Raw genomic sequence first — 225,723 nt, forward strand, 5'->3', positions numbered from 1 at the left:
GGGCGGCAGCGGGTACGGCCTGGTTCCTGGCGGCGGTGATCAGCGCACCCGACACCCGGCAGGCCGTGGTGGGCTGGGCGCTCCTGACCCTGCTGGCCCTCGTCGTCGGCACCGCCCTGCCCCCCTTCCGCTCCCGCCGTCACGACCACTTCGAGAAGATCCACCGCTTCGGCGGCTGGGCGGCCCTGGCCCTGTTCTGGACGCACACCCTCCTGTCCGGCCCCGGCCCGGTGGAGGTGACGGTCCTGTCGGTCGTCACCTTCAGCGTGGCCCTGCCCTGGCTGCGGCTGCGCAAGGTCGCCGTACGCCTCGAACGCCCCTCCCCGCACGTCGTGCTGGCCCGCTTCGACCACGGCGAGACCCCGTTCGCGGGCTCCTCCACGGCGATCAGCCGCAGCCCCCTCAAGGAGTGGCACTCCTTCGCGAACGTCCCCGCCCCCGGCGAGCCGGGCTTCCGCCTGACGATCTCCCGGGCGGGCGACTGGACGGGCGCCTTCATCGACGACCTGCCGGCACGGGTCTGGGTCAAGGGCATCACCACGGCCGGAGTCGCCAACATCGAGACCCTGTTCACCAAGGTCGTCTACGTCGCGACCGGCAGCGGAATCGGCCCCTGCCTGCCCCATCTGCTCGCCGCCGAGGTCCCCTCCCGCCTGGTCTGGGCGACCCGCGACCCGCGCACCACCTACGGCGACGCCCTCGTCGACGAGATCCTCGCCGTCCAGCCGCACGCCCTGGTCTGGGACACCTCCCGCCACGGCAAGCCCGACATGGTCCGCCTCGCCTACGAGGCCTACCGCGACTTCGGGGCCGAGGCGGTGATCTGCATCTCCAACAAGAAGCTCACCTGGCAGGTCGTGCACGGCCTGGAGCGCCGGGGGATTCCGGCGTACGGCGCGATCTGGGACTCGTAGAAGGGGATGCGCATGAACAACCTGAAGCTCGAACGCGACGGCGCCGTGGTGACCGTACGCCTGCACCGCCCGCACGTCCGCAACGCGCTCAGCGCCGAACTGCTTGCCGAACTCCTGGCGGCCCTGCGCCCGTTGGACACGGACCCCGAGGTCGGCTGCGTGGTCGTCACCGGCTCCGAGCGGTGCTTCGCGGCCGGCGCCGACATCAGGGAGATGGCCGCTATGACGGCCGTCGACATGGTGGCGGAGGACTGGTTCTCGGCCTGGGAGGAGTTCGCCGACCTGCGCACCCCGAAGATCGCCGCCGTCAACGGGACCGCGCTGGGCGGCGGTTGCGAGCTGGCGATGATGTGCGACCTGGTGATCGCGGGGGAGTCGGCGGTGTTCGGCCAGCCGGAGATCAAGCTGGGCGTCATCCCCGGCATCGGCGGCACCCAGCGCCTCACCCGCCTGATCGGCCGCGCCAAGGCGATGGACCTGGTCCTCACCGGCCGCACGATGGACGCGCGGGAGGCGGAGAGCGCGGGCCTCGTGTCCAGAGTGGTCCCTGACGACCGGACCCTCCCCGAGGCCCTCGCGGCGGCGCGGACGATCGCCTCCTACGGACGCACGGCCGTCAGAGCGGCCCGCGAATGCGTCGACCGGTCCCTCGAAACCGGCCTGCGCGACGGCATCCGCTTCGAACGCCGGGTGTTCCACGCCCTGTTCGCCACCCACGACCAGAAGGAGGGCATGACCGCCTTCCTGGAGAAACGCGCGCCCCGCTTCACCGGCCGCTAGCTAGCGCCTTGCGCACCCCCGGTTCCTCGGGCCCGAGGAACCGGGGATCGGGCTCGAAGACCGCGTCCAGGGCCGCCTTGCCGGCCGCGAAGATCTCCCGCGTACCGCCGTAGTACCAGGTCACGTCGTGCTTGGCGTCGACCCCGACCCCGTACGACGTCACGCCCGCCGCCTCGCACAGCGCGACCGCCCGCCGGATGTGGAACCCCTGGCTGATCAGCACGGCCTTGTCCACACCGAAGATCTTCTTGGCCCGCACGCAGGAGTCCCAGGTGTCGAACCCGGCGTAGTCGCTGACGATCCGCCCGTCGGGAACCCCGTGCTTCGTCAGATACGCCCGCATCGCGTCCGGCTCGTCGTAGTCCTCCCGGCTGTTGTCACCGGTGACGAGGACGACTTCGATACGGCCCTCCCGGTACAGCTTCGCCGCCGCGTCCAGCCGGTGCGCCAGATACGGGGACGGCTCCCCGTCCCACAGCCCGGCACCGAAGACGACGGCGACCTCGGTGCGCGGCACGTCCGCGGTGGTGCGCAGCCGGTCGCCCGTGACGACGTACATCCAGGTCGCCGGGAGCAGCGCCAGCACGCACCCGGCCATGACGGCCTGCACGAGCCGCCGCTGCCCGGTACGGGTGCGCGGCAGACGGGGTCGGCGCAGTCTCACGGGGTCCCTCCCAGGTCGTCCTTCGACAGTCAGGGACGTGGTGCCAGCCCCCGCGGTTCACTCCGGCGCACGTGACCAGCCTCACGCACGCGAACGAAACCGCAGGTCAGGCCGCCTCACAGCGGCCTCCCACCGCAGCGTGAACCCACGGAAAATCCCCGTTATCTTCATGCAACGGGGCGGCAACGTCCCCCCGCCACCATCGGTCCATGACGGCGTCGAGTAATTCGATCGCTCCGCGCGACGAGTCCAAGACGGTCCACTTCGACAGTACGGCGCACCTCATGAACCGGATCAGCAGCCAGCTCGCCAGCCAGCTCAGCCTCGTGTCGCTCGACGGCAGGCGGCGCCCCGAACCGCCCGCGCTCGTCGTCGTGGCCCACGGCAGCCGCGACCCGCGCGCCCTGCGCACCGTACGCGGCCTTCTCGACAAGGTCCGCGACCGGCGGCCCGGCCTGCCGGTCCACCTCGGCCACATCGAGCTCAACGAGCCGCTGCTGACCGACACCCTCAAGGCCCTCGGCGACCGCGAGGCGATCCTGGTCCCGCTGCTGCTGAGCCGCGGCTACCACGTCAAGCGGGACATCCCGGAGATGGCCGCCGAGACGGACGTACGCGCGCGTGTCGCCCCCGCACTGGGCCCGCACCCGCTTCTGGTGGAGGCCCTGCACGCCCGCCTGGTGGAGGCGGGCTGGGAGGAGTCCCCGCGGCCGGGGAGCGCGGTGGTGCTGGCGGCGGCGGGTTCGCGTGACCCGGAGTCGAAGGTGGACATGGCGCGGATGGCGGCTCTGCTGTCGACCCGCCTGGAGGTCCCGGTGGTCCCGGCCTACGCGACGACAGCGGCCCCCACGGTCCCGGCGGCGGTGGAGGCGCTGACGGCCCGAGGCTACGACCGTGTGGCCATCGCCTCCTACTTCACGGCCCCCGGCCGCTTCGCGACGGAGTGCGCGGAGGCGGCACCGTGGACAGCGTCGGCTCCCCTGGGCACGCACCCCGCGATGGCCGACCTGATCCTGCACAGGTACGACCAGATGACGTCCCTGAGGGGCGCGGGGAACTGCGCGACCAGCCACACTCGGCCCGCGGTCGCCGTGTAACCGCACCCGGCAGACGCAAAGGCGCAACGGCACACCCCAATTGTCACTGCCTGCCCGTACTGTCGAGTCATGCCGTACGACCTGTCGTCCACAGAACGCTGGGCCCCCGAGCCGGACAAGCGCCCCGGCCGCACCGCCTTCCAACGCGACCGCGCCCGCATCCTCCACTCATCCGCCCTGCGACGCCTCGCCGGCAAGACCCAGGTCGTCACCCCGGGCACCCTCCCCCACTCTCAACTTCGTTCGAGCGGGGGGACCCCCGTCCAGGCATGGGACGCCAGCCCCCGCACCCGCCTCACGCACTCCCTGGAGTGCGCCCAGGTCGGCCGCGAGCTCGGCGCTGCCCTCGGCTGCGACCCCGACCTGGTGGAAGCCGCCTGCCTGTCCCACGACATGGGCCACCCGCCCTTCGGCCACAACGGCGAACAGGCCCTCAACGAATTCGCGGCGGACTGCGGCGGCTTCGAGGGCAACGCCCAGTCCCTCAGGCTCCTCACCCGCATCGAGCCCAAACGCTTCACCGAAGAAGGCTCGGTGGGGCTGAACCTCACCCGTGCCACCCTCGACGCGGCCACCAAGTACCCCTGGCCCCGCGGAGCGCACGCGTCGCCCAAGTTCGGCGTCTACGAGGACGACCGCCCCGTCTTCGACTGGGTCCGCAAGGACGCCCCCGGCACACGCGCGTGCTTCGAGGCACAGGTCATGGACTGGTCGGACGACGTGGCGTACTCGGTGCACGACGTGGAGGACGGCCTGCACGCCGGCCACATCGACCCCAACTGCCTGCACGCGGAACCCGAGCGCCGGGCGGTCTTCGAGGTGGCCCTCGGCCGGTACGTCCCCGAGGACACCGACCCCGCCGAACTCGCCGCGGCCCTCGACCGGCTCCAGGACCAGCCGTGGTGGCCGCACGGCTACGACGGGTCCGCCGTCGCCCAGGCCCGCCTGAAGGACGCCACCAGCCAGCTCATCGGCCGCTTCTGCCTCGCCGCCGAGGGCGCCACGCGCGCGGCGTACGGCGCCGGCCCGCTCACGAGGTACGCCGCCGAGCTCGTCGTACCGCACGAGACGCGCCTGGAGTGCGCGGTCCTCAAGGCCGTCGCCGACCTGTACGTCATGCAGCGCGCCGAGCAGGAGCGGCTGCGGGCCGACCAGCGGATCGTGGTCGCGGAGCTCGCCGAGGCGCTCACCGCCCGGGCCCCCGACGGGCTGGACCCGCAGTTCCGGGCGCTGTTCGACCGGGCGCCGGACGACCGCGCCCGCAAACGCGTGATCGTCGACCAGATCGCGTCCTTGACGGATGCGTCGGCGCGATCGCTTCACGCGCGTTTGACTGGGCATATGTGAGACAGATGTGCCAAGGGTGAAGCGAAACACGCCCGAATGTGACCCTGCGTGGCCTGATCGGGCCACTCCCTCTTCCCCCATCACACTCCGTGCGGGACGCTCCCATGTGGCAGCACCCTTACGAGGAGGCATCAAGTGGTCGACGCGGACCAGACATTCGTGATCGTCGGAGGCGGTCTCGCCGGCGCCAAGGCGGCCGAGACGCTCCGAGCGGAGGGCTTCACCGGTCGCGTGATACTGATCTGCGACGAACGCGACCACCCCTACGAGCGCCCTCCCCTCTCCAAGGGCTACCTGCTCGGCAAGGAGGAACGCGACAGCGTCTTCGTCCACGAACCGGCCTGGTACGCGCGCAACGACATCGAGCTGCACCTCGGCCAGACCGTCGACGCGATCGACCGCGCGGCGAAGACGGTCCGCTTCGGCGACGACGGCACGCTCGTCCACTACGACAAGCTGCTTCTGGCCACCGGCGCCGAACCCCGCCGCCTGGACATCCCCGGCACCGATCTCGCGGGCGTCCACCACCTGCGCCGCCTCGCCCACGCGGAGCGGCTCAAGGGCGTGCTGGCCGCGCTCGGCCGCGACAACGGCCACCTGGTCATCGCCGGGGCCGGCTGGATCGGCCTGGAGGTCGCGGCGGCGGCCCGGGAGTACGGCGCCGAGGTCACCATCATCGAGCCCGCCGCGACCCCGCTGCACGGCGTCCTCGGCCCCGAGCTCGGCAGTCTCTTCGCCGACCTGCACCGGGAGCACGGCGTCCGCTTCCACTTCGGCGCCCAGCTCACCGAGATCGTCGGCCAGGACGGCATGGTGCTGGCCGCCCGCACCGACGACGGCGAGGAACACCCGGCCCACGACGTCCTCGCCGCGATCGGCGCCGCACCGCGCACCGCGCTCGCGGAGGCGGCGGGACTGGAACTCGCCGACCGCGCCCACGGCGGCGGCGTCGCGGTCGACGAACGGCTGCGCACCTCCGACCCCGACATCCACGCGGCCGGCGACGTCGCCTCCTTCCACCACGCCCTCTTCGACAGCAGGCTGCGCGTGGAGCACTGGGCCAACGCCCTCAACGGCGGCCCCGCCGCGGCCCGCGCGATGCTCGGCCAGGACCTCGTCTACGACCGCGTCCCCTACTTCTTCTCCGACCAGTACGACCTGGGGATGGAGTACAGCGGCTGGGCGCCCCCGGGGTCGTACGACGAAGTGGTGATTCGCGGGGACGCCGGAAAGCGTGAGTTCATCGCGTTCTGGGTGAAGGAGGGCCGGGTGCTGGCGGGGATGAACGTGAACGTGTGGGACGTCACGGACCCGATCCAGCAGCTGATCCGGACGAAGACACAGGTGGACACGGAGGCGCTGGCGGACCCGCACGTTCCGCTCGAAAGCCTCGTCTCTTGAGTGTCAGTCCACCACCGTGCTGCAATTCCCGGGGGCAACCCCCGGACCCCCGGCCGAAAGACGTCTCGCCCCAGGAGTGTCGGTTCGGCCCCGTAGAATCACTGCGTGGCAGGACGGATCAACGACGACGACGTGAAGGCGGTACGGGACGCGGTCCCGATCGACGCCGTGGTGTCCGAGTACCTCCAGCTGCGCAACGCGGGCGGGGGCAACCTCAAGGGCCTGTGCCCGTTCCATGACGAGAAGTCGCCGTCCTTCCAGGTCAGCCCGAGCAAGGGACTCTTCCACTGCTTCGGCTGCCAGGAGGGCGGCGACACCATCACGTTCGTGATGAAGGTCGACCACCTCTCCTTCTCGGAGGCGGTCGAGCGCCTGGCCGCCCAGGCCGGCATCACCCTGCGCTACGAGGAGGGCGGCTACAACCCGGCCCATCAGCGCGGCGAACGCATCCGCCTGGTCGAGGCCCACAAGATCGCCGCCGACTGGTACGTGGAACAGCTCGCCACCAGCCCGGAGGCCGACACCGGCCGCAAGTTCCTCGCCGAGCGCGGCTTCGACCAGTCCGCCGCCGAGCACTTCTCCGTCGGCTACAGCCCCCAGGGCTGGGACCACCTCACCCGCTACCTCCGCGGCAAGGGCTTCACCGACAAGGAACTCCTCCTGTCGGGCCTCTCCCAGGAAGGCCGCCGCGGCCCCATCGACCGCTTCCGCGGCCGCCTGATGTGGCCCATCCGCGACATCGGCGGCGACGTCGTCGGCTTCGGCGCCCGCAAGCTCTACGAGGCGGACAACGGCCCCAAGTACCTCAACACGCCCGACACGGCGATCTACAAGAAGAGCCAGGTCCTCTACGGCATCGACCTGGCGAAGAAGGACATCGCCAAGGCCAGCCGTGCCGTGGTCGTCGAGGGCTACACCGACGTCATGGCCTGCCACCTCGCCGGCGTCACGACCGCCATCGCGACCTGCGGCACCGCCTTCGGCGGCGACCACATCAAGATCCTCCGCCGTCTGCTGATGGACAACGGCAGCGCCCGGGTGATCTTCACCTTCGACGGCGACGCGGCCGGCCAGAAGGCCGCCCTGCGGGCCTTCGAGGACGACCAGAAGTTCGCCGCCGAGACCTACATCGCCATCGCCCCCGACGGCATGGACCCCTGCGAGCTGCGCCTCGCCAAGGGCGACGAGGCGGTCGCGGACCTGGTCGAGCCCCGTACGCCCCTCTTCGAGTTCGCCCTCCGCCAGATCGTCGTCCGCTACGACCTCGACACCCCGGCCGGCCGCGCCGCCGCCCTCGACGAGGCCGCCCCCATCGTCGCCCGCATCAAGAACAGCGGCGCCCAGCACGAGGTCGCGGTCCAGCTCGCCGGCATGCTCGGCATCCTCGACACCCAGTTCGTCGTCAAGCGGGTCGCCCAGCTGGCCCGCTGGGCCCGCGACCGCGGCGGCAAGGGCGCCCCGGCCCCCGCCCGCGGCCCCCAGCAGCCGTACGAGACCGCGCAGCGCACCCCGGCCGGCGGCCCGGCGCTCCAGCTCCGCAACCCCGTCTACGCCACCGAGCGCGAGCTGCTGAAACTCGCCCTCCAGCGCCCCGAGTTGGTCTCCCCGGCCTTCGACGCCTACGGCATCGACGAGTTCACCGCCGCCCCCTACGCCGCCGTACGCCAGGCGATCATGGAGGCGGGCGGCGCCGAGTACGGCACACGGGACTCGCAGGACTATCTGGTCCGGGTCCGCGAGGCCGCCCCCGACGACGCGGTCCGCGCGATGGTCACGGAGCTGGCCGTCGAGGCGATCATGCGGCGCACGGTCGACGAGGACTACGCGGGCCAGCAGCTCGTCACCGTCCGCCGCCGGGCCGTGGAGCGCCGCGTCCGGGACATCCAGTCGACGCTCACCCGCCTCGGCACCCAGGGAGATCCGGCCCAGACAGCCGCGGTACAGAACGAATTGTGGGTACTCCAGCAGTACGACCAGGCGCTGAGAGAGCACGGAGCCGCAGCTCTCTGAGCGTGTCGGGTCCGTCAGGGTAACCACCCGGTCACGGACCGGACTCAAAAAGTCACCGCACGCCCCTCGTGGCGGCGATGTGTCGTACTCCACACTGGGTTCCGGTGCCTGAGTCCTCGGAGCGCGGCCGATCCGTTCCCAACGGGTCCCACACCCCCGCGGTTCCGCTCATCGCGTACGGGACGGACAGCGGCGAGGCCGCCGACTCCGCCCCCGAAACAGCGCTGCCGCACTCTGCAGCGATCATCCTGGAGGTCGCCCCCGTGCAGACCCAGACCCTCACCCAGACCGAACACAGTACGGACGCCACGGAGCCGGACGCCGAGACCGAGGTTCTCGTCGCGGTCCCCCCGCAGAACCGTGTCGTGCACCACCCCGAGACCGAACCGGAAGAGCCGCCCGCCGACGCCCTGGAGAGCACCGAGGCCGCCGCGGAGGCACCCGAGCCGGCCGAGGCCCCGGAACCGGCCGCCCGCCACCGCGCAGACACCGGCGGACCGTCCTCCGACCTGTTCCGCCAGTACCTCCGCGAGATCGGCCGCATCCCCCTCCTGACCGCGGCCGAGGAGGTCGAACTCGCCCGGCGCGTCGAAGCGGGCCTGTTCGCCGAGGAGAAACTCAGCACCACCCCCGACCTCGACAGCCAGCTGGCCCTCGATCTGGACCGCCTGGTCGTGATGGGCCGGATGGCCAAGCGCCGCCTGATAGAGGCGAACCTGCGACTCGTCGTCTCGGTGGCCAAGCGTTACGTCGGCCGCGGCCTGACCATGCTGGACCTGGTGCAGGAAGGAAACCTGGGCCTGATCCGGGCGGTCGAGAAGTTCGACTACGCCCGCGGCTACAAGTTCTCCACCTACGCCACCTGGTGGATCCGGCAGGCCATGTCCCGGGCCCTCGCCGACCAGGCCCGCACCATCCGGGTGCCGGTCCACGTCGTCGAGCTGATCAACCGGGTCGTCCGCGTCCAACGCCGCATGCTGCAGGAACGCGGCTACGAACCGACCCCGGAGGAGGTGGCCGGCCACCTCGACCTGCCGCCCGAGCGGGTCAGCGAGGTGCTGCGCCTGGCCCAGGAACCGGTGTCCCTGCACGCCCCGGTGGGCGAGGAGGACGACGTCGCCCTGGGCGACCTCATCGAGGACGGCGACGCGGCGAGCCCGGTGGAGTCGGCGGCGTTCCTGCTGCTGAGGGAGCACCTGGAGGCCGTGCTGTCCACCCTGGGCGAGCGCGAGCGGAAGGTGGTCCAGCTCCGCTACGGCCTGGCGGACGGCCGCCCGCGCACGCTGGAGGAGATCGGCCGCATCTTCGGCGTGACACGGGAACGCATCCGCCAGATCGAGTCGAAGACCCTCAACAAGCTGCGGGACCACGCTTTCGCGGACCAGCTGAGGGGCTATCTGGACTAGCCGGGGGGCTGCCGAAGCAGCCCCCACCACACCTAATCGACCTCCGCCACGGCCTGCGCGAACTGCGCCTTGTACAGGCGCGCGTACGCCCCGTCCGCCGCCAGCAGGTCCTCGTGCGCGCCCTGTTCCACGATCGAGCCGTTCTCCATCACCAGGATCGTGTCCGCGTCCCGGATGGTGGAGAGCCGGTGGGCGATCACGAACGACGTGCGCCCGTGGGCGAGTTTGGCCATCGCCTTCTGGATCAGCACCTCGGTGCGGGTGTCCACGGACGACGTCGCCTCGTCGAGGACCAGGATCGTCGGGTCGGACAGGAACGCCCGCGCGATGGTGATGAGCTGCTTCTCACCCGCGCTGACGCCGGTGCCCTCGTCGTCGATCACCGTGTCGTAGCCGTCGGGCAGCGTCCGGACGAACCGGTCGGCGTGCGCCGCGCGCGCGGCCTCCTCGATCTCGCCGCGGGTCACCTTCCGGGACGCCCCGTACGCGATGTTCTCCGCGATGGTGCCGCCGAACAGCCAGGTGTCCTGGAGCACCATGCCGATCTGGGACCGCAGTTCGTCCCGGGACATCTTCGCGATGTCCACCCCGTCGAGGGTGATCCGGCCGCCGGAGACGTCGTAGAACCGCATCAGCAGATTGACCAGGGTGGTCTTGCCGGCGCCCGTCGGGCCGACGATCGCGACCGTGTGCCCGGGTTCCACCTTCAGCGACAGGCCCTCGATCAGCGGCTTCTCGGGGTCGTAGCGGAAGGACACGTTCTCCAGCGAGACCCGCCCGCGCAGTTCCTCCGGCCGCAGCCCCGGCACCGGGTCCGCCTCCTGCTCCTCGGCGTCGAGGAGCTCGAAGACCCGCTCGGCGGAGGCGACTCCGGACTGCACGAGGTTCGCCATGGACGCGACCTGCGTCAACGGCATCGAGAACTGCCGCGAGTACTGGATGAAGGCCTGCACGTCGCCGATGGACAGGGCGCCCGAGGCGACCCGGAGCCCGCCCACGACCGCGACCAGCACGTAGTTGAGGTTCGACACGAACATCATCAGCGGCTGCATGATCCCGCTGTTGAACTGCGCCTTGAACCCGGCCTCGTACAGCGCCTCGTTCTGCTCGGCGAACTGTGTGGCCGACTCCTCCTGCCGCCCGAACACCTTCACCAGGGTGTGCCCGGTGTACATCTCCTCGACGTGCGCGTTGAGCTTGCCGGTCGTGCGCCACTGCTGCACGAAGTGCGGCTGCGACCGCTTGCCGACACGGGTGGCGACGACGAACGACAGCGGCACGGTCACCAGCGCGACCAGCGCCAGCAGCCAGGAGACGTAGAACATCATCGCGAGCACGCCGATGATCGTCAGCAGGGAGTTGATGAGCTGGCCCATCGACTGCTGGAGGGTCTGCCCGATGTTGTCGATGTCGTTCGTGGCGCGCGAGAGCACTTCACCGCGCTGCCGCTTGTCGAAGTACGACAGCGGCAGCCGCGACATCTTCGTCTGGACGTCCTCCCGCAGCCGGAACATCGTGCGGTTCACGGCCCGGTTGACCAGCCGGGTCGCCACCGCCATCAGCAGGCCCGCGACGACGAACGCCCCGGTGGCGAACAGCAGCACATGCCCCACGGCCGTGAAGTCGATGCCCTCGCCGGGCGTGAAGTCGGTGCTGCCCAGCATGTCGGCGATGCCCGCGTCGCCGCGCTCGCGCATCCGGTCCAGGACCTCCTCCTTCGAGGCCCCGGCCGGCATCTGGCGGCCGATGATGCCCGCGAAGACCAGGTCCGTGGCCTTGCCGAGGATCCACGGTCCGAGCACGTTCAGCGCCACGCTCACCACGACACACGCGACCAGCGTGCAGACGGTGAACCGCTCCGGCCGGAACTGCCCGATCAGCCGCCGGCCCGACACCTTGAAGTCCAGCGAACGGCTGTCCGGGCCGCCGCCGGCCATCATCCGCCCCATGGGCCCGGCCATCAGGCAGCCTCCGCTTCCGTCAGCTGGGAGAGCACGATCTCCCGGTAGGTCTCGTTGTGCGCCATCAGTTCACGGTGCGTGCCGGTGCCGACGACCCGGCCCTCGTCGAGGACGACGATCCGGTCGGCGTCGCGGATGGTCGCCACCCGCTGGGCCACGATCACCACGGTCGCCTCGGCCGTCTCCGCGGCGAGCGCCGCGCGCAGGGCCGCGTCGGTGGCGTAGTCGAGGGCGGAGAAGGAGTCGTCGAAGAGGTAGATCTCGGGCCGCTGGACCAGGGTCCGGGCGATCGCCAGACGCTGCCGCTGACCGCCGGAGACATTCGTCCCGCCCTGGGCGATGGGGGAGTCCAGCCCGTTCTCCAGACCCTCCACGAAGCTCCTGGCCTGCGCCACCTCCAGCGCGTGCCACAGCTCCTCGTCCGTGGCCTCCGGGTTGCCGTACCGCAGGTTGGTCGCCACGGTCCCCGCGAAGAGATACGGCTTCTGCGGTACGAGCCCGACCGTCCTCGCGAGCAGCTTCGGCTCGACGTCCGCGACGGGCATCCCGTCGACGAGCACCTCGCCCTCGGTCGCGTCGAACAGCCGCGGCACCAGACCGAGCAGCGTCGACTTGCCGCTGCCGGTCGAGCCGATCACCGCGGTCACCTCACCGGGCCGGGCCACCAGGTCGACGGCCTTCAGCACCGGCTCCTCGGCACCCGGGTAGCGGAAGCCCGCGTCCCGGATCTCCAGGTGACCGTGGCGGCGCAGCTCGGTGACGGGGGCGAGCGGCGGCACGACGCTCGACTCGGTCCCGAGGACGTCCTGGATGCGCTCGGCGCACACCTCCGCGCGCGGCACCATCATGAACATGAAGGTGGCCATCATCACGGACATCACGATCTGCATCAGATAGGCGAGGAACGCGGTCAGGTCGCCGATCTGCATGCCGCCGCTGTCGATGCGGTGGGCGCCGAACCAGACCACCGCGATCGACGACAGGTTCACCGTCGTCATGACCACGGGGAACATCAGCGCGAGCATGTTGCCGGTGGCCAGGGACATCTCGGTGAGGTCGCCGTTGGCCTTGCGGAAGCGCTCCTCCTCGTAGCCGTCCCGCACGAAGGCGCGGATCACCCGGTTGCCGGTGATCTGCTCGCGCAGCACCCGGTTCACGGTGTCCAGGCGCACCTGCATGGCCCGGAACAGCGGCCGCAGCCGCCGTACGATCAGCGTCACGCAGATGCCCAGCGTCGGGACGACGGCGACCAGCACCCCGGACAGCGGCACGTCCAGTCCGAGGGCGAGCACGATGCCGCCCACGCACATGATGGGCGCCGACACCATCAGGGTGAACGTCATCAGGGCCAGCATCTGCACCTGCTGGACGTCGTTCGTGGTCCGGGTGATCAGCGAGGGCGCGCCGAAGTGGCCCACTTCCCGGGCCGAGAACGACTGCACCCGGTCGAAGACGGCGGCCCGCACGTCCCGCCCGAGCGCCGCGGCCGTCCGGGCGCCGTAGTAGACGGCCCCGATGTTGCACACGACCTGCGCCAGCGAGATCCCGATCATCAGGGCGCCGAAGGACAGGATGTAGTCCGTGTCCCCGTTCACCACGCCCTGGTCGATGATGTCGGCGTTGAGCGTGGGCAGGTAGAGGGTGGCGCAGGTCTGCAGGAACTGGAGCAGGACCAGTACGCCGATGGGTTTCTTGTAGGGCCTGAGATAGGTCCGCAGAAGTCGTATGAGCACGCTACGTCTCTCGGAGTCGACGGCAGGGGCCGGAGGTGGTTGCCCCTGGCCCCTATCGTCGGACACTCCCCCCGCGTTACCTCAACCGATTAAGCCGACAGCGGTGCTCTTTACCGCCTTATGGGCGGAAGGCGTTCGGATGTGTCTGCTCCCGCACGGACACGAACTGCTGCCGCACGGCCTGCCCCACCGCGAGCTCCTCGCCGGGCTCCAGGATCTGCGCCGCCGCCCCCTGCCAGGCCGGCGGGGTGCGCGGATCGAGCGTCCCCTGCGACACCCCGAGCGCCCACGCGGCCTGCCGGGCGGCACCGATCGCCGCGTAGTCCGCGGGCTGCGGTACGACGACCTGGGCGCCGAAGATCGCCGGCGCCGCGGCCTGCACGGCCGACAGCTCGGCGGCGGCCCCCAGCAGGAAGACCCGCCGCACCTCCACGCCCCGCCCGCGCAGCACGTCGAGCGCGTCGGCGAGCCCGCACAGCATGCCCTCGAACGCGGCCCGCGCCAGATGCTCGGGCCTCATCGACTCACGCCGCAGTCCGGCGAGGGTGCCGGCGGTGTGCGGCAGATGCGGCGTCCGCTCGCCCTCCAGATACGGCAGCAGGACCAGCCCGTGCGCCCCCGGCGTCGACTTCATCGCCAGCTCGGACAGGCTCTCCAGATCGGGCAGCCCGAGCAGTTCGGCGGCGCCGCGCAGGGTCCGTACGGCGTTCAGCGTGGTGACGACGGGCAGGTGCATGCCGGTCGCGTCGGCGAGGGAGGTGATCATCCCGGAGTTGTCGACGAGCGCCTCGGGGTGCACGGCCATCACGGACCCGGACGCGCCGAGCGACACGACGGCGTCCCCGAGCCCGATGCCGAGGCCGAAGGCGGCGGCCATGGTCTCGCCGGTCCCGGCGGAGATCAGCAGCCCCTCCGGGGTCGTACCGGCCGCGTCCGCCGGGCCGATCACCTCGGGCAGCATGGCCTGGTGACCGAGCGCCAGCTCGACGAGGTCGGTGCGGTAGGCGCCGGTGGCGGCGGACCAGTAGCCGGTGCCGGAGGCGCCGCCGCGGTCGGTGGTCCGGCGCACGGGCCGCCCGAGCAGCTGCCACACCAGCCAGTCGTGGGCCTGGAGGAGCACGGCGGTGCGCAGCGCGGCGTCGGGTTCGTTCTTCACCAGCCAGCGCAGTTTGGTGACGGGCTGCGGCGCCTGCGGCACGCACCCCACGGCCTGCGCCCACGCCTCGCGCCCGCCGAGCGCGTCGATGAGATCGGCCGCCGCGACCTGGGTGCGCTTGTCGCCGCCGACGAGGGCGGGGCGGACGGTGTTGCCCTGGGCGTCCAGCGGCACGACGGCGTTCTGCTGCGCCGACACGCCGATGGCCTGCACGCCTTCGAGCAGACCGCCGCCGGCCGCCTCACCGAGGGAGAGCAGCCAGGCCTGGGGGTCGACGTCGGAGGGACGGCCCTCCACCGGATGCGGGGCGTAGCCCTGCCGGAGCACGGCGCCGGTGTCCGCGTCGCAGACGACGATACGAGTGAATTCGGGCGAACTGTCCAGCCCGGCGACTATCCCCATGGCGAAAATTCTATGGGCCCGGCGGCGTCGCCCCGCCCGGCACTCAAGTGTTGCTGGTTCCCCAGTCGTCCTCGGGGGCCCCGCCCGTGTTCCGGTCCCGCAGCGAGCGCACCCGCTGGGTCACCGACTCCGGCATCCGGTCACCCACCTTGTCACTCACCGCGTGGTACGCCTTGCCCGCGAACTGGCGGCCCTGCTGGGCGGCCGTCTCGGCGGTGTTGCGCACGGCGGGGTTCTGCGAGACCTGTCGCGCGGACTTCTTCAGCTGCTCGTAGCGCTCGCGCCCGGCACGGGTGCCCAGCACGTAACCCAGAGTCAGCCCGGCGACGAATGTGAGCTTGTAGCGCATGGCGGCCACCCTTTCCTTGCGTAGGACTTCGGTGCGGCGTCGGTGCCGGGGGAACCGATTGGCGGAGCACCCCCCTGCTTGCGCTAATGTATGTGTCGCAGCGAGCGTCCGCCCCCTGGCGAATACCCAGGTAGGTACGTTCGATGCAACGAGGCATTCCTCCGTAGCTCAATTGGCAGAGCAGCCGGCTGTTAACCGGCAGGTTACTGGTTCGAGTCCAGTCGGGGGAGCTCGGTCCTCCGTAGCTCAATTGGCAGAGCAGCCGGCTGTTAACCGGCAGGTTACTGGTTCGAGTCCAGTCGGGGGAGCAGATTGAACGAGGACCCCCGATGGGGTCCTTTTTCATGTCGCTTCCCGTGTCCCGGGAACCGTGCAGGTCACGGCGGAGTCCTTCAGGGCATGCGAAGTCGACCATACGAAGCAGGAGATCGTATGAGCGGCTATGCTGCGGCAGACGGCGCGCACACATGTACGCGACACGCCGCTATGGGGCGGTAGCTCAGCCGGTTAGAGCAGCGGACTCATAATCCGTCGGCCGTGGGTTCGAGTCCCACCCGCCCCACCACCCACCACTCCCGCAGAAACGATGCGACCTGCCGGAACGTCAGTTCCCGCCGCGCAGTACGGCCAGGATGCGGGACCAGGCGGCCCCTCCCAGAAGAGCATCCGCCTCGGGTGTGCCCCCATAGCGGTAGCGCGGCGACGCCGGTGCCGGCGCCTCGCCGGGAAGGCGGACGCGGTGGCCGGCGTCCGGGGCGGTGATCAGACGGGGAACCCCTCCGGACGCGCGATGCCGCAGGGCCAGTTGTTCGGCGTACGGAAGAGACGGCCACATCGCGTCGGCGCCGCCCGCGACCAGCAGGAGATCGGCCCGGGTCCGCTCCACGGGGATCGCCGCCGCGGGAAGCCGGTGGGCGTGGGTGCGCTCGCTGAGTTCGTACCAGGGGCGGATGGCTGTCGGTCCGGCGTCCGGTTCCGACGGGGTCCAGGAGTCGTCCATCGGGACGAAGGGCAGTGGCCGCCCGCGCCAGGTCCAGGACGACCGGTAGGGGTGGTCCGCCCCGTCGTGGCCCGGGCCGACGTTGCACCAGACGTGGGACGGGGGAGACAGCGCGACGACGGCGTTCACGCGCGGGTCGTGCACGGCGGTGAGGAGCGCCGCCTCGGCTCCCTTGGACGTGCCCAGGATGCCGATGCGTGTCGCGCGTCTCGCCCGGAGACGGGTGACGGCGGTGGTGAAGGTCTCCAGGGGGATCTCGCAGATGCCCGGCGGCTGACCCGGTCCGCCGAACCAGCGGATCGCCAGTGCCGTCATGCCGTGTCGGGCCAGGAGCCGTGCCCTCTCCCGCTCGATCCGCCCGCTGGAACCCGCCAGGACCAGCACGCCGACGTCACCGCCGTGCTCGGGAGCGGCGACCATCCCCTCCCAGGGAGCGGTCAGCTCCTGCTCGACGACGTTCATACGACCTCCCGGGTTGTTGACTCGGATGCCCCGGCGCACCGCTGCGCGCCGGGTGTGGGGTGAACCCGCCGACCCCGCATCCCTGCGCGGTCCCGGGACCATGGAGGACTGCTGGACCACGGTGATCAGGAACGCCGTCGCCGGGCCCGTGCTCCGCTGACCGCCGGCACACGTCATGGCCCGGGCCCAGGCAGCCCACAGGCGGCACCCCGCCTCGCCCGCCGGGCTCGTGCCATGGCTGCCGGGCAGGAGTTCGCCGTGGCCGTCCGAGTCCGGTCCGGAACCTGCTCCTCAGGCAGCACTGCCGCACGTCACCGCACCACCGGTGACACGCGTTCCCGTCGTCCCGCGGGCCCTGTCACGTCGTCGTGGCGGGGCCCGCGGGCGTGTGGAGGCGGGCGAACACGTCCTCCAGGGGCAGGTCGGGACGGTCCTTGTCCGCGTCCCAGTGCCGCAGGACCGCCGCCGACGCCTCCGCCAGGTCCGGCGGCAGTCCTGCGGCGTCCAGGGTGGCCGCGATCTCCTGCATCTCCGGCGCCCAGCGCCAGGCACGGGCGGCGACGCTGGGGAGGTGATCGACCTCGGCGAGGATGCGTGCCGTCAACTCCTCACCCTCCCGTGTCAGTTCATCGCCCACGCCATGGCTCGCGGCGAGGGCGTGCGAGACGGCCGCCAGGACCCGCGCCGACTTCTGGAAGGAGGCGTACGCCGTCTTGAGCGCCGATGCCGCGCCGATCCCGGCGTCGAGCGGGCGGGCCGGGACGTCGGTGCCCTCGAAGAGTACGGCGGTCCTCGCCACCGCCTCCGCGTCGCCGCTCAGATAGAGGCGCGGGCCGCTGCCGCCGGCCGGCGGGCCGCCGATGAGCGAGCCGTCGACCATGGTCGTGCCGCGTTCGGCGCAGGCCTTGGCGATACGGGCGGCGCGGTCCGGGCTGATGGCGTTGGCCTCGACGTAGACGCCCCGGAAGCCGTGCTCCAGGACCTCGTGGGCCACGTCCTCGGCGGCGTGCGGCGGGCAGACGGACAGCACGAAGTCGCTGACGGCCAGGGCGGATGCGAGGGACTCGGCCGCCTCCAGGCCCGCCTGACGGGCCCGTTCCAGGGAGGCCGGGCCGCGGCCGGCCGGGACGTACAGGACGCGGGTTCCGGTGCGGGCCGCCTGGCCGCCCACCGGGGCCCCCATCGCCCCCGGGTGGAGGAGAGTCACCGTCGTCGTCATTTCCGCCTCCCGCCCGGCAACCTTCTGGGATCCTGCGGCGACTGTACGTCGAAGGCTTCCGTCACCGAAGCCCCACCCGACACACAAGGACCTCAGCCGTGGCGCCTCGCTCCTCACACCGCCGTCCCCGCACGTCACGCGCCCTTCTCATCGCCGTCGCGGTGGGCGCCGTCGCGCTCGTCGCGTCCGTGATCGTGGCGTTCCGGCCCGGCGGCGGCTCCGCGGCGAGCGTCTCTGTCGCGGACGGCAGCGGGGGTCCGGCGATCACCGAGTCCACCGCGGTGAGGCGCACACCGTCCACCGGCCCGTCGCCGACTCCTTCCGCGACCGCTTCGGCTTCGGCTTCGGCGAGCAAGAACGCCACCCCGAAGGCCACCGCGTCCAAGCGGCCCAAGGCCACCGGCACCCCCAAGTCCCGGTCCACGACGGGCGCGTCGGCGGGACGGATCAGGCCCGGCGTCAGCTACAGCGGAGTCGCCACCTTCTACGACGCCGGGAACGGCGACGGCGCCTGCACCTTCGGTCCGACCGACGACGTGATGACCGCCGCCATGAACACCGCCGACTACGAGACGTCCAAGGCGTGCGGGGCGTACGTCAAGGTCCGTGCCGCGAGCGGCGCGTCGATCGTCGTGCGGATCACCAACGAGTGCCCCGCGCCCTGCCGGGTCGGCCAACTCGACCTCAGCGCGCAGGCCTTCGCGAAGCTCGCCGCGCCGGTCAAGGGCGAGATCCCCGTCACCTGGAGCCTGGTGAGCCCGGACACGAGCGAGAAGCTGTCCATCCGGTACAAGACGGGGTCCAGCCGCTACTGGTGCGGTCTCCAGGTGCTCGGCCACCGGAACCCGGTGGCACGGCTGGAGGTGCGAACCAGTGGCGGCTGGACCGCGCTGCCGCGGGCCGAGTACAACTACTTCCTCTCCGAGCAGGGCTCCGGCTGCGGCGGGGCGATCCGCGTCACCGACATCTACGGGGAGCAGCTGGCGGTGGACGGGATCGCCCTACGGCCGAACGTCGTCCAGGGGACGGGCCTGCAGTTCGCCCGGCACTGAGTCCTCGGGGTTCAGCCCGTCGTCACCGCCGTGTCGTCGACCACGAAGCTCGTCTGGAGCGAGGAGTCCTCGACACCGGAGAACTTCAGCGTCACCGTCGTGCCCGCGAAGGCCGCCAGGCTGAACGACTTCTGGACGTACCCGGAGGCCGCGTTGAGGTTGGAGTACGTGGCCAGGGTGGTCGAACCGGCGGTCACCGTCAGCTTGTCGTACTGGGTGCTGGTGGTGGTCTCGGCCGTGTCGATGTGCAGGTAGAAGGTGAACGTGGTGCCCGTGCAGCCGCTGGGGATCGTCACCGACTGGGAGAGCGTGTCGGTGTGGGTGGAGCCGTAGCCGTCCAGCCACGCCTTGTAGGAGCCGGTGCGGGCGGCCTCGGCGCTGTCGTTGGTGATGACACCGCTGGTCGCGGTCCAGGTGGTGTTCCCGGACTCGAAGCCCGCGTTGCCCAGCAGCTGGGTGGAAGTGCAACTGCCGCCACCGCCGCTGGAGTTGACGGTCCAGCTGAAGGAGGCGGTGCCGGTCGCGCCCGTGCTGTCCGTCACCGTGACGGTCGTGCTGTACGTGCCGGCCGTCGTCGGTGTGCCGGAGATGACGCCGGTGGAGCTGTTGATCGACAGGCCGGTGGGGAGACCGGTCGCCGCGTAGGTCAGGGAACCGCTGTTGGTCGAACTGGCCGAGATCTGAAGGCTCGTGGCCGTGCCGACGGTCGAGGTCTGGCTGCCCGGGTCGGTGACCGTGACGCCGGTCGCCGGGACCGTGATGTGGCTGCCGACGTTGATGCCGGCGAAGGCGTTGCCGACCCCGGCGTACTGCGTGGAACTGGTGCCGTAGAGGGCCGCGGCGGCGTTGAGGGCGGCGGTGCGGGCGCCCGCGTAGTTGGTGCTCGACGTCATGTACGTCGTCAGCGCCTTGTACCAGATCTGCAGGGCCGCGGCCCGCCCGATGCCGGCGACGGCGACGCCGTCCGAGGTCGGGCTGTTGTAGGTGACGCCGTTGATGGTCTTGCTGCCGCTGCCCTCGCTCAGTAGGTAGAACATGTGGTTGGCGGGGCCGGACGAGTAGTGGACGTCCAGGTTGCCGACGCCCGAGTACCAACTGTCCGCCGAGGCGCCGTCCTTGCTGGGCTTGTCCATGTAACGCAGCGGCGTGCCGTCGCCGTTGATGTCGATCTTCTCGCCGATGAGGTAGTCGCCGACGTCGGTGGAGTTGCCGGCGTAGAACTCGACGCCGGTGCCGAATATGTCGGAGGTGGCTTCGTTCAGCCCGCCTGACTCACCCGAGTAGTTGAGTCCGGCCGTGTTCGAGGTGACGCCGTGGCTCATCTCGTGCCCGGCCACGTCCAGCGAGGTCAGCGCGTGCGTGCCGCCCGAGCCGTCGCCGTATGTCATGCAGAAGCAGTCGTCGTCCCAGAAGGCGTTGACGTACGACGAGCTGTAGTGGACGCGGGAGTAGGCCGCCACGCCGTCGTTCTTGATGCCGCTGCGGCCGAAGGTGTTCTTGTAGAAGTCCCACGTGACCTGCGCCCCGTAGTGCGCGTCGACGCCCGCCGTCTGCGTGTTGGACCCGGACCCGGTGCCCCAGGTGTCGTCCGTGTCGGTCATCAGCGTGCCGGTGCCGGACGTGCCGTTGTTGAGGCTGTACGTCTTGTGGCCGCCGCGCGAGGTGTCGTACAGCTGGTAGGTCGAGCCGGACAGGTTGGTGCCGATGGTGACCGTGCCGCTGTACTGGCTGTTGCCGGTGCCGGTCTCGACGCCCTCGAAGCGGGAGAGTTCGGCGCCGGTGGTGGCGTCGGTGACGACGTGCAGCTTGCTGGGTGTGCCGTCGTCCTGGAGTCCCGTGACGACCGTCTCCCAGGCCAGCTTCGGGGTGCCCTGGCCCGCCCAGATCACCTTGCGGGCGCTCTCGGCGGCGGGGGAGTCCGCGTCGAGGGCCTTGGCGGTCCGGAGCGCCTTGGTCTCGGCGGCGGACTTGCCGTACGTCGCGGTCGTGGACTTCACCGAGACCGTACGGCGGTTGTTGTTGAAGGTGGTGCTCACGGTGCCGGCGGCCACCGAGGCCGGGGGCGTGTGCACGACCAGGTCGCCGCCGAGGACGGGGAGGCCGGCGTAGGTGCGCTCGTAACGGGTGTGCAGGGTGCCGTCGTTGTCCTTGACGACGTCCTTGACGACCAGCTTCTCCTTGGCGCCGAGGCCGAGCGACTTCGCGGTCGTGCCCGTCTTCGCGGAGGCGTTCTCGATGAGCGCGGTGCGCTGGGCCGGGGAGAGCTTGGCCTCCAGGCCTCCGGTGCGCAGCGGGCTCGGGTGGGGGGACGCGGGCGCGGCGGTCGCGGGGACCGTCTGCACGCCGAGGGCCAGCAAAGCGGCGGTGGCCGCCAGTGCTGCGGCGGCGGTGGCCGGTCTGGTGGCCGGTCCGGTCGCCGGTCTGGGGGTTCGTCTCACTCTTGCTCCTCCTGCGACGGCCGCGCGCGGGCGGCCGGTGTCAGACCGGACAGACGGGTGTGCTGTCCGGGTCGAGCTGGGCAGGGCCGTGCGGCACCTGTGCGTCGGGCGGGTGCGCCCTGTGCGCAGGGTGGAGGAAGAGTGACAGAGTTGACGGTGGCATGTCAGGCGGGTGGGAGTCATTCGAGGGTTATCCCTCTATGACCCCACTGACCTGTGTGTTTACTGTGAGAGCGCTTACCGCCCGACGGCCCCCAGGACGGCTTCCACCTGCCGGAGCGGCTCCGGTCCCACGAAGCGGAGGACGACGGTGTCGGCGCCGGCCGACCGCAGCGCGCTGATCTTCCCGGCGGCCTGCCGCGCACTGCCGGAGACGGTGAACACCTCCTCCTGCGGGCGCCCCAGCCAGGCGCCGTGACCCTCGGTGGACGGGTGCAGAGCCCGGGCCACCGCGTCCGGGTCGTCGCCGACACAGGCGAAGGCGAACACGCTCAGGGTGTGGTCCTCGCCCGCACCGCCCTTGGCGAGCAGCGCCCGGACCCGCTCCAGGTCCCGCGGGCCGTGGCCCTCCGCGATCAGGGTGCCGTCCGCGACCCGCCCGGACAGCTCCAGGGAACGCGGCCTGACCACCCCCGCGACCACCGGCGGCGGCTCGGCCGGCGGGTGCACGAGCCCGATGTCCTCGATGCGCACCTCGCGCCCCTCCACCGTGACCCGCTCCCCGCGCAGCAGCGCCCGTACGACGGTGATCGTCTCCTCCAGCAGGGCCAGCGGGGAACGCGGCGCGACCCCGGCCTGCTCCATCCACTCCCGCACCCCGTGCCCGATGCCGGACACCAGCCGCCCCGGGAACACCCGTGCCAGCGTGGCCAGTTCCATCGCCAGCAGCGCCGGGCTGCGCAGCGGGGCCGGCGTGATCCCGATGCCCACCCGCAGCCGCTCGGTCGCGCCCAGCGCCACGGCCGCCGCCGACACCCCGCCGGTCCAGCCCAGGTCCTCCACCACCCACAGGTCGTCCACACCGAGTGCCTCGGCCCGCCGCGCGAACCCGGGCAGTTCCTCGGGGGCCCAGTCGCGGTCGTACATCACACCGATCCGAAGGTTCGTCATGCACCGGAACCTACGGTCGGGCCGCGGAATTGATCAACGGGCCTGCCGCGGCGGCCGGTTGCGGTCGGCCCACCGGGGGTCAGCGCAGACAGCTCCTGATCGCCGTGCGGAGAGCCGTGCGGACCTCCTGCGGCGGCGGTGGGCCGTCGGTCCCGGTGCCGGCGGTGAGGGCGGCGGCGACCGTGTGGAGCTTGGTGTTGGAGAGCTGGGAGGTCGTGCGCAGGATCAGCCAGGCGTCCTCGGACGTACAGGCGTGCGCGGCCATGAGGATGCCGCGGGCCTGGTCGATGACCGGCCGGGAGACGATCGCCCGGCGGAGCTGGTCGACCTCCTCGCGCAGCACATGAAGCTGTTCCGCCCGTTCCCGGGCCACCGCGGAGCCCCCGGGGGTCGCGGCCCCGGGGCCGGGCGGACGAGGGGCCGTGCTCAGCGGGTCGGTGGTGTCCAGGCCGGCCAGTTCCAGGATGCGGCGCGGCTGGCCGCTCCAGTGCGTGGTGGTCACCGGTATGTGCCGGCGGCGGCCGTAGTCGTCGAGCAGGTCCAGGAACTGCAGCCCCGCCGTGTCCATGAACACCACGTCGGCCATGTCCAGTTCGACGCGGCGGACGCCGTCCGGCAATGTCGTCAACGTCCTGTCCAGGACGTCCGCGCAGCCGTGCACGAGCTCGCCGCGCGGCCTCAGTTCGGCACGGCCCGCGTGCGTGCGTCCCTGGATGACCAGGGGGATGAGTCGGCCTGCGAGAGAGGTGTGCGCCGCTGAGTCCATGTCCCCGCCTCGTCGGTCCCCGTCCGTCGTCACGGCGTCGTACGCCGTGTCGTCCCCGGCCGTACGACCCGCCTGCCTGCCGTGCCCTTCCCAGCCCGCGACAGGCCGTGGAGCGTGGAACCGGCTCCGCGGGGGCCCGGCGGTGCTGAGGTGCGCCTGCCCTGCGCGTCGCGGGCTACACCCGTCCGGCGGGGATTGACCGGCCTGGCGGCGGGTACGCGCGTTTCGTCCGGGATCAGCGGGGAGCGGTATGAGTGGCAGGAGTGGGCCGGAGGGGCTCGACGGGCGCGGACCGGGCGGCACGTCCGGTGCCTTCGCCCATCCCGCCCTGTTCTACCGGCACACCCGGGACTACCTCGACGGCCTGCTCCGCTTCGTCCGCGAAGGGCTCGCCGCGGGGGAGCCCGTCGCCGTTGCGGTGCCCGGCGAGAACCTCCGTCTCGTCCGGGAGGGGCTCGGGCCCGACGCCGACGCCGTACGCCTCCTCGACATGCGCGAGGCCGGCCGCAACCCCGGCCGGATCATCCCCGGCGTGCTGCGGGCCTTCGCCGACGCACAGCCGCCGGGACGCCGGGTACGGATCGTCGGCGAACCGATCTGGGCGGGCCGGACCGCCGTGGAGTACCCGGCCTGCGTCCAGCACGAGGCCCTGATCAACGCGGCCTTCGCAGGCCGTGCGGTGACCATCCTGTGCCCGTACGACGTCCGGCGCCTCGACGCCCGGGTGCTCGCCGACGCCTGCGCCACCCATCCCACGGTCATCCACGGCGGATGGACCGCGGACAGCGGGCGGTACGCGCCCGACACCGTGGTCGCCCGCTACAACCGGCCGCTGCCCGCCCCTCCGGAGGCCTGCTCCCTGACCTTGCCCTTCGGCAGCGGTTCGCTGGCCGAGGCCCGCCACCGCGCCGCCGACGAGGGCGCCCGCCTCGGCCTCACCCCGGCCCGCGCGCAGGACCTGATGCTGGCCGCCGCCGAGCTGACCACCAACAGCGTGGTGCACGGGGGCGGGGCGGGGGTGCTGCGCGTATGGGGGGAGGACGGGACGCCTGGGGAGCACGGCACGTCCGGGGCGGTGGTGTGCGAGGTGCGGGACTCCGGGCTGCTCGCGGATTCCCTGGCGGGGCGCCGCCCGGCCCCGCCGGACCAGCGCGGCGGGCGTGGGCTGCTGCTGGTGAACATGGTGGCCGACCTGGTCCGGATGCACACCGGCCGGGCGGGGACGACGGTGCGGTGCTGGTTCGGGGCGTGGCCTAGCGCCTGATCCTCCCTTTGGGAGCCGTGGGAGCCGTGGGAGCCGTGGGGGCCGTGGGAGCCGGTGGAAACCTTTGGGGGACGGTCACAGGGGTGCCTGCCAGTTCACCGTCGTGCCCGTGCCCGCGCCCGTGCCCCCGTCGCCGGTCCCTCCGTCGTCGTGCACCGTCAGCCGGACCCCGTCGCGTCCGTCCGGGAGCGTGCCCGTCACGTCCACGGTCACCTCGATGCGGGAGACGCCGGACCGCCGGGACGCGGCGGCGAGGGCGCGGCGCAGGGCGGTGAGCAGGTGGTCGGCGGTCTGCTCGGGAACCCGGCTCTCCACGGCGCCCGTGAAGCGCGTCGAGGGCGCGAACCCCAGGACCGCCGCCGCCCCCGCCGTCTCCCGGAGCACCCTGCCCCGGAAGGTCGTCGGCGCGTCGGCCGGCGGCTGCTGGAGGGCGAAGATCGTCGTGCGGACCTCCTGGATCGTCGACTGGAGTTCGTCGACCGCCTGGCCCAGCGTCTCCCGGACGTCCTCCGACCCGCTCCGGCGCTGTGCGGACTCCAGCATCATCCCGGTGGCGAAGAGCCGCTGGACGACGAGGTCGTGCAGGTCGCGGGCGATGCGGTCGCGGTCCTCGAAGACGGCGAGGAGCTCGCGGCTGTGCTGGGCGTCCGCGAGGACGAGGGCCAGCGCCGCCTGGGAGGCGAACTGGACGGCCAGCAGCCGTTCGACGGAGGTGTACGGACGGTCGCCGCGCCGGCGGGGGAGGGCCAGGGTGCCGATCAGGCGGCCGCCGGCCTGGAGCGGGAGCATCATGCTGGGCCCGAAGCGGTGGCGGACACGGGTCGTCATGCGCGGGTCCGTCGCCGAGTCGTCCACGAAAACCGGCTCGCCGCCCAGGAGTTGTTCCAGGACCGGGCTGCCGGGAGCGATGGTGGTGCCGACGATGTCACCGGGGTCGTCGTACGCGGAGGCCGTCACGATCTCCATGCCGCCCTCCTCGGTGGGCTGGAGGATGACCCCGGCGGAGGCGTCGGCGAGGATGCGGGCGCGTTCGGCGACCGTCGTCAGGGCGTCGGCCGCCGGCCCGTCGCTCAGCAGGGCCGTCGTGACCGCCGCCGCGCCCTCGATCCACCGTTCCCGCTGGCGTGCCGCCTCGTACAGGCGGGCGTTGCCGATCGCGATGCCGGCCTGGACGGCGAGGACGTGCAGGAGCTGTTCGTCCTCGGTGGTGAACGTCTCCTTGCCCGCGAGGTGCAGGGTGCCGAACTCCTCGTCCTGCACGTGGATCGGCACGGTGAGCATGGCCGCCCCGGCCGCCGGCGCGCCCGGGGCGCGGATCTCGATGAGCCCGTCCTGCCCCGGGTCGGCCGTCCCGAGCGCGGCGTACCGGGCGCCGGTGAGGTCGGCCGCCGCGTCCACGATGTGCTCGAGGGTGGTGCGCAGTTCGAGGTCGGTGCCGACGCTGAGGACGGCCTCCAGGAGGGGTGGGAGCGGGTCCTCGCCGGTCAACGGGGCGCCTCAGTCGGTGATCGGGTCCAGCGCCAGCGGCTCGATGCGGCCCTCCAGCATCGCGCCCAGCCCCTCCACCGCGCACACCTCGGGACGCTCCGCGATGTGCACCGGCATGCCGGTCGCCTCGCGCAGCATCTGGTCGAAACCGGGGAGCAGGGCGCTGCCGCCGACCATCATGATCCCGCGGTCGGCGAGGTCGGCCACCAGATCGGGCGGGCAGTCCCGCAGCACCTTGCCGATGCCGTCGAGGACGGCCGTGAGCGGGGTCTGGATCGCGTCGCGGACGGCGGCGGTGTCGACCTGGACGGAGCGGGCGAGACCGGTGGCCACGTCGCGGCCGTGGATCTCGGTGGAGGCCGGGCCGGACGCGGTGAGGCCGTTGCCGGACAGGGCGAGCTGGAGCGGTCGTACGGACTGGCTCGGCAGCATCAGCTCGTGCTGGTGGCGCAGGTGCTGGACGATCGCGTGGTCCACGGCCTCGCCGCCGACCGGGATGCGCACGGCGTTCACGATCGAGCCGAGGGAGAGGACGGCGACCTGGGTCGCCGCCGCGCCGCAGACCAGCACCATGGTCGCCTCGGGCCGCTCCACGGGCAGTCCGCAGCCCACGGCCGCGGCGATGAGGGTGTCCACCAGCTCCACGCGGCGGGCGCCGAGGCCGACCAGGGTCTCGATGGCGGCGCGCTGGGCGAGCGGGTCCGCGTCGTGCGGGGTGCAGGCGGCGGCGCGCAGGATCGGCTTGCGGCGCAGCGAGCGGCGGATCTTGTCGCCGAGCAGGTGCCGCAGCATGCGCTGGGCCATCTCGATGTCGACGACCGTGCCACCGGAGACGGGGCGGACGACGCGGATGTAGTCGGGGGTGCGGCCCGTCATCTTCTCCGCGAAGTCGCCGACCGCGATCAGCGCGCCGGTGCGGGTGTTGACGGCGGCGACGGACGGCTGGTCGACGACGAGCCCGGCGCCCTTCACGTACACCCGCGTCCTCGCCGCCCCCAGGTCGACGGCGAAGTGGCAGCGACGCAGCTGCTCCAGACTGGCGGTCATGGCAGGTCCTCCCGAGAGCACAGACCGGGGGGCGCGCCGGGCGGCGGGCCTCACTGGCATCGTGTGGGGGCCGGGGGTGGGGCGCCTGTTGGAGGGGGCTGTGTGGGGAGCGGCTGAATGGGGGTTTTGTGTCTTATGTCCCTTGTAATGAAAAAATAAAGGCCCAGTCGGGCAGGGGGTCGCCGGACATGCGGCGGCGCCGCCTCCCTGGGACGGGGAGACGGCGCCGCTGCGGTCGGGCTTTCTCTGCCGTCAGACCAGCCAGCCGACGAAGTGGACGAGTCCGGCCAGGATGTCGGTGAGAAGGTTCATGATCGTGCGTTCTCCTTGCGAAGGTGCATTGAGTGGGACCTGCGCCGACCACGGTCTGCAGCCCGTCGCTTGCGCACCGTAAGTATCGTCCGCCTCTCGCGCCCCGGGCGATCTCCTGAGCGACGATCACCTGTTCAAGGGAACACCTGATCCCCTGTTCGGATCACCCCCAGCTCCGCCAAGTCCTGTGGCCGCAGGCGCAGTTGTTCCGCCGTGGCCCGGACCTCCGACGTCGGCCGCTTCAGGATCGCCGCGGCCAGTTCGGGGGCGATCACCGAGAAGTAGCTGTCCGGTGCGGCCCAGGTGGTGCCGGGCGCCGCCAGGGCCAGGGCGCCGCCGGAGCCGCCCTCGCCGATGACCAAGGTGGTGACCGGGGTGCGGGCGGCGGCCACCGTCAGGAACAGGTCCGCGATCGCCGCGCCCACGCCCTGCCGTTCGGCCTCCGCGTCATTGGCGGCACCGGGGGTGTCCACCAGCGTCAGCACCGGGATGCCGAGCCGGTCCGCGAGCCGGATCAGCCGGGTCGCCGTCCGGTAGCCCGCCGGGCGGGTCGCCGTCCCGTCCTGCGCCGCGTAGGCGACCGTACGGCCGTCCCGCTCGCCGAAACCGCACAGCATGCCCGGGTCGGTGCCGCCGCACCGGTCGCCGGAGAGGGGCAGCCGGTGGGTGAAGTAGGCGTCCAGATAGGCGGTCGCCCGCGGGCGTCGCGGGGCGCGGGCGCGGCGGACCGCGTCCCAGCCGGTCGCGGGCGGATCGGTCGCGCCGAGCGGGGCGGGCACCGGGGCCGGGTCGCCGCTCGGCCGTGTCAGCAGCCGCAGCCACCGCCCCAGTACCTCCCGCAACTCCTCGGGGCGGACGACCGCGTCCACCGCGCCCGCCGCGAGCTGCGCCTCCGCCGTGTACGCCGCCGGGTCGGCGTCCGCCGGGCGCACCCGGGAACCCGCGAAGCCGACCTGGGCGCCGGGGAGGGCGAGGGTGACGTCGGCGCCGGCGCCGAGGGTGGCCCAGCCGCCGCCGGTCGCCGGATCGCGCAGGACGGCGATCTGCGCCAGGCCCGCCTCCCGGGTGAGCGCCGACTGGCGTGCCACCCGCTGGAGCTGGGTGAGCGCGAGCATGCCCTCCTGCATCCGGCTGCCGCCCGTGGCGACCAGCGGCACGACCGGCAGCCGGTGTGCGCGGGCATATGTGTACGCCGCCTCCAGCCGGTCGCCGGTGCGCAGCCCGAGCGAGCCGCCGAGGAAGCCGAACTCGAAGGCGATCAGCACGGCCCGGACGCCCTCGACCCGCCCGGTGCCGCACACGACCGACTCGTCCTCGCCGGTGCGCTCGGCGGCGCGGGTGCGCGAGGCGTCGTAGCCCTCCCAGGCCAGCGGCCCGTCGGCCCCGAACTCGCGCTCCGGGACGGGTAGTTCGGTGAAGTCGTCGGTGACGAGGGCGAGTGCGGCGCGGGCGGACGGACGCTCAGGCATGCAGGGCCCGCTTCATGATCTTCCCCATGTCGTTGCGGGGGAGGGAGTCGAGGTGGTGGACGACGCGGGGCCGCTTGTGCGGGGCGAGGCGGCGGGCCACATGATCGGCCAACTCCGCCGCGCCCGGCGGCGACTGGGGATCGTCCGGCACGATCCAGGCGACGATCCGCTCACCCAGGTCCGCGTCCGGCTCGCCCGTCACCGCCGCCTCCCGCACCCCCGGATGTTCGAGGAGCGCGTTCTCGATCTCCCCGGCCCCGATCTTGTAACCCCCGCTCTTGATCAGGTCGGTGGCCTTGCGGCCGACGATCCGGACGTATCCGTCGGGATCGCGCACGGCCATGTCACCGGTGCGGAAGAAGCCGTCCGCCGTGAACGCGGCGGCCGTGGCGTCGGGACGGTTGAGGTACTCCGTGAACAGGTTCGCCCCGCGCACCTGGATCTCGCCCACCGTCTCGCCGTCGTACGACGTGATCGGCGTCCCGTCCTCCTCCACCAGCCGCAGCTCCACGCCCGGCAGCGGGACGCCCACGGTGCCGGCCCGCGCTTCCCCGTCCGCGCGCACGCTGGTGTTCATCAGCGTCTCCGTCATGCCGTACCGCTCGATCACCCGGCGGCCGGTCGCGGCCGTGATGCGCTCGTGGTCGTGCACGGGCAGGGCCGCGGAGCCGGAGACCAGCAGCCGGGCCCGGCCCAGTGCCTTCGCCAGCCCCGGTTCGCCGGGGAGGGCCTGGGCGATCCGGTGGTACATCGTCGGCACCCCGAACACCATGGTCGCGCAGTCGTTCAGTTCCCGTGCCACGCCCTCCGTGGTGAACCGGCCCAGGTGACGCACCGAGCCGCCGCCGCGCAGCGGGCCCAGGATGCCCAGCACCAGGCCGTGCACATGGAACAGCGGCAGCCCGTGCACGAGCACGTCCGCGCCGGTCCACTGCCAGGCGTCGGCGAGCGCGTCCAGCGTCGCGGCGATCGCCCGGCGCGGGAGGACGGCGCCCTTGGGTGGGCCGGTGGTGCCGGAGGTGTAGACGACGAGGGCGGGGCTCTCGGCGGAGGCGCCGGAGGCGGGGGCCCCGGCCGGGGTGCCGGCCGCGGCGTCCGGGCCGGCGCCCGCGAAGGCGTCTTCCCCGGTGGCCTGCGTCGGTACGTCCAGGCGGGCCAAGTGCCCGAGCGCGGGCGGCAGTTCGTCACCGGGCGCGGCCAGGACCAGCGAGGGCGCGCTGTCGGACAGGATGTGTCCCAGCTCCTTCTCACCGGACCTGGGGTTGAGCGGTACGGCCGCGCCACCGGCCTCCAGCACCGCCACCACCGCCACCGCGGTCTCCAGCGCCGGCGTCGCCCAGACGGCCACCCGGCCCGCCCCGCGGATGCGCCCCGCGAGGGCACCGGCGACGGCGGCGAGCTCGCCGTACGTCAGGGAGCGCTCACCGAACCGCAGGGCGGGCCGGTCGGGCGGGCTGTCGGTGAGGGCCGGGAATAGGGAGGACACCGGTGGTACTCCTTCGCTCACTGTCGCCGTACGTCAGCACGATCCTTCCGTACTCCGAACCCGTCCCGGTAGCACCACGTCCGCCACCGCACAGCTCACGTTGTCCGGGCCGCCCGCGGCGTTCGCCGCGCCGATCAGCGCGTGGACGGCCGCCTCGGGGGTGGCCGCGGTGGTGAGGGCGGTGCGGACACCGGCGTCGGGGATCACGCGCGACAGGCCGTCGGAGCACAGCAGATAGCGGTCGCCAAGGGCCGCGTCGTGGAGGCGGAGGTCCGGGTCCGCGGTGCCGAGGGCCTTGTGGAGGAGGGCGCGCCGGGGATGGGACGTGGCCTCCTCCGGAGTCAGACGGCCCTCGTCGATCAGGGACTGGACGAGGGTGTGGTCGCGCGTGATGCGGAACAGGGCGCCGTCGCGGAGGAGATACGCGCGCGAGTCGCCGATGTGGACCAGGGCGAGGCGGGAGCCCGCCTGGAGCAGGGCGGTGAGGGTGGTCCCGGAGCCGTCCGCCACGTCGTCCGTCGCGCCGCGCACCGTCTCCTGAAGGAGGTCGAGGACGTCCCCCGCGGGGATCTCCCGTGTCTCCAGCGACCTCAGCGCCTCCACGGCCGCCCGGCTCACCGGCGCGCCCCCGGGGCCGAAGCCGTCCGCGACCGCGAGCAGGCGGGCACCCGAGTACGCCGTGTCCTGGTTCTGCGGGCGGACCCGGCCGGGGTCCGAGCGGGCGGCGTGGCGCAGTTCCAGCACGGTTTCCTCCTCCGGCCGGCCCGTGCTGAGGTGGTCGATCAGGAACGCGGCCAGGTCCCGGCGCCGGTCCGTCTCCGCCTCCACCCGGGCCCAGTACGCGCGGATCTCCCGGGCGGCGGCGTCCGGCGCGAGCGCGCACACCTCGCGGACCCGGGCCAGCGGCATCCCGATCCGCCGCAGCCACGCCACCAGCCGGGCCTGCTCCAGCTGCGCCGGCGTGTAGTAGCGGTACCCGGTGTCCGGGTCGACCCGCGCGGGGCGCAGCAGGTCCAGCTCGTCGTACAGCCGCAGGGCCTTGGGCGACAGCCGGCACGCCTTCGCGAAGGCACCGATCGTCAGCATGGTCGTCCTCCCTGGCTCGATGCTGGGGCTTCACCGAGGGGGAGGGTCAAACCGGTTGCCGCGGTTGCGGGGCGGCCGGTTAACCTGCGCGTGGTCCGCGTGCCGTACGAGAAGGGACCCCGTCCGTGCCCCGCATCGCCCTCGCCACCTATGACCCCCGGCCGGAGCCCTCCCGTGACCGCGACCTGCCCGTGCTGGAGGCGGCGCTGCGGGCCGCCGGGGCCGACGCCCGGGCCGTATGCTGGGACGACACCGAGGTCGACTGGGGCGGCTACGACCTGGTCCTCATCCGGTCCACCTGGGACTACAGCTGGCGGGCCGCCGAGTTCACGGCCTGGACCGAGCGGGTCGGCAAGGTGACCCGGCTCGCCAACCCCGCCGACGTGGTGCGCTGGAGCGGCGACAAGCGGTACCTCGGCGAGCTGGCCGCGGCCGGCGTGCCGACCGTGCCCACGTCGTATCTCGCGCCGGGGGACGCCGTCGTGCTGCCCGACGGTCACGAGTACGTGGTGAAGCCGACCTCCGGGGCGGGCGCCCGTTATGCCGCGCGGTACACGGCCGAGCAGCACGACACGGCCGTAGGGCATCTGGAGCGGATGCACGCGGAGGGTTTCACCGCGATGATCCAGCCGTACATGCGGGGCATCGACACCGGCGGGGAGCGGGCGTTGCAGTTCTTCGGCGGGCGGCTGCTGCACGCCAGCCGGAAGCGGGCCGTCCTCGCGCCCGGCACGGCCTTCGACGCGGACAAGGTCGCCCACCCGGGCCTGGAGCCGTGGACGGCGACACCGGCCGAGCTGGACGTCGCCGAGCGCGCCCTGGCCGCCGTACCGGACGCCCCCGAGCTGCTGTACGCGCGCGTGGACCTGGTCGACGGGGACGACGGGGAGCCGGTGGTGATGGAGCTGGAGCTCGTCGAGCCGAACCTCTTCCTCTTCCTGCACCCGGAGTCCGTGCCGAGGGTGGTGGAGGCGGTGCTGGCGGCGGCCGAGGGGCCGTACGCACCCCCCGGCCGCCGTTAGCGGCCGGGGCGCTCAGCGCACCGCCACCCGCTGCAACAGGCCCCAGGTGAACTCCGCCGCGCACTCCCGGCGTACGCCCGCCGCGTCCGGCACCGTGAACGCCAGCCCCCACCTCGTCGGGGCCGTGCCCTCCAGGGGGCGGGCCGGGGCGAACGCCCGGGCCGCCTCGTCGACCGTGCACGACCAGGGCGTGAGGTCGTCCAGCGTGCGCAGGGCCGGGCCCGGCGCCCCCGGCGCCCGCACCAGCCACTCGTTCCACACCGCCGTCCCCGTCGGCGCCAGCAGCACCTCGAAGCGCAGGTCGGGCCAGAGCGGCAGCGGCCACAGCCAGGCCTCGCACACCATGTCGCCGACCGTGCGGGTGAGCACCGTCCCGGGGGTGCCGAGGACCGAGCGGTAGCGGGACGCGGCGGACCGGGCGCGGGGGGAGTGGAGCATGGTCTGCCAGCGTCTGTTCGCCTCGCGCATCTCCGCCGGGGAGACACCGAGGTCACGGCGGGCGTCCTCGACGAGGTCCGGGTTGTGGTCGGCCATGCGGCGCAGCAGGACCAGCTGGAAGTCAACGGGGCCGAAGGGGCTGGCGGCGGGCTTTGCGGAGGGCATGCGTCCCATGGTCGCCGACGCCGTCGCCCGGACGGCGGCCGTCCGGGAGGAACAGGACCGAGTTCACGTACCGCGGACCCCGGAACGGCAGCACGCGCCGCAGCAGACCGCGGGAGACGACGTACGCGGCACCCTCCTGGTGGGCCTCCAGCGGGAAGGAGCGGAGCGGCACCCAGGTGTCGCCCGGCAGCACCCAGCCCTCGTAGTCCAGCAGCGCCAGATACGTCACCACCGGGCCGATCGGCTGGATGCGGGACTCCAGCTCGACGAAGAGCGCCGGACGGTCGCGGGCCAGGATGCCGGTCGCGCCGCGCAGCACCGCCAGCTCGCTGCCGTCCACGTCGACCTTCATGAACCCGACGTCCTTCAGGCCGAGTTCGTCGAGGGTGACACAGCCGACCGGCAGCGCCCGCCCGTGGATGTCCCGGCGGACCAGCGACGACACCCCGCGCGCACCCGTGTCGTCCGGGGGCAGCCAGAGCCGGGCGGTGCCGGGGCGTTCGGCCGCGGCGGCCTGGACGACCCGGACGTTGGGCGGGGCGGTCGCGGCGAGCAGCCGGGCCAGCCGCGGCACCGGCTCCACGGTCACCACCCGGCGGGCCCGCCCCGCCAGCCGGCGCGTCCACGGCCCGTACCAGCCGCCGACGTCCACGGCCGTACCGCACCCGTCCGGGCACAGCTCGGGCAGCCGGGCCAGCTCCGGCTCGAAGCGCGGATAGACGGCCCGGGCGAGGGCCGCCACCAGCCGGTCGGGCAGCAGCGGGGCGATGCGCGCGGCGAGCGTCATGGTGTCGTCCGTGTCGTCCGTGTCGTCCGTGTCGTCCGTGTCGTCCGTGTCGCCGGTGTCGACCGTGTCGCCGGTGCCATCCGCTTGAGCAGCTCCTCGTGCTCGTCGTCCGACACCTGCTCCCCGGACGCGGGCAGCAACTGCGGGATGCCGTCGACGATCGGGTAGCGGCGGCGCAGCCGCGGGTTGTAGAGGACCTCGTCCGGGGCCGCCGGGCCGTCCGGCAGGACCAGGTGCAGCGGGCCCTTGTCGAGGGGGCACGCCAGGATCTGGAGCAGTGGGTCGTCGGGGTTCATGGGGGTGTCAACTCCTTGGCTCCGATGGGGGGTTGAGGGTTCGGTTGCTGGTCGTGCCTGGGCATGGACAGCAGGACGGCGACGGCGAGGACCGTGCCCGCGAGGCGCAGCGCGAGCCGCAGCGGGTCGTGCGGCAGCGTCTCGCCGAACGACAGCGTGCCGAGCACCGCCGTGAACAGGCAGGTCACCGTCGTGCACACCGGCACGATCAGCGAGGCCCGGCAGCGCTGCAGCGCCGCCTGCGACATCACGAGCCCGAACGCGCCGGTGAACAGCAGGAGATACGGGTACGGGGAGCGCAGCACGTCGACGACGGCCGCCCCGAGCCCACTCGATGTCAGCCGGGTGGACACCCCCTTGATGGCCAGCGAGCTCACCCCGTAGAGGAGGCCCACCGCCACGCCGTACTCGACGCCGGTGGTCGGCAGCCGGTGCCGGTGCCGGGACCGCCGCTCCGCCGCCCCGTACAGCCATACCCCGGCCGCCAGCGACGGCACGCACACCAGCAGGATCAACGGGTACGGGGCCGCCTGGCTCACGGAGTCCGCGCTCTCGTCCAGCGACAGCACCACCATCAGCAGCGCAGCGAGGATCGCCCCGAGCGCGTACCGCTCCCGCCCGGTCGTCTCCTCGCCCAGCAGCCGCGCCGACAGCAGCACCAGCAGCACCAGGCCGGAGACGAAGATGCCCTGCGCGGCGGCGATCGGCAGCGTCCGGTAGACGACGAGCTGCGCCCCGAACCCGGCGGCCAGCGCCAGCGACCCGCCGATCCACAGCGGACTGCCGAGCACCAGCCGCAGCAGCCGGGCGGGCTGCCGGATCGACACCTCCGGCAGGGAGCTCAACGCCCGTTTCTCCAGGACGAAACCGATGCTGTACAGGCTGTTCGCCAGCAGGGCCGCCGCCACTCCCCACCACATGGTCCACGCCCCCTAGGTCTTCCGCGCGTGCAACAACAGGATCGAAGCCAGGGACGGTCTGTGGCACGCCAGCCGGTCCAGCGGCCGCAACGGCCGCGGCACCCCGTGGAAGGGGGCTCCTTCCAGGCGTACGACGGTGAAGCCGGCCGCGGCGACGAACTCCCGCAGCGCGCGGGCCGTGTAGAGCCGCAGGTGCCCCACCACCTCCCGCCCCGGACGCCCGTGGACGGCGCGCAGGCTGACCTCGGAGAACACCGGCTGGACCCCGGCGAGCAGCAGCGCCCGGTTGTACCAGGCCGCCAAGTTCGGTGTGGACAGCATGAGATGGCCTCCGGGGCGCAGCACGCGACGGATCTCGTCCAGCGCCGAGTCCGGGTCGACGAGGTGCTCGATCACCTCGCTGAACAGCACGGCATCGATGGACTCGGTGCCGAACGGCAGCCCGCCGCCGGTGAGTTCGCCGCGGACGGCGTGCGGCAGCCGGGTGCGGGCGCGGCGCAGGGCGTCCTGGGACCAGTCGACGCCGACGAGACGGTGGCCGGGGAGGAGGGGCGCGGCGGTGGCGGCGGCTGTTCCGTCGCCGCAGCCGATGTCCAGGATCGTCCGTGCCGGTTCGCTCAGTGCCGCCGCCAGCATGCGGGCCTGGCGGAGGCTGCGGGGGGTGCCGGAGGCGACCGGGACGGCGGGGTCCTCGTAGAAGTCGCGCAGGTCGCGGGGCTCGGCCGGGGCGGTGGTCATGACTGCTCCACGTCCGTGGTGTGCAAGTAGTGCTCGAACAGATCGCGCAGATGGGCGCCGTCGCCGTGGCTGAGCAGGGAACGCGACCAGCGCAGGGCGAGGTGCAGCCGGCCGGCCGTGGACGCGGTGGTGACGGTGAGGCCGCGGGGCATCCGGGCCGGCGCCGAGAACCACACCGCGTGCGCGCGGCCCGCCTCCTCGCCGAAGTCCAGGGGGTACGGGATGCGGCCGATGTTGCTGAGGAGGGTCGTCGACGTCCAGGGCGCGGCGGCCCGGCGCAGACCTCGGGTGAGTGCCGCGCGCCAGGCCACGGGGGTGACGGGCGCGGTCAGGAGGGCGGCGCCGTGGCCGAGTTGGGGGCGGGGGAGGGACTTGAGGGCACGGGTGCGGGTCGCTGTGCGGGCGAGCAGGGGCTGGATGTCGGGTTCCTTCAACTCGTCCGGGGAGAACGGGACTTCGACGAGGCGGGTGCCGTTGCCGATGGGCATCGTGAGATCCCGGGGGCGGTCGTCGACCGGCATCGTGATGCGCAGCGGGCGGGGGTGGGCGCCGTGTTCCCTGTTCCAGTGGGCGATCGTCAGGGCCGTGGTGACCATGAGCTGGTCGTTCACGGTGTAGGGGGCGCCCTTGGGGCGGTGGGGGAGGGCAAGTTCGGTGACGAGCATGCCGTTGCCGGGGGAGGGCTCGGGGGTGCCGGGGGCCACTCGGGCGGGGGGTGACCAGTTGGAAGGGGCCGGTGTCCCGTCGCGGGGGGCCTCCGCGGTGCGGGTGGGTGGTGCGGTGGGGGAGTTGTCCTTGCCGCCGTAGATCTCGGCCGCCGTGGCGAGGACGCGGAGGCAGGCGGGGCCGTCGAGGGCGGTGTGGTTGATGGTGAGGAACAGAACGGTTCCCTTCGAGCCGACCGGCCGCCGTCCCGGGCGGAGCTGCGGGGACAGGCCGACGGCGTCCGTGGCCTCGCTGCCCTCCACTTGGCCCACCCGTTCCACCACCTCCAACCGCACCGGCGGTGAATCCGTCAGCGGCGGGGCCGTGGTCAGCGCACGCGTCCGCGCGTCCCGCAGCGCGTCCCGCCCCGGCGCCGGGAACGACACCACCTCCACGTCCGGCCGCTCGGTCAGTTCCCACGCGTACCGGCGCCGGTACCACCGCCCCCGCGCCTCCCGCATCAGGATGCGCGGGTGGCGCAGCAGGGCCTCGTGGAACGCCTTGCGCAGGCCCGCCGGGTCCAGGCGGCCCGGGAGGTGGACCTCGATGTGGACGGTCTCCGGCTCCTCCTCCTGGAGGCAGTGCCGGGCGACCTCGTCCACGACCGGGAACGGAATGGTCCTCACGCCTTCTCTCCCCCTTCGGCCCCTGGCACCCTGGGCAGCACCTGCGTCGGCGCCTCCGACTCGCCGACGGCCCCGTCGTCGTCCGGAACGCGTGGTGCGCGGGTGCTCACCACCGCCGCGAACAACCCGATCAGCGCCAGCAGTTGGGCCGCCCGCCCGAACGCCCCCGCACCCGACGCGACCGGCTCACCGGCCCCCGTGGCCGCCGCGATCCCGGCCCCCGCGAGGGCGACGAACGCGATCGGGACGAGCCACTCGTGCCGCCGGTACGCCAGCAGCGCGAGCGCCGGGACCAGCAGGGCGAACCATCCGGCGATCACCACACCCACCAGCGTGAGCGCGACCGTGCCCAGCCACAGCCCCGGCGGCGCGGCCGGCGGCTGCGGCTCGTCGGGGTTGGGGGAGCGCCGCCGCCACAGGGCGAGGCCCAGCAGGACCAGCAGCGCCACACCGCTGCCGATCAGGGCGCCGTCGTAGGTCACCGCCGGCTCGTACGACAGCTTGACCACGCCGCCCGCACCGGCCGGTATCCGCCAGCCCTGCTGCCAGCCGTCGAGCCGTACCGGCGAGAGTTCCCTGCCGTTCAGCGTGGCCTTCCAGCCGTCGTTGTAGTTCTCGTACGTCGTCAGATAGGTGGCCGCGCCCGAGCCGACCGTCACCTCGCGGCGGTCGCCGAGCCAGTCCCGTGTCCTCAGGTCACGGCCCGCCGGGGTGGGCTCGGTGACCGTGCCGCGGGTCAGGGTGACGTCGGTGAGGGCCAGGGGGCCCGCGTCACCGCCCTCGACCCGGTGCGCACCGGCCGACAGCTCCAACTCGGCGTCCGTGCGCCCCTCCTGGCAGAGCGTCACCGACACCGGTCGGCGCTCCCGCAGGTCCGCGACCGTGCCCCGCACGCTCGTCCGGTACAGCTCGCCGTCCACCGACACCACCGGTCCCTCGCCGCACGGCAGGGAGAACGTGCGGGTGTCGCGCGGCTGGGGTGTGCGGTACTGGTCGAGGGAGGGGATGTAGGCCTCGGTCAGACCCACCGGGAGGCGCAGGTTCTCGTCGACGACCGGGTTGTAGAGGGTGACCGGGGCCGTGTCGGTGATCGTGATGTCGAGGCGGTCGGTGGTGATCGCCGGGAAGCGCACCCAGCCGTTCTCGTCGACGCCGGCGGTGGTCGAGCCGTCGGGGGAGCTGACGGCGACCTGGGTGGGACGGGTGGCGAGGCCTCCGGCCGGGGCCAGGACCAGCTCACTGACCGGCTGCTTCCCGTTCCAGCTGAGGTGGATGGTGGGGCGGTCGCCCGCGATCCACGCCGTGGTCAGGTCGCCGTCGGTGAGGTTGCGGGCCGACAGGCCGGTGCCCAGGGCGGCCGTGGAGTCTGCGGTGGCGACGATGCGGTTGTCCTGGTCGGGCGCGACCTCGTACAGCAGCCGGTCGAGTTCCGGACCCGGCACGGTGGTCGCGCTCGCCTTCACCTGGTAGGTGCCCGCCGCCGCCGTGGAGAAGCGGCGGTGCAGGCCGGCCTCGGTGCCGTCGGCCGCGCGGTGCAGGGAGACCAGCTCGGCGGCGGCGTCGGTGTCGGCGGCGTCGGTGGGGAGCCGCAGAAGCCGGGTGACCTGGACGTCCGGCAGATCGATCTCGGAGAAGCCCGCGCCCAGCAGCCCGGAGCGGCGTTCCACCGAGTCGAGGATCGTCAGCTTCATCCAACTCGTCGGCCCGCTCGGCGCCTTGACCGACTGCGTCATGCCGTCGGGGCGCAGGAAACTGGTCCGGGCCCCCTTCTCCGTCTCCACCCGCACCTCGGTCGGCGCCGCCCGCACGCTCTGCTGCGGCAGCGGCGTCACCTTGAACGACGCCGGCATGTCGTACTCGTCGTCGGAGAACCCGATCCGCAGCCACTGGCCGTCCGCAGAGCCCAGTGAGCCCTCCACCCAGACGGTGTCGGGGTTGCCGTCGAAGGCGTTGACGGGGTCGAACTGCGGCAGATGGAACAGCCAGTTGCCGTACGAGGACGCCGTCACCGAGCTCGCGCCGCGCAGTTGGGCCACCGTCTGGTGGTCGAGGCCCTTGGCCGGCAGGATCTGGTGCGGTTTCTCCCCGGCGTCCGCGGAGGCGTCGGGCGCGTTGCGCTCGCCGCTGGTGTACGTGTACGACGTGTTGTTGTCGACCAGGCCGAACCGGGTGTCGGCGCGGCGCAGACCGTCGCCGGTGATCTGGAGCTGCGGGGTGCCGAGGCCGGGGTGGTTGTCGCCGGTCAGCACGGTCGCCCGGCCGCGCAGCTCGGACGCGAGCGGCAGCAGCGCCTCGGGGCCGCCGGAGACGACGGCGGTGTCCGCGACCGGCAGCAGTCCGGCGTGGCCGGGGTTCTGGGTGCCGTCGGGCGGCATGTAGATCTCCACCGCCCGCTGCCGCGGGTACAGCCCCTCGACCGCGAGCGGCGCGTCGTGCACGATCCGGCCGCCGGTCATGATCGGCCCATAGCCGATGACCCGCTTGTACCCGGACTGCTCCAGGGTCCGCTTGACCGTCGTCGTCGGCACATAGCCGATCTGGTCGGGGTCGAGGTCGTTGCGGACGACGACGTAACGGATGCCCGAGCGGGCCAGGAAGTCGGCCAGTCCCGGGACTTCGCCGCCGCTCGTCAGCGCCTGCTCCACGGCGTCCATGGCCCGCCGGTTGCCGGCCGTGCCGAAGGGGACGTAGTCCCGCTGCGCCCAGCGGGACTTGGCGACCACATCCAGCGGCTGGTCGATGGTCGAGCCCCAGGTGTAGATGCCGTGCGCGGTCGCCGGCACGACCAGGGCGCGGGCGTCCGGGGAGAACTTCTCCAGCCAGGTCGCCGTCGACTTCCAGTACCTGGGGATCTCCTGGAAGGAACCCGGGTTCAGGATCGACCCGTTGAGGTACGGCCACATGAGCCCCGGCAGGATCAGCACCGCGGCGACCAGCGGCGCGAACCGCCGGCCGCGCACCGGCCGCGCCCCGCGCGCCTCGACGGCCACCCCGACGAGATGGGCGAGCCCCAGCACCAGGGCCAGGGCAAGTCCCGTCTGGAACTTGTAGATGTTCCGGAAGGGCGCGAGCCCTCCGTTCAGCCAGTCCTGCACGACCCCGTGGAAGGGCGCCCCGAACCCGCCGCCGTACCCGGCGAGCAGGATCAGCGCCGCCACGATCACCGTCAGCGTCAGCCAGCGCCGCTCCGGCAGATCCCGCCGCGCCAGGCCCGCCAGCCCGAGCCCGGCGGCCAGCGCCGAGCAGACGATCACGATCACCGAGGACACGACCGTCCACCCGGCGGGCAGCCACGCCTCACCGAAGTGCAGATAGGCGACCCAGTTCCCGGCGCCACGCAGCGCCTCCGTCGCCGACATGGTCTCGGTGGTGGTCTGCGCGCTCTCGACGTACGGCAGGAAGTTCTCGCCGTAGACCCCGAGCAGCAGCAGCGGGATCCACCACCAGGCGGTCGCCAGGATCACGCCCGGCACCCACCAGGCGAGGAGCTTTCTCTGCCGCGGTCCCGGTGGCCGGGTCAGCAGATACAGGCCGACGGGCAGCAGGGAGGCCAGGGTGGCGGCCGCGTTCACCCCGCCCATGAACGGGATGACCAGCGCCGACCGTACGGCCGCGACCCGCGCGCTGTACCGCTCGTCCGTCAGCGGCAGCAGCACCCACGGCAGGAAGGCGCCGGGCAGCGCGGCGGCCGACGTCGACCCGATGACGATCGTGAAGACCGGCCAGAGCGCGTACGCGACGGCCGCGAGCAGCCGCGACCCGCCGCTGCCGATCCGTAGCCGCTCCGCCAGCCGCAGCGCGCCCCAGAAGGCGACCGACACGATCAGCGACAGCCACAGCCGCTCCGCCAGCCACACCGGCAGCCGTACCGCGTGGGCCAGCCAGTAGAACGGCAGCATCGGCCACAGATAACCGGCGTACTGGTCGGAGATCCCGCCGAAGGACCCCTGGTCCTGCCACAACTGCCCGAGATCGTCGAAGAACCGCCCCGGGTCGACGGTCACACCCAGCTTGGTGTCGAAGGTCTGCCGCCCCGGGTGCACCGCCAGCAACAGCACGAACACCACGGCCCAGAACCCCACCAGCCACCGACGTGACCGCGGGCCCTCCGGCGGGCCCGACATGCGCGCGGTGGAGGGGACGGCGGCCGGAGGAGGGGCCTGGACCGTGGACGTCGTCATGGTGGACACCGCCGGAGGATGAGGAGGAGGTTCCAGGTGGCCACCTCGCGGAGACCGGGCGCCTTCACCACGGTCTCGGCGAGGAACGGCCAGTAGCGGGAGCGCGCCGAGACGACCCGGACGTCGTCACGGGCGCGCACCTGCCGGAGGGTGGGGCCGATGTGCACGGCGAACAGGTTCTCGCCGAGGGTGTGCTTGGCGGCCCTGCCGGTACGGCGCCGGTAGCGGGCCCGCGCCCGCTCGGCGCCCAGGTAGTGCCAGGGCGCCCACTCGTGGCCGCCCCACGGGGACAGCCAGTTGGTGAACGACAGGTAGATCAGCCCGCCGGGCCGCGTCACCCGCACCAGCTCGCTGACGAAGGTCTGCGGATCGGCGACGTGCTCCAGGACGTTGGAGGAGAAGGTGACGTCCGCGACCCCGTCGTACAGCGGCAGCAGGTACCCGTCGGCGATCACGGCCCCGTCGGGCGGCTTGTCCCCGAGTTCCCGTACGTCGGGTTCGAAGAGGTAGGCGTGGGCGCCGCGCCGGCGGAACTCCTCGGTGAAGCACCCGCTGCCGCCGCCGACGTCGACGACGGTGCGTCCGGCGACGGGGCCGTCGTAGGCCTCGACCTGGTCGACGGAGTCGCGGGCGAGGAGGGAGTAGCAGGCTTCGGGGTCCTCCTGCTCGTGGCGGAAGGCGCGGAAGAGGGCCACCGATCTGCGGATGGACGGATCCTTGAGACTGGTGCCCGTCATGGCGTCCAGCCCCTCACCGCCTCGGCGGCAACCGCACGGAACTGTCTGACGGTCCGGTCCCAGCGGTAGCGTGCCGCGTGCTCCCGGGCGCTCTTGCCCATCAGCTCCCGGCGCTCCCCGGACAGTGCGAGCGTGCACCACGCGGCGGCGAACGAGGACTCACCCCGCGCCAGCACACCCGTCTCCCCGTCCACGACGGAGTCCCGGAGTCCGGGCACGTCGAAGGCGACCGTGGGCGTCTCCCGGGCGGCGGCCTCCGTGACGACCAGCCCCCAGCCCTCGACCGCGGACGGATGCATCAGCAGCCACGCCTCGCACAGCAGCCGGTGCTTCTCGGCCTCGGAGGCATGGCCCGCGAACTCGACGCCGGGACCCGCGAGTTGCTCCAGCCGCTCGCGTTCGGGCCCGTCACCGACGATGACAAGACGCCCTCCGGTCACGGGACGCACCCGCTCCCACAGCCGCAGCAGCAGATCGATCCGCTTGTACTCGACCAGCCGCCCGACGGCGACGAACAGCGGCTCCGGCGACCGGTCGGCCCGCGGCCCCGGCTCCTCGACCCCGTTGTGGACGACCCGGATACGCTCCCGCTCCACGCCGATCGCCCGCAGCGCGTGCGCGGTCGACGGCGACACGGCCACCAGCAGACTCCGGTGCTGCGCACCGGTCAGCGCCCAGTGTTCGAGTCTTCGGCCGAGCCGCGCGGCAGGCGCCATCGGCCCGCCGAACCGCATCTTCCACAGGTCGGTGTGGACGTGGTTGACCAGGCACAGCGTGGGACCGCGGTGCCACACGGGCGCGAAGTACGGCATCCCGTTGCAGACCTCGACCAGCAGATCGCAGTCGCCGACCTGGCGGGAGAAGGCGGAGCGGGCGCGCAGGAAGTGACCGAGCTCGCCGCCCGCGGAGACGACCCGGTAGTCGCGGTACGAGGCGGGACCCCCGCACAGCAGGGTGACCTGGTGGCCGAGCCGGGTGAGGCCGTCGGCGAGCCGGTCGACCAGGAGCTCGGAGCCCCCGGCGGCCGGGTTGCCCAGGTCGCGATGAGCGAGGAAAACGATCCGGCGCGGAGGTGGGGGGAGCGCCGGGGGGTGCTGCGACGCCTGCGGATGCGTGGCGCGCAACGACGAAGGCACGTGCTGGGGCATGCGTGCTCCAACTCGTCTCAGGGTGCGGAACTTGAAGCGTGGGGCGGTGCTTGGCGTTCCTGTGGGGGATGTGAACACTTCCTACGAGGAGGGTGTGGACGGGCTGTGTTCGGGTGGGGGTGGACAGTTTTCGCCCACCCGTTCCTCATGGCTACTCACCGGGGTGACAATTTCCGGGCTTGTCAGAGCTGACGTCACGTCACATCGTGAGCGCGGGATCGGGCGTATCGGAATTACCGGGATTCCGCCTCCCCCGCACCAACAAAACGGAACCGGCCACCACCAGGACGAACCCGCCCGCAGCCGCACCGATCGGCACCGTCACCCCGATCGCCTTCAGCTGACCGCTGTCCCGCTCGGCCTGCTGCACGGCGTCCTTCTGCGTCGCCGTCGTGAACGCGATCTTCCGGCTGTCCAGGAGCACCACCGCGTCCTTCTTCGACCCCGGCGCCCGCAGCGTGCGCTTCGGGCCGACCTGCGCGTAGATCACCCGGCCGGTGCGCTGGTCGACGACCAGCTCGATCAGGTGGTTGGAGTACCACTCCTCGGCCAGCACCTGCGGCTGGTTCTTCAGGCCGACGAGGCTGCCCGGCACCAGCCGGGTGCCGACCTTCGCCGGGGCGACCGTGCCGGTGAACCGGTAACCCGTGTACCCCTGGATCTTCTTCGTATCCCGGTAGGTCAACACGACCGTCGAACCCAGGGAGTTGTCCCACCACTGGTACGAGCGTTTCTGCACGTCGAAGGGGAACTTCAGATAGGCCTCGCCCTCGATGTACGGCTTCTCGCCGCAGCAGTGCACCGGCTTGGTGGTCGTGCGGTTCATCACCCAGCGGTGCGGGATGAACTCCAGCGCGTCGTGCGGATCGGCGGCCGGCAGCGACTTGTCGGTGTCGACCGTGGTCGTCACGTCCCAGACCGTGTCGCCGCTGCGCTCGCTGTCCTCGACGTTGCCGCGCACCCGCTGGGTGACGGTGATCCGCTGGTCGGGCACGGTCTCGACCTTGTCGGTGTCGAAGACGCGGCCGGTGCCCTTGTAGACGGCGGTCTGGTCGATGTCGATCGGATTGACGGCGGCCCGCGGGGTCACGTACCACGCCAGCAGGGGCGCCAGGACCAGCAGGAACGTGCCGAGTCCCAGCAGGATCAGGGAAAGTGGTGAGGCTGTACGGCGCATCCGGGCACTCCAGGGGCGTGAGGGTACGGAGTTCGGGCCGCTCTATGGGGCGGAGACCGTAGGGCTCCCTTGACGAGGTGTCAATGTCTTGCTGACACTGGGGCGGACAGGCAGGGTGGGACGCCGGGGTGGGGACGACCGCCGGTACAGAGCCATGGAAAGGCTGACCCTGCGATGTCCAGACTGCTCGCCGCCGCGCTGACCGTAGCGGCCGCCGCCGTGCTCGCCGTGGGTGCCGCGCTCGGCATCGTCGCCCTGCTCGACGCCACACCCGACCAGCCCAACACCCCATTGATCACGTACGAGCAAGCGGGCCAGGGGAGTTGAGCGTGACGGCCCGCCCGGCAGCCGTCAACTCCCGCTCGGCCTGGCTCGACGTACCCCGCCTGAAGGTGCGCAGGTTCGCGGCGATCGCCATGGCCGAGGCGCCCGAACTCGCCGACGAGATCCTGCACGAGATCCGCCGCGAGTACCCCCATCTGCCCGTCGTCCTCGACGAGTCCGGCGAGCCGATGGCCCTCGTCGGCATCCGCCGCGCCATCGAGGTCTTCGTCGAGCACCTGGAGACCGCCGAGGGACGGCCCACCGTCCCGCCCGGCGTCTTCCAGGACTTCGGCCGCGGCGAGGGACTCGGCGGACGCAGCCTGGACTCCCTCCAGGCGATCTACCGCATGGGCGTCCGCCTCGCCTGGCGCCGGTTCGCGGAGATCGGCCAGCGCGTCGAGATCCCGCCGCCCGCGATGTACGAACTCGTCGACGCCGGCTACGAGTACCTCGACGGCCTCGTCGACCAGTCGGTCCGCGGCTACGCGGAGGCGGCGGCCCGCCAGGCGGGCGAGCGCCTACGCCTGCAACGCGGCCTGATGGAACTGCTGCTGGCCGAACGGCAGCACGCCGGCAGCCCGGACGACCTGCTCGCCGAACGCGCCGCCCGGATCGGCTGGACCCTCCCCGAGAAGGTCGCCGTCGGCGTGCTGCTGCGCCCGGCGCGCGAGGCCATGGCCCCCGCGGTCGGCCAGGGCGTCCTGCTCGACATGGAGTACGAGCAGCCCCGCATGGTCGTCCCCGAACCGGACTGCGCCGGCCGCCCCGAACTCCTGCACCGCGCCCTGACCGGCTGGGCCGGCGCCATCGGCCCGCCCGTGCCGCTCGCCGACGCGGCGAAGTCGCTGCGCTGGGCGGAGGCGGCGGTGAGCCTGATGGAACGCGGGCTGCTGCCGGCCGGCGAGGTCCTGTACTGCACCGAGCACACGGAGGCGCTGGTCCTCCTGCAACCGGAGGAACTCATCGACGACCTGGCGCTGCGCTGCCTGGCCCCCCTCGCCCACTGCGGCCCCACCCACGGCCGTCGCCTCGCCGAGACGCTCCTGGCCTGGCTGGAAACCCGCGGCGGCGCCCCGGAGGTGGCCGCCCGCCTGGGCGTCCACCCCCAGACGGTCCGCTACCGCCTGCGTCAGATCCGCGAACTCTGGGGCGCCGAGATCGACGACCCGGACCGCCGCTTCGAACTGGAACTGGTACTGCGGGCGCAGCGGTTGAGAGGGGCGTTGGGGGTGGCCGGCCGTTCCTAGTCCCGCCCCTTGAACTCCACCGGCCCGGCGTTCATCTCGATCGTCCCGTCCGGATGCAGCACCGGGCGCCGCTCGGTCATCCGGCCGCTGTACGCCTCGATGTGCTGGATCGCCGCGCCGTCGGCCGAGGTGAAGTCGACGAGCGCGATGGCCACCCAGTAGCGCGTCTTGGTGTTCTCGAACAGCGGCACGGTGACCACGGACCCACGGCCGTCGTCCACGACCACCTGCGCGCCGAAGCTCTTGAAGGACCCGAAGCCGTTGCTGAGGGCGGAGTAGGCGCACAGCAGGACGTACCCCTGCTGGTCGGGCCGGACGATACGGACAGTCTCGCGGCCGGGGATCTTGGAGTCGCCGTCGAGCCGGATGTAGGGGGCCTGCTTCAGGGAGCCGAGGTTCTTGTAATAGACGACGTCGGCGTTCTCCCCCTTACCGCCCTTGTCGCCTTTGCCGGCCTTCCCGATCATCTCGGGCGGCTTCTTCGCGAGGCCGGTCTTGACGATCGTGCCGGGAGCCTCGGCCCCGCCGCGCTGCGCCTTCGAGGCGGGCACGAACAGCGCGTACAGATCGAGGTCGGCACCCCGGCGCCGCCGCGCGTCACTGCCGCCGTCCCACTCCAGGGACACGGTGACGACCAGCTCACGGTCCTGCTTGTCCAGGCTGATCGCGACCTGGCCGCCCTTGTCGAGGCTGACCTTGCCGAGCGGGGGTTTGACGAGGCTGGTGGGTGCGGGTGCGGGTGCGGGTGCGGGTGCGGGTGCGGGGGCGGTGGCGGGTGCGGGCGACGGTGTCGTCTGTACCGGCGTCGTCTGTGCCGAGGCCGAGGCCGAAGCCGAGGCCGGAGCCGGAGCCGCAGTCGAAGCCGGAGCCGCAGTCGAAGCCGGAGCCGCAGTCGAAGCCGGAGCCGGAGCCGGTGCGGGTGCCGGTGTTGTCTGTGCAGGTGTCTCGGGTTCGGACACGTCGATCCCGAAGTCCGTCGCCAGCCCCGCCAGCCCCTCCGCGTACCCCTGCCCGATGGCCCGCAGCTTCCAGCCGTCGCCCCGCCGGTACAGCTCCATCAGCAGCACGGCCCGCTCACCGTCGGCCAGGGGCGGCTGCCGGAAGACGACCGGATCGGCGCCTTCCTGGACGGCCTGTACGGTGACGTCCCTGACCCCCTGGAACGTACGGCCGGTGTCGTCGGGGTCGCAGCTCGCGACCAGCACCACCCGGTCCACGTCGGCGGGCAGCGCGCCCGGGTGCACGGCGACGCGCTCGGGCGCACCGGCGTCCGCGGCGAGGTGGCGGACGGCGCCTGACTCGGCGGTGGGCTGGTTGTAGAAGACGAGATCGGCATCGGACCGCACCCTGCCGTCCACCCCGACCAGCAGCGCACTCAGGTCGACCGGGTCACCCGCGGAACGCAGTTCGGCGGTCACGAGTCCCGCCCCGACGACGGTGTTCCCGCCCTTGAGAAGCTCAGCCATCCAGATCCCCCCCCCACACTCTGAGATCACCTTGTCACACGGGGCCCCCGCAGGACCATTGCCGGGTCAAACCCGCGTTGAGTAGCCTGTGTTCGTTATTCCGATCGCCTGTTGAAATTTCGAACAACGTGCAACCATGCTCGACAGGCACCGAACTCCACCGACATCTCACAGGGAGGGGGCCGAACGTGGGACGTCTCGTACCTGCCGTGACCCGGGCTCTCGACATCCTCGAGCTCTTCCTCGACGGCGACGGCACGCTCTCCGCCCCGGACATCGTGCGCAAGCTCCAGCTGCCGCGCACCACCGTGCACGAGCTGGTCACCACGCTCGCGGCCCGGTCGTACATCGTCCCGGTGCCGGGTCAGCCGGGACGCTACCGGCTCGGCGTGCGTCCGTACCAGCTCGGCAGCCGCTACGCCGAGCAGCTCGACCTCGCCGCCGAGGGCCAGCAGGTCGCCCGCTCGGTCGCCGAGACCTGTGACGAGACCGTTCACGTGGCCATCCTCGAAGGCACCGACGTCATCTACATCGCGAAGGTCGACTCCACGCACGCGGTGCGCATGGTGTCCGCCGCGGGACGCCGCCTGCCCGCTCACTGCACCTCCGTCGGCAAGATGCTGCTGGCCTCGCTGTCCGAGCCGGAGCTGAGCTCCCGCATCCCGGACGACGCCGACCTGGTCGCCATGACTCCGAACAGCATCACCGACCCGGCCGCTCTGCGCGAGGCCCTCGCCGAGATCCGTGAGCGGGGTCTCGCCGTGGAGAGCCGCGAGTCCAACCCGGACGTCTCCTGCGTGGCCGCCCCGGTCCGCGACCGCACCGGCCGGGTCGTCGCCGCGCTGTCCATCTCGGTGCCGATGATCCGCTGGAGCGACGAGCGCCGCGACGAGCTGGAGCAGCTCGCCGCGAAGGGCGCCGCCGAGCTGTCCGAGCGCCTGGGCCACCGGAGCGTGGGATGACCTCGACGACGTACGACTACGAGGTCGCCGTCCGCGCCGAGGCGACCCTCGGCGAGGGCCCGACCTGGGACGCGGCGGCGGGCCGGCTGCTCTGGCTGGACATCCTCGGCGCCCGCCTGCACAGCTACGACCCGGCGACCGGGCACCGCACGGTCCGCGTCACCGACCAGCACGTGGGCGCCGCGAAACCGCGCGCGAACGGCGGCCTCGTCCTCAACCTGCGCGACGGCGTGGCCCTGCTGGACCCGGACGACACCTTCCGCTGGCTCCACCACGAGCCGGTGCCGGGCCGCCGCGCCAACGACGCGGCGATCGCCCCCGACGGCTCCCTCTGGGCCGGCACCATGCGCTACGACGAGGCCCCTGGCGGCGGCACCCTGTCCCGTCTCACGGCCGACGGCACCGTCGAGACGGTCCTGGACGACGTGGCCGTCAGCAACGGCACCGGCTGGAGCCCCGACGGCCGCCTGATGTACTACATCGACTCCCCGACCCGCCGCGTGGACGTCTTCGACCACGAGGCGGGCAAGGTCTCCGGCCGCCGCCCCTTCGCCGAGATCGAGGACGGCGCCGGTTTCCCCGACGGCCTCACGGTCGACGCGGACGGCTGCGTGTGGGTGGCGCTGTGGGACGGGGGAGCGGTACGCCGCTACACCCCGGCCGGCGAGCTGGACCGCGTGATCACACTGCCGACCCCGAGGGTGACGGCGTGCGCGTTCGGCGGCGCGGACCTGACGGACCTGTACGTCACGACGGCGCGAGTGGGGCTGGAGAGCCCGCACCCGGTCGCGGGGTCGCTGCTGGTGGTTCCCGGGGCGGGCAAGGGAGTGAGCCAACCGGCGTTCGCCGGCTGATCACTGAAGCCCCGCCTTCTTCAACTCCTCGGCGGTCAGGGGCGGCTCGACCAGCCCGGGCTTCAACGGCCCCGCCAGCGCCGCCAGCAGCACCGACGGAGTCAGCAGCACCTCCGCCCGCCGCTCCAACGACGTGACGTCAGTGACCCGGCGGGCGATCCGCCCGTTCCCCGTGGCCGCGTACATCAGCCGATCCACGTACGCGGCCACGAGCCGGTCCCGGGCCGTCGGCCCGTTCTCCGTCGCCCCGGGATAGAACACGTCCTGCCCGGTCGCCAGGTCCCAGGCCGCCCCCACCGGCCGCGCCACCGCCTTCTGCACCCGCCGGGACAGCCCCGGCGCCCCCCACCCGCGCCGTCGCACGGCATCCCGCAGGAGCAGCGCGCTCTGCGCCCCGACCGCCAGCCCGTGCCCGTACACCGGGTTGTACGCGGCCAGCGCGTCGCCGAGGACCGTGAAGTTCTCCGGCCAGGCGGGCATCCGCTCGTAGAAGTACCGCCGGTTGACGGTCGTCCGGGTGAACGCCACGTCGGACAACGGCTCGGCGCCCGCGAGGAGTCGGCCGATCAGCGGATGGCGCAGCCGCTCGCGGGCGAAGCGGGCGAAGTCGTCGCCGGAGGCGTTCGCGGCGGTCGGTTCGCCGCCCCGCGTGCCGTTCAGGGTGACGATCCAGCGGCCGTGCTCGATGGGCAGCAGGAAGCCCGCGCGGCCGGGGCCGTCGCCGCGGGCGTCGGACTGGACGTTGACGACCGGGAAGCCGTCCCGGGCCTGCTCGGGGGCCAGGTACAGCCGGCTCGCGTACGCCAGCCCGGAGTCCACCTCGCGCTGCTCCGGCCCGGGCAGCCCGAGGCCGGCCAGCCAGCGCGGCGCCCCGGAGCCGCGTCCGCTCGCGTCGACGACCAGCCCGGCGCCGAGGGTCCGCTCCCGGCCCTCGGGCCCGCGCACCCGGACCCCGGTGACCGCCTCGGCGCTGCCGGTCAGCCCCACCACCTCGGTGCCGTCGAGGAGTTCGATCCGCTGGTCGGCGAGGACCTGTGCCCGGACCGTGGCGTCGAGGAGATCGCGTCCGGCGAGGATCACATGGTGCGACTCCGGCCAGCGCCGGAACCAGCCGTGGGCCGACAGCACGACCATGTCCGTGGTGACCGGCGCCCGGCGGGCCCCGGCGGCGCGGAGTGTCGCGGTGACGCCCGGCAGGAGCTCCTCCATGGCGTGCACGCCGCCCGACCACAGCATGTGGGCGTGCCGGGCCTGCGGCAGCCCTTTGCGGGGCGCGGGTTCGCGGGGCAGCTCGTCGCGTTCCACGACGACGACCCGGTCGGCGAGGCCGGCCAGCGCGCGGGCCGCGAGCATGCCGGTGTGCGATCCCCCCAGGACCACGGCTACTCTGCGCGCCTCCGGCGAAGCGGGGGAGGGTCTGTCATTCATGCGCGGACATGCTCTCTGCCGGGACGGCCGCGCGGGCGCGTACCGCCTTGATCTCCTCGGGTGTGCGCAGGGCCTGGGACACGGCCTGGATCTCCTGCAGCAGGTAGGTGGTGTCGGGGGCGCTGAGCGGGTCCGGCGAGATCCGGTGCGGTTCGGCAGTTCCCTGAAGGGGCGCGGGGAACTGCGCGGCCGGCCGCGACGGTGCCGCAGAGGACCGACGGCCCAGCACCGTGCTTCCGGCGGAGCGCCCAGCGCCGCCGCCGTCCGGGGAGCGCCGCTCGGCCGCCACCGCGTCCAGGATCGTCACGGCCGCGGCCAGGGCCCGGGCGCGGCCGGGCGGGAAGCCGAGGGCGACGGCGGCGTCGTACGAACGGGTGCGCAGGTCCTCGTCGAGGCGGCGGGCCAGTTGGAGAAGGGTGTCGCGGATGAACGTCTCGCGGCGGATGAGGCGCATCTCGGGGGTCGCCCGCAGGCCGAGGGGTTCGCGGCTGCCCGCGACCGTGCGCATCAGCCGGGCCAGGGGCCTGAGGCCGCGGTGGCGGCGGCGGACCAGCCAGCGCTCCCGCAGGTACTGGCCGGCGTGCGGCACGATGAAGCCGACCGCGACGAACGTGGCGGCGATGCAGGCGGCCGACGGCGCGACGTTGGTGTTGAGCCAGTCCAGGTCGTGGCCGGTCCAGCGGGCCGCCACCGCGGTCAGCTTGGCCGCGCTGAACAGCAGGTTCGTCGCGAAGCCGATCCCGAGGAAGCGCAGCCCCCAGCGGAGCCAGGCGTCGAGGCCGTCGGTGCGGATCCAGTTCCACACCAGCCGGGACGTGATCAGGCTGGCCACGGTGTGCGCGCTCAGATAGAGGAGGATCAGCTCCCGCATGAACGGCGTCGAGGCGTAGTACGTGTCCAGGTCCCGGATCTGCTCCACGGGCACGTCGGCGAGCGCGAACAGCACCCACAGCGCGGCGACCACGGCCGCGTAGACGGCGACCACCCAGCGGGTCGCGCGGCGGGTCTGGGCGTGCCGTTCGGTCCGGCCGTTGCGCCAGTGGACGACCAGCAGCAGCCAGGACGCGCACAGCGCGGTGAGCAGCGAGTACACCCAGGGCGCGGCGATGTTGGGGACGCCGGTGACGCGGTTGGTCCAGGCGATGGTGGAGGGGGCGGCGAAGACGAACACCGCGCAGGCGAACAGCAGCAGTCCGCCGACGGCGCGCAGCAGCGGGTCCCGCCACAGCTTGAGGATGCTGGGCAGTTTGATCGCCAGCGCCGCGGTCAGCACGGCGGTGGGCAGCCAGAAGGAGATGTACATCCCGCTGAGGAGGTTGCCGGCGGCGAGCGGGCCGGAGGTGCCGGTGACGGCGAGGGTCTCGCTCACCGGTCCGCGGCCTGCCGTCCGCGGTAGCCCATGGACCGCTCCAGCGGTTCGAGGTGCCGCCGGTCGCCCCGGCCCGCCAGATACGGCCGGAAGACGGCCGCCAGCCGGTGCCCGAAGTCGTCGGCCTCGGCCTCGTCCGTCTGCCGGGAGCCGTTGCGCGCGGCGACCGTCAGGGCGTCCTTCCAGTCGGGCTCACCGGCCAGCGCGCGGGCGGCGGCCGAACCCACGCCGTGCCGGTGCCCGGCGTGCAGATGCCACAACTCATGGCCGAGGATGACCAGTTGCTGCACGGCCTCGGCCCGCTCCTCGACGATGACCAGGTCGAAGTCGTGGAACTCCACCCACAGGCCGGTCACTTCGATCTCGTCGGGGAACCGCTCGAAGCGCAGCTCGACGGGCCGCCCGCCGCGGCGGGCGCTCATCGCCTCGCACAGCGCGCGGCACACCTCGCGTGCCCCGGCGGGGGGCTGGGGTCTGGCGCGCACGGCCGCGCCGAGCTCCGCCGCCAGGTCGCGCATCGCGGAGCCGGTTCTCGCCCGCCGCAGCGCCGCGGCGATCCGCCCCGCCCTGGTGCGCGCGCCCGCGATGTCCATCGATCCCCCTTCTCACCGCCGCACGGCAGTTCGTCCGAGCGTACGCGGCAGGAAGTGTCCACGTCATGGGTTCCGAGGACCGTTCGTACAACTGAGAACCATCGGCCCCGTTCTGAAAATCTTGTCCGGACCATTGACTGGAAAGCGCTTCCTATCTACGGTCCCGTTCGAAGTTACGGGCGCCTTTCGAAATATCGAACGATTGACATGTTTCTCTGATCTCTGAATGTAAGGGCAGGCAATGGGACGACCTGACCTGAATCGCAGGCAACTGCTGACCGCGGCGGGAGGACTGGCCGTCGCGGGCAGCTTCGGCTTCGCGGCGCTCGGGACGGGGGCCGACGCACTGGCCTCCGGCGCGGACACCCGCGTGCGGTACTGGAACCTCTTCAGCGGCGGCGACGGCGCCAACATGATCGCGATGCTGGACGCCTTCCGTGAGGAACACCCCGACATCGCGGTGAAGGACTCCACCCTCCAGTGGGGCAACCCCTTCTACACCAAGCTCGCCATGGCCGCCGCGGGCAACCGCGCCCCCGAACTCGGCGTCATGCACATGGGCCGCGTCACCGGCTTCTCGCCGGGCCGCCTCCTGGACCCCTGGGACGTGGACCTGCTCGCCGAGTACGGCGTACGGGAACAGGACTTCAACCCCGCGCTGTGGAAGCGCGGCGTCATCGACGGCAAGCTGTACGCCCTCCCGCTCGACATCCACGTCCAGCTCTGCTTCTACCGCAAGGACGTGCTGAAGAAGGCCGGCCTGCTCGGCGACGACGGCCGCATGATCCCGGTCGGCTCCACCACCGAGTGGTTCGACGTGCTGAAGAAGGCCAAGGCGGTCCAGAAGAAGGGCCTGCAGACCATCGGCCTGTGGACCAACGACCAGAACTTCCAGTGGTGGTTCTTCGTCGCCTTCTACACCCAGCTCGGCGGCGAGTGGTTCAACGCCGGGAACACCGAGGTCCTCTTCGACACCGACAAGGCCACCCAGGTCCTGGAGTTCCTCCGGCAGCACGTCACCGACGGCTACGTCATCCCCGGCGCCCCCACCGGCGAACAGTTCATCAACGGCGCCCCCTTCACCTGGGAGGGCAACTGGTCCGTGCCGGTCTTCTCCGGCGCGAAGCTCGACTACGGCGCCACCCCGCTGCCGCCGGTCTTCGGCAAGCCGGCCACCCACGCCGAGTCGCACGCCTTCGTCCTGCCCCACCAGGCCGGCCGCGGCGGCGCCACCGACGACGGCGCCCACCAGCTCGCCGCCTACGTCGTCCAGCACGCCCAGCAGTGGGCGGCCGGCGGCCACATCCCCGCGTACACGCCGACGCTGTCCACGGCCGCGTACCAGAGGCTCACCCCGCAGAACGAGTACGTCAGCGCCATGGACCACCAGGCCACCGAGCCCAAGGTGTGGTTCGCGGGCTCCACCGGCGTCCTCGCCCAGGACCTCGGCCCGGTCGTCGTCTCCTCGACGATGGGCTCCGCCAGGCCCGACAAGGTCGCCCGGACCATGAAGAGCCATCTCGTCAAGCTCCTCGCGTCCAAGAACCCGATGGACGGCAGGACCGCCGCGCAAGGAGGTGCCGTCGCATGACGACCAGCGCTCAGACCGTCGCCGTACCGGCCCGTGCCAGGACCGCGACCGCGACCGCCACCGTCCGCCGCAAGCAGGGCTTCCAGCACGGCGGCTGGTTCATCGCCCCGTTCCTGCTCCTCTTCGCCCTGTTCGTGGTCTGGCCGCTGCTGCGCGGCGTCTGGCTCAGCTTCACGGACGCCAACATCTCCGGGGAGGGCGCGAGCTTCGTCGGCCTCGACAACTACCGCGAGGCCCTGGGCGACCAGGCGATGTGGGACGCGCTCGGCCACAGCGCGTACTTCACCCTCCTCGTCGTGCCCTGCATCACCCTCCTGGCCTTCCTCCTCGCGATGCTGGCCCACCACATCGAGCGCGGCACATGGCTGTGGCGCCTGTGCTTCTTCGTGCCCTTCCTGCTGCCCTCCACCGTCGCCGCCAACCTGTGGCAGTGGCTGTTCACCCAGGGCATCGGCCTGTTCAACGAGACCTTCGGCCTCGACACCCCCTGGCTGACCGACAAGTCGTACGCGATGCTCGCCATCGTCATCCAGACCCTGTGGTGGACGGTCGGGTTCTCGTTCCTGCTCTACCTCGCCGCCCTCCAGGGCATCCCCGACCACCTCTACGAGGCCGCCAAGCTGGACGGCGCCAACGCCTGGCACCGCATGGTCCACATCACCCTGCCGATGCTGCGTCACATCACCGGCCTGGTGATCGCCCTCCAGATCCTCGCCTCGCTCCAGCTCTTCGACCAGGCCGTCGTGATGATGGACTTCGGCCCCGGACCCGAGCTCGCCACCCGCTCCTTCGTCCAGTACACCCTCGAACAGGGCTTCACCAGCTACCGCGTGGGCTACGCCTCCGCGATGTCCATCATCTTCTTCGTGATCATCGCGGCCGTCGCCCTCGGCCGGATGGCGCTGCTGCGCAACCGTGAGGAGGGCACCCGATGAGCGCCACCCAGGTGCGGCTCAAGTCCCGCAAGCCCTGGACACCCAGCCAGATCGTTCTCACCCTGCTCGGCGTCGCCGTCTCCGCCGTCTTCGTGGCCCCGATCGCCGCCGCCCTCTTCACCTCCCTCAAGTCCGAGGCGGAGGCCGCCGAGATCCCGCCGCACTGGCTGCCCAAGGCATGGACGGTCCAGGCGTGGAAGGCGCTGTGGGAGACCGGCAACATCGGCAACTGGTTCATCAACTCGCTCGTCGTCTCCGTGTGCGTGACGACCGTCGTGCTGGTGGTCAGCGCGCTCGCCGGATACGGCTTCGCCCGCACGGAGTTCAGGGGCAAGCCCCTGCTCATGGGCGTGGTGATGTCGGGCCTGATGATCTCCCCGGCCGTCCTCGGCGTCCCCCTCTTCACCACCGTCCAGCAGATGGGGATGGTCGACACCTACTGGGGCATGATCCTGCCGCAGTGCGCACCGGCCGCGATGGTCTACATCCTCTACAAGTTCTTCCAGGGCATCCCGCGCGAACTGGAGGAGGCCGCGTTCATCGACGGCGCGGGCCGCTGGCGGGTCTTCTTCACGATCGTGGTCCCGCTCGCGAGGCCGTCGTTGGCGGCGGTCGGCATCTTCACCTTCATCGCCTCCTGGAACAACTTCCTGTGGCCGTACATGGTGACCAACAACCCCGACCTGATGACCATGCCGAACGGCATCGCGACCGTCATGAACTCCTACGGCATCCAGTGGGCCCAGCTCATGGCCGGCGGCCTGATGGCCGGCCTGCCCCTGATCGTCGTCTTCGTCTTCTTCCAGCGGCAGATCGTGGCGGGCGTCGCCCACACGGGATTGGCGGGCCAGTGACCCTGCGCAGCACCCTCACCGCGGCGGCCGCGGCCACCGCCCTCGCCCTGCTCCCCAACGCGGCGCAGGCAAGCGTGAGGTATCCCGACCCCCGCCCCGTCACCGGCCAGCAGATCATCCACGACCCGAGCGTCATCAAGCTCAAGTCCGGTCAGTACGTGGCCTACTCGACCGGCGGCATCATCGGCGCCCGCCTGTCGAAGGACGGCAAGCAGTGGGACGACGCGGGCAACGCCTTCGCCGAGCCGCCGAGTTGGTGGTACGAGTACAACGACACCGGCGACCCGTGGGCCCCGGACATCTCCTACCGTGCGGGCACGTACTGGCTGTACTACGCCGTCTCGTCCTGGGGCACCAACCACTCCGCGATCGGCGTCGCCACCTCCGACTCCGGGCTCCCCGGCACCTGGAAGGACCACGGCAAGGTCTTCTCCTCCGAGACCACCGACTCCTGGAACGCCATCGACCCCGGCGTCATCAAGGCCGACGGCAAGCTGTGGATGGCGTTCGGCTCGTACTGGACGGGCATCCGCATGGTCCGGCTCGACCCCGCGACCGGAAAGGCGCTCCCCGGAGCGACCGTCGGCCAGCTCGCCACCCGCCCCGACCTCCCGTACGCCGTCGAGGGCCCGTACATCGTCAAGCACGGCCGCCACTACTACCTCTTCGCCTCGTACGACGCCTGCTGCGCGGGCGTGAACTCGACGTACAAGATCAGGGTGGGCCGCGCCACGGACGTGACGGGCCCGTACGTCGACAGCACCGGCAAGCCCATGCTGGAGGGCGGCGGCGACCTGCTCCTGGAGGGCCACGGCCGCTACCTCGGCACGGGCGGCCAGTCCGTCTTCCAGGACCAGGGGCAGGACTGGCTGGCGTACCACTACTACGACGCAGAGGACAACGGCACACCCAAGCTGGGCCTGAACAGGCTCGGCTGGGTGAACGACTGGCCCGTTGTCAAGTAACCCCGTTCCGGACAGGTCCCGAAAGGTCCCCATGAGCAAGTCCACCGCCCGCTTCACCCTCGACCCCGCCTTCACGGTCGGCGAGGTCGACCCCCGTGTCTTCGGCTCCTTCGTGGAGCACCTCGGCCGCTGCGTCTACACCGGCATCTTCGAACCCGGCCACCCCACCGCCGACGAGGACGGCATCCGCCAGGACGTGCTCGGCCTCGTCCGGGAACTCGGCGTCACCGCCATCCGCTACCCCGGCGGCAACTTCGTTTCCGGCTACAAGTGGGAGGACTCCGTCGGCCCCGTCGAGGACCGCCCCCGCCGCCTCGACCTGGCCTGGCGCTCCACCGAGACCAACCGCTTCGGCCTCTCCGAGTACATCGCCTTCCTGAAGAAGGTCGGCCCCCAGGCCGAGCCCATGATGGCCCTCAACCTCGGCACCCGGGGCGTCGCCGAGGCCCTCGAACTCCAGGAGTACGCCAACCACCCCGCCGGCACGGCCCTGTCCGACCTCCGTGCCGCGCACGGCGACAAGGACCCGTTCGGCATCAGGTTGTGGTGCCTCGGCAACGAGATGGACGGCCCCTGGCAGACAGGCCACAAGACGGCCCAGGAGTACGGCCGGATCGCTGCCGAGACCGCCCGCGCGATGCGCCAGATCGACCCGAACGTCGAACTCGTCGCCTGCGGCTCCTCCAGCCAGTCCATGCCGACCTTCGCCGCGTGGGAGGCGACGGTCCTGGAGGAGACGTACGACCTGGTCGACCACATCTCCCTGCACGCCTACTACCAGCCCGAGAACGGCGACATCGACTCCTTCCTGGCCTCCGCCGTCGACATGGAGTCCTTCATCGAGAACGTGGTCGCCACCGCCGACCACATCGGCGCGAAGCTGAAGTCGAAGAAGAAGATCAACCTCTCCTTCGACGAGTGGAACGTCTGGTACATCTCGGAGTGGCACGAGATCGAGAACTCGGACGCACGGGACTGGGCGGAGGCCCCCCGCCTGCTGGAGGACAGCTACAGCGTCACCGACGCCGTCGTCTTCGGATCCCTGCTCATCGCCCTGCTCCGGCACGCCGACCGCGTCACCGTCGCCTGCCTCGCCCAGCTCGTCAACGTGATCGCCCCGATCATGACCGAGCCCGGCGGCCCGGCCTGGCGGCAGACGACGTTCTTCCCGTTCGCGCAGGCCGCCAAGTACGGCCGCGGCGAGGTCCTCGACGTGCGCGTGGACTCCCCGACGTACGAGACGCAGAAGTACGGCGAGACCGACCTGCTGCACGCCACCGCCGTGCGCGCCGCGGACGGCTCGGTCACCGTCTTTGCCGTCAACCGCAGCCGGACGGAGCCGCTGCCCCTCGAAGTCGCCCTCGGTGCACTGAACTTGACGTCCGTCGTCGAGCACAGCGCCCTCGCCGACGCCGACCCGGACGCCCGCAACACCCTCGCCGAGCCGGAGCGGGTCGCCCCGCACCCGGTCGAGGGCACCGCCCTCACGGACGGCACCCTCACCGCCGTGCTCGAACCGCTGTCGTGGAACGTGATCCGGCTGGCCTAGAACGTCATCGCTCGATGTGGACCTGCGCGGGCGGGTACGGGGACGCGGAGTCCGTGCCCACGGCCCAGTAGCCGCCCGCGCCGGGAACCGTCGCAAGTGCGTTCACCAGCACGGGAGTCGCGGACAGCGGGCCCCGCTCACTCACCCATGCCCCCGCCTCCCAGCGGAGGTGGTGGGACCGGGTCTGGTCCCAGAAGTCCCAGCCCGCGATGCGGTCGGGGCCGCCGAGCCCGTCGTCGACGATCGCGGTCAGCATGCCCGGCGTGAACGGGGTGGCGACGGAGGCCCACGCGCCGCCGTCCCAGTGCTTCAGCATGGCGCTCGGCGGCTTGCCGGGCGGGCCGCCCACTCCGTAGTCGTAGCCGGTGAGCCAGATGTCGTCGTCGGCGACCGGGAGGAGCCCGGTGACGTACGGCCGCAGACCGGCCGGTGCGGGCAGTCCGGTCCACTCCTCGTGGTCCCAGCGGGCGACGAGCGCGCTGTCGTACACCCAGACGTCGCCCCCGCGCGTCACCCGCAGGCCCGCCGGGGCGGTCGGGGGGCCGTTCGGGGGCGGCGGCAGCCACAGCCAGCCGTCGGCGTCGCCGTGCAGCAGCACGCACCCGTCGCTGTTGCGCCCCGACAGCCATACGTGGTCGTCGGCGTCCAGCGCCACACCGGTGAGGGCCGTCCCGTAGGCCGACCGGCCGGCGAACTCGGCCTCCTGCCAGGTGGTGCCGTCCCAGCGGAGGAGGCGGGCGGCGCCGCCGCTGTCGACGCCGACGGCCCACGCGGCACCGTACGAACCGGCGACCGCGCGCAGATGGCCCCCGGAGAAGCCGAGGTGCGTGAGGTCGAGGCGGGTCCAGATGCTTCCGTCCCACACCAGGGCGAGCGGCTTGCCGCGGGTGGAGCCGTTACGGCCCTCTTCCCCCACCGCCCAGGCGAGATCGGGGCCGGCGGCGGCAACTGCCAGCAACTGGGCGGCGGTTGCGCAGGCGGGGGCGGGGACCGTCTGCCAGTCGTGCGGACCGCCGGCGGCTCTGACCGGGGCCGCCCCGGCCGTCCCGCCGCTCGACGAGGTGAGCCCGACTCCGGCCCCCGCCCCGAGTAACCCGCTGATGAATCGCCGTCTTCGCACGAGGTTCTCCCCTCAGACGTTGTCCACCGTCACCCCGCCCGCCGACGCGCCCAGCAGGGTCAGTCGTACGTCCTTCGGGCCCGCCTCCGTGCTGCCGTCCGACAGGACCGCCAGGGCGAGGGAGTTGCTGCCCCGGGTGCGCAGGATGCCGTTCGGCAGGACGACGGGGTGCCGGGGGCCGGCGTCGTTGACGTACTGGCCCATGTTCCAGCCGTTGAGGAAGATTTGCACCCGGTAGGCACGCTTCGGATCGTCGTCGAGGGTGAGCCCGATCGAGGCGTCGACGCCGGCGGGGACGGAGAGGCGGAAGCCGGTGCGGTACCAGGTCACTCCCTGACGGCGTTCGGCGCGGGGCAGATCCACGGCCTCCCACCCCCGGTCGTCGAAGGCGGGCAGGTGCCAGCCCTCCCGCTCTCCGTGCAGCCCGCCATTGTTGAGCGGTCCGCGCACCGGGTCGGCGGTCCCGGCGCCCTGGAGCCGCCAACTGACCACCGGTGAAGCGCCCTTGAAGGTGGCCGACGTCAGCCCGCGGGCCGCCTTGTGGGTGTCGCCGGACATCTCGTCCACGTCGTGGGCCATCCGCCGGACGAGCACGGAGAGCACATGCTCCTTGCGCTTCCGCAGCTTCTTCGGCACGTCGAAGGCGGCGGTGTCCGTCCAGGTGCCCTGCCGGGCGGACGCGGGGTCCGGGGCCGGCATTCGATGGGTGCCGAGCGGCCTGCCGTCCAGCCAGGCCATCAGCAGCCCCTGGGTGCCGGTGCTGTAGCCGAGGGAGACGGATGCGACGCCCTCGGCGTCGCTGACGCGCCCCCGGTACCAGACGTCGCCGTAGTGGAAGCCGTAGTCGTCGGCGAAGAGGACGGGTTGCCCCTCCGGGACGGGGGTGGTGCTGAAGGAAGACTTCTTGTCGGCGCGCACCCACGCCGAGTCGTCGAAGTCCGGTGCGGACTCGGGGTTCTCGGCCCGTCGCCGCCAGCCGTCGAGGGCCGGCAGCGGCACCGGGCCCTGGCCGGGCAGCGGCTTCAGGGCGAGCAGGCTGAACGTGGCGCTGATCCGGGAGGACACCGGCCGCCCGTTCCACGTCACGTGCTCCATGCCGCGCGGCCCCCACACCTCCAGGCCGGTCAACTTCGCGGTGTCACCGCTGAGATGGACGGTGTCGTCCCGCAGCCGGACGTCACGCACCAGAGAGGGGCCGTACACCAGCACCGACCCGGACGGCGTCTCGTACGGCCACAGCCGCAGCGCGGTCGCGTCGTCGGCGAACAGCAGCAGCAGCGGCCGGTCGGAGCCGCCGTTCTCGACCTTCACGCGGGCCAGCTCGCCGACGCCGAGCGGGCAGGTCACCCGCAGCAGCCCGCGGTCGTAGATCCACGCCGGTTCCGCGTCCAGCCGGGTCGCCGTCGGCTCCTGCGGGCACTCCAGGACGACCTGCGCCATGTCGCCGTACCGCCCCGAGAAGACGGCGATGTCCTGCCGACCGGCGGAGACGAAGAGCATGAGCTGGGCGGTGGCGTACCGCAATGTCCGCCCACCGAGCCTGAGCCGTGTGCTGAGCACCTTGGTGTCATGGGCCCGGACGTTGACCGGCACCTCGATCCCGGCGCCCGGCAGCGGGGTGGACACGGCCTCGGCGGAGTCGTTGCGCACGACGTAGGTCTGGGAGTCGGTGTCGCGGTTGGCGAGGTGCCGTACCTCCAGCCGCCCGCCCGGGGACCTGACCTCCTTCGCCCGGTCCAGCTTGGCGAAGTCCGGCACGGTGCGCAGCAGGTGGCCGAGCCGGTGGAGCGGGGCGAGCGCGGCGGTCGGCCGCCGCCCCTCGTCGAGGGCGGCACCGGAGCCGTACGACGTGCCGGGGGCCTGCGGCGCGGCCAGCCAGCCCCAGGACGTCCCGCCGTACGCCATGGAGTCGTTGCGCAGGCCGCCGAGCGGCGACTCCGGCACGGACAGCGGTACGTCGATGCCGTCGGCCCGCACCTTCCTGTGGAGGTGGGAGAGGTAGGCGGTGTCGGCGGTGTCCTCCAGCTGATAGAGCAGGACGGTGCCCCTGCCCCGGGTGTAGAGGTGGCGGGCGGCGATCGCGTTCACCCGCGTCAACCACTCGTCGGCGTGCGCCAGATACGCCGGGTCGGTGGTCCGGGCCCGGCCCTCGGTGGCCGTCAGCCAGCCGGGGAAGCCGCCCGCGTCGACGTCGGCGCCGAGGTACGGGCCGGGACGCAGGACGACGTACAGCCCGGTCTCGGCGGCCATGCGCAGGAACAGGCCGAGGTTGCGTACGCCCGTGAAGTCGTACGAACCCGGGGCGGGGGAGTGGTAGTTCCAGGCCACGGAGAGGCTGACGGCGTTGTAGCCGTGCGCCCGCATCTTCTCCAGCACGTCCCGCCACAGCGACGGACTCGGCAGCCGGAACAGGTGCATCGCGCCCGGCCACAGCGTCAGCCGCCGGCCGTCGACCAGCAGGGAGTAGCGGTCGTGGCCGACCGTGTGCACGGCTCCGTCGGCGACGGGCGGAGCCGGCGGCGGCCCCGTGGGCACGAAGCGGGGCCCCGTCCGCGACGGCAGCACGCCGCCGCTGCCGGTCAGCGCGAAGCCGAGCGCGGCCGTACCGGCGAGGGTGCTGAAAGTTCGTCTGCTGAGCTCCACGCGAGCGTCGCCTCCTGTTGTGCCTGCGTTTCCCGGGACGCGAGTGAGGGACCATTCTGCCTGCCCGCCGCGGCACACCTCACAAGGGACCGTATGAGGATCACAAGGGACCGTACGAGCACCGGGGACGCGGCGGGGATCACGGCGGCGGACGTGATCCGGACCCGACTTCCGAGGGCGCTGCCTGTGAACGCCCTCATCCGGGTCTCAGGCTGTCCTCAGTTTGACGTTCTAGCGTTCCCTCCCGTTCATCCCTGCCGCCCCGGTGGGAAAGCCAGGAAAGACGGGACGGGACCTCCCCCCATGCAGACGCTGATACTGCTCGCCCTCGCGGGCCTGGGCGCGCAGCTCGTGGACGGCAGCCTCGGCATGGCGCACGGCGTGATCTCGACCGTGCTGCTGCTGGCCATGGGCACGAGCCCGGCCGCCGCCTCGGCCGTCGTGCACTTCGCCCAGATCGGCACGGGGCTGGTGTCCGGCGTCTCGCACGCCCGATTCGGCAACGTCGACTTCAAGGTCGTGGTCCGGATCGGCGTCCCGGGCGCGGTGGGCGCGTTCGTCGGGGCGACGGTGCTTTCGCAGATGTCGACCGCGGTGGCCGAGCCCGCGATGGCGGTGATCCTGCTCACGCTCGGCATCTACGTCACCGTCCGCTTCACCCTGCGCGGCATGCCCGAGGGCCGGCTGGGCAGGCCGCTGGGCAAACGGTTCCTGGTCCCGGTCGGCCTGCTCGCCGGGTTCCTCGGGGCCACGGGCGGAGGCGGCTGGGGGCTGATCGGCACTCCGGCGCTGCTGGCCAGCGGGCGCCTGGAGCCGCGCAAGGTGGTCGGCTCCGTCGACGCGAGCAAGGCGCTGGTGGCGGTCGCCGCGAGCCTGGGCTTCCTCTTCTCCCTCGGCTCGCACGGCGTCAACTGGTCGTGGGTCCTCGCGTTCCTGGTCGGCGGCATGGTCATCGCGCCGGTGGCCGCCTGGCTGGCCCGCTTCGTGGCGCCGCGCATCCTGGGCGCGACGGTCGGCGGCCTCGTCGTCCTGCTCAACGCGCGCACGCTGCTGAACAGCGACTGGATCGCGGCGGGCGGTGCGGTGAGCACGTCCGTCTACGTCGTCCTCCACGCGGCGTGGGCCGCCGCCCTGGCGTACGCGATCCGCGGCCACCGTCAGGAGAGGGCGGCCGAGAGCGGGCACGCGCGGGGGCGGCAGCCCGTCAGCGTCTGAGGATCAGTCGCTCCTGAAGGGTGCTCGCCGAGTACGGCGAGGTCGCCTGGATCCCGGTGTTGATGCCCTGTGGATGGACTGGACTCGCCAACTCGCCAACGGCCTTTGATGTCAACGGAGTTCGGGCACTGTGAAGATGCTGTGAAAACCGCGTCTGTGAATGGCTTGAGTTCATCCTGTCGGCGGCGTCGGTCTGTCCCTACGGTCCGGTTGGCAAGTCAGCCACCCCCCAACTGTTACGGAGAGACCATGACTCGTGGGCTCCTGCTGAGCGGTGCGGTAGCCGCTCTGCTCACCACGGCACTACCGGCCCAGGCGGCCACCTCGTCCGGCGGTTTCGAGGACCCGCCGCCGGACAAGATCGTCATCAAGGTCGCGACGGTGAACGGTTCGGGCTGCCCGGCCGGGACGACCGCGGTGGCGGTCTCGGAGGACAACACGGCCTTCACGGTGACGTACAGCGACTACCTCGCCCAGGCGGGCGGCGGCTCGGACCCGACGGCGTTCCGCAAGAACTGCCAGCTGAACCTGATAGTCCACGTCCCGCAGGGCTTCACGTACGCCGTCGCCAGCGCGGACTACCGGGGCTTCGCGGCCCTCCAGTCCGGCGCGACCGGCACCCAGAGAGCCTCGTACTACTTCCAGGGCTCTCCGAACACGGCGTCGCGCTCCCACCCCTTCAGCGGCCCGTACAACGACAACTGGCAGGCCACGGACACCACGGACTGGGCCCAACTGGTCTGGGCACCCTGCGGAGTCCAGCGCAACTTCAACATCAACACCGAGCTGCGGGTGACCGCGGGGTCGACGTCCGCGGACAAGGTCAGCTTCATGACGATGGACTCGACGGACGGGGACATCAGCACGGTGTACCACTTGGCGTGGAAGGAGTGCCCGGAGGCGTGACGCCGGTGTAGACCGTCAGCGCGGTGCGAGGGCCGTGGCCGGCATCGCGGCCACGCCCACCGCCACCCGGCAGGCGGTCGCTCCGGCCGGACGGAGACCGGTCATGCCCGGCCGGTCTTCGCATCCCCCACCCGCCCCGAACGAGTCGTCGCACGCACATCCCGTCAGCGCCTCAGCCCCACCCTGCGCGGCGCACGCCCCGCCAGACGCCTCGCCCTCATCCAGCGCCACGACTGGGGCATCCCGTCAGCAACCCCGGTCTCCGACGCCGTCGGGACGATCGTCGCCGAACTCGCCGCCAACGCCGTCACCCACGGTCGCGTACCCGGACGGGACTTCGAGCTCGCCCTCTCCCTCGTCGCCGGCAGCGTCCGCGTCGAGGTCACCGGCATCCGCGCCGACGCCTCCGTGGACGTACGAAAGCCGCGCCCGCTGGAGGAAGCCGGGCGCGGCCTGGTGCTGGTCGGCGCGTTGGCCGACCGGTGGGAGGTGGTGGACCGGCAGCCGCCGCCCGGGAAGACCGTGCGGGCGGAGGTGGATGTGCCGGGGTGGCTGGGCCTGGTGCTAGACCTCGACGCCGAGCGTCAGCGTTCCGGTGTATCCGGACGACGGTGAGCTGCCGAGCGCCGTCAGGGTCAGGAGCCCCGACGCCGCGCCCCCGTCGTCGTAGATCGAGTCCTGGGCCAGCGTCGTCCGGGTGACCTTGTTCGCCGAGTACGGCGACAGCGCGCCCACTCTCGCCGTGACCGTCTCGTCGAAGAACAGCTGGCCGGTGTGGACCTCGGTGCCGCCGGTGAAGGAGCCGTCGGACGTGAGCGTCACGCCCGTGTGCACCTTGACGTGGATGTGGACGCAGCGCCCGCGGTACCAACCGGGGTACACCGTGGTGATGTCGGCGACGCCGCCGGCGTCGGTGAGGACGCCGCCCCGCAGGAACGTGCCGTTGTCGGACTCGTTGTGGCCGTTGTTGCCGACGTAGCCGGAGTACTCGCCGAGCGCGTCGGCGTGCCAGATCTCCACCAGGGCGTTCGGGATCACCGCGCAGGTGTCGTCGTTGACGACGGTGAGCGCCAGCTTCAGCACGAAGCCGGTCTTGTTCTCGCGGATGTCGGAGCGGACGAGCGCGCCGTCCAGGTAGTAGGGGCCTTCGGTCATCTCCTTCGTGAGCGTGCAGACGGCGGCCGCGGCGACCGGGGTCGCGTCCGCCGCGTCGGCTGTGGGGGCTCCGGGCGCGGCGGCGCCCACGGCGACCGCCGCTGCCGTGGCGCCGGTCGCGATCAGCACGGTGCGGCGCCCGACCGGGGTGGGGGTTGCTTCCGAAGTGTCTGTCATGGACACGGCACCGTAGGAACGGTTGCTGTCGGAGGGCTGTCAGTTAGGCAAAGTGGCGAGGCGTCAAGGTTCTTGCAGGACACGGCCCTCAGGCCGTCGGTGCGGCTGATGACCTGCGCAGGCGAAGGTGCCGCGATGCGGCGGGACGTCGACGATCCTGGCTCCGGTCCCCTTTTGCCGGGTCGGCGCGATGGCCGCCCTCTCCCGTTCCCCGGCCTTCCCGCACCACGGGATGTCCGGATGCCGCCCGGCGGACGGCCGCCCCGACAGGGAAGCGGCACGAGTGCCGACGGAGGGGGCCGGGGCGGCGGGACGGGCTCAGTTGGCGGCGCAGGCCTCGTTCCAGCTGCCGTAGGAGCCGCTCACGTAGGCGCCGTTGTCCACGTGGCCGACGCGGAAGTAGAAGCAGGCCGACTCGGGCATGTCGGTGTCGTAGACATAGGCGTTGTCGAGGTTCCAGCCGGTGTAGCCGCCGGTGTAGTCCACGACGATCTTCGTGTCGCTGGTGGAGGGACTGCCGTCCACGGGGTTCGTGTACTGCAGGCGCACGCCCTTGCCGTCCGAGCAGACGTCGAGGATCTTGAAGGTGTCGCCGTAGTCGTAGAAGTAGGCGGCTCCGCAGGCGTTGCTGGAGTCGGCCGTGTAGATGTCGGCGGCGAAGGAGGAGCCCGCCGTGCCGATCACGAGGGCCGCCGCGGCGACGGCGGGCACGGCGAGGTGTCTGAGCTTGGGCATGGCTGAACTCCTTGCAGGGTGAGGGGCGTTGGCGTGGGGGGAGTTCACGTGGTCGACACCGTGTGATCGGACTATGCCCACTGTTTGATCTCTGTGCAAGAGGCGTCCGGCTTTCAACAAGCTGTGAATGTCCGGGCTGTTGACGCGCGAGTGATTCGATTCTACGGTCCGTCCGAATTGACGATCGCCGTTCGAGATTCCGGACATCGGTATTGCGGGCGGCGACTTCCCCCTTCCGTCAAGGAGGCCCGTGTGAGCCGCACCTCCCGCACCTCCCGCACCTCCCGCACTTCCCCCCGCGCTTCCCGCAAGGCCCGGATCCGGACCACCCTCATCACCCTCCCCGCAGCCGCCCTCCTCGCCCTGATCCCCTCCACCGCCTCGGCCTACCCCAACCCCGGTACCGTCACCGGCGCCACGGTCATCCACGACCCCACGATGATCCGCACCTCCGCCGGCCGCTACCTCCTCTACGGCACCGGCGGCGGCCTCGGCTACCGGACCTCCACCGACCGGATCGCCTTCACGGCCGGCAGCGACGCCTTCACCACCAAGCCCGGCTGGTGGTCCTCGTACGCCACCGAGGCATGGGCGCCCGACATCTCGTACCACGGCGGCAAGTACCTGATGTACTACGCCGTCTCCACCTTCGGCTCCAACAAGTCGGCCATCGGGCTCGCCGGTTCGACGACCGGACTGCCCGGCTCCTGGACCGACTACGGAGTCGTCTACACCTCCACCACCGCCAGCGACTACAACGCCATCGACCCGAACCTCTTCGTGGACGACGACGGCAAGTGGTGGCTGTCCTTCGGCAGTTGGTGGACCGGGCTGAAGATGATCCAGATCGACCCCGCCACCGGCAAGCAGCTCTCCTCCAACACCACCCGGTACTCGATCGCGTCCCGCCCCACCGGGACCAAGGCCGTGGAGGCGCCGTACATCGTCAAGCGCAACGGCTACTACTACCTCTTCGCCTCCTACGACACCTGCTGCGCGGGGACCAGTTCGACGTACAAGGTCAAGGTCGGCCGTGCCACCAGCGTCACCGGGCCCTACTACGACAAGAACGGCGTCGCCCTGACCAACAACGGCGGCACCCCGGTCCTGGAGTCGCACGGCAGCATCATCGGTCCCGGCGGTCAGTCGATCATGAACGACACCGACGGCGACCTGATCGTCTACCACTACTACGACGGCAACGACAACGGCACGCCCAAGCTGGGCATCAACCTTCTGAACTGGAGCAGCGGATGGCCCGTCGCCTACTGACCCTGCTGGCCGCGCTGGTCCTCGCCCTGTCGCTGGGCCAGTCCTCCGCGAGCGCGGCCTCGTTCGCCAACCCGCTCAAGGCGCAGAAGGGCGCCGACCCCTGGATCTCGTACTACAACGGCAACTACTACATGGTGACGACGAGTTGGACGAACGTCATCACCATGCGCAAGTCGGCCACCCTCGCCGGGCTCGCCACCGCCCCCAACTACCAGGTGTGGACGGGCGACGCGGCCTCGCGCTGCTGCAACATCTGGGCGCCGGAGATCCACTTCCTCAACGGCAAGTGGTACCTGTACTACGTCGCCGGGCAGAACATCAGCGACTACAATCCCACCCAGCGCACCCACGTCCTCGAAAGCGCCGGGACGGACCCCACCGGCCCCTACACCTACAAGGGTCAGCTCAACTCCGCCTGGATGCTGGACCCGACGGTCGCCACCATCAACGGCCAGCTGTATCTCTTCGGCAGCGCGAGCGGCGGCGGCACCCAGAACCTGGTGGCCGCCAGGATGGCCAACCCCTACACCCTTGCCACCGGCTTCTCGACGATCTCCACGCCGACGTACTCCTGGGAGACGAGCGGCGGCACCGTCAACGAAGGCCCGGAGATCCTCCAGCGCGACGGCAAGACCTTCCTCGTCTACTCGGCGAGCGGCTGCTGGACCCCCGACTACAAACTCGGCCGGCTGACGCTGACGGGCTCCGACCCGCTCTCGGCCTCCTCCTGGACGAAGAAGTCGACCCCGGTCTTCCAGCGCAACGACTCCGCCGGCGTCTACGGCCCGGGCCACAACGGCTTCTTCACCTCACCGGACGGCACCGAGAACTGGATCGTCTACCACGCCAACGACGCGTCGTCCGACGGCTGCGACAACGGCCGGACGACCCGCGCCCAGAAGTTCACCTGGAACTCCGACGGCACCCCGGACTTCGGCACGCCGGTGGCGCTGGGGACCGGCACGACGGGCCCGTCCGGCGAACCGTCGGCCGCCTCCACGACGTACACCCTCACCAACCGCAACAGCGGCAAGTGCCTCGACGTCGCCGGGAGTTCGGCGGCCGACGGCGCCAACGTCCAGCAGTACACCTGCAACGGCGGCAACAACCAGAAGTGGCGCGTCGAGGACCAGGGCGACGACACCAGCCGCCTGGTGAACGTGGCGACGGGCAAGGTCCTGGACACGGCTGACTGCTCGACCGCGGACGGTGCCGACCTCCGCCAGTGGAGCTGGCTGAACAACACCTGCCAGCGATTCAGGTTCGTGGTCACCGACAGCAGCTACGTACGGATCGTCAACGAGGCCACGGGCAAGGTGGCGGACGTGGCGAACTGCTCCACGGCGGACGCGGCGGACGTCAGGCAGTGGACCTGGCTCAACAACGCCTGCCAGCAGTGGAGGCTGAACCCGGTCTAGCGGGGGCTTCTCAGGCCCCCGCGGCATTGGGCCAACTGCCGCTGTTCGGCCACCCTTGCGCCGGAGCCGGCGTCAACCCGTTGGTCCCCCGGACCTGCGCCGCCGTGAGCCCGCCCCGAGCGGGCACACCGGGCGGCGTGGGACCGGCGGCGGGAACCCCGTAGGGCGACTGAGCGGCGGCGGCAGGAGCCACCGGCATCGGCATCGGCTGCGGGGCGACCGGCGCGGGCATGGGCACCGGCATCGGCTGAGGCTGCGGGGCAACCGGCTGCGGGGCAACCGTCTGAGGCGCCGCGGGCATCGGCGCCGCCGCCATCGCCTGCGCGGCCAGCGGCACCCCCACCCCGCTGCTCGCCCCCACCAGCCGGTCCACGGCCGCCGTACCCGAGCTGTAGCTGGTCCCGGTAGCCAGCTCGGGCACGGCGGCTCCCCTCCTGGTCCCGTAGAGCACCTGTTCCAGCGCGGACACCAGGCGACGCACGTCCGTCTGGGGGCGCACCACGAGACGCAGGAAGCGGCTGGACGAGCCGATCTTGTTGCCGCACTCGCGGACCAGGATCCGGTGCTCGGAGAGCAGCCGGTCCCGGACCACGGTGCCTTCGGCGCCCACGGGGAGGCGCACGAAGAGGAAGTTGCCCTGGGAGGGGTAGACGGTCAGACCGGGGAGCGCGGAGAGCTGGCTCGACATGTCGAGGCGGTCCCGGCGGACCTGCTGGAGGCTCTGCGCGTACTCGGCGCCGTGCTCCTTGAGCATGAACACCACGTGCTCGGCGAAGGCGTTGAGGTTCCACTTCGGCAGCATCGAGCGGACGCGGCCCGCGAGCGCCGGGTTGGCGACCATGTAGCCGAAGCGTATGCCGTGCAGCCCGAAGTTCTTGCCGAGGCTTCTGAGCACGATCACGTTGGGCCGCAGCATGGCCTCCTGAACCACGCTCGGCTCCGCCTCCGCGTCGGCGAACTCCAGGAAGCTCTCGTCGATGACGACCAGGTCGAGGTCGGCCATCGCGTCCATGAACTGCACGATCGCGTGCTTGTGGAGGAAGCCGCCGTCGGGGTTGTTGGGGTTGCAGATGACCGCGGCCCGGGTGCCCCTGGCCCGGATGAACTCGGCGTACTGCGCGAGGTCCAGGGCGAAGCCGCTGGACTCCTGGAGCGGGAACATGTCGACCCGCTTGCCGGTCTCCATGGGCTGGTCGGTCCAGCGGCCGAAGGTGGGGACGGGGATGGCCAGGGACTCCCGGACCAGCAGGTGGTCGATCCAGGTGATCAGCTCGGTCGAGCCGTTGCCCATCGCCACGGCCTGCGGCGGGAGTTGGAGGAGGTTGCACAGCTCGGCGGTGATGGTGTCGGCGCTGGACGGGTAGTACGTGATGATGTCCCGCAGGCGGCCGGACATGTCGTCCCACATCTGCGGGGTGGGGAAGTAGGGGTTCACCGGGATACAGAAGTCGATCGGGCCGGCCCCGTCGCCAGCTGCCCGCGTCAGCGCCGCCATGGACGGGCTGTGTGCCGCGGTGCTGCGGAACAGCGAGGTGACGTTCTCGGCCATGGAACCTCCGTAAGGGGCGGACCCGTTGGGGACGGCCGGGTCCGTCGTCTTGGGTGGCCCGCGCGGGGGAGCACGGGCCGCTCCTACATACGGAGGCTGGGGTGCCACTGTTCAACCGCTGAGAAATCGGTAAGAACTTGTGTGCCACCTGTGAAGGAGTGTCACGCGGGGAAAGAGTGCACGGTCGTCGACCGGTAGGTCTCCCCAGGTCGCAGCACGGTCGACGGGAAGTGCGCGTGGTTCGGGGAGTCAGGGTAGTGCTGCGTCTCCAGACACAGCGCGTCGCCCTGGCGGTAGGCGCGGCCGGCGGGGCCGACCAGCGTCCCGTCGAGGAAGTTGCCCGAGTAGAACTGCATGCCGGGCTCGGTGGTGGCGACCCTCAAGGTGCGGCCCGACGCGGGGTCGCGCAGGGTCGCCACGGCCTCTGGCTCCGCCGTGATCCCCTTCTCCAGCACCCAGTTGTGGTCGTAACCCTGCGCGGCGAGCAGCTGCGGATGGCCGGTCCGCAGGTCCCGGCCGATCGGCTTGGGCGCACGGAAGTCGAAGGGGGTGCCCGTCACCGGGGCCAGTTCACCGGTCGGGATCAGGCCCGGGTCGGTCGGTGTGAAACGGGCCGCGGCGATGGTCAGTTCGTGGTGCTCGATCGTCCCGCTGCCCTCGCCGGCGAGGTTCCAGTAGACGTGGTTGGTGAGGTTGACGACCGTGACCTTGTCGGTGGTCGCCGCGTAGTCGATGCGCCAGTCGCCCTCGGCGGTGAGGGTGTACGTCACCTGCGCCGTCAGCGTGCCCGGGTAGCCCATCTCGCCGTCGGGGGAGGTGTGGGAGAGGCGCAGACCGACGTCCGTGCCCCGCTGGAACGGCTCGACCTCCCAGACCACCTTGTCGAAGCCCGCCTCGCCGCCGTGCAGGCTGTTCTCGCCGTCGTCGGCGGAGAGCCGGTGCGTCTCGCCGTCCAGCGTGAACCGGCCCTTGCCGATGCGGTTGCCGTACCGGCCGATCAGCGCGCCGAAGTACGGGCTGGAGGTGACGTAGTCCTCGATGCGGTCGAAGCCGAGGGAGATGTTCGCGTACCGGCCGTGCCGGTCGGGGGTCTCCAGGCACTGAACGATCCCGCCGTAGGACAGGACCTTCATACGGGTGCCGCCGTTCTCCAGCGACCAGCGGTGGATCTCGGTGCCGTCGGCGAGCCTGCCGAAGAGTTCCTTCACCGGATGTCTCCTCCCATGGGAAGGGCCCCGCCTTCCGACGGGGCCCGACCGGTAGAACGTGTCTGCTACGAACCGGACTTGCGCTTGTTCCACACGTCGAACCCGACCGCGGCCAGCAGGGCGAGGCCCTTGATGACCTGCTGCCAGTCGGAGCCGACGCTGAGGAGGTTCATGCCGTTGTTCAGGACGCCGAGGACGAGACCGCCGATGATCGCGCCGAGGACGGTGCCGACACCGCCGCTCATGGACGCGCCGCCGATGAACGACGAGGCGATGGCCTCCAGTTCGTAGTTCAGGCCCGCCTTCGGCGACGCCGCGTTCAGTCGCGCGGCGATCGCCAGACCCGCCAGGGCCGCGAGCGCGCCCATGTTCATGAAGACGAGGAAGGTGACCTTCTTGTCCTTCACACCGGACAGCTTGGCCGCCGGCAGGTTGCCGCCGATCGCGTAGATGTGCCGGCCGAAGATCGAGTTGCGCATCAGGTAGCCGTACCCCACGACCAGCCCGCCCAGGATCAGCAGGACGATCGGGGCGCCCTTGTAGCTGGCGAGCAGCATGGTGACGACGAGGATCGCGGCCACGATGGAGACGAGCTTCAGCAGGAAGATGTTCCGCGGCAGCACGTCGAGGGAGAACTCCTGCTGGCGCTTGCGGTCGCGGACCTCCTGGAGGACCACGAAGACGATCAGGGCCAGGCCCAGCAGCAGCGTGATGTTGTGGTAGTTGGTCTCCGGGCCGGTCTCCGGCAGGAAGCCGTTGCCGATCTTCTGCAGGCCGCCCGGGAACGGGCCGAGGGTCTGGCCCTCCAGCAGGATCTCGGTGAAGCCGCGGAAGACCAGCATGCCCGCGAGGGTCACGATGAACGACGGTATGCCGAGATACGCGATGAGGAAGCCCTGGGCCGCGCCCGCGCCCGCGCCGACCACCAGGCACAGCACCATCGCGAGCGGCCATGCCACGTCGTGCTGGACCGTCAGCACGGCCGCGAACGCGCCCACGAACGCCGTGACCGAGCCGACCGACAGGTCGATGTGCCCGGCGATGATGACCAGCATCATGCCGATCGCGAGGATCAGCACGTAGCTGTTCTGGAGGACCAGGTTGGAGACGTTGCGCGGCAGCAGCAGGTCGCCGTCGGTCCACACCGCGAAGAGCGCCACGATCAGGCCGAGGGCGATCAGCATGCCGTACTGGCGCATGTTGCGGCGCAGGCCGTCCAGCATCAGCTGCAGCAGGTTGTCGCCGGAGGCAGATCCGCTCTTGCCCGGCGGCGCCGGGGCCGGCGTCTTGGCGGTCACGTCCGTGCTCATCGGGTTACCTCTTTGTCCTTGGTCATCTGGCGCATCAGCGATTCCTGCGAGGCCTCGGCACGGGAGAACTCGCCGGTCAGCCGCCCGGCGGCCATCGTGTAGATGCGGTCACACATGCCGAGCAGCTCCGGCAGCTCGGACGAGATGAAGACGACCGCCTTGCCCTGGGCGGCCAGCTGGTCGATGACGGTGTAGATCTCGTACTTGGCACCGACGTCGATGCCTCGGGTGGGTTCGTCCAGGATCAGCACCTCGGGACCGGCGAAGATCCACTTGCTGAGGACGACCTTCTGCTGGTTGCCGCCGGACAGCTTGCCCACCGGCTCGAAGACGGTCGGCGCCTTGATGTTCATGGACTTGCGGAAGCCCTCGGCGACCTGCCGCTCCTCGTGCTCGTCGACCACCCCGCGCTTGGCGACCTTGTCCAGGGCGCTCAGCGAGATGTTGCGGTTGATGGTGTCGATGAGGTTGAGGCCGTAGTGCTTGCGGTCCTCGGTGACGTAGGCGATGCCGTGGTCGACCGCCTCGGCGACGGTCTTGGTACGGATCTCCTTGCCGTCCTTGAGGACCGTGCCCGCCGCGTGCCGGCCGTAGGAGCGCCCGAAGACGCTCATGGCGAGCTCGGTGCGGCCCGCGCCCATCAGGCCCGCGATACCGACGATCTCCCCGCGCCGGACATGGATCGACACGTCGTCGACGACCTTGCGCTGCTGGTCGATCGGGTGGTGCACGGTCCAGTCGCGGATCTCCAGGGCCGGAGCCGCGTCCGCCTCGCCCTCGTAGGCGGTGCGCTCGGGGAAGCGGTGGTCCAGGTCGCGGCCCACCATGCCGGAGATGATCCGGTCCTCGGTGGTCTCCGCGGCCTTCACGTCGAGGGTCTCGATGGTCTTGCCGTCACGGATGATCGTGACGGAGTCGGCCACCTTGCGGATCTCGTTGAGCTTGTGGGAGATGATGATCGAGGTGATGCCCTGCTTCTTCAACTCCAGGATGAGGTCCAGGAGTTTGCCGGAGTCCTCGTCGTTCAGGGCGGCGGTCGGCTCGTCCAGGATGAGCAGCTTCACCTTCTTCGAGAGCGCCTTGGCGATCTCCACCAGCTGCTGCTTTCCGACACCGATGTCAGCGACCCGCGTCTCGGGGTGCTCACCGAGCCCCACCCGGCGCAGCAGTTCGCTCGCGTGCCGCAGGGTCTCGCGCCAGTCGATGAAACCGCGCGTGGCGTGCTCGTTGCCGAGGAAGATGTTCTCCGCGAGGGAGAGGTAGGGCACCAGCGCCAGCTCCTGGTGGATGATGACGATGCCGTGCGCCTCGCTCGCCCGGATGTCCTTGAACTCGCAGACCTCTCCCTCGAAGAGGATCTCGCCCTCGTACGTGCCGTGCGGATGGACGCCGGAGAGCACCTTCATCAAGGTGGACTTGCCGGCGCCGTTCTCCCCGCAGATGGCGTGGACCTCGCCCTGCCGGACGGTCAGCGTGACGTCCGAGAGCGCCTTGACGCCGGGAAAGGTCTTGACGATCGAGCGCATTTCCAGGACGGGTCCCGCCATGGTCGTGCCTTCCAATCTCTGTCTGTTGCAGCCGAACTACAGCCGGGGGAGGGTTACTTGAGCTCGCCCTCGGTGTAGTAGCCGCCGTCGACCAGGACCTGCTTGTAGTTGGTCTTGTCGACGCTCACCGGCTTCAGCAGGTAGGCGGGGACGACCTTGGAGCCGTTGTCGTAGGTCTTGGTGTCGTTGGTCTCGGGCTTCTTGTCGTTGAGCACCGCGTCGACCATGTTGGCCGCGACCTTGGCCAGCTCACGGGTGTCCTTGTAGACGGTCTGCGTCTGCTCGCCCGCGATGATCGACTTCACGGAGGCCAGCTCGGCGTCCTGACCGGTGAGGACCGGAAGCGGCTTGGCCTTGGTGCCGTAGCCGTCGGACTTCAGCGCCGACAGGATGCCGATGGAGATGCCGTCGTACGGCGAGAGCACCGCGTCGACCCGGCCGGACTTGTAGGAGCCGGTCAGGATGTCGTCCATGCGGCGCTGGGCGGTGGCACCGTCCCAGCGCAGGGTGGTGACCTTGTTGAGGTCGACCTGGCCGGACTTGACGACCAGCTTCTTGGAGTCGATGTACGGCTTGAGGACGCTCATGGCGCCGTTGAAGAAGTACTTGGTGTTGTTGTCGTCGTTGGAGCCGGCGAACAGCTCGATGTTGAAGGGGCCCTTGCCGCTTGCCAGGCCCAGCTTCTCGACGATGTAGTTGGCCTGGAGCTCGCCGACCTTGGTGTTGTCGAAGGAGGCGTAGTAGTCGACGTTCGGCGTGCCGAGGATCAGGCGGTCGTAGGCGATGACCGGGATGCCCGCGTCCTTGGCCTCCTGGAGGACGTTGTTGAGCGACTTGTTGTCGATCGCGGCGACGATCAGCGCCTTGACGCCCTGGGTGATCAGGTTCTCGATCTGCGAGACCTGCTGGTCGGGCTCGTCCTCGCCGTAGACCAGCTTGGTCTTGTAGCCCAGCTTCTGCAGGTTGGTCTCGACGTTCTTGCCGTCGGCGATCCAGCGCTCGGAGGACTTGGTCGGCATCGCGATACCGATGGTGCCGCCCTTGGCGTCGCCCTTGCTCTCCGCGCTGCCGCCTTCGCTGTCCTGGCCACAGGCGGTCAGGGAGAGGGCGAGGACGGCCGAGGTGGCTATGGCGGAGAGTGCAGCTCTGCGGTTAAGCATGATCATCTTCCTTGATGGTCTAGGGGCCAGGGGCGGTCTGCGGTACGAGCGCCGTTCTGGTGGTGCGGAGTGGAACCGAGAGAAGTTGTGTCGGAGTCTGTTCGACTACGTCGGCTTCTGTGAAGAGGCGTTGTCCGGAACGTTATGCAGGCGTTTCGAATCGCTTCAGCGCGCCCGGCAGGCGCGAGCCGAGCGGCGCCATGTCGCCGTCCGCCCCGTGCCGTGCGAGCAGATCCAGGGCGAGCCGTCCGCGCCGCACTCTCTCCTTGGCGGTGGACAGCGTGAGCTCGCGCATGTGATGGCCGTACGGGTAGATCCCCGGGGCCTTCGACAGGCCGAACTTCAGATAGAGCGGGGCACCGCGCCGGATCAGCTCGGCGACCTCGTACATCCGCACATAGCCGCCGAGATCGTCGGGGGCCTCGATGTACATGTCCATCGGAGCCCCCGACACCCGCCGGATCTCCGTGAGTTGATCGAGCGTCAGGTCGCTCGGGACGTTGATCGAGTCGCCGCCGAGGTTCTCGTAGACGGCGTACGAGGCCGGGTTCACCGGCCCGATCAGCGCCGACACCTTCAGCGTGGTGTCGGCGGGGATGATCCCGGCGGCCCGCGCCCGGTGCAGCGTCCACAGCACGCCCTCGTCGGCGACGAGCAGGCACTTCACGCCCAACTCCGTTGCGCGGACGGCGTCTTCGACGCACCCGGCCACCGCGTCGTGGCCGCGGGCGCGCAGTCCGGCGCCCCTGGAGTCGGTGCGGGTGGAGCCGCCGATGTCCCAGGTGCCGCGTGGACCGGTGAACAGGCAGAGCTCGATGTCGCGCTCGGCGGTGGCCTCCACCATCTCGGTGATCTCGGCGTCGGTGAGCATCCACACACCGCTGCCCTGGCTGATCCGGTGGATCGGCACGTCGAGCCGCGACGACTCCTTGAGGACCACCGAGAGGGCCTCGGGGCCCTCCACGGAAGGCACTTCGGTACGCCAGCGCCCGCCACCGGGGAAGGTGTGCGGCGAGGCGTCGGCCGGGTCGAGGGCGGGGGCGCCCAGGCCCAGCGCGGCGAGCGCCTGCTCACCGGGTCGTCGGGCCGCGCTGGCGGTGGTCTCGGTCACAAGCTGTCCTTTGTGTTCGATATTTCGGACGTGGATCGCGGCTCTGCGTGCAACAAGGTTCAAAACGCCCTGAGCTCTGGATGTACGCCGGTACGAAGTCGTCAGGTACTCCGTACCGGCGTACGGCTCAGGGGGCTGTCATGGCGTCATGGCTTCAGGAGGACCTTGCCGACCGTCGGGTCACCGGACCCGACCAACTCGATGGCCTGCGGGAACTCCTCCAGTGGCAGCTCGTGCGTGACGAGCGGCAGCGGGTCGAGCAGTCCGGCGCCGAAGACCCGCACGGTGTGCGCCCAGGCGTCCGGCGGTGCCCCGAACACGGTGTGCACCTCCAGCTGCCGTACGACGAGATCCGTGGGGTCGAGACCGTCGGCGCCCGGCGCCGGGATGCCCGTCAGCACGAGCCGGCCGCCGCGTCTGAGCAGCGCGGCGGCGGTGTTCGCGGCGGACGCCGACCCGGCGGTCTCGATGACGACGTCGAAGTCGTCGGGGAGCTCCTGGTCCCGGGTGCGGAAGTCGGTGGCGCCGAAGGTCTTCGACAGTTCCGCGCGGTCGGGGCGGGTGCCCACCACCAGCAGCTCCGAGGGCGAGCCCGCCCGCAGGAACTGCACCGCGAACATCCCGAGCGTTCCCGTGCCCACGACCGCGACCCGCTCACCGGGCCGCGCGTTCGCCTTCAGCGCGGCGGCGGCGATGCAGGCGGCGGGCTCCAGGAGCGCCGCCGCCGTCAGGTCGGCGTCCTCCGGGAGCACGTGCAGCAGCCGGGCGGGCAGGGTGAGCGTGCCGGCCATGGCACCGGGCTGGGTGAACCCGGTCTCCTCGTAGCCGTCCGTGCACAGGGTGGTCTCACCGGCGTGGCAGCGGTCGCAGACCTGGCAGTTGCGGAAGCCCTCGCCGACCACCTTCCGGCCGACCAGGCTCGCGGGCACTCCGGCCCCCACCGCCTCCACCGTGCCGGACCACTCGTGGCCCGGCGTGAGCGGGTAGCGGACGTACCCCGCGGGCCGGTTGCCCTGGTACACCTCGCGGTCGCTGCCGCAGATGCCGACCGCGTGCACGCGGACCAGGGCCTCGCCTGCACCGGGCTCGCGAGGGGTGTGCGCGACGACGCTGTGCTCGCCGGGCGCCGCTACGACGACCGCGCTGCTCACTGCGCGGTGCCCTTCGGCTTGCGCTGCTCCCAGCCCTCGGCCCACAGGTCGAAGCGGGCCTGCTGCTGCGGGAACTCGGCGGCGGCGTCGACGTCCAGCTCGACACCGAGGCCGGGGGCGTCGGAGAGCTGGAAGTAGCCGTCCACGACCTGCGGGGCGCCCTTGACGACCTTCTTGATCTCCGCGTCGGCGAAGTCGTTGAAGTGCTCCAGGATCTTGAAGTTCGGTGCGGTGAAGCCGACCTGGAGCGAGGCGGCGGTCAGCACCGGGCCGCCCACGTTGTGCGGCGCGACCAGCATGTAGTGGGTCTCGGCGGTCGCGGCCAGCTTGCGGGTCTCCCAGATGCCGCCGATGTGGCCGACGTCGGGCTGGATGATGTCCACGGCCTGGCTCTCGAAGAGCTCGCGGAACTCGATGCGGTCGTGGATGCGCTCGCCGGTGGCGACCGGCATGTCGACCTTGGCGGCGACCTTCTCCAGCGCCTTGAGGTTCTCCGGCGGCACCGGCTCCTCCAGCCACGCGGGCTTGAAGGGGGCGAGGTCCTTGGCGAGGCGGACCGCGGTGGCGGGGGAGAAGCGGCCGTGCATCTCCAGCATCAGCTCGGCGTCCGGGCCGATGGCGTCCCGGACGGCCTCGATGAGGGAGACGGCGTACAGGCTCTGCTCGTGGTCGAGCTCGAAGTGGCCGGTGCCGAAGGGGTCGATCTTGAGCGCCTTGTAGCCGCGCTCCATGACGCCCTGGGCGGCCTTGTGGTAGGCCTCCGGGGTGCGCTCGGTGGTGTACCAGCCGTTGGCGTACGCCTTGACCTTGTCGGTGACCTTGCCGCCGAGCAGCTGCCAGACCGGGACGCCGAGCGCCTTGCCCTTGATGTCCCAGCAGGCCATCTCGATCACCGCGATGCCGGACATCACGATCTCGCCCGCGCGGCCGTAGTCGCCGTACTTCATCCGCTTGACGAGATCCTCGACAGCGAACGGGTCCGACCCGAGAATGTGGTTGGTCTTCGCCTCGTGCAGATAGCCGAGCAGGGCGTCGGTGTGGCCCAGCATGCGGGTCTCGCCGACTCCGGTGAGTCCCTCGTCGGTGTGCACCTGGACGTAGGTCAGGTTGCGCCATGGCGTCCCGACCACGTGCGTGCTGATTCCCGTGATGCGCACGTCAACTACTCCCTAGGCTCTGAGGCTTGTTGTTCGAAATTTCGGCTCACGTTCGAAATGCTGGCCTGACGGTAAGGACGCCTCGGTCGGGGTGTCAATGGGTCGGAGGGTCGAACGGCGTAACGGTTTTGGAGACGCCCACAATCACCCGCGATCTCAACTCGCCCTGCCTGCGGCGTTATTCAACCGTGACACCTTCCCCGATGCAGCCCTCTTGACCGCCATGAATTGTTAGCGCTCACAATGTGCCTCGCATTCAATCGATCGCTGACCGCCAGGAGGTGCGGCCGTGAACCACTTAGAGCTCCGGCCGCCCACCATGGCCGATGTGGCACGCCTCGCCGGGGTGTCCCATCAGACCGTCTCCCGCGTTCTGGGTGATCACCCCAACGTGCGGGACGAGACCCGGGCCAAGGTGCTCCGCGCGATCGAGGAGATGGGTTACCGCCGCAACTCCTCCGCACGGGCCCTGGCCACCCGCCGCACCCGCACCCTGGGTGTGGTCGCCTCCAACACCACGCTCTACGGCCCGGCCAGCACCCTGTTCGCGCTGGAGGACGCGGCGCGGGCCGCGGGGTACACCGTCTCCACGGTCAGCCTGCACAAACTGGCCAAGGAAACCCTGTCCGAGGCCCTGGACCACCTCAGCGACGGCGGCGTCGAGGGGGTGATCGCCCTCGCCCCGCAGCGCTCCGCGGTCGAGGCCCTCGCCGAACTGCGCCACCCCTTCCCGGTGGTGGTCGTCGGCACCGGCTCCGGCGCGCGGATCCCCAGCGTCAACGTGGACCAGCAGCTCGGTGCCCGGCTCGCCACCGGCCATCTGCTGGCCGCCGGGCACCGCACGGTCTGGCATCTCGCCGGACCCGAGGACTGGCAGGAGGCGGCGGACCGGGTCACCGGCTGGCGGGACACCCTCGAAGCGGCCGGCATCGAGCCGCCGACGCCGCTGCGGGGGGACTGGAGTCCGCTCTCGGGCTACCGCGCGGGCCAGGAACTGGCCGGCTGGGTGGGCCGCGGACTCACCGCCGTCTTCGTCGCCAACGACCAGATGGCACTGGGGGTGTTGCGGGCCCTGCGGGAGGCGGGGGTGCGCACGCCGCAGGACGTCGCGATCGTCGGCTTCGACGACATCCCGGAGTCCGAGTTCTTCGCACCGCCGCTCACCACCGTCCGGCAGGACTTCGCGACGGTGGGCAAGCACAGCATCGCCCTGCTGTTGGACCTCATCGAGGGCCGGGCCCCGTCCGGGACGCCCGGGATCGCCATCGAACCGCACCTCGTGGTCCGGGCCAGCACCGCCCCCGACTGACATGTACTGACCATCTAATTCGCACACCAGTGTGACCGAGATTTCGAATAATGATCGACAGGCTGGACGCAGTGTGGTCGGTCCCTCGAGTAACAGCGGTCCTCCCCGGACCGGACAGCGGTCCTCCCCGGACCGGACAGCGGTCCTTGCGGACCGGCTCTTCAAAGGAGAAGAACATGCTCAACAGAAGGAACTTCCTCACTGCGGCGATCGGCGTGGCGGCGGCCGGCACCCTGGCGGCCTGCGCCAAGGAGGACGACAGCGACACCGGCTCCTCCGGCGGCGGTGGCGGCAAGGCGATCACCCTCGGCTTCTCGCAGGTCGGCTCCGAGAGCGGCTGGCGCACGGCCAACAGTGAGTCGGTGAAGTCCGCGGCCAAGGACGCGGGGTACACCCTGAAGTTCTCCGACGCCCAGCAGAAGCAGGAGAACCAGATCTCCGCCATCCGCAGCTACATCGCGCAGAAGGTGGACGTCATCGCGTTCTCCCCGGTGGTCGTCACCGGCTGGGACGCCGTGCTCAAGGAGGCCAAGGCCGCGAAGATCCCGGTCGTCCTCACCGACCGCTCCGTCGAGACCTCCGACGACTCCCTCTACGTCACCCTGGTCGGCTCCGACTTCACCGACGAGGGCCGCCGCGCCGCGAAGATCCTCGAGAAGGTCATCGAGAAGGCCGGCCTCAAGGGCAACGTCAAGATCGCCCAGCTGGAGGGCACCACCGGTGCCGCCCCCGCCATCGAGCGCGCCAAGGGCTTCAAGGAGGTCATGGACGCCGACCACGCCGACGACTGGAAGATCGTCGTCAGCCAGACCGGTGACTTCACCCGCGCCGGCGGCAAGCAGGTCATGGCGGCCTTCCTGCAGTCCAACCCGGACGTCAACGTGCTCTTCGCGCACAACGACGACATGGCCATCGGCGCCATCCAGTCCATCGAGGCGGCCGGCAAGAAGCCCGGCAAGGACATCCTCATCGTCTCGATCGACGGCGTGAAGGACGGCTTCGTCGCCATGTCCGAGGGCAAGATCAACGCCATCGTCGAGTGCAACCCGCTGCTCGGCCCCCAGCTGATGGAGGTCGTCAAAACGGTCCACGAGGGCGGCTCGGTCGAGCGCTGGATCAAGACCAAGGAGGGCGACTTCATGCAGGACCAGGCCAAGGCCGCGCTCCCGACCCGCAAGTACTGACCGACCGCACGCACCGGTGGGGAGCCCCCGGCGGGGGCCGAGCACACCTCGGCCCCGGCGGGGCTCCCCGCGGGGGACCGGCCCACCGCAGCCTCGAACTGCCCTGGGTCCGAACCGATTTCACGGAGGAGCGCTGCCATGGCAGAGCCGCAGCCCGTCCTGGAGATGACGGGCATAGTCAAGGAGTTTCCGGGGGTACGGGCTCTGTCGGGCGTCGACTTCCGGCTCTTCCCCGGCGAGATCCACGCCCTGATGGGCGAGAACGGGGCCGGGAAGTCCACCCTGATCAAGGTGCTGACGGGTGTCCACACCCTGGACGGCGGCACCATCACCCTCGACGGCAAGGCCGTACGGATCGGCAGCCCGCTGCAGGCGCAGCACGCCGGCATCAGCACGGTCTACCAGGAGGTCAACCTCTGCCCCAACCTGTCGGTGGCGGAGAACATCTTCATCGGCCGGGAACCCACCCGCGCCGGACGCATCCAATGGAAGCGCATGCGCAAGGAGGCGGCCGAGATGGTCGACCGCCTCGGCCTCGACATCGACGTGACCGCCCCGCTCGCCTCGTACCCCCTCGCGGTCCAGCAACTGGTCGCGATCGTACGGTCGGTGGGCCACGGCGACAGCGACGGCGAGGGCTCCGGCACCAAGGTCCTCGTCCTGGACGAGCCGACCTCCAGCCTCGACCGCGACGAGGTCCTCGAACTCTTCCGCCTGATGCGGCAGTTGCGCGACGAGGGCGTGGCGATCCTCTTCGTCTCCCACTTCCTCGACCAGATCTACGAGATCTGCGACCGCATGACGGTCCTGCGCAACGGCACCCTCGTCGGCGAGCACCTGGTCCGCGACCTCGACCAGGTCCAGCTCATCGAGCTGATGATCGGCAAGGCCCTGGACCAGCTGGAGGAGCTGCACGACCACCAGCTCCACGCGGACGTCGGCGAGTCGCTGCTCACCGCGGAGGGCCTCGGCCGCACCGGCGGCATCGCCCCCTTCGACCTCGACATCAAGAAGGGCGAAGTCGTCGGCCTCGCGGGCCTGTTGGGCTCCGGCCGCACCGAACTGGCCCGGCTCCTCTTCGGCGCCGACCAGCCCGACGCCGGCAAGGTGACCATCGGCGGCAAGCAGGTGTCGATGAGCGCCCCCAACGACGCCATCGGCGCCGGGGTCGCGTTCTGCTCGGAGAACCGCAAGACCGAGGGCCTCGTACCCGACCTCACGGTCCGCGAGAACATCATCCTCGCCCTCCAGGCGGCCCGCGGCTGGACCCGCCCCATCCCCGCCGCCCAGCGCGACGAACTGGTCGCCAAGTACATCGGGGCCCTCGACATCCGCCCCGCCAACCCCGAAGCCCGGGTGGGCCAGTTGAGCGGCGGCAACCAGCAGAAGGTGCTCCTCGCCCGCTGGCTGATCACCCAGCCGAAGCTGCTGATCCTGGACGAGCCGACCCGCGGCATCGACATCGGCGCCAAGACCGAGATCCAGAAGCTGGTGGTCTCCCTCTCCGAGGACGGCATGTCCGTCCTCTACATCGCGGCCGAGCTGGAGGAGGTCCTCCGCCTCAGCCACACCATCGGCGTCCTGCGCGACCGCAAGCTGGTCGCCCGGATCACCAACGGCCCGGAGATCACCCCCAGCAAGATCCTCGAAACCATCGCCAGTGGCGAGCAGAGCGGAGAACAGCAGTGACCACCACCAACCGCTGGCGAGCACTGACACGCCACAACCTCTTCTGGCCGGTCGCGGTCCTGGTGGCCCTGCTGCTCGTCAACATCCCCTTTACGCCCGACTTCTTCGCGATCCACATGACGGACGGCCACCTCTACGGCAGCCTCGTCTCGATCGTCCTGTTCGGCTCGCCCCTGATCCTGGTGGCGGTCGGCATGACCCTGGTCATCGCCACCGGCGGCATCGACCTCTCGGTCGGCGCGGTCGTCGCCATCACCGGCGCCCTGACCTGCTCGTACATCAGCGACCAGAAGGACCAGGACGCCCTGGCCGGCGTCCTGCTCGCGATGGGCCTCGGCCTGATCGCGGCGGTCGTCTGCGGTCTGTGGAACGGCTTCCTCGTCGCCCGCATGGGCATCCAGCCCATCATCGCCACGCTGATCATCATGGTCGCGGGCCGGGGCGTCGCCCAGCTGATCACCGACGGCCAGATCATCACCATCAACAGCGAGCCGTACAAGCTGATCGGCGGCGGCTACTGGCTCACCCTGCCGTTCTCGATCTTCGTGGTCGCCGCGGTCGTCGCCGTCACCGTCGCCCTGACCCGCCGCACCGCCCTCGGCCTGCTCGTCGAGTCCGTCGGCGGCAACGCCGAGGCCAGCCGCCTGGTGGGCATCAGGTCGATGCGCATCAAGATCATGGTGTACGTCTTCTGCGCCCTGTGCGCGGGCATCGCGGGCCTGATGATCAGCTCCAACACCTCGGCCGCGGACGGCAACAACGCCGGCCTGTGGATCGAGCTCGACGCCATCCTCGCCGTGGTCATCGGCGGCACGTCCCTGCTGGGCGGCCGGTTCTCCATCGGCGGCACGGTGGTGGGCGCCCTGGTCATCCAGACCCTGACCACCACGATCTACACCATCGGCGTCCCCACCCAGACCAACCTGGTCTTCAAGGCCGCCGTCGTCATCGTCGTCTGCCTGCTCCAGTCCCCGAAGTTCCGCGCCAAGGTCTTCGGCGCCCGCGCGAAGACCACGGCCCCGGCGGCGCCGTCCGTGGCCCCCGCCGAGCCCGCTGCCAAGATGGAGGTGTCGTGATGAGTGCGACCACCCGGACCCCCACGACACCGGAAACCGGGACGCCCGCCAAGGCCGCCCGCCTGCTCGCCGACCGCCGGCTGCCGGTCCTGGTCACGGCGGGGCTGTTCCTCGCGATGTACATCGCCGGCCTCAGCCGCTACCAGAACTACGGCTTCGGCGACTCGCAGGTCTTCCTCAACCTGTTCATCGACAACGGCTATCTGCTGGTCGCCGCCGTCGGCGCCACCTTCGTCATCCTCTCCGGCGGCATCGACCTGTCCGTGGGCTCCGTCATCGGCTTCACGACGATGCTCACGGCGTGGCTGGTCCAGGACGTGGGCCTGCCGCTCCTCGTGGTCATCCCCATCTCCCTGGGCGTGGGCGCGTTCGGCGGCTTCCTGATGGGCTATGTGATCCACAACTTCGAGATCCAGCCGTTCATCGTGACCCTCGCCGGTCTCTTCCTCTTCCGCGGCCTGTGCCTGGTCATCAGCAAGGAGTCGATCGCCATCAACGACTCCGCGGTGAGCAGCCTCGCCGAGACACGGGTGTCGCTCGGCCTGGGCGACCTGTCGATCGGCGCCGTGGTCGCCCTGCTGGTCCTGGCGGCGGCCTTCTACCTGCTGCACTACACCCGCTTCGGCCGCCGGATCTACGCCATCGGCGGCAACGAGCAGTCGGCCCTCCTCATGGGCCTCCCGCTGGGCGGCACGAAGATCGCGGTCTACACGATGAGCGGCTTCTGCTCCGCGCTCGCCGGCCTGCTCTTCATGCTCTACATCCAGTCCGGCGACCCGCTGCACGCGGTCGGCATGGAACTCGACGCGATCGCCGCGGTGGTCATCGGCGGCACACTGCTGACCGGCGGCTCGGGGTACGTCCTCGGCACGCTGTTCGGCGTCCTCGTCCTCGGCCTGATCAAGAGCATCATCCAGTTCGAGGGCACGCTCAGTTCCTGGTGGACGAAGATCGCCACCGGGGTGCTGCTCTGCGCGTTCATCCTGATCCAGCGCGTGATGACGACCCGTAAGAAAGCCTGAACGGCCCGGAAGGAAACCGGTTTCGGCGAGTTGGGGACGGATGGGCGGATCCTCCTCGACTCGCCGCACCGGAACGGCCAGTTCCCACACAACCTTCACAGCTGCCTCTAGGAACGCTACCCGCAAGGAACTTAATCTTCCCGCGTCATGGACTACTGCCTCCCGTGCCGACGGCACCTCAACGGCGCCCTCGCCTGCCCGGGGTGCGGTACCTCGGCCGAAGAACTGCGCGCGTACGAGACCCAGCCGCGCGTCCCCGCCCAGCAGCAGCCGCAGGCCCAGCAGATGCAGGCCCAGCAGTACGTGCCGCAACAGGTGGGCGCGGGCGCGTACCAGCCCTACGGCGAAAGCTACGCGGGCACGTACGCCGGCGCCCCCGAGGCCGCCGCGTACGGAGCCGGTCCCGAGGCGCCGGCGTATGGGAGCGGTCCCGTCGCGACCGACTACGGGAGCGCTCCCGAGGCGTCCGGGTACGGCAGCGGCCCCGTAGCCACCGGCACGTCCCAGGCCGCGGAGAGCCACGAGGAACCCCATGAGGCGCCCGAGGAGGCCCCGGCCCCGCAGGCCGTGACCGGCGGCCGGGCGGCACGGCGGCGCGCACAGGGGCGCCGCGGACGGGCGGTGCCGCAGGACGAGCCGGGGGAGGGCCCGGAGGAGTACGACGACTCCGAGGACCCCGAGTACGACGACGAGGACGCCGACGACTCCGCCGCCGGTGCCAGCAGACGCGACCGCAAGGCCGCCGCCCACCGCCGCAGACGCCGCCGGGTCCTCCTGGTCGCCGCGGGCTTCGTGCTCGCCGCCGGTGGCCTGAGCCTCGCCGAGCTGGGCATGGACGCCCCCGGCGGGAACTCCACCCCGGCCGCCGCGGGCGACGACTCGGCGGAGGGCGCGGCGTCGGCGGAGGCGAGCGCGACGGCCGAGTCGCCGGACGGCGAGAACGGCACCGTCCCCTCCGCCTCGGCCTCCACGGACGCCTCCGCGTCGCCGTCGGCCTCGGCGTCGAAGGGCGACGAGGACAAGGGCAAGGACGACAAGGACAAGGACGCCCAGTCCGCGACCGCCTCGGTCCCGGTCGTGCCGCCCACGAACGCGCCGACCACCCCGGCCGCCTCCGCGACCCCGACCGCCGACCCGACGTCGGCCCAGCCGACCGCGGAACCCTCGCCGACGCAGTCGGAGTGCGAGCGGTTCCTGTGGTGGTGCACCTGAGGCACCCGCCTCCGGCACGGCAACGTCCGGACTCCGCCTAGGAGTTCAGCATCCGCCGCAGCAGGTCCCGCAGCGACTCCCGCTCCGCGTCCGACAGTCCTGCCAGCGGCTCGCGGGCGAAACGCAGTTCCTCGCGCAGGCTGCGGGCCACGTCCCGGCCCGCGTCCGTCACCGCCGCCACCTTCACCCGCCGGTCCGCGGGGTCGGGCCGCCGCTCCACCAGTCCGCGTGCCTCCAGCCGGTCCACGATCCCGGTGACGTTCGACGGCTCGCACTTCAGCTTCTGCGCCAGCTTCCGCATGGGCAGCGGCTCCAGCGACAGCAGGCTGAGCAGCCGTGCCTGGGCGCCGGTGAGCGCGTGGTCGCCGGCGGCCTCCTCGTAGTCCTCGTAGAAGCGCGCCACGACGTCGCCGATCAGCTCGACGACTTCCATGGTCAGCGCGTCGGGGCGCCGGGTCTTCGGTGGAGTGGCCATGGCTCAAGACTACCCCCATTACTTGACAACCTGAAATATTCAGGAGCATGGTTGTTTCAGGTACTGAAGTAAATGACCGAAGCGAAACGCTGAAGGCAACACCGAAAGGCTCCGTCATGATCAACCGCGAATGGCACCTGCTCAGCCGTCCCGTCGGCTGGCCGAAGCCCGAGGACTTCGCCCTGGTCGAGGCCGAGGTGAAGCAGCCGGGCGCGGGTCAGGTGCTGGTGCGGAACAAGTACCTGTCCGTGGACCCGTACATGCGCGGCAGGATGTCGGCCGCCAAGTCCTACGTCGCCCCCTTCGAGCTGGGCAAGGTCATGCAGGGCGGCGCGGTCGGCGAGATCGTGGCGTCCGAGGCCGAGGGCTTCGCCGTCGGCGACCACGTCCTGCACTTCGGCGGCTGGCGCGAGTACGCCACCTTCGACGCCCAGCAGGCCGTCAAGGTCGACCCCGACGCCGCGCCCCTCTCCACCTACCTCGGCGTCCTCGGCATGACCGGCCTCACCGCCTACGCGGGCCTGCTGCGCACCGCCTCCTTCAAGGAGGGCGACAGCGTCTTCGTGTCCGGCGCGGCCGGTGCCGTGGGCAGCCAGGTCGGCCAGATCGCCAAGCTCAAGGGTGCCTCCCGGGTCATCGGCTCGGCCGGCTCCGACGAGAAGGTCAAGCTCCTGGTGGAGGAGTACGGCTTCGACGCGGCGTTCAACTACAAGAACGGCCCGGTGAGCGAGCAGCTGCGCGCGGCGGCTCCCGACGGCGTCGACGTCTACTTCGACAACGTGGGCGGCGACCACCTGGAGGCGGCCATCGGCTCCCTGAACCAGGGCGGCCGGATCGCGATCTGCGGCATGATCTCCGTCTACAACAACACCGAGCCCGCCCCCGGCCCGCGCAATCTCGCCCGCCTCATCCAGACCCGCGGCCGCATCGAGGGCCTCCTGGTCGGCGACCACTACGACCTGCAGCCGCAGTTCGTCTCCGAGGTCGGCCCGTGGGTGGCGTCCGGCGCGCTGAAGTACCGCGAGACGGTCGTCGAGGGCATCGAGAACAACCTGGAGGCGTTCCTCGGCGTGCTGCGGGGGGACAACACCGGGAAGATGATCGTCAAGCTCTGACCTCGGCTGCCGCGTCTGCCTCGGCTGCCGCGTCTGCCTCTCCTGCCTCTTCTGTCGGTTTCCGGTATGCGGTAACTTCTTTCCGAAACCGTCGTCGATCGTGGGCGCGAGTCGCACGGCGGACCGAGGAGGAGACCAACCGCATGTCCATCCAGCAGACCGACGTCCTCTACACGGCCGTCGCCACCGCCGAGAACGGTCGCGACGGCCGTGTCGCCACCGACGACGGCCGCCTCGACGTCGTCGTGAACCCGCCGAAGGAAATGGGCGGCAGCGGCGAGGGCACCAACCCCGAGCAGCTCTTCGCCGCCGGGTACAGCGCCTGCTTCCAGGGCGCGCTGGGAGTCGTCGCCCGGCAGGCCGCGGCCGACATCAGTGGATCGACCGTCACCGCGAAGGTCGGCATCGGGAAGAACGACGACGGGTTCGGGTTGATCGTGGAGATCTCGGCGCACCTCCCTGGCGTGGACACCGAGACGGCCAAGGAACTGCTCGAGAAGGCCCACCAGGTCTGCCCCTACTCCAAGGCGACCCGGGGCAACATCACGGTGACGCTGGTCTGAGGAAGGGCCGTTGGCGGTGGCCTGGGGCTTGTGTCGCGCCCGCCAAAGGCTTTTGGTGACGCCTTGAGTTTTGGAGCGCGCCCGCCAAAGGCCCTTGCGCGTGCCGTGCCGCATCGTGGCTCGGTCGCCTGCGGGGGCGCGCCGGTGGCCCGCAGACAGCTGATGTCGGTGGGCCTGTGCTGTGCGCTTTTGGTTCAGTGGGCCAGGGCTGCTGTGTGTACCGCCCTCGCCAGGGCGTTGTTCTCCGGTGCCGCCCCGCCGGGGAAGGCCAGCCTGCGGCGGGTGTAGCCGTAGGCCAGGCCGCTGCGGGGGTCGGCGAAGCCCTGGGAGCCTGCCGCGCCGCTGTGGCCGAAGGCGCCCGCGCCCAGGAACGGGTGCCAGGTGTCGGCCGTGGCCTGGAAGCCGAGGCCGTAGGAGCGGTGGGCGCGGGCGACCAGGTCGTAGCCGATGGAGTGGATCTGGCCCACCTCGGCGATCGTGTCCGGCTTGAGGAGGGGCGGGCGGTCGTTCAGTTCGCTGATCGCCGCCGCGTACATCCCGGCGATGCCGCGGGCCGCCGCCACTCCGCCCGCGGAGGCCGGGCCCTTGGCGCGTACCTCGCGGGAGTTGGCGTAGTCCACCAGGTCGCCCGCGTCCGGGACGTGCGCGTTGAACGCGATCGAGGCCAGGCTGTGCGGGCCCTGGGGGGCCGCGTCGATGAGGGCCTGCTGCTCGGGGGTGGGCAGCATCGGCTGGATCGGGCGGTAGCGGGGTTCGAGGGCCTCCGGCAGGCCCAGGTGGAAGTCCAGGGCGTAGGGCGCGCGGACGCGTTCCTCCCACAGGTCCTGGATCGTGCGGCCGGTGGCCCGGCGGACGACCTCGCCGGTGAGGGCGCCGATGACCAGCGCGTGGTAGCCGAAGGCCGTGCCGGGGCGCCAGAACGGGCGCTGGTCGGCGAGACGTTCGGCGATCGCCCGGTCGTCGGCCGTCTCGGCCCGGGTGAAGCCGGCGTCCAGGCCCACCAGACCGGCCCGGTGTGCGAGCAGGTCGCGGAGCGTGAGCGCGCCCTTGCCCTCGGCTCCGAACTCCGGCCAGTAGTAGGTCACCTTGCGGTCCAGTTCGAGGGTGCCGTCCTGGACCAGCAGCGCCACCACCAGGTGGGCGGCGCCCTTCGTCGAGGAGAAGACGGCGTGCAGGGAGTCCGCCGCGTTGCCGTCGCCGGCCCACAGGTCGACGACCCTGCGGCCGTGCACATAGGCGCACAACTGGCCCTCGTAGTCGGGGCGTTCTCCGGCCACGAACGCGGCGAACTCCTCGCGCACCGCCTCGAAGCCGTCGGCGACGGTCCCGTGGATCTCCTGCGTCATCCGCTCTCCTTGACTGCTGCCATGCTGAACAATGCCCTGGCCACCTGCGGGAACTCTCCCTTCGGGTGGTCCCGGAAGAGAGGCTCGGTGCCGAAGAGGACCGCGTGCGGACCACTGATCACCGAGGGTTGTCCGGCCGCGGCGGAAGGCCCGCCGGTGCCGTCCCCCAGAGGCCGCCAGTGCCCGGACACCAACGGGTTGCCCGTCGCGTACGACTGCTCCACGCGGACCTGCGGTCCGAGGTCGGTGAACCAGACGGGCGCGTACACGAAACCGTAACCCGGAGCACCCGTGGTGATCGGCCCCGAGTTCACCATGCGGACGACACCGTTGGCGTCGCCGTTGCCCTCGACGGGCTTCGCGGCCAGCAGGCCGGTGGCACCGGCCAGTTCGGCTCCGCCGATGCCGCGTCCGACCAGGCCGTGGCCGCTGCCCGGGGAGAGGAAGGCGTCCAGGGCTGTCCGGGCCGGAGGGGTCAGGTCGCCGTACTCCAGGCCCGTCGACACGAACAGCGCGTCCGTCGCCGACCAGTCGAAGCCCGCGTTGAGGACGGCCGTCGAGACCGGCGTGACCTCGAAGTTCATCTCACGCAGGGCGAAGAGCTCACCCGGGGTGACCGCGGCGGCCACACGGGTGCGGTGCAGGGGCCTGGTGCCGGGGAGACGGGTGGCGTCGAAGGCGACGTCGTAGGTGCGGGCGAGGGCCGTCGCCCTCGGGCGGGCCGACGCCGGGATGATCGCGGTGCTGCCGTCCGCCGTGCCGCGTACCGGAACGCCCTGCTGCAGCAGGGAGTTGAGGGCGGCGATCGCCGCCGGGTCGTCGAGGCGCAGGCTCAGGTCGCCGTGCGGGGCGACGGAGGCGACGGCCGTGGCCTCCCGCACGGGGCGCAGCGGGAGGCCCGTGAGCTTCCCCGCCGCCACCGCCGCCACGTCCGCACCCCACAGCCGGCCCAGGCTCCAGCCCGAGATGTCGTACATCACCGACACCTTGTCGCTGATGTCCCGGCCGTCCGCCAGCAGCGCGTTGGCGAGGCCGCGCTTGGGCTGGTGCATGTCGACGACGTACGAGCCCTTCGGGTACGGCCGTCCGCCGAGGCGGAAGGCCCTGCTCGCGCGGGTGACGCGGACGTCGTTGGTGAGCAGGTGGTCCACCAGGCGGGCGGCGGCGGTCGTGCCCGCCGGGATCACGTACGCGCGGGGGAAGGCGGTGGTGTAGACGTCCTCCGGGCCGATGCCCGGAACGCCCGGCACGGTCTCCGCGGACACCGGCACCTGCGCGGCCCCGGCCGCCCCGCGCCGGAAGACCTCGATCTGGTCGGCGACGAGGGACGTCCGTCGTGCCTGCACGAAGTCGAGCGTGGCCCGGAGGGCGGCGCCCGCCACGTCCACGTTGATCGCCGAGCGGCGGCGGAGCTCGTCGACCGGGAGACCGGTGTAGGCCGAGTTGTTCACCTGGAGCGGGATCTCGACCGTGTGCGCGGCGACCGTGCCGTGGAAGGCGGCGTACTGCGGGGTGAAGATCGGCGGCCAGTCGTCCCAGCCCTCCTGCTGGTCCCGGAACGGGATCTGGGCCGGGTCGACGCCGTCCTTCGCGGGCGTGTAGCCGAGGCCGTTGACGGCGGCCTCCATGCCGAGGGCGTTGGCGTAGGTGTTCTTCAGGAAGAGGTCGTACTCGTAGTTCTCGCCGTGCGGGGGAGTGGTGGGCTCGATGAGGGTGCCGTTGACGTACCCGTGCAGATCGAGCATCACGGCCGGCTGCTTGTCGATCTCGATCCGCCGCATGGCGCGCGTCTCGGGCTGCGAGGCGGTGACGAAGTCCCGGTTCAGATCGAAGCCGTTCGCGTTCGCGCGGGTCCCGGCGATCCGGCCGTCGGGGTTGGCGGTGATGTTGAAGTACAGGCGGGTGTGGGCGAGCAGGTCCTCGGTGCGGGCGTCCTTGGCGGTGGCCAGCCGCTCGATGAGGCGCAGCGAGGCGTCGGTGCCCTCCCACTCGTTGCCGTGGATGTTGTTGTTGAAGAAAACGGGGGCCTTGTAACCGGCCCTGATCTCGGCCGACTTGGCCGCCACGGCCGGGGCGTTCTCGATGAGTTCGCGCATCCGTTCCTGGGCGCGGGCCTGGCGGGCGGTCTCCGGGGCGGTGACGGTGACGAGATAGAGGCGGTGCCCGCCCGCCGATCGCCCGGCGACCTCCACGCTGACGCGGTCGCCGAGGGACTGGATCGCGTTCAGCTTCGGGGCGATCGCGTGGTACGGGGTCAGGCCCAGCTTGATGGACTTGTCCGCGGGGTTCTCGGGATCGGGGGACAGGACCTGCTCGCGCGGATAGCCGGTGACCGGGGCGCGGGCGGGGGTCGCCGCGGTGAGGGCCCGCCGGGCGGCGCTCGCCGGGGCCTGGGCGGCGCGCCGGTCCAGGGCCGGCTCGTGGCGGGTGGGAGACGGCTCGGGGTCCGCGCCGGCCGGCTGCGGGGTGAGCAGCAGGGACCCCGCCGTGGTCAGGACGAGGGCGGCGATCAGTACGGGTCTCGCAGGGGCGGTTCTCGTGGTGCGCACGGGTCGTACCTCCTCCGGGAGCTTCCTGAGACCGGTACGGCGACATGTACCCGTTCGACTCAACCGGAACAAGAGGGAGTTGGTGTCACGGATGCCCCGGACGGCGCATCCCGCCGGCCCCGGAAGGGGCATGCTGAGGTCGAACGAGCCGAGGACGAGGAGAGCCACCCATGGCAGCCATCCCTTCGCTCCCCAGCAGGGACGACGTGCTGCGCATGGCCCGCAGCACGACGGACATCACCGGCCAGCTCCTGGACACCGCAGGCAACATCACGAAGATCGCCATCAACACCTTCGACCCCAGGGGCGGTTCGGGTCAGGAGGTGCTCCGGGTACTGCGCCGCACCACCGCCGAACTGGCGGAGGCGAGCGCCTCGCCCCAGGCGCAGGAGGCGTTCTACCGCATCGTCGACACCCTGACCCGGCTCGGCACCAGCGGCGCGCCCCTCGCCGTCCACCCCGTCAGCGAACCGGCGCAGGCCCTCCTGACGGCGCTGGGCGACAGTCTGCTGCCGGTGCTGGACGCGGTGGAACCGGCGGTGGAGGAGTTCGCGACCGCCCTGGGCGAACTGGTGGAGGCCATGTCCCCGCTGCTCCCCGCGGCGGCGGGCCTCACGGCGGGCACCCTGCTCGCCCTCGCCCCGCTGATCCGCTCGGCGGCGGACGTCCTGCGCGACTCCTCCCCCGAACTCCGCCGCATCGCCGACGCGTTGACCGCCGCCCTGGCCCCGCTGATGCCGCTCCAGGTGGCGCTCGCGGAACGCGCGGCGGCGGCGGGCGCGGGCGTGGTCCGAACCTCCCTCCAGCCCCTCGCCGACCTCACGGAGGCGGCCGCGGCGACGACGAAGGCGGCCGGGCCGGTGCTGGTCGCGGGGGAGGAGCTGCTGGTGGCGGGCCTGGAACAGCTCCAGCCGCTCCTGCTGGCCACCGCCTCCCGGGCGGGCCGGGTGGCCCGGGCGGCGGCGGTACGGGTGTCGGCGGCGGTCAGTCCGGCGGCGGAGCCGGGGGTGGTGGTGTCGGTCGCCGCGGTGTGAGCGGGGCCGCGTGAGGACGACCAGGCGATCAGAAGGGCGGTGCCGCGGTCTGTCCGGCCCCGGTGGGCCCGGGCCCGTCGGGAGAGTCCGGCAGCGTCCACGACCACGGACCCCGCCCCGGCCGCCCGATAGAGTTCGGCCATGCGCGATCTTGGGGCGGGGTTCACGTACCTCCTGAAGGGCCAACGATGGGTGGCCCGGCACGGCAAGCAGTTCAACTTCGGGCTGATCCCGGGGTTCATCACCCTCGTCCTGTACGGGGCGGCCCTGGTGGCGCTCGCCATCTGGGGCGACGACTTCATCGCCTGGGCGACCCCGTTCGCCGACGACTGGTCGAGCCCCTGGCTCGGTCTCTTCCGCGGCTTCCTCACCGTCGTGCTGTGGGCGCTCGGACTGCTCCTCGCCGTCCTGACCTTCACCGCGGTCACGCTCCTGATCGGCCAGCCCTTCTACGAGAGCCTGTCGGAGACGGTCGACCGTGACGTGTCCCCGGACGGCACGGCACCCGAGTCCGGCCTCCCGCTCTGGCGCGAGCTGTGGATCTCCGCGCGGGACAGCCTGCGCATCCTCGTGCGCGCCGCGCTGTGGGGCGTGCTGCTCTTCGGCCTCGGCTTCATCCCGTTCGTCGGGCAGACCGTCGTCCCCGTCCTCGGCTTCTTCGTCACCGGGTTCTTCCTCACCGAGGAACTCGTCGCCGTCGCGATGCAGCGCCGCGGGGTCGAACTCCGCGACCGGCTCGCCCTGCTCCGCTCCCGCAAGACCCTGGTCTGGGGCTTCGGCACCCCCCTGGGCCTGGCCTTCCTGGTCCCCTTCGTCGCGGTGTTCCTGATGCCGGGCGCGGTCGCGGGCGCCACCCTCATGGCCCGCGAACTGCTCGGTGAGGAAACGCTGGACGACTCCGACGACGTGGAGGAAGTCACCTCGTGACCGAGATACTCGCAGTCGCCGTCATCACCGTCCTGGCCGTCATCGCCCCCGGCGCCGACTTCGCCATGGTGGTCCGCAACAGCTACCTCCACGGCCGCCGCACCGGCATTCTCGCCGCGACCGGCGTCGCCGCGGGCGTCCTGGTCCACGTCACCTACACCATGCTCGGCGTCGGCCTGCTGATCGCCTCCTCCACCTTCCTGTTCACGATCATCAAGCTGATCGGCGCCGCCTACCTCGTCTACATCGGCGTCCGCACCTTCCGCACCCGCGGCGAGGTCGAGGTCGACCTGGAGACCACGTCGGACCTGACCCCGCTGAAGGCCCTGCGCTCCGGCTTCCTCACCAACGTCCTCAACCCCAAGACGACCCTCTTCGTCGTCTCGACCTTCGCCCAGGTCGTCAGTCCCGGCACCCCGGTCTACCAGCAGGTGGGCTACGGCCTGTTCATGTCGCTGGCCCACCTGCTGTGGTTCGGCGTCGTCGCCGTGTTCTTCTCGCACGACCGGATGCGCACCCTGATGCTGCGCGGCCAGAAGGTCCTCAACAAGGTGATCGGGTCCGTGCTGGCCGGCCTCGGCATCAGCCTCGCGTTCGCTCCGTCGCACTAGCCTCCACGGCGACCGTCAGGATCGCCTTCACCTGCGCGACGATGTCGAGCCGGTTGCGCACGAACTGCGGGTCGGTCACCTCGGTGGTGTTCCCGGCGCCGAACTCCAGCACGGGCGTGTGCACATGGCCCCCCGGCAGCCGGCCGTGCAGCCCGAGCCGGTCCCGCAGCAGCGTGGCCCGGTAGGCGATCTCGTTCGACAGGTAGTTCCCGCCGCCCCCGGCCCGGGCCGTCGACCCCTCCGTCGGCCCGTCCGGACGCACGACGGGCTCGGTCCCCCCGGCCGGTATCTCGGTCACGCTCGTGTTGTCGTAGACGGGGAACCGTCCGGTGGCGGCGGCCACGATCTCCTGGTACGGCAAGGTCGTCGTCGTCCACTGCGGCTGCGAGGCCGGATCGGTCACCGGCACGGTCTCCGTGCGGCTCACGTTCTCGTTGTCCGGGAACCCGCCCCGCCAGGCCCCGTTGGTCCGCTCGACGTCGAACCGCCCGACCCGCCCCTGACTGACGGTCGTGAACAGGTCGGCCTTCCCCAGACACGGCCGCAGCGTCCGCTCCACCGTTCCCTCCGCGAAGTCCTGCCACCGCACCGGGAACACGGCGGCCTCCACCCGAGCGGGCCCGTCCGCCGTCTCGATCACCGTCCCGTCGAGCGCGAGCGCGGTCGCCCCGGACGGGTTGGAGATCCGGATGTCCCGGTCGAGGGTGAACGGGTCGAACCCGGTGACCAGGACCCGCTTGCCGCCCTTGGGGCAGCGGATGTCGGTCTGCCCGCGCGAGGACCGCTCCAACTGGTCCAGCAGCGCCGCCCGCTGCCCGTCGCCGAGCCCGAACTCCGGCTGCCAGGCACGCACTTCCCGGGTCATGCCCAACCGCGCCCAGTACAAGGGCCGGTCGTCGTCCCGGCTCAGGTCCACCCGTCGCCCGCCACCACCCTTATGAGGAAGCGCTTCGCGCCTTTCTGATTCCGCGGGCCCCCGCCCCTGCACCCGGTCCACGGCCCGCTTCCACAGCGCCGACCCTGCGCGTACGACGACCCGGCGGGCCTGCGCGTAGGAGCGGGCCGCCCCGAGCGCCTCGGCGAACTCCGGTGCCACGTCGTCGAATCCGGACCGCGCGAGGATCTCCTGCGGCACCGCCCTGTCGAGCCGCTGCTCCTCGACCGTGGCGGTGGCCGCCTGTGCCGGGTGCGGGGCGGCCGTGAGCCCCGCCGCCAGCGCGATGCCCAGTACGCCGATCCGAACACGTGGAGAAGTCACGGGAGTTCAGCCTCCGTCTGCGGTGGGGGAGTGGGGTGAGTATCGCGTGACGGAAGTGGTGCGCGCCATGGGGCGTGGTTCAGGAGGGCAGCCTCCCGGCCGCCTCCCGCAGCGCCCCCACGAACGCCCCCGCCGCCGGTACCGGCGACCGCCCCCTGACCGTCGCCGCGTACACCGCCCGCGCCGGAGCCCCCTCGTCCAGCACCGGCACCAGGGCCACGTCCGACCGTACGGACGCGGCGGCCAGCGCCGGGACGAGCGTCACGCCGAGGCCCGCGGCGACGTACCCCTGCTTGGCGGTCCACTCGGCGACGACGTGCGCGACGCGCGGGCGGAAGCCCTGGCGCAGGGCGGCGTCGAGGAGGGTCCCCTCGGGGCGGGCGCCGCCGGAGATCCAGTCCGCGTCGGCGAACCGGCCGAGCCGCACCGGGCCGCCGCCCGCGAGAGGGTGGTCGGCGGGAACGGCGACGTACAGCGACTCGTCGAGGAGGTGGTGCAGCTCGTACGACTCCAGCGGCGGCCGACCCGTCGTCGAGACGACCGCCAGGTCCAGGTGGCCCGCGGCCAGCCGCTCCAGGAGCCTCGGGGTGAGGCCCTCCTCCCGGGCGACCCGCACCCCCGGATGCCGGGCCCGGAACGCGGCCAGCGCCTGCGGCACCAGCGCCGCGTCGGCCGTCGCGAACGCCCCGAACCGCAGCCGCCCGCCCGCGAGTTCACGCAGCGCCGCCAGCTCCCGCCCGGCACCGTGCAGCGCCTCGGCGACGGCCTCCGCGTACGGCACGAGCAGCCGCCCGGCCTCGGTGAGCCGCACACCCCGCGGCAGCCGGTCGAAGAGCGGGGCCCCGCCGAACGCCGCCTCCAGCGAGGAGATCTGCCGGGACACCGCGGACTGGGTCCAGCCGAGGGCGCGCGCGGCGACGGTGAAGGACCCCTGCCGGCCCACCTCCAGGAACACCCGCAGCCAGACGCTGGAGACCTCGGGTTCGGCAGGAGGTTCGACATGCGCATACGGCATGGCAGCCATGCTAGACATTCGCTTGTCGCATCCGTACGCCCCGCATAGCGTCGACGCCATGGAGCACATCGCATTCCTGGGCCTCGGACACATGGGCGCCCCCATGGCCCGCCGACTCCGCGCCGCAGGGCACCCGTTGACCGTCTGGAACCGCACCGCGGAGAAGACCGCGTCCCTCGTCGCCGAGGGGGCCACCGCAGCCGCGTCGCCCGCCGACGCCGTACGGGACGCCGACGTCGTGATCACGATGCTCACCGGGCCGGAGGCGCTCGACGCGGTTGTCGAGGCCGTGTCGGCCGCCGTGCGTCCCGGCACGCACTGGATCGAGATGTCCACCGTCGGGCCCGACGCCGTACACCGCCTGGGCCGGCTCCCCGGGGTCCGCGTCGTCGACGCGCCCGTCATGGGCAGCACCGACAGGGCCGCCGCGGGCACCCTCGGCATCCTCGCCGGCGGTGACACGGCCCCCGTCGAGCACGTCCTCGCGCACCTCGGCACCGTCACCCGCACCGGTCCGCTCGGTTCCGGCGCCGCGCTCAAGCTGGTCGTCAACTCGGCCGTCATCGGCGGCATCGCGGTCGTCGCCGAGGCGCTGCGGCTCGCCGACGCCCTCGGGCTGGACGGACAGACGTCCCGCACCGCCCTCGCGAACAGCCCCCTCGGAGGCGCCGTCGCCCGCGCCTTCGCCGAGGACGTCCACTTCGACACGGCGCTCGCGGTGAAGGACCTCGCCCTGGCCACGCAGACAGCCGAACTGCCCATGATCAAGGCCGCGTCGGACCTCTACCGGAAGGCTGCCGAACCCGGCGAGGACATCTCCCGGACCGCCGCCCGCATCCGCGCCACCCTCAGCTGAAGGAACAGCATGAAGATCACCCTCGACAACCCGGCCGCCGCGCCGCAGCCCCTGAGCCCCTACTACTCCCAGGTCGCCCGCGTTGAACAGGCCGACGGCAGCGCCCTGTTGTTCCTCTCCGGCCAGATCGCCGAGGGGGACACCCTCGCCGAGCAGAGCCGCGGCGTCTTCGAGACCATCGAGGCGCTGCTGAAGGCGCACGGCGCCACGCTCGCCGATGTCGTCAACATCCGCACCTATCTGACGGACATCGGCCGCCTCCACGAATACGGCGCCGTACGAGGGGAGTTCCTCACCGGCACCCCACCCACCAGCATGACCTTCGAGGTGCCACGGCTCTTCAAGGAGGAGGCGCTGATCGAGGTGGAGATCGTCGCCGCGGTGGGCGCGGGACCCCGGTAGCCGCGCTCGGCGACCACCGCGAGCACCGCCGCCCGCCGCGCCATTCCCCGCGGCTGAACCGGCGCCGCTCTCGCGGGCCTGGTTGCGCGCCGCGGGGTTCCTCGCTCGATGGTCGCCGTCCCGACTGCGTCGTTGCCCGCCGAGTCAGGATGAAGGCGTGCACCGACGTCGACGAGGAGGCACCGCGATGCAGGGAACCCCGGCCGACCAGGCCCGCGAGGCGGCCGTAACAGCCGCCCTCGGCAAGCTCGACCTGGACGCAAAGGCCCGGCTGCTCTCCGGCCAGGACATGTGGACACTGCCCGCCCTGCCCGAGATCGGCCTGAAGTCCCTCGTCATGTCCGACGGCCCGATCGGCGTCCGCGGCGTCCGCTGGACCGCCGACGACCCGTCGGTCGCGCTGCCCTCACCGACCGCCCTCGCCGCCACCTGGGACCCCGCACTCGCCCGCCGCGCAGGAGTCCTGCTCGCCCAGGAGGCCCGCCGCAAGGGCGTCCACGTCCTGCTCGCCCCGACCGTCAACCTGCACCGCTCCCCGCTCGGCGGCCGGCACTTCGAGGCCTACAGCGAGGACCCCTACCTCGCGGGCCTCATCGGCGCGGGATACGTCACCGGCGTCCAGTCCGGCGGCGTCGGCACCACCGTCAAGCACTTCGTCGCCAACGACGCCGAGACCGACCGCTTCACCGTCGACAACCTCGTCTCCGAGCGCGCGCTGCGCGATCTGTACCTCAGGCCCTTCGAGCTCATCGTCGAGAACGCCCGCCCCTGGGGCATCATGACCGCCTACAACCAGGTAAACGGTGTGACGATGACCGAGCACCACCACCTGGTCGCCGAGATCGCGCGCGGGGAGTGGGGCTTCGACGGCTGCAACGTCTCCGACTGGATGGCCGCCCGCTCCACCAAGGGCGCCATCGAGGGCGGCCTCGACGTCGCCATGCCGGGACCGCGGACCGTGTACGGCCCCGCCCTCGCCCAGGCCGTGCGCGACGGCGAGGTCGACGAGGCCAAGGTCGACGCGGCCGTCCGCAACGTCCTGCGGCTCGCCGCCCGCGTCGGCATCCTGGAGGGCGCCGAACCCGCCGTCACCGAGCTTCCGGAGACCGTCGACGGCCAGGCGCTGGCCCGCGAGATCGCCCGCCGGGCCTTCGTCCTGGTGCGCAACCGGGGCGCCCTTCCGCTGAAGCCCGGAAGCGTCGCCCTCCTCGGCGCCGCCGCCCGCGACGCCCGCGTCCTCGGCGGCGGCTCCGCCACCGTCTTCCCGTCCCGCACCGTCTCCCCGCTCGACGGCCTCACCGCGGCCGTCCCCGACCTGACGTACGCCGTCGGCGCCGACCCGAACACCGAACTCGCCGTCGCCGACAAGGGCTTCCGCCTGAAGGCCGTCTGCCGCGACGCCGACGGCAAGGTCATCGGCACCGGCTCGGCCCCCAACGGGCAGATCCAGTGGATGGGCAGCGACCTGCCCGAGGGCGTCACCCACGAGACCCTGCGCACCGTCGAGCTCACCGGCACCTTCACCCCGCGCGCCACCGGCCCGCACACCTTCGGCATCAAGGGCGTCGGCGCCTTCACCCTCGCCGTCGACGGCACCACGCACTACGACGACGTCCAGCTCCCCGCCGACACCAGCGACCCCTTCGAGGCATTCTTCGGCTCCCCGGTGCCGCGCGCCCGGGCCGAACTGACCGCGGGCGAACCGGTCGAGGTCTCCCTCACCCACGTCGTCCGGCTCCCGGAGGACTTCCCCTTCAAGGTCGTCGCCTTCGCCCTCGCCCACCAGGAGCCGCAGCGCGACCCCGACGAACTGATCGCCGAGGCCGTCGAGGCCGCCCGGAACGCGGACACCGCCGTCGTCGTGGTCGCCACCACCGACCGCGTCGAGTCCGAGGGCTTCGACCGCAAGGACATGCGGCTCCCCGGCCGCCAGGACGACCTGGTCCGGGCCGTCGCCGCCGCCAACCCGAACACGGTCGTGGTCGTCAACTCCGGCTCCCCGGTGGAGCTGCCGTGGCGCGACGAGGTCGCCGCCGTGCTGCTCAGCTGGTTCCCCGGTCAGGAGGGCGGCGCGGCCCTGGCCGACGTCCTCACCGGCGCCCACGAACCCGGCGGCCGGCTCCCCACCACCTGGGGCTCCCTGGACGCCGCCCCGGTCACCCGCGTCACCCCGCAGGACGGCCGGCTCCCGTACACCGAGGGCGTCTTCATCGGCTACCGCGCCTGGGCGAAGGCGGGCCGCACCCCCTCGTACCCCTTCGGCCACGGCCTCGGCTACACCGACTGGGCCTACGAGTCCGTCGAGGTCACCGGCACGACGGTGACGGTCCGGGTCCGCAACACCGGTGGGCGCGCCGGCCGAGAGGTGGTCCAGGTCTACCTCGCGCCCGCCGAGCCGGGCGACCGCCCCGAACACCTCCTCGCCGGCTTCGCCGGGGTCGAGGCCGCACCGGGCGAGAGCGTCGAGACCGTCGTCGAACTCCCGCGCCGCGCCTTCGAGAGCTGGAGCGAGGAGGAGGGCGCGTGGTCGTTTGTGAAGGGTTCGTACGAGATCCGGATCGGGCGGTCGATCACGGACCGCCGCCTCACCGCGACGATTAACGTCTGATCGGGACAAGTCTCCCCATGAGCGGCCCCGGCCCGGGACCTGACACCCGGGCCGGGGCAAATGCCGTCGGGTGCCGGTCAGCGCGCCGAGAAGGCGTACACCGTCTCCGAACGGAACACCTCGCCCGGCCGCAGCACCGTGCTCGGGAACTCGGGGCGGTTGGGGGAGTCGGGGAAGTGCTGCGTCTCCAGCGCGACCCCGTCACCGGGGGCGAACGGCTCGGGCAGATGGTCGGCGGTGTAGAGCTGGAGGCCCGGCTCGGTGGTCGAGACCGTCAGGACCCGGCCGGAGGAGGGATCGTGCAGCTCGGCGACCTCGACGGGAGTGTCCGTCACCCCCTTGTCGAGCACGAAGTTGTGGTCGTAGCCGGCCCCGGTCTTCCGCCCCGCCCGGAAGTCGAACCGCCCGCCCGTCACGTCCTCCAGCACACCCGTCGGGATCAGATCCGCGTCCACCGGCGTGTACCGGGAGGCGGCGAGCCGCAGCTCATGACCGCCGGCATGGCCCGACCCGGCCAGGTTGAAGTAGCTGTGGTTGGTGAGGTTGACGACGGTCGGCGCGTCCGTCGTCGCCTCGTAGGCGATCCGCAGCGCGCCGCCGGCGTCCAGCGAGTAGGTCGCCGCGACCTCCAGCCGCCCCGGGAATCCCTCCTCGCCGTGCGGACTGACCCGCGACAGCCGCAGCCCGTGCTCGCCGGCCGGCGCCACGTCCCACCCCCGCTTGTCGAAGCCCCGCTCGCCGCCGTGCAGGGAGTTGGGCGGGGTGTTGGGCGCCAGCGCGTACGTCACCCCGTCCAGCGGGAAGCGGCCGCCGGCGATGCGGTTCGCGAACCTGCCGACCAGGGCGCCGAGGTAGGGCCCCGGGTGCGTGAGGTAGCCGTCCAGGTCCGCGAACCCCAGCACCACGTCCGCCGTGCGCCCGTCCCGGTCCGGCACCTCCACCGACTGCACGATCCCGCCGTACGACAGCACCCGCACCCGCACACCGGACCGCTCCAGCGTCCAGCGGTGAACCGGGGTGCCGTCGGAAAGTGTGCCGAAGAGTTCGTTCATGTGCGGAACTTTAGGTCACGTGCCGGGGGCGGTGATGTTCCGGTAGGCGATCTCCGCCAGCCTCGCCTGGCCGTTCACACTCGGATGGAACCAGTCCCAGTGGCTCAACTGGTCGGTCCCGAACCGGTACTCGTATACCGCGCCGCCGTCGAACCGGCACCGCTTGTCCTTCGCGCACACCTCCCGCAGCACCTCGTTGTACGCCTCCACCCGCTGCTGCACGGTGTCCCGCCGCTCGGTCGCCGCCGCGTCCAGGGCGTCGGCGTCGCCCAGCATCGACGGGCATATCCCCAGCTTCCACACCTGCTTGCCCAGCGGGTTCGTCCGCCCCTCGGACCACAGCCGCTTCAGGTTCGGCACACTCGCCACGTACACCTGCGCCTTCGGCGCCGCGGCCCGCAGCGTGCTCATCGCCTCCCCGAACTGCGCCCGGAAGTCCGCCACCGACGTCATGTCCGCGGCGGAGTCACGGCACGCGTCATTGGCCCCCGCCATCACCGTCACCAGCTCCGGCCGCCGCGTCGCCGCCTGCGCCATCTGCCCGGCGAGATCGGACATCCGCGCCCCGGTCACCGCGTAGTTCCAACTGGACGAGGCCGCCTTCGCCCGCCCCAGCAGACGTACGGCGAGACTGTCGACGGAGGCGTCGCTGCCGGTCGCCCACGACGCCTCCGTGCAGTCCTTGAGCAGCGAACAGGCGTCGAAGCCCCGGGTGATGGAGTCGCCGACCGCGGCGAGCGAGTCCGGGCTGCGGTCCCACAGCGGGGTCGGCGAAGGGGACGGCTTCGTTCTCTGCGCCGCCGTGCCGGACGGCTCCGATGCGTTGCCACCGACGGCGTCGCACCCCGCGACGCCCAGGACACTCGCCGCCACGACGGCGAGAACGGCACGCGAACGACGGCTTCGCATCCCCTGGTGACCCCCTCGGTCGACATGCAATCCCTTGCGAACTTCGTCCCCCTCCATGACAACGCACGGGAGTTCCCGATCACGCCCGCGCCGTCCGGAACCCCCCGTACTAGCGTCCTGCCGGGTGAATGGCGGGCGTTTCCCGGCACCGGGACCGACGGTACGTCACACTCCTTGCGCCGCCGCACGGTAGCCTCGCCATCAACGTGGCTGCCGCCACCGCCACTCATCCCGTCCGCACAATGGTCCCGCTCTGCCCGGAGGTCCCGGTGACGACACGTGGAGTTCTGTACGTGCACTCCGCTCCGCGCGCGCTGTGCCCGCACGTCGAGTGGGCCGTCGCCGGAGTGCTCGGCACGCGCGTCAACCTCGACTGGATCCGGCAGCCCGCGGCCCCCGGCACCTGGCGCTCGGAATTCTCCTGGCAGGGCCAGGCCGGCACCGCGTCCAAGCTCGCCTCCGCCCTCAGAGGCTGGCACCTGCTCCGCTTCGAGGTCACCGCGGAGCCCTGCCCCACCGCGGAGGGCGAGCGCTACAGCTGCACCCCCGACCTCGGCATCTTCCACGCCGTCACCGGCATCCACGGCGACATCCTCATCCCCGAGGACCGGCTGCGCGCCGCCCTGACCCGCTCCCAGCAGGGCGAGACGGACCTGGAGGCGGAGATCGCCAAACTGCTCGGCAAGCCGTGGGACGACGAGCTGGAGCCCTTCCGGTACGCGGGCGAGGGAGCGCCGGTGCGCTGGCTGCACCAGGTGGTCTAGGAATCACCGACACGCCGAAGGGGCCCCCACCAGCCGGTGGGGGCCCCTTCAGTTGCGTACGAACGCCTCTCAGACCGTGCGGAACGCCAGGACGACATTGTGCCCGCCGAACCCGAACGAGTCGTTCAGCGCGGCGATACGGCCCTCCACGGGCAGCTTGCGCGCCTCACCGCGGACGACGTCGGCGGCGGCCTCCGCCTCCGGATCGAGGTTCTCGACGTTGATGGTCGGCGGGGCGAGACGGTGGTACAGGGCGAGGATCGTCGCGACGGACTCCACACCACCGGCGCCACCCAGCAGGTGACCGGTCATCGACTTCGTCGCGGACACCGCGAAGTGGTCCGTGTCGTCGCCGAACACCTTGCGCAGCGCCTTCAGCTCGGCCACGTCACCGGCCGGCGTCGAGGTGGCGTGCGCGTTGACGTGGACGATCTCCGCCGGGTTCAGGTCACTGTTGTCCAGCAGGTTCTGCAGGGCGTGGGCGATGCCCCGGCCCTCCGGCTCCGGCTGCACGATGTCGTGGCTGTCGGCGGAGATGCCCTGGCCCACGGCCTCGGCGTACACGCGGGCCCCGCGCTTCGCCGCGTGCTCCGCGGACTCCAGGACGATCACACCGGCACCCTCGCCGAGGACGAAGCCGTCCCGGGCGGTGTCGTAGGGACGCGAGGCGCCCTGCGGGTCGTCGTTGTTCTTGGACATCGCCATCATGTTGCCGAACGCGGCGATCGGCAGCGGGTGGATGGCCGCCTCCGTACCACCGGCGACGACGACGTCGGCACGGCCGGAACGGATCATCTCGATGGCGTAGCCGATGGCCTCCGCGCCCGAGGCGCAGGCCGAGACCGGGGTGTGCACACCGGCGCGCGCGCCCACGAGGAGACCCACGTTGGCGGACGGGCCGTTCGGCATCAGCATGGGGACGGTGTGCGGGGAGACCCGGCGGACGCCCTTCTCCTTGAGCACGTCGTACTGGTCGAGCAGCGTCGTCACACCACCGATGCCGGAGGCGATGACCGCGCCGAGGCGGTCCGGGTCGATGCTCTGGTCCTCACCGGCCTTGCCCTCGAACCCGGCGTCCTTCCACGCCTCCTGAGCCGCGACCAGCGCGAACTGCGCCGAGCGGTCCAGACGACGGGCCTGCGGCCGGGGGATGACCTCGGTCGGCTCCACGGCGACGGGCGCCGCGATGCGGACGGCCTGGTCGGCCGCCCACTCCTGCTCCAGGGGCTTCACACCGGACTTTCCGGCGATCAGACCCTCCCAGGTAGAGGCTGCGTCGCCACCCAGCGGTGTGGTTGCGCCGATACCGGTGACGACCACGGTGCGATTGGTCGGGCTCACGGGAAATCTTTCTCCAACGATTACGAGGATTCAGCGGCGCCACCGCCGGGTGGCGGGGCCTTGGCAGCCGGGCCTAAGGGGTGGCTCAGGCCTGGTGCTTGAGGATGTAGTCGGTCGCGTCGCCGACCGTCTTGAGGTTCTTGACGTCCTCGTCCGGGATCTTGACGTCGAAGCGCTCTTCAGCGGCGACGACGACCTCGACCATGGACAGCGAGTCGACGTCCAGGTCGTCGGTGAAGGACTTGTCCAGCTGGACGTCCTCGACCGGGATGCCGGCGATCTCGTTCACGATGTCGGCGAGACCGGCGACGATCTCTTCCTGAGTGGCGGCCATGGAGGCGCTCCTTCGTTGGTATCCAGAGGGTTGGGCACGTACCGCGGCAGCGGCGGTGCCTAGGGGAGGGTAACGACAGTCGCGGCGTAGACGAGACCCGCCCCGAAGCCGATGACGAGCGCGGTGTCGCCGCTCTTCGCCTCACCGGTCGCCAGAAGCCGCTCCATCGCGAGCGGGATCGAGGCGGCCGAGGTGTTGCCGGTGGTGCGTACGTCACGGGCGACCGTGACGGACTCCGGCAGCTTGAGTGTCTTCACCATCGAGTCGATGATCCGCTCGTTGGCCTGGTGCGGGATGAAGACGTCCAGGTCGTCCGCGGTGATGCCGGCGGCGTCCAGCGCCTCCTTGGCGACCTTCGCCATCTCGAAGACGGCCCAGCGGAACACCGCCTGGCCCTCCTGCGTGATGGCGGGGAACTTGGCGACCTCACCGGAACGGTAGTCCGTCCACGGCACGGTCTGCTTGATGGTCTCGGACTTGTCGCCCTCGGAACCCCACACGGTCGGGCCGATGGCCGGTTCCTGCGAGGGACCCACGACGACCGCGCCCGCGCCGTCACCGAACAGGAAGGCCGTCGCACGGTCCTCCAGGTCGGTCAGGTCGGACAGCCGCTCGACGCCGATCACGAGGACGTACTCCGCCGAGCCCTCGACGATCATGCCCTTGGCGAGGGTGAGGCCGTAGCCGAAACCGGCGCAGCCCGCCGAGATGTCGAACGCGGCGGCCTTGTTCGTGCCCAGCTTGTCGGCGATCTCCGTCGCCACGGCCGGGGTCTGCTTGAAGTGGGAGACGGTCGAGACGATCACGCCGCCGATCTGCTCGGCGGAGATCCCGGCGTCGGCGATCGCCTTGCCGGACGCCTCGATCGACATCGCGGCGACGGTCTCCTCGTCGTTCGCCCAGTGCCGGGTCTCGATGCCGGAGCGCGAACGGATCCACTCGTCGGAGGAGTCGATCGTCTCGAGGATCACCTCGTTGGGCACGACCCGGACCGGGCGGTAGCCGCCCACGCCCATGATCCGCGCGTACGGGGCGCCCTTGCTGGGCTTGATCTTCGACATTGCTCGGTCGCTCCTTTTCAGGCGCTCTGCTCGGCGATGAGCTCGCGAGCGGCGTCGAGGTCGTCGGGGGTCTTCAGGGCCAGCGTCTGCACACCCGGCAGCGCCCGCTTGGCGAGGCCGGTGAGGGTGCCGCCCGGGCACACCTCGATGAGCGCGGTGACGCCGAGCTCCTTGAACGTCTCCATGCACAGGTCCCAGCGGACCGGGTTGGCCACCTGGCCGACCAGCCGCTCCAGCACCTCGGCGCCGGTGGCGACGGTCCGCCCGTCCTTGTTGGAGACGTAGGCCACCGTCGGGTCGGCGGGCGTGACGGCCTCGGCGGCCTTCGCCAGCGTGTCGACCGCGGGCGCCATGTGGTGCGTGTGGAACGCGCCGGCCACCTTCAGGGCGATGACCTTGCGGACGCCCTCGGGCTTGTCCTCGTTGAGCGCGGCGAGCTGCTCCAGGGTGCCGGCGGCCACGATCTGGCCCGCGCCGTTCATGTTCGCCGGGGTCAGGCCGAGCTTCTCCAGGTGCGCGACCGAGGTCTCCGGGTCGCCGCCGAGCAGCGCCGACATCCCGGTCTCGGTGACCGCGGCGGCCTCGGCCATGGCCAGACCGCGCTTGCGGACGAGGGTCAGCGCGGCGGTGTCGTCGAGGACACCGGCGAAGGCGGCGGCGGTGAACTCACCGACGGAGTGGCCCGCGACCGCGCCCGGAGCGACGGCACCGAGTGCCGAGGCGGACAGGATGCCGGCCGCGACCAGCAGCGGCTGGGCCACGGCGGTGTCGCGGATCTCGTCCGCGTCGGCCTGCGTGCCGTAGTGGGCGAGGTCCAGCCCGATGGCGTCCGACCACGCGGCGACGCGGTCGGCGGCACCGGGGAGTTCGAGCCAAGGAGTCAGGAAGCCGGGCGTCTGGGCGCCCTGGCCGGGAGCGACGAGTACGAGCACTCTCACACTCTCTCTTGAGGGCGGCCCAAGCCGCCCGTGGGGACAGGGACGAAGAACACGAGGGGGTTTTGTGGACCCCCGACAAAAGCCTAGAGCTGGAGATCCCCGTCGGCCAGACGCCCCAGGATCAGCGCGATCCGCAGCGTGAACGCGGAACGTACATCGGAAGGCGACCAGCCGGTGACGTCAGTCACACGTCGAAGCCGGTAGCGCACGGTGTTGGGATGGACGAACAGCATCCGGGCCGCACCTTCGAGGCTGGACGCCTGTTCGAGATAGACGGAGAGCGTCTCCAGAAGGGCCGACCCGGCCTCCTCCAGTGGTCTGTAGATCTCCTCCACCAGCTGCTCGCGGGCGCTGGGGTCCCCGGCGATGGCACGCTCCGGAAGCAGATCGTCCGCCAGCACCGGCCGCGGCGCGTCCTGCCAGGCGGAACACGCCTTCAGCCCCGCCGCGGCGGCCTGCGCGGACCGGGTCGCGGCCAGCAGATCGGGCACCACGGGCCCGGCGACCACCGGCCCCGCCGCATAAGGCCCGATCAGCGACTTGGCGACGCCGATCGGATTGTCGCTGCCGCCCGCGATCACCACGAGCCGGTCGCCCAGCACCCCGGTGAGCACCTGGAGCTTGGCGTGCCGGGCGGCCCGCCGGATCGCCTCGACGGTCAGCTCGGAGTCGCCGTCGGGAGCGGTACCGAGTACGACACACACATGTTCGGGGGCGTTCCACCCGAGCGCGGCGGCCCTGCTCACCGCCCCCTCGTCGGCCTCGCCGCTCAGCACGGCGTTCACGACGAGCGACTCCAGCCGCGCGTCCCAGGCACCGCGTGCCTCGGCGGCCTGGGCGTACACCTGGGCGGTGGCGAAGGCGATCTCGCGGGCGTACACGAGGAGGGCCTCGCGCAGGGTGTTCTCGTCACCGGGCGCCGCGACCTCGTCGATCGCCGACTCCATGACCTCGATGGTGGTGCGCACCATCTCCACCGTCTGCCGCAGGGTGATGGCCCGGGTCAGCTCGCGCGGAGCGGTCCCGAAGACGTCGGTGGAGATGGCCTGCGGGGCGTCCGGACGCCGGAACCACTCCGTGAAGGCCGCGATACCGGCCTGGGCGACCAGCCCGATCCAGGAACGGTTCTCCGGAGGCATGGCCCGGTACCACGGCAGTGTCTCGTCCATGCGCGCGATGGCCTGCGCGGCGAGGGAGCCTGACGACTTCTCCAGCCTCTTCAGGGTCGCGGCGTGCGGATGGACGACGGATGCGGCGGCTGCGGCGTTGCCGGTTTCGGGTTCGGGCACGGGACAAGACTGCCTTATTGGATGGGTCGGTCGCCTACGGGGTGGGTTTTGATCGGGTCCGTCGCCTACGGGGTGCTTTCTGCCGAGTGGGGCTGTGCCGTGGGGAAGGCCCCGGCCCGGCAGTAGCGTGGGGTCCGTGATGGATGTGCGACGCGCCGGCGAGCGCTACCCAGGGGGCGAGGCCGGGACCGGGATCGAGTCCCGTCACGCCTTCTCCTTCGGGGCCCACTACGACCCCGACAACCTCCGCTTCGGCGCGCTGATCGCCTGCAACGAGGAACGGCTCGTGCCCGGCGCCGGCTTCGACGAGCACCCGCACAGCCACACCGAGATCGTGACCTGGGTGGTGGAGGGCGAGCTCACGCACCGCGACACGGCGGGGCACGAGACGAAGGTCCGCCCCGGCGACCTCCAGCGTCTGAGCTCCGCCGGCGGCGTCCGCCATGTGGAGCGCAACGACGGCGACCGGCCCCTGACCTTCCTCCAGATGTGGCTGGCACCCAGGGAGCCGGGCGGCGACCCCGCCTACGAGATCGTCCGCGGCATCGCCGACTCCACCCCGTACGCCGTCCCGGAGGCGGGCGCGATGCTGCACGTACGGCGGCTGGGGGCCGGGGAGCGGACGGCGGTGCCGGACGGGCGGTACGTCCACGTCCATGTCGTGCGCGGTGAAGTGCGCCTGGACGGCGAGGCGTTGGGGCCCGGTGACGCGGCCCGCATCACCGACGCCGAGGGTGTGGACGCCGTCGCCGTGACGCCGGCCGAGCTGCTGGTCTGGGAGATGGCCTAGAGCTCACCGAGCACGGCGTCGGTGAACACCGGCCACACCTCCACCGCCCACGGCCCGAACGCCCGGTCCGTCAGGGCCACGCAGGCGGCCCCCGCGTCCGGGTCGGTCCAGAGGAACGTACCGGACTGGCCGAAGTGCCCGAAGGTGCGCGGGGAGGAGGAACTCCCCGTCCAGTGCGGGGACTTGGAGTCGCGGATCTCGAAGCCGAGGCCCCAGTCGTTGGGGTTCTGGTGACCGTAGCCGGGCAGGACGCCCTTGGTGCCCGGGTACTGGACCGTCATGGCGTCGGCGACCGTGCGCGGGTCGAGCAGGCGCGGGGCCTGCACCTCGGCGGCGAAGCGCAGCAGGTCCTCGACCGTCGAGACGCCGTCCTTGGCCGGGGAGCCCTCCAGCGAGGTCGACGCCATGCCCAGCGGCTCCAGCACCGCCTGCCGCAGGTACTCGGCGAAGGGGATGTCCGTCGCCTTGGCGATGTGGTCGCCGAGCTGCTCGAACCCGGCGTTGGAGTACAGGCGGCGCTCACCGGGCGGGGCCGTCACCCGGTGCTCGTCGAAGGCGAGGCCCGAGGTGTGGGCGAGGAGATGGCGGACCGTCGACCCGGCGGGCCCCGCCGGCTCGTCGAGTTCGATCGCCCCCTCCTCGTACGCGACGAGCGCCGCGTACGCCGCGAGCGGCTTGGTGACCGAGGCCAGGGGGAAGCGCCGGCCGACGGGGCCGTGGGTGCCGAGGACCGTACCGTCGGCCCGTACGACACCCGCCGCGGCGGTGGGAACCGGCCAGTTCTCGATCAGCGCGAGGCTCTGCAAGGACATGCCGTCGAGCCTAAGCGTTCAGAGCTTCGGCTCCGGCAAGGGGTCCGGCCCGGGGAGGAGGCCGAGGGGGCCGTGTGCCACGCCCCGTCCCGTCCTGTGGATTTCTTACCGGTTCCGCTTGCTTGGAGTGCACTCCAAGGTTTTAGCGTTGAGGTCATGACGGTGATGGAGACCACGACCACCACGGGTACCAGGACCGACAGCTGTGCCGCCCCGCCGCACGCGCACCGGCGCCCCGAGGGCCAGGACAGCTACACGATCAGCGAGGTCGTCGCCTTTACCGGCCTGTCGGCGCACACGCTGCGCTGGTACGAGCGCATCGGCCTGATGCCGCACATCGACCGCTCGCACACCGGCCAGCGCCGGTACAGCAACCGCGACCTGGACTGGCTCGACCTCGTCGGCAAGCTCCGGCTCACCGGCATGCCGGTCGCCGACATGGTGCGGTACGCGGAACTGGTGCGCGAGGGCGACCACACGTTCACCGAACGGTACGAGCTCCTGGAGACGACCCGGCGGGACGTCCTGTCCCGGATCGCGGAACTCCAGGACACCCTCGCCGTTCTCGACCGGAAGATCAGCTTCTACGCCGACGCCGGTCGTGCCTACGAAACGGAGAAAGCCGGATGACGGACAGCAGGATCCCCACCGCACGACTGGGCGCCGACGGCCCCGAGGTGGGCGTGCAGGGCCTCGGCTGCATGGGCATGAGCTTCGCCTACGGCCCCGCCGACGCGGGCGAGTCCCGGGCCACCCTGGAGCGGGCCCTGGAACTCGGCGTCACCCTCTACGACACGGCGGACGCCTACGGTGCCGGGGAGAACGAGAAGTTCCTCTCCCCGTTCTTCAAGGCGCACCGCGACGAGGTCGTGATCGCCACCAAGTTCGCCCTGACGGTCCCGCCGGACGACCCGACCCGGCGCATCATCCGCAACGACCGGCCCTACATCCGCCAGGCCGTCGAGGCCAGCCTCAAGCGCCTCGACGTCGACGTCATCGACCTCTACTACATGCACCGGCGCGATGTGAACGTGCCGATCGAGGAGACCGTCGGCACCATGGCCGAGCTGGTGCGCGAGGGCAAGGTCAAGCACCTGGGCCTGAGCGAGGTCACCGGCGCCGAGCTGCGGGCCGCCCAGGACGTCCACCCCATCGCCGCCGTGCAGTCGGAGTGGTCGCTGTTCAGCCGGGACATCGAGGCGGGCGTGGTCCCGGCCGCCCGTGAGCTGGGCGTGACCCTCGTCCCGTACTCCCCGCTCGGCCGCGGCTTCCTCACCGGCTCCTTCGCCAACGCCGACAAGGACCTCACCGCCGACGACTTCCGCCGCCAGCAGCCCCGCTTCACCGGCGAGAACGCGGCCGCCAACGTGGCCCTGCTGGAACCGGTCCGCACGGTCGCCGAGGCCCATGGGGTGTCGCTGGGGCAGGTGGCGCTCGCCTGGGTCCAGCAGCAGGCCCGGGTGCACGGCCTGACGGTGGTCCCGATCCCGGGCACGCGCAAGGCGAGCCGGGTGGAGGAGAACGTCGCGGCGGTGCGCATCGAGCTGACGGAGGCGGAACTGGCCCTGCTGGAGCCGATCGCGGAGAAGGTCGCGGGAGACCGGTACGCGGACATGACGTTCGCCTCCGCGGGCCGCGAGTAGCTCACAGCTCGGCCAGCAACTCCGCCTTCTTCACGGAGAACTCCTCATCGGTGACCAGCCCGGCCTGATGCAGTTCTCCCAGATGACGGATGCGCTCGGCGATGTCGGCCGGATCGCGCCTCGGCGCGCTGGCCGGCACCGCCGCGACGGGCCCCCGCTCACGTACCGCGGCGAGCACGGCCGCCGCGAACGGCAGCGACTCGTGCACCGGCCCGTAGCCCAGCCCGAACACCACGGCCGCCGGGTCCTGGTCGGCCTGCGCGGGCGACGCCACGTCACCGCGGCGCAGCCGCAGATGCCCCTCGAAGACCTCTGGTGACCGCCACTCCACCCCGCTGAGCTCCGAGACGGCGAAACTCTGGTCGCCGGCCTTCCACTTCGCCGACGACGCCCCCGTCCAGAACCACCGGAAGAACACGGTCTTCCCGTCGAAGGACGCCTTCCCGTCGTACGCCTTGAAGGACAACGGCACCTCGGGCGCCGGCACGAGGAAGCGGTCCGCCGGCTCGTCGTCCGGCGTCAGGAGCGCCCGCAGCTCGTCGGCGTAGTACTCGGCGAGGGTCTCCCGCTCGGCCGGCAGCACCAGCCGGTACGGGTCGCAGCCCTCCTTCAGCTGACCGGCCGCCGCCTCCATCAGCGGATCGGCGCCCGGCCGGGGCTCGGCGCGCAGGACGACCGTGCCGCGCTTGCCGGGGGTCAGGGTCACCCCGGTCAGGGCCCGCAGCGGAATCCTGCGCTCGCCCAGCGCCTGGAAGAGCTTGGGTGTTCGAATGCCTCGTTCGTAACGGATGAGCACGGAGTCGGACTCGAACTCCCAGGCAGCATGAAATCCGGCCAGTACGTCACCCATGCGGCTCATCGTATGCGGCACGAGCTCCTCCGTCGCCTCCCTGCGCAGACCGCAATTCCTGCGCCTCTACGCGCGTCCGTCCGTCGTGGTGCCGGACAAACCGGCCCGGCAGGCCCTGTCGTCGTCGGCACAGTGCACCGAGCGGTAGGCGCCGACGCCGATGTCGGCGAAGTTCAGCAGGCTCTCGGTGCCCGGCTCGAAATAGCCGCTGTGCCCCTTCGCGTCCGCCGCCGACAGCACCCGGGCCCCGAACGCGGAGGACACCGGGTCGGCCCCGTGGCCCAGCCCGCCGAGCTCCAGGTACGGCACGTCCTGGATCCAGTCGTCCGCGTCCCGCATCGCCCACACCTGCGCCGAGGTGTGCAGATGGGAGGCCTTCTCCACCCGCATCCCCGGGCTGCCGGCGACCGCTATGTCGGAGACCCGGCCCGGCAGCTCGTGCGCGGCGACACCGCAGACCACGGAGCCGTAGCTGTGGCAGAACAGGGAGACGGGCGAGCTGCCGGGCAGCGCACGCAGCAGCGCGTTCAGCCGCACGGCGCCCTCCGCGGCGCGCAGGCCGGTCGCCGAGTCGAGGCCGATCCCGCCGGGCGCGGTGTAGTCGGCCCAGGCGATGACGGCCGTACGCGTCGAGGGGCTCGCCGCCTTCTCGGCCGCGTACAGGGACTTGGCCATGCCGACCGGCGCCGAGTACTTGCGGTAGGTGCGCTGGAAGGTGAGCAGGTCGGTGTCGACGCCGGGGACGACGACCGAGATCCGCTCCGCCTTGCTCAGGTCTCCGAAGACCTCGGCGACCCGGCCCGAGCCCTCCGGGTCGAAGGCGAGGATGTGCCGCTGGTCGTTCATCAGCGACTCGTAGCGGTGCATACGACGGCCCGCGTCGCGTTGCCCGTCGGGCGTCAGGCGGGTGTCGTGCATGCGCTTCAGCTCGGTCTTGCGGGCCTTGCCGAGCGCGATGCGGTTGGCGCGGTAGCGCAGCTCGACGGGGGCGCCGTTCATGTTGCCGACCGCCAGCGGGTAGCGGTGGGCGAGCCGGTCGCGCTGCGGAGCGGTGAGCGAGGCGAAGAACGCGGCGAGCCGGGCGGGTGAGGCATCCGGGTCGGGCAGGGCGTGGCCCGCCATACGGCCGTGCTCCCAGGCGTTGAGCGAGGCCTGGAGCGGGCTGGTGGGCCGGTGGCCCTTGAGCGCGGTCCAGCCGGTGGTCGCCAGCATCACGAACACCACGGCCAGCGCGAGCAGTGCGCGCCAGACGTTCAGTTGGGGAGAGGTGTCGAAGGAAGTCACTGGGAGGACACACTAGGAGAACGAGAGGGTCTCGCGTTAACCGAGTGACGGGTATCACGTTTCGGTCGACGCGGTGACATCGTCAGCCCGTTCGCCAGCCGCCCGTGAGTGCCGGGCCCACCTGTTCGAGATACGACACCGTCAGCGCGCGCATGGCGTCCAGGCCGGCGTCGGCTCCGGTGCTCCACTGCCGCTCCGTCACCCGCATCACCCCGCTGAAGACGGCCACCACGACGCGGGGCCGCGGGTCCGTGTCCACGTCGAGCCCCTCGCGCTCGGCGACGAGCCGCGCGAGCGTCTCCTCGATCTCCATGGAGCGCCGCAGATGGGCCGCGAGCAGCACCGGCGTCGACTCGATGACCTGGTACATCCGCAGGTACAGCTCGATCGGCACGACGGACTCGATGACGTCGCTCAGCGAGTCCCAGCCCTGCACCACGGCCTGCCGCAGGGCCTCCATCGGCGCCTCGTGGGGCGGTCGCCCGCGCACCGCGTCCACGAAGTGCGCCACCGCCAGTTCGACCACCGCCAGGGCGGCCTCCTCCTTGTTCGCGAAGTAGCGGAAGAAGGTGCGCTGCGAGACGTCGACGGCGGCGACGACGTCGTCCACGGTCGTCTGCTCGTACCCGCGGGTGGTGAACAGTTCGAGGGCGGCTCGCAGCAGGGCCTCACGGGTGCGCTGCTTCTTGCGTTCGCGCAGGTTTTCCATGCTGTGTCAGTTACCGACTTGTGAATTGCTTTGTCAATTGTCAGTGGCTGTCACTAGCCTCGGAGCATGACTAGTCAGACCACGCTCGACAAGACGGGACCGGGGGACGAGGCGCCGGCCTCCCCGTCGGACCCGGCACCGGCCGCCGGGCTGCGCGGCCACCCCTGGTTCACCCTCATAACCGTGGCCGTCGGCGTCATGATGGTGGCCCTCGACGGCACCATCGTGGCCATCGCCAACCCGGCCATCCAGAAGGACCTCGGCGCCACCTTCGCCCAGGTCCAGTGGATCACCAACGGCTACTTCCTCGCCCTCGCGGTCTCCCTGATCACCGCGGGCAAGCTCGGTGACCGCTTCGGCCACCGCCAGACCTTCCTGATCGGCGTCGTCGGCTTCGCCGCCGCGTCCGGCGCGATCGGGCTGTCCAGCAGCATCGGCGCGGTCGTCACCTTCCGCGTCTTCCAGGGCCTGTTCGGCGCGCTGCTGATGCCGGCCGCGCTCGGCCTGCTGCGCGCGACCTTCCCGGCCGAGAAGCTCAACATGGCCATCGGCATCTGGGGCATGGTCATCGGTGCCTCCACCGCGGGCGGCCCCATCCTCGGCGGCGTCCTGGTCGAGCACGTCAACTGGCAGTCGGTGTTCTTCATCAACGTGCCGGTCGGACTCCTCGCCCTGGTCCTCGGCGGGCTGATCCTCCTCGACCACCGCGCCGAGAACGCGCCCCGCTCCTTCGACATGCTGGGCATCGCCCTGCTGTCGGCCGCGATGTTCTGTTTGGTCTGGGCTCTCATCAAGGCGCCGGCCTGGGGCTGGGGCGACGGCAAGACGTGGGCGTTCATCGTCGGCTCCGTGCTGCTGTTCGGGCTCTTCGCCTTCTGGGAGACGAAGGTCGCCGAACCGCTGATCCCGCTCGGCCTGTTCCGCTCGGTCGCGCTGTCCGCGGGCGTGATCCTGATGGTGCTGATGGCCATCGCCTTCCTGGGCGGCCTGTTCTTCGTGACGTTCTACCTCCAGAACGTCCACGGCATGAGCCCCATCGACGCGGGCCTGCACCTGCTCCCGCTCACCGGCATGATGATCGTCGGCTCCCCGCTCGCGGGCCTGATGATCACCAAGGTCGGCCCGCGCATCCCGCTGGCGGGCGGCATGGCCGCCACCGCGATCGCGATGTACGGCATGTCGACCCTGGACACCGGTACCAGCGGCCTCGTCATGTCCGTCTGGTTCGCCCTGCTGGGCCTGGGCCTCGCCCCGGTCATGGTCGGCGCGACCGAGGTCATCGTCGGCAACGCTCCGCTGGAGCTGTCCGGTGTCGCCGGTGGCCTCCAGCAGGCCGCGATGCAGATCGGCGGCAGCCTCGGCACCGCGGTCCTCGGTGCCGTGATGGCGTCCAAGGTCGACAGCGACCTCGCGGGCAACTGGAAGGCCGCGGGCCTGCCGGAGCTCACCGCCGCCCAGCAGGCGCAGGCGTCCGAGGCCGTCCAGGTGGGCGTGCCGCCGGTCGCCAAGGGGACTCCGGAGGCGATCGCCGCGAAGATCACCGACGTCGCGCACGACACGTTCATCTCCGGCATGAGCCTGGCGTCCCTGGTCGCCGCGGGTGTCGCGACCGTCGCGATCTTCGTCGCGCTGCTCACCAAGCGGGGCGCGAACGCCGAAGCGGGTGCGGGCGTCGGCCACATCTGACCCGCCGCGAAGGGCCGCCGTCGGAGAACAATCCGAGGCACAATCCGAGGCAACTTCCCTCATCAGAGTGAAGACGCTAAAGATTCCTCGCCCCTGGTACACACCGCACGTCACAGTAGGTGAAGCCCTCCGGTACGGAATGTTCCGCAGGCAAGTGCGCGGAGGGCGACCGGCGTTGCGGCGCGCTGCCGGAGGGGGGCGGCGCGCCGCAAGACCGGAGGATTAGGACAGGAACCGGGGGTACCCGACTCCTTGAACCCAACCAACCCAAGGGTTCAGGGAGTTGATGATGGCGGGCTTCGGACACGGAACGCGCAGGTACCCCCGCTCGCGTGGCCGGACGTGGTCACGGACCGGGCCGGATCGCGCGACGCTCGGAATCATCGGAGTCATCTGTGCGGTCGCCGGCTTCTTCGTGCTGGGCATCATTCTGGGCCCCGTGGCGATCGTCTGCGGTTGGCTTGCCATGGGTCGCACGTGGTCGCGTTCGCGGCCGGTGACGGCCTTGGTCGCCTTTGTGCTGGGCGCTATTGACACGCTTCTGGCGGTCGTGTGGCTGGCGGGAGCGGCTTTCCCGGGGAACGGCGTGTTCTAGCCGGGGAGTGAGGGAGGGGCCCCTGGCGTGATGGGCCGGGGGCCCGCCCGCGTCTGCGGACCTGCTTGATGAGGCCCTTCGCTGATCCGATCGCTGATCTGACGTGGTGACGGACCGGGCCGGATCGCGCGACGCTCGGAATCATCGCCGGGGGTCTGGGGGTGTCCCCCCAGAGGGGTCGTATCTGCGCGGTCGCCGGCTTCTTCGTGCTGGGCATCATTCTGGGCCCCGTGGCGATCGTCTGCGGTTGGCTTGCCATGGGTCGCACGTGGTCGCGTTCGCGGCCGGTGACGGCCTTGGTCGCCTTTGTGCTGGGCGCTATTGACACGCTTCTGGCGGTCGTGTGGCTGGCGGGAGCGGCTTTCCCGGGGAACGGCGTGTTCTAGCCGGGGAGTGAGGGAGGGGCCCCTGGCGTGATGGGCCGGGGGCCCGCCCGTGTCTGCGGACCTGTTTGATGAGGCCCTTCGCCGTCGCTCACTTCTCCACGGTTGCCTTCTGGAGCGCCGCGACCTGCGCCCGCAGCGCCCGCACCTCTTCCGTCAGCGCCATGATCGCCTCCGTCTGGCGGCGTTCCTCCACGTCGTCCTTCTCGAAGCGGGCGATGAACCACGCCGCGATGTTCGCGGTGACGACACCGAGCAGGGCGATGCCGGACAGCATCAGGCCGACCGCGATCATCCGGCCCAGACCGGTCGTCGGGGCGTGGTCGCCGTACCCCACGGTCGTCATCGTCGTGAACGACCACCACACCGCGTCACCCAGCGTCCGGATGTTCCCGTCCGGCGAGTCCCGTTCCACCGAGAGGACCGCCAGGGAGCCGAACATCAGCAGGCCCACCACCGCCCCCGCGACATACGTCGTCAGCCGGATCTGCGAGGCCATCCGCGCCCTGCGCTGCACCAGCAGCAGCGTGGCGACGAGCCGCAGCAACCGCAGCGGCTGGAGCAGCGGCAGCACCACCGCCCCCAGGTCGAGCCAGTGCCGCCGTACGAACTCCCGCCGATCCCGCGCGATCGACAGCCGGACGACGTAGTCGACGGCGAACGCCCCCCACACCACCCACTCGACGCCCGTGCACACGGCCGTCAGCTGATGGCCGGCCGAGTCGTCGACGATCGGTACGGCATAGGCGACGGCGAACAGCACCGCGAACGCCATCAGGGGCCGCTGGGTCAGGTGTTCCCAACGGACCTGCGCCGATTGTTCCTTCATGACCGCATCGTAAAGAAGCGGTAAGGGAAAACGGTAAGGGCGGCGGAGCCGCCAGGCCCCACCGCCCTCACCCGCGGCATCGTGCTACGCGTCGCCGCCCGCGGCCCCCGGGTCGGCCGCCGAGACGTCGAGCAGCTGGTACCGGTCGATCGCCTGCTTCAGCGCGGACCGGTCGACCTTGCCCTCCTTCGCCAGCTCGGTCAGCACGGCCACCACGATCGACTGGGCGTCGATGTGGAAGAACCGGCGGGCCGCACCCCGGGTGTCCGCGAAGCCGAAACCGTCCGCACCCAGCGACTGGTACGTCCCCGGCACCCACCGCGCGATCTGGTCGGGAACCGATCGCATCCAGTCGGACACGGCCACGAACGGCCCCTGCGCACCCGACAGCTTCTGCGTCACGTACGGCACCCGCTGCTCCTCCTCGGGGTGCAGCAGGTTGTGCCGCTCGACCTCGACCGCCTCGCGCCGCAGCTCGTTCCAGGAGGTCGCCGACCAGACGTCCGCCTTGACGTTCCACTCCTCGGCGAGGATCTTCTGCGCCTCGATCGCCCACGGGACCGCGACCCCGGACGCGATGACCTGCGCCGGGACGGAGCCCGCGGTGCCCTCGCCGATCCGGTGGATGCCCTTGAGGATGCCCTCGACGTCCACGTTCTCCGGCTCGGCCGGGTGCTGGATCGGCTCGTTGTAGACGGTCAGGTAGTAGAAGACGTCCTCGCCCGGCTTGCCGTCCGCGGTCGGCCCGTACATCCGGCGCAGACCGTCCTGCACGATGTGCGCGATCTCGTACGAGTACGCCGGGTCGTACGCGACACAGCCGGGGTTGGTGGAGGCCAGAAGCTGCGAGTGGCCATCCGCGTGCTGCAGACCCTCACCCGTCAGCGTCGTACGGCCCGCGGTCGCACCCAGCACGAAACCGCGCGCCAACTGGTCGGCCATCTGCCAGAACTGGTCGCCGGTGCGCTGGAAACCGAACATCGAGTAGAAGACGTAGACCGGGATGAGCGGCTCGCCGTGCGTGGCGTACGCCGAACCCGCCGCGATCAGCGAGGCCGTGCAGCCCGCCTCCGAGATGCCGTCGTGCAGCATCTGGCCGGTCGGCGACTCCTTGTAGGCGAGCAGGAGATCGCGGTCCACCGACTCGTACTGCTGGCCCAGCGGGTTGTAGATCTTCGCACTCGGGAAGAACGAGTCCATGCCGAACGTGCGGTACTCGTCCGGCGCGATCAGCACGAACCGCTTGCCGAGCTCCTTGTCCCGCATGAGGTCCTTGAGGAGCCGGACAAAGGCCATGGTCGTCGCGATCGACTGCTGACCCGAGCCCTTCTTCACGGTCGCGTACGCCTTGTCGTCCGGCAGCGCCAGCGGCTTCGCACGGACCACGCGCGTGGGGACGTAACCGCCCAGCCCCTTGCGGCGGTCGTGCATGTACTGGATCTCCTCCGAGTTCCGGCCCGGGTGGAAGTACGGCGGCGCGCCGGACTCCAGCTCCTTGTCGGAGATCGGCAGGTGCAGCCGGTCGCGGAAGCCCTTGAGGTCGTCGACCGTCAGCTTCTTCATCTGGTGCGTGGCGTTGCGGCCCTCGAAGTTCGGGCCCAGCGTCCAGCCCTTGATCGTCTTGGCGAGGATCACCGTCGGCTGGCCCTTGTGCGCCTTGGCCGCCGAGAACGCCGCGAAGATCTTCTTGTGGTCGTGACCACCCCGGCCCAGGTGCAGGATCTGGTCGTCGGTCATGTTCTCGACCATCGCGCGCAGCCGGTGGTCGTCCCCGAAGAAGTGCTCGCGGATGTAGGAACCCGGCTCGGTGGCGTACGTCTGGAACTGACCGTCCGGCGTGGTGTTCATCTTGTTGACCAGGACGCCGTCGCGGTCCTGGGCCAGCAGCGGGTCCCAGGAGCGGTCCCAGACCAGCTTGATGACGTTCCAGCCGGCGCCGCGGAAGACCGACTCCAGCTCCTGGATCACCTTGCCGTTGCCGCGCACCGGGCCGTCGAGGCGCTGGAGGTTGCAGTTGACGACGAAGGTGAGGTTGTCCAGGCCCTCACGCGCGGCGATGGTCAGCTGGCCGAGCGACTCCGGCTCGTCCATCTCGCCGTCGCCGAGGAACGCCCACACATGCGACTTCGAGGTGTCGGCGATCCCGCGCGCGTGCATGTACCGGTTCATCCGCGCCTGGTAGATCGCGCCGATCGGGCCGAGCCCCATCGACACGGTCGGGAACTCCCAGAAGTCCGGCATGAGCCGCGGGTGCGGGTACGAGGACAGGCCGTAGGGCGCCTTGGACTTCTCCTGGCGGAACGCGTCGAGGTTGTCCTCGCTGAGCCGGTCCAGCAGGTACGCGCGCGCGTAGATGCCCGGGGAGGCGTGGCCCTGGAAGAAGACCTGGTCGCCGCCGTCGCCCTCGTCCTTGCCGCGGAAGAAGTGGTTGAAGCCCACGTCGTACAGCGACGCGGAGGAGGCGAACGTGGCGATGTGGCCGCCCACGCCGATGCCGGGCCGCTGGGCGCGGGAGACCATCACCGCGGCGTTCCAGCGGGTCGCGTTGAGGATCTTGCGCTCGATCTCCTCGTTGCCGGGGAAGAACGGCTCGTCCTTGGTGGCGATGGTGTTGACGTAGTCCGTGCTGCGCATCTCCGGCACGGCCACGCGCTTCTCGCGGGCCCGCTCGATCAGCCGCAGCATCAGATAGCGCGCCCGCTCCCGGCCGCGCTCGTCGACGGCGGCGTCGAGGGAGTCGAGCCACTCCTGGGTTTCCTCGGGATCGAAGTCAGGAACCTGACTCGGAAGGCCGCCAATGATGATCGGGTTGCGATCGGATCCGGAAGCCACGCTGTTCCTTACCTGTCAGAGGGCCGTATTCCTGTATGTCTGCACCGCTCCCCATCGTGTACCTCGGGGCGTCAAACGTCATCTCTACCGTGGGGTAACAAGGGGCGCGTACCCAGGTATGGTTCTCAAACGCCCAAAGGGGGCAGAAACGTGTGGCGTGCGCCACTGTAGAGCCGTGATGATGTGCCTGGAGTTGCGGTGACACGTTCCGGAACGTCACCGTTTCGGCGGTCTGAACGGCCGGGTACTTGCGCGATCCGCCCCGCCCGTGTGGACTACGGCCAATGCTTCGCGCACGCGCGTGGCTGAGTTATTCCCGAAGACATGATCAGGAGGCAACCCGTGAGCGCGACCGCGGACCACGCGGAGGAGCGGACGAACCCTGCCGCAAGGCTGGGGTTCCAGCCCGAGCAGGTGGTCCAGGAGATCGGCTACGACGACGACGTCGACCAGGAGCTCCGCGAGGCCATTGAGGAAGTCATCGGCGGCGAGCTGATGGACGAGGAGTACGACGACGTCGCCGACGCCGTGGTGCTGTGGTTCCGCGACGATGACGGCGACCTCACCGACGTGCTGGTGGACGCCACCACGTACATCGAGGAGGGTGGCTCGATCCTGCTGCTGACGCCGAAGACCGGCCGCGACGGCTATGTCGAGCCCAGCGACATCTCCGAAGCCGCGACGACGGCGGGGCTCTCCGCCTCCAAGAGCGTCAGCGTCGGAAAGGACTGGAGCGGCAGCCGTCTGGTGACGCCGAAGGGCGCCAAGTCGAAGCGGTGACCTCCGCCCGGTAGAACCGGTAGTACCGGACGGGCTGAGCCACCCAGTGTGGTCAGCCCGTCCGTCGGCCTGTCGTGATCGCTGCGTAGGGTGGGTCTCACCCGAACAGTCCCACCGAAAGGGATTCACGACGATGGCCATCCAGGTCGGCGAAAAGGCCCCCGACTTCGAGCTCAAGGACAACCACGGCGCGACCGTGAAGCTGTCGGACTTCCGCGGCAGCAAGAACGTCGTCCTGCTCTTCTACCCCTTCGCCTTCACCGGGGTGTGCACCGGCGAGCTCTGCGAGCTGCGCGACCACCTGCCGCAGTTCTCCGACCGCGACACCCAGCTCCTCGCCGTCTCCAACGACTCCATCCACACCCTGCGCGTCTTCGCCGAGCAGGAGGGCCTGGAGTACCCGCTGCTGAGCGACTTCTGGCCGCACGGCGAGGTCTCCCGCGCGTACGGCGTCTTCGCCGAGGACAAGGGCTGCGCGGTGCGCGGCACCTTCGTCATCGACAAGGAGGGCGTGGTCCGCTGGACCGTCGTCAACGCCCTGCCCGACGCCCGTGACCTGAACGAGTACGTCAAGGCCCTCGACGCCCTCTGATCCGTCGACACCCTGTGATTCTTCGGTTCCAAGGCCTGCGAGCCACGGGAACCCGTCACTAGGATCGGCTCGTTGATCCGGTATCAAACGCATGGCGGGGCTCCCCGCCCCTGGACACCAATGGAGGACTCGTGGGAGTCAGCCTCAGCAAGGGCGGCAACGTATCGCTGACCAAGGAGGCCCCCGGCCTGACCGCGGTCATCGTCGGTCTGGGGTGGGACGTCCGCACCACGACCGGCACGGACTTCGACCTCGACGCCAGCGCGCTGCTGCTGAACAGCTCCGGCAAGGTGAGCAGCGACGCCAACTTCGTCTTCTTCAACAACCTCAAGAGCCCCGACGGCTCCGTCGAGCACACCGGCGACAACATCACCGGTGAGGGCGAGGGCGACGACGAGCAGATCAAGGTCAACCTCGCGGCCGTCCCGGCCGACATCGAGAAGATCGTGTTCCCGGTCTCGATCTACGACGCCGAGAACCGCCAGCAGTCCTTCGGCCAGGTCCGCAACGCGTTCATCCGCGTCGTGAACCAGGCCGGTGAGGCGGAGATCGCGCGCTACGACCTCTCCGAGGACGCGTCCACCGAGACCGCGATGGTCTTCGGCGAGCTGTACCGGCACGGCGCGGAGTGGAAGTTCCGCGCCATCGGCCAGGGCTACGCCTCGGGCCTGCGCGGTATCGCGCAGGACTTCGGCGTCAACGTCTGACGTCGGCAGTGTTCCACGGCTGAGTCGTGACCTTCCGGGACGCGACATTGCCGAATCCGGCGCCGTACGGTTTGCGTACGGCGCCGGACGCGCACGACAACAAAAAAGCAGCACACGGGGAGGACCAGCATCATGGGCGTCACGCTCGCCAAGGGGGGCAACGTCTCCCTGTCCAAGGTCGCACCCAACCTCACCCAGGTGATGGTCGGGCTCGGCTGGGACGCACGTTCCACCACCGGAGCCGACTTCGACCTCGACGCGAGCGCGCTGATGTGCGCCGGCGGACGGGTCATGGGTGACGAGTGGTTCATCTTCTACAACCAGCTCAAGAGCCCGGACGGCTCCGTGGAGCACACCGGCGACAACCTCACCGGTGAGGGCGAGGGCGACGACGAGTCGATCCTGATCGACCTCTCCAAGGTGCCGGCCCAGTGCGACAAGATCGTCTTCCCGGTCTCGATCCACATGGCCGACGAGCGGGGCCAGACCTTCGGCCAGGTCAGCAACGCGTTCATCCGCGTGGTCAACCAGGCCGACGGCCAGGAACTCGCCCGCTACGACCTCTCCGAGGACGCCTCCACCGAGACCGCGATGATCTTCGGCGAGGTCTACCGCTACGGCGGCGAGTGGAAGTTCCGCGCCGTCGGGCAGGGGTACGCGTCCGGCCTGAGGGGCATCGCCCTGGACTTCGGGGTCAACGTCTCGTGAGACGCCAGGACAACGTCTCATAACGCGTTATGAGCAAAAGCCGGTCCCCGGCGGGCGGCGAAGGGGTCGGGACTAGACTTCGGCTTCAAAGTCTTCGTAAAGCCGAGTACGGCGCGGGGGAGACCCGTACACAAGGATTGGGTAGCCAGTGGTTCTGAAAACCTTCGGCTGGTCGTTCGCGATCACCGCGCTCGGCCTCGTCGCAGCGGTCTTCTACGGGGGGTGGGAGGCCTTCGGCATCGTGGCGATCCTCTCCATCCTGGAGATCTCGCTGTCCTTCGACAACGCGGTGGTCAACGCCGGGATCCTGAAGAAGATGAATGCCTTCTGGCAGAAGATCTTCCTCACCATCGGCGTGCTCATCGCCGTGTTCGGCATGCGGCTGGTGTTCCCGGTCGTCATCGTCGCGATCAGCGCCAAGCTGGGTCCCATCGAGGCCGTCGACCTCGCGCTCAACAACAAGGACCACTACCAGGAACTCGTCACCGACGCCCACCCGGCGATCGCCGCGTTCGGTGGCATGTTCCTGCTGATGATCTTCCTGGACTTCATCTTCGAGGACCGGGACATCCAGTGGCTGCGCTGGATCGAGCGCCCGCTCGCCAAGCTCGGCAAGGTCGACATGCTGTCGGTCTGCATCGCGCTGATCGTCCTGCTGATCACCGCCTTCACCTTCGCCACCCACGCCCACCAGCACGGCGGCGCCCACGTCGACAAGGCCCAGACGGTCCTGATCTCCGGTATCGCGGGCCTGATCACCTACATGGTCGTCGGCGGCCTGTCCGGCTACTTCGAGGACAAGCTGGAGGAAGAGGAGGAGCGGGAGCACGAGGAGGAGGAAGAGGCCGCGCGCACGGGCAAGAAGAGGCCCGCCGTCGTCCTCGCCGGCCAGGCCGCGTTCTTCATGTTCCTCTACCTGGAGGTCCTGGACGCCTCGTTCTCCTTCGACGGCGTGATCGGCGCCTTCGCCATCACCAACGACATCGTGCTGATGGCCCTCGGCCTCGGCATCGGCGCCATGTACGTCCGGTCGCTGACGGTCTACCTGGTCCGCCAGGGCACCCTCGACGACTACGTCTACCTGGAGCACGGCGCGCACTACGCGATCGGCGCGCTGGCCGTGATCCTCATGGTCACCATCCAGTACGAGATCAACGAGGTCATCACCGGTCTCGTCGGCGTCGTCCTGATCGCCTGGTCCTTCTGGTCCTCCGTACGCCGCAACAAGGCCCTCGCGGCGGCCGAGGGAAACGCCGGCTCGGACGAGAAGACTGAGGTCTCGTCCGGGGTGTGACACCCCTCGGGCTGAGAGCCTGTGTCATATTCCCGGTCGGATCAGCGCGCGGCGTCTGGTGCGTGCGATCGCAAGGCGCCGGAGCGCCCACGTGGCGGAGTCACGTGGGCGCTCCGGCAACGCGGCGAGCGCGCGTGCCAGGCGTCGTGCGCCCGGCCGGGGATATGACACAGGCTCTGAGGGAACGCTCTGAGCGGGGCGGCGTCGAGGCGAGTCCTCGACGCCGCCCCGTCGGTCTTTGACAATGCGGTCAGTGAAGTGGTCATCGAGGTGGGGGCGGTAATGGGCTTCTTGGACGGACTCCGGCCCGGACGCGCGGTCGAGTTCGACTCGGGCAACGCGGCGACCAACGCGATCGAGCTCACCAAACGGCACGACCGTGTCTCCCTGAGCAAGCAGGGGGCGGAGACGGGCCATCTGCGCATCAACCTCGCCTGGCGGATGCGGACGTCCGACATCGGCGGCTCCCAGCGGGAGTCGCTGCTGCGGCACCCCTTCCGGGCGCTCAAGCCGCCGGAGGTCATGGGACACAGCCAGAGCATGGTCAACGTCGACCTCGACCTGGGCTGCCTGTACGAGCTGGCGGACGGCTCCAAGGGCGTCGTCCAGCCCCTGGGCGGCCTCTTCGGCGACGTCAACGCACCGCCGTACGTGAAGCTGAGCGGCGACGACCGGTTCGGGTCGGCGTCCGGCGAGACGATCTACGTCAACCTCGATCACCGGGACTCCATCAAGCGCATCCTGGTGTTCGTCTACATCTACGACCAGACGCCGGCCTTCGACCGGACCCACGCGAGCGTGACGCTGTACCCGAGCAACGGGCCGCGGATCGAGATAGGCCTCGACGAGCGGCATCCGCAGGCGCGGTCGTGCGCGGTGGTGATGATCGAGAACGTGAAGGGGGAGATCATCGTGCGGCGTGAGGTGAAGTTCGTGTACGGGTTCCAGGCTGAGCTGGATCGGCTGTACGGGTGGGGCCTTCAGTGGGGGCGGGGTTACAAGACCAAGGCGGAGAGGTGAGGGGCGCCCGGGCAGCCGCACATTCCATGGGCAGCCCCGCGCCCCTGGGTAGCTCCCCTCAGCGACCGATGAACTGCGGGCCTTGGGGAGGCAGCCGGAAGTCCGGGTCCAGCGTTGCGCCTGCGGGCACCGGAGGCTGCGGGTAGCCGTACGCCGGCTGGCTGGTCGGCTGGGGGTAGCCGTACGCCGGTTGCGCCGTCGGGGGCGTCTGCGGGTAGCCGTAGGCCGGCTGGGACGGGACCGCGGTCGGCTGCTCCGGCGGGAGCGGCTGGGAGATCTCCGGGGCCGGGACGGGAGCCGGTTCCTCGGTGACCTCCGAGTCGTCCACCGAGATGCCGAAGTCGCTGGCCAGGCCCTTCAGACCGTCCGAGTAGCCCTCGCCCAGCGCGCGGAACTTCCAGCCGTCGCCGCGGCGGTACAGCTCCCCGCAGATCAGCGCCGTCTCCCGGCCCGTCTCCGGCTTGATGTCGAAATAGGCCAGCGGCTCACCCTCGGCGACCGCGGCGTCGTACAGCAGAATGCGCAGCGCGCGTACCTGGTCGAACGTGACGCCGTCCGCCGATGCGACCAGCAGAATCTGGCCGACACCGGGCTCGACACCGGACAGATCTGTCTGGATCGTGTCGGTGAGGCCCTCGGCGACCCGCTTCTTGCCGAGCCGCCACACCTTCCCGGAGGGGTGCCGGGGCTGGTTGTAGAAGACGAAGTCCTCGTCGGAACGTACGCGACCGTCGGGGCCGAGGAGCAGCGCCGAGGCGTCGACATCCGGGACCCCCTGCCCGGGCGTCCAGCGCACCACGGCGCGTACCGTGGTGACTTCGAGCGGGACGTTCGACCCCTTCAGCATGGCGTGCGTCATGCGGTCATCCTGCCTTCTCGGTCCTGATCACGACAACGCGGGGGTAGGTGCTCGACACAGGCGCCCGACAAGGCGCGCGGCACGGTGTTCGACCATGGTGTCCACCTGGTTGTCCCCGCGGGCGTTACCTGAAATTCATGCCCGACGGGAACCTCTGACATGGCTCGGTACGTACTATTACCGGCCACCTGTTCTCAAAATCCACAGGCTTACCTTGCGCCACGGGGGAGTTTTATGCGTCATTTCGGGCACATCGCCCCTGAGGTGCGACAGCGCCTCTTCCACCGCGAGCCCTGCGCGTTCGACGCGGACTCGCCGGCCCGGCTGCTCTCCGCGGCCCTGGGCGCCACGCTCTACAGTCCGGCCACCCGCCCCCGGCTGGCCGACGACGTCGTCAAGCAGGCCGAACGCGGCGTGGTCTCGATGGTGCTGTGCCTGGAGGACTCCATCGGCGACGAGGACGTCGCCGCCGGTGAGGAGAACCTGGTCCGGCAGTTCGCCGACCTCGCCGCCCGGGACGGCGCCGGGCTGCCCCTGCTCTTCATCCGCGTGCGCACCCCCGAGCAGATCCCCGACCTCGTCCAGCGCCTCGGCGCGACCGTGCGGCTGCTGACCGGGTTCGTGTTCCCCAAGTTCACCGAGGAACGCGGCATCCCCTTCCTGGAGGCCCTCGCCGTCGCCGAGCACGCGAGCGGCCGCCGCCTGTTCGCCATGCCGGTCCTGGAGACGCCCGAGCTCATGTACCGCGAGTCGCGCGTCGACGCCCTGGAGGGCATCGCCCGCGCCGTCGACAAGTACCGCGACCGGGTCCTCGCCCTGCGCCTCGGCGTCACCGACTTCTGCTCCTCGTACGGCCTGCGCAGAGCCCCCGACATGACGGCCTACGACGTCCAGATCGTCGCCTCCGTGATCGCCGACGTGGTGAACATGCTGGGCCGCGCCGACGGCACCGGCTTCACCGTGACCGGCCCCGTCTGGGAGTACTTCCGGGTCCCGGAGCGCATGTTCAAGCCGATGCTGCGGCACAGCCCCTTCCTGGAGGGGCAGGCGGTGGAGCTGCGCGAGAAACTGATAGAGCACGCCATGGACGGGCTGCTGCGGGAGATCTCCCTCGACCACGCCAACGGCCTGCTGGGCAAGACCTGCATCCACCCCTCCCACGTGCCGGCGGTGCACGCGCTGTCCGTCGTCAGCCACGAGGAGTACAGCGACGCGGCCGACATCCTGCGGCCCGAGCGCGGTGGCGGAGGCGTTCTGCGCTCGCAGTACACGAACAAGATGAACGAGGTGAAGCCGCACCGCGCCTGGGCCGAGCGGACCATGCTGCGCGCGGAGGTCTTCGGCGTCGCGAACGAGGACGTCAGCTTCGTCGACCTGCTCGCCGCCGGAATACCCGGCTGAACCCACCTCCACCCAAGGGACGCATGAACAACGCAGTGAACAGCAAGGTGCCGGACACCCTCTGGTCCGGCACCTGGGTCGCCGAGCGCCTGGGGGTCGAACTCGTCGGCGACGCGAGCCTGACCGACCTCCTCGGCCTGGCCCTGCGCCGCAACCCCAAGCGGGCCCACCTCCTCGTCTCCCACGTGCTCGGCAAGCACGTACCGCAGTCGCCGACGGTGGTGTACGGCCATGGGTTCGCCCTCGGCCGCCGGGTGCGCGACCTCCTCGGCGCGGAGGCGGCCACCGCGGTCGTCCTCGGCTACGCGGAGACCGCGACGGGCCTCGGCCACTCGGTCGCCGACGGCCTGGGCACGGCCCCGTACCTGCACTCCACCCGCCGCCCGGTCGCCGGCGTCGCCCAGGCGGGCGGCTTCGAGGAGTCCCACTCCCACGCGACGTCCCATCTGCTGCTCCCGGAGGACGCGGGGCTGCTGGCCGGTGACGGTCCGCTGGTGCTGGTCGACGACGAGTTCTCGACGGGCAACACCGTCCTGAACACGATCAGGGACCTGCACGAGCGCTATCCGCGGGGCCGGTACGTGGTCGTGGCGCTGGTCGACATGAGGTCGCAGGCGGACGCGGGGCGCCTGGAGGAGTTCGCGCGGGAGATCGGCGCGAGGGTGGACCTGGTGGCGGCGGCTTCGGGGAACGTACGCCTGCCGGAGGGGGTACTGGAGAAGGGCCAGGCTCTTGTCGCCGAGTACTCGGACGCCCCGGCGGCGCGGGGCTGTGCTGGATCTGCGGCCACCGCCGCGCGGGCGCGACCAGCCTCCGCCGTCCCGCAGCCGAAAGCGGACCGAGTGGACCTCCACTGGCCGCACAACCTCCCCGACGGCGGACGCCACGGCTTCACCCCCGCCCACCGCACCCGCCTCGAAGCCGCCCTTCCCGAGATGACCGCCCGCCTGGCGGAAGCGCTCCCGGCCCAGGCCCGCCGCATACACGTCCTCGGCTTCGAGGAGCTGATGTACGCGCCCCTGAGACTCGCCCGCGAACTGGAGCAGGTCGCGGGAGGCATCGAGGTCACCTACTCCACCACCACCCGCTCGCCCGTCCTGGCGGTCGACGACCCCGGCTACGCGATACGCAGCCGCCTGGTCTTCCCCGCCCATGACGACCCCGCCGACGGCCCGGGCGACCGCTACGCGTACAACATCGCCGGCGCCGGTTTCGACGTGGTGGTCGCGGTGGTCGACTCCGCCGCCGACACCCCCGAACTGCACGCCGCCGACGGCCTGTTGGCCCAGCTGGCCGAGACCGCGCCGCACATACTGCTCGCGGTCGTCCCGTCGTACGTCCCCGAAAGGCCCACCATGCTCCCCGAGCCCCTCCGCGGCCCCGCCTTCTCCTCGTACGCCCCCGACGAGGTCGGCTGGCTGCTCCAGGACCTCTCGGACGTGACGCTGGAGGCGCCGACCGAGGAGCGCGAGGAGGCCATCCAGAGCGGCGGCGCGCACTACGCCGAGTCGCTGCCGGTGGAGTACCAGCCGAGCGAGCAGTACCAGCAGCTGTTCCACACCGCCCTCGACGCCTCCGCGGCCCGGCTCGCGCAGGCGGTCGGTGCCGTGACCGAGATCGTCCTCGAAGAGCGTTCGCCGCGGCCCGTCCTCGTCTCGCTGGCCCGCGCGGGCACCCCCGTCGGCGTGCTGATGCGCCGCTGGGCCAAGTTCCGGCACGGCCTGGATCTTCCGCACTACGCCGTCTCGATCGTCCGTGGCCGCGGCATCGACGCCAACGCGCTGCGCTGGCTGGCCGCCCACCACGACCCCGCCGACGTCGTCTTCGTCGACGGCTGGACCGGCAAGGGCGCCATCACCCGTGAACTCGCCGACGCGATCAAGGAGTTCGAGGCCGCGGGCGGCGCCACCGGCTTCGACCCGGAGATCGCGGTCCTCGCCGACCCGGGCTCCTGTGTGCGCACGTACGGCACCCGCGAGGACTTCCTCATCCCCTCCGCCTGCCTCAACTCCACTGTCTCCGGCCTGATCTCCCGTACCGTCCTGCGCGCCGACCTCGTCGGCCCGAACGACTTCCACGGCGCGAAGTTCTACCGCGAACTCGCCGGCGCGGACGTCTCCGTGGACTTCCTGGATGCCGTGTCCGCCACCTTCCCCGAGGTCGCGGACTCCGTGGAACAGCAGGTCAAGGAGCTGCTGTCGGGCGACCGCGAGCCCACCTGGGAGGGCTGGGCGGCCGTCGAACGCATCAGTGAGGAGTACGGCATCCACGACGTGAACCTCGTCAAGCCCGGCGTCGGCGAGACCACCCGGGTGCTGCTGCGCCGCGTACCGTGGAAGATCCTCGCGCGGGCCGGAGCGGGCGCAGACCTGGACCACGTACGGCTGCTGGCCGAGCAGCGAGGCGTACCGGTGGAAGAGGTCGCCGAACTGCCCTACACCTGCGTGGGGTTGATCCACCCCAAGTACACGCGGGGCGCGACCGGCGCCGACGGCAAGGCGGTGGCGGTCTGATGCCGGTGCTGGTGGCGAGCGACCTCGACCGTACGCTCATCTACTCCGCGGCGGCCCTCGCGCTGACCATGCCGGACGCGCGGGCGCCGCGGCTGCTCTGCGTCGAGGTGCACGAGAGCAAGCCCCTGTCCTACCTGACGGAGACGGCCGCCGGGCTGCTGGCCGACCTCGGGGACGCGGCGGTGTTCGTGCCGACCACGACCCGGACCCGCAAGCAGTACCAGCGCATCAACCTCCCTGGCCCGGCGCCCACGTACGCGATCTGCGCCAACGGCGGCCACCTGCTGGTGGACGGCGTCTCGGACGCCGACTGGCACGCCCGCGTGCAGGCGCGGCTGGCCGACGAGTGCGCCCCGCTGGCGGAGATCCGCGACCATCTGATGGCGTCCGCCGACCCGGCGTGGGTGCGCAAGCACCGGGTCGCGGAGGACCTCTTCGCCTACCTCGTCGTCGAGCGCGAGCTGCTGCCCGAGGACTGGGTGAAGGAGCTCGCGGTCTGGGCGGAGAACCGCGGCTGGACGGTCTCCCTCCAGGGCCGCAAGATCTACGCCGTCCCGAAGCCGCTCACGAAGAGCGCGGCGATGCGGGAGGTGGCCCGGCGCACGGGGGCGGAACTGACGCTGGCCGCGGGCGACTCCCTGCTCGACGCCGACCTGCTGCTGGCCGCGGACCGGAGCTGGCGGCCGGGGCACGGGGAGCTGGCGGACGCCGGGTGGGCGGCGCCGACGATCACGGCACTGCCGGAGCGAGGGGTGCTGGCGGGAGAGCGGATTCTCCGGGAGTTCCTGAAGGCGACGCGCACGCCGACGCCGTGAGGGGCGCGGGGCCGTGTTGCATGTGCGGCTACCGCCGCACGGGCGCGACCAGCCCCCACGCCCGCACCTGAGAACTAGCCGCAACACCCTCCACCGCAGCAGCCGCCGCCCCCCTGAGGCGCCGGCGCTGCGGTACCGCGTGCCGTACCCCCCACAGCCACCGTCGACAACAACTTCACCGTGTCCTCGTGCCCCACGGGGCAGGAGGCGGGCGCCGACGACTCGGCCATCGGCCGGCTCAACTCAAAGGTGTCGCCGCAGCTCCGGCAGCGGTACTCATAACGAGGCATGCGCACAGGCTAACCGTCAGTGCGGCCCAGCTCCCCGCTCGTCCCGGATCTGCGCCACCACCCGCGCCACCGTCTGCCGCACCGCCTCTGTCTCGGTGAGGAAGTGCCAGTAGTCGGGGTGCCGTCCCTCCAGCGTGCCGATCGCCCGCTCCAGCCGGGCCACGGAGTCGTCCAGGGGGCGGGCGTGCCGCGGGTCGGGGGTGTTGCGGCCCGACATGGCCAGCCGCTGCGCGTCCCGGATCGCGAACCGCGTCCGGTCGATCTCCTGCTGCGGGTCCTTCTGCACGGCGTTCAGCCGGCGCAGCCGGTCACCGGCCGCCGACACGGACTCGTCGGTGGAGTTCAGCAGGGCCCGCACCGTGGACAGCAGGGCCGTCGCGTCCGGCCAGCGCTGGGCGTCGCGGGCGGTCTGCGCCTCGCGCAGCTTCAGCTCGGCCTGCCGGACGTTCTCCTCTGCCTGGCCGGGGACCTGCTGGAGGTCCTGCCAGCAGGCCGCGGCGAAGCGCCGCCGCAGCTCGCTGAGGACCGGATCGACCTGGCCGGCACGGGTGGTGAGGGCCTGTGCGCGGGTGCGCAGCGAGACCAGCCGGTGGTCGATCTCCGCGGCCTTCTCCGGCAGCCGCTCGGCCTCCACGCGGACCGCCTCGGCCGCCCGGGCGACCCGCTCGGCACGCTCCACGGTCTGCGGCACGCCGTGCTGCCCGGCACCCTGGTTGAGCTTGGTCAGCTCGGGGCCGAGGGCGGCGAGGCGGGCGGCGAGGTCGTCGGCCTTCAGCCCCGACTGCCGTACCGCGTCCAGGGCGTTGGAGGCCGCCAGCAGTCCCTGCCGGGCCCGCTCGACCGCCGGGGCGAGGCGGGCCAGCTGGGTCTCGGCCTTGCCGAGCAGCGGCCCGAGGCCGTCCGCGAACCGGTCGAGGTCCTGCTTGACCCGCCCGAGCTCGTCCTTGGCGGCGGTCAGCTCGGCGCGTGCGCGGGCCGCGGCCGACGCCTCCAGGTCGTCCCGGTCGAGGTCGTGGGCGTCGACGGCGTTGATGTACTGGCTGCTGGCCTCGTCGATGCGGCGGCCCAGTGCCTCGAAGTCGGAGACGGCCCGCCGGGCGGCGGGGGTGTCGTCGACGGCCGTGATGGTCTCTATCGAGATCCGCAGGTCGCGCTGGGCGGTGTCGAGCTCGTAGAACGCGGCCGCGGCGGCGTCCTTCGCGGCCTGTGCCTCGGCCCGCTGGCTCTCGGACCGGCCGCCGAACCAGCGCCGGGTGCCACCGCCGGCGAACGCCGCGGGCAGCGCGAGGGCGGCCACCAGGGGCAGGGCGACGAGGGTGAGGGTGTCGCGGAGGGCTGAGCGGACGCGTGGTGCCGACGGTGAGTACGGCTGTGCCGGCGAGTACGGCTGTGCTGGTGTCGCCGTCACATCCCTCTCCCGTGCTGTCATCCGTCCGGCCCGGTGTCATTCTCCCACCGGTTAAGGACGAACACACGGGCCGGTTAGTTCGCGGTCCTGACGGTGACTTTGCCGTCGCCGGTGCGCACGGATATGACGTGCGGGCTGGACCCGTCCCGGGGGACGGAGACGTCCACGCCGCCGTCGCCGGTCCGGGTGGCGACGCGGTAGGCGGTCTTGGGCAGGTCGAGGGTGACGGAGCCGTCCCCGCTCCTGGACTCCACCCGGTCCGGTGCGGCGCCCAGTTCGAGGTGCACGGAGCCGTCGCCGGTCTCGGTCCGGATCTCGCGCGAGGTGACATCCGCGTGCACCGAGCCGTCGCCGGTCTTCAGGTCGAGCGGCCCGCTGGTGTCGGTGACCTGGACGGACCCGTCCCCGGTGCGGATGCTCAGCGCGTCCTCGAACCCCCGCGCCCGCACGCTGCCGTCCCCGTCCTCGACCTTCACGGCGACCCCGCGCGGCACCTCGATACGGTGCTTGGCCGCGCAGTCGGCGACCACGCCGGAGCAGTGCATCCGCAGCTTCAGGCGGTCGCCCGTCATCGACCAGGTCACCCCGGGGTCCTTCCCGAGGGCGACCGAGCCCTGGAACCACCGGGTCACCTCGACCCGGCCCGCCTCGGCGTCGTCGGCGGCGACGATCTCCAGCGCGGAGTCGTCGGAGTCGATGGTGAGGGTGTACCCGCGCAGTGTGAAGGCCCGCTGGTCGGGATGTTTGTCGTCCCCCGCGGAGGCACCGCAGGCGCTGACCGCTCCGATCAGGACGACGGCTCCGGCGGCGAGAGCCGCGCGGGCGATGGCGGTGCGGTCCATGACAGTTCCCCCTGATGCCGACTGACGAGTCTCTTCGACCGTACGGACCGGGGGCCGGCCGCGGGATCCGGGACGCTCCCGGATCGGGGGTGGGGAAAACCCCCGGAGAACCCTGAGAGGCGGAACGGGTTTGCAGGGCAGTGCCCAGGGCAAGGTAGGCTGTCGACTCGTCCTGGGCGCACCGGCCCGGGGTGGGGGTGCGTAGCTCAGGGGTAGAGCGCCTGCCTTACAAGCAGGATGTCGGCGGTTCGAAACCGTCCGCGCCCACCAGCGTGAAGGGGACCCCGGCCGAGAGCGGCCGGGGTCCCCTTCGTCGTGTCACTCCGTTTCGTCCGGTACGTGCTTCAGGCGCATCCGGGCATCCACCCGTTCCCCCGCCGCGACCTCCGCCCAGAAGCGGTGGCCGCTGACGAAGACGGCGAGTTCGTGCTCGCGCTGCCGGAGCTTCTCCACCTCGGCCTGTTCGTCGGCCGTCCAGCCGGGCGAGGCGGGGCGCTCCACCTTGCGCCAGCCCGCGGTGTCGCTGAATCCGTCCAGCGGCTCGACCGACCAGGGCAGCCGCTTGAGCAGGGCCGACAGCTCGGCCCGGACCTGATGCAGCTCCTCCTGACCGGCGAGGAGGTCACTCGGAAAGTCATAGGTCGTAGCCACGGAGCAATGCTACGCCTGTTCGATTTAGGGGTGCGAGTTTCCGGGGGTGGTTCATGCGAACGGGTTGCCGCCGCAGGGCGCGGGCAGCGTGCCGTACCCGTCCGCACCCGGCGGCGGCCGTGCCGTGTCCGGCGCCTCCGAGGGCGCCCGGCGCGGCCGCGTGCGGCTCCGCGGCTCAGTGACCGGCGGCCCGCAGCTCGCGCACCAGGCGCTCCGTCACCGGCGCCGGCACCCCGGACCGTTCGGCCGCGCGCAGCAACGCCCCGCCGATCGCGTCGAGTTCGAGCGGGCGGCCGGTCTCGGCGTCACGCTGCATGGAGGACTTGGTCTGCGGCGGGAACGCGTCGTAGCGGGCCAGGGCCTGGGCGGGGTCCGCCGGGCCGCCCGCGGCGCGGCTGATCGCGGCCGTCTCCTCGACCAGAGCCGTCAGCTCGTCGCGGCGGGCGGTGCGTACCTCGCCCAGCGGCACCCCGTACCGCGTGGTCAGCAGGGCGAAGGGGGCCAGGAACGACATCTTCGCCCACAGCGTCGCCGTCTCGTCCGGCAGGACGCGGGTCGTCGGGCCCGCCGCGCCGAGCACCTCGGCCAGCGACACCAGGCGCTCCTTCGCCACCCCGTCCCCCGTGAGGTCGATCTCGGCGAAGGGGCTGCCGTGCTCGATCTCGCCCGGTGCCACCCGCGTCGACTCCACGCGGATGACCGCCGGGGCCACCAGGTCGGCCCGGTAGCGGGCGCGCAGGGCCGCCGGGTGCTCCACGCCGTTGAGGAACGGCACGAGCAGCGCCTCGCCCAGCGCCGCCGGCGGGACGCGGTCCAGGGCCGTGTCGAGGGCCGTGTGCTTCACGGCGACCAGGCAGACGTCCACCGGCGTGCGCAGTTCGGTGTCCGCCTCGACCCGGGCGGTGAAGTCGCCGAAGACACCGCTGCGGACCCGGATGCCGGACGTCCGCAGCGCCTCGGCGGTCTCCTCTCCGGCCAGGCAGATCACCCGGTGCCCGGCCCGGGCCAGCAGCCCGGCGAGCAGGCCGCCGATGCCGCCGGGGCCGAGCACCGCCACGGTGAGCTTGTCGTCGCGGGTGTCGTGCGTGTCGTGCGTGTCGTGCGCCATGACATGAAGTCCCTTCTCCGGTCGGCCCCTTGGACGGTGGCCGCCTCGGGAAGGATCATCGCAGACGGGCCGGGGGTCAGGGCAGGCGGACGCTCGCCCCGGGCGTCAGCAGGTGCAGCCGGTCGGTCAGGCCCGCCTCCGCGAACGCCTTCGTCAGCGTCGCCCCGTCCTGCGTGAAGTGACCCCAGTGCTCGAAGTGCAGCGGTACGACATGCCGGGCGCCCAGTGTCACGGCCGCCTCCGCCGCCCACTCGCTGGTCAGGGTGAGCGGGGCGTCCGGCACGAGGGGGGTGCGGGCCGCTCCCGCGAACAGGACCGCCACGTCGAAGGGGCCCTCGCGGTCGGCGATCTCCCGCACCAGGTCCAGGTCGGCGTTGTCGCCGCTGACGTACACCTTCGGCAGTCCCGCTCCGGACAGCACGAACCCGGTGACCTGGCCGACGACGGGCTCGGAGCCCTTGGGGCCGTGCAGGGCGGGGACGGCGGTGACACGGACCCCGCCGACCTCGGTGTGGTCCCACGTGGGCAGGGCGCGGACGGGAGCGCCGATGCGGTCCTGGGCCGAGGGCGTGGACAGCACCAGGGGCGCGGAGCGGGCGAAGGCCCGGCCCGCGGTGTCCAGGTTGTCCGGGTGGTGGTCGTGGGAGAGCAGGACGGCGTCCACCGGGCCCAGTTCGGCCGCGGTGACCGCGGGGCCGGTCGTCTTCACCAGCGAGCGGGAGCCGACGGTGTACTCGCCGGGCGCGTCGAAGGTCGGGTCGGTCAGCAGGCGCACCCCGCCGAGCGTGATCAGAGAGGTCGGGCCGCCGACGTAAAGGATCTCCACGGAAGTCATGTACTGCACAATCCGGCCGATGCCCCGCGCTATTCCGGCGGCCGGGCCACACTTGAGACATGTGCCGCAGCATCAAGACTCTTCGCCCGCCCGTGTTGCCCGAGGAGGCGACGGAGGAGGAGATCCGCGCCGCCGCCCTCCAGTACGTGCGCAAGGTCTCCGGCTTCCGGGCGCCCGCCGCCCATAACCAGGAGGTGTTCGACCGCGCCGTGGACGCGGTCGCCGAGGCCACGGCCGAGTTGCTGGCAGGGCTCGAAGTGCGCGGTGCCGCGCGGAAGGCCGGGTAGCTACGCGGGCTGGCGGCGCATGACGTACGCCGCCCCGGCCCCCGCGCCGAACAGCGCCAGTACGGACACGCCCGTCGCCAGCCAGGTCGTGCCGAGCCACTGGGCGCCGTAGTAGCCGAGGGCGACGCTGTACGCCGCCCAGGCCAGGCCCGCCAGCGCGGACCAGGGCAGGAACTCGCGGACGCGGCGGTGGGCGGCGCCCGCGATGAAGGAGACGACCGAGCGGCCGGCCGGGGCGAAGCGGGCGAGGACCACCAGCGGGCCGCCGCCGCGGGCGAGGGCCGAGCCGAGACGTTCCTGCGCGGTGGTCAGCCGGCGCGAACGGGCGATGGCGCGGTCCAGCCGGTCGCCGCCGCGCCAGGCCAGCCGGTACGCCACCAGGTCGCCGAGGACGGAGGCGGTGGCGGCGCAGAGGGTGAGCAGCAGGATGTCGGGGACGTCCGCCGGGACCTTGCCCGCCGCGCTGCCCGCGGCCGCCGCGGTGGCGGCCGTGATGACGAGGACACCGCTGGGCAGGACCGGCAGGAACACATCGAGCAGGACCGACGCGGCCACCAGCGCGTAGATCCATGGGCTGCCGGTCAGCGCGCCCACACTCCCGAGACTCTCGAACACCGTCACTCCCCGTTTTCCCCCGTAACAGCCATACAGCGTACGCCGGGGCTGTGACAGGAGGTTCATGGGGGGCTCGTGTGTTCCGCACGGGATGTTCACCCGGGTGGCACGTTCCGGCGGATCAGGCGGTCACGGGTGTCTTCTCCGCAGCCGGGCGTTCGGCGCCGGCCGACGCGCGCCGGGCGAACAGCCGGTCGACGCCGAAGGCGCCGGAGCCGGTGAACACCAGCAGCAGGAAGGCCCAGCAGAACATCACCGAGGCCTCGCCGCCGTTCTCCATCGGCCACAGGGCCGCGGGCTGGTGGACCTTGAAGTACGCGTAGGCCATCGAGCCCGAGGCGAGGAACGCGGCGGCACGGGTGCCGAGGCCGAGCAGGACGAGGGGGCCGCCGATCAGCTGGATCATGGCCGCGTACCAGCCGGGCCAGGTGCCGGCCGGAATGCTGCTGCTACCGAGGACACCGAAGAGCGAGGCGGCGCCGTGGCAGGTGAAGAGCAGTCCGACGACGATACGGAACAGGCCGAGGACGTACGGCTGGGCGCTGTTGAGGCGTCCGGTCATGGGGGAGTACTCCTACGGTCGGACCGGTCCGTGGGGAGGACCGGTGTGGGGGACGGAACCGTGCGAGCACTCCACGCTAGGTCGATCTCAGCAATGCTTGCAAGTTCAACATTTAGCCACGAGTTTTCCTCCCCTTGAGCTTCTGGTTCGCCGGTAGTCGCACGTGGCGCGGTACGCAGGGCCTCCCGCGCCACCGTGTCGGCGCCCGAAAGCGTGACCGAATCCACGCCTCGCCGGGCGCCCGCCGGACAGCCCCTTGACGGCCGCCCCGTCCGTCACTCAAGTGGCCGTGAGAGTGGACTCCTTCACCGTCCTCAGTGCGCCCTTCGCCCGCGCCTGCTCCAGCCGCAGCCCGGCCGAACGCCCCCGCAGCGTCAGGGTCATGAGCTGGTTGCCGAACCACGGCCCGCCCGTCCGCCGCCAGTTCACCGGCGGGCGCGGACAGCCGGCGTGACCGGCGAAACGGCGGCCCAGGAAGCGGGCCGCCGCACTCCAGCCGAACCGGAAACCGAGGCGCATGGACAGCGGGATGGAGTTGTGGACCGGGGAACAGGTCAGCTGAAGGACCCGGGCGTCCGGGCCGCCGGACCGCCAGGCCGGCTCGGCCACGTACGCGTGATGCACGTCCCCGGAGAGCACCAGGACCGTCGCCGGTGCCCCCGGCCCCGACCCCGCCTCGGCGATCAGCCCGGCCAGCGCGTCGAAGGAGGCGGGGAACGCCGCCCAGTGCTCCAGGTCGGCCCGGCGCCGCAGGTCCTCCCCGAACCGGGCCCAGCGCGCCCCGCGTTCGCCCCGGCACAGCGCCGCGTTCCACGTCTCGGCGTCGTGCACCAGGTGGGGCAGCAGCCAGGGCAGGGAGGTGCCGAGGAGGAGATGGTCGTACGACTCCCGGTCGGCCAGGGCCTGTTCGCGCAGCCACTCCGCCTCGCCCGGGTCGAGCATCGCCCGGTGCTCCTCGTCGAGGACGCGGGCCGCCCGGGTGTCCACCATCAGCAGCCGTACCCTTCCGAAGTCCCGCCGGTAACTCCAGCGCACCGAGGACCGATCGGCGTCGGCCTTGCCGGCGAAGGCCCGCAACTCCTCGGTGCCGTCCGGTGTCCGGCGGACGGCGGCGTAGAGCGGGTCGGCGGCGAGCTCGTCCGGGGTGAGGTTGCCGAGGTGCTGGTGCACCCAGTACGACATCAGGCCGCTCAGCAGCCGCTCCTGCCACCACGGGGTGGCCCGCATGTCCTCCAGCCAGGCAGCCGAGGTGTTCCAGTCGTCGATGACGTCGTGATCGTCGAAGATCTGGCAACTGGGCACGGTGGACAGCAGCCAGCGCACCTCGGGGTCGAGCCACGACTCGTGGTAGAGGCGGGTGTACTCCTCATAGTCCGCGACCTGGCTGCCCGGGGGGTCGCGCAGATCGCGGCGGGCGGCGAGCCAGCGCCGGGTGGCCTCGGAGGTCTCGTCGGCGTAGACCTGGTCGCCCAGCAGCACCAGCACGTCCGGGCGTTCACCGTCCGGGTCGGCCGCGATCCGGGCCGCCAGGGTGTCCAGGGCGTCCGGGCCCACGGGGTCCTTCCCGCCGTCCGGCGGGGCCGCCCAGCGGCAGGAGCCGAAGGTGACACGGACGGTGTCGCCGTCGGCGGGGGCGCGGATCACCGACGCCGGGAACGGGGAGCCGGGCAGCGGCCACACCCGGGTGCCGTCCAGGAACACCTCGTACGGCTGCGAGGTCCCGGGGGTCAGGCCGGTCACCGGGATCAGGGCGTAGTGGTGGCCGGCGATCTGGAAGGTGCGGATCCCGCCGTGCGCGCCCTGCGCGCCCTGCGCTCCGCGCACCTCGGCGGTGCACGGACGGCTCGCCTCGACCCACACGGTCGCGGACGAGCCGTCGACATACCTGAGCAGCGGTCCCAACCGAAGTTCGGCCACGCGATCCTCCTCCGTCGCCCCGTACGGTACGGAACGACGGCGGCCGGTGGGGAGGTTCCGTCGTTGAATCGTCAGCAGTTGGCGAGGTAGCTCGTCAGCGCGCTCTTCTCGGCGGAGTCGACCGAGAGGTCGTAGTAGTACTTCACCTGGACCCAGGCGCGGACGTAGGTGCAGCGGTACGAGGTGACCGACGGCATCCAGGTGGCCGGGTCCTGGTCGCCCTTGGCCTGGTTGACGTTGTCGGTGACCGCGATGAGCTGCGGGCGGGTCAGGTCGTTGGCGAAGGCCTGGCGCTGCGAGGTGGTCCAGGCGCTGGCACCGGAGTCCCAGGCCTCGGCGAGCGGCACCAGGTGGTCGATGTCGAGGTCGGAGGCGGCGGTCCAGGTCGCGCCGTCGTAGGGGGAGTACCAGCTGCCGCTGGTGGCGGCGCAGGAGGAGTCGGTGACGACGTTGGAGCCGTCGCGCTTGAGGACCGTCTCGCGGGTGTTGCAGGTGCCGGAGATGGTGATCCAGTGCGGGAAGAGGTCGCGGTTGTAGCCGGTGCGGTCCTCGGTCGCCACGGTGAGCGAGGCGAGGTAGGTGCGGGCGGTGGCGGCGCTGACCGGCGTCGGGAGGGCGGCGGAGGCGGTCGGGCCGTTGAAAAGTCCGACCGAGGCTATGAGACCGGTGAACGCCGCGAGTATGCTCAGCCGTCGACGCGCGTAGAACTTCGGCATGCGAACTCCCTTGGGGGGTGGGGGTGTTGGGGCGTGCGGGCGAAGGAATGCTCGCCTCGCCGCGTTGCGGGGAGGTGTGCGCCGGGTGAGAAGTTAGTGACGTGTGCATGACACGACAAGATGTACGGCGAAATGATCTCGTATGATGGATGGCGTTGAAGGGGAGTAGCTCTTCGCCGGACCGTCGACATACTGCTCAGCTCGTCTGAGCCGGCGCCCGGAGGCAGGTTCCTCGCGGACCTCGCCAGCGAGACCTTCGGCCTGCAGTGCACTGACTGTGTGCTGCCGTGCCGAGGTGTCTTTTTTACGCGGTAACACTCTCGGTGGGGCAGCCCCGACCGATTGAGGAACCTTGATCAGCATCACCGTGACCGCCGTCGTCTTCGGCGTCGTCTTCCTCGCCGAGCTGCCGGACAAGACGGCCCTGGCCGGGCTCGTGCTCGGCACCCGCTACCGCGCGTCCTACGTCTTCGCCGGTGTCGCCGCCGCCTTCGCGCTCCATGTCGCGCTCGCCGTGGCGGCGGGCAGCGTGCTCACGCTGCTGCCGCAGCAGGTCGTGCACGCGGTGACGGGTGTGCTGTTCCTCGGCGGCGCGGCGGTGCTGCTGCGGAAGAAGGACGACGGTGACGAGGAGATCCGGCGCCCCGCGAACCAGTCCTTCTGGAAGGTCGCCGGGGCCGGTTTCATGCTCATCCTGGTCGCCGAGTTCGGTGACCTGACGCAGATCATGACCGCGAATCTCGCGGCGCGTTACGACGACCCGCTGTCCGTCGGACTGGGTGCCGTGCTCGCGCTCTGGTCCGTGGCCGGGCTCGGCATCGTCGGCGGAAAGGCCCTGATGAAGCGGGTGCCGCTGCGCCTCATCACCAAGATCGCGGCCGCACTGATGACGGCCCTCGGGCTGTGGAGCCTGTGGGAGGCCGTGAGCGCGTGAGCTGAACGGCCGGTGAACTGTTCCGGGAGGCGGTGGCGGGATCATGGTCGCGTTTTGTACCGTAGAGAAACAAAGTGGCTCCCGCCCGTTTTCCCTGACCGGCGGGCGGGGCCGCCTTGTCCCGCCGGGCGACCCCCGGCGTTCCCCGCGCCCTGGAGCTGCCGATGACGGCCACCGTCGTGCCCACCGTGCTGACCGCCCGCGCCCTCCTGCTGGACATGGACGGCACCCTCGTGAACTCCGACGTCGTCGTCGAGCGCTGCTGGCGGCGCTGGGCCGAGCGGCACGGACTGGACGGCGACGAGGTCATGAAGGTCGTCCACGGGCGGCAGGGGTACGCCTCCATGGCCCTGCTGCTGCCCGACCGGCCGATGGCGCACAACCACGCGGACAACGCGCGCATGCTCGCCGAGGAGACCGCCGACATGGACGGCGTGGTGGCGATCCCCGGCGCCGAGGCGTTCCTCGCCTCGCTCGCCGGGCTTCCGCACGCCCTGGTGACCTCCGCGGACGTCGCCCTGTCCACCGCGCGCATGGCCGCGGCGGGCCTGGCCCTGCCCGAGGTGCGGATCACCGCCGAGAGCGTCGGCGCCAGCAAGCCCGACCCCGAGGGGTTCCTCAAGGGGGCCGCGGAACTCGGTGTGGCCCCCTCGGAGTGCGTGGTGTTCGAGGACTCCGGGGCGGGAATCGCCGCCGGGCGCGCCGCCGGGATGCAGGTGGTGGGGGTCGGACCGCGCGCCGACTTCCACGAGCCGGACGTGGTGGTGCGGGACCTGACGCAGGTGCGCGTGGCGGCCGGGCCCGGCGGGGAGATCCGGCTGTACGTGGGGTGACCGGCGGGCTGTGCGGCGCTGTCGGGGTTCGGCGGGCCGTTACGGCTCCGTCGTCTCCGACTCCAGCGCCTCCCTCGTCGCCAGGTCGTAGACCCCGTACTGCTCCACCTTGATGCCCCGCGCCCACTGGTAGCGGGTCACCGCGTCCTCGACGCCCTCGTTGTACCGGCCGCCCGCCTTCCTCGTGTAGAGGCCGAGCTGGGTCAGGCGCAGTTCCAGTTCCACGACCTCCTCGCCCTGCGAGCCGCGGCGCAGCACCGGCGGGTCGGTCTCCTGACCGTTGCCGATGGTGTTCTGCGTGCTGGTCGGGGCGGCCGACGCCGGGGTCGACGCCGGTGCGGTGGAGGCCGACGGGGTCGGGGAGGCGCTGGATCGCGACGGGGACGGGGACGCGGACGCCGACGCCGACGGGCTCTCCCCGGCGGACGGGGGCGCCGAGGTCGGCCGGGCCGAGGCCGCGCTCGTCTGCGCGGACGCCCGCGCCGAGCTGGTGGAAGCGTCCGGGACGCTCGCCCGGACCTCCTTCGGCAGTGCGGTGTCACGCTCGGGGGTGTCGTACGAGAGCAGGCCGCTCGCCAGGCCCGCCGCCGCGATCACCGCCACCAGGGCGCCGGCCGCGGCCAGGACCAGGGTGCGGCGGTTGCGGGAGATGCGGGAGCGGGGCTCGTCCGGAGCGCTCTCGTGCTCCGGGGTGGTGTCGAAGAGGCTCAGATCCGTGGTGCTGGGCGGCGGCGGCACGGATATCGGGCGCAACGGCATCGTCGCGTCGGGCACCGGGGCCGGGGCTTCGGGCTCCCTGCCCTCGGACTCCAGGTCGACGTAGGGACGTATCCGCAGCGGATCGAAGTCCTCCGCCGCCGCCTGCTCCGCCTCGCGCGCGTCGCGCAGGGCGTCGGACGCCCGCTGCGTGCAGCCGCAGGACGGGGTGTTGTCGACCCCTCTGGGTGCCCCGCATTCCGGGCACTGGTGGCCCGTCGACTCCGCCATGTGTGCGTCCCTCCCCTCGCGAACTCCAGAGATTATGCAGAACCTCTTCACACACGTCTCCCACCCACCCCGGAACAACGGCTTCCAACAGGACTCGACAGGCCATAAGTGGTCACACCGACCACGATGGAAGTCGTAACGGGACCGACGGGAGGTCTTCATGGCCGCGGATGCGCACGCTATGACGGGAGATGTGCGGGACGCGCGGGACGAGCACGTGCCCGGCAACGTCCTCGTGTCGATCGGGGCGCTGCTGCTCGGGATGCTGCTCGCCGCGCTGGACCAGACGATCGTGTCGACCGCGCTGCCGACCATCGTCAGTGATCTGGGCGGCCTGGAACATCTGTCGTGGGTGGTCACCGCGTATCTCCTCGCCTCGACGGCCGCGACGCCGCTGTGGGGCAAACTCGGCGACCAGTACGGCCGGAAGAAGCTGTTCCAGACCGCGATCGTGATCTTCCTGATCGGGTCCGCGCTGTGCGGAATGGCGCAGAACATGCCTCAGCTCATCGCGTACCGGGCCCTGCAGGGGCTGGGCGGTGGCGGGCTCATGGTGCTGTCCATGGCGATCGTGGGCGATCTGGTGCCGCCGCGTGAACGCGGGCGCTACCAGGGGCTGTTCGGGGCGGTGTTCGGGGCGACGAGCGTCCTCGGGCCGCTGCTGGGCGGGGTGTTCACCGAGCATCTGAGCTGGCGCTGGGTCTTCTACGTCAACCTGCCGGTCGGCGTCGTGGCGCTCGCCGTCATCGCGGCCGTGCTGCGCATCCCGCGCAAGTCGACCCGCCATGTCATCGACTACCTGGGGACGTTGCTCATCGCGTCCGTCGCCACGTGTCTGGTGCTGGTCGCCTCCCTCGGCGGCAACACGTGGGCGTGGTCGTCGCCGCAGATCGTGGGGCTGGCGGTGCTCGGGGTCGTGCTGGGCGGGGCGTTCGTGGCGGTGGAGCGGCGGGCCGCGGAGCCGGTGCTGCCGCTGAAGCTCTTCCGCATCCGGACCTTCACCCTGTCCGCCGTCATCAGCTTCATCGTCGGGTTCGCGATGTTCGGCGCGATGACCTATCTGCCGACGTTCCTCCAGGTCGTGCAGGGCGTCTCGCCGACCATGTCCGGTGTGCACATGCTGCCGATGGTGTTCGGGCTGCTGCTGTCCTCCACCGCGTCCGGGCAGATCGTCAGCCGCACCGGGCGCTGGAAGGTGTTCCCGATCGCCGGTACCGCGGTCACCACACTGGGGCTGCTGTTGCTGCACCAGCTCGACGAAGGCAGTTCCACCTGGGCGATGAGCAGCTGCTTCTTCGTGTTCGGCCTGGGGCTCGGGCTCGTCATGCAGGTGCTGGTGCTCATCGTGCAGAACGCCGTGTCGTACGAGGACCTGGGCGTCGCGACCTCCGGGGCGACGTTCTTCCGGTCGATCGGGGCCTCGTTCGGCGTCGCCGTCTTCGGCACGGTCTTCACCGAGCGGCTCGGCGACAAGCTGGCGGACGCGTTCGCGGGGGCCGGGGACCGGCTGCCGGGCGGGGTGACGATCGACGGCCTGGAGGCCGATCCGCGGGACATCGCGAACCTGCCCGCCGCACTGCGGCCCGCGGCGCTGCACGCCTACGCCTCGTCGATCACCGATGTGTTCCTGTACGCGGCGCCGGTCGCCCTGCTGGGGTTCGTGCTCGCCTGGTTCCTCAAGGAGGACCGGCTGCGCGCGTCCGTCACCGCGCCGGACGTGACGGAGACGCTGGCCAGCAATCCCGTGGAGCGCTCGTCGTACGACGAGGTGTGCCGGGCGCTGTCGGTGCTCGGTACCCGCGAGGGGCGGCGGGAGATCTACCGGACGATCACCTCGCGGGCCGGGTACGACCTGCTGCCCGCGGCGAGTTGGCTGCTGCTGCGGATCAACAGGTACGGGTCGGAGGAGCCGGCGTCGCTCGCCGAGCGGAGCGCGGTGCCGCTGCCGGTGGTGATCGCGGCGGCCCGGCAGGTGGAGGAGCGGCGGCTGGCGGTGCGGTCGGGGGTGGATCTGGTGCTGACCGCGGAGGGCCGGGGCGTCGCGGAGCGGCTCGCCGCGGCGCGGGAGGAGTCGTTGGCGGAGCTGCTGGGGGACTGGTGGGGCGCGGACCGGCCCACTGATCTGGCGCAGTTGGTGGCCGAGTTGAATGCCGAGCTGTGCGGCTCGGACCGCGAGCAGCCGCACAACGGGGCCGCGGCGGAGACTCCTCGGCCGTGAGCGAGGGGTAGCGGCGAGGCTCCTCGACCGTGAGCGAGGGGGCGCGGTGGAGGTTCCTCGGTTGTGAGTGAGAGGGCGCGGTGGAGGTTCCTCGGTTGTGAGCAAGGGGGCGCGGTGGAGGTTCCTCGGTTGTGAGTGAGAGGGCGCGGTGTGCGGCTCTCGTCGGCCGGCCCGCCGTAGCGCGCTGCGGCGCGGCGGGGCTACAGGTTCTTGGTGAACCAGTGCTCCGCGTATCTGTCGTCGTTGTGCGGGGGCGTCTCGGTGTAGCCCAGGCGCGTGTACAGGGCTCTGGCCTCTGTCAGGTCGTGGCGCGTGTCCAGGATCATGCGGGTGGCTCCCAGGGCGCGGGCCGCGTTCTCCGCCGCCGCCACCAGGAGTTGGGCGCCGCCCCTGCCGCGCAGCGACGGCCGGACGAACACTCGCTTCAGTTCGGCCGTCGCCGGGTCGAGCAGGCGTACGCCCGCAGTGCCCGCCGCGTCGCCCGCGAAGCGGGCCACCAGCAACCGGCCGCTCGGCGGCGTCAGTTCGGACCAGTCCGCGCGGGCGATCTCGCGTTCCAGTTCCTCCGGTGCCGTGCGGCGGTTCTCGTGGCGGAGGTAGTAGCGGTCGCTGACCTCCGTGTAGTACGCGCGCCACAGGGCCACTGCGGCGGGGGAGTCGAAGGGTTCCGGAGTGACGGTCCAGGTCATGGGCGCCATTGTCGGGCGGGGCGTGGGGCGGGCCGCAAGCGGATATCTGGGGGCGGGCCCGTTTGAGGGGGATGCTCGGGGCTACTCGTGGCGCATGACAACTGGCGTGATCATCGCTCTGATCGTGATCGTGGCGGCCGTCGTCGTGGTGGCGGTCGTCCTGGCCCGGCGCCGGCCCGGTGGGCGGGACCTGAAGCGGCGCTTCGGGCCCGAGTACGACCGGGCCGTCGCCCGGCACGACGGGGACTCCCAGGCCGCCGAGCGCGAGCTCGCCGAGCGCGTGGACAAGCACGGGTCGCTGCGGGAGCGGGACCTGGAGCCCGCGCAGCGGCAGCAGTACGAGGCACGGTGGGCCGCCGCCCAGGAGCGGTTCGTCGAGTCGCCCCGCGAGGCGGTGAGCGAGGCGGACCGGCTGCTCGGTGAGGTGGCCGGGGCCCGCGGCTTCCCCGACGGGGGGCAGTACGAGGAGCAGCTCGCCGCCCTGTCCGTGCACCACGCGCACCATGTGCACGGCTACCGGCGGGTGCACCGCGTGGCCCACACGCGCGGCGGCACCGAGGACGGTGCGCGGGGCGGCACCGAGGAGATGCGCGAGGCCATGGTCGAGGCCCGGGCCCTGTTCGAGGAGCTCGTGGGGTCCGGTGGCCGGCGGGAGCGGGGGCGCGAGTCGGCGGCCCCGTCCGGCGACGCCCGGCACGCGCGCGACGACGGCCACGGTCATCTGCCGTGGACGTTCACCCGGCGTCAGGCGAAGGGGAGTTGAGAGGCATGACGGACGCCATGAGCGGTCGGGGCGCCGAGGGCGCTCCGCGGAGTGACGGGTCGCCCCTGGTGGCGGGGCACGAAGGGCGGGGCGGCTCCGGGAACGAGCGGGAGAAGGCCGCCGTGGTGGCGAGCCACGAGGCCGCGGGACGCGAGGCCCACCGCGGGCGGCTGCTGGCCGACGAGCAGTGCGACAAGCTCACCGGGCAGCTGCAGCACGCGGTGACCGGATTCGTGGACGGGCCCCGGGCCGCCGTCGAGGAGGCCGACCACGTGCTGGAGGAGGTCGCCGCCCGCTTCACGGACGCCATGGCCCAGCGGCGGCGCACCCTGCGCCAGTCCTGGCAGGGTGCCGACCACGGCGACGGCAAGCCGATGACCGGCGACTCCGGCTCCGCCTCCGGCGACACCGAGCAGCTCCGGCTCGCCCTGCGTGACTACCGCGAGCTCACGGAGCGGCTACTGCGCCTCTGAGCCCGTCGCCCCCGAGTCCGCCGCCCGGCGCTCCCGCCACTGGCGTACGACCTCTTCCACGTCGTACGGCTTCATACCCAGCGGGGGGCCGGGCGGCGGCCTGAACATCATGTCGCGGATCTTGACGTTGACGTCGGTGATCAGCTTGCGGACCGCACGTTCGGACGGGGCCGCGTACGCCGCGGCCAGGGTGTCCCCCACTCTCAACTTCGTTCGAGCGGGGGGACCCCCATCTCGAACGGGACGCCGGGTGGCTTTCGCTCGGTCATGAGTCCATTGTGCCGGACGCGATGGGGCCGGGCGATTTATCATGCGGCCGCTGTGCAAGGACACTTGCTCAGGAACGGTTCAGGAACTGCAAAGGGAGCGCACGTGCTCGAACTCACCATGGCCGCCGTCTCCGCGGCGGAGGAGGGTGCCACGGCCGGCATGCTCATGGCCGACGCACCGAGCGAGCCGGGCGCGCTGCTGCGGGTGGGCCGCGACAAGTCCGTGTGCCGGCTCGCGACGCCCGACGACTGGCTGTTCGTCTCCCGGGTCCACCTGGAGTTCCTGTGCGGGCCGGAGGGGACCTGGCAGGTGACGTGGCTGCGCGGGTCGCAGGCCGAGCCGTCCAGTGAAGTGCGCCTGACGGTCGGGGAGTACGCCCAGCCGCTCGCCTACGGCGGGACCGTGGCGCTGCCCCGGGGCGGCAGCGGCGAGATCGTCGTCGTGGACCGCACCGCCCCGCGCAGCGTCAACGTCGGCTTCTACCACGAGGTCTGAGGCGAGGGGGGCTACGCCAGCACGCGCGCCAGCGCGAAGCCGTCGTAGCCCTTCGCCCCCACCGTCTGGATCGCCGTTGCGCTCAACCGCGGGTGGGAGCCGAGGAGTTCGATGGCGGCACGGGTGCCGATGACGTCGGGGTCGGCGCTGTCCGGGTCGGCGACCCGGCCGCCCCGTACGACGTTGTCCACGATGATCAGGCTGCCCGCGCGGGTCAGCTTCAGCGCCCACTCCACGTAGTGCGGGTTGTTCGCCTTGTCGGCGTCGATGAAGACCAGGTCGAAGGGGGCCGGAGCCTCGTCGGCCAGGCGGGGCAGGGAGTCGAGGGCCGGACCGACGCGGATCTCGACGACCTTGTCCAGACCGGCCCGCGCGATGTTGCGGCCCGCGACCTCGGCGTGCCGCGGGCTGTACTCCAGGGAGATCAGCCGGCCGTCGGCGGGCAGGGCGCGGGCCAGCCAGATGGTGCTGTAGCCGCCGAGGGTGCCGATCTCCAGGATCTGCCGGGCGCCCTGGACGCACGCCAGGAGGTGCAGCAGCTTGCCCTGCGGGCCGGTGACGGCGACCGGCGGGAGTCCGGCCGTCTCGCTGTCCCGTACCGCGGCGTGCAGTGCTTCGTCGTCGGGCGCCAGATGGGTGGCGAAGTAGCTGTCCACGGCGTCCCAGCGCGACTCGCTCATACGACCTCATTCGTCAGGGTAATTAGTGGTGCTAACTAGGAGACCTGACGAACATAGGTGTCCGGCGGCTCCCCGGCGACCGATTTCGCCGGGCGCCGGGAGTGTCGTACGACGAGCAGGGCGACGGCCGCCGTGAGCGCGGCCAGGGTGCCCGCGACCGTCAGCAGCCAGGCCGGGACCCCGGCCACCGTGCGCAGCCGGTCCTCGTAGATCACCTGCTGGAAGGCGGTGTCGGCGGCGGCCCGGCGCAGGGTGTGGTCGCCGTCGATCAGGGACGGGGCCGGGAACTCCTGGCCGATCGCCGTCAGGAACGGGGTGCCGGACGTCAGCTCGGCCAGCGGGCTGCCCCGCTCCGGCGCGATCCGCCCGGCGAAGGTGACGCGGGGGCGGGAGCCGCCGAGGGCGGAGGCCGGTTCCATGCGGTGCGCGGCCAGGACGTACAGGCCCAGCGACTGGGGTGTCCGGGCGAGGCGGGACAGGCGCATCGGGTAGACCGGCTCGTCGGCCGCGAAGGACAGGCTCAGCGGGTCCAGGGTGCCCCGCAGGGACGTGTTCGCGGTCTCGGGGGCCAGCCGGACCGCCACGTACTCCCAGCGGCGGGCCACATACGGCTGGAGGGCGGTGCTCAGGAGCGGCGGGAGGCGGAAGCCGTTCGCGGTCAGCCAGCCGCCGAGGGCGTCGGGATCGGTGGCGGTGAGCCGGGCCACGTCGAAGGGGCCCAGCTTCTGGCGGCCGACCACACTCACCCCGGGCGCCGCGCCCGCGCCGGGCGGGGGCGCGCCCGCGTCCCGGCCGCCGCCGGAGACCAGCGGCCAGTCGCCGTCCTGCGGCCAGAAGTGGTGGCGGGTGCGGTGCACGGGCGCGGTGGCCGCGTCGAGCGCGTCGAAGAGGGCGGGGTCGCCGAGCCGCACGTCCGCGCGGTGCGGGACCGGCATGATCCAGGCGGCCCGGTCGCTGTCGCCGTCGACCGTCAGCCGCATCACGATCCGCTCCCGGCGGCCGTCCCAGCGCAGCACCGACTCCTCGCGCGCCACGCCGATCCGCCGGGCGGTGTCCGGGACCATGGCGCCGCAGCCGCACGCGTACGCCGGGGCGACCAGGGCGCCGACCTGGGTGGCCAGCAGGGCCAGGACGACCGCGAGCAGACGGCGGCGCGCCCGGCCTCTCAGGGAGCCGACCGCATCGACCATGTCCCCCCACCCCTCCGCCGCGCGTTCGCCGGGCCTTCAGACGGTTACGCGGAGCATACGGGTCCGCGCTTTGTAGCTACGTAAGTGATCCACCGGGCGCTCAGCGGGGCGGTGCACGGTGGGGCGGACTATCGTCATTCGGACAAATGCAGGACGGGCGTCAGGTGATACGGAACCGCCTGCGTCTCTTCTCCGGGGGGCGTGCGCGCCTCATAGGCTGCGCACGACAGACTTCGCGTATCGGACGTGAGGGACGAACGGGGCGGGAGGCCTGGGCGCGTGGCGAATGCGAACCCCAGCGGACGACCGGCGGAAGCGTTCGGAGCGACGGCCGTCGACACGGCCAGAGCGCGCCTGCGCGTGGCCAGATTCCTGCTGTGGGTGGTCGCCGCGATACTCGCCGTCCGGCAGGTGGCCGTCGTCCTCAGTACCCCCAGCGGGGAGCGGCTGACGGACCTGGAGACCTGGGTCGGCCCCGACGGCGTCCTCCATGTGAAGGGTTCGCTCTACGACTCGACGGAGTTCACCGGCACGCCGTTCGGCGGACTCGTCCTCAAACCGCTCACCAAGGCCGCCGAGCAGGCCCTCGGCTGGGGCTGGACCTTCGGCACCCTGCTGCTGGTCGCCGCACTCGGGCTCGTCGTCGCGCGGGCGCTGCCTCAGCCGGTGAACAGACGTACGGCGTTCTTCGCCGCCCCGGTCGCGATCAGCCTGCTGATGCTGTCGCTGCCGGTCCGCAACACGCTGTATCTCGGGCAGACCAGCATCATGCCGGTGCTGCTGGTACTGGTCGGGTGCTTCGTCGTGCGCGGGCAGCGGGCGGGCGGCCTGCTGATCGGCCTGGCCGCGGCGCTCCAGCCGACGGTGCTGCTGTTCGCCGGGCTGCTGTGGTTCACCGGGCGGCGGCCGGCCGCGCTGACCACCGGGATCACGTTCGCGGCGAGCACGGCGCTGGCGTGGGCGGCGCTGCCGCACGACTCGTACACCTACTGGGTCCACCACCTGGCGGGCAGCGGCCTGGGCGGCGACGCGGACGACCTCGCCAACCAGTCGCTGCACGGGGCGCTGGTGCGCGCGGGACTGTCCGGCCCGACGGAGGTGGCGCTGTTCCTCGCACTGGGCGCGGCCGTCGCGGTGCTCGCCCTGCGCCGCGCCGTGCGCTACGCCCACGACGGACAGCTGCTGCTGGCCGTGGCGGTCACGGGCTGCGCGGCGATCCTCATCGCCCCGATGGCCTGGCAGCACCAGCTGCTGTGGGTGCTGCTCGCGGTGGTCGGCAGGGTCGGCAAGCGGGCCTCGGACCGCTATGTGTGGCCGGTCGCGGTGGTGCTGGTCATGACGCTGCCGACGAAGATGATCCTGCCGAACATGGCCTCGCTCCACCCCCTGCGGGACAACGTGATCATGCTCGCGGCGCTGGCCGCGGCGACGTTCGTGCCGTTCCTGCCGCGGACCTCGCCGCACTACCGGACCGCGGTCCCGACCGAGTACGCCGAGCCGGTCCCGGCCCGCTTCCGCCGCGTGCCGCTGCTGCCGTTCCTGAGGCGGGTGCTGACGCGTCCCAATCTGCTCCTGGAACTGCTGCTCATTCGTGTCACCTACGCCGCGTACCAGAAGGTGCGGCTCGCGGCGACGGGCGGCAGCAACTCCGCGGGCCGGGCGCGGGCCGAGGAGCACGGGCAGCAGGTCCTGGACCTGGAGCGGCTGCTGCACATCGACATCGAGCACTGGGCCAACCACGCGGTCGTCAGGATCGACTGGATGCGGAACTTCTTCGACTTCTACTACACGTCGTTCCACTTCGTGGTCCCGCTGACGGTCCTCGGCGTCCTGTACTGGCGCCGCCCCGTCGACTACCGCTGGGCCCGCGCGTCCCTGGGCTTCGCCACGCTGCTCGCCCTGGTCGGCTTCTGGCTCTACCCGCTCGCCCCGCCCCGCCTGATGCCGTCCCTCGGCGTCATCGACACGGTCCACGGCGTCCAGGACTTCTCCCAGCCGGACTACGGCACGCTGACCGCGCTGACCAACCAGTACGCGGCGATGCCGTCGCTGCACTTCGGGTGGTCGCTGTGGTGCGGGGTGGTCATCGCGATCGTCGCGCCGAAGGCGTGGATGAAGGCGCTGGGGCTGCTGCACCCGTTCTTCACGGTGACGGCGATCGTGGCCACCGGAAACCACTGGGTGCTGGACGCGGTGGGCGGTGCGGTGGTGGTCGGTGCGGGCTTCGGGCTGTCGTATCTGTTCCAGGGGCCGCGGGCACGGACGGTGAAGGAGGCGGCCACGGACGGTCCGCGCGAGCGGGCGGACGCCGCCCGTACCCCCGGCAGCGGGTGACAGCCCGCCCCCGCGGGGGTGCAATGGGGGCGGAGGCGCCATGGAAGCGGACGCGGAGCTCGACCAGGGACGCCACGCCCGCACCCGGCAGGCGTGGGCGGAGGCGTACACGCTGCTCGGCCGGGCCGACACGGTACGGCCCCTCGGCGCCGCCGACGTCGAGGCGCTCGCCGAGGCCGCCGACATGCTCGGGCGCGGCGAGGACGCGGTGGCCCTCCTGCGCCGGGCCTTCGCGGCCTACGCCGGGGACGGCGACGTCGGGGCCGCGCTGCGCTGCGCGTACTGGCTGTGCAAGGGCCTCGCCTGGGGCGGGGACCTCGCGCAGTCCGGCGCCTGGCTGGCCCGCGCCAAACGGCTGGCGGCCACCGAGCCCGACTGCCCGCAGTGCGGGTATCTGACGATGCTGGAAGCCGAACTGCACTTCCGCGCGGGCGAACACGCCGAGATGCTCACGCTCGCCCGGCGGCTCGCCGCGCGTGTCGGCCCCGACGCGGACCCCGACCTCGTGGCCGGCACGGCGATGACGCTCGGCCTCGCCCTGATCGGCAACGGCGATGTCGCGGGCGGCCTCGCCCAGCTCGACGAGGCCATGGTCGTCGTCGCCGACGGCCGGCCCTCGGCACGCTGCATCGGCATGACGTACTGCGTCGTCATCGGCACCTGCCAGGAACTCCAGGAACTGCGCCGCGCCCAGGAGTGGGCCAAGGCACTCGCGCGGTGGTGCGCCGCCCAGCCCGACTTCAGCGGCGCCTACCGCGGGCTGTGCCGGGTGCACCGGGCCGCGCTCCTCCAGCTCGGCGGGGCATGGCCGGAAGCGGTCCGCGAGGCACGGCTGGCCTGCGCCCAGCTCACCGCCGGGTACGGCGAGGTGGTCGCGGGCAGCGCCTACTACCAACTGGCCGAGCTGCACCGGCTGCGCGGCGAGTACGACGAGGCCGAACAGGCATACCGGGACACCTTGCGGCACGGCTGGGACACCCAGCCCGGCCTGGCCCTCCTGCGGCTGGCCCAGGACCGCCCCGCCCCGGCCGCGGCGGCGATCCGCCGGGCCCTGGCGGAGACCACGGACCCGATGAGAAGGGCGCGGCTGCTGCCGGCGGCGGTGGAGATCCTCCTGGCGGAGGCCGACGGCGGTGTTCCCGGTGAGGCCCGCCGCGCCGCCGACGAGCTCGCCGCCGTCGCCGGTTCCCAGAGCATCGCCGCGCTGCACCTCATGGCCTGCCAGGCCCGCGGCGCCGTGCTGCTCGCGGACGGGGCGGCGGGGGAGGCGCTGGCGGTGCTGCGGGAGGCCGGGCGCGGGTGGCGGGAACTCGACGTGCCCTACGAGGCCGCCCGGGTGGGGGTGCTGGTGGCGCTGGCCTGCCGGGCGCTCGGGGACGAGGACTGCGCGGCGCTGGAGCTGGACGCGGCCCGGCAGGCGTTCGCGCGGCTCGGGGCGCTGCCGGACGTGCGGCGGGTGGAGCGGCTCGTGGGCGCCGGTACCGGCACCGACCGGCGGTCCCTGCTCTCGCCCCGCGAGCTGGAGGTCGTACGGCTGCTCGCGCAGGGGCGGACCAATCACGCCATCGCCGCGGAGCTGGTCCTCAGCGAGAAGACCGTCGCCCGGCACATCAGCAACATCTTCGCCAAGCTCGACCTCGGATCGCGTACCGCTGTCGCGGCGTACGCCTTCGCGCACGGGCTGGCGCGACCGGGGCCCTCCGCCTGAAGCACCCGCTGCGCAGAAGCACCCATGCCCGGCGTCCGGGATTGGGCATTCCTGTCGATGTGCGCACCCCCGCCCCGCCCGCAGCATCGAAGCGTGTCCGATGACGCGCTCACCCTCCGCGAACAGGTGCGAACGGCCCGGCTGAGGTACGCCGACAGCGCCGCCGAGCTCGGCACCCTGCTCCGGCTGCGCGGTGAACTCGCGGCGGCCGAGAGGCTGTTGCGGCAGGCCGTGGCGATCTACGAGGCCGAGCGCGGGACCCGGACGGACGACGACCGAGGCACCGAGGAGCCGGCATGAACACCGAACACATCGAGACCGTCATCATCGGCGGCGGCCAGGCCGGCCTCGCCACGGGGTACCACCTGGCCCGCGCCGGACGCCCGTTCGTGATCCTGGAGGCGGGGGAGCGCATCGGCGACAGCTGGCGGCAGCGCTGGGACTCCCTGCGGCTGTTCAGCCCCGCCCGCTTCGACGGACTGCCCGGGCTGCCCTACCCGGGACCCGGCTGGGCGTTCCCGACCCGCGAGGAGTTCGCCGACTACCTCCAGGTCTACGCCGCCCGGGCCGGACTCCCGGTGCGGACCGGGATCCGGGTGCGGCGGCTGTCGTACGACGGCACGCGCTACCTCGTGGAGACCGACGGCGACCTGCGCTACGAGGCCGCGAACGTCGTCGTCGCCGCCGGGTACGACCGGCTGCCCAAGATGCCGCCGTTCGCGGGTGAACTCGCGCCGGGCATCACGCAGGTGCACGCCGTCGACTATCGCAACCCCGGCCAGTTGCGGGACGGTCCCGTCCTGGTCGTCGGGGCCGGGAACTCGGGGGCGGACATTGCCGTCGAGCTGGCGGCGAGCCACCGGGTCCTGCTGTCCGGGGCGCACCCGGGGCAGATCCCGTGGCGGATCGAACGCCGGGCCGCCCGGCTGCTGACGCCGGTGCTGTTCTTCCTCTTCCGCAACGTCCTGACGGTACGCACGCCGATGGGCCGCAAGGTGCGGCCGAAGGTGCTGGCGCACAGTGCCCCGCTGATCCGGGTGAAGTCGGCCGATCTGAAGGCGGCGGGCGTCGAGCGGGTGGGCCGTACCGTCGGGGTGCGCGACGGGCTGCCGGAACTCGCGGACGGGCGGCGGGCCGAGGTGGCGAACGTGGTGTGGTGCACGGGCTTCCGGCCGGACGTCTCCTGGATCGACCTGCCGGTCTTCGACGAGGACGGCGAACCGGCGCAACGGCGGGGCGTGGTCCCCGCACAGCCCGGGCTGTACTTCGTGGGGCGGCTGTTCCAGTACGCGCTGGCCTCGTCGATGATCCAGGGCGTGGGCCGGGACGCCGGGCATGTCGCCCGGCACCTCTGTGCCCGGCCGGTGGCGGCCGCCACGGCTTGCGCGCCGGACGCGGTGGGCCTCGGGGGAGGCAGGAACGGGGCGTGAGGGACGGGAATGCTCCTGCCTCCCTCGGGTCCGGACGGGCCGGCGGCGCCGGGAAGCCGCCGGCCCGGGACCAGGGGTTCATCTGCGGTCGTGGCGGTTCAGGCCATGCTGACCTGGAGTTCCTTGACGCCGTTGATCCACGCCGAGCGCAGGCGGCGGGGGTCGCCGGTCAGGACCAGGTTCGGCATCGCGTCGGCGATCGCGTTGAAGATCAGGTCGATCTCCAGCACGGCCAGGGACTTGCCCAGGCAGTAGTGCGGGCCGCCGCCTCCGAAGCCGAGGTGGGGGTTGGGGTCGCGGGTGATGTCGAAGGTGTCGGGGTCGGTGAAGACCTCGGGGTCGTGGTTGGCGGAGGCGTAGAAGATGCCGACCCGGTCGCCCTTTCGGATCTGCTTGCCGCCGAGTTCGGTGTCCTGCGTCGCGGTGCGCTGGAAGGAGTTGACCGGGGTGGCCCAGCGGACGATCTCCTCCGCGGCCGTCGCCGGGCGCTCCGCCTTGTACCGCTCCCACTGGTCGGGGTGGGTGAGGAAGGCGTGCATGCCGTGGGTGATGGCGTTGCGGGTGGTCTCGTTGCCCGCGACCGCCAGCATCAGCACGAAGAAGCCGAACTCGTCGGAGCCCAGGTTGCCTTCGTCCTCGGCGGCGACCAGCGTGGTCACGATGTCCTTCGCCGGGCACTGCTTGCGGTCGGCGGCCATGTTCATGGCGTAGGCGATCAGTTCGGTCGCCGACTCCTGGCCGACCTCCTCGGTGATCGCGTACTCGGGATCGTCGTACGAGATCATCTTGTTGGACCAGTCGAAGATCTTGGCCCGGTCGTCCTGCGGGATGCCGATGAGCTCGGCGATGGCCTGGAGGGGGAGTTCGCAGGCGACCTCGGTGACGAAGTCGAAGGAGCCGCGGCGGTCGCGGGCGTTCGCCGCGATGGCGCAGGCGCGGGCGCGGAGGTTGTCCTCCAGGGCGCGGATGGCGCGCGGGGTGAAGACGCGCTGGACGATGCTGCGGACACGGGTGTGCTCGGGCGGGTCCATGTTGAGCAGGATCAGACGCTGGGCGTCGATCGCGTCGCGCTCGATGTGCTCGTTGAAGCGGATGATCGCCGTGTTGAGGGTGGAGGAGAAGAGTTCGGGGTGCGTGGAGACGTACTTGACGTCCGCGTGCCGTGTCACCGCCCAGTAGCCGGCGTCCTGGAAACCGGCGACGTTGCCCGACTGGGGTATCCAGCGGACCGGTTCCACCCGGCGCAGGGCGGCGAACTCCGGCAGCGGAACGCGCTGTTGCAGCAGATCGGGGTCGGTGAGGTCGAACCCGTCGGGGAGCTCTGGACAGGTCATGGGGCAGCTCCAGCCGTGTTCCAGCCTTGCTCGGCGGTCTTCTGACGGTCCATCAGGTCGTGCCGTGAACGTAGTAACGGGTTCTAGAAGTAGCAAGAGGCGTGCACGACTCTTGCGGCGATGGACTCCCTGTCAGCAGACTGCACCTGGAACTAGAACACGTACTAGTTCCGCGTGGCGGGCCGGGCCGGGACGCCCCCGCGCCGCGCGGGTGCTCTGAGGAGAGGAACTCCCCATGGCCGCGGAACCCGTGATCGTCGAAGCCGTACGCACCCCCATCGGCAGGCGCGGCGGCGCGCTAGCCAACCTCCACCCCGCCTACCTGCTGGGCGAGACCTACCGTGAACTCCTCGGCCGCACCGGCATCCCCGCCGACTGCGTCGAGCAGATCGTCGGCGGCACGGTGACCCACGCCGGCGAGCAGTCCATGAACCCCGCGCGCACGGCCTGGCTGACGATGGGCCTGCCCTACGAGACCGCCGCGACGACGGTCGACTGCCAGTGCGGCTCCTCGCAACAGGCCTCCCACATGACGGCCAACCTCATCGCGGCGGGCGTGATCGACGTCGGGATCTCCTGCGGGGTCGAGGCGATGTCGCGGGTGCCGCTGGGGTCGGGGTCCAAGCACGGGCCGGGCAAGCCGTTCCCGGACGAGTGGAGCGTGGACCTCCCGAACCAGTTCGAGGCGGCCGAGCGGATCGCCCGGCACCGGGGGCTGACGCGGGAGAACGTCGACGCGCTGGGGCTGATCTCGCAGGAGCGGGCCGCCGTCGCGTGGAGCGAGGAGCGGTTCAAGAGGGAGACGTTCGCCGTACAGGTACCGACCACGGAGGACGAGCAGCACGCCGGGCAGGGCATGTGGCGCCTGGTCGACCGGGACGAGGGGCTGCGCGACACGTCGATGGAGGCGCTGGCGGGGCTGAAGCCGGTCATGCCGACGGCCATCCACACGGCGGGCAACTCGTCCCAGATCAGCGACGGCGCCGCCGCGATCATGTGGGCCTCGAAGCGGATGGCGCGGGCGCTGAAGCTGCGCCCGCGGGCGCGGATCGTCGCCCAGGCGCTGGTCGGTGCCGATCCGCACTTCCACCTCGACGGGCCGATCGACGCGACGAAGGCGGTGCTGGGCAAGGCCGGGATGTCCCTGAAGGACATCGACCTCGTCGAGATCAACGAGGCGTTCGCGTCGGTGGTGCTGAGCTGGGCGCAGGTCTTCGAACAGGACCTGGAGAAGGTGAACGTCAACGGCGGGGCGATCGCCCTCGGGCACCCGGTCGGGGCGACGGGCGCCCGGCTGATCACCACCGCCCTGCACGAACTGGAGCGCGTGGACAAGGAGTTCGCGCTGATCACGATGTGCGCGGGGGGCGGGCTGGCCACCGGCACGATCATTCAGCGGATCTAGGCCCACGGATTTCCGCTCGACACGGTTGACGCGGACTGATCAACTTGCCGGATGTTTCTCAACCTCATCCTCCGCGTCCTGCCCTTCTACCTCCGCGAACCGCTGGTCATCGGCATCTGCCTCACCATGGCCGGTGCGTGCTTCTACTGGTTCGTCCAGGTAGGGGGCTTGGGCAGGGGCGGCTTCGGGCTGCTGTTCCTGGCGATCGCGGTGCTGCGCGGGTATCTGTTCCGCAAGGAGTGGAGAGCGCACCAGGCGGCGAAGGCGCCGGCGGTCAGACCGCAGGTGTAGTTCCGCTCCAGGAGACGAAGTGGCGGAACGCGGCGGGGCCGACGGTGAGGATCGGGCCCGCCGGGTTCTTGGAGTCACGGACGGCGACGGCGGTGGGGGCTTCGGCGATCTCTACGCAATCACCGCCCTGGTCGCTGCTGTAGCTGGACTTACGCCACTTGCTCTCCATAGCGATCCTCCATCGCGCTTCGGATCAACTCCGCCGAGTCCCTGATGGATAGAGCGGCGGCTCGCAGATGATCGTAACGGAGTGAGCAGTCCTTGACCGTCTCCGGGTTCGCGGACGGATGTCCGCTGCCGTACCCCTCGGTGTAGACGATGGTCGGGTCGCTCGCGAAGCGGTAGAGGTTGAACGAGCCTGTCAGTCCCGTGTGCGCTCCGGTCGAGAACGGCAGCACCTGGACGTTGATCCGGAGGTTGTCCTCGAAGCCCAACAGATGCGCCAGTTGGCCGCGCATGGTTTCCGGGCCGCCGATCTCCTGGTAGAGCGCGGCCTCGGTGATCACGGTCCAGAAGACGGGCGGTTCCGGCTTGTCGAAGATGCGCTGACGGGCCAGCAGCACGGCGGTGCGGTCGTCGAGGTCGGTCTGATCCAGCGTGCCGAGTGTGGCGCGTGCGTAGGCGTGGGTCTGGAGAAGGCCGTGGACCATCGTGGCCTGGAACGTACAGATCTCCGTCGCCCGCGCCTCCAGCTCCGCGACTTGCCTGAACCACGCCGGAAGTTGACTCCGCAGTACCAGCTCCACCAGCCGCGACAGCAGACCGTCCGACCCCAGCGCCGCGTCCGCCCGCTCGCTGAACTCCGGCGTCGGGACCTTCCTCGCGGTCTCGATCTGGCCGACCAGGGAGCCGGTGTAGTTGAGGATGTCCCCGAGCTGCTTCTGGCTCAGCCCGGCGGATTCCCGCAGCCGACGCAGCTCGAAGCCGTAGTAGTCGAGCGGCGAGGCCCCCGGGTCAAGGACGTTGATGTGCGTCACGAACAGCCCCCACTTCAGAGCCCGTTGTATCCGAACGGTAGCCCAGCGTAGTTCCGCCAGGTCAGGCTCGTACCGTGAACGCACACATTCCCCCCACCCTCCTGGGCTCCGTCCCCACCCAGTACCGCATGCGCCTCACCGTCGGCGCGCACTCGGCGCGGCACATCCGTCGTATCGTCCGTTCGCTGCTCGACGAGTGGGAGCTGCAAGAGGTCTGTGACGCCGTGGAGTTGGGTGTGACGGAGCTCGTGGCCAATGTCGTACGGCATGTTCCGGACCGGCGGTGCGAGGTGGTGATCCGCAAGCAGGGGGCGGGCGTTCGGGTGGAGGTCGGGGACGGGTTCGACGAGCTCCCGTTCGTGGACGCCGGGTTGTCCGCGGAGGCGGAGAGCGGGCGGGGGCTCGCGCTGCTGGAGGCGGTCGTGGACACGTGGGGAGTGGGGCCGAGAGCGGAGGGCGGCAAGACCGTCTGGTTCGAGGTGCTCAGACCGGGATGAGTAGCCGCGCTCATGTCCGGGCGCGGCCGTCGGTCCATCGTGGAGACAGGCAGACACACAGGCCGGATCGAAGCGAAGGAACCAGACGATGACGAACACCTCCCGCCCGCGATGGCGCCGCATGCTCGCGCTGGCGACGGGCAACTGGCTCGGCCGCACCTACCTGGGGGTCGTCGCCGCCTCGGTCGGGGTCCTCTTCGTCGCCCCGGACAGCCCGCTCGCCATGGGCCCCGCGCTGCTCACGGCCCCGCTGTCCTTCCTGCCCGTGCCGCTTCCGTTCGGTCCGGGCACCGAGGGCGGGGGCGCCGTCGAGGTGCTGGCCGTCGGCTCCTACGGGCTGTGGCTGCTGGTGTGCGCCCTCGTGAACGCGGCCGTGGTCGGTGCGCTCGCCGAACGGTCCGCGTCCGGAGCGACCGCCCGGCGCACGCGAGGGTCGCTGCTGGCACCGGCCTGGGACAACTGGCTCTCGCGGATCTATCTCGCGGTGGTCGCCGTGGCGGTGGGGTTCTTCCTGGTCGCCGCCTATGCGCTGCCGGACCCGGGCTTCGCGGGCATCTGGCCGATCATGGCCACGGCGCCGCTCAGCTTCGTCGCCCTCATGGCTGCGATACCCGCGGGGTTCGTCGGCGCCGACTGGCTGAACCCGCTGATCTTCGCCGTCGGCTGCTCTCTCGCCGGGCTGGTGAACGCCGTACTGCTCGGCCGGTTCGCGCATCGGCTGTCGGCCGGGCGGAGTGCGCTGGCGGGCTGACACGTCAGGCTGCGCCCCACCGTGCCGAACGCAGAAGGCGGCGACCCCCGTGGGAACGGGAGTCGCCGCCTTCGTACGTGGATCAGCAGCTGTCAGTCTGCTCAGTACCAGCCGTTGGCCTGCCAGAACGCCCAGGCGCCGGAAGGGCTGCCGTAGCGGGAGTTCATGTAGTCGAGGCCCCACTCGATCTGGGTCTCGGCGCTGGTCTTCCAGTCCGAGCCGGCGGTGGCCATCTTGGAGCCCGGCAGGGCCTGGACCAGCCCGTAGGCGCCGGAGGAGGAGTTGGTGGCGTCGACGTCCCAGCCGCTCTCGTGCTCGACGATGTTGCTGAACGCGGCGTACTGGGCGGCGTTCGGGATCATCTGCTTGGCGATGGCCTTGGCCTGCGCGGCGGAGTCGGCAGTGGCCGCCTGAGCGGGCGCCGCGGTCAGCACCAGACCGGCGGTGGCGGCGGCCATCGCGGCGGTGGTGATGGCCTTCTTCGGGGAAGCGATGCGGCGAACGATGCGGGAGACGGACACGGAGAACCTTTTCTTCGGGGACAGGTCTGTCGCGTGCGGGTCCCGGTCGATCGCGGTGAGCGGCCGGTACATGCGGCGGCGCCGAGGCCCGTGGGGCTGGTCGGCGCCGTGCGACGTCCTCAAGAGAAACAGGCTCGGAGCGCGTCCGCAATGACCCCTTTTACTAGTTGTGGTCGCATCTGGGGCGGACGGGCTCCATGTGAGCTGGCTCTCAATGTGCAGGTCAGAGGCTGTTATGGCATGGGCATGGCGTCCGATATGCAATACTAAGGGAGTTAGTTCGTGATGTGGGTCATGTGGGGTGGTTCACCGCTCAACGGGGGTCGAATGTGACCGCGCTCTCGAAGGCTGCCCGCCGGGTGGCTCTGCGTAGCGCCCTGAGCACGGCCGGGCCGAGCGTGAACGTCAGCACGACCGTGCACAGCGCCCGGCCCAGGTCCCAGCCCAGCGAGGTGGCCACGCAGTAGAGGAAGAAGCGGGCCAGATTGCCGGGTACCGTGCCGTCCGGCTGGAAGGCGATGTTCGACGCCGTCCCGGCCAGGAACGGCCAGCCCGCGAGATTGGTGACCGTGCCGTAGGCGAACGCGGCGAGGAAGCCGTACCCCGCCAGCAGTGCCAGCTCGGCCCGGCCGCGGAGCCGCCGGGCGCCCGGCAGCAGACCCGCCCCCATCGCGAACCAGCCCATCGCCAGCATCTGGAACGGCATCCAGGGCCCCACCCCACCCGTGAGCAGCGCCGACGCGAACATCGACACCCCGCCGAGGGTGAATCCGAAGCCGGGGCCGAGGACCCGGCCGCTGAGCACCATGAGAAAGAACATGGGTTCGATTCCGGCGGTTCCGGCGCCGAGCGGGCGGAGCGCCGCGCCCGTCGCCGCGAGCACGCCGAGCATCGCCACCGCCTTCGGGCCGAGGCCCGACTCCGAGATCGTCGCCGCGACGACCACGACGAGCAGGACGAGCAGGCCCGCGAAGAGCCAGGGCGCGTCGGTCGCGTGCGCGTTGAGCTGGGAGTGCGGCGGGGCGAGGAAGGGCCAGCCGAGAGCCACGACGCCCACCGCGCTGACGAGGACGAGGGCCGCGACGGAACGGGGGCCGAGCCGGATGACGTTCATGACGGTCCGAGTGCCTCTCTCACCTGGGCGACCGTGAGCCACTTCTGCGGGGCCAGGATCTTGCTGACCTGCGGGGCGAAGGACGGGGACGCCACGACCACGTCCGCCGCCGGGCCGTCGGCGATGACCTCGCCGTCCGCGAGGAGGACGACCCGGTGGGCGATCTCGGCGGCGAGTTCCACGTCGTGCGTGGCCAGGACGATGGCGTGGCCTTCGGCGGCGAGGGAGCGGAGGACGGTGGTCAGACGGGCCTTCGCCGCGTAGTCGAGTCCTCGGGTGGGCTCGTCGAGGAGGAGCAGCGGGGGGCGGGCGGTGAGGACGACGGCCAGCGCGAGGGCGAGACGCTGGCCCTCGGAGAGATCGCGGGGGTGGGTGTCGTCGGCGACGCCGGGGAGGAGGCCGGAGACCAGGGCGCGACAGGTGCCGGGGGGTGCGCCGGCGTCGGCGTCGGCCGCCTCGCACTCGGCGGCGACCGTGTCGGTGCAGAGGAGGTCGCGGGGTTCCTGGGGGACCAGGCCCACGCGGCGGATCAGGTCACGGGGCGGGGTGCGGTGGGGGACGGCTCCGCCGGTCAGGACTGTGCCGGAGGTAGGGGGGACGAGACCTACGAGGGTGTTGAGGAGGGTGGATTTGCCGGCGCCGTTCCTGCCCATGAGGGCGAGCGTCTCGCCGGGGGAGATGGTGAGGGTGACGTCGGTGAGGGCTCGTACGCGGGATCGGCGGACGGTGAGGGCGTGGGTCTCGGCGGCGTGCGGGGACGGGGGCATGGCGGCTGGGGCGGGTCTGCGGAACCAGCGGCGCGGGGTGCGGGCGCCCGCGGGGGCGGGGGGCGTGGATCGCGGGCGGTCGCGGGTCGCCTGTGGCTGGTCGCGCAGTTCCCCGCTCCCCTTGGTGGCGTCGGCCGCACCCCCGGCCAATCGGTGCCGCAGGTCCGCGGCCCTTCGCCGCGCGTCCCGCACCGTCAGCGGCAGCGGCGACCAGCCCGCCACCCGCCCCAGGTCCACCACCGGCGGATACACCGGGGACACGGCCATGATCTCGGCCGGGGTGCCCAGTACCAGTGGTTCGCCCGGGCCCGGCAGGAGGGCGATCCGGTCGGCGTACTGGATGACGCGTTCCAGGCGGTGTTCGGCCATGAGCACCGTCGTGCCGAGGTCGTGGACCAGGCGTTGCAGCACCGCGAGGACCTCTTCCGCGGCGGCCGGGTCCAGGGCGGAGGTCGGCTCGTCGAGGATCAGGACCCCGGGGTGCGGGGTGAGGACCGAGCCGATCGCGACCCGCTGCTGCTGGCCGCCGGAGAGGGTGGAGATCGAGCGGGCGCGGAGGCCGGTGAGACCGAGGAGGTCGAGGGTCTCCTCGACGCGGCGCCGCATCACATCCGGCGGCAGGCCCAACGACTCCATTCCGTAGGCCAGTTCGTCCTCGACGGTGTCCGTCACGAAGTGGGACAGCGGGTCCTGGCCCACCGTGCCCACCACGTCGGCCAGTTCGCGCGGCTTGTGGGTGCGGGTGTCGCGGCCGGCGACCGTGACCCGGCCGCGCAGGGTGCCGCCGGTGAAGTGCGGGACGAGACCGCTGACGGAGTTGAGGATCGTCGACTTGCCGGTGCCGGAGGGGCCCACGAGGAGGACGAGTTCGCCCTCGGGGACTTCGAAGTCGACGCCCTGGACGGTGGGTTCGGTCGCGCCGTCGTAGGTGACGGAGACGTCTTCGAAGCGGATCACGACGGCTCCTCGATCGCGGGGGCGGGGGTGATGAACGCCGGCAGCAGGCCGATGAGGATCGCGGCTGCCGGGTAGAGGGGGAGCGCGGGGGCGACCAGGGGGATCACGCCCGGATGGAGGGCCGCCGGGTCCTGGACGGAGGCCCACACCAGCGCTGCCGCGACCGCCGCGCCGGAGCCGGTCACCGTCCAGGCGAGGGCCCCCCAGGGGTCGGGGCGGTAACGCGTGCGGGGCGTGCGGCGCCCGCCCAGGCGGAGGCCCGCGAGGGCCGCGGCCACCCCGGCGAGCAGGACGGGGATGCCGTACGTGCCGCCTTCGGCGGTCAGCAGGCCGTACGTTCCCGCGCAGACGCCGAGCAGCCCGCCGAGGATCAGGGCGTTCGTCGTCCGGCGGACCTCGGGCGGGACGTCGGCGGTACGGCCGTAGCCACGGGCGTCCATCGCGGCGGCGAGGGCGACGGAGCGTTCCAGGGCGCCTTCGAGGACGGGCAGACCCACCTGGAGGAGGCCGCGGAGGCCGGAGTCCGGGCGGCCCCGGAGGCGGCGGGCGGCACGCAGGCGCTGGACGTCGGCGACGAGGTTCGGGGCGAAGGTGAGGGCCACGACCACGGCGACGCCCATCTCGTACAGGGCGCCGGGAAGGGACTTCAGGAGCCGGGTGGGGCTGGCGAGGGCGTTCGCCGCGCCGACGCAGATGAGGAGGGTGGCGAGCTTCAGGCCGTCGTAGAAGGCGAAGGCGAGGGTCTCCGCGGTGACCCTGCCGCCCAGCCGGATGCCCTGTGCCCAGTCCGGGAGGGGGACTTCGGGGAGGGTGACGAGGACATGGGTGCCGGGGAGGGGGGAGCCCAGGGTGACGGCGAAGGCGAGGCGGATGAGGAGGACGGCGAGGGCGAGCTTGAGGAAGGCGGAGTAGGAGCGGGCCCAGGGGGTGTGGGGGCGGCGGGCGGCCACGACGTAGGCGGACGTGGCGATGAGGAGGGTGAGGAGGAGGGGGTTGGTGGTGCGGGTGGCCGCGATGCCGAGGGAGAGGGCCCAGAGCCACCAGGCGCCGGGGTGAAGCGGGGCAGAGGGGCGAGTACGGCGGGCGGCGGCGGCCGGTGCCGGGGGCGTTTCGCTGGCCCGCGCCGGATTACCTCGCATCCCTGCGTCGCCTCGCCTGCCACACCGCCGCCGCGCCGAGCACCGCCACCGCCGCCGCGCCCGCCAGCAGTCCCACCGAGGGGCCGGCGTCCTCGTGCTCCTTCTCGGCGGAGGTCTTCCGGTGGTCCGTCCTCCCCGGCGCCACCTGCTCCCCGCACCCCTGCTCGGGATACCCGGCGATCGCGCACAGCAGGGCGTTGGTGTCGTAGCGGAGCGGCTTCGCCACCGCGGCCAGGGCCTCCGCCGTGGTCGCGTCCTGCGGGACCACCGCGCACCTCGTGCGGAGCGCGGGCGGGGTCTCGCCCGACGGGGCGTCCGCCTGCGTACCGAAGTCGATGACCAGCGCCACCCGCTTCCTGCCGTCCTCGGCGGGCGTGTCCGCGCAGATCGTCGCGAACGACGCCGTGCCGCGCGGCTTCGTCGCGTCCGCGGAGTCCTCGCTCACCGCGAAGCGGAAGCCCTGGACGTCGCCGTCGGAGGGGACGGCGGTGGCGGGGCCCTGGGTGGCGTAGGTCCAGGTGGTGCCGGTGCGGTCCCAGAAGGACCAGTAGCGGTACCCGGTGGCGTGGGCCGCCTGGCCGGTGAGGGCCAGGAGACAGCACGCCGCGAGGAGGAGAGGGGCGAGGCGGCGCATCACTGGCGGCGCTTCCGGCCGCGGAGCATGAGGCCGAAGCCGATGAGGGAGCCGAGGAGGAGGCCGCCGCCGACGGTCCAGGCGACGCTCAGGGCGCCGTCGTTGTCGTCGGATGCCTCGCTGCCGCCGGGGGAGGCCTTGGCGGGCTCCGCGGTGACGGCCGCGGGGGCCGGGCCGGTCGCGTTCAGCAGGGTGACCAGGTCCTTGCCGCCGAAGTCGTGGGCGTCACCGCCCTTGGCGGCGTACGCCGCGAAGATCAGCTGGGCGTAGGCCGCGGGGCCGCTCTGCCCGGCCCACTTCACGGCGTTGGCCTCCAGCCAGTGCAGCGAGGCGGTCGCCTGGTCGTGGTAGCCCGCCGAGGCGAGAGCGACGACCGCGTCAGCCGTGTTGCCGTAGTCGGGCTGGTCCTCCGCGCCGGGCAGCGCCGACTTGAGGTAACCATCCTTCTCCAGCGTCCTGGCGAGCCAGGCGGCGCCGTTGTGCGCGGCCACTTCGCCCAGACCGTCGTCCTGCTTCGGCCGGCAGCCCGCGGAGGTGTCGGCATCCTCCTGGGGGTCGGCCGCCGGCGTCACGCCGTTGCCCCCGAGGACCGCCGCCGCGGTCGCGTCCGCGTTGGCCACCAGCTTGCCCTTCTTGTCCGGCTGGTAGGCGAAGGCACCTCCGTCCTTGCCGTCGCACGGCAGGCTGAGCTGCCACAGCGCGTCGAACGGGGACTTGCCGTCCTTGCGGAGGCCGGGCACCGTGACGCCGGCCTCCGTGAGGGCGCCGATCACGAGGGAGGTGGAGTTCGCGTCGGTGGCCGCACCGGCCGAGTAGCCCCAGCCGCCGTCCTTGTTCTGCACGGACTTGAGCCAGGTGACGGCCTTCTGCACCTGGCTGTCGTAGCGGTCGGTGAGCGTGGCGAGCGCCTGGACCGCGACGGCCGTCATGTTGGTGTCGACCATGACCTTGGCGTCGCAGGGCTTGGCGGGGTCCGCGCGGAAGGCCGGGAAGGCGCCGCTCGCGCACTGCTGCCCGGCCAGCCAGGCGACCGCCTTGTCGGCGGGGTCGACGTTCGCCTCGTGCTGAGCCATCAGCGCCAGCGACTGCCGCCACACCCCGTCGTACGTGGGGTCGGCCGTCCCGTACAGCCCGTCCGGTATCGCCACCGAGGCGGACGGGGACGGGTCGGCGGCCACGGCCGGTGCGGCCGTGCCGATCACGGCGGTGGCGGCCAGGACCGCGGCGGTGCGGCGGACGTTCATGATCGGCGGCTGCCTCTCTCCTTTGAAGCCGGTCCGCCGAAGGGGCGTACCGGGGTGCGAGGGAGCCGGGCGGCACGGGGAAGCCCCGGGCGGCTCGGCCCCGTAGACCTCGACGGTGCCGTGCACCGGCCGGATGCCGGTGCGCGTGAGCCGGTCAACTGCTCCCGGCGGGGCGATCCGGCTCGCCGTCCGGGTGAACGGACGGCTCACGGTTGCGGGTCAGCGCCGGAATTGCACCGGCTTCCCCCCGTACGGGTGTGATGACGACCCGGCCACTCTACCCGGCCGTAAAGAACGGGCTGAGGGGCTCCTGTGAGGGGGGTGGGGGTAGGTTCGGCGGCATGGAGATCACGGGGAGACTGATCGGGTCGGGGCGGGCGTCCGACGTGTACGAGATCGACCAGGACTGGGTGCTGCGGCGCGATCGGGAGGGGTACGCGGACGCGTCGGCCGAGGCGGCCGTCATGGAGCACGTACGGGCCCACGGCTATCCGGTGCCCCGGGTGCGGCGGCAGGACTCCACCACGTCCGACCTGGTGATGCAGCGGCTGCACGGGCCGACCATGCTGGCGGCGTTCGCGGCGGGGCGGATCGACGCGCCGGGCGCGGGGGCCGTACTCGCCCGGCTGCTGCGGCGGCTGCACGCCGTCCCCGGCCGGATCGTCCATCTCGACCTGCACCCGGACAACGTGATGCTCACCGACGACGGCCCCTACGTCATCGACTGGGCCAACGCCGAGCAGGGCGACCCCGGTCTCGACTGGGGCATGTCGGCGGTGATCCTCGCCCAGGTCGCCGTCGGCGACGAGCCGGTCGCCGAGCCCGCCCGCGCGATGCTGGCGGCCATGCTGGCCGATCCGGCCGACCTCACGGAGGAAGGGCTGAGGGAAGCCCGCGGACGGCGGGCGGACAACCCGACGATGAGCCGGCGGGAGACCGAACTGCTCGGGGCCGCCGAGGACTTGGTCAGGACGTTCCTGTCCTGATCGCCAACGGCACCGCCACCGGCATCTCGGACGGCTGGCACAGGACGAGGGTGAGATCGTCGGCGGGGCGGCTGCCGGTGTGGGCGACGACACGGGCGTACAGGGAGTCGAGCGCCTCGTCGGGCAGGAGTTCCCGCAGGGCGTCGGTGGCCTCGGTGAGCAGCGGGAACGGGGTGCCGTCGGCGGAGCGGGCCTCGGTCAGGCCGTCGGTGTACAGCAGCAGGCGCTCGCCGGGCTGGAGCCGGAACCGGTACTGCCGCGGGTCCGGGTGCAGCCCCAACGGCGGTACGTACGTGCCGGGTTCGAGCAGCTCGACGTGGCGTCCGGCCCGTAGCGGAGCGGGGTGACCGCAGTTGACGAGCCGTACCTCGCCGCTCGCGAACTCGGCGACGACGGCGGTCACGAAGTCCTCCGCGTTCAGGTCGGGCGTGATCCGTTTGTCGAGGTCGGTGACGAGCGCGGGCAGATCGGGGGCGGTGTAGGCCAGTTCGCGGAAGGCCGCGATCGTCGCGGCGGTCAGCCGCTGCACCTCCGTGCCGTGGCCGCGGACGTCCCCGACCACCACCCGCAGACCGTACGGCGTCACCGCCACGTCGTACAGGTCCCCGCCGATCCCCGAACCAAAGCCGGAGGCGGAGCCGAAGCCGGAGCCGGAGGCGGAAGCGAGGCCGGAGTCGGAGGCGGCGCCGGCACAGTGGTACCGCGTGCACACGCGCGTGCCCGCCAGATCGTGGGAGATGGGCCGCAGGATCAGGTGCTGGGTGCGGCGGGTCAGTTCCCGGGCCTCGGCCACCGCCGCCTCCAGGACCGTGCGGCGCCGGGCGGCGAACGGGCCGAGGGCGCAGCCGAGGAGGAGCGCGCCGTACTGCACGGCGAACCCGGCGGAGGCCAGCGGGCCCTCCAGCAGGCCCAGCGTCAGGCCGAGCGCGGCGGACAGGGCGCTGACGAGCCGGGTGCGCCCGACGCTGAGCCACACGCAACCGAGGAACGGTCCGAGCAGGACCAGGGCGATCGGCGGGGTGAGCGTGGCATTCATTGCGTCGAATATCTCGTGTCCGCCCCGTGCGCAGAGGAGATTGAGCGGATCTCGTCGGAATATGCCACGAACTGCCCAACTTCCGTGATCTTTCTGTCGTGACCGGCGGTCCGGCAGACGCCGCTGACAGGCCCGGCCACACTGGTCGGCGTGCTGGGTCAGCAAGATGCGCGCGAGCCGGGGAATCTGCCGTCCGACACCCGCCACTTCGTCGGCCGACGGACCGAACTCGCGCTTCTCGCGGCGGAATTGAGTGACGAAGGCGGACGCCTGACGACTCTGGTCGGAGTGGGCGGAGTGGGGAAGACGCGCTTGGCGGCGCGGGCGGCGGCGCGGGCGCGGGGGAGGTTCCCGGACGGGGTCTGGCTGGTGGAACTGTCGTGGCTGCGCGGCGGGGGACAGGTGCCGCTGTCCGTGATGGAGGCCCTCGGAATCGCCGACCAGACCACGGGGCCGGTCACCGTGGAGCTGTGCGAGTGGGCGCGGGACAAACGGCTGCTGCTGATCCTGGACTCCTGCGAGCCGGTGCTGTCGGAATGCGCGACGCTGATCGGGAACCTGCTGGCCGCCGCCCCGGGGGTGCGGGTACTGGCCACCAGCCGGCAGGCGCTGGGCGTGCCGGGGGAGCGGGTCGTCCGGGTCGAGCCCCTGCCGGTGGGCGCGGGGTCCGGTCCGGTGCCGCCGGACGAACGGTCCGACGCCCCGAAGGCGGCCCGACGGTCCGACGCCGAGGCCCTTTTCGTAGAGCGAGCCGCCGCCGTCGACCCCGCTCTCGTCCTCGACGGCGCGGACCGGGACCGGGTCACCGACATCTGCCGTCTCCTCGACGGCATCCCGCTCGCCATCGAACTCGCCGCCGCGCGCCTGGAGTCGTACACCCTGGAGCAGTTGGGCGCGGCACTCGGCGACCGACTCGGCTCCCGTCTCGACCTGCTCGTCACCGCGGACGGAAGGGCGCCCGTACGGCACCGGACCCTGCGGACCACCATCGGCTGGAGCAACGAGCTGTGCGCGCCGGTCGAACGCCTGCTGTGGGCGAGGTTGTCGGTGTTCGCCGGCACCTTCACCGCCGCCGGTGCCACCTGGGTCTGCGCCGGCGGTCCGCTGCCGGCCGACGAGGTCGAGGACGTCCTGCTGCGGCTGACCCAGCAGTCGATCGTGCTGCGGCACCCCACCGACCCCGACCGTTTCCGGATGCTGGACACGGTGCGCGAGTACGGCGCCGACTGGCTGCGGGAGCTGGGCGAACAGGAGGCCGTACGGCAGCGGCACCGCGACCACTACCGGCGGCTCGCGCGCGCGGCGTGCTCCGACTGGAACTCCGGCCGCCAAGTCGCCTGGTGCGAACGGGTGCTGGCCGAACACGCCAACCTCCGGGCGGCCATGGACCACGCTCTGGCCGCCCCCGGCCGGCCGGCCGCGCTGGAGATGGCGGGCAGCGTCGGCTTTCTGTGGCGGCACTGCGGGATGCTGCGGGACGCCCAGCGCTGCCTGGACCGGGTGCTCGCCGAGGACCACCCGCCGGGGCAGGATCTCGTACGGGCCCTGTGGACCCGCTCCGTCGTGGCCCTCTCGCAGGGGGACGTGGAGGTGGGCCTGGACTTCGCGGAGCGCTGCGCCGACGCGGCCCGGGAGGTGGGCGACCCGGTCGCGATCGAGTCGGCCGTGTGCGCCATCGGCGGCGGCGCGATGCTGCACGGCCGGCTGGACGAGGCGATCGACGTGATGTCCCGGGTGTCCCGGCGGCCCATGAGCGTCGACTGGCGCGGCGCCGGGCAGATGCAGCTGCGTGCGTCTCTGGCGCTCTCCCAACTGCTCAGCGGGAGGCCCGGGGAGGCGCGCGCGACGGCGCTGGCGGCCCGCGCGGAGAGCGAGCGGTGCGGGGAACAGTGGCTGCGGTCCGCGCTCGACGGCATGATCGCGCAGACGGACCTGGCGCGGGGTGACACCGACGCGGCGCAGGCGCACGCCCGTGACGGGGTCCGGGCCGCGCGGCTGATGCACAACACGACGGGACTGGCGCTGAGCCTCGACTTCCTGCTCTCGGCCCTGGTCGACGGCGGGGACGACCGGCGCGCCGCCCGGCTGCACGGTGTCAGCCGGCGGGTGTGGGAGCGCCTCGGACGCGCCCAGATGAACTCACCGGGCCTCGTCGCCGCCCGCCGCGCCCGTGAGGAGACCCTTCGTGACCGCCTGGGCGACACGGCCTTCGAGCAGGCGTACGCGGAGGGCGCGGCGCTGTCGTACGACGAGGGCCTGGACTACGCGCTCGCCCCGGACGACGCCTGAGGCGTGGGCCCGCCGAACGGCAGCCGCAGCACGCGCGAGGCCAGCAGTCAGCCACCTTCCGCCGTACGACGGAAGGTGTCCTCGTACTGACCGACCTGGACCGGCGGCCCCGGCGGGACCGGCGCGCCGCCGCCGTCGTGGCCGTCGACGCGGTACGTCGTGAAGTACGAGGTCGCCGTCGCCGTGTCCGGGGACGTGACCGTGACGAGGATGTTGGACATGATCCGGCGGGAGAGGCGGTCGGCCGGGCGGGAGCCGAAGTACGTCCGCAGCGCCGCGCGGCCCACGGAGCGCCGCCCGTCCCCGGCGGGAAGGGGCCACTCCCAGGAGCCGTCCTCGGTGAACAGCTCGGCGACGGAGCCGGGTTCGCCGAGGTCGAGGCGGTGGACGAAGTCGATGACCAGCCGTTCACAGGCACGTTCGGCGAGCAGCCGTTCCAGTGGGTCCATGCAGCCAGGGGATCACACCGGAAGGGGATCGCACCGGCAGGGGATCGCACCGGTGGGGAATCGCCTCGGCGGGGCAGCGGGTCACATCGCCACGTACGTCACCGGATCGCTCCCCGCCACCGCCTCCGCCCGCCCCAGCTTCACCAGCCGCCGCAGATGCGCCTCCGCCTCCGAGACGGCGATGTTCCGCGATCCGTACGGGATGTCGGCCCAGGGACGGTTCCACTCCATGCGCTCGGCGACCTGCCAGGGCGTGAGCGGTTCGACGAGCAGGGCCCGCAAGCCGGTCAGCCGGTCCTCGTGGTGGGCCAGCAACTCCCGTACCCGGGCGGGCGCGTCGGTGAAGACGTACTGGTGGGCCGGGAGGACCTCGGCGGGGGAAAGGCGGCCGACGCGTTCGAGGGAGTCGAGGTAGTCGCCGAGGGGGTCGGTGACGGTGGTGTTGTCGGGGTCCTCGTACAGACCGATGTGCGGGGAGATCTCGGGAAGCAGGTGGTCGCCGGAGAACAGGCGTCCGTGGCCCGGCAGCCGGGCCGGGTGCCGCTCCTCCAGGTGGAGGCAGACATGGCCGGGGGTGTGGCCCGGGGTCCAGATCGCGCGCAGGCGGCGGCCGGGCAGCGGGAGGAGCTCGCCCGGCACGATCTCGCGGTCCGGGACGGCGGGGGAGAAGCCGGGGAGCCGCCGGGGGCGGGCGGTGCGGAGCGGGGCCACGTGCTCCTCGGGGGCGCCCGCGGCCATCAACTTGGCGGTCATGTAGGCGAACCAGCGCTCGGGGCGGGTCTCGCCGGTGCGGCGGACGATGGCCGCGTCCGCCGCGTGCATCGCGATCCAGGCGCCGGACGCCTCGCGCACCTTGCCTGACAGGCCGTGGTGGTCGGGGTGGTGATGGGTGATCACCACGCCGTGGATCTCCGCGGGCGAGGTGCCGCAGGCGGCCAGCCCCGCGGCGAGGGTGTCCCAGGAGTCCGGGTCGTCCCAGCCGGTGTCGACCAGCACCGGGCCGCGGTCGGTGTCGACGACGTACACCAGGGTGTGGCCCAGGGGATTGTCCGGGATGGGCACCCGGACCGAGCGGACGCCTCCGCCGTGGTCGCTGACCTGTGGGCTGACCGGTGTCATGGGCTCCCCCGTCCCCGCGTTCCCGCGGCCGAGGCCACTATAACTAGAACGGGTTTCGATGGGAGCCCAAGTCGCCCAGTCGACCCGGCCGGTCGGGCGCTCGCGGGCGCGGACCCGGTGCTTCCCGGCCTCCGGCCCTGTGGACTCATCGGAGTAGAACTGGTATCAGTTCCGTTATCTGATGAGCCGTCAGAGTCAGTCCCCGGGGAGGCAGTCGGCCATGACCGAGCTCGTGGAACACGGACAGCTGTTCATCGGCGGGGAGTTGACCGACCCCCTCGGCACGGACGTCATCGAGGTGATCTCCCCGCACACCGAGGAGGTCATCGGACGCGTCCCGCACGCCTCGCAGGCGGATGTGGACGCGGCCGTCGCCGTCGCCCGGCGGGCCTTCGACGAGGGGCCCTGGCCGCGCATGTCCCTCGACGAGCGCATCGAGGTCGTCACCCGCATCAAGGACGGCATCCTCGCCCGGCACGAGGAGATCGCCCGCGTGATCTCCTCCGAGAACGGGTCGCCGTACTCCTGGAGCGTCCTCGCGCAGGCGCTCGGCGCGATGATGGTGTGGGACGCGGCGATCACCGTCGCCCGGGACTTCACGTACGAGGAGCAGCGCGACGGAGTCCTCGGGAAGATCCTCGTCCGCCGCGAGCCGGTCGGTGTCGTCGCCGCCGTGGTCCCCTGGAACGTCCCGCAGTTCGTCGCCGCCGCCAAGCTCGCGCCCGCGCTGCTCACCGGCTGCACGGTGATCCTCAAGCCGTCGCCGGAGTCACCGCTGGACGCGTATCTGCTCGCCGAGATCACCCGCGAGGCCGGGCTGCCGCAGGGCGTGCTCTCCGTCCTCCCCGCCGACCGCGAGGTCAGCGAGTACCTGGTCGGGCACCCGGACGTGGACAAGGTCTCCTTCACCGGCTCGGTGGCCGCGGGCAAGCGGGTGATGGAGGTCGCCGCCCGCCATCTCACGCGCGTGACACTGGAGTTGGGCGGCAAGTCGGCGGCGGTCGTGCTGCCGGACGCGGACGTCGAGTCGACGGTCGCCGGGGTCGTGCCGGCGGCGTGGATGAACAACGGCCAGGCGTGCGTCGCCCAGACCCGCATCCTCCTCCCGCGCTCCCGCTACGACGAGTTCGCGGACGCCTTCGCGGCGGCGGCGAGCGCCCTCGTCGTCGGCGACCCGCTGGACACCGCGACGCAGGTGGGCCCGCTGGTGGCCCAGCGCCAGCAGCGCCGCAACCTCGACTACATCCGCATCGGCCAGGAGGAGGGCGCGAAGATCCTCACCGGCGGCGGTCGCCCGCCCGGCCTGGACCGCGGCTGGTACGTGGAGCCGACCCTCTTCGGCGACGTCGACAACTCGATGCGGATCGCGCGCGAGGAGATCTTCGGCCCGGTGATCTGCCTCCTGCCCTACGGCGACGAGGCCGAGGCCGCGAAGATCGCGAACGACTCCGACTACGGGCTCAGCGGCAGCGTGTGGACGGCCGACGTGGCCCACGGCATCGAGTTCGCGCGGGGCGTGCGGACGGGCACGTACAACGTCAACACCTTCAGCCTGGACATGCTCGGACCGTTCGGCGGCTACAAGAACTCGGGGCTGGGGCGGGAGTTCGGGCCGGAGGGCTACGGCGAGTACCTCGAACACAAGATGATCCATCTGCCGGCCGGCTGGGAGGCGTGAGGGAGGCTGCCATGGGTGACCGCTGGCACGTGGAGGTCGACCGTTCGATCTGCATCGGCTCGGCGCAGTGCGTCCACCGCTCCCAGGGCGCCTTCAAGCTCGACTCCGGCATGCAGTCCCACCCCGTCCAGCCGGAGACCGACGCCAACGAGAAGGTCCTGGAGGCCGCCGAGAACTGCCCCGTCGAGGCGATCAGGATCACGGTGCTGGGAAGCGGGGAGCCGGTGTTCCCGCCCGAGGAGTAGCCGCTTAGGCTCCTGCGGTCGTCATCAGGAGATCGCGGGAGTGAGCGTGCGGAAGTCCGAGGCCGAGCGGCTGATCGAGCAGGCGTACCAGGCATGGGAGGCCGAGGAATGGCTGCGCGCGGCCGAGGCCTTCGAGGAGGTGCTCGCGCACTTCCCGGACGAGAAGGACAGCGCGGTGTGGTGGTACGACGCCGCGCTCGCCCACAAGTTCCTGCGGGACTGGCAGAAGGCGTACGACCTCGGCCGCGAGGCCGCCGCCCGCTCGCCGCGCGGCGAGGGCGACCCGGCGTACTGGAACCTCGGTATCGCGGCGACGGTCCGGCGCGACTGGGCGACCGCCCGGGACGCCTGGGCCGGCTTCGGCATCGAACTCCCCGACGGCGAGGGCGAGATCAGCGGCCGCTTCGGACCCGCCTGCGTGCGTCTCGACACCGACGGCAAGCGGGAGGTCGTGTGGATCGAGCGGCTGTGCCCGACCCGCGGCCGGGTGGTGAACGTGCCGGTCACCGGCGGCCGGCGGTACGGCGAGATCGTCCTCCACGACGGTCAGCCCAACGGCGAGCGGATCGTCGACGGCACGACCTACCCCGTCTTCGACGAGCTGCTGCTCTTCGAGGCCTCCGAACTGCCCACCCTGGAGGTGACCGTCGCCGCGGGCGAACCGGCCGACCTGGAGGCACTGGTCGAGCTGTTCACCGAGCACGGCTACGGCGCCGAGCCCGCGAGCAGCGTGCGGATGCTGTGCGCCTGTTGCAGCGAGGGCAGCCACGAGCAGCAGCGCAGCGTCGAGGCGGGCGCCCAGCAGCTCTCGCTCGCGGCCCCGCCGCAGGAGGCGCGCCGGCTGCTGGAGCGGTGGGCGGCGCAGGCGGTGATCGGGCGGAGCTGGAGCGGGCTGGAGCCGGTCGGGTAGTCCCCGGCGGCTGTCACCGCTCCTCGGGTGCCGTCAGGTCGATCAGACGGCACACCGTCTCGATGTCGATCTTGACCTGGGCGATGGAGGCGCGCCCCGAGAGCCAGGTGATCAGGGCCGAGTGCCAGGTGTGCTCGATGACCCGGACCGCGGAGAGCTGCGCGGGGGTCGGGTCCGCCAGGCCCATCGCGTCCAGGATGATCACCGTGGTCTGCCGGGAGACCTGGTCGACCTCGGGGGAGACGCTGCGGTCGGCGAAGGTGAGGGCACGGACCATCGCGTCGGCCAGATGCGGCTCGCGCTGCAGGGCGCGGAAGGCGCGCATCAGCGTCTCCGCGACCCGCTCGGCCGCCGTCTCGCCCTGCGGCGGCTTCTTCCGCAGCGTGCCGTGCATGTGCTCCAGCTGGTCCTGCATGGTCGCGACCAGCAGATGCACCTTGGACGGGAAGTACCGGTACAGCGTGCCGAGCGCCACCTGCGAGGACTCCGCGACCTCCCGCATCTGCACGGCGTCGAAGCCGCCCCGGCTAGCCAGCTGGGCGCTCGCGTGCAGGATGCGGCGACGGCGGGCCTCCTGCCGCTCGGTGAGCGGCGGCGAGTCGGTCCGCGCCGTACCGGCTTCGACCTTGACCGGCTTGACCGGCTTGACCGGTCTGGCCGGTGGCTTGGCTTGCGCAGGCATGGGTCGGGTCCCGTTCCGTGACAGTCGGTGAGGGCGAATGATCGCACAGCATGTCAGGGGCTTCGGCCGTGGCGCGAATCACCTGATCCACTGCTCACACCGCCCCTACCTGCCGGTAGATTCAGAGCCTCCTGGACGATCAAGTCTGAAACTTGTTCTAGATTACCGTCCCGTCGTAGTCTCGCGGGAAACAGCAGGGAGAAGGGGGCCCGGAGTGACCGCTGAGGCCAGTCAGGCGGGGTCCCAGGAGGGCCCGGCCGCGGACGGCGAGCGACCGCTCAACATCGCACTCCTCACCTATAAGGGGAACCCGTTCTGCGGCGGCCAGGGCGTCTACGTCCGCCACCTCTCCCGCGAACTGGCCCGCCTCGGCCACCGCGTCGAGGTCATCGGCTCCCAGCCCTACCCGGTCCTCGACGAGGGTATCGAGGACATCCGGGGCCGGTTGTCCCTGACGGAGCTGGCGAGCCTCGACCTCTACCGCTCCCCGGACCCCTTCCGCACCCCGAAGCGCGACGAGTACCGGGACTGGATCGACGCCCTCGAGGTCGCCACGATGTGGACCGGCGGCTTCCCCGAGCCCCTCACCTTCTCGCTCCGCGCCCGCCGCCATCTGCGCGCCAGACGCGGCGAGTTCGACGTCGTCCACGACAACCAGACGCTCGGCTACGGCCTGCTGGGCGACGTCGGCGCCCCGCTCGTCACCACCATCCACCACCCCATCACCGTGGACCGCCGGCTGGAGCTGGACGCGGCCGAGGGCTGGCAGCGCCGCTACTCGGTCCGCCGCTGGTACGCCTTCACCCGCATGCAGAAGCGCGTCGCCCGCCGACTGCCGTCCGTCCTGACCGTCTCCGGCACCTCCCGCCAGGAGATCGTCGACCACCTCGGCGTCCGCGACGACCGCATCCACGTCGTCCACATCGGCGCCGACACGGACCTGTTCAGACCGGACGCGTCCGTGCGCAAGGTCCCCGGCCGGATCGTCACCACCTCCAGCGCCGACGTCCCCCTCAAGGGCCTGATCTACCTCGTCGAGGCCCTCGCGAAGGTCCGCGTCGAGCACCCCGACGCCCACCTCGTCGTCGTCGGCAAGCGCGCCGAGGACGGGCCCGTCGCCCAGGCCATCGAGCGGTACGGCCTCGAAGGCGCCGTCGACTTCGTCAAGGGCATCTCCGACGCCGAACTCGTCGACCTGGTCCGCTCGGCCGAGATCGCCTGCGTCCCCTCGCTCTACGAGGGCTTCTCCCTCCCCGCGGCGGAGGCCATGGCCACGGGAACCCCCCTCCTCGCCACCACCGGCGGAGCGATCCCCGAGGTCGCCGGCCCCGACGGAGAGACCTGCCTCGCCGTACCGCCCGGCGACGCGGGAGCGCTGGCCGCCGGGCTGGGCCGGCTCCTCGGTGACCCGGAGTTGCGAGCCCGCCTCGGCCGGGCGGGCCGTGAGCGGGTACTGGCCCGTTTCACCTGGGCCCGAGCCGCAGAGGGCACGGTGACCAGGTACCGCGAGGCCATCGCCCGCTCCGCGGGCCCGCACCCCGGCCGCTCCGCGGCCTCAGTGACTGTGACAGGCATCTCCTCCGAAAGCAGGGCCACGTGCTGACCGTCGACTTCTCCCGGTTCCCGCTCGCCCCGGGCGACCGCGTCCTGGACCTCGGCTGCGGAGCCGGCCGGCACGCGTTCGAGTGCTACCGGCGCGGTGCCCAGGTCGTCGCCCTGGACCGGAACGCCGAGGAGATCCGCGAGGTCGCCAAGTGGTTCGCGGCGATGAAGGAGGCCGGCGAGGCACCCGAGGGCGCCACCGCGACCGCCATGGAGGGCGACGCCCTGGCGCTCCCCTTCCCGGACGAGTCCTTCGACGTCGTGATCATCTCCGAGGTCATGGAGCACATCCCGGACGACAAGGGCGTGCTCGCCGAGATGGTCCGGGTCCTCAGGCCCGGCGGCCGGATCGCCGTCACCGTCCCGCGCTACGGCCCCGAGAAGGTCTGCTGGGCGCTGTCCGACGCCTACCACGAGGTCGAGGGCGGCCACATCCGCATCTACAAGGCGGACGAACTGCTCGCCAAGATCCGCGAGGCCGGCCTGAAGCCGTACGGCACCCACCACGCCCACGCCCTGCACAGCCCCTACTGGTGGCTGAAGTGCGCGTTCGGCGTCGACAACGACAAGGCGCTGCCGGTGAAGGCGTACCACAAGCTCCTGGTCTGGGACATCATGAAGAAACCGCTCGCGACCCGGGTCGCCGAGCAGGCCCTCAACCCCCTGATCGGCAAGAGCTTCGTGGCGTACGCGACCAAGCCGCACCTGCCGCGGGTGGACGCCAAGTGACCACTCCCCGGACAGAACACCTCGTCCTGCCCGGGGTGCTGACCGCCGAGCAGGCCGCCGCGACCGTCGCCGGCATCCTCGCCGTGCAGCGGGAGGACGGCGCGATCCCGTGGTTCCGCGGCCACCACCTCGACCCCTGGGACCACACCGAGGCCGCGATGGCCCTCGACGCGGCGGGCGAGCACGAGGCGGCGGAGCGGGCCTACGAGTGGCTGGCCCGGCACCAGAACAAGGACGGCTCCTGGTACGCCGCGTACCAGGACGGCGACTTCGCCGACGTCACCGACCGGGGACGCGAGACGAACTTCGTCGCCTACATCGCCGTAGGGGTGTGGCACCACTACCTCTCGACGGGCGACGACACCTTCCTGGACCGCATGTGGCCGTCGGTCTACGCGGCGATGGAGTACGTCCTGCGCCTCCAGCAGCCGGGCGGCCAGATCGGCTGGAAGGGCGAGGAGGACGGCACCTTCACCACGGACGCGCTGCTGACCGGCTCCTCCTCCGTCCACCACGCGCTGCGCTGCGCGCTGGCGATCGCCGAACAGCGCGAAGAGCCGCAGCCGGACTGGGAGTTGGCGGTAGGAGCGCTCCGCCACGCGATCCGCAGACACCCGGAACGGTTCCTGGACAAGGACCGCTACTCGATGGACTGGTACTACCCGGTCCTGGGCGGGGCGTTGACGGGCGCGGAGGCCAAGTCCCGCATGGAGGCCGACTGGGACCGCTTCGTCGTCCCCGGCCTCGGCGTGCGCTGCGTCGTCCCCAACCCCTGGGTGACCGGCGGGGAGTCGGCCGAACTCGCCCTGGCCCTGTGGGCGACGGGCGAGTCCGACCGGGCCCTGGAGATCCTCCAGTCCATCCAGCACCTGCGGGACGAGGAGTCCGGCCTGTACTGGACGGGCTACGTCTTCGAGGACGACGCGATCTGGCCGCAGGAACTGACGACGTGGACGGCCGGGTCGCTGCTGCTCGCGGTCGCCGCGCTGGGCGGCGACGAGGCGACGTGCCAGGTCTTCGGCGGCGAGCAGCTGCCGAGCGGCCTGGACCCGGACTGCTGCGACTGAGCAGGCGGGCGCGTACGGGTCAGTGCCGGTGGACGCGGTTGGCGATGGCGTGCCCGACGAACAGGTAGACCACCGCGGCGAGCCCGTAACCCGCCACGACCCGTGCCCACGCCTCGTCGAACGTGAACAGGTCGTGCGACCAGCCCGCCAGCCACAGGGCCGCGTCGTGGATGAACTGCACGAAGTCGTTGGCCCGGTTGGCGTCCAGCAGGTACATCAGGATCCACAGACCCAGGATGAGGGCCATGATGTCGGCGACGATCGCTATGACCGTGCCGGCCGAGTTGGCACTGCTGCGATATCGAGGGGACATAACCTGCGGGTTGCCGCTCAACCGTGTATGAAACCCGAACGGGTTCGCCCGGGTGGCGGGTCGCACGGGCCGGGGTGAAGTTGAGGGGAGACCTGCCCGAACGCCCCCGGAGGCCCCCGTGCCCGCACCGATACGCCGCCTGCTCCTGGCGCTGACGCTCTGCTGCGCCCTGCTCGCCGGGGCCACGGCCTGTGGTGGCGACGACGACAGCGCCGCCGCCACCCCGACCGGCACCAGCTCGGCCGAGCGGCAGAAGTTCGCCAAGACCCGGTTCGTGACGAACGCGGGGCTCGCGGCCGGGGCGACGTACCAGTGGATCGTGAAGCCGTGGCGGGCGGGGAAGTTCAAGAGCGGCGCGGACGGCCGTACGGTGGCGCTGGTGAAGGCGGGCCTGGCGGGCACCTTCGCCTACAACCGTCTCAAGGCCGCCTCCCGCAACGCCGAGGGCGACCCGGCCCTCGCCAAGGCGGTCGCCCCGCTCACCGCGGGCATCGACGCCCTCAAGGACCTCCCGTCGAAGCTCCGCAAGGGCGACACGAGCGTGGTCGGCTCCTTCGACGACGTCGTCAACCAGGTGAAGGACGCGGGGCGGAGCGCGGGCGCGGCGGTGACGGAGAAGGTGCCGTCGGCCTCGCAGCTCACCTCGCCCTAGGGCCTGTCGTCAAATTCCCGTCGTCCGCCGGGCAGGCGGGAATTTGACGACAGGCCCTAGGAGTTGAGCTCCGCGAGCACACGGAGCGCGGCCCGGTCCGGCGCCAGCGCCAGCAGATCCGTCACCGGCCCCTTGCGCCACAACTCCAGCCGCTCGGCGATGCGTTCCCGCGGCCCGACGAGGGAGATCTCGTCGGCGAAGGCGTCCGGGACGGCCAGCACCGCTTCCTCCCGGCGGCCTTCGAGGAACAGCCGCTGGATGCGGCGGGCCTCCTCCTCGTACCCCATGCGGGCCATGAGGTCGGCGTGGAAGTTGCGGCGGGCGTGCCCCATGCCGCCGATGTAGAAGCCGAGCATGGTCTTCACGGGGAGGAGACCCTCGCGTACGTCGTCACAGACCCGGACCTGCGCCATCGGTGCGACGAGGAAACCGTCGGGGGCGCCGGCGAGGGACGCCTCGTAGACCTCCGGGCGGGTGGGTGACCAGTACAGCGGGAGCCAGCCGTCGGCGATCCGGGTCGTCTGGGCGATGTTCCTGGGTCCCTCGGCGCCGAGGAGGACCGGGAGGTCGGGGCGGAGGGGATGGGTGATGGGCTTCAGGGGTTTGCCGAGGCCGGTGGCGTCGGGGTCGGTGCAGGGCAGCGGGTGGAAGCGGCCGTCGAGCCGGACGGGGGCCTCGCGTCGCAGGACCTGGCGCACGACGTCGACGTACTCGCGGGTGGCGGTGAGCGGCGACTTCGGGAAGGGGCGGCCGTACCAGCCCTCCACCACCTGGGGTCCGGACAGCCCCAGGCCGAGCATCATGCGCCCGCCGGAGAGGTGGTCGAGGGTGAGGGCGTGCATGGCGGTGGTGGTGGGGGAGCGGGCCGCCATCTGGGCAACGGCGGTGCCCAGCTTGATCGTTGACGTCTGCGCCGCGATCCAGGTGAGCGGCGTGAAGACGTCCGACCCCCAGGACTCGGCCGTCCACACGGAGTCGTAGCCGAGCCGCTCCGCCTCCTGGGCGAGGGGCACGTGGCCGGGGTCGGGACCGCGACCCCAGTAGCCGAGCGCGAGACCGAGCCGCATGCCTGCCTCCTGACGCTGCGTCAGACGAGAGTGGTAGGCGACTGTACGACAACGGCCCCTCACCCGGAAGGGAGAGGGGCCGTGCGTCGGTTCTCGTCGGGGCTCAGCCGCGCTGGATGCCGGACGTGTCCTGAAGGACACCGCGACGGCCGTCCTGCGTCTGGGCCACGAGGGCCGGGCCGCGCTGCTCGACGGCCAGGTACCAGGTGCCCGGCGCCAGTTCGGCGATCGGCGTCTGCGAGCCGTCCTCGGCGAAGAGGGGGCGCGGGACGGGGACCGCGAACCAGAACGGGGAGAAGTCCGAGGCCGCGGGCGCCGGCTGACCCGGCTGCGGCTGGCCCGCCTGCTGGGCGGCGTTGAACGGGGGCGTGGGCTGCGGCTGACCGCCGTAGGGCTGACCGGGCTGCGGGGCACCGGCGCCGGGGTAGCCGTAGCCGCCGGGGGGCTGGGCGCCGTAGGGCTGGGGGGCGGCGGGGCCCGGGGCGGGGACCAGCGCGGCCTGGAGCGCCCCGACCAGCGGCGTGGCGATCGCCGCGGCGGCCAGCAGGAGCGCGGCGATGAAGCCGAGGATCAGGCCGGAACCGGCGTCGGTCCGCTCGCCGGGATCGACCAGCGACCAGAACAGGCTCCAGGCGGCCAGGACCGTGAAGGCCACACCGACGGTCCCGAGGTCCAGTCCCGCGATCTTGCGGGGCTGCGGCAGGCAGCGGTTGAGCACGATCAGGACCGCACCGATGACCCCGCCCATGTAGATGCCGAGGCCCAGGCCGAGGCTGTCCCAGGCGTTCACGTCGAGGTCGTACCCGGCGACGGAGGAGAGGTTGAGGAACGACGCGATGAACAGCAACACCGCTGCTCCGATCACCACGCCGTCGCCTCGAGTGAGGGAGCGGATATTCACTTCAAGGTCCTTCGGTTCAGTCGTCTCGTCATCGGCATCGCTGGAGGCGTCGCTGTCACCATGTCGCCGTCAGGCCCCGGTGTGAAGCGCGGGGGTGGCCCCTCATCGTAAAGACGACCTTATCGTCCGTCCGACGAGGCTGTCCGCAGGGATCAACCCGCGGATCGCTACCCGCGCAGGAAACTCACGATTCCCTCAGAGATCCCTTGCGCCGCCTTCTGCCGCCACGCACCGCTGGTCAGCTGTGCAGCGTCCTTGCTATCGCGCATGTTGCCGCACTCGATGAACACCTTGGGAACCGTTGACAGATTGAGACCGCCCAGGTCCTTACGCGTGACGAGACCGGTGCCGTCGCCGACGTAGTTCGAGGGCGCGCTGCCCGTGACGCGGACGAAGTTGCCCGCGATGCGCTCGCCGAGGTCCGCGGAGGAGGTGACGATCGGCCGGGTGTCGGCGCCGCCCGCGTGGACGCTGCCCGGGAGGATGACGTGGAAGCCGCGCTGTCCGGCGCCGGCGCCGTCCGCGTGGATCGAGACGGCGGCGTCCGCGTGCGCCGTGTTGCCGATCCGCGCCCGCTCGTCGACGCACGGGCCGTACGTCCGGTCGCCGTCCTGCGTCAACTTCACCGTGGCGCCCTGCTTTTCGAGGAGCGCGCGCAGCCGGTGGGCCACGTCCAGGGTGAACTTGGCCTCGGTGTAACCGGAGTTGGTGGACGTGCCCGTCGTATCGCATTCCTTCCAGTTCGTGCCGATGTTCACCTTCTTGTTGATCTCGGCCGTGTGCTGGAAGTTGCTCGGGTTGTGCCCGGGGTCGATGACGACGACCTTGCCCTTGAGGGGACCGGAGACCGCGGGGGCGGAAGTGGCGGCGCCCGGGCTCGGCTTCTCGTCGTCCGTCGGCTCGGGGGCGGAGGCGGCGGTCGCGGTGGGGGCGGCCGGCGCGCTGGACGAGGAGGCCGGCGTGCCCACGGCATCCGCCGCGCCGCCGCCCGGCCCGCCCACCGCCTCGTACACCAGCCAGCCGAGCAGCGCGCCCGGCACGAGGGCGGCGACCGCGACCGTGAGGGGGCGGCGCCGGGAGCGGCGGGGCTGGGGAGGATCGAAGTCCGGGCCTACGTACGACACGACAGCCACCCTAACGGCGGGGCACCGTCCCGGCGGGGTGGCGTCGGCCGGACGGGTCGTTTCATCCGAACGGCACACCGGCGTCGCTCACACATGGGCGATATGTCGAGAATCGCCCATGAAATCACTCATGCGTGTCATAGCGGGCGCCGTCCTCGCCACCACCGCCGTCGCCGGGCCGGTCGTCCTCGGCTCACCCGCGGCAGCCCGGGCCGCCTCGTTCCCCTGCACCCCGCCGGAGGACGCCTGCGCCGTCGACCATGTCCACGGCCGGCCGGGCGTCGGAACGGGCAACGTCATCCAGGTCCCGGTCGACATCGACATCGACGTCAGGCCCTGAGGCGACTCAGATCCCCGCGCCCTTGCGCCGCAGCACCCGCAGCGTGTCCGTGGCGGAGACCTCCGTGAACGCCCCGGACTCCAGCGCCCGCAGATAGATCCGGTACGGCGCCTGGCCGGTGAACTCGTCCTTCGGGTCCGGGTGCACGTCATGGATGAGGAGCAGCCCGCCCTCCGCCACATGAGGCGCCCACCCCTCGTAGTCGGCGTTCGCGTGCTCGTCCGTGTGGCCGCCGTCGATGAAGACGAGGCCGAGGGGAGCACCCCAGACCTTCGCCACCTGCGGGGAACGGCCGACCAGCGCCACGATGTGATCCTCCAGGCCCGCCCGGTGCAGCGTCCTGCGGAACGTCGGCAGCGTGTCCATCAGCCCGATCTCCGGGTCGACCGTCTCCGGGTCGTGGTACTCCCAGCCGGGCTGCTGCTCCTCGCTGCCCCGGTGGTGGTCGACCGTGAGGGCCGTCACTCCGGCCGCCCGGGCCGCGGCGGCGAGCAGGACCGCGGAACGGCCGCAGTACGTGCCGACCTCAAGGAGCGGAAGCCCGAGCGCCCCGGCCTCGACGGCCGCCGCGTACAGGGCGAGCCCCTCGTGCGGGGGCATGAACCCCTTCGCGGCCTCGAACGCGGCCAGGATCTCGGGCTCGGGGGCCGCGGTCATGGGGTGCCTTTCGGTCGTACGGGTGTCCGGGCGCCCATGGTGCACCACACCCCCCGTCACGTGGGTGACAGGGGGTGCGGATACGCGGCCGAGGGGCGCGGGGAACTGCGCGACCGGCCACGGACCACCCGCAGCCGGCACACGATCCCTTACGCGGTCACAGCCTCAGCGGGCAGCGACAGATCCAGGTCCACGGCACTGTCGTCCCCCGCATGCGTGGCGGAAGACGCAAGCGGCCCATGCCCGGAGGCCTTCGCCGCGAGCACGTACGCCCCCTGCGCCGGCACCGCGAGCGCGTAGCTGCCGTCCTCCGCGGACAGCGTCGCCCCCGCCTGCCGCCCGCGACGGTCGATCAGCGTCACCTTCGCGCGGGCCACCGGAGTGCCGGCGGCGTCCAGGACCCGCCCCCGGAAGCCGCGCAGCGCCTCTTCCGCCCGCTTCAGGTTCGCGTCTTCCTCGCTGCTCGCCCGCAGCTGCGGGGCGCGGTCGGGCTTCGGCAGGAACAGGGCCATCAGCAGGCCGATCGCCACCGCGCCCGTGGCGATGAGGAAGGACACGCGGAAACCGTGCATGGTCGGGATCGCGACGCCGTTCACGGTGTTCGCGGTGTTGGCGAGCACCATGCCGATGACGGCGCTCGACACCGACGTACCGATGGACCGCATCAGCGTGTTCAGGCCGTTGGCCGCCCCCGTCTCCGAGGCCGGCACCGCGCCCACGATCAGGGCGGGGAGCGAGGAGTACGCGAGGCCGATGCCCGCGCCCAGGACGACCGCGATGACCAGGCTCTGCCAGGCGGCGCTCATCAGACCGAGGCCCGCGCCGTAGCCGACGGCGATGATCAGCAGGCCCAGGATGAGAGTGAACTTGGGGCCGTACTTCGCGGACAGGCGGGCGTAGACCGGCGCCGTGAACATCATCGTCAGCCCCAGCGGGGCGACCAGCAGGCCGGCCACCACCATCGACTGGCCCAGGCCGTAGCCGGTGGCCTTCGGGAGCTGGAGCAGCTGGGGCAGGACGAGGGAGACGACGTAGAAGGAGACACCGACCATGATCGAGGCCAGGTTGGTGAAGAGGACCGCCGGGCGGGCGGTGGTGCGCAGGTCGACCAGGGGGGCCGCGGTGCGCAGCTCGTAGACGCCCCAGAGGACCAGGACGACGGCGGACGCGGCGAACAGGCCGAGCGTGGTGCCGGACGTCCAGCCCCAGTCGCTGCCCTTGGTGATCGGCAGGAGGAAGAGGACCAGGCCGGTGGAGAGACCGAGGGCGCCGAGCAGGTCGAAGGTGCCTTCCGCGCGCATCTTCGATTCCGGTACGACGAGGAGGGTGAGCGCGATGGAGAGCGCGCCGAGGCCGGCGGCGCCGTAGAAGAGGGCGTGCCAGTCGGCGTGCTGGGCGATCAGGGCCGCGAGGGGCAGGGCGAGGCCGCCGCCGACGCCGATGGAGGAGCTCATCAGGGCCATCGCCGAGCCGAGCTTCTCGCGCGGCAGCATGTCGCGCATCAGGCCGATGCCGAGCGGGATCGCGCCCATGGCGAAGCCCTGGAGGGTACGGCCGACGATCATCAGGAGCAGGTCACTGGTGAGCGCGCTGACCAGCGCGCCGGCCACCATCACCGCGAGGCTGGCTATCAGCATGCGGCGCTTGCCGTTCAGGTCGCCGAGGCGGCCCATGATCGGGGTGGCCACGGCACCCGACAGAAGGGTCGAGGTCAGGACCCAGGTGGCGTTGCTGGGGGCGGTGTCCAGCAGCTGCGGCAGGTCCTTGATGACGGGGACGAGCAGGGTCTGCATCACCGCGACGACGATGCCCGCGAAGGCGAGCACCGGGACGACGGCGCCGCTTGCTGTGCGGGTGGGCTGGTCGGTCGGCGTAGGTCTCATGTGTGCCATGAACTCGGTGTGCCGGGGCAACTATTCCGATGCTTCGGCCCACTAACGATTTCTTTATCGTCTCTTGACGCTACGACCTGCGGCGCGGGGTCGGCCGGGCCGGCGGACCGCTGGACCTAGACCCAATTCCCGATGCCAGGAGCGTTCGGCGGTTGAGAGCATGACATCCATGTCCCGAGCCGCCGAAGTCCCCACCGCCGCCGCGTCCCGCCGCCGTACCGCCCCGCCCGCCTGGCTGGTCGTGGTGCTCGCGTGTGCCGGCCAGTTCCTCGTCGTCCTGGACGTGTCCGTCGTGAACGTGGCCCTGCCGTCCATACGGGCCGATCTCGGCATGAGCGCGTCCGGCCTGCAATGGGTGGTGAACGCCTACGCGATCGCCTTCGCCGGGTTCATGCTGCTCGGCGGGCGGGCCGGCGACCTGTACGGGCGCAAGCGGATGTTCCTGGTCGGGCTCGGCCTGTTCACGCTGGCCTCGCTGGGCGGCGGACTGGCCCAGGACGGCTGGCAGCTGCTGGTGGCGCGGGCCGTGCAGGGCCTGGGCGCGGCCGTGCTCGCACCCTCGACGCTGACGATCGTCACGTCCGCCGTGCCGGAGGGGCCCGCACGCGCGCGTGCCATCGCCACCTGGACCGCGGTGGGCGGAGGCGGCGGTGCCGCGGGCGGCCTGGTCGGCGGTGCGCTGGTGGACGTCTGGTCGTGGCGCTGGACCCTGCTGATCAACGTGCCGGTCGGGGCCCTCGTGCTCCTGGGCGCCCTGTGGTGGCTGAGCGAGAGCAGGGCCGGGGACGGGCGGCGGCTCGACCTGCCCGGCGCGGTGCTGGTGACGGCTGGGCTGGCGACCCTGGCGTACGGCATCTCCCAGACCGAGGCCGCGGGGTGGGCGTCGGCGGCCACGGTGGTGCCGCTGGTCACCGGGCTCGCGCTGATCGGGCTCTTCCTCGCCGTCGAGGCGCGTACGACCGCCCCGCTGATGCCGCTCGGACTGCTCCGGCTCCGGTCGGTGGCCTCGGCGAACGTGGCCATGTTCCTGTCCGGCTCGGCGATGTTCTGCATGTGGTACTTCATGACCCTGTACGCCCAGAACGTGCTCGGCTACACGCCGCTGGAGGCCGGACTCGCCCTCGTGCCCAGCTCCCTGGCCGTGATCCTGGGCTCGAAGCAGGCGCCGCGGCTGATGCGGGCGTTCGGCGCGCGGACGGCGGCCGTGCTGGGGACGTGCGTGGCGGCGGCGGGATTCGCCTGGCAGTCGACCATGAGCGTCGACGCGGAGTACGTCGTGACGATCATGTGCCCCGGAATCCTGATGATGCTCGGCGCGGGCCTGGCGACCACCCCCCTGGCCGCACTGGCCACGTCGGGGGCGGCGCCGGGGGAGGCCGGGCTGGTGTCGGGGCTGGTCAACACCTCGCGGACGATGGGCGGCTCGCTGGGGCTCGCGGTGATGTCGACGGTCGCCGCGTCCCGGACGGGGCAGCGGGGCACGGCGGAGGCGCTGACGGAGGGGTACGCGCTGGTGTTCCGCACCGGCACCGGAGTGCTGATCGGCGGCGTGCTGCTGATGGCGGTGTGGCTGCCGCGCGGGGCCTCCCCGGTCGCGGTGCCGGGCGCGGCTCCGGCGAACAAGTCCTCGAACTGAGGCAACGGTCCGGGCGGCTCATGGACTCCTTTGCATATCTAGGAGGTGCCCATGGGGGATCGCAAGAAAGCTCGGGACGCTGAGTTCCAGAGCTTTGTCATCGGCCGCTGGCCGCGGCTGATGCGGACGGCATTTCTCCTCACGGGGGAGCAGCACGCCGCGGAGGACCTGGTCCAGTCGACCCTGGAGCAGGTCTACGTGGCCTGGCGCCGGGTCGGATCGGCCGACGACCCGGAGGCGTACGTACGGCGCGTGATGATCAACGCGCATGCGCGGAAACACCGCAGACGGATCAGGGAGTTCCTGGCGCCCAAGGACGACTCGGGGCTGGTGCGCGAGATCGCCGACACCGGCGACCGCATCGCGCAGGCCGAGGACCGCAGCGCGCTGCTGAACGCGCTGGCCCAGCTGCCGCCGCGGCAGCGCGAGGCGGTGGTCCTGCGCTACTGGGAGGACCTGACCGCGACCCAGACCGCCGAGGCGATGGGCTGTTCCGTCGGCTCGGTGAAGAGCAACGCGGCCAAGGGGATCGCGAAACTCCGCGCCATACCGGGGCTGGCCGACATGGTGACGCAGGAAGGGCGGCAGTGATGAGCGCGGACCGGGAGACGAGCCAGGACATGACGAACAGCGACATCACCCTCCTGCTGGCCGAGGCCACGGACGACGTCGAGATCGGTATAGCCCCCTACGAGGCCGTGATCCGGGGCGGCCGACGCCGCAAGGCCCGCCGCTGGGCGGTGGCCGCGGTCACCGCCCTCGTGATCGCCGGCTCCTCGGCGACGCTGGCGGTGGCGGGACTGCCCGGCGGGGGCGGCACGGTGACGCCACCGGCGACCCGGGCCCCGGCGACGACGCGGGCGGATCTCTTCGCCCCCCAGCGCACGACGCTCGCCACCGGCATCGAGGACGGCAAGGAATGGCGGGTCGTCATCGACGTCTGGGCGGCTCCGTGGACCGAGGACCAGGCCGCCGGCCAACTGGCGGCGATGGGCGAGGCCGGTGACGTCCCCTCGGGCGTGACCAAGGCCACCGAGCTGATCGGCAAGAGCTCGTACGTGACGTTCCTCAGCAACGGCGACGGTGACGACAGGGGCGAGCGCAGGGGGGTCTACGAGGACGCGTTCGAGGAGACCGACGACCCCATGCGGGGCACGGACGTCGAATCCGCCACGATCCCCTTCCGGACCACCGACGAGCATGTGCAGCGCCTGGTTGTCGGCATGGTTGGCAAGGACGCCGAACAGGTCACCTGCACCTGGAGGAACGGCACGAGGACCAAGGTCGACCGCCCGGCCGAGAACACGGACGTCAGCACCGACCGCCCGACGATCCGCACGGCTGAGGGCTCGCCGGTGGACTGGTTCGTGTGTCTGGCGCCGAAGGGGACGGAGTACCAGGCGGCGGACGTGACGGCGACGGGAAGGTAGAGGACTGGGGAAGTAGACGAGGCCCTCCGAGCCGACGCGGGGCCCTGCGGCCTGGGGGTCTTGCGGCCCGGGGCCTACAGCCACCCCTGCTGCCGGGCCGCCCGCAGCGCCTCGGTCCGATTGCGGGTGCCCGTCTTGCCGATGGCGGCGGAGAGGTAGTTGCGGACCGTGGACTCCGACAGGTGGAGGGCGTCGGCGATGTCGGCGACCGTCGCGCCGTCCGCCGACGCGCCCAGGACCTCGCACTCACGGGCCGTCAGAGGATTGGGGCCGGCGCTGAGGGCCGCCGCGGCGAGGGCCGGGTCGATGACCGTCTCGCCGGTCAGCACCCGGCGGATCGACGAGGCCAGTTCCTCCACGGGACCGTCCTTCACCAGGAAACCGGCGGCTCCCGCCTCCATGGCCCGGCGCAGATAGCCGGGGCGGCCGAAGGTGGTCAGGATCAGCACCCGGCAGTCCGGCGCCTGGTCGCGGAGCTCGGCGGCGGCGTCGAGGCCGCTCTTGCCCGGGAGTTCGATGTCGAGGAGCGCGACGTCCGGACGGTGGATCAGCGCGGCGTCCACGATCAGGTCACCGGCCCCCACCTGGGCGACCACCTCGATGTCCGCCTCCATCCCGAGCAACAGCGCGAGCGCGCCGCGCATCATGCCCTGATCCTCGGCGAGGAGCACCCGGATGGACTTGGCGGGCCGGTGATCCCGCGGCATCTCGTTCACGGCCCAAGAGTAGGGGGCAGGGACCTGCGGCGCTTGGTGTGCGGGCTCACGCTCCAGCGGATGTGGATGTGGATGTGGATGTGGATGTGGTCGTAGACGTGGACGGAGACATGGACGGAGACGTGGGCGCGTATGCGACCGCGGAAGGCACCGCATCGTCCGAACCGGCCGCCCGCATCGACTCCCCGGGGCTCCCCACCGCTCCGGCCCGGGCGACCGCCGTGTCGGCATCCTCCACGCCCACCGGCAGCTCCGCCGTCACCACGAACCCGCCGCGAGCCCCTGGCCCGGCCTCCAACCAGCCCCCCGCCGCCGCAAGTCGCTCCCGCAACCCACGCAGGCCGGTGCCCCCAGCTGCCGCGCCTTCCGGCCTCGCACCCCCCTCCCCGTCGTCCATCACCCGCACCCGAACCCGCTCGGCCTCCCCCTCCACCGAGATCGCGCACCGCGCGGCCCCCTGTCCGTGCCGCACCACATTGGTCACCGCCTCCCGTACCACCCACCCCAGCAATGCCTCCGTCTGCGCCGCGAGCGGCGGGCCGGACCGGTGGACGGCGGGCTCGACGCCCGCGGCCTCCAGGACGGACCGCGCCCGGTCGAGCTCGGTGCTGAGGCTGCCCTCGCGGTATCCCGTCACCGCTTCCCGGATCTCCGTGAGGGCCTGGCGGCCGACGGACTCGATGTCGGTGATCTGGGCGACGGCGGCGTCCAGGTCGCGGGGCGCCAGACGGCGGGCCGCCTCCGACTTGACCACGATCACGGACATGGTGTGGCCGAGCAGGTCGTGCAGATCGCGCGAGAACCGCAGGCGTTCCTCCTCGACCGCACGCCGGGCCAACTCCTCGCGGGCGGCCCGCAGTTCCCGTACCGCCTCGGACAGCGACAGGATCGCGGCCGTCACCATCGTCGACAGGAACGTGGCGTAGGCGATGTTCACCGCGTCCCAGCCCTCCCGGTACGCGGCGACCGCCGCCGCCAGTGCGGTCAGGGCCAGGCCGGCCCTGCCGAGCCACCGGCCCCGGGTGACCGCCCCGGTGGCCAGGCCCAGCAGGGGGAAGAAGTAGAGCCAGCTGCCGCCGTAGCCGAGAGCGAGGGCGCAGGTCACCACGGCCATGAGGGCCAGGGCCCATCGGGTCGAACGGGCCTGCCGCGTCTCCTTCGTGAAGGCGCGGAAGACCACGTAGATGTAGAGGGAGTTGAAGACGAACAGGCCGATGCCGCCGAGCACCGGCTGCTGCGTGCCCGCCCGGAAGAGGTTGGAGAACGCGCCCATGCCCAGCAGCAGCCAGGGGAGGAGCGTGAAGCCGGTGGGCGGTGGACCCGGGTTCTCCAGCCGCTTGTCCGTCCTGCCGGCGAGACGGCAGGACACCGTCCCCCACCAGCGCCGCCGGTTGCCTGTGCCCGTGCCCGTGCCTGTGCCTGTGCCTGTGCCTGTGGCCGAGCCCGTGTCTGTCCTGGTCCCCTGTGTCATGGCTCCCACGCTACGAACCCCACCCACCCGCGCGGCAGAGTCGGTCGTACGGAATCCCGCAGGACAAATGTCACGGGTGCCCGAAGCCGAAGCCGAAGCCGAAGCCGAAGCCGGAGCCGGAGCCGGAGCCGACGCTGAAACCGGACCGGGGGCCGGTAACTGACACTCCGTCAGGAGTCTTCACAACTCCCGTGCCCTGGGCTATACAGGGGGCGCCGGACTGGAACGCGTTCTAGATCGGCCCGTGACGACCTCGGTGCGGCCGACGGTGCGGACGGCCGCACCGGGGTCTTCGAGCCGGTCTCCCGACCGTTCCCCAACCCGTCCGCGACCCGCCCCACTTCATCCGACCCGCCCGAACCCGTCCTGGACCCGCCCGACCCCGCCCCTGACCCCGAGGGAGCCGCATTGCCCATCGACGCCGCCAAGGCCCTTGCCGCCGCACCCCGTTCCGGCGAGATCTCCTGGAACTCCAAGGACGTGCAGCTCTACCACCTCGGCATCGGCGCGGGCGCGAACCCCGACAAGGCCAGTCCCGCCACCGACCCCGACGAGCTGCGCTACACGCTGGAGTCCCGGCTGCACGTGCTGCCGAGCTTCGCCACCGTCGCCGGCTCCGGCTCGCCCGGGGTGATCAGCGGTCTGTCCATGCCCGGCATCGAGGTCGACCTGGCCCGCGTGCTGCACGGCGGACAGTCGCTGACGATCCACCGCCCCCTCCCCGTCACCGGCACCGCGACCGCCACCAGCCGGATCGCCGCGATCCACGACAAGGGCAAGGCGGCCGTCCTCGTGATGCGCACCGAGGTCGCCGACGCCGAAGGCCCGTTGTGGACCAATGACGCCCAGATCTTCGTACGGGGGGAAGGCGGATGGGGCGGCGACCGCGGGCCCTCCGGGCGGCTCGAACCACCCGCCGGTGAGCCGGACCGCGTGGTCGAACGGCCGGTCCGCGAGGACCAGGCGCTGCTCTACCGGCTCTCCGGCGACTGGAACCCGCTGCACGCCGACCCCGAGTTCGCCAAGGTCGCCGGGTTCGAGCGGCCCATCCTGCACGGGCTGTGCACGTACGGGATCACGCTCAAGGCGGTCGTCGACACGCTGCTCGGCGGGGACGTGACGCGGGTGCGGTCCTACGTCACCCGGTTCGCCGGGGTCGTGTACCCGGGCGAGACGCTGCGCATCCGGATGTGGCACACGCCCGCCTCCACGCGCATCGCCGTCAGTGCCGTCGAGCGGGACGACGCGCCCGTCCTCGCCGACACGATCGTCGAACACACCTGAGTCCCAAGAATCCTGCACGAGGGGAGCCGCACCATGCGCGCAGCCGTACTGCACGAGATCGGCCAGGACAAGCTGGAGGTCCTCGACGACGTCGAGGCGGTGGGCTTCGGCCCGGGCAAGGTGCGGATCCGGGTGCGGGCCACCGGGCTGTGCCACTCCGACCTGTCCGCGATGAGCGGCGTGCTGCCGCAGCCCGCCCCCTTCGTGCCGGGGCACGAGGGCGCCGGGGAGATCATCGAGGTCGGCGAGGGCGTCGGCAACCTGAAGGCCGGGGACCGGGTCGTGGTCTGCTGGCTGCCCGCCTGCGGTGCCTGTCCCGCCTGCAAGCGCGGCCAGACCGAGCTGTGCCTGGCCGGGTTCATGAACGCCGGCACCCCCAACTTCAAGCGGCCCGGCGGTGATCTGTTCGGCTTCGCCGGGACCGGCACCTTCGCCGAGGAGGTCGTCGTCGACGCCGGATGCGCGGTGCCGATCCCCGACGACGTGCCCTTCGACATCGCCGCGCTCATCGGCTGCGGGGTGACCACCGGGCTCGGCGCGGCCCTCAACACCGCCGATGTGGCGGCCGGTTCGTCCGTCGCCGTGATCGGCTGCGGCGGCGTCGGCATCAGCGCGATCCAGGGGGCGCGGCTCAAGGGCGCCGCCGAGATCGTCGCCGTCGACCCGGTCGCCTCCCGTCGCGAGTCCGCCCTCAAGTTCGGTGCCACGAAGGCCGTTTCCCCCGAGGAGCTGCCCGACGCCAAGCAGCAGGTCACCGGCGGCGAGGGCTTCGACTACGTCTTCGAGGTCGTCGGCAAGTCCGCCACCGCCCGCACGGCCTACGACCACACGCGGCGCGGCGGCACCCTGGTCGTCGTCGGCGCGGGCGCCATGGACGACTTCCTCCAGCTCAACATGTTCGAGCTGTTCTTCGACGAGAAGCGCATCCTGCCGTCCATGTACGGCGGCGGTGACGTGCTGACCTCCTACGAGCGCACCATCGCCCTGTGGCGGGCCGGCCGCATCGACCTGGAGGGGCTCATCACGCACCGGGTGCCGCTCGCCGAGATCAACGAGGCCCTCGACCAGATGCGCACGGGCACCGCGCTCCGCACGTGCATCGAGATCTGAGAGGGGTGTCCGTGTCGCAGCCACTCGAAGGGGTCTCCGTGTCGCAGCCACTCGAAGGGCTGTCCGCGATCGTCACCGGCGCGGGCCGCGGCCTGGGCCGGGCCGAGGCGCTCGAACTCGCCCGGCTCGGCGCCGCCGTCGTCGTCAACGACTTCGGGCAGCCCGGGCGCGACGGGTCCGGCGCGGCCTCCACGGGCCCCGCCGAGGAGGTCGCCGCCGAGATCCGCGCGGCGGGCGGCAAGGCCCTCGCCCACACCGGGGACGTCGCCGACTTCCAACAGGCGGGGCAGCTCGTCGAGTTGGCGGTCTCCGAGTTCGGCAAGCTCGACATCCTCGTCAACAACGCCGGCATCCTGCGTGACCGCATGGTCTTCTCGATGTCCGAGGAGGAGTGGGACGCGGTCATCCGGGTCCACCTCAAGGGGCACTTCAACACGACCCACTTCGCGGCCGCGCACTGGCGCGCCCGGGCCAAGGAGGCGGGCGGGCGGGTGTACGGGCGGATCGTGAACACCTCCTCGGAGGCGTTCCTCGCCGGCTCCGCCGGACAGCCCAACTACGCCGCCGCGAAGGGCGGCATCGTCGGGCTCACCACGTCCACGGCCCTCGCCCTCGCCAAGTACGGCGTCACCGCCAACGCCATCTGCCCGCGTGCCCGCACCCGGATGACCGAGGACGTCTTCGCGGGCTTCGAGCTGCCGGAGGACCGGCTCGACCCGCTGGCCCCCGAGCATGTCGCCCCGCTCGTCGGCTACTTGGCGGCACCGGCCGCCGCCCGCGTCAACGGACAGCTGCTGGTGGTCCACGGCGGGATGGTCGCCGTGGTCGAACGGCCGCGGGTGCGAGCCAAGTTCGACAGCAAGCAGGAGACCTTCACGTACGACGAACTCGACACGCTGCTCACCCCGCACTTCGCGGAGCGGCCGGAGGGGGAGACCTTCGGGGCGGCCGAAGTACTGGGACTCAAGCGCGCATAGCGAACGGCCCCGCTCACCTCGACGGTGAACGGGGCCGTGCGTCCTGCGTCCTGCGTGTGTCCTGCGTCCTCAGGCCGCCGACTCGGTCTCCTCGGCCGGCTTGCGGTGCCGGCCGCGAGGGGCCGACTCGCCGTCCCGGGCCGAGACCTGACCGCGGTGCTTGCCGTGGCCCGTGGACTCCTGGACATCGGTGTGCGGCGGCTCGATCGTGCGTGCGTCGCTCATCGGAAGAACTCACCCCGTCAACATGATCTTTCAAACAGCCGGGCGAGTTTAACCGGCACCCCACAGGGCGAATCCAGGCGGGCGCGCCAACCGGCACTACTTCGTTACAAGACGTCCCAGAGGCGCTTCCCCGAGCGGCACCGGCCGCGGCGTCACCGGCTCCGCGGCCACCGGCACCGGCTCCGTCGGCACCGGCTCGGCCGCCGCCACGGGCTCCGGGGAATCCGGCTCCGACGGCCCGCCGGCACCCGAGTCCGACGCCGCATCCGGCGCCTCCCCGGCGGCCGTCCCGCCCCTGTCCGAATCCCCCGGGCCCGTGTCCCCCGCGGTTCCCCCGTTCCCGATGGCTCCTCCCGCCCCCGCCGCCACGGGGACCGTCAACTCCGCTACTCCGCAGGGAACTTCGTCCGTGGCGTACGGCAGCCGCAGCACCCCGTCCCGCGTCCACAGCCCGGTACCCGTCAACCACCCCGCGGGCGCCGCGAGATGGTGCACCTGCCGCCCGTCCGGCCGCCACACCCCGACCCAGCTGCCCAGCGGCCCGTCGATGCGCAGCGCCACCGCGCAGCTCTCCGGCATCAGCACCTGCCCCGGCTGCACCGCGAACGGCGTCACCGCGCAGTCGGGCAGCCGCAGGCTCTCCGGGAAGCGCACCGGCAGGGTGCTGCCCATGACCCCCCATCCCAGCCGCTGCCGTCCCGGCGAGGGCGCGTCGGAGGCGATCAGCAGCAGCCCGCTGTCCGGGTCGGCCAGCAGCAGCCGGTCGTCGCTGCCGGGCGCGATCTGGAGCAGCGGCGACACCTCGCCGCCCCGCTCCAGGTCCACCACGATCGCCTTGGTGCAGCCGCCGACCTCCCGGTCCAGGGCCAGCATCCGCCCGGCCCGGTCCAGCCACACCCCGCCCGAGCAGCGCCCGGGGATCTCCGCGAGGTGCTCGGGCCCGAAGGCGCCGCCGGCCACGAGCCACACCGCCGTGGTCCGCCGGCCCACCGCGAGGGCGTACGCCTTCTCCCCGCCCGGGGACGGCGGCAGCAGCCGCAGCCGGGTCCCCTCGTCGGGGCACTCGACCGCGCCGAGCGGCAGCTCACCCGTGTCCGGGCCGGTCGGGTAGAGCAGTGAGAAGTTGTGCCGCCCGTCCGCGAACCGCCGGATCAGCACCCGTCCGTCGGCCATCGGCTGGACCTCGGTGCCGGGCTCCTCCGGCTGGTTGCCGTGCAGGGACACGGCGTACGGCTCCGGGCCGTCCAGCGTCCAGCGCTCCGGGAACCAGGAGTCGCCGTCGTGGGTGAGGCGGGCGGCGTAACCGCCGTCCGCGGTGATCACGCAGTCAGCCTGCGGCGTACCGTCCTCGTCCGCCGCCGTGGGCTCGATCGCACAGGCCGTCATGGTTCGGTCACCTCCGGATCACGAAGCTAGTTTTCGCACGCACGGGCGTGGGACAGGCCGACGTCCCCTTCACACAAAGGGGTGGCCCAGGAACGATTCGCCTGAGGAAACGGAGATGAATGTGCTGGCCGGGGCCAACGGGAGCCACACCGGTACAAGGGCACAGAACAGGCAGGTAGCCTTTTGTGCGTGCCCCGTCTGTCTGAAGTCATCGCCGCGCTGGAGAACCTGTGGCCCGCCGAGCGGGCCGAGTCCTGGGACGCGGTCGGCACCGTCGTGGGCGACCCCGACCAGGAGGTCACCCGGGTCCTGTTCGCCGTCGACCCGGTCCAGGAGATCGTCGACGAGGCGCTGAAGCTCGGCGCCGACCTGCTGGTCACCCACCACCCGCTCTACCTGCGCGGCACGACGACGGTCGCGGCCGGGCACTTCAAGGGCCGGGTCGTCCACACCCTCATCAAGAACGACATCGCGCTGCACGTGGCCCACACCAACGCGGACACCGCCGACCCGGGCGTGAGCGACGCGCTGGCCGGTGCCCTGGACCTCCGGGTCGTAGGACCGCTGGTGCCGGACCCGTCGGACGCCACGGGCCGCCGGGGTCTCGGCCGGATCTGCGAGCTGGACCACCCGCTCCCGCTGAAGGAGTTCGCGGCGAGGGCCGCCGAGCGGCTCCCCGCCACCGCGCAGGGCATCCGCGTCGCCGGCGACCCCGAGGCCGTCGTCCGCACGGTCGCCGTCAGCGGCGGCTCCGGCGACAGCCTCTTCGACGCCGTCCGCGCCGCCGGCGTGGACGCGTTCCTCACCGCGGACCTGCGCCACCACCCGGCCTCCGAGGCCCGCGCCCACAGTCCTCTCGCGCTGCTCGACGCGGCGCACTGGGCCACCGAATGGCCCTGGTGCGAGCTGGCCGCAGCCCAGCTCGACGAGATCTCCGACCGCAAGGGATGGGACCTCAGGGTCCACGTCTCCCGCACGGTCACCGACCCCTGGACCGCCCACGCGGCGTCCACCCCGACTACTGACATGGGAGCCCCCAACTGAACGCCGCGCCCGCCGACCAGATCCGCCTTCTCGACGTCCAGGCCCTCGACGTCCGCCTCCAGCAGCTCGCCCACAAGCGGAAGTCGCTGCCCGAGCACGCCGAGATCGAGTCGCTGACCAAGGACGCCACCCAGCTGCGCGACCTCCTCGTCGCCGCGCAGACCGAGGAGAGCGACACCGCCCGCGAGCAGACCAAGGCCGAGCAGGACGTCGACCAGGTCCGCCAGCGCGCCGCCCGCGACCAGCAGCGCCTGGACTCCGGCGCGGTCACGTCCCCCAAGGACCTGGAGAACCTCCAGCGCGAGATCGCCTCCCTCGCCAAGCGCCAGGGCGACCTGGAGGACATCGTCCTGGAGGTCATGGAGCGCCGTGAGTCCGCGCAGGAGCGGGTCGCCGAGCTGACCGAGCGGGTCGGCGCGGTCCAGGGCAAGATCGACGACGCGACGGCCCGCCGGGAGGCGGCGTTCGAGGGCATCGACGGCGAGGTCGCCACGGTCACCAAGGAGCGCGAGGTCATCGCGGGCACCATCCCCGCGGACCTGCTCAAGCTCTACGACAAGCTGCGCGAGCAGCAGGGCGGTATCGGCGCGGCCAAGCTGTACCAGCGCACCTGCCAGGGCTGCCGCCAGGAGCTGGCGATCACCGACATCAACGAGATCCGCGCGGCGGCGCCCGACACGGTCGTCCGCTGCGAGAACTGCCGCCGCATCCTGGTGCGCACGGCCGAGTCGGGTCTGTAGAGGCCGTGAGGCCCTTTGGGGCTTTGAGGCCCTTGAGGGTTCTGTAAGGAGCTTTGCGCGTGCGGGAGTTCATCGTCGAGGCGGACGGCGGGTCGCGGGGCAACCCCGGCCCGGCCGGGTACGGCTCGGTCGTCATCGACGCGGCCACGGGCGAGACGCTGGCGGAGCGGGCCGAGTACATCGGCGTCGCGACGAACAACGTCGCCGAGTACCGGGGCCTGGTGGCCGGCCTGCGCGCGGCGGCCGAACTGGACCCCGCCGCCTCCGTCCACGTCCGCATGGACTCCAAGCTCGTCGTCGAGCAGATGTCGGGCCGCTGGAAGATCAAGCACCCGGACATGAAGCCGCTGGCGATGGAGGCGGCACGGGTGCTCCCGCCGGACCGGGTGACGTACGAGTGGATCCCGCGCGAGCGGAACAAGCACGCGGACCGGTTGGCGAACGAGGCGATGGACGCGGGGGCGAAGGGGGAGCAGTGGTCGGCTTCGGCTTCGGTGGCGGAGTTGGAGACGAGGGCCGCCGCGTCCGCCGCGCCTGAGCCGTCCGGCCCGCCGGGTGACGCGGTGGCGGGTGCGGCGCGCGCGCGGGCTGCGCTGGCGGCGGCCTCGGCGGCGGCGGCTTCGACCTCGGCTGCGTCGGCGGCCTCGGCCTCGCCTGCGTTGGTGGCTTCGGCCTCCCCTGCGGCGGCGGCCTCGACCTTCGCCTCCTCTGCTACCGCCTCCTCTGCTACCGCCTCCTCTGCTACCGCCCACTCTGCTACCGCCCACGCTGCTGCTGCGCCTTCTTCCGCCGGCCGGTCTTCCCGCCGCGGAGCGGCGGAGTCTCCGGGCGGCGGAGCCGCGAAGGCTGACGCTGATGTCCGGGCCGCTCAGAGCGTCGCCAGTCCTGGCTGGGCCCCGGCCGACATGGGGTCGCCTGCGACCTTCGTGCTGCTGCGGCACGGGGAGACGCCGTTGACTCCGCAGAAGCGGTTCTCGGGGAGCGGGGGGACCGACCCGTCGCTGTCCGAGGTGGGGCGCGAGCAGGCGCGGCGGGTCGCGGAGGCGCTGGCCCGGCGTGGCACCGTACAGGAGATCGTGGCGTCGCCCCTCACCCGTACCCGGGAGACCGCGGCCGCCGTGGCCGAGCGCCTCGGGCTGGACGTGACCGTCGAGGAAGGGCTGCGGGAGACCGACTTCGGGGCGTGGGAAGGGCTGACCTTCGGAGAGGTGCGGGAGCGGTACCCCGACGACCTCAACCGCTGGCTCGCCGACCCCGACGCCGAACCCACCGGCGGCGGTGAGAGCTTCGCGGCGACGGCCACCCGGATCGCCGCCACCCGCGACAAGCTGATCGCCGCGTACGCGGGCCGTACGGTCCTGCTGGTCAGCCACGTCACGCCGATCAAGACGTTCGTACGCCTCGCCCTCGGCGCCCCGCCGGAGTCCCTGTTCCGCATGGAACTGAGCGCCGCCTCCCTGTCGGCGGTGGCGTACTACGCCGACGGCAACGCCAGCGTCCGCCTCTTCAACGACACGTCCCACCTGCGTCCCTGAGGTCCCTGAGTCCGGCGGCGGCGCGGGCCAGCTCCTCGACCCGCGCCCAGTCCCGCGTGGCGATCGCCTCCGCCGGCAGCATCCAAGTCCCGCCCACACACCCCACGTTGGGCAGGGCCAGGTAATCCGCGGCGTTCGCCGGGCCGATCCCTCCCGTCGGGCAGAAGCGCGCCTGCGGCAACGGCCCGGCCAGCGACTTCAGATACGCCGTCCCGCCCGCGGCCTGCGCCGGGAAGAACTTCATCTCCCGCACCCCGCGCTCCAGCAACGCCACGACCTCGGACGCGGTCGAGACCCCCGGCAGGAACGGCACCCCGGACGCCCGCATGGCGTCGAGGAGTACGTCCGTCCACCCCGGGCTCACCAGAAACCGCGCCCCGGCCCGTACGCACTCCGTCACCTGCTCCGGCGTCACGACAGTCCCCGCGCCGACCACCGCGTCCGGCACCCCGTCGGCGATCGCCCGGATCGCCTTCAGCGCGACCGGCGTCCGCAGGGTCACTTCGATCGCCGGCAGCCCTCCCGCCACCAGCGCCCGCGCCAGCGGCACGGCATCGGAGGCGTCCTCGATGACGACGACGGGCACGACGGGGGCGAGATCCAGCACGCTCATGGCCTCATCGTGCCCATGAGGAGCGATGTGTGCAATGAGCGTTGCGGAGGATGCAATGGGGTCAGGAGGCGGGTGTGCGCCTAGTGGACCTCGTCCACCAGCACATCCAGCGACCACGCCTTCCCGGCCCCCTTCGGCGGCTCCACCTCGACCACGTACCCGAGGTCCCGCAGCGCCTCCACCAGCTCGGCGGGCCCGGCAGGCGCGATGCCCGCCGCCAGCAGACTCCGTACGATCCGCCCCTTGGTCGCCTTGTTGAAGTGGCTCACCACCTTCCGCGTCGGCGCGTGCAGCACCCGCACGCTCGCCGTCCGCCCGGCCACGTCCCCCTTCGGCTTCCAGGCGGCGGCGTAGGCGGAGGACCGCAGATCAAGCACGAGCCCCGCCCCGGCCGCCTCCGGCATGACCTCGGCCATCGGCCCCCGCCAGTGCGCCCCCAGCGCCCCGAGCCCCGGCAGCTTCACGCCCATGGAGCACCGGTACGAGGGGATCTTGTCGCCGACCCCGACGGCCCCCCACAGCCCCGAGAACACCAGCAGCTGCCGCCCCGCCCGCCGCTTCGCGCCCGCGTCGAGGGAGGCGAGGCCGAGCGCGTCATACAGCACACCGGTGTAGATCTCCCCGGCAGGCCGCGCCCCGGCGCCCAGCAGTTCCGCGTTCTTCCCGACTTCACCCCGCAGCCCCTCGCTCAGCCCGAGCACCTCCCGGGCCTTCTCCTCGTCCCCCGCACACAGCTCGACGAGCTCACCGAGCACGGCCGCCCGTGCCTCGGTCAGCCCCGGCAACGACAACGACTCCAGCTTCAGCGGGGCGCCACGACCGGAGGAGGCCTTGCCTTCGGACGGCGGCAGCAGGACAAGCACGGGATGGATCTCCTTCACGTCTGGCTCCGCCCCAGCGTACGGCGTGCCACCCTGCGCCCCCCGCTCTACGCTCGCTGGTATGCCCCGCCGCCACATCAGCGTGACCGGCGCCCCCGAAGCCCCTCTCCGGGCCGCCCTCACCGCACTGCGCACCGACCTCGGCGTGCCGGACGCCTACCCGCCGAACGCGGCGGCGGAAGCCGGCCACCCGCCGCCGCTCCCACCGCACGACGACGCCACCGACATCCCCTTCTTCACCATCGACCCGCCCACGTCCACCGACCTCGACCAGGCGATGCACCTCTCCCGCCGGGGCACCGGCTACCGCGTCCACTACGCCATCGCCGACGTCGCCGCCTTCGTCGTACCCGGATCGGCACTGGACGCCGAGACCCACCGCCGGGTGATGACCCTCTACTTCCCCGACGAGAAGGTCCCGCTGCACCCACCGGTGCTCAGCGAGGGCACGGCCAGCCTGCTCCCGGACCAGACCCGCCCGGCGGCCCTGTGGACGATCGACCTCGACGCGGAGGGCCGGACGGTGGCGGTGGACGTCCGCCGCGCCCTGGTCCGCAGCCGGGCGAAGCTGGACTACGAGGGCGTGCAGAAGGAGATCGACGGGGGCACCGCGGAGGAGCCGCTGGCCCTGCTGGAGGTGGTGGGCCGGCTGCGGGAGGAGCTGGAGGTGGCCCGGGGCGGCATCTCCCTGAACGTCCCCGAACAGGAGATCGTCGAGCACGACGGGGGTTACCAGCTGTCGTACCGCGCCCCGCTCCCCGCGGACGGCTGGAACGCCCAGATCTCCCTGCTCACGGGCATGGCGGCGGCGGACCTGATGCTCACCCACGGCACCGGCGTACTGCGCACGCTCCCCGCCGCCCCCGACGGCGCGGTCGGCCGCCTGCGCCGCACGGCCCACGCCCTGCACATCGACTGGCCGCACCACGTCTCGTACGCGGCGCTCGTGCGGTCGCTGGACCCGCAGGTCCCGCACCACGCGGCCTTCCTGCAGGAGTGCACGACGCTGCTGCGCGGCGCGGGCTACACGGTCTTCCGCGACGGGGTCCTCCCACCGATCACCACCCATGCGGCGGTGGCGGCCCCGTACGCCCACTGCACGGCCCCCCTGCGCCGCCTCGCCGACCGCTACGCGTCGGAGATCTGCCTGGCGGCAGTGGCGGGGCAGGCTCCGCCGGACTGGGTGCTGAGGGCGCTGGACTCACTGCCGCAGGAGATGACCGAGGGCGGCCGGCGCGCGGCCACGGTCGAGCGGGAGTGCGTCGACATCGTCGAGGCGGCGCTGCTGAAGGACCGGGTGGGGGAGGTCTTCGACGGGTGCGTGGTGGAGGTGGAGGAGCGCAGGCCGTCGGTGGGGGTGGTGGTGTTGGAGTCCCCGGCGGTGATCGGCCGCATCGACGGGATCGACGGGGAGGATCTCCCCCTGGGCGAGCGTCTGCGGGTCAGGCTGCTGCAGGCCGATCCGGGAGCGTCGAAGGTGCGGTTCGCGCCTGCGTGATCGCACGGGTGAGGGAGGCGGGGTCGTCGGCGTGGAACCGGACCGTGTGGATGTGCCGTTGGCGGCCGAGGAGGGTGAAGTGGGTGACGGGATGGGTGAGTTCGAGGACGAGGGTGGTGCGGGCGCCGACGGGAAGGTCGAGGACGCTGGCGGTGCGTTCGTGGGCGGTCCGCAACTCACGTCGTACGGCAGCGATTTGCTGAAGCGGTACGCGTAGGTCGACGTACGCGCCTCGGCGGATCAGAAGGGTGCCGGTGCCGATGTCGAGGACGTGCGGTCGTACGACGTCGGCGGCATGCATACCGATGACGAGAGCGACGGTGTAGAGGTCCAGGCCGAGGACGCCCCGGTGGACGGTCGGCCAGTCCCGCAGCAGCACGGACATGGTCAGCGACTCGATGACGCAGACGAAGGCGAGCCCGAACATCAGTGGCCCCGCGCCGCGGGCGTAGGGGAAGGCGACGCACCCGGAGCCGCCGGCCAGGTGCGTCCGCCGGGCGGCCCAGAGGACGAGGCTGACGAGGAGCCGTGTCTCGTGCCGGAGCAGTGCGCGCACGATCCTCATGGCCGCTGTCCCTGGACGATGCGCAGGGCCTGCCGGACGGCCTCCGCCTGGGCCGGGGCGAAGTCGGCGTAGAGGGCACGGAGGAAGCTGTGCTCGGGGTCGATGTCGGTCGCGGGCAGCAGGGCGGGAGGGATGAGGGCGGCGAGGGTACGGGCGGCTTCGGCGATGCGGGGGTCGGCGGGCGGGGCGTCGACGAGGGAGTCGAGCAGGGCGTACGCCTTCTTGGCGTCGGCGAGGGCGTCGGGGGAGGCGAAGGCGGAGGTGACGGCACTCAGCAGCCGTTCCCTCTGCTCAGGATCGGCGGCAGTCTCGATCAAGGCGAGGACCTCACGGTCCTTGACGGCCATGGGGGAGTCGGCGAGGGGGGCCATGTCGCGGAAGAGGGCGGCGAGTTCGGGCGAGACGGGGCCTTCGGGAGGGAGCGCGCCGGCACTGCCGTCCGCGTCGAGCAGGGCCCGCAACCGCACCCGCCGCTCGCGGAGGGCGGCCTCCTGCCGGGCGAGGTCCTCGTCGAGTTCGGTGAGCACCTCGACGAGATCCTTCCCGGCGTCCTCGACGAGCACGTCCCGCACCTCGGCGAGCCCCAGCCCCAGCTCGGTCAGCCGCCGGATGCGGGCGAGCACGACGGCGTGCCGCAGGGTGTAGTCCCGGTAGCCGTTGCTGAGCCGCTCCGGCTCGGGCAACAGCCCGAGATGGTGGTAGTGCCGCACGGTCCGCGTGGTGACGCCGACGACGGCGGCGAGTTCTCCGATCCGCATGGGATCAGTAGAGACGTTGACGTCGCGTGAGGGTCAAGGCCGGACCCGGTGCCTCTCACGAACGGGTACGCTCCGGTGGTGCGGTCCCAGCGCCGACCGAAGGGCTGTTTCCCTGGTGGCCGCCGGATTCCTTCGCCTTCGATCTGGAGACAACGGACTTTCTCTGACCACTCCGGCGTTGCACCCTGAGAACGACGGACAGGGGGCGCGGCGTGGAACAGGCACTGTGGACTCGGGCGAAGCTGGGCCGCTGCGGCCCCCGCCTGGACCTCCTCACGGCCCGCTTCGACAAGCACGTCTACGCCCCCCACGCCCATGACGAGTTCACGGTCGGCGTGTGCGTGGGCGGCTCGGAGATCATCGACTACAGGGGCGGCCATATCCGCACAGGCCCCGGCAGCATCGTCGTACTGGCACCGGGAGAGGTGCACACAGGAGGCCCGGGAAACGCGACGGACGGCTACGCGTACCGGGCCCTGTACGCGGAGACGCCCCTGCTCGCCGACGGCACCCTCGGCTTCCCGCACTTCCGCGAGCCCCTGATAGACGACCCGGAGCTGGCCGCCGCCCTCCTGCGTACCCACACCGCCCTGAGCGCCCGCCCCGACCCCCTGGAAGCCGAGTCCCGCCTGCCCTGGCTGCTCACGGCCCTGGCCCGCCGCCATTCGACGGCCCGCCCCGCCGACGACAGGCTCCCCGGCGCGGACCGCATCGCCCGCGTCGTACGCGACCGCCTGGCGGACGAACTGCTGGACCCGCCGTCCCTGGCCCTGCTGGGCGCGGAACTGGGCCTGTCCCGCTACCAGCTCCTACGCGCCTTCCGTACGACGATGGGCCTGCCCCCGTACGCCTGGCTGGCGCAATACCGGGTCCACCGCGCCCGGACCCTGCTGGAATCGGGGCTGCGCCCGGCGGAGGCGGCGGCAGCGGTGGGCTTCGCGGACCAGGCGCACCTCACGCGGTGGTTCCGGCGGGTGCTGGGGGTGACGCCGGCGGCGTACCGCAACAGCGTTCAAGACGGGCGCTGACGGCGCGACGAGCATGGCGGTATGACTGCACGCGGCTGGTTCCTGTTCTCCCTGATGGGAGTGGTGTGGGGCATCCCCTACCTGATGATCAAGGTGGCGGTGGAGGCCCCGCTGTCGCCGTCCTTCGTGGTGTTCACGCGGTGCGCGCTGGGCGCGGCGCTGCTGCTGCCGTTCGCGGTGCGGCAGGGGAACCTGACAGGGACGGTCCGACGCCACTGGAAGCCGCTCCTGGCCTTCGCGTGCATAGAGATCATCGGCCCGTGGTTCACGCTGACGGACGCGGAGAGGCATCTGTCGAGCTCGACGGCGGGGCTGCTGATAGCCGGGGTGCCGATCGTGGGCGTGGCGCTGGCCCGCTTCTTCGGTGACACGGAGCGGCTGGGTGCGCGGCGGTCGGCGGGGCTGGGGTTGGGCCTGGCCGGGGTCGGGGTCTTGACGGTGCCGCACCTGACGGGCGGGGACGCGCGCTCACTGGGCGAGGTACTGCTGACGGTCGTCGGCTACGCGACGGCGCCCCTGATCGCGGCCCGCTGGCTGAAGGACGTCCCCACCCTCCAGCTGACCGCGCCCTGCCTGGCGCTGGCGGCGGTGGTGTACGCACCGGCGGCGGGAGCGACGTGGCCGTCGTCGATGCCGTCGGCGTCGGTACTGACGGCGCTGGTCGCCCTGGGGGCGATCTGCACGGCGCTGGCCTTCGTGGCGTTCCTGGAGCTGATCAAGGAGGTGGGCCCGACGCGGGCGACGGTGTTCACGTACGTCAATCCGGCGGTGGCGGTGGCGGCGGGGGCGCTGTTCCTGGGGGAGGAGCTGACGCTGGGCATCGGGGCGGCGTTCACGCTGATCCTGGGGGGCTCGGTCCTGGCGACGGCGTCTGGAGCCCGGCGCTCTGGCCGCCCGGTAACATGGTCGACACGGCAGACGAGCCGGGCGGACGGCCGCGTGGAGTCCCCTTGACGGGGGCTTCCCGAGGAACGTCCGGGCTCCACAGGGCAGGGTGATGGCTAACGGCCACCCGGGGTGACCCGCGGGACAGTGCCACAGAAAACAGACCGCCGGGGACCTCGGTCCTCGGTAAGGGTGAAACGGTGGTGTAAGAGACCACCAGTGCCCAGGGTGACCTGGGCAGCTAGGTAAACCCCACCCGGAGCAAGGTCAAAAGGGGCCGTCTTCTTGAAAGAGGGGCGGCTCTGCGGAGACGTTTGAGGGCTGCCCGCCCGAGTCCCCGGGTAGACCGCATGAGGCCGGTGGCAACACCGGTCCTAGATGGATGGCCGTCTCCCCGGCCGCCGCGAGGTGGCCGGGTGACAGAACCCGGCGTACAGCCCGACTCGTCTGCCGCTGCCTGCGGCCTCCCTTGGCCAGGTCGTGCAGTCCGTTGCCCGGGCATAGGTATGGGTCGACCGGCGCAACGTCCGCTGCCACCACAGGCGACCGCCGGTTCATCTGTGGAGACTGCCAGGTACCCTCGGACTCATCGTCAATGCGGCCCGACGGGCTTCCGCTCCACCCCGGTGGGGTCTCGAAGGACATGCCCCCACCCGCACGAGTCTCTTCGTGCTGCCCGGGGGAAGTCCTTGCTGTTCCGCGCGTCCGCCAAAACGGTCGCCGTCATGGCACTCGACGGTTCGCTGTTCCTGCACCTCACCGACCAGTTCGTCCACATGCACGGCTATCGGCCCGGGGCCTCGGAGGTGCGTTCCTGGGAGCGCAGCATCCCTCTACTGACCGCCGCGCTCAACGACGCCGGCCTGGGCGGCGTGGAGGTCATGCTGGAGTACGCGCTGCCGCTCAACAGCAAGCGCGCCGATGTCGTCCTCGCCGGTGTGCATCCGGTCACGCAAGAGCCGTCCTACGTAGTGGTGGAATTGAAGCAGTGGAGTCAGGCGGCTCCGCACGAGGACGATCCCACCCTCTGCCATGTCGACGCTTACGCCCACCCCGTGCTCAATCCGATCGAGCAGGTGTGGCGGTACTGCGACTACCTGGTCAACTTCAACGGCGCGGTGGCCGAACACGGCGAGCGGATTCATGGGGTGGCCTTTTTGCACAACGCCACCGAGTTCGGGGTGGCGGGGCTACGGGAGATCCAACGTGACGGGCGCGGACGGCTCTTCACGGGGGAGCGTCGTGGTGCCTTCCTGGACCACCTCCGGTCGAAGCTGAGCGACCAGCATTCTGGTGCTCGTGCCGCCGACGAGTTGCTCGCGGGTGCGACCGTGCCGTCGAGACAGTTGATGTCCGTGGCAGCCCAGGAAGTCCGGGAGCGCCAGCAGTTCGTCCTGCTCGACGAGCAACAGGTCGCCTACCGCATGGTGCTCAACGCGGTGGAGCGAGCGAAGCGCGCGGACCACAAGGAAGTCGTCGTCGTCACTGGTGGCCCCGGCACCGGGAAGAGCGTGATCGCGCTTCAACTGCTCGGCGAGCTCTACCGGAGGGGTGTGGCCGCGGTCCACGCGACCGGCTCGCAGTCGTTCACCAAGACGATGCGCAAGGTGGCCGGTTCCCGGAAGCGGGAAGTCCAGGGCCTTTTCAAGTACTTCAACAGCTTCATGACCGCGGAGAAGAACAGTCTGGGTGCTCTGATCTGTGACGAGGCGCACCGCATCCGGGAGACGTCGGCCAACCGCTACACCCGGGCGGCGCTGCGGACCGGCAGAGCGCAGATCGACGAGCTCATCGATGTCGCCCACGTCCCGGTCTTCTTCCTCGACGAGCACCAAGTGGTGCGTCCCGGTGAGATGGGCACTGTGGACGAGATCCGTGAGGCCGCTTCCAGAAGGGGCATCGACTGCCATGTCGTTCCGCTGGACAGCCAGTTCCGTTGTGGAGGAAGCGACGCCTACCTGCGCTGGGTGGTCCGGCTCCTCGGCCTCGAGCCGGGCGGACCGGTCGTATGGGAGCCCGACGGCCGTATGCAGTTGCTGATCGCTGACAGTCCCGAGCAGATGGAGGCGTTCCTCGACGCCCGCCGCGCTGAGCAATACGGTGCCCGGATGTCCGCGGGCTACTGCTGGCGATGGTCCCCCGAGCCGAAGCCCGGCGATCCTCTGCCTGCCGACGTCGTCATCGGGGGCTGGGCCCGGCCCTGGAACCTGCGGGGGGACCGGTCGGTCTCCGGCGCACCCCCGTCCGCGTTGTGGGCCACCGATCCTGCCGGCTTCGGGCAGATCGGCTGTGTCTACACCGCCCAGGGCTTCGAGTACGACTGGTCCGGCGTCATCATCGGCCCGGACCTGGTCTGGCGGGGCGACCGCTGGGTCACCGACCGCACCGCGTCCAAGGACCCGGTCTTCAAGAAGTCCACGCCGGACAGCGACGTTGACCGTCTCATCCGGAACACGTACAAGGTGCTGCTGACACGTGGCATGGTCGGCACGGTCGTGTACTCGACCGACGCGGAGACCCGGGCGAAGCTACGGGAACTCGTGCCCAGCCGACCAGAGCCACGGTCTGCCGTCGTCGTGGAGCCCTCACTGCGGCAGTGAGCGCGCGATATTCGGCCATGGTTCCCTGTGCTTCCAGCCGACCGACGTGTCGAGCACGTCGGGTGGAGCGATCAGTTCTCTAAGATCCCAGGCGTCATTGCGGCCCGACGGGCTTCCCCACGTGGACATGCCCCCATCCGCACGAGTCACTCGTGCCCTGGGGGACCCACCTCGTGTCCATGCTCCTGCTGAAACTGGCAGCGCGGGATCTGCTGAACCTGAATTCAAGACGCCGGATGGTGCCTCACCTGGCTGCGAGGTGGAAGCACTTCCTCAACACCGATGCCTCGTTGACCGAACGCTCCGCCTGGGCGGAGAGCCTGGTGCATCTCGCTGAGGACCTGGTGGCCGCAGGCCGTGGGAACGTCGAGATGGTCGTCGAGTGCGCGGCCACCCTCGACGAGACCGACCGTGCCGGGGACCCACGGCTCATCGACGTGGTCCTCGTGGGGCATCACCCCGAAGAGAAGGGGCTCTCCGTCCAACTCGTCGAGCTGAAAAGGTGGTCGACGGTGACCCGGGTGGAGCGGGCCACCGCGGAACTGGTGCACGTCCCGGGCATGGGGGAGAAGAAGCACCCGGCGCTGCAACTGCGCGAGTACTACGAAGCGTTCACCAGCAACAGGGGCCCGCTGCACGGACTGGCCTACGAGTGCGGCGGCTTCGCCTATCTGCACAATGCCACTGACGCCGCAGTCCTCCCGCTCGTCGGAGTGGACGCGCCTACCGGTTCCTATGCCCGTGTCTACACGAACGACCGCCGTGACCAACTGCTGTCCGACCTGCGGAGCAGCTTCGCCGACGAAGGGGCCGACTCAGCGGCCGAGATCCTGCTGCGGAGCATGGGCTTGCGCAACACCCCGTTGCTCGATGCCATGATCCGCTCCAGAGGCGAGGACACGGTATTCACCCTGCGCGGCCGGCAGAAGAAGGTCGCCGACCAGATCCTGGACACGGCCTCCAAAGTGCTGCCCGACCCCCGGCGGCCCGCTCTGATACCCGATGAACGGCGGGTGGTCTTCCTCGTCACGGGGGGCGCCGGCACGGGCAAGAGCGCCATCGGCCTCCAGATCAAGGCCGAACTGGAGGCGGAGGGCCGCACGGTCAAGTACGCGAGCGGCAGCAGGGCGTTCAATGGTGCCCTGCAGGAGCATGTCGGTTTCGGGGACCGGGAGTTCAAGGAGACCTTCTCCTACTTCAGCAATTTCGTGACCCCGCCCGATCCGCCTCTGGACGTGCTGATCTGCGACGAGGCTCATCGCCTGCGGGAGCGTTCGACCAACCGCTTCTGGAAGCCCGAGGACTGGGGTACAAAGCCTCAGGTGGACGAACTTCTCGATGCTTCCAGGCTGACGATCTTCTTCCTCGACGAAGGTCAGTCCGTGCGTCCGCAGGAGGTCGGCACGGTCGACCTCGTGGAGGACGCGGCAAGGCGCTACGACGCCCACTTGGTCCGTTGCAGCCTGCGGGAACAGTTCCGGTGCGGGGGCAGCGACGCCTACATCCGCTGGGTGCGCGGCGCGTTGGGGATTGCCGACGCGGAACCGGAGCCGTGGACCCCGGACGGGCTGATGCACGTGGAGGTCGTGGACAGTCCGGCAGAACTCGAACGGATCATTCGTGCCGAGGCCGCGGCAGGAGCGTCCGCCCGCATGGTTGCCGGGTACTGCTGGCCTTGGACGAAGCCTCTGGGCAGGGAGAAGCGGCTGGAACCCGACGTCAGGATCGGTGACTGGCACCGGCCGTGGAACGCGGACAGCGAGTCCTTCTGCGAGAACAAGGCCGTCCCGCCTTCCAAGATCTGGTCCGTGCACGAGAACGGCCTGGGCCAGATCGGCTGTGTGTACACGGCGCAGGGGCTGGAGTGGGACTGGTGCGGCGTGATCATGGGTGAGGACATGGTGCGCCGGGGTGATCGCTGGGTGTTCCGGCGGGGCAAGGAACGAGCGGACAAGGAGGCGGGCGTCAAACGGGTGGGCCAACCCGGCTCGTTCGACCCCAAAGTGAAGCCGAAGAGCGTGGACGACGGCGAGTTCGCGCGCCTCGTCCGGCACGCGTACCACGTGCTGATGACCCGGGCGAGCCGCGCGACCGTGCTCTATTCCACGGACGAGGAGACCCGGGACTATTTGAAGGGGCTCGTCGGCGACGTCCAGATCCACGGTCTGCGACCCACCTGGGAGAACCTGCCCGAAGAAGCACGACAGCCGCATCTGCCTCGCCCCGCTCGAGGAGGGCGCCGCCGCAGGAGGCGTAAGAAGAAGGGCACTCCGCCCGGCGAGCTGCGTCTCTTCTGAGACGGTGGACCAGAAGATGGGTGGCGGGCTCCCGGGCCCGCCACCTGCCGGTCAGAGGACCAGGCGCGCTACCACGGTGAGTGCCGTCACCAACAGGTTGGTGATGACTCCTACCGTGACGTCCACCAGAATCTGACGAATCCGGTCACGACGTGCAAGCTTGTACTCAACGGGGTTCATCGGTTTCCACTCCTGAGCGTGAGCTGGGAATGGCAGGGATCGCCCTACCGGGCATCCGCAGTCACACCGCGCGAAACCCGCGATGGAGACCATTCGTCGCTCATTACCGAGGATTGGAACCTGGAACACCGCCAACGTACCCTCCGGGAGGTGCGCAGCGGGTAACCACGTTAACGCACGGGGCAGTTGACGCAGATCGAATTCGGACGCCATGGCGACGCCGCACGTGCGTCAGAGGCACTGCTCCCGGAAGGCGCGGTACCGCTTGCAGTCCCACAGTGGCCGAGGCCAGATCAGGCTGGCACCAGTTGCCACGCACCCGACTGCGGAGTGGTCCGGTTTGGGCCCCCAGGTTGGCATGTGCACAGAGCGAACAACGGGGGGGGGGCGGCATGACCGACCTGGGCAAGGAAGCTGCGTCCATGCTCTCATCACGCATGTCACCTTCTGCTCCCGACGGCCGGGCGTTCTCCCCTGTGTACACGACGTGAACTCGTTCACACAGGAGGCGTTGTCGGACCTGTCGCAGGATGATGCGGCGCACCCGCTCATGGAGCGAAAAGGAATCTGACCATCGGTGGAGCCGTGAGGCCCCACCGAGCGATCACGAGCGGTCTGACCTCTGCCGTGCCGTCTTCGCCATCCAGGCCTGGCAGGCCCATCGGGCCAGCGAGCCCACGGCGATGGCTACGAGAATGGCTCCCCAGTCGATGACGTGCGGGAGTCCGGGCCAGAAGGCGAAGAACGCCAGTGCGCTGATCATGCCTACGAGGAAGGCAGCGATGCCTGCTCGCTGTCGTCGCGTGTCTCGCGTCGGTTCGGGGCTCTTCGCTTGGGGTCGTTCGACCATCCGGGACTCACTTCGTGATGTGGTGGCACTGGCTTACGCGGCGCACTCCGTTGACATAGAGGTGGGCGCACGCCTTTCCATAACGAGGCAACCTCTGCGGAGAGTTGTTTCGCATCGGGTCGATCTTGCATTCGCTGTGCGTCTTGCCGCGTGACGTGCGGTACATCCGGTTGTTGGTGTCCGCGTAGGTGAAGTCGATGCGCCAGTTGCAGAAACCGCTGCTGAGAGCTGCGACGAAGGCGCAGTCGACGCCGGCGTTCTGGTAGGTGATCTCCTTGCCGCTGCCGCGAATGATGTGTGTGAACATGCAGCCTGTCGGGACCTTCATGGTCACTCCACCCACGCTGTACTCGAAGGTGCGTACCGGGGTGGAGCTGATCGCCGTGGCGTGTGCGGTCGTTGGTGCGGTGAGGGCGAGAACTGCAGCAGAAGCCAGAACCGCGGTGAGACGTGAGACATGGTGCCTTAACAACGTGGACCCTTCTGGTGATGTCCTGATGAGCACCTCGGACAACCGGGTCCCGCGCATGGCGGTTGCGCGCTTCTGCTTGTTGCACCGCGATCGAGTGATCAGCGACTAGCTGCGCTGACCTGCGGAAACGTTCTTGGCGTTGATGGTGAGCCCTCGCCGCTCGTGTTCGGCGGCAAGTCGGGTCAGGAGGGTGAGGAAGTGGGCCAGTTCCCCGGGGGAGGGGCAGTGGTGGGAGAGAAGGGCGCGCAATGGGTTCATCAGGTGCCCTCCTGTCAGCGGCTTTCGCACCTGAGCGCTCCAGCCTGCTGCGCGGTCCGTCGGGGCGGCCGGGCGGGTAGCACGTATGGGGGATGCGGGGAAGGTGGCACGTGGGCTCTGGCGGCGGCGAGGAGGTCGTACCGTGACCGGGCTCCTCGGGCCCGCTCACCCCAACGGCCCAAGCCGCCATGCGCCCCCGCTGTTTCCCCCCGAGGCTGGCACCACCCCAACTGCCCAGCCCCGGGAGCGCTTCATGGCATCGATGGACGTCCCCGCCGACGTGCCGAAGCCGACGCAGACACAGACGCCGACGCCGACGGCCCCGTCGGCGCAGGCGGCGGCGCGAGCCACCCCCGCCCCCGTCCTCAGCTGGGTGACCCTCGCGCTGATGACCACCTCCTCGGTGGCCAGTCTGCGTGCCGCCCCGACCATGGCCGTCTACGGGCTCGCCTGCGTGTTTCTCTACCTCGTCCCGGCGGTCGTGTTCCTGCTGCCCACCGCCCTCGTGTCCGCGGAGCTCGCCTCCGGGTGGACCGGCGGTGTCTATCGGTGGGTGAGCGAGGGATTGAGCAAGCCGCTCGGATTCCTCGCCGTGTGGTGCCAGTTCGCGATGACGATCTTCTACTACCCGAGCCTGCTCGCGTTCGTCGCCAGCACCATCTCGTACGTCATCGACCCCGCCCTCGCCTCCAACGGCCTCTACACCGCCATCGTCATCATGGTCCTGTACTGGACGGGGGTGTGGGTGTCCTCACGGGGGACCAAGGCCCTTGCCGGGTTGTCCAGTTGGGGTCTCATCATCGGAACCCTCGTGCCGGGCACGATTCTCGTCGTGCTCGGCATCGTCTTCCTCGGGCAAGGGAATCCGTCCGCCGCGCCGATGACCGGCAGTCATCTGCTGCCGGAGTGGACCGGCCTCGCCAGCCTCGTGCTGATCGTGAACAACTTCCTCTCCTACTCCGGCATGGAGATGAACGCCGTTCACGTCTCGTCGCTGAAGGACCCGGCCAGGGAGTATCCCAAGTCCATGTTCCTGGCGATGGGGCTGGTGCTGGTCATCTTCATTCTCCCCGCGCTGGCGATCAGTTGGGTCGTGCCCGCCGACCAGACCAGCCTCACCGCCGGCGTCATGCAGGCCTTCAATGCCTTCTTCTCCTACTTCCACATCGGCTGGATGACCCCCATCGCCGCCGTGATGCTGGTCGCCGCCTCCCTCGGCGGCATGCTCACCTGGCTCGCCGGGCCCTCCAAGGGCCTGCTGGAGATCTCTCGCAGCGAGGGCTATCTGCCGCCCTTCCTGCAGAAGCTCAACAAGTACGGCATCCAGCAGAACATCCTGGTCACCCAGGGCGTCGTCACCACCGCCATCGCCCTGATGTATGCGCTGATCCCCGACGTCTCCAGCGTCTACTGGATCTTCTCCACGATCACCACGCAGGTGTATCTCATCGTCTATCTGCTGATGTTCGCCGCCGCCATGCGGCTGCGGAAGACCCAGCCCGACCACCCCCGTGGCTACCGCGTTCCCGCCCTGCACCTGATGTGCACCGTCGGGCTCCTCGCCTCCGTCGCCGCCCTCGCGATCGGCTTCGTGCCGCCCTCGCAGTTCGGCGGCGGCAGCGTCTGGTCGTACGTCCTCCTCATCGGCGGCGGTCTGGTCATCCTCGGCCTGCTCGTTCCCTACGCCTTCCTCAAGTTCCGCAAGCCCGCCTGGCGCACGGAGAGGAGCGCGTCATGAGTCCCACCCGGTTCGCCTCCGAGCACAAGTGGATCTACCTCGGCGCGATCCTCGTCCTCGTCGTCCTCGCGATCGTCGGCGTCGTGCAGTACGAGAGCGTGAAGTCCACCAACGAGGCGGCGGAGAAGGCCAACAAGCTCGCCGACGCCGCCGAGGACGCCGGCTATCCGCGCCCCGACACCGAGGTGATCGAACGGGCGCTGGGCACGGACGGCGGGATCGTCTGCGAGGACCCCGCGACCGCCCTGCGCTCCGCCCTGTGGAAGATCAACGTCTCCAACGGGGCCGCCTTCGTGGGCCAGCGGCCCGTCATCGGCGACACCAAGGCGCTGCGGGCGGAGGCCAAGATTCTGGAGATCTACTGTCCCGAGAAGCTCGACACGTTCAAGGACCGGCTCGACGACCTGAAGACCGACGACACGGTGAGGCGGGACGCATGACGAGCGACACCATGGCAGGTGGACAGACCGAACAGACCGAACTGGGCGCCAGAATCGCCGCGTTGATGCCCCGCGCCAAACAGGATCTCGCCGACCTCGTCGCCATCCCCTCCGTCGCCGACCCCCGCCAGTACCCGCCCGAGGAGTGCCGTCGGGCCGCCCAGTGGGTCGCCGACGCCTTCGCCGAGGCCGGGCTGCGGGACGTCCACCTCGCCGAGACCCCCGACGGCAGCCACGCCGTCATCGGGCACCGCCCGCCCCCGCCCGGCGCCCCCACCGTCCTGCTCTACTGCCACTACGACGTCCAGCCCCCGCTCGATGACACCGCCTGGACCACCCCGCCCTTCACCCTCACCGAGGCCCAGGGCCGCTGGTACGGGCGCGGCACCGCCGACTGCAAGGGCAACATCGTCATGCACCTCACCGCGCTCAGGGCGCTCGGCGATGACATCCCGGTGGGCCTGAAGTTCGTCGCGGAGGGCTCGGAGGAGCAGGGCACGGGCGGTCTCGAGGCGTACGTCGCCCAGCACCCGGAGCAGTTCCTCGCCGACGCCCTGCTGGTGTGCGACACCGGCAACGCCGAGGTCGGCACCGGCACCGCCACCATCACCCTGCGCGGCCTCGCCAACCTCGTCGTCACCGTCGACACCCTGGGCGGGGAGGTCCACTCGGGCATGTTCGGCGGCCCCGCCCCCGACGCCCTCGCGGCCCTCATCCAGATGCTGGCCACCCTCCGCGACCCCGAGACCGGCGCCACCCGCATCAACGGGCTGGACTGCGAAGGCACTTGGGACGGTGTCGGCTACGACGAGGCACAGTTCCGCACCGACGCCGGCGTGCTGGACGGCGTACGGCTCACCGGCACCGGCACGGTCGCCGACCGCCTCTGGGCGCGCCCGGCCGTGACCGTGCTCGGTGTTGACTGCCCGCCGGTCGTCGGCTCCGCCGCCGCCGTACCGCCCACCGCCCGGGCCCGCGTCAGCCTGCGCGTGCCGCCGGGGACCGACGCCCAGGCCGCGCTCAAGGCCCTCACCCAGCACCTCACGGACGCCGCCCCCTGGGGCGCGCGGGTGACGGTCGAGACCGAGAGCACCGGCTCCCCGTTCCAGGCCGCCACCGACGGCACCGCCTACGCGGCCCTCGGCAAGGCCGTGCAGCAGGTCTACGGCAAACCCCTCGCCTTCCTCGGCCAGGGCGGTTCCATCCCGCTGTGCAACGTCCTCGCCACCACCTACCCCCGTGCCGAGATCGTCCTGATGGGCGTCGAGGAGCCGCGCTGCCTCATCCACGCCCCCAACGAGAGCGTCGACCCGTCCGAGATCGAGCACATGGCGCACGTGGAGGCCCTGTTCCTGCGGGAGTACGCGGCGGCGCACGGCCGCTGAGACGGTCCTAGCGGGAGCCCAGCGACCGTTCCCTCACCCGTCCCAGATGCCGGCTGAACACCTCCCGCGCCTCCGGAGTCAGCGTGCGCAGCGCGACCAAGGCGGTGATCGCGACGTCGCACAGCTCGCTCTGGACGTCGTCCCAGGTATGGGAGTTGCCCTTGCGCGGGTTGTGGTTCATCGCGCCGATCACCGCCTCGGCCACTTCGCCGACCTCCTCCGACAGCTTCAGCATCCGCAGGAGGAGTTCCCGTTGCCCGTCGGGCTGTTCCCCGTCGGACGGGCGGTTCGCGTCGAGCCACGCCCACAGTTCGTCGATGCCCGACCAGATGTCGGGGGCCTGATCACTCATGGACGCAGCCTGGCACGGCAGGTTCAGCTCTTGCCGAGGATCTTGTTCATCTCGGTGATCTCGGCGGTCTGGGACGTGACGATGTCGTCGGCCATGGAGGTGGCGGGCTGGTAGGAGCCCTTCGCTTGCTCCGTCCCGGCCATCTCGACGGCGCCCTCGTGGTGTTCGACCATCATGGTCAGGAACATCGTGTCGAAGTCACGGCCGGAGGCCTTCCGCAGCTTCTCCATGTCCGCGTCGTCCATCATCCCGGGCATCCCGGGCATCCCGGGCATCGCGGAGCCCACCCCGTGATCCATGCCGGGCATCGACTCCATGTCCTCCGGGACGTCCACGCCCCACGCCTTCAGCCAGCCGGAGATGGTCTTGATCTCCGGGTCCTGCGCCTTCTCGATGCGCCCGGCGAGGTCCTTCACGTCCGCGGAGGCGGCCCGGTCGGCGGCGATTTCCGCCATCTCCAGGGCCTGACGGTGGTGCGGGATCATGCCCTGCGCGAAGGAGACGTCCTGCGCGTTGTGGGATGCCGCGGAAGCGGAAGCGGAAGCGGACGCGGACGCGGAGGCCGAGGTGTCGTGGCCGCTCCCGTGGCTGTCGCCGTCGTCGCCTCCGCACGCGGTGAGGACGAGGGCGGCGGTGACGGTCGCCACAACCAGGGCGGCGGCGCGACGCGTACGGGTGGTGCTCATGCTTGAACTCCTGCTGGGTGAAAGGGATTGATCCGGACTGCGGGCATGCCGAGGCGCACGAGTGCGTGCCGTCGGCAACCGTGTCTAGATCCGCAGGAGTTGGAGTTCCGCCAAGGACGGGGGAGCGCGCGCCCCGTCCGGGTCCGCGACCGCGCACGCACGCAGTACGTCGTCCCGTACGACGCCGGCGACCGGGTCGGCCACCGGCGCGGGCAGCACCGGCCCTCCGCTCACCGCAGCCGCCGAACAGGTGGCGTCGGCATGCGTCATGTGCCCGGAGCCGCAGTGGCCCTTGCCACCGCAGTCCTCGTGGGGCGCCGACACGGAGACGAGGCCGGTCATCGCGGAAGGGTACGGGTGATCGCCCGGAGGGGCCCCGCCGGGGGACAGGGCGTGCATCCCCAGAACCCCGGCCAGTACCGCCAGCACGAGCAGCGTCCGCCACCGCCGCGAGGGCGGTCGTGCGCGGAGATGCCCGGAGCGGCGGTTCACGGGGGCACAGCCTAGGGGCAGACCCGGGGGCGCTTCCGGGAGGGGCGCGAAAAACACAGGTGGGTGGGCTCACTCCCCGGACAGCGACTCCTGCTGGTCGAACATCTCCGCGGCCTCGTCCTTCTTCCCCTCCTGCACCCGCCGGTGCCGCGCCCCCACCACCACCGCCGTGGCCGCCGCCGTCACCGCCAGTGCCGCGGGGACCATCCACCCGCGGTCGAACGCGTGCCCGATCGCATGGTCGAGGGAGAGGCGGCCGGGCCCCGCGACGGCCAGGCCGGTGGCCGCCAGGCCCAGGGTCGCCGCGTACTCGAAGCCGCCCTCGGCGTTGAAGAAGCCGTTCGGCGCGTGCACCGCCGCCGCGCCTCCCATCGCCCCGGCCGCCGCCGCGCCCGCGGCCGGTGTCGCCAGGCCCAGCGCCAGCAGCGTGCCGCCGCCGGCCTCCGCGAGGCCCGCCGCGGTCGCGCTGGCCTTGCCCGGCGCATAGCCCACGGACTCCATGAACTGGCCGGTCCCCTCCAGGCCGTGGCCGCCGAACCAGCCGAACAGCTTCTGCGCGCCGTGCGCGGCCAGCACACCCCCGGTTCCCAGCCGGAGCAGCAGCAGGCCCAGATCACGTCGGTCGTACGTCGTCACGATGACTCCCGGAGCAGACGGCAACAACAACCCCCCAGAACCTCACGCCCCCCTGCGCCCCTCCCGTGTTTCCACCGTCGCACCCCCGACACCTCCGGGCGTCGCCCACGCCCGCCGTTCGGGTGGCGGGCCCGGGAGGGCGGTGTGAGTCTGGCTGGCATGACGATTCAGACGTCCAAACTCAGCGATCCGGCCGTCCGCGCCTTCGTCGGTGCCGTCAACGCGCACGACCGCGAGGGCTTCATGGCCCTTCTCGCGCCCGGCGCGACCATGTCGGACGACGGTTCCGACCGCGACCTCGCCGAGTGGATCGACCGCGAGATCTTCGCCTCCCACGGCCACATGGAGGTGGACAACGAGTCCCGCGGCGGCCGCGACCTCATCGCCCGCTACCGCAATGACGCCTGGGGCGAGATGCGCACCAAGTGGCACTTCGAGGTCGGGGACGACGGCCGGATCTCCCGCTTCGAGACCGGGCAGGCGTGACACCGCAAGCAGCGGGGGCCGCTCACCGCGGACCGGTGGCCGGGATCGGCCGAGTCCTCGAACGGTGAGCGGCCCCGGAGGACGCCGGCTCAGTACTGCGCGTACGACTGCTGATGTTGCTGATGTTGCTGCTCTTGCTGCTGCCGCTGTTCGGTCAGAGTGATCTGCCCCGCCTTGATGGTCGCCAGCCGCGGTGCCCGCCGGGCGATCGACGAGTCGTGGGTGACCATGACGAACGTCAGCCCGTACTCGTGCCACAGGCCCTCCAGCAGGCCCATGATGTCGTCCCGCGTGCCCTCGTCGAGGTTGCCCGTCGGCTCGTCGGCCAGCAGTACCTTCGGCTTCTTCACCAGCGCGCGGGCGATGGCGACGCGCTGCTGCTGGCCGCCGGACAGTTCGGACGGCGCGTGCCCGAGCCGCTCGCCGAGGCCCACCGACCGCAGCGCCTCCGCCGCCCGCTCGCGCCGCTCGGACGGCTTGACGCCCAGCGGGACCAGCGCCGTCTCGACGTTCTCCTGTGCGGTGAGCGTCGGGATGAGGTTGAAGGACTGGAAGATGATGCCGATCTTCTCGGCGCGCAGCCGGGTCAGTTTGGCCTCGCTGATGCGCGCGAGGTCCACGCCGTCCAGCTCCACGCTGCCCTCGGTGGGGCGGTCGAGCCCGCCGATCATCTGCAGCAGCGTGGACTTGCCGCCGCCCGTGGGGCCCTGGATGACGAGCTGGTCGCCGTCCTCGATGGTGAGGTCGATGCCGCGCAGCGCCTCCACCGTCTCCTTGCCGCGCGAGTACCGCTTGGTGACGCCGGTCAGTCTGTACATGGGGTGCTCTCCGTAGGTAAGGGGGGTGGGGTGCCGCGGCCCGGGGGGAACGGACGCGGCACCCCGGCTCAGGAAGGCCCGGGAAGGCTCAGGACACGCTGCGCAGCGCGTCGGCCGGCCGCATCCGGGAGGCCCGCCAGCCGCCCATCGCGCCGGCGATCAGACCGCCGGTCACCGCGAGGCCCACCGCGAGGGCGATGGTGGTCGGCGAGACGGGCGCGGAGAGCGCGATCTCCATGGTGTTCTGCGCCGACTGCCCGCCGGGGCCGCCGCCGGGGCCGCCGCCCATGCCGCCACCGCCGCCGGTGCTGCCGAGCTGCGCGGTCAGCGTCGGGCTGATCGCGGTCACCGTGTACGCGGCGGCGAGGCCGAGGCCGATGCCGAGGGCGCCGCCGAGCAGGCCGTTCACGATGGACTCGCCGACGACCTGCCGGGTCACCCGGCGGCTCGGCCAGCCCAGCGCCTTCAGGGTGCCGAACTCACGCACGCGACGGGACACGGCGGAGGAGGTCAGCAGCGCGGCGACCAGGAAGGCGGCGGCGAGCACCGCGATCGACAGCCACTTGCCGACGCTGGTCGCGAGGTTCGAGGCGGTGGACAGGGAGCCGGAGACGGTCTCCGCGAGGTCGGCCGAAGTCGTCACCGTCGTACCGGAGATGTTCTTCTGGATGGTGGCCTTGACGGTGTCGATCTGCTGCGAGTCGGTCGCCTTGACGTAGATCGTGGTGACCTTGTTCTTGGCGTCGCCCAGCGTCTGGGCCTGCTTCAGCGGCAGGTAGACGTCGGTGGTGGACTCGCTGCTGGAGGCCGTGGCGATGCCGATGACCGTGTACTTGGTGCCGGAGATCTTCAGGGTCTTGCCGACCTTGTACTCGTTCTCCTTGGCGTACGACTTGCTGAGCACCGCGACCTTGGCATTTGTCTGCGCGGCCGTGAAGGTCTTGCCGGAGGTGATCTCCATGCCCGCCAGCGGGCCCAGGGTCTGGTCGGTGACGTCCACGCCGGCGACCGAGTAGGAGTTCACGTCGAACGAGGCGCCGCCGCCCTGCACCTGGGGGGCCGCCGTGCTGTTGCCGCCGCTGCCGCCGGGGCCGCCCTGCCCCTGCGACTGGTCGCCGGTCGTGGACTGCGCCTTGCCCTGCGTGAAGGAGCCGTTGACCTTGGTGACGTTCAGCGTGATCGCGCCGACGGCGTTCGCGACGCCGTCCTGCTCGGCGACCTCGGCGACAAGCGCGGCCTTGAGGGCCTGGCCGCCCTGTGTCATCACGCGGTCGGAGCTCTGCTCCTCGTCGCTGTCGTTCGACTTGGCGTCGAACTCGAAGTTGGGTCTGCCTGAGCTGTTGTCCGTGGGCGCCGACCTGGCCTTGGTGACGGTCATGTCGGTGCCGAGGCCGTACAGCGACTTCAGGACCTTGTCCTGAGCCTGCGTCATACCGGCCGACACCGAGTTGACGGTGATGACCAGCGCGATACCGAGCGCCAGACCCAGTGCGATGACCAGAGCCGCCTTTTTGCGCCGGCCCAGCTCGCGCTTGAGATAGATGCCAAACATCCCGTTCCTCGAGGTTCGTGGCGCCCGCTGTGGGCGCGGCCTCAAGTTAGGGACGAAATGTTGAGTGGCCGTGAGTAAGGGATGTGGGGGACCTGAGAGGCGATGTGCGGGAGCTGAGAATCCGCGCGGCGCCCCGGACTGCACGGCAGCCGTTCCACCCGTCGGTGTGCACCCCGCGGTCCCACGCGGTGTCCGCCCCCGACCGGCGTGGTGGAACGGCTGCCGTCTCCCCCCCTCGGTTTGGCCGGAATTCCTCCACTCCAACTGTGAAGCTCTTGTGGAGGCGCCAGTTGAGCATAGGTCCGCCACCGGCCGTGATGGTGCGGATTGAACTATTCCGCTTGTGCAAGTTGTAAAGCCGCACGTAGTGAAGCCGCACCCCTGAAGCCGGCGCTCAGCCGCACCCCTGAAGCCGGCGCTCAGCCGCACCCCTGAAGCTGTCAGCCGGCCCCCTGAAGCTGTCAGCCGGCCCCCTGAAGCCGTCAGCCGGCCCCCTGAAGCCGGCGCTCAGCCGCGCCCCACGTACGGCATCGCCGTCGCCAGCACCGTCGCGAACTGCACGTTCGCCGCGAGCGGCAGCTCCGCCATGTGCCGCACCGTGCGCGCCACGTCGGCCACGTCCATCACGGGCTCGGGCGCGACCTCCCCGTTGGCCTGCAACGCACCCGTCTGCATCCGCGCCGTCATGTCGGTGGCCGCGTTGCCGATGTCGATCTGCCCGACCGCGATGCCGTACGGCCGCCCGTCCAGGGACAGCGACTTGGTGAGGCCGGTCAGGGCGTGCTTGGTCGCCGTGTAGGCGACGGAGTGCGGGCGGGGCGTGTGCGCGGAGATGGAGCCGTTGTTGATGATCCGGCCGCCCTGCGGGTCCTGCTCCTTCATCTGCCGGTACGCCGCCTGCGCGCACAGGAACGCCCCGTTGAGGTTGGTGTCCACCACGTGCCGCCAGGCGTCGTACGGGAGTTCCTCGACCGGCACCCCGCCGGGCCCGAACGTCCCCGCGTTGTTGAACAGCAGGTCCACGCGTCCGAAGCGGTCCACCGTCGCGGCGAACAGCGCGGCCACGTCCTCCGGCCGCGACACATCGGTGGGTACGGCGAGGGCGGCGCCCTCGGGGGCGAGCGCGGCCGTCTCCGCCAGCGTTTCCGCGCGGCGCCCCGCCAGCGCCACGGACCAGCCGGCCCGCAGCAGCTCCACCGCGACGGCCCGTCCGATGCCGGAGCCGGCGCCGGTCACCACGGCGATCTTCGATCCACTGTCAGTCATGGCACCGCAGCGTACGGGAGCGATGTCCGCTGACCGGAACTCATGCGTCCGCCATCTGGATGTCATGAACGCGATGGGCGCGGGTCGTCCCCGGCCACTCCAATGCCTCCTGCAAGCATCCGTCAGGGGAGGACCGGAATGACACCCGCAGCACACCCGACCCAGCACGCCCCCGAACTCCGCGCCGCCGTCCGCCACTTGAACCGGCGCCGCTTCCTCACCCTCGGCGGCGCGGCCGCCGCCCTCGCCTTCGCGGTGAACCTGCCCACCGCCGGCACCGCGGCCGCCGCCGACCTCGACCCCGCGCAGCTCACCGCCGACCCCTTCACCCTCGGCGTGGCCTCCGGCGACCCGCGCCCCGACTCGGTCCTGCTGTGGACCCGCCTGGCGCCCACCCCCTACCAGGCCGACGGCGGACTGCCCGCCGAGCGCGTCACCGTGGAGTGGGAACTGGCCCTCGACGAGAGATTCCGCAGCGTCGTCAGACGCGGTACGGCCACCGCCCACCCCGAGTTCCACCACACCGTGCACGTCGAGGTCGGCCACCTCGCCCCCGGCCACGTGTACCACTACCGCTTCCGCGCGGGGAGTTGGATCAGCCCGGCCGGCCGCACCCGCACCGCCCCCGCCGAGCGCTCCCGCACCTCCGCCCTCACCTTCGCGCTGACCTCCTGCCAGCGCTACGACCAGGGCTACTGGACCGCCTACAAGCACCTCGCCGAGGACGACGTGGACGTCGTCCTCCACCTCGGCGACTACCTCTACGAGTACGCGGTCAACGCGGTCGGCGGTGCCCGCGCCTACCCGGCCGGGACCCTCCCCGACCTCTTCAACCACGAGACGGTGACCCTGGAGGACTACCGCCTGCGGTACGCCCTCTACAAGACCGACCCCGACCTGCGGGCCGCCCATGCCGCGCACCCCTTCGTCGTCACCTGGGACGACCACGAGACCGAGAACAACTACGCCGGCGACACCCCCGAGAACAGCGTCCCGCCGGAGGAGTTCCTGCTCCGCCGGGCCGCCGCCTACCGGGCCTACTGGGAGAACATGCCGCTGCGCCGCCCCCAGCTCCCCGACGGCCCGGACCTCAGGCTCTACCGCCGGCTGCACTGGGGCAGGCTCGCCCAGTTCGACGTCCTCGACACCCGTCAGTACCGCTCCGACCAGGCCTACGGCGACGGCTGGCAGTTCCCCGGCCCCGAGTCGGAGGACCCGGGCCGCACGCTGACCGGGGATGCCCAGGAGAAGTGGCTCATCGACGGCTGGCACCGCTCCGACGCCCTCTGGAACGTCGTACCGCAGCAGGTCACCTTCTCCCGCCGGTACAACTCCACCACCCTGCCGTCCAAGGTCTCCATGGACTCCTGGGACGGCTACCCGGCCTCCCGGGAACGGGTGCTGGCCGGAGCCGAGGCCGCCGGCATCCGCAACCTGATGGTCCTCACCGGCGACGTC

The 225,723-nt window shown here is 71.5% G+C and carries 208 protein-coding genes, 4 tRNA genes, 1 other RNA gene, 2 pseudogenes and 1 riboswitch (2 of these 216 only partly in view); of the genes and pseudogenes, 102 read left to right on the forward strand and 113 right to left on the reverse strand.

Annotated elements, in window-relative coordinates; translation table 11 throughout:
• Positions 1-914: the 3' portion of a hypothetical protein gene (locus DI272_RS33795; protein ID WP_109498984.1), read on the forward strand. Its footprint begins 334 nt before the window's first position; the window shows 914 of its 1,248 coding nt (coding positions 335-1,248); the start codon falls outside the window, past its left edge; it ends in the stop codon at positions 912-914.
• Positions 915-926: 12 nt separating this feature from the next.
• Positions 927-1,694: an enoyl-CoA hydratase-related protein gene (locus tag DI272_RS33800; protein WP_109498985.1), complete on the forward strand. Its 768-nt coding sequence runs from the start codon at positions 927-929 to the stop codon at positions 1,692-1,694.
• Here DI272_RS33800 and DI272_RS33805 read toward each other — a convergent pair.
• Positions 1,681-2,358 (reverse strand): vancomycin high temperature exclusion protein, encoded by a 678-nt coding sequence (locus DI272_RS33805; RefSeq protein ID WP_258314767.1) that lies wholly within the window; start codon positions 2,356-2,358, stop codon positions 1,681-1,683. The two genes, DI272_RS33800 and DI272_RS33805, sit on opposite strands and share 14 nt — an antisense overlap.
• A 209-nt stretch (positions 2,359-2,567) precedes the next feature.
• Between DI272_RS33805 and DI272_RS33810 the strand changes: the two genes are divergently transcribed.
• From DI272_RS33810 to DI272_RS33830, 5 genes are all read left to right on the forward strand, one after another.
• On the forward strand, positions 2,568-3,455 hold the full coding sequence (locus DI272_RS33810) for a sirohydrochlorin chelatase (protein WP_109498987.1): 888 nt from the start codon (positions 2,568-2,570) through the stop codon (positions 3,453-3,455).
• Between the two features lie 69 nt (positions 3,456-3,524).
• Entirely contained in the window at positions 3,525-4,802 is a 1,278-nt protein-coding gene (locus tag DI272_RS33815) for a deoxyguanosinetriphosphate triphosphohydrolase (RefSeq protein WP_109498988.1), read from the forward strand.
• Between the two features lie 135 nt (positions 4,803-4,937).
• Positions 4,938-6,203, forward strand: a complete 1,266-nt coding sequence (locus DI272_RS33820; RefSeq protein WP_109498989.1) for an NAD(P)/FAD-dependent oxidoreductase — start codon at positions 4,938-4,940, stop codon at positions 6,201-6,203.
• Between the two features lie 105 nt (positions 6,204-6,308).
• Positions 6,309-8,213 carry a DNA primase gene (gene dnaG / locus DI272_RS33825; protein WP_109498990.1) on the forward strand — a complete coding sequence of 635 codons (1,905 nt, stop codon included), beginning with the start codon at positions 6,309-6,311 and terminating at the stop codon, positions 8,211-8,213.
• Positions 8,214-8,317: 104 nt separating this feature from the next.
• The gene (locus DI272_RS33830; protein ID WP_109498991.1) at positions 8,318-9,619 is read left to right on the forward strand and encodes an RNA polymerase sigma factor; all 1,302 of its coding nucleotides are present in this window, start codon (positions 8,318-8,320) and stop codon (positions 9,617-9,619) included.
• A gap of 32 nt (positions 9,620-9,651) precedes the next feature.
• Here the strand turns inward: DI272_RS33830 and DI272_RS33835 are convergent, their stop codons facing one another.
• From DI272_RS33835 to DI272_RS33850, 4 genes are all read right to left on the reverse strand, one after another.
• Complete coding sequence (locus tag DI272_RS33835; protein ID WP_109498992.1) at positions 9,652-11,580, reverse strand: ABC transporter ATP-binding protein; 1,929 nt, start codon at positions 11,578-11,580, stop codon at positions 9,652-9,654.
• Positions 11,580-13,313, reverse strand: a complete 1,734-nt coding sequence (locus tag DI272_RS33840) for an ABC transporter ATP-binding protein (RefSeq protein WP_109498993.1) — start codon at positions 13,311-13,313, stop codon at positions 11,580-11,582. The genes DI272_RS33835 and DI272_RS33840 overlap by 1 nt, the downstream gene beginning before the upstream one ends.
• A 118-nt stretch (positions 13,314-13,431) precedes the next feature.
• Entirely contained in the window at positions 13,432-14,871 is a 1,440-nt protein-coding gene (locus tag DI272_RS33845) for an FGGY-family carbohydrate kinase (RefSeq protein WP_109498994.1), read from the reverse strand.
• A 43-nt stretch (positions 14,872-14,914) separates the two neighbouring features.
• Positions 14,915-15,220, reverse strand: a complete 306-nt coding sequence (locus DI272_RS33850; protein ID WP_109501195.1) for a hypothetical protein — start codon at positions 15,218-15,220, stop codon at positions 14,915-14,917.
• Positions 15,221-15,377: 157 nt separating this feature from the next.
• Between DI272_RS33850 and DI272_RS33855 the strand changes: the two genes are divergently transcribed.
• From DI272_RS33855 to DI272_RS33865, 3 genes are all read left to right on the forward strand, one after another.
• Positions 15,378-15,450: transfer RNA gene (locus DI272_RS33855), tRNA-Asn, on the forward strand.
• Between the two features lie 5 nt (positions 15,451-15,455).
• Positions 15,456-15,528: transfer RNA gene (locus DI272_RS33860), tRNA-Asn, on the forward strand.
• 180 nt (positions 15,529-15,708) lie between these two features.
• Positions 15,709-15,785 (forward strand) — tRNA-Ile (locus tag DI272_RS33865).
• Positions 15,786-15,824: 39 nt separating this feature from the next.
• Here the strand turns inward: DI272_RS33865 and DI272_RS33870 are convergent.
• A complete protein-coding gene (locus tag DI272_RS33870) occupies positions 15,825-16,682 on the reverse strand; it encodes an acyl-CoA thioester hydrolase/BAAT C-terminal domain-containing protein (protein ID WP_181387406.1) in 858 nt (285 codons plus the stop codon).
• Between the two features lie 358 nt (positions 16,683-17,040).
• Positions 17,041-17,901: an NAD(P)-dependent oxidoreductase gene (locus DI272_RS33875; protein ID WP_109498995.1), complete on the reverse strand. Its 861-nt coding sequence runs from the start codon at positions 17,899-17,901 to the stop codon at positions 17,041-17,043.
• 98 nt (positions 17,902-17,999) lie between these two features.
• Between DI272_RS33875 and DI272_RS33880 the strand changes: the two genes are divergently transcribed.
• Positions 18,000-18,953, forward strand: coding sequence for an expansin EXLX1 family cellulose-binding protein (locus DI272_RS33880; protein WP_109498996.1), 954 nt, complete (start codon positions 18,000-18,002; stop codon positions 18,951-18,953).
• An 11-nt stretch (positions 18,954-18,964) separates the two neighbouring features.
• Here DI272_RS33880 and DI272_RS33885 read toward each other — a convergent pair whose 3' ends face one another.
• The 3 genes from DI272_RS33885 to DI272_RS33895 all read right to left on the reverse strand — a co-directional run bounded on the left by DI272_RS33885 (position 18,965) and on the right by DI272_RS33895 (position 23,267).
• Complete coding sequence (locus DI272_RS33885) at positions 18,965-21,391, reverse strand: M4 family metallopeptidase (RefSeq protein WP_375138083.1); 2,427 nt, start codon at positions 21,389-21,391, stop codon at positions 18,965-18,967.
• A gap of 237 nt (positions 21,392-21,628) precedes the next feature.
• Entirely contained in the window at positions 21,629-22,501 is an 873-nt protein-coding gene (locus DI272_RS33890) for an LLM class flavin-dependent oxidoreductase (protein WP_109498997.1), read from the reverse strand.
• A gap of 79 nt (positions 22,502-22,580) precedes the next feature.
• Positions 22,581-23,267, reverse strand: a complete 687-nt coding sequence (locus DI272_RS33895) for an ANTAR domain-containing protein (protein WP_109498998.1) — start codon at positions 23,265-23,267, stop codon at positions 22,581-22,583.
• A 250-nt stretch (positions 23,268-23,517) separates the two neighbouring features.
• Here DI272_RS33895 and DI272_RS33900 point away from each other — a divergent pair, with 250 nt between their 5' ends.
• Complete coding sequence (locus DI272_RS33900) at positions 23,518-24,531, forward strand: sensor histidine kinase (RefSeq protein WP_109498999.1); 1,014 nt, start codon at positions 23,518-23,520, stop codon at positions 24,529-24,531.
• Between the two features lie 75 nt (positions 24,532-24,606).
• Here DI272_RS33900 and DI272_RS33905 read toward each other — a convergent pair whose 3' ends face one another.
• The 5 genes from DI272_RS33905 to DI272_RS33925 form a co-directional block, all read right to left on the reverse strand.
• Positions 24,607-26,019, reverse strand: a complete 1,413-nt coding sequence (locus DI272_RS33905; RefSeq protein ID WP_258314768.1) for a GAF domain-containing protein — start codon at positions 26,017-26,019, stop codon at positions 24,607-24,609.
• Positions 26,020-26,028: 9 nt separating this feature from the next.
• Complete coding sequence (locus DI272_RS33910; RefSeq protein WP_109499000.1) at positions 26,029-27,066, reverse strand: rod shape-determining protein; 1,038 nt, start codon at positions 27,064-27,066, stop codon at positions 26,029-26,031.
• 446 nt (positions 27,067-27,512) lie between these two features.
• Complete coding sequence (locus tag DI272_RS33915) at positions 27,513-28,847, reverse strand: carboxyl transferase domain-containing protein (RefSeq protein WP_109499001.1); 1,335 nt, start codon at positions 28,845-28,847, stop codon at positions 27,513-27,515.
• Positions 28,840-30,333, reverse strand: a complete 1,494-nt coding sequence (locus DI272_RS33920) for an acyl-CoA synthetase (RefSeq protein ID WP_109499002.1) — start codon at positions 30,331-30,333, stop codon at positions 28,840-28,842. The genes DI272_RS33915 and DI272_RS33920 overlap by 8 nt, the downstream gene beginning before the upstream one ends.
• Before the next feature lie 33 nt (positions 30,334-30,366).
• A complete protein-coding gene (locus tag DI272_RS33925; RefSeq protein ID WP_109499003.1) occupies positions 30,367-31,419 on the reverse strand; it encodes a MerR family transcriptional regulator in 1,053 nt (350 codons plus the stop codon).
• 125 nt (positions 31,420-31,544) lie between these two features.
• On the opposite strand from DI272_RS33925, the gene DI272_RS33930 reads away from it, so the two are divergent.
• On the forward strand, positions 31,545-32,441 hold the full coding sequence (locus DI272_RS33930) for a RimK family alpha-L-glutamate ligase (protein ID WP_109499004.1): 897 nt from the start codon (positions 31,545-31,547) through the stop codon (positions 32,439-32,441).
• A gap of 12 nt (positions 32,442-32,453) precedes the next feature.
• Here DI272_RS33930 and DI272_RS33935 read toward each other — a convergent pair whose 3' ends face one another.
• The 10 genes from DI272_RS33935 to DI272_RS33980 form a co-directional block, all read right to left on the reverse strand.
• On the reverse strand, positions 32,454-33,044 hold the full coding sequence (locus DI272_RS33935) for a hypothetical protein (RefSeq protein WP_375138084.1): 591 nt from the start codon (positions 33,042-33,044) through the stop codon (positions 32,454-32,456).
• Positions 33,001-33,831 carry an FkbM family methyltransferase gene (locus tag DI272_RS33940; RefSeq protein WP_109499006.1) on the reverse strand — a complete coding sequence of 277 codons (831 nt, stop codon included), beginning with the start codon at positions 33,829-33,831 and terminating at the stop codon, positions 33,001-33,003. Before DI272_RS33940 ends, DI272_RS33935 begins: the two co-directional genes overlap by 44 nt.
• Positions 33,828-34,127, reverse strand: coding sequence for a Trm112 family protein (locus tag DI272_RS33945; RefSeq protein WP_258314769.1), 300 nt, complete (start codon positions 34,125-34,127; stop codon positions 33,828-33,830). Before DI272_RS33945 ends, DI272_RS33940 begins: the two co-directional genes overlap by 4 nt.
• Positions 34,124-35,035, reverse strand: coding sequence for a hypothetical protein (locus DI272_RS33950; RefSeq protein WP_109499007.1), 912 nt, complete (start codon positions 35,033-35,035; stop codon positions 34,124-34,126). Before DI272_RS33950 ends, DI272_RS33945 begins: the two co-directional genes overlap by 4 nt.
• A 24-nt stretch (positions 35,036-35,059) precedes the next feature.
• Positions 35,060-35,785 (reverse strand): class I SAM-dependent methyltransferase, encoded by a 726-nt coding sequence (locus DI272_RS33955; protein WP_109499008.1) that lies wholly within the window; start codon positions 35,783-35,785, stop codon positions 35,060-35,062.
• Positions 35,782-37,116 carry a condensation protein gene (locus DI272_RS33960; RefSeq protein ID WP_109499009.1) on the reverse strand — a complete coding sequence of 445 codons (1,335 nt, stop codon included), beginning with the start codon at positions 37,114-37,116 and terminating at the stop codon, positions 35,782-35,784. The genes DI272_RS33955 and DI272_RS33960 overlap by 4 nt, the downstream gene beginning before the upstream one ends.
• Positions 37,113-41,297 (reverse strand): alpha-(1->3)-arabinofuranosyltransferase family protein, encoded by a 4,185-nt coding sequence (locus DI272_RS33965; protein WP_109499010.1) that lies wholly within the window; start codon positions 41,295-41,297, stop codon positions 37,113-37,115. The genes DI272_RS33960 and DI272_RS33965 overlap by 4 nt, the downstream gene beginning before the upstream one ends.
• The gene (locus tag DI272_RS33970; RefSeq protein WP_109499011.1) at positions 41,294-42,034 is read right to left on the reverse strand and encodes a bifunctional 2-polyprenyl-6-hydroxyphenol methylase/3-demethylubiquinol 3-O-methyltransferase UbiG; all 741 of its coding nucleotides are present in this window, start codon (positions 42,032-42,034) and stop codon (positions 41,294-41,296) included. Before DI272_RS33970 ends, DI272_RS33965 begins: the two co-directional genes overlap by 4 nt.
• Entirely contained in the window at positions 42,031-43,182 is a 1,152-nt protein-coding gene (locus tag DI272_RS33975) for a glycosyltransferase family 4 protein (protein ID WP_109499012.1), read from the reverse strand. Before DI272_RS33975 ends, DI272_RS33970 begins: the two co-directional genes overlap by 4 nt.
• Before the next feature lie 199 nt (positions 43,183-43,381).
• Positions 43,382-44,359, reverse strand: a complete 978-nt coding sequence (locus tag DI272_RS33980) for a DUF3068 domain-containing protein (protein ID WP_109499013.1) — start codon at positions 44,357-44,359, stop codon at positions 43,382-43,384.
• Positions 44,360-44,533: 174 nt separating this feature from the next.
• Between DI272_RS33980 and DI272_RS44720 the strand changes: the two genes are divergently transcribed.
• A complete protein-coding gene (locus DI272_RS44720) occupies positions 44,534-44,686 on the forward strand; it encodes a hypothetical protein (protein WP_169807999.1) in 153 nt (50 codons plus the stop codon).
• A 2-nt stretch (positions 44,687-44,688) separates the two neighbouring features.
• The gene (locus DI272_RS33985; protein WP_109499014.1) at positions 44,689-45,930 is read left to right on the forward strand and encodes a helix-turn-helix domain-containing protein; all 1,242 of its coding nucleotides are present in this window, start codon (positions 44,689-44,691) and stop codon (positions 45,928-45,930) included.
• On the opposite strand, the gene DI272_RS33990 is transcribed toward DI272_RS33985, so the two are convergent.
• Positions 45,927-47,396: a TerD family protein gene (locus DI272_RS33990; protein WP_109499015.1), complete on the reverse strand. Its 1,470-nt coding sequence runs from the start codon at positions 47,394-47,396 to the stop codon at positions 45,927-45,929. The genes DI272_RS33985 and DI272_RS33990 overlap by 4 nt on opposite strands.
• A gap of 188 nt (positions 47,397-47,584) precedes the next feature.
• Between DI272_RS33990 and DI272_RS33995 the strand changes: the two genes are divergently transcribed.
• Positions 47,585-48,358: an IclR family transcriptional regulator gene (locus tag DI272_RS33995; RefSeq protein WP_109499016.1), complete on the forward strand. Its 774-nt coding sequence runs from the start codon at positions 47,585-47,587 to the stop codon at positions 48,356-48,358.
• A complete protein-coding gene (locus DI272_RS34000; RefSeq protein WP_109499017.1) occupies positions 48,355-49,212 on the forward strand; it encodes an SMP-30/gluconolactonase/LRE family protein in 858 nt (285 codons plus the stop codon). The genes DI272_RS33995 and DI272_RS34000 overlap by 4 nt, the downstream gene beginning before the upstream one ends.
• Here the strand turns inward: DI272_RS34000 and DI272_RS34005 are convergent, their stop codons facing one another.
• The 3 genes from DI272_RS34005 to DI272_RS34015 form a co-directional block, all read right to left on the reverse strand.
• Positions 49,213-50,640, reverse strand: coding sequence for an NAD(P)/FAD-dependent oxidoreductase (locus DI272_RS34005; protein WP_258314770.1), 1,428 nt, complete (start codon positions 50,638-50,640; stop codon positions 49,213-49,215). It abuts the gene before it with no gap.
• Positions 50,633-51,943: an MAB_1171c family putative transporter gene (locus DI272_RS34010; protein ID WP_109501199.1), complete on the reverse strand. Its 1,311-nt coding sequence runs from the start codon at positions 51,941-51,943 to the stop codon at positions 50,633-50,635. Before DI272_RS34010 ends, DI272_RS34005 begins: the two co-directional genes overlap by 8 nt.
• Positions 51,944-52,005: 62 nt before the next feature.
• Entirely contained in the window at positions 52,006-52,602 is a 597-nt protein-coding gene (locus DI272_RS34015) for a toxin-antitoxin system, toxin component family protein (protein WP_181387407.1), read from the reverse strand.
• 241 nt (positions 52,603-52,843) lie between these two features.
• On the opposite strand from DI272_RS34015, the gene DI272_RS34020 reads away from it, so the two are divergent.
• Genes DI272_RS34020 through DI272_RS34040 form a run of 5 tightly spaced genes read left to right on the forward strand, consistent with a single transcriptional unit; the run spans position 52,844 to position 58,496 of the window.
• Complete coding sequence (locus DI272_RS34020; RefSeq protein WP_109499018.1) at positions 52,844-54,193, forward strand: extracellular solute-binding protein; 1,350 nt, start codon at positions 52,844-52,846, stop codon at positions 54,191-54,193.
• Positions 54,190-55,128 carry a carbohydrate ABC transporter permease gene (locus DI272_RS34025; RefSeq protein WP_109499019.1) on the forward strand — a complete coding sequence of 313 codons (939 nt, stop codon included), beginning with the start codon at positions 54,190-54,192 and terminating at the stop codon, positions 55,126-55,128. The genes DI272_RS34020 and DI272_RS34025 overlap by 4 nt, the downstream gene beginning before the upstream one ends.
• Positions 55,125-55,982 (forward strand): carbohydrate ABC transporter permease, encoded by an 858-nt coding sequence (locus DI272_RS34030; RefSeq protein ID WP_109499020.1) that lies wholly within the window; start codon positions 55,125-55,127, stop codon positions 55,980-55,982. The genes DI272_RS34025 and DI272_RS34030 overlap by 4 nt, the downstream gene beginning before the upstream one ends.
• Complete coding sequence (locus tag DI272_RS34035) at positions 55,979-56,947, forward strand: arabinan endo-1,5-alpha-L-arabinosidase (RefSeq protein ID WP_109499021.1); 969 nt, start codon at positions 55,979-55,981, stop codon at positions 56,945-56,947. The genes DI272_RS34030 and DI272_RS34035 overlap by 4 nt, the downstream gene beginning before the upstream one ends.
• Before the next feature lie 31 nt (positions 56,948-56,978).
• Positions 56,979-58,496: an alpha-N-arabinofuranosidase gene (locus tag DI272_RS34040; protein ID WP_109499022.1), complete on the forward strand. Its 1,518-nt coding sequence runs from the start codon at positions 56,979-56,981 to the stop codon at positions 58,494-58,496.
• Positions 58,497-58,500: 4 nt separating this feature from the next.
• Here DI272_RS34040 and DI272_RS34045 read toward each other — a convergent pair whose 3' ends face one another.
• Together DI272_RS34045 and DI272_RS34050 are read right to left on the reverse strand one after the other, a co-directional pair.
• Entirely contained in the window at positions 58,501-59,616 is a 1,116-nt protein-coding gene (locus DI272_RS34045; RefSeq protein ID WP_109499023.1) for a hypothetical protein, read from the reverse strand.
• Between the two features lie 12 nt (positions 59,617-59,628).
• Positions 59,629-62,259 carry a beta-galactosidase gene (locus tag DI272_RS34050; RefSeq protein ID WP_109499024.1) on the reverse strand — a complete coding sequence of 877 codons (2,631 nt, stop codon included), beginning with the start codon at positions 62,257-62,259 and terminating at the stop codon, positions 59,629-59,631.
• 303 nt (positions 62,260-62,562) lie between these two features.
• On the opposite strand from DI272_RS34050, the gene DI272_RS34055 reads away from it, so the two are divergent.
• The 3 genes from DI272_RS34055 (at position 62,563) to DI272_RS34065 (ending at position 64,995) form a co-directional block, all read left to right on the forward strand.
• Positions 62,563-63,474: a sulfite exporter TauE/SafE family protein gene (locus DI272_RS34055; RefSeq protein WP_109499025.1), complete on the forward strand. Its 912-nt coding sequence runs from the start codon at positions 62,563-62,565 to the stop codon at positions 63,472-63,474.
• A gap of 249 nt (positions 63,475-63,723) precedes the next feature.
• A complete protein-coding gene (locus tag DI272_RS34060; protein WP_109499026.1) occupies positions 63,724-64,380 on the forward strand; it encodes a DUF4360 domain-containing protein in 657 nt (218 codons plus the stop codon).
• 183 nt (positions 64,381-64,563) lie between these two features.
• A complete protein-coding gene (locus DI272_RS34065; RefSeq protein WP_109499027.1) occupies positions 64,564-64,995 on the forward strand; it encodes an ATP-binding protein in 432 nt (143 codons plus the stop codon).
• On the opposite strand, the gene DI272_RS34070 is transcribed toward DI272_RS34065, so the two are convergent.
• Together DI272_RS34070 and DI272_RS34075 are read right to left on the reverse strand one after the other, a co-directional pair.
• Complete coding sequence (locus tag DI272_RS34070; RefSeq protein ID WP_109499028.1) at positions 64,945-65,712, reverse strand: intradiol ring-cleavage dioxygenase; 768 nt, start codon at positions 65,710-65,712, stop codon at positions 64,945-64,947. The genes DI272_RS34065 and DI272_RS34070 overlap by 51 nt on opposite strands.
• A 318-nt stretch (positions 65,713-66,030) precedes the next feature.
• Positions 66,031-66,447, reverse strand: coding sequence for a hypothetical protein (locus DI272_RS34075; RefSeq protein ID WP_109499029.1), 417 nt, complete (start codon positions 66,445-66,447; stop codon positions 66,031-66,033).
• Positions 66,448-66,765: 318 nt separating this feature from the next.
• Here DI272_RS34075 and DI272_RS34080 point away from each other — a divergent pair, with 318 nt between their 5' ends.
• Both DI272_RS34080 and DI272_RS34085 read left to right on the forward strand, forming a co-directional pair.
• Entirely contained in the window at positions 66,766-67,719 is a 954-nt protein-coding gene (locus DI272_RS34080; RefSeq protein WP_109501202.1) for an arabinan endo-1,5-alpha-L-arabinosidase, read from the forward strand.
• Positions 67,701-69,137, forward strand: a complete 1,437-nt coding sequence (locus DI272_RS34085) for a family 43 glycosylhydrolase (protein WP_109499030.1) — start codon at positions 67,701-67,703, stop codon at positions 69,135-69,137. Before DI272_RS34080 ends, DI272_RS34085 begins: the two co-directional genes overlap by 19 nt.
• A 10-nt stretch (positions 69,138-69,147) precedes the next feature.
• Here DI272_RS34085 and DI272_RS34090 read toward each other — a convergent pair whose 3' ends face one another.
• The 8 genes from DI272_RS34090 to DI272_RS34125 all read right to left on the reverse strand — a co-directional run bounded on the left by DI272_RS34090 (position 69,148) and on the right by DI272_RS34125 (position 79,330).
• Positions 69,148-70,686 (reverse strand): histidinol-phosphate transaminase, encoded by a 1,539-nt coding sequence (locus DI272_RS34090; protein WP_109499031.1) that lies wholly within the window; start codon positions 70,684-70,686, stop codon positions 69,148-69,150.
• A 161-nt stretch (positions 70,687-70,847) separates the two neighbouring features.
• Positions 70,848-71,894 carry an aldose epimerase family protein gene (locus DI272_RS34095; RefSeq protein WP_109499032.1) on the reverse strand — a complete coding sequence of 349 codons (1,047 nt, stop codon included), beginning with the start codon at positions 71,892-71,894 and terminating at the stop codon, positions 70,848-70,850.
• Positions 71,895-71,959: 65 nt separating this feature from the next.
• Positions 71,960-73,204 (reverse strand): multiple monosaccharide ABC transporter permease, encoded by a 1,245-nt coding sequence (gene mmsB, locus DI272_RS34100; protein WP_109499033.1) that lies wholly within the window; start codon positions 73,202-73,204, stop codon positions 71,960-71,962.
• Positions 73,201-74,751: a multiple monosaccharide ABC transporter ATP-binding protein gene (gene mmsA / locus DI272_RS34105; RefSeq protein WP_109499034.1), complete on the reverse strand. Its 1,551-nt coding sequence runs from the start codon at positions 74,749-74,751 to the stop codon at positions 73,201-73,203. Before mmsA ends, mmsB begins: the two co-directional genes overlap by 4 nt.
• Before the next feature lie 53 nt (positions 74,752-74,804).
• Positions 74,805-75,917, reverse strand: a complete 1,113-nt coding sequence (gene chvE, locus DI272_RS34110; protein ID WP_097263682.1) for a multiple monosaccharide ABC transporter substrate-binding protein — start codon at positions 75,915-75,917, stop codon at positions 74,805-74,807.
• Positions 75,918-76,053: 136 nt separating this feature from the next.
• The gene (locus DI272_RS34115) at positions 76,054-77,022 is read right to left on the reverse strand and encodes a hypothetical protein (protein ID WP_109499035.1); all 969 of its coding nucleotides are present in this window, start codon (positions 77,020-77,022) and stop codon (positions 76,054-76,056) included.
• Between the two features lie 146 nt (positions 77,023-77,168).
• Positions 77,169-78,173 (reverse strand): zinc-binding dehydrogenase, encoded by a 1,005-nt coding sequence (locus DI272_RS34120; RefSeq protein ID WP_109499036.1) that lies wholly within the window; start codon positions 78,171-78,173, stop codon positions 77,169-77,171.
• Positions 78,170-79,330 carry a mandelate racemase/muconate lactonizing enzyme family protein gene (locus tag DI272_RS34125; RefSeq protein WP_109499037.1) on the reverse strand — a complete coding sequence of 387 codons (1,161 nt, stop codon included), beginning with the start codon at positions 79,328-79,330 and terminating at the stop codon, positions 78,170-78,172. Before DI272_RS34125 ends, DI272_RS34120 begins: the two co-directional genes overlap by 4 nt.
• Positions 79,331-79,619: 289 nt before the next feature.
• Here DI272_RS34125 and DI272_RS34130 point away from each other — a divergent pair, with 289 nt between their 5' ends.
• The 6 genes from DI272_RS34130 to DI272_RS45700 all read left to right on the forward strand — a co-directional run bounded on the left by DI272_RS34130 (position 79,620) and on the right by DI272_RS45700 (position 86,822).
• Complete coding sequence (locus DI272_RS34130) at positions 79,620-80,639, forward strand: LacI family DNA-binding transcriptional regulator (RefSeq protein WP_109499038.1); 1,020 nt, start codon at positions 79,620-79,622, stop codon at positions 80,637-80,639.
• 176 nt (positions 80,640-80,815) lie between these two features.
• Positions 80,816-81,823, forward strand: a complete 1,008-nt coding sequence (locus tag DI272_RS34135; protein WP_109499039.1) for an ABC transporter substrate-binding protein — start codon at positions 80,816-80,818, stop codon at positions 81,821-81,823.
• A 138-nt stretch (positions 81,824-81,961) separates the two neighbouring features.
• On the forward strand, positions 81,962-83,512 hold the full coding sequence (locus tag DI272_RS34140; RefSeq protein WP_109499040.1) for a sugar ABC transporter ATP-binding protein: 1,551 nt from the start codon (positions 81,962-81,964) through the stop codon (positions 83,510-83,512).
• Entirely contained in the window at positions 83,509-84,588 is a 1,080-nt protein-coding gene (locus DI272_RS34145; RefSeq protein ID WP_109499041.1) for an ABC transporter permease, read from the forward strand. Before DI272_RS34140 ends, DI272_RS34145 begins: the two co-directional genes overlap by 4 nt.
• The gene (gene yjfF / locus DI272_RS34150; protein WP_109499042.1) at positions 84,588-85,610 is read left to right on the forward strand and encodes a galactofuranose ABC transporter, permease protein YjfF; all 1,023 of its coding nucleotides are present in this window, start codon (positions 84,588-84,590) and stop codon (positions 85,608-85,610) included. The genes DI272_RS34145 and yjfF overlap by 1 nt, the downstream gene beginning before the upstream one ends.
• Positions 85,611-85,757: 147 nt before the next feature.
• On the forward strand, positions 85,758-86,822 hold the full coding sequence (locus tag DI272_RS45700; RefSeq protein ID WP_258314771.1) for a hypothetical protein: 1,065 nt from the start codon (positions 85,758-85,760) through the stop codon (positions 86,820-86,822).
• Between the two features lie 37 nt (positions 86,823-86,859).
• Here the strand turns inward: DI272_RS45700 and DI272_RS34160 are convergent, their stop codons facing one another.
• Positions 86,860-87,297 (reverse strand): MarR family winged helix-turn-helix transcriptional regulator, encoded by a 438-nt coding sequence (locus DI272_RS34160; protein WP_109499043.1) that lies wholly within the window; start codon positions 87,295-87,297, stop codon positions 86,860-86,862.
• A 116-nt stretch (positions 87,298-87,413) separates the two neighbouring features.
• On the opposite strand from DI272_RS34160, the gene DI272_RS34165 reads away from it, so the two are divergent.
• On the forward strand, positions 87,414-88,412 hold the full coding sequence (locus DI272_RS34165; RefSeq protein ID WP_109499044.1) for an NADP-dependent oxidoreductase: 999 nt from the start codon (positions 87,414-87,416) through the stop codon (positions 88,410-88,412).
• Positions 88,413-88,555: 143 nt separating this feature from the next.
• Complete coding sequence (locus DI272_RS34170; protein ID WP_109499045.1) at positions 88,556-88,975, forward strand: organic hydroperoxide resistance protein; 420 nt, start codon at positions 88,556-88,558, stop codon at positions 88,973-88,975.
• 194 nt (positions 88,976-89,169) lie between these two features.
• On the opposite strand, the gene DI272_RS34175 is transcribed toward DI272_RS34170, so the two are convergent.
• Together DI272_RS34175 and DI272_RS34180 are read right to left on the reverse strand one after the other, a co-directional pair.
• Complete coding sequence (locus DI272_RS34175; protein ID WP_109499046.1) at positions 89,170-90,321, reverse strand: serine hydrolase domain-containing protein; 1,152 nt, start codon at positions 90,319-90,321, stop codon at positions 89,170-89,172.
• Positions 90,318-92,870 carry a M14 family zinc carboxypeptidase gene (locus tag DI272_RS34180; RefSeq protein ID WP_109499047.1) on the reverse strand — a complete coding sequence of 851 codons (2,553 nt, stop codon included), beginning with the start codon at positions 92,868-92,870 and terminating at the stop codon, positions 90,318-90,320. The genes DI272_RS34175 and DI272_RS34180 overlap by 4 nt, the downstream gene beginning before the upstream one ends.
• Before the next feature lie 170 nt (positions 92,871-93,040).
• Here DI272_RS34180 and DI272_RS44725 point away from each other — a divergent pair, with 170 nt between their 5' ends.
• The 3 genes from DI272_RS44725 to DI272_RS34195 all read left to right on the forward strand — a co-directional run bounded on the left by DI272_RS44725 (position 93,041) and on the right by DI272_RS34195 (position 95,442).
• A complete protein-coding gene (locus tag DI272_RS44725) occupies positions 93,041-93,904 on the forward strand; it encodes a hypothetical protein (RefSeq protein WP_109499048.1) in 864 nt (287 codons plus the stop codon).
• Positions 93,905-94,045: 141 nt separating this feature from the next.
• On the forward strand, positions 94,046-94,831 hold the full coding sequence (locus DI272_RS34190; RefSeq protein WP_109499049.1) for an EI24 domain-containing protein: 786 nt from the start codon (positions 94,046-94,048) through the stop codon (positions 94,829-94,831).
• Entirely contained in the window at positions 94,828-95,442 is a 615-nt protein-coding gene (locus tag DI272_RS34195; protein ID WP_109499050.1) for a LysE family translocator, read from the forward strand. Before DI272_RS34190 ends, DI272_RS34195 begins: the two co-directional genes overlap by 4 nt.
• Here the strand turns inward: DI272_RS34195 and DI272_RS34200 are convergent.
• On the reverse strand, positions 95,414-96,700 hold the full coding sequence (locus DI272_RS34200; protein ID WP_109499051.1) for a pyroglutamyl peptidase: 1,287 nt from the start codon (positions 96,698-96,700) through the stop codon (positions 95,414-95,416). The genes DI272_RS34195 and DI272_RS34200 overlap by 29 nt on opposite strands.
• 79 nt (positions 96,701-96,779) lie before the next feature.
• Positions 96,780-97,724 (reverse strand): LysR family transcriptional regulator, encoded by a 945-nt coding sequence (locus DI272_RS34205; protein WP_375138085.1) that lies wholly within the window; start codon positions 97,722-97,724, stop codon positions 96,780-96,782.
• A 49-nt stretch (positions 97,725-97,773) separates the two neighbouring features.
• Here DI272_RS34205 and DI272_RS34210 point away from each other — a divergent pair, with 49 nt between their 5' ends.
• The 3 genes from DI272_RS34210 to DI272_RS34220 all read left to right on the forward strand — a co-directional run bounded on the left by DI272_RS34210 (position 97,774) and on the right by DI272_RS34220 (position 101,581).
• The gene (locus DI272_RS34210; RefSeq protein WP_109499053.1) at positions 97,774-98,571 is read left to right on the forward strand and encodes an NAD(P)-dependent oxidoreductase; all 798 of its coding nucleotides are present in this window, start codon (positions 97,774-97,776) and stop codon (positions 98,569-98,571) included.
• A gap of 9 nt (positions 98,572-98,580) precedes the next feature.
• Entirely contained in the window at positions 98,581-98,973 is a 393-nt protein-coding gene (locus DI272_RS34215; protein ID WP_109499054.1) for a RidA family protein, read from the forward strand.
• Positions 98,974-99,160: 187 nt separating this feature from the next.
• Complete coding sequence (locus DI272_RS34220) at positions 99,161-101,581, forward strand: glycoside hydrolase family 3 protein (RefSeq protein ID WP_109499055.1); 2,421 nt, start codon at positions 99,161-99,163, stop codon at positions 101,579-101,581.
• Between the two features lie 77 nt (positions 101,582-101,658).
• On the opposite strand, the gene DI272_RS34225 is transcribed toward DI272_RS34220, so the two are convergent.
• Positions 101,659-102,633, reverse strand: a complete 975-nt coding sequence (locus DI272_RS34225) for an aldose epimerase family protein (RefSeq protein WP_109499056.1) — start codon at positions 102,631-102,633, stop codon at positions 101,659-101,661.
• Between the two features lie 15 nt (positions 102,634-102,648).
• Positions 102,649-103,542 (reverse strand): SGNH/GDSL hydrolase family protein, encoded by an 894-nt coding sequence (locus tag DI272_RS34230; RefSeq protein WP_109499057.1) that lies wholly within the window; start codon positions 103,540-103,542, stop codon positions 102,649-102,651.
• Between the two features lie 269 nt (positions 103,543-103,811).
• Between DI272_RS34230 and DI272_RS34235 the strand changes: the two genes are divergently transcribed.
• Positions 103,812-104,306 carry a DUF3145 domain-containing protein gene (locus tag DI272_RS34235; RefSeq protein ID WP_109499058.1) on the forward strand — a complete coding sequence of 165 codons (495 nt, stop codon included), beginning with the start codon at positions 103,812-103,814 and terminating at the stop codon, positions 104,304-104,306.
• 69 nt (positions 104,307-104,375) lie between these two features.
• Here the strand turns inward: DI272_RS34235 and fabF are convergent, their stop codons facing one another.
• The 5 genes from fabF to fasR all read right to left on the reverse strand — a co-directional run bounded on the left by fabF (position 104,376) and on the right by fasR (position 109,269).
• Complete coding sequence (gene fabF, locus DI272_RS34240; protein ID WP_109499059.1) at positions 104,376-105,647, reverse strand: beta-ketoacyl-ACP synthase II; 1,272 nt, start codon at positions 105,645-105,647, stop codon at positions 104,376-104,378.
• Positions 105,648-105,732: 85 nt separating this feature from the next.
• Positions 105,733-105,981, reverse strand: coding sequence for an acyl carrier protein (locus tag DI272_RS34245; RefSeq protein WP_015660680.1), 249 nt, complete (start codon positions 105,979-105,981; stop codon positions 105,733-105,735).
• A 59-nt stretch (positions 105,982-106,040) separates the two neighbouring features.
• Positions 106,041-107,042, reverse strand: coding sequence for a ketoacyl-ACP synthase III (locus tag DI272_RS34250; RefSeq protein ID WP_109499060.1), 1,002 nt, complete (start codon positions 107,040-107,042; stop codon positions 106,041-106,043).
• A gap of 17 nt (positions 107,043-107,059) precedes the next feature.
• Positions 107,060-107,974, reverse strand: coding sequence for an ACP S-malonyltransferase (locus DI272_RS34255; protein ID WP_109499061.1), 915 nt, complete (start codon positions 107,972-107,974; stop codon positions 107,060-107,062).
• 89 nt (positions 107,975-108,063) lie between these two features.
• On the reverse strand, positions 108,064-109,269 hold the full coding sequence (gene fasR / locus DI272_RS34260) for a fatty acid biosynthesis transcriptional regulator FasR (RefSeq protein WP_109499062.1): 1,206 nt from the start codon (positions 109,267-109,269) through the stop codon (positions 108,064-108,066).
• 139 nt (positions 109,270-109,408) lie between these two features.
• Here fasR and DI272_RS34265 point away from each other — a divergent pair, with 139 nt between their 5' ends.
• Positions 109,409-110,059, forward strand: a complete 651-nt coding sequence (locus DI272_RS34265) for a pirin family protein (RefSeq protein WP_109499063.1) — start codon at positions 109,409-109,411, stop codon at positions 110,057-110,059.
• Here the strand turns inward: DI272_RS34265 and DI272_RS34270 are convergent.
• Entirely contained in the window at positions 110,056-110,871 is an 816-nt protein-coding gene (locus tag DI272_RS34270) for a serine hydrolase (protein WP_109499064.1), read from the reverse strand. The two genes, DI272_RS34265 and DI272_RS34270, sit on opposite strands and share 4 nt — an antisense overlap.
• A 156-nt stretch (positions 110,872-111,027) precedes the next feature.
• Here DI272_RS34270 and DI272_RS34275 point away from each other — a divergent pair, with 156 nt between their 5' ends.
• Both DI272_RS34275 and DI272_RS34280 read left to right on the forward strand, forming a co-directional pair.
• Entirely contained in the window at positions 111,028-111,501 is a 474-nt protein-coding gene (locus DI272_RS34275; protein WP_181387408.1) for a MerR family transcriptional regulator, read from the forward strand.
• On the forward strand, positions 111,498-112,514 hold the full coding sequence (locus DI272_RS34280) for an aldo/keto reductase (protein WP_109499065.1): 1,017 nt from the start codon (positions 111,498-111,500) through the stop codon (positions 112,512-112,514). The genes DI272_RS34275 and DI272_RS34280 overlap by 4 nt, the downstream gene beginning before the upstream one ends.
• Before the next feature lies 1 nt (position 112,515).
• Here the strand turns inward: DI272_RS34280 and DI272_RS34285 are convergent, their stop codons facing one another.
• From DI272_RS34285 to DI272_RS34295, 3 genes are all read right to left on the reverse strand, one after another.
• The gene (locus tag DI272_RS34285; protein WP_109499066.1) at positions 112,516-113,373 is read right to left on the reverse strand and encodes a DUF4429 domain-containing protein; all 858 of its coding nucleotides are present in this window, start codon (positions 113,371-113,373) and stop codon (positions 112,516-112,518) included.
• A 57-nt stretch (positions 113,374-113,430) separates the two neighbouring features.
• Positions 113,431-114,648 (reverse strand): alpha/beta hydrolase, encoded by a 1,218-nt coding sequence (locus DI272_RS34290; RefSeq protein ID WP_109499067.1) that lies wholly within the window; start codon positions 114,646-114,648, stop codon positions 113,431-113,433.
• A gap of 82 nt (positions 114,649-114,730) precedes the next feature.
• Positions 114,731-115,357, reverse strand: coding sequence for a TetR family transcriptional regulator (locus DI272_RS34295; protein ID WP_109499068.1), 627 nt, complete (start codon positions 115,355-115,357; stop codon positions 114,731-114,733).
• 66 nt (positions 115,358-115,423) lie between these two features.
• On the opposite strand from DI272_RS34295, the gene DI272_RS34300 reads away from it, so the two are divergent.
• Both DI272_RS34300 and DI272_RS45705 read left to right on the forward strand, forming a co-directional pair.
• Positions 115,424-117,043: an MFS transporter gene (locus tag DI272_RS34300; protein WP_109499069.1), complete on the forward strand. Its 1,620-nt coding sequence runs from the start codon at positions 115,424-115,426 to the stop codon at positions 117,041-117,043.
• A 286-nt stretch (positions 117,044-117,329) separates the two neighbouring features.
• Positions 117,330-117,638 carry a small hydrophobic protein gene (locus DI272_RS45705; RefSeq protein ID WP_109499070.1) on the forward strand — a complete coding sequence of 103 codons (309 nt, stop codon included), beginning with the start codon at positions 117,330-117,332 and terminating at the stop codon, positions 117,636-117,638.
• Positions 117,639-118,112: 474 nt separating this feature from the next.
• On the opposite strand, the gene DI272_RS34315 is transcribed toward DI272_RS45705, so the two are convergent.
• Complete coding sequence (locus tag DI272_RS34315) at positions 118,113-118,850, reverse strand: potassium channel family protein (protein WP_109499071.1); 738 nt, start codon at positions 118,848-118,850, stop codon at positions 118,113-118,115.
• 84 nt (positions 118,851-118,934) lie between these two features.
• Positions 118,935-121,682: a pyruvate dehydrogenase (acetyl-transferring), homodimeric type gene (gene aceE, locus DI272_RS34320; protein ID WP_109499072.1), complete on the reverse strand. Its 2,748-nt coding sequence runs from the start codon at positions 121,680-121,682 to the stop codon at positions 118,935-118,937.
• 342 nt (positions 121,683-122,024) lie between these two features.
• On the opposite strand from aceE, the gene DI272_RS34325 reads away from it, so the two are divergent.
• The 6 genes from DI272_RS34325 (at position 122,025) to DI272_RS34350 (ending at position 126,783) form a co-directional block, all read left to right on the forward strand.
• Positions 122,025-122,462: a DUF3052 domain-containing protein gene (locus tag DI272_RS34325; protein ID WP_181387409.1), complete on the forward strand. Its 438-nt coding sequence runs from the start codon at positions 122,025-122,027 to the stop codon at positions 122,460-122,462.
• A 133-nt stretch (positions 122,463-122,595) separates the two neighbouring features.
• Positions 122,596-123,054, forward strand: a complete 459-nt coding sequence (locus DI272_RS34330; RefSeq protein ID WP_109499074.1) for a peroxiredoxin — start codon at positions 122,596-122,598, stop codon at positions 123,052-123,054.
• Between the two features lie 131 nt (positions 123,055-123,185).
• Positions 123,186-123,761 (forward strand): calcium homeostasis/redox stress adaptation protein, encoded by a 576-nt coding sequence (locus DI272_RS34335; protein WP_059191513.1) that lies wholly within the window; start codon positions 123,186-123,188, stop codon positions 123,759-123,761.
• A 132-nt stretch (positions 123,762-123,893) separates the two neighbouring features.
• Positions 123,894-124,469, forward strand: coding sequence for a TerD family protein (locus DI272_RS34340; RefSeq protein WP_109499075.1), 576 nt, complete (start codon positions 123,894-123,896; stop codon positions 124,467-124,469).
• Between the two features lie 148 nt (positions 124,470-124,617).
• A complete protein-coding gene (locus tag DI272_RS34345) occupies positions 124,618-125,763 on the forward strand; it encodes a DUF475 domain-containing protein (RefSeq protein WP_109499076.1) in 1,146 nt (381 codons plus the stop codon).
• A 282-nt stretch (positions 125,764-126,045) separates the two neighbouring features.
• The gene (locus DI272_RS34350) at positions 126,046-126,783 is read left to right on the forward strand and encodes a Tellurium resistance (RefSeq protein ID WP_109499077.1); all 738 of its coding nucleotides are present in this window, start codon (positions 126,046-126,048) and stop codon (positions 126,781-126,783) included.
• A gap of 58 nt (positions 126,784-126,841) precedes the next feature.
• Here DI272_RS34350 and DI272_RS34355 read toward each other — a convergent pair whose 3' ends face one another.
• On the reverse strand, positions 126,842-127,642 hold the full coding sequence (locus DI272_RS34355; RefSeq protein ID WP_109499078.1) for a TerD family protein: 801 nt from the start codon (positions 127,640-127,642) through the stop codon (positions 126,842-126,844).
• A gap of 234 nt (positions 127,643-127,876) precedes the next feature.
• Here DI272_RS34355 and DI272_RS34360 point away from each other — a divergent pair, with 234 nt between their 5' ends.
• Genes DI272_RS34360 through DI272_RS34370 form a run of 3 tightly spaced genes read left to right on the forward strand, consistent with a single transcriptional unit; the run spans position 127,877 to position 132,371 of the window.
• On the forward strand, positions 127,877-129,043 hold the full coding sequence (locus tag DI272_RS34360; protein ID WP_109499079.1) for an HpcH/HpaI aldolase/citrate lyase family protein: 1,167 nt from the start codon (positions 127,877-127,879) through the stop codon (positions 129,041-129,043).
• A 23-nt stretch (positions 129,044-129,066) separates the two neighbouring features.
• A complete protein-coding gene (locus DI272_RS34365; protein WP_109499080.1) occupies positions 129,067-131,556 on the forward strand; it encodes a phosphoribosyltransferase in 2,490 nt (829 codons plus the stop codon).
• On the forward strand, positions 131,556-132,371 hold the full coding sequence (locus DI272_RS34370) for an HAD family hydrolase (protein WP_109499081.1): 816 nt from the start codon (positions 131,556-131,558) through the stop codon (positions 132,369-132,371). Before DI272_RS34365 ends, DI272_RS34370 begins: the two co-directional genes overlap by 1 nt.
• A gap of 74 nt (positions 132,372-132,445) precedes the next feature.
• Here DI272_RS34370 and DI272_RS34375 read toward each other — a convergent pair whose 3' ends face one another.
• The 3 genes from DI272_RS34375 to DI272_RS34385 all read right to left on the reverse strand — a co-directional run bounded on the left by DI272_RS34375 (position 132,446) and on the right by DI272_RS34385 (position 134,911).
• The gene (locus DI272_RS34375; RefSeq protein ID WP_109499082.1) at positions 132,446-132,661 is read right to left on the reverse strand and encodes a zinc ribbon domain-containing protein; all 216 of its coding nucleotides are present in this window, start codon (positions 132,659-132,661) and stop codon (positions 132,446-132,448) included.
• Positions 132,662-132,677: 16 nt separating this feature from the next.
• Positions 132,678-134,069, reverse strand: a complete 1,392-nt coding sequence (locus DI272_RS34380) for a hypothetical protein (RefSeq protein ID WP_109499083.1) — start codon at positions 134,067-134,069, stop codon at positions 132,678-132,680.
• Between the two features lie 74 nt (positions 134,070-134,143).
• Positions 134,144-134,911, reverse strand: coding sequence for a DUF4097 family beta strand repeat-containing protein (locus DI272_RS34385; protein ID WP_109499084.1), 768 nt, complete (start codon positions 134,909-134,911; stop codon positions 134,144-134,146).
• Between the two features lie 195 nt (positions 134,912-135,106).
• Between DI272_RS34385 and DI272_RS34390 the strand changes: the two genes are divergently transcribed.
• A tRNA-Val gene (locus DI272_RS34390) sits at positions 135,107-135,181 on the forward strand.
• Positions 135,182-135,229: 48 nt separating this feature from the next.
• On the opposite strand, the gene DI272_RS34395 is transcribed toward DI272_RS34390, so the two are convergent.
• The 3 genes from DI272_RS34395 to DI272_RS34405 all read right to left on the reverse strand — a co-directional run bounded on the left by DI272_RS34395 (position 135,230) and on the right by DI272_RS34405 (position 137,505).
• Positions 135,230-135,562 carry a hypothetical protein gene (locus DI272_RS34395; protein WP_109499085.1) on the reverse strand — a complete coding sequence of 111 codons (333 nt, stop codon included), beginning with the start codon at positions 135,560-135,562 and terminating at the stop codon, positions 135,230-135,232.
• A 175-nt stretch (positions 135,563-135,737) separates the two neighbouring features.
• Positions 135,738-136,670 (reverse strand): ketopantoate reductase family protein, encoded by a 933-nt coding sequence (locus tag DI272_RS34400; RefSeq protein ID WP_109499086.1) that lies wholly within the window; start codon positions 136,668-136,670, stop codon positions 135,738-135,740.
• A gap of 76 nt (positions 136,671-136,746) precedes the next feature.
• Positions 136,747-137,505, reverse strand: a complete 759-nt coding sequence (locus DI272_RS34405) for an MBL fold metallo-hydrolase (RefSeq protein ID WP_181387410.1) — start codon at positions 137,503-137,505, stop codon at positions 136,747-136,749.
• A gap of 59 nt (positions 137,506-137,564) precedes the next feature.
• Here DI272_RS34405 and DI272_RS34410 point away from each other — a divergent pair, with 59 nt between their 5' ends.
• Complete coding sequence (locus DI272_RS34410; protein ID WP_109499088.1) at positions 137,565-137,792, forward strand: DUF2277 domain-containing protein; 228 nt, start codon at positions 137,565-137,567, stop codon at positions 137,790-137,792.
• Here DI272_RS34410 and DI272_RS34415 read toward each other — a convergent pair whose 3' ends face one another.
• The 4 genes from DI272_RS34415 to DI272_RS34435 all read right to left on the reverse strand — a co-directional run bounded on the left by DI272_RS34415 (position 137,793) and on the right by DI272_RS34435 (position 141,602).
• On the reverse strand, positions 137,793-138,407 hold the full coding sequence (locus DI272_RS34415) for a DedA family protein (RefSeq protein WP_109501205.1): 615 nt from the start codon (positions 138,405-138,407) through the stop codon (positions 137,793-137,795).
• A 121-nt stretch (positions 138,408-138,528) separates the two neighbouring features.
• Complete coding sequence (locus tag DI272_RS34420) at positions 138,529-138,969, reverse strand: DoxX family protein (protein ID WP_109499089.1); 441 nt, start codon at positions 138,967-138,969, stop codon at positions 138,529-138,531.
• A gap of 279 nt (positions 138,970-139,248) precedes the next feature.
• Complete coding sequence (locus DI272_RS34430; protein ID WP_109499091.1) at positions 139,249-140,886, reverse strand: alkaline phosphatase D family protein; 1,638 nt, start codon at positions 140,884-140,886, stop codon at positions 139,249-139,251.
• Between the two features lie 71 nt (positions 140,887-140,957).
• On the reverse strand, positions 140,958-141,602 hold the full coding sequence (locus DI272_RS34435; protein ID WP_109499092.1) for an HNH endonuclease family protein: 645 nt from the start codon (positions 141,600-141,602) through the stop codon (positions 140,958-140,960).
• A gap of 352 nt (positions 141,603-141,954) precedes the next feature.
• Between DI272_RS34435 and DI272_RS34440 the strand changes: the two genes are divergently transcribed.
• On the forward strand, positions 141,955-142,536 hold the full coding sequence (locus DI272_RS34440) for a TMEM165/GDT1 family protein (RefSeq protein ID WP_109499093.1): 582 nt from the start codon (positions 141,955-141,957) through the stop codon (positions 142,534-142,536).
• 164 nt (positions 142,537-142,700) lie between these two features.
• A complete protein-coding gene (locus DI272_RS34445; protein ID WP_109499094.1) occupies positions 142,701-143,369 on the forward strand; it encodes an HAD-IA family hydrolase in 669 nt (222 codons plus the stop codon).
• A 39-nt stretch (positions 143,370-143,408) separates the two neighbouring features.
• Here the strand turns inward: DI272_RS34445 and DI272_RS34450 are convergent, their stop codons facing one another.
• Positions 143,409-144,356 (reverse strand): peptidoglycan-binding domain-containing protein, encoded by a 948-nt coding sequence (locus DI272_RS34450; protein ID WP_109499095.1) that lies wholly within the window; start codon positions 144,354-144,356, stop codon positions 143,409-143,411.
• 160 nt (positions 144,357-144,516) lie between these two features.
• Between DI272_RS34450 and DI272_RS34455 the strand changes: the two genes are divergently transcribed.
• The gene (locus DI272_RS34455; protein ID WP_109499096.1) at positions 144,517-146,574 is read left to right on the forward strand and encodes an MDR family MFS transporter; all 2,058 of its coding nucleotides are present in this window, start codon (positions 144,517-144,519) and stop codon (positions 146,572-146,574) included.
• 200 nt (positions 146,575-146,774) lie between these two features.
• Here the strand turns inward: DI272_RS34455 and DI272_RS34460 are convergent, their stop codons facing one another.
• Complete coding sequence (locus DI272_RS34460) at positions 146,775-147,263, reverse strand: GNAT family N-acetyltransferase (protein ID WP_181387412.1); 489 nt, start codon at positions 147,261-147,263, stop codon at positions 146,775-146,777.
• A 94-nt stretch (positions 147,264-147,357) separates the two neighbouring features.
• On the opposite strand from DI272_RS34460, the gene DI272_RS34465 reads away from it, so the two are divergent.
• Together DI272_RS34465 and DI272_RS34470 are read left to right on the forward strand one after the other, a co-directional pair.
• The gene (locus DI272_RS34465; protein ID WP_109499098.1) at positions 147,358-148,026 is read left to right on the forward strand and encodes a hypothetical protein; all 669 of its coding nucleotides are present in this window, start codon (positions 147,358-147,360) and stop codon (positions 148,024-148,026) included.
• Between the two features lie 5 nt (positions 148,027-148,031).
• Positions 148,032-148,499, forward strand: a complete 468-nt coding sequence (locus DI272_RS34470; protein ID WP_109499099.1) for a hypothetical protein — start codon at positions 148,032-148,034, stop codon at positions 148,497-148,499.
• Here the strand turns inward: DI272_RS34470 and DI272_RS34475 are convergent.
• Positions 148,485-148,694, reverse strand: a pseudogene (locus DI272_RS34475) (DUF1992 domain-containing protein); the annotation flags it as partial. The gene DI272_RS34470 and the pseudogene DI272_RS34475 sit on opposite strands and share 15 nt — an antisense overlap.
• Before the next feature lie 177 nt (positions 148,695-148,871).
• On the opposite strand from DI272_RS34475, the gene DI272_RS34480 reads away from it, so the two are divergent.
• Positions 148,872-149,264, forward strand: coding sequence for a hypothetical protein (locus tag DI272_RS34480; protein WP_109499100.1), 393 nt, complete (start codon positions 148,872-148,874; stop codon positions 149,262-149,264).
• Positions 149,265-149,275: 11 nt separating this feature from the next.
• Here DI272_RS34480 and DI272_RS34485 read toward each other — a convergent pair whose 3' ends face one another.
• Both DI272_RS34485 and DI272_RS34490 read right to left on the reverse strand, forming a co-directional pair.
• Positions 149,276-149,944 (reverse strand): O-methyltransferase, encoded by a 669-nt coding sequence (locus tag DI272_RS34485; protein ID WP_109499101.1) that lies wholly within the window; start codon positions 149,942-149,944, stop codon positions 149,276-149,278.
• 35 nt (positions 149,945-149,979) lie between these two features.
• Positions 149,980-151,134 carry a DUF2330 domain-containing protein gene (locus tag DI272_RS34490; RefSeq protein ID WP_109499102.1) on the reverse strand — a complete coding sequence of 385 codons (1,155 nt, stop codon included), beginning with the start codon at positions 151,132-151,134 and terminating at the stop codon, positions 149,980-149,982.
• A gap of 279 nt (positions 151,135-151,413) precedes the next feature.
• Between DI272_RS34490 and DI272_RS34495 the strand changes: the two genes are divergently transcribed.
• The 4 genes from DI272_RS34495 (at position 151,414) to DI272_RS34510 (ending at position 156,606) form a co-directional block, all read left to right on the forward strand.
• Positions 151,414-153,468 carry a bifunctional glycosyltransferase 87/phosphatase PAP2 family protein gene (locus DI272_RS34495; RefSeq protein WP_109499103.1) on the forward strand — a complete coding sequence of 685 codons (2,055 nt, stop codon included), beginning with the start codon at positions 151,414-151,416 and terminating at the stop codon, positions 153,466-153,468.
• Positions 153,469-153,508: 40 nt separating this feature from the next.
• Positions 153,509-155,176, forward strand: coding sequence for a helix-turn-helix transcriptional regulator (locus DI272_RS34500; protein WP_109499104.1), 1,668 nt, complete (start codon positions 153,509-153,511; stop codon positions 155,174-155,176).
• Positions 155,177-155,269: 93 nt separating this feature from the next.
• Positions 155,270-155,476, forward strand: a complete 207-nt coding sequence (locus tag DI272_RS34505; RefSeq protein WP_109499105.1) for a tetratricopeptide repeat protein — start codon at positions 155,270-155,272, stop codon at positions 155,474-155,476.
• The gene (locus DI272_RS34510; RefSeq protein ID WP_109499106.1) at positions 155,473-156,606 is read left to right on the forward strand and encodes an NAD(P)/FAD-dependent oxidoreductase; all 1,134 of its coding nucleotides are present in this window, start codon (positions 155,473-155,475) and stop codon (positions 156,604-156,606) included. Before DI272_RS34505 ends, DI272_RS34510 begins: the two co-directional genes overlap by 4 nt.
• 98 nt (positions 156,607-156,704) lie before the next feature.
• Here the strand turns inward: DI272_RS34510 and DI272_RS34515 are convergent, their stop codons facing one another.
• Positions 156,705-157,940, reverse strand: coding sequence for a cytochrome P450 (locus DI272_RS34515; protein ID WP_109499107.1), 1,236 nt, complete (start codon positions 157,938-157,940; stop codon positions 156,705-156,707).
• Between the two features lie 235 nt (positions 157,941-158,175).
• On the opposite strand from DI272_RS34515, the gene DI272_RS34520 reads away from it, so the two are divergent.
• Positions 158,176-159,345, forward strand: coding sequence for a steroid 3-ketoacyl-CoA thiolase (locus DI272_RS34520; protein ID WP_109499108.1), 1,170 nt, complete (start codon positions 158,176-158,178; stop codon positions 159,343-159,345).
• Positions 159,346-159,396: 51 nt separating this feature from the next.
• Positions 159,397-159,636, forward strand: coding sequence for a hypothetical protein (locus DI272_RS34525; RefSeq protein ID WP_109499109.1), 240 nt, complete (start codon positions 159,397-159,399; stop codon positions 159,634-159,636).
• Here DI272_RS34525 and DI272_RS34530 read toward each other — a convergent pair.
• Together DI272_RS34530 and DI272_RS34535 are read right to left on the reverse strand one after the other, a co-directional pair.
• Positions 159,620-159,805: a DUF397 domain-containing protein gene (locus DI272_RS34530; RefSeq protein WP_109499110.1), complete on the reverse strand. Its 186-nt coding sequence runs from the start codon at positions 159,803-159,805 to the stop codon at positions 159,620-159,622. The genes DI272_RS34525 and DI272_RS34530 overlap by 17 nt on opposite strands.
• A complete protein-coding gene (locus DI272_RS34535) occupies positions 159,786-160,613 on the reverse strand; it encodes a helix-turn-helix transcriptional regulator (protein ID WP_109499111.1) in 828 nt (275 codons plus the stop codon). The genes DI272_RS34530 and DI272_RS34535 overlap by 20 nt, the downstream gene beginning before the upstream one ends.
• A 74-nt stretch (positions 160,614-160,687) precedes the next feature.
• Between DI272_RS34535 and DI272_RS34540 the strand changes: the two genes are divergently transcribed.
• Both DI272_RS34540 and DI272_RS34545 read left to right on the forward strand, forming a co-directional pair.
• The gene (locus DI272_RS34540) at positions 160,688-161,110 is read left to right on the forward strand and encodes an ATP-binding protein (RefSeq protein WP_258314774.1); all 423 of its coding nucleotides are present in this window, start codon (positions 160,688-160,690) and stop codon (positions 161,108-161,110) included.
• A gap of 88 nt (positions 161,111-161,198) precedes the next feature.
• Positions 161,199-161,861 (forward strand): SCO4225 family membrane protein, encoded by a 663-nt coding sequence (locus DI272_RS34545; protein ID WP_109499112.1) that lies wholly within the window; start codon positions 161,199-161,201, stop codon positions 161,859-161,861.
• 101 nt (positions 161,862-161,962) lie between these two features.
• Here DI272_RS34545 and DI272_RS34550 read toward each other — a convergent pair whose 3' ends face one another.
• The 6 genes from DI272_RS34550 to DI272_RS34575 form a co-directional block, all read right to left on the reverse strand.
• A complete protein-coding gene (locus tag DI272_RS34550) occupies positions 161,963-162,382 on the reverse strand; it encodes a transglycosylase SLT domain-containing protein (protein WP_109501207.1) in 420 nt (139 codons plus the stop codon).
• A 313-nt stretch (positions 162,383-162,695) separates the two neighbouring features.
• Complete coding sequence (locus DI272_RS34555) at positions 162,696-163,496, reverse strand: ECF transporter S component (protein ID WP_109499113.1); 801 nt, start codon at positions 163,494-163,496, stop codon at positions 162,696-162,698.
• Complete coding sequence (locus DI272_RS34560; RefSeq protein WP_109499114.1) at positions 163,493-165,220, reverse strand: ABC transporter ATP-binding protein; 1,728 nt, start codon at positions 165,218-165,220, stop codon at positions 163,493-163,495. The genes DI272_RS34555 and DI272_RS34560 overlap by 4 nt, the downstream gene beginning before the upstream one ends.
• On the reverse strand, positions 165,217-166,359 hold the full coding sequence (locus DI272_RS34565) for a CbiQ family ECF transporter T component (protein ID WP_109499115.1): 1,143 nt from the start codon (positions 166,357-166,359) through the stop codon (positions 165,217-165,219). The genes DI272_RS34560 and DI272_RS34565 overlap by 4 nt, the downstream gene beginning before the upstream one ends.
• Positions 166,349-166,996 (reverse strand): SCO2322 family protein, encoded by a 648-nt coding sequence (locus tag DI272_RS34570; protein WP_181387413.1) that lies wholly within the window; start codon positions 166,994-166,996, stop codon positions 166,349-166,351. The genes DI272_RS34565 and DI272_RS34570 overlap by 11 nt, the downstream gene beginning before the upstream one ends.
• Positions 166,993-168,237: a prenyltransferase/squalene oxidase repeat-containing protein gene (locus tag DI272_RS34575; RefSeq protein ID WP_109499117.1), complete on the reverse strand. Its 1,245-nt coding sequence runs from the start codon at positions 168,235-168,237 to the stop codon at positions 166,993-166,995. Before DI272_RS34575 ends, DI272_RS34570 begins: the two co-directional genes overlap by 4 nt.
• Before the next feature lie 148 nt (positions 168,238-168,385).
• A riboswitch (cobalamin riboswitch) is annotated at positions 168,386-168,524 on the reverse strand.
• 54 nt (positions 168,525-168,578) lie between these two features.
• Between DI272_RS34575 and DI272_RS34580 the strand changes: the two genes are divergently transcribed.
• Complete coding sequence (locus DI272_RS34580; protein ID WP_109499118.1) at positions 168,579-169,223, forward strand: phosphotransferase; 645 nt, start codon at positions 168,579-168,581, stop codon at positions 169,221-169,223.
• Here DI272_RS34580 and DI272_RS34585 read toward each other — a convergent pair.
• Complete coding sequence (locus DI272_RS34585; protein WP_109499119.1) at positions 169,204-170,259, reverse strand: PP2C family protein-serine/threonine phosphatase; 1,056 nt, start codon at positions 170,257-170,259, stop codon at positions 169,204-169,206. The genes DI272_RS34580 and DI272_RS34585 overlap by 20 nt on opposite strands.
• Positions 170,260-170,409: 150 nt before the next feature.
• Between DI272_RS34585 and DI272_RS34590 the strand changes: the two genes are divergently transcribed.
• Positions 170,410-172,548: an NB-ARC domain-containing protein gene (locus DI272_RS34590; protein ID WP_109499120.1), complete on the forward strand. Its 2,139-nt coding sequence runs from the start codon at positions 170,410-170,412 to the stop codon at positions 172,546-172,548.
• A 47-nt stretch (positions 172,549-172,595) separates the two neighbouring features.
• Here the strand turns inward: DI272_RS34590 and DI272_RS34595 are convergent, their stop codons facing one another.
• Positions 172,596-172,997, reverse strand: coding sequence for a nuclear transport factor 2 family protein (locus tag DI272_RS34595; protein WP_109499121.1), 402 nt, complete (start codon positions 172,995-172,997; stop codon positions 172,596-172,598).
• An 81-nt stretch (positions 172,998-173,078) separates the two neighbouring features.
• Complete coding sequence (locus tag DI272_RS34600) at positions 173,079-174,116, reverse strand: MBL fold metallo-hydrolase (protein WP_109499122.1); 1,038 nt, start codon at positions 174,114-174,116, stop codon at positions 173,079-173,081.
• 220 nt (positions 174,117-174,336) lie between these two features.
• Here DI272_RS34600 and DI272_RS34605 point away from each other — a divergent pair, with 220 nt between their 5' ends.
• The 3 genes from DI272_RS34605 to DI272_RS34615 are packed head-to-tail and all read left to right on the forward strand — an operon-like array spanning position 174,337 to position 176,949.
• Positions 174,337-175,794: an aldehyde dehydrogenase gene (locus DI272_RS34605; RefSeq protein WP_109499123.1), complete on the forward strand. Its 1,458-nt coding sequence runs from the start codon at positions 174,337-174,339 to the stop codon at positions 175,792-175,794.
• Between the two features lie 11 nt (positions 175,795-175,805).
• On the forward strand, positions 175,806-176,039 hold the full coding sequence (locus DI272_RS34610) for a ferredoxin (protein ID WP_109499124.1): 234 nt from the start codon (positions 175,806-175,808) through the stop codon (positions 176,037-176,039).
• Positions 176,040-176,085: 46 nt separating this feature from the next.
• A complete protein-coding gene (locus tag DI272_RS34615) occupies positions 176,086-176,949 on the forward strand; it encodes a tetratricopeptide repeat protein (RefSeq protein WP_109501208.1) in 864 nt (287 codons plus the stop codon).
• Between the two features lie 13 nt (positions 176,950-176,962).
• On the opposite strand, the gene DI272_RS34620 is transcribed toward DI272_RS34615, so the two are convergent.
• Positions 176,963-177,631 (reverse strand): TetR family transcriptional regulator, encoded by a 669-nt coding sequence (locus DI272_RS34620; RefSeq protein WP_109499125.1) that lies wholly within the window; start codon positions 177,629-177,631, stop codon positions 176,963-176,965.
• A gap of 214 nt (positions 177,632-177,845) precedes the next feature.
• On the opposite strand from DI272_RS34620, the gene DI272_RS34625 reads away from it, so the two are divergent.
• The 3 genes from DI272_RS34625 to DI272_RS34635 are packed head-to-tail and all read left to right on the forward strand — an operon-like array spanning position 177,846 to position 181,029.
• Positions 177,846-179,234 (forward strand): glycosyltransferase family 4 protein, encoded by a 1,389-nt coding sequence (locus DI272_RS34625; protein ID WP_109499126.1) that lies wholly within the window; start codon positions 177,846-177,848, stop codon positions 179,232-179,234.
• Positions 179,228-179,962: a class I SAM-dependent methyltransferase gene (locus DI272_RS34630; protein ID WP_109499127.1), complete on the forward strand. Its 735-nt coding sequence runs from the start codon at positions 179,228-179,230 to the stop codon at positions 179,960-179,962. The genes DI272_RS34625 and DI272_RS34630 overlap by 7 nt, the downstream gene beginning before the upstream one ends.
• Positions 179,959-181,029, forward strand: coding sequence for a prenyltransferase/squalene oxidase repeat-containing protein (locus tag DI272_RS34635; RefSeq protein WP_109499128.1), 1,071 nt, complete (start codon positions 179,959-179,961; stop codon positions 181,027-181,029). Before DI272_RS34630 ends, DI272_RS34635 begins: the two co-directional genes overlap by 4 nt.
• Before the next feature lie 19 nt (positions 181,030-181,048).
• Here the strand turns inward: DI272_RS34635 and DI272_RS34640 are convergent, their stop codons facing one another.
• Positions 181,049-181,342 carry a hypothetical protein gene (locus DI272_RS34640; RefSeq protein WP_109499129.1) on the reverse strand — a complete coding sequence of 98 codons (294 nt, stop codon included), beginning with the start codon at positions 181,340-181,342 and terminating at the stop codon, positions 181,049-181,051.
• Positions 181,343-181,460: 118 nt separating this feature from the next.
• Here DI272_RS34640 and DI272_RS34645 point away from each other — a divergent pair, with 118 nt between their 5' ends.
• Entirely contained in the window at positions 181,461-181,994 is a 534-nt protein-coding gene (locus tag DI272_RS34645) for a hypothetical protein (protein WP_109499130.1), read from the forward strand.
• 56 nt (positions 181,995-182,050) lie between these two features.
• Here DI272_RS34645 and DI272_RS34650 read toward each other — a convergent pair whose 3' ends face one another.
• The 3 genes from DI272_RS34650 to DI272_RS34660 all read right to left on the reverse strand — a co-directional run bounded on the left by DI272_RS34650 (position 182,051) and on the right by DI272_RS34660 (position 185,086).
• Positions 182,051-183,061, reverse strand: a complete 1,011-nt coding sequence (locus DI272_RS34650; protein ID WP_109499131.1) for an LLM class F420-dependent oxidoreductase — start codon at positions 183,059-183,061, stop codon at positions 182,051-182,053.
• A gap of 103 nt (positions 183,062-183,164) precedes the next feature.
• A complete protein-coding gene (locus DI272_RS34655) occupies positions 183,165-183,962 on the reverse strand; it encodes a hypothetical protein (protein ID WP_181387414.1) in 798 nt (265 codons plus the stop codon).
• Between the two features lie 167 nt (positions 183,963-184,129).
• Positions 184,130-185,086 (reverse strand): N-acetylmuramoyl-L-alanine amidase, encoded by a 957-nt coding sequence (locus DI272_RS34660; protein ID WP_109499133.1) that lies wholly within the window; start codon positions 185,084-185,086, stop codon positions 184,130-184,132.
• Between the two features lie 130 nt (positions 185,087-185,216).
• Here DI272_RS34660 and DI272_RS34665 point away from each other — a divergent pair, with 130 nt between their 5' ends.
• Entirely contained in the window at positions 185,217-185,426 is a 210-nt protein-coding gene (locus DI272_RS34665) for a chaplin family protein (protein WP_181387415.1), read from the forward strand.
• A 6-nt stretch (positions 185,427-185,432) separates the two neighbouring features.
• Here the strand turns inward: DI272_RS34665 and DI272_RS34670 are convergent, their stop codons facing one another.
• Positions 185,433-186,083, reverse strand: coding sequence for a class I SAM-dependent methyltransferase (locus tag DI272_RS34670; protein ID WP_109499135.1), 651 nt, complete (start codon positions 186,081-186,083; stop codon positions 185,433-185,435).
• 149 nt (positions 186,084-186,232) lie between these two features.
• Entirely contained in the window at positions 186,233-187,966 is a 1,734-nt protein-coding gene (locus tag DI272_RS34675; protein WP_109501209.1) for an MFS transporter, read from the reverse strand.
• 169 nt (positions 187,967-188,135) lie between these two features.
• Between DI272_RS34675 and DI272_RS34680 the strand changes: the two genes are divergently transcribed.
• From DI272_RS34680 to DI272_RS34690, 3 genes are read left to right on the forward strand one after another with little or no spacing between them, the layout of a single operon-like run.
• The gene (locus tag DI272_RS34680; protein WP_109499136.1) at positions 188,136-189,611 is read left to right on the forward strand and encodes an MFS transporter; all 1,476 of its coding nucleotides are present in this window, start codon (positions 188,136-188,138) and stop codon (positions 189,609-189,611) included.
• Between the two features lie 51 nt (positions 189,612-189,662).
• The gene (locus DI272_RS34685; RefSeq protein ID WP_109499137.1) at positions 189,663-190,202 is read left to right on the forward strand and encodes a SigE family RNA polymerase sigma factor; all 540 of its coding nucleotides are present in this window, start codon (positions 189,663-189,665) and stop codon (positions 190,200-190,202) included.
• Positions 190,202-191,041, forward strand: a complete 840-nt coding sequence (locus DI272_RS34690; RefSeq protein ID WP_181387416.1) for a hypothetical protein — start codon at positions 190,202-190,204, stop codon at positions 191,039-191,041. Before DI272_RS34685 ends, DI272_RS34690 begins: the two co-directional genes overlap by 1 nt.
• A gap of 74 nt (positions 191,042-191,115) precedes the next feature.
• Here the strand turns inward: DI272_RS34690 and DI272_RS34695 are convergent, their stop codons facing one another.
• Together DI272_RS34695 and DI272_RS34700 are read right to left on the reverse strand one after the other, a co-directional pair.
• Positions 191,116-191,748 (reverse strand): response regulator transcription factor, encoded by a 633-nt coding sequence (locus tag DI272_RS34695; RefSeq protein ID WP_109499139.1) that lies wholly within the window; start codon positions 191,746-191,748, stop codon positions 191,116-191,118.
• 55 nt (positions 191,749-191,803) lie between these two features.
• Positions 191,804-193,126 (reverse strand): sensor histidine kinase, encoded by a 1,323-nt coding sequence (locus tag DI272_RS34700; protein ID WP_258314775.1) that lies wholly within the window; start codon positions 193,124-193,126, stop codon positions 191,804-191,806.
• A 510-nt stretch (positions 193,127-193,636) separates the two neighbouring features.
• Here DI272_RS34700 and DI272_RS34705 point away from each other — a divergent pair.
• From DI272_RS34705 to DI272_RS34715, 3 genes are read left to right on the forward strand one after another with little or no spacing between them, the layout of a single operon-like run.
• On the forward strand, positions 193,637-194,512 hold the full coding sequence (locus DI272_RS34705; RefSeq protein WP_109499141.1) for a MaoC/PaaZ C-terminal domain-containing protein: 876 nt from the start codon (positions 193,637-193,639) through the stop codon (positions 194,510-194,512).
• A 33-nt stretch (positions 194,513-194,545) separates the two neighbouring features.
• Complete coding sequence (locus DI272_RS34710; protein WP_109499142.1) at positions 194,546-195,622, forward strand: Zn-dependent alcohol dehydrogenase; 1,077 nt, start codon at positions 194,546-194,548, stop codon at positions 195,620-195,622.
• Positions 195,623-195,660: 38 nt separating this feature from the next.
• Entirely contained in the window at positions 195,661-196,599 is a 939-nt protein-coding gene (locus DI272_RS34715) for a 3-oxoacyl-ACP reductase (RefSeq protein ID WP_109501210.1), read from the forward strand.
• Between the two features lie 69 nt (positions 196,600-196,668).
• Here DI272_RS34715 and DI272_RS44730 read toward each other — a convergent pair whose 3' ends face one another.
• Both DI272_RS44730 and DI272_RS34720 read right to left on the reverse strand, forming a co-directional pair.
• Positions 196,669-196,824 (reverse strand): hypothetical protein, encoded by a 156-nt coding sequence (locus DI272_RS44730; protein WP_181387417.1) that lies wholly within the window; start codon positions 196,822-196,824, stop codon positions 196,669-196,671.
• Between the two features lie 96 nt (positions 196,825-196,920).
• Positions 196,921-198,210, reverse strand: a complete 1,290-nt coding sequence (locus DI272_RS34720) for a hypothetical protein (protein ID WP_109499143.1) — start codon at positions 198,208-198,210, stop codon at positions 196,921-196,923.
• Between the two features lie 189 nt (positions 198,211-198,399).
• On the opposite strand from DI272_RS34720, the gene DI272_RS34725 reads away from it, so the two are divergent.
• From DI272_RS34725 to DI272_RS34735, 3 genes are read left to right on the forward strand one after another with little or no spacing between them, the layout of a single operon-like run.
• Positions 198,400-199,254 (forward strand): Nif3-like dinuclear metal center hexameric protein, encoded by an 855-nt coding sequence (locus tag DI272_RS34725; RefSeq protein WP_109499144.1) that lies wholly within the window; start codon positions 198,400-198,402, stop codon positions 199,252-199,254.
• Positions 199,251-199,994 carry a zinc ribbon domain-containing protein gene (locus DI272_RS46080; RefSeq protein WP_109499145.1) on the forward strand — a complete coding sequence of 248 codons (744 nt, stop codon included), beginning with the start codon at positions 199,251-199,253 and terminating at the stop codon, positions 199,992-199,994. The genes DI272_RS34725 and DI272_RS46080 overlap by 4 nt, the downstream gene beginning before the upstream one ends.
• A 59-nt stretch (positions 199,995-200,053) precedes the next feature.
• Entirely contained in the window at positions 200,054-201,529 is a 1,476-nt protein-coding gene (locus tag DI272_RS34735) for a bifunctional RNase H/acid phosphatase (protein WP_109499146.1), read from the forward strand.
• On the opposite strand, the gene DI272_RS34740 is transcribed toward DI272_RS34735, so the two are convergent.
• Entirely contained in the window at positions 201,501-202,142 is a 642-nt protein-coding gene (locus DI272_RS34740) for a bifunctional 4-hydroxy-2-oxoglutarate aldolase/2-dehydro-3-deoxy-phosphogluconate aldolase (protein WP_109499147.1), read from the reverse strand. The two genes, DI272_RS34735 and DI272_RS34740, sit on opposite strands and share 29 nt — an antisense overlap.
• A gap of 80 nt (positions 202,143-202,222) precedes the next feature.
• Positions 202,223-203,005: a peroxide stress protein YaaA gene (gene yaaA / locus DI272_RS34745; RefSeq protein WP_109501211.1), complete on the reverse strand. Its 783-nt coding sequence runs from the start codon at positions 203,003-203,005 to the stop codon at positions 202,223-202,225.
• A 79-nt stretch (positions 203,006-203,084) separates the two neighbouring features.
• Between yaaA and DI272_RS34750 the strand changes: the two genes are divergently transcribed.
• Positions 203,085-204,521, forward strand: a complete 1,437-nt coding sequence (locus DI272_RS34750) for an RNB domain-containing ribonuclease (protein ID WP_109499148.1) — start codon at positions 203,085-203,087, stop codon at positions 204,519-204,521.
• Here DI272_RS34750 and DI272_RS34755 read toward each other — a convergent pair.
• Together DI272_RS34755 and DI272_RS34760 are read right to left on the reverse strand one after the other, a co-directional pair.
• Positions 204,466-205,086: a hypothetical protein gene (locus DI272_RS34755; protein WP_109499149.1), complete on the reverse strand. Its 621-nt coding sequence runs from the start codon at positions 205,084-205,086 to the stop codon at positions 204,466-204,468. The genes DI272_RS34750 and DI272_RS34755 overlap by 56 nt on opposite strands.
• Complete coding sequence (locus DI272_RS34760) at positions 205,083-205,844, reverse strand: MerR family transcriptional regulator (protein ID WP_109499150.1); 762 nt, start codon at positions 205,842-205,844, stop codon at positions 205,083-205,085. The genes DI272_RS34755 and DI272_RS34760 overlap by 4 nt, the downstream gene beginning before the upstream one ends.
• A 212-nt stretch (positions 205,845-206,056) precedes the next feature.
• Between DI272_RS34760 and DI272_RS34765 the strand changes: the two genes are divergently transcribed.
• The 5 genes and pseudogenes from DI272_RS34765 (at position 206,057) to DI272_RS34790 (ending at position 212,654) form a co-directional block, all read left to right on the forward strand.
• On the forward strand, positions 206,057-206,872 hold the full coding sequence (locus DI272_RS34765) for an AraC family transcriptional regulator (RefSeq protein ID WP_109499151.1): 816 nt from the start codon (positions 206,057-206,059) through the stop codon (positions 206,870-206,872).
• 21 nt (positions 206,873-206,893) lie between these two features.
• Positions 206,894-207,676, forward strand: a pseudogene (locus DI272_RS46300) (DMT family transporter); the annotation flags it as partial.
• 115 nt (positions 207,677-207,791) lie between these two features.
• An RNA gene (rnpB, locus tag DI272_RS34780) (RNase P RNA component class A) lies at positions 207,792-208,207 on the forward strand.
• A 239-nt stretch (positions 208,208-208,446) separates the two neighbouring features.
• Positions 208,447-210,357: a DUF2075 domain-containing protein gene (locus DI272_RS34785; protein WP_109499153.1), complete on the forward strand. Its 1,911-nt coding sequence runs from the start codon at positions 208,447-208,449 to the stop codon at positions 210,355-210,357.
• 290 nt (positions 210,358-210,647) lie between these two features.
• Positions 210,648-212,654 carry a DUF2075 domain-containing protein gene (locus DI272_RS34790; protein ID WP_375138086.1) on the forward strand — a complete coding sequence of 669 codons (2,007 nt, stop codon included), beginning with the start codon at positions 210,648-210,650 and terminating at the stop codon, positions 212,652-212,654.
• 51 nt (positions 212,655-212,705) lie between these two features.
• Here DI272_RS34790 and DI272_RS44940 read toward each other — a convergent pair whose 3' ends face one another.
• From DI272_RS44940 to DI272_RS44740, 4 genes are all read right to left on the reverse strand, one after another.
• Positions 212,706-212,834: a DUF6408 family protein gene (locus DI272_RS44940; RefSeq protein ID WP_219933865.1), complete on the reverse strand. Its 129-nt coding sequence runs from the start codon at positions 212,832-212,834 to the stop codon at positions 212,706-212,708.
• Between the two features lie 604 nt (positions 212,835-213,438).
• Complete coding sequence (locus DI272_RS46085) at positions 213,439-213,597, reverse strand: hypothetical protein (protein ID WP_309221681.1); 159 nt, start codon at positions 213,595-213,597, stop codon at positions 213,439-213,441.
• A gap of 94 nt (positions 213,598-213,691) precedes the next feature.
• On the reverse strand, positions 213,692-214,012 hold the full coding sequence (locus DI272_RS44735) for a hypothetical protein (RefSeq protein WP_309221701.1): 321 nt from the start codon (positions 214,010-214,012) through the stop codon (positions 213,692-213,694).
• 249 nt (positions 214,013-214,261) lie between these two features.
• Positions 214,262-214,414: a hypothetical protein gene (locus tag DI272_RS44740; RefSeq protein ID WP_181387419.1), complete on the reverse strand. Its 153-nt coding sequence runs from the start codon at positions 214,412-214,414 to the stop codon at positions 214,262-214,264.
• 253 nt (positions 214,415-214,667) lie between these two features.
• On the opposite strand from DI272_RS44740, the gene DI272_RS34805 reads away from it, so the two are divergent.
• The 3 genes from DI272_RS34805 to DI272_RS34815 are packed head-to-tail and all read left to right on the forward strand — an operon-like array spanning position 214,668 to position 217,977.
• Positions 214,668-216,152, forward strand: a complete 1,485-nt coding sequence (locus DI272_RS34805) for an APC family permease (RefSeq protein WP_109499155.1) — start codon at positions 214,668-214,670, stop codon at positions 216,150-216,152.
• A complete protein-coding gene (locus DI272_RS34810; protein WP_109499156.1) occupies positions 216,149-216,592 on the forward strand; it encodes a hypothetical protein in 444 nt (147 codons plus the stop codon). The genes DI272_RS34805 and DI272_RS34810 overlap by 4 nt, the downstream gene beginning before the upstream one ends.
• An 11-nt stretch (positions 216,593-216,603) precedes the next feature.
• Positions 216,604-217,977 (forward strand): dipeptidase, encoded by a 1,374-nt coding sequence (locus tag DI272_RS34815; protein WP_109501214.1) that lies wholly within the window; start codon positions 216,604-216,606, stop codon positions 217,975-217,977.
• Positions 217,978-217,984: 7 nt separating this feature from the next.
• Here DI272_RS34815 and DI272_RS34820 read toward each other — a convergent pair whose 3' ends face one another.
• The 4 genes from DI272_RS34820 to DI272_RS34835 all read right to left on the reverse strand — a co-directional run bounded on the left by DI272_RS34820 (position 217,985) and on the right by DI272_RS34835 (position 220,143).
• On the reverse strand, positions 217,985-218,329 hold the full coding sequence (locus tag DI272_RS34820) for a MazG-like family protein (RefSeq protein WP_109499157.1): 345 nt from the start codon (positions 218,327-218,329) through the stop codon (positions 217,985-217,987).
• A gap of 23 nt (positions 218,330-218,352) precedes the next feature.
• Positions 218,353-219,015 carry a DUF305 domain-containing protein gene (locus DI272_RS34825; RefSeq protein WP_109499158.1) on the reverse strand — a complete coding sequence of 221 codons (663 nt, stop codon included), beginning with the start codon at positions 219,013-219,015 and terminating at the stop codon, positions 218,353-218,355.
• 84 nt (positions 219,016-219,099) lie between these two features.
• Complete coding sequence (locus tag DI272_RS34830; protein ID WP_219933907.1) at positions 219,100-219,414, reverse strand: DUF6153 family protein; 315 nt, start codon at positions 219,412-219,414, stop codon at positions 219,100-219,102.
• 162 nt (positions 219,415-219,576) lie between these two features.
• The gene (locus DI272_RS34835; RefSeq protein ID WP_109499160.1) at positions 219,577-220,143 is read right to left on the reverse strand and encodes a DoxX family protein; all 567 of its coding nucleotides are present in this window, start codon (positions 220,141-220,143) and stop codon (positions 219,577-219,579) included.
• Between the two features lie 159 nt (positions 220,144-220,302).
• Between DI272_RS34835 and DI272_RS34840 the strand changes: the two genes are divergently transcribed.
• Positions 220,303-220,629 (forward strand): hypothetical protein, encoded by a 327-nt coding sequence (locus DI272_RS34840; RefSeq protein WP_109499161.1) that lies wholly within the window; start codon positions 220,303-220,305, stop codon positions 220,627-220,629.
• Positions 220,630-220,718: 89 nt separating this feature from the next.
• Here DI272_RS34840 and DI272_RS34845 read toward each other — a convergent pair whose 3' ends face one another.
• The 3 genes from DI272_RS34845 to DI272_RS34855 form a co-directional block, all read right to left on the reverse strand.
• Positions 220,719-221,447, reverse strand: coding sequence for an ABC transporter ATP-binding protein (locus DI272_RS34845; protein WP_109499162.1), 729 nt, complete (start codon positions 221,445-221,447; stop codon positions 220,719-220,721).
• Positions 221,448-221,535: 88 nt separating this feature from the next.
• Positions 221,536-222,999: an ABC transporter permease gene (locus DI272_RS34850; protein WP_109499163.1), complete on the reverse strand. Its 1,464-nt coding sequence runs from the start codon at positions 222,997-222,999 to the stop codon at positions 221,536-221,538.
• A gap of 507 nt (positions 223,000-223,506) precedes the next feature.
• Positions 223,507-224,265 (reverse strand): SDR family oxidoreductase, encoded by a 759-nt coding sequence (locus DI272_RS34855; protein ID WP_109499164.1) that lies wholly within the window; start codon positions 224,263-224,265, stop codon positions 223,507-223,509.
• Positions 224,266-224,403: 138 nt separating this feature from the next.
• Between DI272_RS34855 and DI272_RS34860 the strand changes: the two genes are divergently transcribed.
• On the forward strand, positions 224,404-225,723 hold the 5' portion of the coding sequence (locus DI272_RS34860; RefSeq protein ID WP_258314778.1) for an alkaline phosphatase. 321 nt of this gene lie beyond the right edge of the window; 1,320 of the gene's 1,641 nt are visible here — the first part of the coding sequence; the start codon lies at positions 224,404-224,406; its stop codon lies off the right edge, out of view.

It is taken from the genome of Streptomyces sp. Act143 (assembly GCF_003143935.1).
In the GTDB taxonomy this organism is placed as follows: Bacteria; Actinomycetota; Actinomycetes; order Streptomycetales; family Streptomycetaceae; genus Streptomyces.

Excerpts from the sequence above, each read along its gene's own strand:
- DI272_RS33800 (WP_109498985.1), top strand. The coding sequence starts at position 927 with ATGAACAACCTGAAGCTCGAACGCGACGGCGCCGTGGTGACCGTACGC.
- DI272_RS33810 (WP_109498987.1), top strand. The coding sequence starts at position 2,568 with ATGACGGCGTCGAGTAATTCGATCGCTCCGCGCGACGAGTCCAAGACG.
- DI272_RS33815 (WP_109498988.1), top strand. The coding sequence starts at position 3,525 with ATGCCGTACGACCTGTCGTCCACAGAACGCTGGGCCCCCGAGCCGGAC.
- DI272_RS33835 (WP_109498992.1), bottom strand. The coding sequence starts at position 11,580 with ATGGCCGGGCCCATGGGGCGGATGATGGCCGGCGGCGGCCCGGACAGC.
- DI272_RS33845 (WP_109498994.1), bottom strand. The coding sequence starts at position 14,871 with ATGGGGATAGTCGCCGGGCTGGACAGTTCGCCCGAATTCACTCGTATC.
- DI272_RS33850 (WP_109501195.1), bottom strand. The coding sequence starts at position 15,220 with ATGCGCTACAAGCTCACATTCGTCGCCGGGCTGACTCTGGGTTACGTG.
- DI272_RS33870 (WP_181387406.1), bottom strand. The coding sequence starts at position 16,682 with ATGAACGTCGTCGAGCAGGAGCTGACCGCTCCCTGGGAGGGGATGGTC.
- DI272_RS33875 (WP_109498995.1), bottom strand. The coding sequence starts at position 17,901 with ATGACGACGACGGTGACTCTCCTCCACCCGGGGGCGATGGGGGCCCCG.
- DI272_RS33890 (WP_109498997.1), bottom strand. The coding sequence starts at position 22,501 with ATGACGAACCTTCGGATCGGTGTGATGTACGACCGCGACTGGGCCCCC.
- DI272_RS33895 (WP_109498998.1), bottom strand. The coding sequence starts at position 23,267 with ATGGACTCAGCGGCGCACACCTCTCTCGCAGGCCGACTCATCCCCCTG.
- DI272_RS33900 (WP_109498999.1), top strand. The coding sequence starts at position 23,518 with ATGAGTGGCAGGAGTGGGCCGGAGGGGCTCGACGGGCGCGGACCGGGC.
- DI272_RS33910 (WP_109499000.1), bottom strand. The coding sequence starts at position 27,066 with ATGACCGCCAGTCTGGAGCAGCTGCGTCGCTGCCACTTCGCCGTCGAC.
- DI272_RS33915 (WP_109499001.1), bottom strand. The coding sequence starts at position 28,847 with ATGCCTGAGCGTCCGTCCGCCCGCGCCGCACTCGCCCTCGTCACCGAC.
- DI272_RS33925 (WP_109499003.1), bottom strand. The coding sequence starts at position 31,419 with ATGCTGACGATCGGTGCCTTCGCGAAGGCGTGCCGGCTGTCGCCCAAG.
- DI272_RS33935 (WP_375138084.1), bottom strand. The coding sequence starts at position 33,044 with ATGCCCTCCGCAAAGCCCGCCGCCAGCCCCTTCGGCCCCGTTGACTTC.
- DI272_RS33940 (WP_109499006.1), bottom strand. The coding sequence starts at position 33,831 with ATGACGCTCGCCGCGCGCATCGCCCCGCTGCTGCCCGACCGGCTGGTG.
- DI272_RS33945 (WP_258314769.1), bottom strand. The coding sequence starts at position 34,127 with ATGAACCCCGACGACCCACTGCTCCAGATCCTGGCGTGCCCCCTCGAC.
- DI272_RS33955 (WP_109499008.1), bottom strand. The coding sequence starts at position 35,785 with ATGACCACCGCCCCGGCCGAGCCCCGCGACCTGCGCGACTTCTACGAG.
- DI272_RS33965 (WP_109499010.1), bottom strand. The coding sequence starts at position 41,297 with ATGACGACGTCCACGGTCCAGGCCCCTCCTCCGGCCGCCGTCCCCTCC.
- DI272_RS33970 (WP_109499011.1), bottom strand. The coding sequence starts at position 42,034 with ATGACGGGCACCAGTCTCAAGGATCCGTCCATCCGCAGATCGGTGGCC.
- DI272_RS33975 (WP_109499012.1), bottom strand. The coding sequence starts at position 43,182 with ATGCCCCAGCACGTGCCTTCGTCGTTGCGCGCCACGCATCCGCAGGCG.
- DI272_RS33980 (WP_109499013.1), bottom strand. The coding sequence starts at position 44,359 with ATGCGCCGTACAGCCTCACCACTTTCCCTGATCCTGCTGGGACTCGGC.
- DI272_RS44720 (WP_169807999.1), top strand. The coding sequence starts at position 44,534 with ATGTCCAGACTGCTCGCCGCCGCGCTGACCGTAGCGGCCGCCGCCGTG.
- DI272_RS33990 (WP_109499015.1), bottom strand. The coding sequence starts at position 47,396 with ATGGCTGAGCTTCTCAAGGGCGGGAACACCGTCGTCGGGGCGGGACTC.
- DI272_RS34000 (WP_109499017.1), top strand. The coding sequence starts at position 48,355 with ATGACCTCGACGACGTACGACTACGAGGTCGCCGTCCGCGCCGAGGCG.
- DI272_RS34005 (WP_258314770.1), bottom strand. The coding sequence starts at position 50,640 with ATGAATGACAGACCCTCCCCCGCTTCGCCGGAGGCGCGCAGAGTAGCC.
- DI272_RS34010 (WP_109501199.1), bottom strand. The coding sequence starts at position 51,943 with ATGTACATCTCCTTCTGGCTGCCCACCGCCGTGCTGACCGCGGCGCTG.
- DI272_RS34015 (WP_181387407.1), bottom strand. The coding sequence starts at position 52,602 with ATGGACATCGCGGGCGCGCGCACCAGGGCGGGGCGGATCGCCGCGGCG.
- DI272_RS34020 (WP_109499018.1), top strand. The coding sequence starts at position 52,844 with ATGGGACGACCTGACCTGAATCGCAGGCAACTGCTGACCGCGGCGGGA.
- DI272_RS34025 (WP_109499019.1), top strand. The coding sequence starts at position 54,190 with ATGACGACCAGCGCTCAGACCGTCGCCGTACCGGCCCGTGCCAGGACC.
- DI272_RS34030 (WP_109499020.1), top strand. The coding sequence starts at position 55,125 with ATGAGCGCCACCCAGGTGCGGCTCAAGTCCCGCAAGCCCTGGACACCC.
- DI272_RS34040 (WP_109499022.1), top strand. The coding sequence starts at position 56,979 with ATGAGCAAGTCCACCGCCCGCTTCACCCTCGACCCCGCCTTCACGGTC.
- DI272_RS34055 (WP_109499025.1), top strand. The coding sequence starts at position 62,563 with ATGCAGACGCTGATACTGCTCGCCCTCGCGGGCCTGGGCGCGCAGCTC.
- DI272_RS34060 (WP_109499026.1), top strand. The coding sequence starts at position 63,724 with ATGACTCGTGGGCTCCTGCTGAGCGGTGCGGTAGCCGCTCTGCTCACC.
- DI272_RS34070 (WP_109499028.1), bottom strand. The coding sequence starts at position 65,712 with ATGACAGACACTTCGGAAGCAACCCCCACCCCGGTCGGGCGCCGCACC.
- DI272_RS34075 (WP_109499029.1), bottom strand. The coding sequence starts at position 66,447 with ATGCCCAAGCTCAGACACCTCGCCGTGCCCGCCGTCGCCGCGGCGGCC.
- DI272_RS34085 (WP_109499030.1), top strand. The coding sequence starts at position 67,701 with ATGGCCCGTCGCCTACTGACCCTGCTGGCCGCGCTGGTCCTCGCCCTG.
- DI272_RS34090 (WP_109499031.1), bottom strand. The coding sequence starts at position 70,686 with ATGGCCGAGAACGTCACCTCGCTGTTCCGCAGCACCGCGGCACACAGC.
- mmsB (WP_109499033.1), bottom strand. The coding sequence starts at position 73,204 with ATGAGCACGGACGTGACCGCCAAGACGCCGGCCCCGGCGCCGCCGGGC.
- mmsA (WP_109499034.1), bottom strand. The coding sequence starts at position 74,751 with ATGGCGGGACCCGTCCTGGAAATGCGCTCGATCGTCAAGACCTTTCCC.
- chvE (WP_097263682.1), bottom strand. The coding sequence starts at position 75,917 with ATGATCATGCTTAACCGCAGAGCTGCACTCTCCGCCATAGCCACCTCG.
- DI272_RS34135 (WP_109499039.1), top strand. The coding sequence starts at position 80,816 with ATGCTCAACAGAAGGAACTTCCTCACTGCGGCGATCGGCGTGGCGGCG.
- DI272_RS34140 (WP_109499040.1), top strand. The coding sequence starts at position 81,962 with ATGGCAGAGCCGCAGCCCGTCCTGGAGATGACGGGCATAGTCAAGGAG.
- yjfF (WP_109499042.1), top strand. The coding sequence starts at position 84,588 with ATGAGTGCGACCACCCGGACCCCCACGACACCGGAAACCGGGACGCCC.
- DI272_RS45700 (WP_258314771.1), top strand. The coding sequence starts at position 85,758 with ATGGACTACTGCCTCCCGTGCCGACGGCACCTCAACGGCGCCCTCGCC.
- DI272_RS34160 (WP_109499043.1), bottom strand. The coding sequence starts at position 87,297 with ATGGCCACTCCACCGAAGACCCGGCGCCCCGACGCGCTGACCATGGAA.
- DI272_RS34165 (WP_109499044.1), top strand. The coding sequence starts at position 87,414 with ATGATCAACCGCGAATGGCACCTGCTCAGCCGTCCCGTCGGCTGGCCG.
- DI272_RS34170 (WP_109499045.1), top strand. The coding sequence starts at position 88,556 with ATGTCCATCCAGCAGACCGACGTCCTCTACACGGCCGTCGCCACCGCC.
- DI272_RS34175 (WP_109499046.1), bottom strand. The coding sequence starts at position 90,321 with ATGACGCAGGAGATCCACGGGACCGTCGCCGACGGCTTCGAGGCGGTG.
- DI272_RS44725 (WP_109499048.1), top strand. The coding sequence starts at position 93,041 with ATGGCAGCCATCCCTTCGCTCCCCAGCAGGGACGACGTGCTGCGCATG.
- DI272_RS34190 (WP_109499049.1), top strand. The coding sequence starts at position 94,046 with ATGCGCGATCTTGGGGCGGGGTTCACGTACCTCCTGAAGGGCCAACGA.
- DI272_RS34205 (WP_375138085.1), bottom strand. The coding sequence starts at position 97,724 with ATGGCTGCCATGCCGTATGCGCATGTCGAACCTCCTGCCGAACCCGAG.
- DI272_RS34210 (WP_109499053.1), top strand. The coding sequence starts at position 97,774 with ATGGAGCACATCGCATTCCTGGGCCTCGGACACATGGGCGCCCCCATG.
- DI272_RS34215 (WP_109499054.1), top strand. The coding sequence starts at position 98,581 with ATGAAGATCACCCTCGACAACCCGGCCGCCGCGCCGCAGCCCCTGAGC.
- DI272_RS34220 (WP_109499055.1), top strand. The coding sequence starts at position 99,161 with ATGCAGGGAACCCCGGCCGACCAGGCCCGCGAGGCGGCCGTAACAGCC.
- DI272_RS34225 (WP_109499056.1), bottom strand. The coding sequence starts at position 102,633 with ATGAACGAACTCTTCGGCACACTTTCCGACGGCACCCCGGTTCACCGC.
- DI272_RS34230 (WP_109499057.1), bottom strand. The coding sequence starts at position 103,542 with ATGCGAAGCCGTCGTTCGCGTGCCGTTCTCGCCGTCGTGGCGGCGAGT.
- DI272_RS34245 (WP_015660680.1), bottom strand. The coding sequence starts at position 105,981 with ATGGCCGCCACTCAGGAAGAGATCGTCGCCGGTCTCGCCGACATCGTG.
- DI272_RS34250 (WP_109499060.1), bottom strand. The coding sequence starts at position 107,042 with ATGTCGAAGATCAAGCCCAGCAAGGGCGCCCCGTACGCGCGGATCATG.
- DI272_RS34265 (WP_109499063.1), top strand. The coding sequence starts at position 109,409 with ATGGATGTGCGACGCGCCGGCGAGCGCTACCCAGGGGGCGAGGCCGGG.
- DI272_RS34270 (WP_109499064.1), bottom strand. The coding sequence starts at position 110,871 with ATGTCCTTGCAGAGCCTCGCGCTGATCGAGAACTGGCCGGTTCCCACC.
- DI272_RS34275 (WP_181387408.1), top strand. The coding sequence starts at position 111,028 with ATGACGGTGATGGAGACCACGACCACCACGGGTACCAGGACCGACAGC.
- DI272_RS34280 (WP_109499065.1), top strand. The coding sequence starts at position 111,498 with ATGACGGACAGCAGGATCCCCACCGCACGACTGGGCGCCGACGGCCCC.
- DI272_RS34285 (WP_109499066.1), bottom strand. The coding sequence starts at position 113,373 with ATGAGCCGCATGGGTGACGTACTGGCCGGATTTCATGCTGCCTGGGAG.
- DI272_RS34295 (WP_109499068.1), bottom strand. The coding sequence starts at position 115,357 with ATGGAAAACCTGCGCGAACGCAAGAAGCAGCGCACCCGTGAGGCCCTG.
- DI272_RS34300 (WP_109499069.1), top strand. The coding sequence starts at position 115,424 with ATGACTAGTCAGACCACGCTCGACAAGACGGGACCGGGGGACGAGGCG.
- DI272_RS45705 (WP_109499070.1), top strand. The coding sequence starts at position 117,330 with ATGATGGCGGGCTTCGGACACGGAACGCGCAGGTACCCCCGCTCGCGT.
- DI272_RS34315 (WP_109499071.1), bottom strand. The coding sequence starts at position 118,850 with ATGAAGGAACAATCGGCGCAGGTCCGTTGGGAACACCTGACCCAGCGG.
- DI272_RS34330 (WP_109499074.1), top strand. The coding sequence starts at position 122,596 with ATGGCCATCCAGGTCGGCGAAAAGGCCCCCGACTTCGAGCTCAAGGAC.
- DI272_RS34340 (WP_109499075.1), top strand. The coding sequence starts at position 123,894 with ATGGGCGTCACGCTCGCCAAGGGGGGCAACGTCTCCCTGTCCAAGGTC.
- DI272_RS34350 (WP_109499077.1), top strand. The coding sequence starts at position 126,046 with ATGGGCTTCTTGGACGGACTCCGGCCCGGACGCGCGGTCGAGTTCGAC.
- DI272_RS34355 (WP_109499078.1), bottom strand. The coding sequence starts at position 127,642 with ATGACGCACGCCATGCTGAAGGGGTCGAACGTCCCGCTCGAAGTCACC.
- DI272_RS34360 (WP_109499079.1), top strand. The coding sequence starts at position 127,877 with ATGCGTCATTTCGGGCACATCGCCCCTGAGGTGCGACAGCGCCTCTTC.
- DI272_RS34365 (WP_109499080.1), top strand. The coding sequence starts at position 129,067 with ATGAACAACGCAGTGAACAGCAAGGTGCCGGACACCCTCTGGTCCGGC.
- DI272_RS34370 (WP_109499081.1), top strand. The coding sequence starts at position 131,556 with ATGCCGGTGCTGGTGGCGAGCGACCTCGACCGTACGCTCATCTACTCC.
- DI272_RS34375 (WP_109499082.1), bottom strand. The coding sequence starts at position 132,661 with ATGCCTCGTTATGAGTACCGCTGCCGGAGCTGCGGCGACACCTTTGAG.
- DI272_RS34385 (WP_109499084.1), bottom strand. The coding sequence starts at position 134,911 with ATGGACCGCACCGCCATCGCCCGCGCGGCTCTCGCCGCCGGAGCCGTC.
- DI272_RS34400 (WP_109499086.1), bottom strand. The coding sequence starts at position 136,670 with ATGGCGCACGACACGCACGACACGCACGACACCCGCGACGACAAGCTC.
- DI272_RS34405 (WP_181387410.1), bottom strand. The coding sequence starts at position 137,505 with ATGACTTCCGTGGAGATCCTTTACGTCGGCGGCCCGACCTCTCTGATC.
- DI272_RS34410 (WP_109499088.1), top strand. The coding sequence starts at position 137,565 with ATGTGCCGCAGCATCAAGACTCTTCGCCCGCCCGTGTTGCCCGAGGAG.
- DI272_RS34420 (WP_109499089.1), bottom strand. The coding sequence starts at position 138,969 with ATGACCGGACGCCTCAACAGCGCCCAGCCGTACGTCCTCGGCCTGTTC.
- DI272_RS34435 (WP_109499092.1), bottom strand. The coding sequence starts at position 141,602 with ATGCCGAAGTTCTACGCGCGTCGACGGCTGAGCATACTCGCGGCGTTC.
- DI272_RS34445 (WP_109499094.1), top strand. The coding sequence starts at position 142,701 with ATGACGGCCACCGTCGTGCCCACCGTGCTGACCGCCCGCGCCCTCCTG.
- DI272_RS34450 (WP_109499095.1), bottom strand. The coding sequence starts at position 144,356 with ATGGCGGAGTCGACGGGCCACCAGTGCCCGGAATGCGGGGCACCCAGA.
- DI272_RS34455 (WP_109499096.1), top strand. The coding sequence starts at position 144,517 with ATGGCCGCGGATGCGCACGCTATGACGGGAGATGTGCGGGACGCGCGG.
- DI272_RS34460 (WP_181387412.1), bottom strand. The coding sequence starts at position 147,263 with ATGACCTGGACCGTCACTCCGGAACCCTTCGACTCCCCCGCCGCAGTG.
- DI272_RS34465 (WP_109499098.1), top strand. The coding sequence starts at position 147,358 with ATGACAACTGGCGTGATCATCGCTCTGATCGTGATCGTGGCGGCCGTC.
- DI272_RS34470 (WP_109499099.1), top strand. The coding sequence starts at position 148,032 with ATGACGGACGCCATGAGCGGTCGGGGCGCCGAGGGCGCTCCGCGGAGT.
- DI272_RS34485 (WP_109499101.1), bottom strand. The coding sequence starts at position 149,944 with ATGAGCGAGTCGCGCTGGGACGCCGTGGACAGCTACTTCGCCACCCAT.
- DI272_RS34490 (WP_109499102.1), bottom strand. The coding sequence starts at position 151,134 with ATGGTCGATGCGGTCGGCTCCCTGAGAGGCCGGGCGCGCCGCCGTCTG.
- DI272_RS34500 (WP_109499104.1), top strand. The coding sequence starts at position 153,509 with ATGGAAGCGGACGCGGAGCTCGACCAGGGACGCCACGCCCGCACCCGG.
- DI272_RS34510 (WP_109499106.1), top strand. The coding sequence starts at position 155,473 with ATGAACACCGAACACATCGAGACCGTCATCATCGGCGGCGGCCAGGCC.
- DI272_RS34515 (WP_109499107.1), bottom strand. The coding sequence starts at position 157,940 with ATGACCTGTCCAGAGCTCCCCGACGGGTTCGACCTCACCGACCCCGAT.
- DI272_RS34520 (WP_109499108.1), top strand. The coding sequence starts at position 158,176 with ATGGCCGCGGAACCCGTGATCGTCGAAGCCGTACGCACCCCCATCGGC.
- DI272_RS34525 (WP_109499109.1), top strand. The coding sequence starts at position 159,397 with ATGTTTCTCAACCTCATCCTCCGCGTCCTGCCCTTCTACCTCCGCGAA.
- DI272_RS34530 (WP_109499110.1), bottom strand. The coding sequence starts at position 159,805 with ATGGAGAGCAAGTGGCGTAAGTCCAGCTACAGCAGCGACCAGGGCGGT.
- DI272_RS34545 (WP_109499112.1), top strand. The coding sequence starts at position 161,199 with ATGACGAACACCTCCCGCCCGCGATGGCGCCGCATGCTCGCGCTGGCG.
- DI272_RS34555 (WP_109499113.1), bottom strand. The coding sequence starts at position 163,496 with ATGAACGTCATCCGGCTCGGCCCCCGTTCCGTCGCGGCCCTCGTCCTC.
- DI272_RS34565 (WP_109499115.1), bottom strand. The coding sequence starts at position 166,359 with ATGCGAGGTAATCCGGCGCGGGCCAGCGAAACGCCCCCGGCACCGGCC.
- DI272_RS34575 (WP_109499117.1), bottom strand. The coding sequence starts at position 168,237 with ATGAACGTCCGCCGCACCGCCGCGGTCCTGGCCGCCACCGCCGTGATC.
- DI272_RS34580 (WP_109499118.1), top strand. The coding sequence starts at position 168,579 with ATGGAGATCACGGGGAGACTGATCGGGTCGGGGCGGGCGTCCGACGTG.
- DI272_RS34585 (WP_109499119.1), bottom strand. The coding sequence starts at position 170,259 with ATGAATGCCACGCTCACCCCGCCGATCGCCCTGGTCCTGCTCGGACCG.
- DI272_RS34595 (WP_109499121.1), bottom strand. The coding sequence starts at position 172,997 with ATGGACCCACTGGAACGGCTGCTCGCCGAACGTGCCTGTGAACGGCTG.
- DI272_RS34600 (WP_109499122.1), bottom strand. The coding sequence starts at position 174,116 with ATGACACCGGTCAGCCCACAGGTCAGCGACCACGGCGGAGGCGTCCGC.
- DI272_RS34605 (WP_109499123.1), top strand. The coding sequence starts at position 174,337 with ATGACCGAGCTCGTGGAACACGGACAGCTGTTCATCGGCGGGGAGTTG.
- DI272_RS34610 (WP_109499124.1), top strand. The coding sequence starts at position 175,806 with ATGGGTGACCGCTGGCACGTGGAGGTCGACCGTTCGATCTGCATCGGC.
- DI272_RS34620 (WP_109499125.1), bottom strand. The coding sequence starts at position 177,631 with ATGCCTGCGCAAGCCAAGCCACCGGCCAGACCGGTCAAGCCGGTCAAG.
- DI272_RS34640 (WP_109499129.1), bottom strand. The coding sequence starts at position 181,342 with ATGTCCCCTCGATATCGCAGCAGTGCCAACTCGGCCGGCACGGTCATA.
- DI272_RS34650 (WP_109499131.1), bottom strand. The coding sequence starts at position 183,061 with ATGCGGCTCGGTCTCGCGCTCGGCTACTGGGGTCGCGGTCCCGACCCC.
- DI272_RS34665 (WP_181387415.1), top strand. The coding sequence starts at position 185,217 with ATGCGTGTCATAGCGGGCGCCGTCCTCGCCACCACCGCCGTCGCCGGG.
- DI272_RS34670 (WP_109499135.1), bottom strand. The coding sequence starts at position 186,083 with ATGACCGCGGCCCCCGAGCCCGAGATCCTGGCCGCGTTCGAGGCCGCG.
- DI272_RS34675 (WP_109501209.1), bottom strand. The coding sequence starts at position 187,966 with ATGAGACCTACGCCGACCGACCAGCCCACCCGCACAGCAAGCGGCGCC.
- DI272_RS34680 (WP_109499136.1), top strand. The coding sequence starts at position 188,136 with ATGACATCCATGTCCCGAGCCGCCGAAGTCCCCACCGCCGCCGCGTCC.
- DI272_RS34685 (WP_109499137.1), top strand. The coding sequence starts at position 189,663 with ATGGGGGATCGCAAGAAAGCTCGGGACGCTGAGTTCCAGAGCTTTGTC.
- DI272_RS34690 (WP_181387416.1), top strand. The coding sequence starts at position 190,202 with ATGAGCGCGGACCGGGAGACGAGCCAGGACATGACGAACAGCGACATC.
- DI272_RS34695 (WP_109499139.1), bottom strand. The coding sequence starts at position 191,748 with ATGCCGCGGGATCACCGGCCCGCCAAGTCCATCCGGGTGCTCCTCGCC.
- DI272_RS34710 (WP_109499142.1), top strand. The coding sequence starts at position 194,546 with ATGCGCGCAGCCGTACTGCACGAGATCGGCCAGGACAAGCTGGAGGTC.
- DI272_RS44730 (WP_181387417.1), bottom strand. The coding sequence starts at position 196,824 with ATGAGCGACGCACGCACGATCGAGCCGCCGCACACCGATGTCCAGGAG.
- DI272_RS34720 (WP_109499143.1), bottom strand. The coding sequence starts at position 198,210 with ATGACGGCCTGTGCGATCGAGCCCACGGCGGCGGACGAGGACGGTACG.
- DI272_RS34740 (WP_109499147.1), bottom strand. The coding sequence starts at position 202,142 with ATGAGCGTGCTGGATCTCGCCCCCGTCGTGCCCGTCGTCGTCATCGAG.
- DI272_RS34750 (WP_109499148.1), top strand. The coding sequence starts at position 203,085 with ATGCCCCGCCGCCACATCAGCGTGACCGGCGCCCCCGAAGCCCCTCTC.
- DI272_RS34755 (WP_109499149.1), bottom strand. The coding sequence starts at position 205,086 with ATGAGGATCGTGCGCGCACTGCTCCGGCACGAGACACGGCTCCTCGTC.
- DI272_RS34760 (WP_109499150.1), bottom strand. The coding sequence starts at position 205,844 with ATGCGGATCGGAGAACTCGCCGCCGTCGTCGGCGTCACCACGCGGACC.
- DI272_RS44940 (WP_219933865.1), bottom strand. The coding sequence starts at position 212,834 with ATGAACCCCGTTGAGTACAAGCTTGCACGTCGTGACCGGATTCGTCAG.
- DI272_RS46085 (WP_309221681.1), bottom strand. The coding sequence starts at position 213,597 with ATGATCAGCGCACTGGCGTTCTTCGCCTTCTGGCCCGGACTCCCGCAC.
- DI272_RS44735 (WP_309221701.1), bottom strand. The coding sequence starts at position 214,012 with ATGAAGGTCCCGACAGGCTGCATGTTCACACACATCATTCGCGGCAGC.
- DI272_RS44740 (WP_181387419.1), bottom strand. The coding sequence starts at position 214,414 with ATGAACCCATTGCGCGCCCTTCTCTCCCACCACTGCCCCTCCCCCGGG.
- DI272_RS34805 (WP_109499155.1), top strand. The coding sequence starts at position 214,668 with ATGGCATCGATGGACGTCCCCGCCGACGTGCCGAAGCCGACGCAGACA.
- DI272_RS34810 (WP_109499156.1), top strand. The coding sequence starts at position 216,149 with ATGAGTCCCACCCGGTTCGCCTCCGAGCACAAGTGGATCTACCTCGGC.
- DI272_RS34815 (WP_109501214.1), top strand. The coding sequence starts at position 216,604 with ATGGCAGGTGGACAGACCGAACAGACCGAACTGGGCGCCAGAATCGCC.
- DI272_RS34820 (WP_109499157.1), bottom strand. The coding sequence starts at position 218,329 with ATGAGTGATCAGGCCCCCGACATCTGGTCGGGCATCGACGAACTGTGG.
- DI272_RS34825 (WP_109499158.1), bottom strand. The coding sequence starts at position 219,015 with ATGAGCACCACCCGTACGCGTCGCGCCGCCGCCCTGGTTGTGGCGACC.
- DI272_RS34830 (WP_219933907.1), bottom strand. The coding sequence starts at position 219,414 with ATGCACGCCCTGTCCCCCGGCGGGGCCCCTCCGGGCGATCACCCGTAC.
- DI272_RS34840 (WP_109499161.1), top strand. The coding sequence starts at position 220,303 with ATGACGATTCAGACGTCCAAACTCAGCGATCCGGCCGTCCGCGCCTTC.
- DI272_RS34845 (WP_109499162.1), bottom strand. The coding sequence starts at position 221,447 with ATGTACAGACTGACCGGCGTCACCAAGCGGTACTCGCGCGGCAAGGAG.
- DI272_RS34850 (WP_109499163.1), bottom strand. The coding sequence starts at position 222,999 with ATGTTTGGCATCTATCTCAAGCGCGAGCTGGGCCGGCGCAAAAAGGCG.
- DI272_RS34855 (WP_109499164.1), bottom strand. The coding sequence starts at position 224,265 with ATGACTGACAGTGGATCGAAGATCGCCGTGGTGACCGGCGCCGGCTCC.